Here is a 222,947-nt window from a genome sequence, read left to right on the forward strand (position 1 = left end):
GCTCGAAGCGCATGTGGCGAAGCCACGAGTCTCGAGCGCTGAACGCCGGGACCAAGAGGCCCGCAACCCGCGCCGCCGGAGGCGGCGCAGAAAACACAGCTAGTTTTTGGGGGTGACCCAGGTGGTTATGTCGGCGTGGACGACTTCTTTTTCGGTTTTGTCGTAGATCGCGACGGGGATGGTGAGGTCGCGGCCTTCGGTGAGGGTGGTGAAGTCGGGGAGTTCGGGGAGTTCGGCGACCGCTCGCAGGCCGGTGGTCGCCTTGGTCAGGTATTGGACCTGCATCGCTTTCGGGATCCAGCGGTGGGTGGTGGGGACCGTGGCCTCGCTGAGCATGCCCATGGCGATCTCGGCGAGGTTGCAGGCGGCGATGGCGTGGAAGGTGCCCAGGTGGTTGTGTACGCCGAACCATTTCGGGGCCTTGACCTCGCACAGCCCGGGTTCCAGCCGGACGACGCGGGGCAGCACGGTGGCGAAGTAGGGGACCCGGGCGACCATCGACAGCGAGAAGAGGCCGTGGCCGAGGGGGTTGTCGGGTAGTTTTCGCCAGCCGCGGAAGGTGCCGGTCTCGTTCGTCATGGCCCTATCTTACTCATCGGTAAGATAGCTGCGGGACGGTATGGTGGCGGGAGCGCCGGAACTCGGCGGACCCCGATTTGAATCGTCTCGGGGGGCTCGTGCATACTGTTCGGGTTGCCTTGCCCCGGGTGGCGGTTGTTTCCATGAGACGACCAGGCCGGGCGGGGTGAGCAAAACCAGCGAGTACCTCATCGGTTACCGGTGTGGGTACGTCCGGGACGTAGTTCCGAGGGCCACGATCAGATTTCATCTCGGGGCCGAGGAATGAGCGGAGAGGCGACACGCCCGACCGCGTGGACCGGAGAACCATGACAGATGAACAGCGGCGCGGATCGGGCATGCCCCGGTCGTGGTCTCCACTGAGACGTCATCGTGTGTTCGGGCTGTGCAAATGAAGGTGGTACGGACGCCCTAGCCGGTATCCGGATCACGGACGAAAGCGGAGAAAAGGACACTTAGCGTGGCGGGACAGAAGATCCGCATCAGGCTCAAGGCCTATGACCACGAGGCGATCGACGCGTCTGCGCGCAAGATCGTCGAAACGGTGACCCGCACCGGGGCCCGGGTCGTCGGGCCGGTGCCGTTGCCGACCGAGAAGAACGTGTACTGCGTCATCCGTTCGCCGCACAAGTACAAGGACTCGCGCGAGCACTTCGAGATGCGTACGCACAAGCGGCTGATCGACATCCTCGACCCGACGCCGAAGACGGTGGACGCGCTCATGCGCATCGACCTGCCGGCCAGCGTCGACGTCAATATCCAGTGACGGGGACTCTCGATATGACTGACAACAAGAGCAGGCCCGCGGCCGGCATCCTGGGCACCAAACTGGGCATGACCCAGGTGTTCGACGACAAGAACCGGGTCGTCCCGGTCACCGTCGTCAAGGCCGGACCGAATGTGGTCACCCAGATCCGCACCGTCGAGCGCGACGGCTACAGCGCCGTGCAGGTCGCCTTCGGCGCCATCGACCCCCGCAAGGTGAACAAGCCGGAATCCGGCCAGTTCTCCAAGGCCGGTGTCACCCCGCGCCGGCACGTCGCGGAGATCCGCATCGCGGATGCCGCCACCTTCGAGGTCGGCCAGGAGATCTCGGCCGACGCCTTCGAAGAGGGCACCTACGTCGACGTCACCGGCACCAGCAAGGGCAAGGGCTTCGCGGGCACCATGAAGCGTCACGGCTTCAGTGGCCAAGGTGCCTCCCACGGTGCGCAGGCCGTGCACCGTCGCCCGGGTTCCATCGGTGGCTGCGCCACCCCCGGCCGCGTGTTCAAGGGCATGCGGATGTCGGGCCGGATGGGCAACGACCGCGTCACCACGCAGAACCTGTCGGTTCACAAGGTCGACGCCGAGAACGGCCTGCTGCTGATCAAGGGTGCGATCCCGGGTCGTAAAGGCGGCGTCGTGATCGTCAAGAGCGCCGTGAAGGGTGGTGCGCACGCATGAGCAGCTCCGCTGTGAGTACGGAGAAGAAATCCGCCAGCCTCACCCTGCCGGTGAAGGAACTGGGCGGTAAGACCAACGGCACCGTCGATCTCCCTGCCGAGATCTTCGACGTGACCGCGAATATCGCGCTGATGCACCAGGTGGTCGTGGCCCAGCAGGCCGCCGCCCGCCAGGGCACGCATTCCACCAAGACCCGCGGTGAAGTCCGCGGTGGTGGTAAGAAGCCGTACCGCCAGAAGGGCACCGGCCGCGCCCGCCAGGGTTCGACCCGGGCGCCGCAGTTCGCCGGTGGTGGCATCGTGCACGGCCCCAAGCCGCGCGACTACAGCCAGCGCACCCCCAAGAAGATGATCCAGGCCGCCCTGCGTGGTGCGCTGTCGGATCGGGCGCGTAACGAGCGGATCCACGTGATCAGCGAACTCGTCGCGGGCCAGGACCCCTCGACCAAGACCGCGAAGACCTTCCTGTCCGAGCTCTCGGACCGCAAGAAGTTCCTCCTGGTCGTCGGCCGCGAGGACGTCAACGCCTGGAAGAGTGCCCGCAACCTGGAATACGTGCACACCATCGCACCGGACCAGCTGAACACCTACGACGTTCTGGACAGCGATGTAGTCGTGTTCAGCGTCGAGGCGCTCAACGCCTTCGTGCACGGCCCGGCTGAGGCTGCACAGGAGGAGAGCAAGTGAGCACCATCGCCGATCCGCGCGACATCCTGCTGGCGCCGGTCATCTCGGAGAAGTCCTACGGGCTGATCGAGGAAGGCACCTACACCTTCATCGTGCACCCCGACTCCAACAAGACCCAGATCAAGATCGCGGTCGAGAAGGTCTTCGGGGTAACGGTCACCAGCGTCAACACCGCCAACCGTCAGGGCAAGCGCAAGCGGACCCGCTTCGGTTACGGCAAGCGCAAGAACACCAAGCGCGCGCTCGTGACCATCTCGGCCGACAGCAAGCCCATCGAGATCTTCGGAGGCCCGGTCGCGTAGGCGGCGGGGAATCCAGAAAGCAGAGAAGAACTCATGGCAATCCGTAAGTACAAGCCGACTACCCCGGGCCGCCGCGGGTCGTCCGTCTCGGACTTCGCCGAGATCACCCGGTCGACCCCCGAGAAGTCGCTCGTCCGCCCGCTGACCAAGAGCGGTGGCCGTAACGGCCACGGCCGGATCACCACCCGGCATCGCGGTGGCGGTCACAAGCGTGCCTACCGGCTGATCGACTTCCGCCGGCTGGACAAGGACGGCGTGCCGGCCAAGGTCGCTCATATCGAGTACGACCCCAACCGCACCGCCAATATCGCGCTGCTGCACTACCTGGACGGCGAGAAGCGCTACATCATCGCGCCCAAGGGCATCGCGCAGGGCACGAAGATCGAGTCCGGTCCGACCGCGGATATCAAGCCCGGCAACAACCTGCCGCTGCGCAATATCCCGACCGGTACCACCATCCACGCGGTGGAACTGCGTCCCGGCGGCGGGGCCAAGATGGCCCGCTCGGCCGGTGCCAGCATCCAGCTGCTGGGTAAGGAAGGCCCCTACGCCACGCTGCGTATGCCCTCCGGTGAAATCCGCCGCGTCGACGTGCGCTGCCGCGCCACCGTCGGCGAGGTCGGCAATGCCGAACAGTCGAACATCAACTGGGGCAAGGCCGGTCGTATGCGGTGGAAGGGACGCCGTCCCACGGTCCGTGGTGTCGTCATGAACCCGGTCGACCACCCGCACGGTGGTGGTGAGGGCAAGACCTCCGGTGGTCGCCACCCGGTCTCGCCCTGGGGTCAGCCGGAAGGCCGCACCCGTAAGCCGAACCGTCCGAGCGACAAGCTCATCGTCCGTCGCCGTCGCACCGGCAAGAAGCGCTAAGGAGGAGGTAAGAAATGCCACGCAGCCTCAAGAAAGGCCCGTTCGTCGACGACCACCTCCAGGCGAAGGTGGACGTGCAGAACGACAAGGGCAGCAAACAGGTCATCAAGACCTGGTCGCGTCGTTCGACCATCACCCCCGATTTCATCGGCCACACCTTCGCCGTCCACGACGGCCGCAAGCATGTGCCGGTGTTCGTCTCGGAGAACATGGTCGGGCACAAGCTCGGTGAGTTCGCGCCGACGAGGACGTTCCGCAGCCACGTCAAGGAAGATCGGAAGAGCAAGCGGCGATGAGCACAGAAACTCAGAATCCGACTGCGCGCGCGACCGCCAAGCACGTGCGCGTGACCCCGATGAAGGCCCGCCGAGTGGTGGACCTGGTCCGCGGTAAGCGCGTCTCCGACGCGCTCGACCTGCTCCGGTTCGCCCCGCAGGCCGCCAGTGAACCGGTCGCCAAGGTCGTGGCCAGTGCCGCGGCGAACGCCGAGAACAACCTCGGCCTCAACCCCGACACCCTGGTCATCTCGACGGCGTATGTCGACGAGGGCGCGACCATGAAGCGGTTCCAGCCGCGGGCCCAGGGCCGCGCGTTCCGGATCCGCAAGCGCACCAGCCACATCACCATCGAGGTCGAGAGCGTCCCCACCGCCGGTGGCACTCGTGGCCGCCGGAAGGGAGGGGCAAAGTAAATGGGACAGAAAATCAACCCCCACGGCTTCCGCCTCGGTATCACCACCGACTGGAAGTCCCGTTGGTACGCAGACAAGCAGTACGCGGACTACGTCAAGGAAGACGTCGCCATCCGCAAGCTGCTGAGCACCGGCATGGAGCGGGCCGGTATCTCCAAGGTGGAGATCGAGCGCACCCGTGACCGGGTTCGCGTCGATATCCACACCGCGCGTCCGGGCATCGTCATCGGCCGCCGCGGCGCGGAGGCCGACCGGATCCGTGCCGAGCTGGAGAAGCTCACCAAGAAGCAGGTCCAGCTGAACATCCTCGAGGTCAAGAACCCCGAATCGGATGCGCAGCTGGTCGCCCAGGGTGTGGCCGAGCAGCTGTCCAACCGTGTGGCGTTCCGTCGCGCGATGCGTAAGGCCATCCAGTCGGCCATGCGTTCGCCGAACGTCAAGGGCATCCGGGTGCAGTGCTCGGGCCGCCTCGGTGGCGCCGAGATGTCGCGCTCGGAGTTCTACCGTGAAGGCCGCGTGCCGCTGCACACCCTGCGTGCCGATATCGATTACGGCCTGTACGAGGCCAAGACCACCTTCGGTCGTATCGGTGTCAAGGTCTGGATCTACAAGGGCGATATCGTCGGTGGCAAGCGTGAGCTGGCCGCCCCGAGCGCGCCGGCCGGGGATCGCCCGCGCCGGGAGCGCCCGAACCGCCCGCGTCGTTCCGGTTCCTCCGGCACCACTGCGACCAGCACCGAGGCCGGGCGCGCCGCTACCGCGGTGGCCGAGCCCCCGGCAGAAAAGCAGGAGGGCTGACCAATGCTGATGCCCCGCAAGGTCAAGTTCCGCAAGCAGCATCACCCGAGCCGCAGCGGTCTCGCCAAGGGCGGCACCTCGGTGACGTTCGGTGAGTTCGGCATCCAGGCGCTGGAGCCGGCGTACGTGACCAACCGGCAGATCGAGTCGGCGCGTATCGCGATGACCCGCCACATCAAGCGTGGCGGCAAGATCTGGATCAACATCTACCCGGATCGCCCGCTCACCAAGAAGCCGGCCGAAACCCGCATGGGTTCCGGTAAGGGTTCGCCGGAGTGGTGGATCGCGAACGTCAAGCCCGGTCGCGTGATGTTCGAGATGAGTTTCCCGAACGAGGAGATCGCTCGCGAGGCCCTTCGCCGCGCGATGCACAAGCTCCCGATGAAGTGCAGGATCGTGACGAGGGAGGAGCAGTTCTGATGGCAACCGGTACCCCTGCCGCAGAGCTCCGCGAGCTGAGCGAAGACGAGCTCGTCTCCCGCTTGCGCGAATCGAAGGAAGAGCTGTTCAACCTGCGCTTCCAGATGGCGACCGGTCAGCTGACCAACAATCGCCGGCTGCGTGTGGTGCGTCACGAGATCGCGCGTATCTACACGGTCATGCGTGAGCGCGAGCTCGGTTTGGCCACCGGACCCGCTGACAAGGGAGATGCGGCATGAGCGAGAAGGTGGAGGAGGCGCGCGGCACCCGCAAGATCCGGGTCGGCTACGTGGTCTCCGACAAGATGAACAAGACGATCGTCGTCGAGCTGGAGGACCGTCACCGGCACAAGCTCTACGGCAAGATCATTCGCACCACCTCCAAGGTGAAGGCGCATGACGAGAACGAGACCGCCAATGTCGGCGATCGCGTGCAGCTGATGGAGACCCGGCCCACGTCGGCCACCAAGCGGTGGCGGCTGGTCGAGGTCCTGGAGCGGGCCAAGTAAGTCGCTCTTCGGCTGCGAAGGTCGTCAACGTAAGGCCCGCTTCCCGTTCCGGGAAGCGGGCCTTCGTCGTCCCGGGACAATTCGGTGGCGGGCCTGTTCGAGCAGCGATCCGGCAGGGGCAATGGCTGGTACCATATATGGCATGATCAAAACGACCGTGTATCTCCCCGAAGGCTTGGAGGTCCGGCTCGATGCGGAGGCCACGGCCACCGGGGTGAGTAAGGCGGAACTCATCCGTCGCGGTATCGCGATGCTGCTGGACGCCTCCGAGCGTCCACGCGACAACGCACCGCTGCCCGTCTTCAGCAGCGGGCGTTCACGGGGTGTCGATGAGATGCGCGACGATATCTACCGCCAGATCAAGCAGCGGTCGGCGCGACGGTGATCATCGTCGCCGACACCTCGGCACTGTTCGCCGCATTCGATGCCGACCAGGAAGAACACCAGCAAGCACTGTCGGTGATGGAGCATGAGACGTTGATCATCTCGCCGCTGGTGCTGACCGAGCTGGACCACTTGACTCGTCGCGATCTCGGCTTTCCCGCGGCGATGAAGATCACCGACGCGCTGCTGGCGCGAACGATCGACGGAAGCTACCGGCTCGCCGAACTGAAACACGTCGATCTGTCCACGGCGCAATCGGTCCGAGCCAAATATGAAGGGCTGCAACTCGACCTTGCCGATGCGGTGGGTGTCGCGCTCGCCGACAAGTACAAAACCGACTGCGTTTTCACCCTCGATCAACGCGATTTCCGTGCGATCGAACCGCTGACACCTGGTTTCCGCTCGTTCCGGATTCTGCCCGCGGGCAAATAGGTGCCGGATCTCGCGCGCACAGTTCTCGACGACGGCCACGCCGATCTGGTGGCGCCGGGCCGGGGCACGCTCGCGAATCCGGATTGGCCGGGGGTGCTCACGGACGGCGCGGCTCCGCTCGAATACGACCGCGCGATGCTGGATCCCGAGGTGACGATCGCTCGGCAGCGCGCCTGAGGAAGGGGGCGCGGCTCCAGGCTCCCGGTTGTACGAGTAGGTCGGGAACCGTCGCGCCGGGGTTGCCGTCACGGGTGGTAGACCTCCCATCCGTGGGCACCCGTGTCGCCGATTTCGTCGTCCCACCTGCGCCGTTTCGCGGGTGGAAATGGGGCGAGTATAGGCCTCTATTTGCTGGTAGACCCGTATTTTAGTATGCCCTAATAACTTTGAGGGGCTCTCCGGCGTGGGGTTAGTGTACCCTACCCTAAGTCGGCTCAAACCCGAGCTCATGAGGCGCGTTGTTTTTCACAGCGCATCCCTTTTGCTTCACCGCCGTCAGCGGATACGCTCGGGTTCGGATTAGGCTAGGCTAACTTCACTAAAGTTAGCTCAGCCTAAGCCGGCTTTGGTTTGATCTGCGAGAGGCGTTCTGATGGTGGCTACTCGTCCCGAGGCGAGTACGGGAATCGATGTCCGGGCGGAGGTCGGGTCGGCACTGGGTATCTCGCCGGAATCGCTGGACCTCGACGACGATCTGGTCGGGCAGGGTCTGGATTCGCTGCGGATGATGCGGTTGGCCGGTCAGTGGCGCAAGCGCGGATACGACGTCGATTTCGCCCGCCTCACCGCGGCGCCCACGCTCCGGGCCTGGAACACCCTGGTCGCGGACGACGGCTCCGGGGCGGACGGTCACGGCGCGGAGCGGGTGGGCGCGGAACTCTCCGGGAGTGACGCGGTTTTCGATTTCGATACCTCCTTCCCGCTCGCGCCGATGCAGCACGCCTACTGGATCGGCCGGTCCCACAGCCACGCGTTCGGCGGGGTCGCGGCACATCTCTACATCGAATTCGACGGCCGCGAGATCGAACCGGAACGATTCCGTGAGGCGGCGGCGGCACTGCTGGAACGTCATCCGATGCTGCGGGTCCGGGTGCTCCCGGACGGAAACCAGCTGATCGGCGCGGCGCATCCGGAGGCGATCGCCGTCCACGACCTGCGGCAGGAGACGGCCGAGCACGCGGCCGCGATCCTGGAGCGGCGGCGGGAGCGGGGCACGCACCGCGCCATGCCGATCGAGGACGGCGCGGTGCTGCGCGCGGAACTGACGCTGCTGCCCGGCGGCGGTGCTCGCGTGCACCTGGACGTGGACATGATCGCCGCCGACGCCATGAGCTATCGCGTGCTGGTCGACGATCTGGCCCGCCTGTATCAGGGCGAGACGCTGCCGGAGCTGGGGGTCACCTTCCCCTCGCTGTCGGCGCGACGCACCGATCGTATTGCGCGCGAGGCGGATATCGCCTGGTGGCGGGAGCGTATCCCGCATCTGCCGGGGCCGCCGGAACTGCCGTTGAACGACCGCGCGGTGCGCGGCGAGGCCGAACCGGCTACGGTCCGGCTGCACCACGCGATCGACGCGGTCGACCGCAAACGACTCGAGGAGCACGCCCACCAGCGCGGCGTCACACCGGCCGCGGCCGTCGCGGCGGTGTTCGCCGAGGCGATCGGCACCCATGCCGCCGGCCCGCGATTCCTGCTGACCGTCCCACTGTTCGACCGCGACCCGGTGCACCCCGATGTCGAACGGGTGGTCGGGGATTTCACGTCCTCGCTCATCGTGGATGTCGACCTCGGCGCACCGCAGACCCTGGCCGAACGGGCCGTGAGCATGCGGACCGCCATGCACGAGGCGGCCGCGCACGGCAGCTTCGGAGGTCTCGACGTGCTCCGCGAACTCAGCCGGGAGCGGGGCGAACCCGTGGTGTCACCGGTGGTGTTCACCAGCGCGCTCGGCCTCGGTGAACTCTTCTCGCCGACCGTGACCGAGGTCCTGGGCGATCCGTCGTGGATCGTCTCGCAGGGGCCGCAGGTGCTGCTGGACGCACAGGTCACCGAGGTCTCGGGCGGGCTGCTGCTGAACTGGGACGTGCGGGCCTCGGATCTGGAGCTCGAGACGGCGCGGTCCATGTTCGCCTACTACGTGCGACTGCTGGATCTGCTGATCGCCGGTGAATGGGATTCCCCGGCACCCGATCCGGTATCAGCCGAGGTCCGGGCGCAGCGCGCGGCGGTCGAACAGCCCCTGCCCGGAACCACGTACTTCGACGGCACCCTGCATGGACATTTCCTCACCGCCGCGGCGCACCGGACGGACGCGCCGGCGGTGATCGGTGTGGACCGCACCTGGACACACGGCGAACTTGCCGGCGAGGCCCGGCGTATCGCCGGTGCGCTGCTGGCGGCGGGCGTCCGGTCCGGCGATACCGTGATCGTCGACCTACCCAAGAGCGGCGAACAGATCGCGGCGGCGCTCGGTGTGCTCACTGCCGGTGCGGCCTACGTACCGGTGGCCCCGACCCAACCGCGGGCCCGGCGCGAACGCATCGTCTCGGTGGCCACCCCGGCCGCGATCCTCACCGATCGAGCCGGGGCCTGGGCGGATTCGCCGGGCCGGGTGCTGGATATCGCCGCCGCCCGCACCGCGGATCCGGCCGAACCGGTGCCGGTGGGCACCGACGCGTTGGCCTATGTGCTGTTCACCTCCGGCTCCACGGGTCTGCCCAAGGGCGTCGAGGTGCCGCATCGGGCGGCCGTCGCCACTCTCACCGATCTGGTGGACCGCTACCAGCTGGGCGCGAACGACCGCAGCCTGCAGGTCTCCGCACTGGAATTCGATCTGTCGGTGTTCGATATCTTCGGCCTGCTCGCCGTGGGTGGAGCCGTGGTGGTCCCGGGCGACGACGAGAGCACGCGGGTCGATACCTGGGCGCGGATGCTGCGCGACGAATCGGTGAGCGTTCTCAACTGTGTGCCCTCGATCCTGGGCATGATCCTCGATATCGCACCGCTGCCGCCGTCGCTGCGGGTGGTGATCATGGGTGGCGACAAGGTGGATGTCTCCCTGCTGCACCGGGTCGGGGAGCAACTGCCCGGCTGCCGGGTCGCCGGGCTCGGCGGAACCACCGAAACCGCGATCCACTCCACGGTCTGCGAAGCGCCGGACGTACCGGCCGGTGCGACGTTCGTGCCGTACGGGATACCGCTGCGCGGGGTGCGCTGCCGGGTGGTCGACGCGATCGGCCGCGACCGGCCCGATCTCGTCCCGGGTGAACTGTGGATCGGCGGAGCGGGTGTGGCCGATGGGTACCGCGGCGATCGGGAACGCACCGCCGACCGGTTCGTCGCCCGGGACGGCGTCCGCTGGTACCGCACCGGCGATATGGTGCGCTATCTGCCGGGCGGCTTCCTGGATTTCCTCGGCCGGGCCGACCATCTGGTGAAGGTGCGCGGGTACCGGGTCGAACTGGGTGAGGTGGAGGCCGGGCTGCTCGGGCTCGAATTCGTCACCGGGGCCGTGGCGTGGTCGGACGGTCGCGATCTGCGGGCCGCGGTCACCGCGACCGGCGCGGATTCCGGCGAGCGGATCCGGGTGGCACTGGCCGAGGTACTGCCGCCGCATATGATCCCGCGGTCGGTGACGGTGCTGGCCGAACTGCCGTTGACCTCGAACGGGAAATACGACCGCAAGAAGGTCGCCGGACTCGTCACGCCCGACGCGCGGTCGGAATCCGTGGCGCCGCGTACCGAACTGGAAACGGCGCTGGTGACGATCCTGGGCGAGATCCTGGCCACCCGTCCGCTGGGAGTGACCGACGATTTCCTCGCGCTCGGCGGCGATTCCGTACTGGCCACCGCGTTCGTGGCGCAGGTCCGGCAGTGGCTGGACGCGCCGCGGCTGACCGTCGCCGATATCTTCCTGCGGCGCACCCTCGCCGGCCTGGCCGATCGGCTGGTCGAGCTGGAGGGGGAGCGGATGGACCGGGTGGCCGCCACCTTCCTCGAGGTGATGGGACTGTCCGACGAGCAGGTCGAAGCCGAGATCGGTGGTCCCACGACCGCGGCGGAGACGGCGCCCGGCCATCGGCTGAGTTCGGACCGGATGGATATCGCCCGCGACGCCGGAATCGTGCACGAATGGCTCACCCATCCCAAGGCCGAGTACTGGGACATGCTGACCAGCACCCGGGCCGAGGTGGAGCAGATGATCCGCGACGCCGCGGCCGGTGCGCAACCGCAGTACGGGATGCGGATGGGCTATCTCGACGGGGTGCCGCAGTTCCTTTTCGAGCTGTACGACCCGCAGCGCAGCGATCTGGCCGTACCGGGGACGGGATACGCACACCGGCCCGGCGATATCGGTATGCATCTGCTGGTCGCCCATAGCGAGCGGCGGATCCCGGGGTTCACCGGCACCGTGATGCTGCACATCATGCGCACCGCGTTCTTCGAGGCGGGGGCGCAGCGGGTGGTGGTGGAACCGGATATCCGGAATCTGGAGGTCCAGCGGCTCAACGCCGCGGTGGGTTTCGTCGTGGCGGGCGACCACCCCGTGGCGGGCAAGACCGCCCGGTTGAGCTACTGCACCCGGGAGGACTTCATCCGCCTGACCGACAACGGCCGCCGACTCGCGGCCGCCGACCAGCTCACCGGCAGCTGAGAGGGCGGAATCGTGAACAGCACAGACCTTTCCGCGTCCACCCGGTCCTACCGGCAGATCTACCGCACCCGTATCGCCAAGAAGGTGCTGGCCGAGTTCTGTCACGAGCGGTTCGCCCGCCCGGTGGAGACGGCCCCCGGCGAATACACCGTGCGGTCCGACGACGGCCGGACCGAGTACCGGTTCCGGGCCGAACTGCTCGCACTGGACAGCTGGAACATCGACGAATCCGGTCTGCGGCGGGTTCGGGACGGCGCCGATCTGCCGATCGACCCGGTGGCGCTGATCGTGGATCTGAGGAGTGCCCTGGGCATCTCCGAGGAGGCGTTGCCCGAGTACCTCGAGGAGTTCGTCAACACCCTCTCGATCGGCACCGAGCGGCCCGACTCCCGGCGTATCGCGGCCGCGGAGCTGGCGGCCGCCGATTTCCAGACGATCGAGAAGACGATGACCGAGGGGCATCCCTGCATCGTGGCCAATGCCGGCCGGCTGGGATTCAGCGCCGCCGATATCGAGCGGTACGCACCGGAATCGGGACAGCCCTTCCCGCTGACCTGGGTCGCCGTCGTCCGGGAGAACTGCGATTTCTCCGCGGTATCCGGTGTCGACTACGACGGGCTGATCCGCGACGAACTGGGTGCCGGAACGCTCGCCCGGTTCGACGGCGTGCTCACCGGCCTCGGCCTGGACCCGGCCGCCTACTACTACATGCCGGTCCATCCCTGGCAGTGGTCCGAGAAGATCGCGCGGATCTACGCGATCGATATCGCCGAGCGCAAGATCGTCTACGTCGGCGAGTCCCCGGATCTGTACCAGCCGCAGCAATCGATCCGGACCCTGTTCGATATCAGCGACCCCCGGCGTCATTACGTGAAACTGGCGCTGTCCATAGTCAATATGGGTTTCACGCGGGGGATGTCTGCCGATTACATGCGCACCACCCCGTTGATCAACGACTGGGTGCGCAGCCGGGTGAGCGGTGACGAGTATCTGACCTCGATCGGATTCGAGATGCTCTACGAGGTCGCGGCCATCGGCTACCGCAACACCACGCTCACCGAGATCACCCGTCCGGGCTCGGAGTACCGCAAACTGCTGTCCGCGCTGTGGCGGGAGAGCCCGGTGCGGCTGGTGAACGAGCGCGAACAGCTGACCACCATGGCGGCGCTGCTGCATCTCGACCACCACGGTGAACCGCTGGTGGCGGCCATCATCGCCCGCTCGGGAATCGCCGCGCGCGACTGGCTGCGGCGTTATCTGCGCGCCTATCTGCATCCGATCATCTATCTGCTCTATCGATACGAGTTCAAGTTCTCCCCGCACGGTGAGAACCTCATCCTCGTTCTCGACGGCGGCGTCCCGGTGCGCGCGATATTGAAGGATATCGGCGAAGAGGTCTCCATATTCGGTGCCGCGGAAGGCATTCCGGAATCCTGCCGCCGCGCGGTGGCCGAGGAGGCCGACGCGATCCGCAATATGGGTGTGCTCTCGGATGTTTTCGACGATTACCTGCGCCACCTCGCGGCGATCCTGCATACGAGCGGACTGGTCGACGACGGATCGTTCTGGGCCACGGTCGCGGAGAGCGTGATCGAATTCCAGGAGCGGCATCCGGATCTGGCCGAGAAATTCACGCGCTGGGATCTCTTCGCGCCGACCTTCCAGGCGATCCATATGAACCGGCTCCAACTGTCGAACAACCGCCGCATGGTCAACCTCGGCGATTCGTATTCGACCCTTGTCGACGCCGAACACGAACTCGTCAATCCCATAGCCGAATACCGTCCGGTCGCGGCCCGGACCCCGGAAATGGAGGTGGCGGCCACGTGAGCGCGGATATGGAGATCATCCGGGACGCCTGGGGTATCCCGCATATCACGGCGGATTCGGCCGAGGGCGCCCTCTTCGGTCAGGGGTACGCCGGTGGAATCGACCGGGCCTGGCAGCTCGAATTCCTGCGGCTGCGGGCCGAGGGCCGCACCGCGGAGCTTTTCGGCGCCGACAGTGTGGGCTGGGACGAATTCGCCCGGCGGTCGCAGATGGATCGCGCCGCCCGGCGGATCTACGAGGCGTCGTCCGCGCGGACCCGGAGCCTGCTGCGCGCCTATATCGCCGGGGTGAACAGTTCGCTGGACACCGCGGAAGCCCCCGAGCTCACCGAATTCGGCCATCGGCCCGCACCCTGGCAGCCGTGGACGCCGATCGCGGTCTTCATCGTGCACCACATCCTGTTCGGGCGCTTCACCACCAAACTCTGGCGGCTGCACGCCTGCCGCGCCCTCGGGGTGGCCGCGCTACCGCTGTTCGACTGCGAAGGCCCCGACCATCCGGGCACGGCAGTACCCGATCTGCCGGACGAGGCGTTCGTGGCGGATCTGCTCGACCGGATCGGCGCCGGTGCCACCGGGGACGAGGATCTGTGGAGTTCCTCCTTCGGTGACGCGATCTCGGGCAGCAACGCGTGGGGTGTGGCCGCCGGACGCACCGCGACGGGTGCGCCGATGATCGCCGGTGATCCCCATCGGTTCCTGGAGCTGCCCGGTATCTACCAGCAATTCCACCTGGCGGCACCGGAATTCGACATTGTCGGGTTCGCGTTCGCGGGCGTACCGGGGGTACCGCATTTCGCGCATGCCGGCACCGTGGCCTGGGGCATCACCAACGCGATGGGCGACTACCAGGACCTCTACCTGGAGCGGCTGGACCGGACCGGCGGCCGGGTGTGGGTGGAGACGATGACGGGCCGCCGCGAGGCCGATACCCGGACCGAGCGGATCACGGTCCGCGACGGCGCTCCGGTGGATGTCGAAATCATCACCACCGACAACGGATCGGTGGTCTTCGGCGGGCCGGAGGCGCCGTTCGCGCTGAGCCTGCGCAGTCCGCTGCTCGACGACCCCGCCACCACCTTCGACGCCGCGCTCGACACGTTGTTCGCGAAATCGGCCGATCAGGTCGAAGCGGCGCTGCGCGAATGGGTGGAACCGGCCAACCGGATCGTCATCGCCGATACCTCCGGCCGGCTGACCCATCACGTCGTCGGCCGGATGCCGCTGCGGGCCGCGGAGAACTACTGGCTGCCGGTGCCGGGCTGGGACGAGCGCTACCGCTGGCAGGGATACGCCACCGCGTCGGTCTCCGATGCGGAGTTCGCCGCGGAGGTGGACGGATTCTCGGTGATCGCCAACCAGCGCATCCCGGAATCGGCACCGCTGCAACCCCTCACCACCGAATGCGTGCCCCCACAGCGTGCCGACCGGATCGGCGCGCTGCTCGCGGAGAACGAGGCCGTATCGGCCACCGACTGTGCCCGCATCCACGGCGACACCGAGAACGACGCCGCGGCCCTGCTGCAGGATCTGCTACGGCCGCTGACCGGGTTGAGCCCCGGCGGCGCGAAGATCCGCGAACACCTCCTGACCTGGGACCGCGGTATGCGCGAGGACAGTACCGACGCGTATCTGTTCGCCGAGGTCCGCGCCCAGCTGGTGCTCGGCCTGACCGGCCACGAGGCGCTGGCCGGACTCCTCGCCGCGCATCCGTTCCCCCGGATCTTCGATCCCTGGTTCGTGGTGCCCACCCGTATCGCCGCGGCGCTGGAGTCCGTGGTGCGCCGGGCACCCGCGCTGGGCGTGGATATCGGGCGGCTCACCGCGGCCGCTGTCGAAGCGGTGGCGGAGCGGGTCGAGGCGCTGCCCGCCGTGCCGACCTGGGGCAGCGTCCATGTATTGGCGCCGATCCACGGTATGGATCTGGTCGGCGCGACCCCGAAACATCCCGACCTGTCCAAGCGGGTCCGGCCGCGCCCGCTGCCCCTGGGCGGTGACGCCGAATGCGTCTTCGCCAACGGCAGCGCGGTCGGGTTCTCGCACGCCTGCAGTGTGGGATCGGCCGCGCGCTATGTCTGGGATCTCGCGGGGCGCGATGCCGGTCGCTGGATCGTGCCGCTGGGCGTGGCGGGGGATCCGCGGTCGCCGAACTTCGAAGACCAGGCGCCGCTGTGGGCGCGCGGCGAACTGATCGACATCGTCAGCGATTGGACGGAGCTGCGGCGGACCACCGACCGGCGCCAGATGTTCGGCCGGATACCGGCGGCGGAAACCTCCGGCGAAACCGCACCGGATACGTATCGGCCGCTGCCGCCTCCGCAACACCCGCAATCCACGAACGGCTCGATGCTGGGAGACGCATGAACCTGTTGACCGATACGCGACTGGAACTGATGAGGCGGCGGCTGGCCGGCTCCGGTGCCGGTGCGGCGCCTGTGGTGGCCACCGCGGTGCCCCGGACTCCGGCCGGGCAGCTGGGTATCGCCGAACGCCGGATGTGGAAGATCTACGACCTGGATCCGGATTCGGTATCCCACAACATCGGGCTCGTCCTCGATTTCGACGGATACGAACTCGACGCGGTGGTGGGGTCCTTCGAACTGATGGTGCGCGAAGCCGAGGTGCTCGGATCGGTGATCGTCGTCGAGGACGGTGTGCCACGCCGGACGCCGGTGATCGGGCAGGGGCACTGGGCGGTACCCGGCGCGGTGTGGGAATGGGGTTCGCGGCCCGCGAACCTGCCTGCCGCCGATCCGGGCGGGCACCGGGCCGATATCCTGGCCGCCGCGTCGGCTCTGGTGAAGGCGCCTTTCGACCTGACCCGGGAACCGCCGCTACGCGGGCGCGTCTACGCGGGCGCCGGTTCCCGCGTAACGGTGGTCCTGGTGGTGCACCACTTGGCCGTGGACGACACATCCTGGGCACTGCTGCTGGGGACCCTGGTCTCCGGGAGCCGGCCCGGTTCCGGTGCGACCGCCCGGCCGGGTACGGATACCGCACCGGACCGGGCGACGGTCGATTCGGCGGTCCGGCACGCCCTGGCGACCTGGGCGGCCGAGGACGTGCGCTATCCGCTGTCCGGATCGCTGCCGGAGACCGACGCCGCGCAGAGCTGGCTGTCGCCGCTCAGCGATCGCGACGGGGTCAAAATCACCGGTCCGGTCGATCCGGCGGATATCGAGGCGCTGGGCGCGGTCTCCCGCGAGGTGGGCGCGACCTCCAACGCCCTGCTCATCGCGGTGTGCGCGCTGAGCGTGTACGCGCTCACCGACGCCGCCGACCATGTGCTGCTGGTGCCGTCGGACAACCGCCGCCCGGGCGAGGACCCGAGCCGGGTGGGTTACTGCGGGAATATCGTCCCGATGCGGTTCTCGTTCGATGCCGGAGCGAGCGTGCGGGATTCGCTGCGCACCGCGGTGGCGGCGGTCTACCGGGCGATGGAATTCGCCACCGTCGATTACGGCACCGTGCTCACCGCGCTGCGGGCGGCCGGGGGCCGCTTCCCGGTCGCCGAAATCATGGCGTCGGTACGGAACGCGCCGCTACGCGGCGTTCCGGTGTCCGCACGCAAGGAAGTTTCCTGCGAATCGGTGTTCAACGGAATCGGCAACTACCCGATCACTTTCGCTTTCGAAATAGCCCCGGACAATCGAGTTCATCTGGAGGTCGATTATCAACCCGATATCGTCGACAACGCATTCGCGCGCCGCGCCTCGGCGGTGACGACCGCATTGGTAGCGCGCGTACCGCAGGCCCTGGACCGCACGGTGGGCGATCTCGTCCACGCGGTGCGCGAAACGGAGACCGCGTAACAGTTTTCCGATGCCGGCGGCCGGCGGGTGCGCCCGGTCCACCTCGATTCCGACGATCGCAGCGGAGCGGCCGGACTTCTGAAGTCCGGCGCCTGCGTGAAGTCGTTCGATTCCGTCGACGGCGCAGTTCGACGGGATCGTCCGAAACACATCGTTATCCGTGTCTTTGAAGTAATGGGGCTTTTCCGTGTCACAAGAATTCTTATCCCCCTGGCAGCGAACCTCTCGGTTCGCCACTCCCGGTGCCGGCTGGTCCGAGGTCGGTGGCGGGCTGGCGCAGGTCGCCGCCGCGGTGGCCGACAGCCATCACCGCGCCCCGCTGCCCTCCGGAGCGCCGGAGGAGATGCTCGCCGCCGTGGCGGAATCGCTCGGCCCGGAACAGATCCCGGACCTCGGGGTCGGCGAACCCGCCGCCCTGGCGCAACTGGCCGAGCTGATCGCCCGGTACGGGCTGGACCTCACCCACAAACTCACCGCGGCCCATCTCCAGCCACCGCCGCTGACGGTGGCCGTGGTGGCCGATGCGCTGGCCAGCGCGACCAACGCGTCGCTGGACACCTACGATTCCGGCCCGGCGACCCTGGCCATCGAGAAGTGGACTATCAACGCGCTCGCACGGCTGGCCGGTTTCACCGACAGCGCCGGGGGTGTGTTCGGGCCGGGAGGGTCGTACTCGAATCTGCTCGCCCTGCTGATCTCCCGCGACTACGGGGCCGCGCGGCTCGGGATCGATATCCGGCAGAACGGGACCAGCGCGCTGCCGCGGCCCGTGGTGCTGTGCTCCCAGGTCGCGCATTTCTCCATCCACCGGGCCTGCGCGGCCCTGGGGCTGGGAGAGGCCGCGGTGATCGGGGTGCCGGTGGACACCGAGCACCGGATGATCCCGGAAGCCCTAGAGGCGGCGCTGGCCGAACTCAGCCGCACCCATACGCCGATGACGATCGTGGCGACCGCGGGCACCACGGACTTCGGCTCCGTCGACCCGCTACCGGAGATCGCCGATATCGCCGCCCGCTACGGTGTCTGGCTGCATGTGGATGCCGCGTACGGGTTCGGTTCCCTGTTCTCCGCGAAGCTGTCCGGTCTGCTGGCCGGTATCGAGCGCGCCGATTCGGTGACCCTCGACCTGCACAAGGTCGGCTGGCAGCCGGCCGCCGCCAGCGTCCTGCTGCTCGCCGACCAGCAGCGATTCGCCTCGCTCAACCGTTCCGTGGCCTACCTCAACCCGGACGACGATGTGGAGGCCGGATACGGCGGGTTACTGGGCCAGACCCTGCAGACCACCCGCCGCCCCGATGTCCTCAAGGTCGCGGCGACCTTCCTCGCCTACGGCCGCAGCGGTCTGGGCGAGATGCTCGACACCTGCCACGAACTGGCGCGTTACGCGGAACGGCGGATCGCCACGGAATTGCAGCTGGAACTGGTGGCACCGGTGACGCTGACGACCGTGGTCTTCCGGTACCGCTGTGAGGATCTGGATCTGGACCAGGTGAACGGTGAACTGCGCCGCCGCCTGATCAGCAACGGTAAGGCGCTGATCGGCCGCACACAGGTGCGCGTGCACGGCGAGGGCGAGCCCCGGACCTGCCTGAAACTGACGCTGCTGAATCCGGAATCGGCCGAGACCGATATCGACGCGCTGTTCGACGAACTCCTGCGGGTCGGGCTGGAAGTGGAGTCCGAGGGGCTGCACGAGGGTCTGCGGAGCGACCGCGACGAGATGGTGCGAGTGCATGAGTGACGTCGAATCGGTAGGGATTCTCGCGATCGGCTGCGGGCCGTTCAACCTCGGGCTCGCCGCCCTGGCCTCGACCGTCGACGACGCCGATGTCCTGGTGGTGGATTCGGCCGACGAGTTCCGCTGGCATCCGGGTTTGATGTTCGAAGAAGCGAAACTTCAGGTCAGCTTCCTGTCGGACCTGGTCACGCTGGTGGACCCGACACATCCCCTGTCGTTCCTGGCGTATCTGGCCGATGTGGACCGGCTCTACCCGTTCCTGGTGCGCGAGGAGTTCTTCCCCACCCGGCGCGAATACGAGGCCTACCTGCTGTGGGTGGTGCGGCGGCTGTCCTCGCTGCGGTTCGGCACCACGGTCGAGGCCGTGCGCTGGATCGACGCCGACGAGCGGTTCGAGGTGTCGGTACGCGGTTCGGACGGTACGACCTCGACGATCCACGCGGGTCATGTGGTGATGGGTATCGGCACCGAACCCGCGGTCCCGGAGGAACTCGCCACCACCTCCCCGGCGCTGGTGCACAGTTCGGATTATCTCTTCCATCAGGAGGCCGCCCACGCGGCCGGTGCGGTGACGGTGATCGGGTCGGGCCAGTCCGGCGCGGAGATCGTGATCGATCTGCTGGAGGAGAATCTGCGCGGCGGTCCGGCGGTGACCTGGTGGACCCGTACCCCGTGGTTCGCGCCGCTGGATTTCACCAAGCTGTCGCTGGAGATGACCACGCCCGCCTATATGGATTATTTCCACAGCCTTCCCGAGGCCACCCGTGATCGGGTGCGGGCGGGTCACTGGCAGTTCCACAAAGGCATCTCCGCGGAGACCCTGGACCGCCTGCACGATCTGCTCTACCGCCGGCAGCTGAAGGAGAAACCGCAACCGGTGCAGTTGCGCAACGGGGTCGCGGTCGAGGGCGTGGATACCCTGGCCGACGGGCGGCTGCGCCTGCGGGGGCGCCATCTGGACACCGGATCGCTGCTCTCGCACACCGCGGATATGGTCATCGCCGCCACCGGGTACCGCTCCCGCGAGCACGAGTTCCTGGCGCCCCTCGAAGGCCGGCTCCGGCGTGATTCCCGCGGTCGCCTGGCGATCGAATCCGATCACGCGGTGGCCGCCGACGCGGCACTGAGCGGCCGGCTGTTCGTCGCCAATGCCGAGGCGCACAGTCACGGCGTCTCCGCGCCGAACCTGGATATCGGGGCCGTGCGCAACGCCAAGATCCTCAACACCGTGCTGGGGCGCGAGGCCTACCGCCTGCCGCGCCACACCGCCTTCACCAGTTTCGGGGTGACCGATGACGACATCGTCGAATAGGCCCGCTCAGCTTCGGTATGCCCTGCCCGGCAGCCGTGAATCGATCACTGTTCCTTCGTCTCTGAGGAGTTCCTGATGTCCGACCATATCCGTGAGGTGCTGGACAGCATCCTGGAAGAAGATCTCGACCTCGCGATCACCGATATCGCCCGGACCTCGTTGCTGGTCGAGGATCTCGGACTGGATTCGGTCGGGTTCGCCATCGGCGTCGTCGCCATCGAGGAGCGCCTCGGGGTGCAGCTCAGTGAGCGGGAGATGTCGGAGGCGGCCTCGGTCGGCGATCTGGAAGATCTCATCCGTTCCAAGGCCGGGGTGTAGGCGGTGACGGCCGAATCCTTCACAGAGCTACTCGCCCGCGCATTCGACGACCAGGTCGTGGCCTGGACCGAACAGGCCGAGCGGGAGCAGAAATTCCCCCGGCCCCTGCTGGAACACCTGGGCGGGATGGGGGTTTTCGCCCGGAAGTGGGAGGGCCGCAAGGTCGCCGATCTCGGCGACCATTTCGCCCTCGCGCACCGGCTGGGCGTACTGCAGTCGGCGGGGATCGGCGTCGGGGTGAGCCTGCACGATTCGGCCATCGCCATCCTGCGCCGTTTCGGCCGCAACGATTTCCTGCGCGACCTCGCCGACCGGGCCGTCGCCACCGAAGCGGTGCTCTGCATCGGCGCCTCGGAGGAGTCGGGCGGCTCCGATCTGCAGAACGCCCGGACCCGGATCGAACCGGAGGACGGCGGCTACCGGGTCACCGGGCACAAGAAGTTCGTCTCGCTGTCGCCGGTGGCGGACTACATGTTCGTGGTCGGGCGCAGTTCCGGCGACGCCCCGGCCGGTGATCAGGGCAATGTCGCGCTCGTCGCGGTGCCGATGTCGCAGGTCTCGATCGGCAGGCCCTACGAGAAACTGGGGGCCGGCCCGCTGGACACCGCGCCGGTGACACTGGACACCTGGGTGCCGGAGGAGGCGCTGATCGCCCGTCCCGGAACCGGCCTGGCGGTGATCAGCTGGGGCCTGGCGCACGAACGCTACTCGGTGGCGGGGCAGATCGCCGCCGCCTGCGAGGTGATGCTCGGTGTCACCCTGGCCCGCATGCTGGATCGCAGCCAGTTCGGTAAGCGGCTCTACGACCATCAGGCGCTGCGGCTGCGGGTCGCCGATATGCAGGCCCGGGTCGATCTGCTGCGGTACGCCCTCGCCGGAGTCGCCGCCGAGGGCAAGGTGAATCTGCGCACCGCCGCGGCAATGAAGGCCTCCGCCGCGAATCTCGGTGAAGAAGTGGCCTCGGAATGCCTGCACATCTTCGGCGGCATCGGCTACCTCGAATCGGAGACGCCGATCGGACGCTGGTGGCGCGATATGAAACTGGCCCGCGTCGGCGGCGGCACCGACGAGGTGCTGTGGGAACTGGTGGCGGCCGCGATGAAGCCCGATCACGAGGGCTATCAGAAGATGCTCGAGAAACAGGTGGACCAGATATGAACAGCCCCGCCGGCAGCGGCACCGTCACCGGATCGGCGCCCACCGAACTGGCGCCCCCGGACCTCACCTACCTGCACCTGGACACCAAGACCTCGCCGATGCACTGGGCGATGGTCATGGAACTGGCGACCGACGGCCCGGCGCTGACACTCGCCGAGGTGCGGGCCCGGGTCGCCGAACGCACCGGGCTCTTCGATATCTTCCGCCTCGGCGTGGAGAACGGCCGCTGGCGCAGACCCCGCGTGGTCCTGGCCGATACCGTGGATGTCGACCGGCAGGTCGCGCACGCGCAGTACGCCGACGCGACGGATCTGTTCCGGCAGATCGCGGCACTGCACGAAACCGCGCTGGTGCGCCCGGCGCCGTTCTGGCATATCACGCTGTTCACGCCCAGCGGTGCGGGCAATCAGTACCTTGTGCTGCGGGTACACCACAGCCTGTCCGATGGGATCGCCGGCGCCGCGTTCGCCGCGCTGCTCGCCGACGGAACCGCTGACGACCTCACCGAATTCGAGCGCTTCGCGATCAGTCCGCGCTATCGGATCGCCGAGATCGAACCCGAGGTGCTGAAGGAATCGAAGGCCGCCTTCAACGATCAGTTCGCCGCCGCCCGCACCGGCCGCGGCTGGCCGGAACTGACCCGAAGCGGACGCCGGGAGGTCGCGCTGCACAGTGTGTCCACCCGCGATCTGCGCCGGACCGCCAAGAAACACGGGGCAGGAGTGCACGAATTCGTGCTCGCCACCATCGGCGCCACCCTGAGCGCCGCCGCGCCCGCCACCGGGAAACCACCGGCCGAGGTGCTACGGGTGACGCTACCGGTGACGCACGATACGGCGTTCCGGCACACCGGGAACGCGGTGCTCGTCTCGCTGTTGAATCTGCCCGGTAATGCGCCCGATCTCGCCACCCAGATCGACCGGGCGCGCGCCGAATTGGCGATCATCGAGCGGCGTCGTCCGGAACTCGCGCTCGCCGCCACCGATAACGCGCCGAAAATTCCCTGGCCGCTGCATCGCGCGATCGCCAACGCGTCGATGTCGCGGATGAGCCCGGATATCCATATCGGTATCAATCCGGGTTTCTCCCGGATCCGTTCCGTACTCGGCAAAGCGATCACCGAACTGACGCCGATCTCACCGCTGGTGGGCTATTCGTTCTCGGTGACCTCGCTGATCCTGGGGAACAAGACCTCGTTCGGGGTCGTCACCGATCCGGCCGCGCTGCCGGCCGGCTACGCCGCGACCTTCGTCGAACAGTTCGACCGCGTGCTGACCGAGGCATCGGCGCCGTGACGAGCTGCCCGGTCCGGAGCCGCCGCACCCAGCGGCCGGACCGGTTCGCCGAGAACCTTTCTCGGATTGCCGAGTCTTTTACGTTCGGGCCTTGCCCGGTAGGAAGCGAAGTGAACATCCCATGAGCAGAATCACCGAATTACTGTTCGACCGGCCGGTGCCGGAGAACACCGGTATGTGGAGCGGCGAAGATCCGGCGGACCTGTCGTTCCGTTCCTGGGCGCAGATCCGCTCGACCGCCCGCCGCGCCGCCGCCGGACTCGCCCGCGCCGGGGTGGAGCCCGGAAGTTCCGTGGCCATCCTGGCCGGCACCGCCGACGATGTCGTCGTCCTGGTACAGGCCACTTGGATGCGCGGCGCCGCCTTCACCATGCTGCACCAGCCCACCCCGCGCACCAACCTGGAGACGTGGGTGGCGGATACCCGCGCGGTGGTCCGGATGCTGGACGCGAAGGTGCTCGCGGTGGCCGAACCGTTCACGGCCGCGGTCCGCGATCTTGATCTGGGCGTTCCGATCGTGCCGATCGAGGACATCCTCGCGGGGTCGGACGAACAGGATCATGTCGCCACCGCCGAGGACGATATCGCCGTCCTGCAATTGACCTCCGGGACCACCGGTGTCCCCAAGGCGGTGGCGATCTCGTACCGCAACCTGCATCAGAACCAGATCGCCATGGCCGGCGCGGCCGGATTCCGGTCCGATGATGTGGTCGTCAGCTGGCTTCCGCTCTACCACGATATGGGCATGATCGGCCTGATGATGACGCCGATGTTCGCCGGCGCGACCACCGTGATCACCACACCGCTGGCCTTCCTCAAGAACCCGCTGTCGTGGGCCGACCTCATCACGAAGTTCGGTGGAACCTTCACCGCGGCACCGAACTTCGCCTACTCGGTGCTGGCGCGCCGGCTCAAGCGTGCCGCCGACGGCGCCTACGACCTGTCCAGTATGCGGGTCGCGGTCAACGGCGCGGAGGCCGTGGACGAGGACACTTTGCGGGAATTCCTCGCCGAGGCGGGCCGGTTCGGTTTCCGGCCGGAAGCGCTCATGCCGGCCTACGGGATGGCCGAAACCACTCTCGCGGTGTCGTTCACCGCCGCGGACGCCCGCTACGCGGTGGACGTCGTCGACGCCGACCGCGCCGAGGAACAGGGCGTCATCGCGCGCGACGAGGTCACCCGGCCGCGCACGCTGATGCGGTTGGGCGCGCCGGTGCCCGGGATCGAACTGAAAGTCGTCGACGACGCCGGCAACACCCTGCCCGCCGACCGGATCGGCACCTTCCTGGTCCGCGGCGACGCCGTCACCACGAAATACCTGGGTCCGGACGGATACTCCGCGGCGATCGACGCGGACGGCTGGCTGTCGACCGGTGATCTCGGCTACCTCACCGCGGACGGCGAAGCAGTGGTCACCGGCCGCAAGAAGGACGTGATCATCGTCGCCGGCCGCAACATCTCTCCGACCGTCGTGGAACGGGCCGCGGCCGCGGTACCCGGGGTACGCCCGGGCAGCGTCGCGGCGCTGGCGATCCGGCTGCCGTCCATGGCCCGCGAGGGGATCGCGGTGATCGCCGAATCGGACGCGGCCGGCGATGTGGACGAATGTGAACGGATCCGGAAGGAGGTCGCGCGCGCGGTCTACGACGATGTGGGTATCGCCCCGGCCGTGGTGACGATCGTGGGCAAGGGCGCGCTGCCGAAAACCCCGTCGGGCAAGCTCCGCCGGGCTTCCGCGGCGAGCCTGATCCCGGCCTGAGGCGGGCCGCCGGATGTGGCAGGGGAGACGCGGCGATCGGGTCTCCCCGTCACGGTCGCTCGGGATCGTCGCCGGTGGCCGACCGGTCGAAGAGTTCGCGCAGGGCGACCGCATCCACATAACGTCCGGCCTGCCGGTAGGCGAAAGCGAGATCGTCCCGCGTCGTCGAGGTATCCGGGTGATCGGCGCCCAGGATACGAACTCGTGCCGTCAGTGTTTGCTCGAGCAGTGCCGTGGCTTCGGCCCACCGGCCCGCCGACAGGTACGACGCGGCGAGATTGTTGCGGGAGAGCAGGGTGTCGGGGTGCTCGGGCCCCAGCACACGTTCCCGGATGGTCAGCGTGTGTTCGTTGAGCCGGAGTGCCTCGTCCGACCTCCCCACCGCGCTGTAGGCACTGGCCAGATTCCCGCGGGTCATCAGCGCGTCCGGGTGCTCGACGCCCAGCTGGTGTTCCCGCGCGGGGAGAACCTGTTCGAAGATGGTGACGGCTTCGGCCGCTCGACCGGCGGCCTGATAGGCGACAGCGAGATTGTTGTATGCGGTGAGAGTATGCGGGTGGTCGTGCCCGAGGAGTCGGTCGGAGTCGGCGATCGTGCGTTCGAAAGTTGCGATCGCTTCGGTCATCCGGCCGGCCTTCTGATAGGCGAGGGCGACATTTCCGCGGGTGAGTAACGTGCTGGGATGGTCGGTGCTGAGGACCCGCTCACGATCGGTGAGTGTCTGTTCGTAGAGCCCGACGGCCTCGTCGACCCGACCGGCGGCCAGATAGCCGGCCGCCAGGTTGTTGCTCGAAGCCAGCGTATCCGGATGTAGCGGCCCCAGACTACGTCGGCGATCGGCGAGCGTTCGCTCATAGAGACCGATGGCATCCGCGAGCCGGCCCGCCGCGCGGTAGGCATAGGCGACGTTGTTTCGGGCGTTCAGCGTATCGGGATGGTCGGGGCCGAGTAGCTCCTCACTGGTTGCCTGGGTCTGTTCCAGCAGGGTGATGGCCTCCGCCCGGCGGCCCGCGCTCTGGTATGCGATGGCGAGATTGTTGCGGCAGGCCAGGGTTGTGGGATGAGCGGGGCCGAGCGTCCTCTCGGTCGTGACATGGAGCTCCTCGTAGAGGGGGATCGCCTCGGTGATCCGCCCGGCCGCGCGGAGAGCGGCCGCGAGCCCGGCGCGAGCATTCCGGTCCAGCGCCATGATCGAGTTCGGGATCCATTTGGTTTTCGGCAGAATCGATCGGTAGAGCGCAATGGCTTCGTCCAGCCGGCCCGCGGCCCGGTAGGCATCGGCGAGATTTTCGCGGACAGCGAGGACGCCGGGGTTCCAGGACTTCAGGATGCGCTCCGCATCGGTGCGGCACAGTTCCAAGACCGCTACCGCTTCGTCCACTCGTCCCGCCGCATGGTACGCGTGCGCGAGAGCGTTACGAGCGGCCAGAGTTTCGAGGTGGTCCGTACCGAGGACCAGGGCCGTATCGGCCAGCGCCTGGTAGGTGTACTCCACGGCCCGGCTGACATCGGCCGACTCGATCAATTGCCTGCCCGCCCAGTGGCGGGCCTGTATCAGCCGCAGCGTCGGGGCGGTACCGGTGGCGGGTGTCCTGGTGCCCCAGAGCGCGTCGATGTGGTCGATCAGATGTGCTCCCGCTTCGCGCCGGTGCCACGCGTCTTTCACATCGATGTAGTGGCTTTCGATCACATCCAGCGCGGTATTCGTCAGGCGGGTCAGACCTGTACCGGCCTCTCCGCGCCGTACCCGGCTCAGGAGACCGGCCCGGGGTTCGGGCGCCCGGTCGACGGCGCGTTCCCGGATGACCCGCGAGATGAGGCGATGCATCACCACGGTTTCGCCGGTGGTCGAGCGGGTCAGCAGTGAGCCCCACTCGCAACGGGCCAGCGCCTCGGTCAGGCGTCCGGATGCATCCGGCAGGATCTCGGTCCGGACCCCGGCCGGCGAGAGCATCGCGATCAGCTCGAGGACATCGCGGACAGTGGTATCCAGTGCCGGGTCCGCACTGGACGCTTCGGTCGTATCCAGTGAGAGCAGGATCGCCTTGTCGACCCGGTGCGGATGGTCGGAGCCGGCGAGGCGGGTGAGGGCGGCGGGCAGCGGTTGGTCGAGTAGCTGCTCATAGCTGCCGTAGTCGAGGCGGCGGATGGTGATGGTGGCCGCGGCCTGGGTGAGGGCCAGCGGCAGATCCCCGAGTTGACCGGCGATACGGTCCGCGCCGGAGTCGTCGTCGAGTCCGGTCGCGGCGCGCAGGAACGCCAGTGACTGGGCGCGCGCGTACACCTCGAGATCGATCGGGCTGCCCAGCGTGGTGAAGGCGTGGTCGGTGCTGGTGATGACGACCCGGGTTCCGCCACGTACCGGTACGAACTCGCGAACGCGGTCCGGGGCGGTCGCATTGTCGAACACCAGCAACGCGGGCTCCGGGCGGGACGCCAGATAGTCGCGTAACCGATGCGCGGAACGCTGGGAATCGCCCTCGGGATCGGCCACTCCCAGCCGGCGCGCGACAGCCGCCAGGCCCTCCAGCAGGTTGCCGTCGGTTTCGGCGTCGATCCATCCCACCAATCCCGCGCCGGAGTCGATGGCTTCGCGCGCGTATGCGGCCGCGAGCTGGGATTTGCCCACGCCCCGCATCCCGGTGACCACGACGGCGACCCGATCCTCGGTGAGGTTTCGCCGCAGCGTGGCGAGCTGTTCGCGGCGCAGATAGTGATTGGGCTGCTGTGGCACCGCACCGACGACGATTCCGTCCAGAGCCGCCGGGGATTGCGGAGCCGATTGGAAAACCAGCTGGATATCACGGCCGGCCTGCACATGGTCGAGTGCGAACACCGGCGCACCGGCCGAGGTCCCCTGGTGGCTCTGTGACGCGTCCGGAGCGGGGGTTATCCGCGCGCCACCGGAGGGCCCTCGTCGAGCCCTCCCGCCCGGACCCCGCTGATCCGGATCGACCCACCGACAATGAGATCGGTGGCGTCCACAGCGTTCTCACCGGCAACGGTGATATCGCTGATCTCGACATCGCCGCCGGCCTCGATTCGGGCCAGCCGTATCCCGACGGCCGCGGCGGCCTGCGGCGCCTGCTCCTCCAGAACTCGCAGCAGCTCTTCGGCGACGGCACGCAGTTCGGTATCGGCGCCGGCGCCACTCCTGCCGAGTTCGTCGGCCAGCAGCCGGCGGCGTTGTGGTTCCCCGGGACTCTCCTCCAGTTCGAGCACTTCCGGTTCGACGGCCTCGTATCGGCGGACCAGCAACTCTTTGAGCCGCTGGTAGCTGTCCGTCACCACCTGCGTGGACACCTCGGTCGCCCCGGCCGCGGCCCCCGCCGCCACCGCCGCGGCGATCAATGTCACCGGATCCATCTTGCCGAACCTCCCCTCCGACACCGCCGGAAGCGGTGGACCAGCACAACGTAGCCGAAACCGACCGGTTCTCAGAGTAATTGCCGCCAGGACACCGCGCATCGTGATCGCCGCGCCGCCCCGCCACCCACCGGTTTCGATCAGATCGCCCGGAATACGCTCAGGGTTCGGCCGCAGAAATGTAGGTTGTCCAGGCGGTTCCGGCCGATTATTGTGTGCGCCGAGCTCGGCCAGGGCGAATGCCGGGAAACCGGCGGGATTACCTGCGTTCGGCGGCATTCCGGTATCCGCGGACCGCGAGCGGGCCGAACACGGCGACCAGGCCGACCGTCCACACGACCGTGACGATCAGCGGCCCGGCGATTTCACCGCCCTCGGTGAGCCCGCGGACCGCCTCGATGGCGGGGCTCATCGGCTGATGTTCGACCACCGGCTGCAGCCAGCCCGGATATTCGGTGACCGGCGCGAAACCGCTGTTGAAGAACAGCAGCAGCAGGAACAGTCCGCCGAGTTGCTGCACGGCCTGTTTACCCGACGCCACGGTCGCCATGGCGATCACCGGCACGGCGATACCGATGGCGAACACCATCGGGACCAGGACCGCCCCGATCCCGGCGGCGATCCCGTGCTCGAAGCGGAAACCCAGCGGTACCGCGACGGCGAACAGCACCAGTGTGGCGATTCCGGTACGTACCGCTTCGGCGAGCAGCCGGCCGGCGATGAAACCCGCGCGCGGCACCGGCAAGGTCCACATCCGGGCCAGTAGGCCGGTATCGCGTTCGTGGATCAGGCTGATCGCGGTGGCGAGTGTGCCGAACAGGGCGCCGACCAGGGCGACGAGCCCGGTGTTGCCGTAGACGCTGTCACCGCCGCCCATGGAGGTCACGGTTTTCCCGAGCACCAGCTGGAACATCAGCAGCATGAACGCCGGGAAGACCAGCGACTGGACGACGATCCCGGGATCGCGCGACCACGAGCGCAGCAGGGCACCCGCGTGGATGATCGATTGCCGGATCAGCGGCACCGCCCGGCGCGGCGGCCAGGTGGATTTCGTCTGCGGGACGGTTGTCGTCATCGATTCACCTGCGCCCTTCCGGCGGAGACGATGGCGGCCCAGCCCGCGGCGAGCAGGCACACCGACCAGATGAGGGCCGCGGTGAGTTCGGGGCCGGTTCCGGCCGCGAGCCCACGGAGGGTGTCGGCGAAAACCGACATGGGCTGGTTGCGGACGAACGGCTGCGCCCAGTCGGGGAAGGCGCCGGCCGGGACCAGGCCGGTGGAAGCCATCACCAGGATCAGTTGCGGGATCATCAGGATGCTCGCGATGGAGACCGAGTTGCGGGCGAGAGTACCGACCGCGTCGGTGAGCATGCTCAACGCCAGCCCGAACACCACCACCAGGGCCATGAAGACGACCGTGTCCGCTATCGAGCCGTGGAAGCGGAAGTCCAGCGAATAGCCGATGACCAGACCGCCGGCCAGTGCCAGCAGCATCCGGGTGAGCACCCAGGCCATCCGGCCGAGGAACGGCGCGACGCGGGGGATCGGCAGCGACATCATGCGTTCGTGCACCCCGGCGCGGGCGTCGTGCCCGGCGGTCTCCGTGGCGGTGATCGCGGTGAAAAGACCGGCCTGCAACAGGATGATCGGGGTGAGGAACTGCGCGTAGTCCGCGCCGCCGAGCTCGAACTGCCGGTGCAGCGGCACGTAGAAGCACAGGAAGAACACGACCGGGCTGAAGAAGGCGAAGAAGGCGTCGCCGGACCGGACGGCGGCGAGGATCTTCTGCCGAGCCAGGGTCGCGGTGGCCGGGCCGAGCGCCACCGAGGCTCGCGCGGCGGTTCGTTCCCGGGATCCGGCGACGGTGTCGGCGGTGAGTGTGGCCGGCATCAGTGCGTCTCCGTCAGCTGCAGGAAGACCTCGTCCAGTGACGGCTGCCGTAGGCCGATATCCACCACATCGATCTGCGCGCCCTGCAGCCGGGTGATCACTTCGGAGACCGTCGCCATGCCCCGCGGCGCCCGCACCACGAGCCGCGGATGGACCGTGGCGGCGGCCGCGGTTCCGTCGGCGGGGGCCTCGACCAGCTCCAGCCCGTCGAGGAGCCCGATCACCCGGGCGGTGTCGTCGCGTTGGGCCAGGGTCACTTCACAAACCGCCGCGCCCACCTGCTGTTTCAGCTGACCGGGAGTGCCCGCGGCCACCACCGAACCCCGGTTCAGCATCACGATGTGGTCGGCGAGCCGGTCGGCTTCCTCCAGGTACTGGGTGGTCAGCAGGACGGTGATGCCCGCGCTGCGCAGCCCGGCGACGGTATCCCAGACCGAGGCGCGGCTGCGGGGGTCCAGACCTGTGGTGGGTTCGTCGAGGAACAGGATTTCGGGCCGGGTGACCAGCGCACTGGCGATATCGACGCGCCGCTGCATACCACCCGACAGCGCGCCGACCCGCCGGTCGCGGACGGCGCCGAGGTCGAATTGCTCGATCAGTTCATCGATCCGGGCGCCGAGGCCGCGGCCGCGCAAGCCGGTGAGCCGGCCGAAGACGGACAGGTTCTCGATCGTGGTGAGCCCCTCGTCCAGAGAGGCGTACTGGCCGGTGAGCGAGACCAGTTCGCGGACCCGGGCGGCCTCGGCCACCACATCGTGTCCACAGATGCGGGCGCTGCCCGAGGTGGGCCGCTGCAGGGTGGACAGCAAGGTCACGGTGGTGGTCTTACCGCTTCCGTTGGGGCCGAGCAGTCCGAGCACTTCGCCCCGCGCCACCTCGAACGAGATACCGTCCAGAGCCCGCACTTCGCCGTAGGTCTTGACCAGGTCGCCGACCACGATCGCCGACGTCCCCGATTCCGGTGCCGAGGTCATATCGCCACCACCTCACGTGGTGCGGCGAACATCGGCCGGGCCGGGTCCGTCGCGCCCGGATACGGCCCCGGTACGTGCTCACGACCGGGCGACGCGGCCCGCGAATCGGCGATCAACGACATGGCACTCGGCCCTCCGATCGGCTGGATCCCCACCTCGGGACCCCCATCCATTACTTAGGCAAGGCTATACTATGTTCGCGGTCTCGGGGGTGGGAAAAGCCTACGGGCGGAGCGGCTTACCGGGACCCGGGCGCGGCGACTCGCAGACTTACGTCACCCGGCCGAAATGTGATATAGGGGAGGGCGGTTGACGCGGCGGGGTGGGTCGGCGCTAGGGTGTACGGGCTATGAGGGACGCTGCGACAACGATTTCGGGGGCTTGGCGGGTCGAGGACGGAACGGCGGTGGCCTTCCGTGACGCCGCGGTTGCCTGGGCGATGGCTGCGCACGAGGTGCTGACCGAGACCGCGACGGTCTACGGATACTTCGTCACGGTGCAGGAACTCGCCGAGCGGGTGCAGGAGATGTCGGGGGTGCGTACCGACGCCCCGACCCGCACCTGGATGGACGCGATTCTGCGCAAGGTGGCGCGCCGCTGCCACAACGCCGGGGAACCGCCGCTGACCGCGCTGTGCGTCAAACGCAATCTCAAGGTGAGCGACAGCTACAAGTACGTGCTCGAACTGGCCGCGTTGCCGGTGCCCGCCGATATCGAAACCCATGCCGCGTATGCCCGCTGGGCCTGCTATGCCGCCCACGGCGCCGATGTGCCGGCCGACGGCGGCACTCCGCCGCTGATCAGCCGCGGCGGTTCGGTCAAACGAGGTACGCCGGCCACCACCACCCGGACGACCGCGGCCAAAGCGGATACCGGGCGCAACGTGGTGTGCGCGAGCTGTTTCATCCAGCTGCCCGCCACGGGGATCTGCGAACACTGCTGATCCCGGCCGCGCCGGATCAGGCCAGCGTCGTATGCCAGAGCAGAGCCGCGGCCAGCGCGCCCGCGCCGTTGACCGCCCAGTGCAGGGCGATGGGCGCCAGCAGGCTGCCGCTACGACGGCGCAACCAGGTGAACACCACCGCCGCCGCGGCCGTCGCGGCGACCGCGAGGACTATTCCGGCGATCTGGCCGGGCAGCCCGCCGCCGATGAGTGCGGACAAGCCCTCGTTGCCGCTGGTCAGGCCGAACGACGAGGCGATATGCCAGAGACCGAACAGTAGTGAACCGGCCGCGAAGACGCCGCGGGCGCCCCAGGCCCGGTCCAGGGTGCCGTGCAGTACGCCGCGGAAGGCGAGTTCCTCGGGGATCACCGTCTGCAGCGGGATGACGATCATCGAGGCGATGAGCGCCCCGGAAATGGTGGCGTAGCGGTCGGCGAGGAAGAACGGCCTGGTCAATGGGAGTGCGGCGCCGATGGCGACCGCTGCGAGCACCACCCCGACCGCCGCGAGCGCGTATTTCGTTCCGGACCGCCAGTGCCGGGGCGAGAGTCCCAGCTCCGACCAGCGCAGCCCGCGCCGCCGCATGAGCGCCAGCAGCACCACCGCCGCGATCGGCACGCTCACGATATTGGCCCATGCGGTGGTGAAATGGGCGATCAGGTTGGTGCAGACGAGCACGGCCACCACCACCGCCACATCTGCGTACGCGTGGATTTTGTGCCGCGGAGCAGCCGTTTTCTCGGGAACCGGGTGGAGCATTGGGCCAAGTGTACGGATCGGCACGCGGCCCGCCCGGGTACCGGACGGGTCAGGCGGTCGTCCCGGCGGCCCAGCCGTCCGGATCCGCCCAGGCGCCCAGCGTGCGCGATGATTCGAAACGCCGGAGCTCGCCGGTCAGCGGGTCGGTGAATTCGAGCGCCGCGGCGAGCAGCTGTAAGGGCCGGGTGAAATCGTCGACGTCCTTATCGGTGAGCACCGGGTAGAAATCGTCACCGAGGATAGGCACGCCCAGCGAGTTCATATGCAGCCGGAGCTGGTGGGTGCGGCCGGTGGCCGGATACAGGCGGTAGCGGGCGAGATCACCGCGCCGCTCGATCAGCTCGATCCGGGTATGGGCGTTCGGCGGACCCGGCACCTCCTGCGCTGCCAGGACGTGCTTCTCCTTGATGATCCGGCTCTCCGTTTCCACGGGAAACGTCAGGCCGGGCCGGTATCCGGCCACGGCCTCGTACTCCTTGTGCACCCGGCGGCCCTGGAACATCGTCTGGTAGGCGCCGCGCCGCGCGGGGTCGACGACGAACAGGACCAGTCCCGCGGTGGCCCGGTCGAGGCGATGCGCGGGGATGAGCTCGGGCAGGTCCAGTTCCCGGCGCAACCGCACCAGCGCGGTTTGCAGGATGTGGCTGCCCCGCGGAATGGTCGCCAGGAAATGGGGTTTGTCGGCCACCAGCACGGTCTCGTCGCGGTACACGATCGGGATGTCGAACGGCACCGGCCGCTCATCGGGCAGATCGCGGTGGAACCAGATCGCACCGCCGGGAACATAGGGTGCGTCGAGGGCGAGCGGGCCGTCCAGATCGACGATCTCGCCGGCCCGCAACATATCGTCGATCCGGGCCGGATCGACCCGGGGGAGCCGGTGGACCAGGTGGTCGCGCAGGCTCGGCCAGACGGCGTCGTCGGGGAGCCGTAGCCGGGCCGGGTCCAGCCCGTACCGCTTCGGCAGCGGGGGCTGCTGCCTCCTTCTCACCGGTCGCAGCCTAGCCGGGCCACGACCGGCGGATTCACCGTGTACCCGGCCCGCGCGGCGGCTACTTCCAGTAGCCCTGGGCCTTGATCTGGGATTTCGGCAGGGAATGGGTGGTGCGGAAGGTTTTCACCAGCGCCCGGGTGGTGGCGGCGTCGCAGGCGGCCCAGGCGAACGCGTCCCCGGGGACAATGAGTTCCTCGGCAGCCTCGCGCATGAGGCGGCCGTCGTCGATGCGCTGGATCCAGGTGACCCGGTGGTGCGGTTTGTTGCGCACCGGCAGGGTGCGGTCGGAGTCGTACTGCCATTCCAGCCAGACCCGCGCCGGGGTATCGCCGATGGCATCGAGCAGGGTATTGACCGCGGGCAGCGAGGCGGCATCGCCGAAGATCACGTATTCGCCGGGCGTCACCTCGGGCAACTGGAAATTCGAGCCCAGTACCGAGGTTTCGAGCACATCGCCGACCCGGGCGCGTTCGGCCCACTGGCAGGCCGGGCCGCTGTGGATGGCGAATTCGATGTAGAAGTGGTCGTTACCGGGATCCTGGTCGATGAGCGTGTACCCGCGGTGATGCAGTTTGCCGGACTCCGCGTCCGGGATCCACAGCCGGATGAACTGCGTGGGGTGCACCGGGTGGTCTTCCAGCAGGCCGCCCGCGGTGAAGCCGATCCGGATGTACTTATCGGTGATCTGTTCGGTGGAAGTGACGGTCAGCCGGTAGTCCTCGGCCCGCCACACCTTCATCAGTACGCCATTGGTGCCTCTACCCATGGAGGTTAGCTTAACCTAACTATGGCGCCCGTTCGTGGTGTTCGAACGGGGGCCGGGGCGGTCCGAAACCTCATCCGGTAGTGACTTATCTCGTACCAAAGTTTAGGTAAGGCTATGCAAATATAGGTAAGGTGATTCGGTGGCCGTGGCACTCCCCGGCGCGCCGGTTCGGGCGAGCGGGTGGGGCGATCCGGCCGGCGTAGGGCGAGAGATGGGAGTATCCGGTGAATCGACTCGTGGTGCTGGGCGCGGGCCCCAAGGCGATGGCCGTGGCCGCGAAAGCGCACGTACTGCGCCGGCTGGGTATGCCCGCTCCGGATATCACCGTGGTGGAAGCCCATGCCGTGGGCGGCAACTGGCTGCCCAGCGGCGGCTGGACCAACGGTCGGCACCGGCTCGGCACCAGCCCGGAGAAGGATATCGGCTTCCCGTATCACTCCACCTGGGCGCGCGGGCGCAGCCGCGAGATCGACGAGGCCATGCTGGCTTTCAGCTGGACCGCGTTCATGGTCGAACGCGGCACCTACGCCGAATGGGTCGACCGGGGACGGCCCAGCCCGCAGCATCATCTCTGGGCGCGGTACCTGCAATGGGTCGCGGAGAAGGCCGATTTCGAGCTCGTCTCCGGGGCGGTTCGCACCGTCGCGGCGGGCGCGGACGGCTGGGCGGTGACGGTGGTCGACGCCGACGGTCTCGCGACCGAGATCGAGGCGGAACGGCTGATGATCACCGGCCCCGGCGACAGCCGCCGTGCCCTGGCCGACCATCCGAAGATGTTGAGTATCGCCGATTTCTGGGATCTCGTCGGGCGCCGGAAACTGCCGGTGTCCTCCCGCGCCGCGGTGGTCGGGGGCGGGGAGACCGCGGCGTCGGCCATGGACGAACTGGTCCGCCACGAAGTACTGACGGTCTCGGTGATCTCCCCGGCGGCGACGATCTACACCCGTGGGGAAAGCTATTTCGAGAACTCGCTGTTCAGCGATCCGGCCAAATGGAGCGGCCTGAGCATCGAGGAGCGCCGGGATGTGGTGCGGCGTACCGATCGTGGTGTGTTCTCGGTGCGGGTGCAGGAGAATCTGCTCGAGGATGCCCGGGTGCATCATCTGCAGGGGCGCGTGGTGCAGGTCGCCGATCAGGACGGCGGGGTCGCGCTCACCCTGCGCAACGAGAACCGGCCCGACCGGGTGCACGCCTTCGATCTGGTGGTGGACGCCACGGGCGGGCATCCGCTGTGGTTCCTGGACCTGTTCGATACCGATGCCGCGGACCTGGTCGAACTGGCGCTCGGCGGGCCGATCACCCAGCAGCGCCTCGAATCGGCCATCGGATACGACCTCGCGGTCTCCGGTCTGGACACCAAGCTCTATCTGCCCAATCTCGCGGGGCTCGCGCAGGGGCCGGGGTTCCCGAATCTCAGTTGCCTGGGCCAGCTCTCGGATCGGGTACTGGGCCCCGAACCCGAGCGGAACCGCGCGGTCGATGCGCGGGCCCGCTTCGGCTCGGCCGCTCGTTAGCCGGTCTTCGGGGTGACCGGTCCGGTCCGCAGGGTAGGAGCGTCGTCGGGGGTGCGGGGCAGGACGTGCAGCGCGATCCGGCGGGTGGGGCGGATATCGAATTCGCCCAGCTCGGTCCAGCCGTTCTTCACCAGGGCGCGGCGCATCCGGGGATTACGGTGGTCGGGCTCGCACAGCAGGCGGCGGCAGTCCGGGTCCTGATCCCAGACGGCCTCGCCGAGCAGGCCGATCCAGCGCGAGATGACGCCCTTGCCGGTGAGTTCGGGATCGGCGGTCGCGATATGGAATCCGATATCGGTGGGGCCGGCGTCGTAGAGCCGGGCGATCTCGTCCTTGGCCGGCCGGTACAGCTCGACATAGGCGACATCCCGGACACCCAGTTCGGGCCGGTCCACCCCGGCGAAGTCGAGGCTCAGTACACAGGGCAGCGAATACGTCCCGGTGAGCTGCGCGGTCAGATGCCGGTGCCACCGCTCGACCGGCCAGTCCTGCTCCCAGGTGTCCACCAGATGCGGGCGCGCCATCCAGCTCGCGATGGTGGCCGGGTCGTCACCGTCGGCGTCGACGGCGCGCAGTGCGAAGGGTTCGGGGAACCACGGGACCAGCGGTGCCGGTGCGGCGCGGACCTCCTCGGGGATATCGCGCAGTTCCCGGGCGAGGACGTACGGGGTCCCGGTCTGATTCATCTGGGGTCGGCTCCCTCGGATCGTCTGTCTGATCGGCTGCGACTGGGTCGAAGCCCCGGTTAGGTTACCCTATGCTAAGATTTCCCCAATGGCCGTGACGGAGCGCGGGAGTCCCGATTCCTCTCGACCATACGCTGTACCCGCGACGCAGGAGTCCGTGTTATGCCGACAACGCTGCTGGAACTGGAACGACTCGGCGAACCGGCCTCGGCGGAGGCGCCGTCGCCCATCCGGATTCCGGAGGAGTGGACCACCGGTGTGGAATTGTCCCCGGTGCCCGGGATCGCCTATCTGATGCGCTGTGGCCGATCCGTACCGGAAAGCCGCACCGCGATCCGGTTCGGTACCGAAACCCTCACCTACGGAACCCTTTTCCAGGTGCTCGCCCGTCCGGACCGGGTACCGGTCGGCACCCCGGTCGATCGGCTGATCCGGTTGCTCGGCGGCTTGCTCGGCGACGCCGCGGGCCGCGGTGTACTCGCCGGTCCGCACCGCTATGCGCCGCGTATCCCGGTGGCCGCCCTGGCCGTCGCGGTCGCAGATCGCCGGTCGGTGGCCGCCGAACGGAAGACCGTCTGCACCGATCGCGCCCTCGGCACCGCCGACGTGCGGCTGTACGCCGCCGCCTGGAGCGATGTGGGTGTGGCCGTGGAACTGCTGTCGGCCCTCGCCGACGGCGCGGCCCTGGTCATCGCCGACGAACACGAGCGGTCCGTCCCGGGCGCGCTCGTCGAGCTCATCGAACGCCACGGTGTCACCCATGTGACCGGTACCCTCGAGACCGTCGCCGGTATCGCGGCCGCGGCCACCGCGCTCCCCACCGTCTGCCGCTGGGATATCACCGGCACCGCACCCGCCCCCGACCTGCCCGGCCGGTTGCGCGAACTCGCGCCGCGGTCGCTCGCGACCTTCGCCTTCACCTCCGCCGGGTACGCGGGTGCCGTGACCAGGGGCTGCTTCGACGGCACCGGTCGTACCCGGCCCATCCCCGGCGCCCGGGTCCAGGTACTCGACCCGGATCTGCGCCCGGCGGCGCCCGGCGTCATCGGCGAGGTGTACGTCGGGGGTGCCGCGGTCGGCACCCCCGGAACGAGCGCCGCCTTCGTACCGGACCCGCTGGAGCCGGGCGGCCGGCTGTTCCGCACCGGCGAACGTGGCACGTGGACGTCGGAGGGCCGGCTCGTTTTCGCCTGATGCCCCATGGCGCCGCCGGGACGGCTGCCGCGCCGGAGTGAAGACAGCAACGTAGGCAGCGATCCCGAAGGGCAGCCATGGCAGACGATCTTTCCGAGCACCGCCGCCCACTATCCGACGCGCAGCGTCGTATGTGGTTCCTCCAGCGCCTCGATCCCGGGGAAACCACGCTGAATGTCTGTGCCGCACACCGGCTCAGCGGCGAGCTGGACCCCGGCCGCCTCCGGGCTGCCCTGGCCGCGGTGGCCGCCCGGCACGACGTGCTGCGCAGCACCTGTCATGTCGACGAATCCGGTGAGCCGTACCGGATTACGCACGAGGACCGCGAACCGTACTGGCAGGAGCACGATCTCACCGGCTACCCGGAGACCGGCCGCGCGCGGCGGGTGGAGGTGCTGGTGCGGCGCGAATTCGCCCGTCCCTTCGATCTCGCCGGGGAATGCCCGCTGCGGGCGACGCTGGTCCGCACGGGTGTGGACGACCACGTGCTGATCCTGACCGCGCATCAGATCGCGTGGGACGACGAATCCTGGCCGGTGTTCTGCACCGGGGTGAGCGCCGCCTACCGCGGTGACCCGGTACCGGAACCGGCCACGCGATACGAGGACCTCGCCGCCGTATCCCATTCCGGCGCCGCCGATCTCGAATACTGGCGCCGGGTACTGACCCCGCTGCCCAGCCGCCTCGAACTGCCCGGCCGCCCGGCCGCGGCCGGTTCCGGTAGCGCCGCGGAGACCGTGACCCGCACCGTCCCCGCTGCCCTGCTGACGCGAGTCCGCGCGGTCGGCGCGGATTTCTCGGCCGATGCGTTCACCGTGCTGCTGGCCGGGTTCCAGGCCCTGATCCAGCGCTACACCGCCGCCGGCGATTTCTTGATCACCGTGCCCGTGAGCAACCGGCCCGCGGGCGCCGATCCGGCGCCGATCGGTTATTTCGGTAATACGGTCATCGTCCGGGCCACCCCCGAACGCGACGCTACTTTCGCGGACTATCTGGAATCGGCGGTACATGCCTGCACCGGTGCGTTCGCGCACCGGGGTCTGGGCATCGACCAGGTGGTGCGGGCGGTCGGCCCGCGCCGGGTGGCCGGCCGCGACGGCCTGGTCCAGCTGGTGCAGCTCAGTTTCGGGCAACGGGCCGCGGTGCGGGGTTTCGAGCTGCCCGGGATCCGCTCGGCCGTACTGCCCTTCGCCGGCGCGGTGGCGCAGGAGGAACTGGAGCTGACAGTGGTCGGCGACGATGCGGACGCCACCCTCGAAGCCACCTACCAGATCGGTCACCTCGACCGGGACACCGTCGACCAATTGCTCGACCACTATCTGCAGCTCCTGGACACCGTGGTGGAAAACGCCGGCCGGCGGATGTCGGAGATCGATGTTTTGGGCGCCGACCGCGGCGCGGTGCTCGATGTGTCGCACGGTTCGCTGGCCGACCCGGTCGATACCACCGTGGTCGCGCAACTGGAGGCGCGGGTGGCCGCGACGCCGGACCGTATCGCGCTGGTCTCCGATGACAGCGAACTCACCTACGCCGAACTCGACGCCCGCGCGAACAGGCTGGCGCACTGGCTGATCGGCGCCGGAATCGGTCCCGAAGACGTCGTGGCGCTCGGTGTGGACACCTCGGTGGATTTCGTGATCGCCGCCTGGGCGATCCTGAAATCCGGGGCCGCCTATCTGCCGATCGACCCGGGCTATCCCGCCGAGCGGATCGAATACCTGCTCGGCGACGCCCGTCCGCGCCTGCTGCTCACCGCGGCCGTGTACGCCGAGGCCGTCGCCGCCGCGGAGTCGTTGCCGGTGGCGGCGCCGACCGACCGCGACCGGGTGGCGCCGCTTCGTCCCGGGAACACCGCCTACGTCATCTACACCTCCGGTTCCACCGGGCGTCCCAAGGGGGTCGCGGTGGCGCACGCGGCGATCGCCGACCATCTGTCGGGTTTCAGCGCGGAATGGGACCTGGATGCCGACGACCGGGTCCTGCAGTCCACTTCGGTGAGTTTCGATGCCTCCCTGATGGATATTTTCGTGACCTTGTTCGTCGGCGCCCGGGTGGTGATCCCGAAACCCGATGCCCACCGCGATATCCCGTATATCGCCGAACTGGTCAGTCGGCACGGGGTATCGGTGCTGCATATGGTCCCGTCCATGCTGGCCACCTTCCTGATGGTGCCCGAGATCAACAACTGGACCACGCTGCGGCATATGCCGGTGGGCGGCGAGGCGCTTCCCGGTGAGGTGGCCGACCGGTTCACCGCGCGGTTCGACGCGCAGTTGCGCAATCACTACGGCCCGACCGAGGCGGTCGTCTGCGCCACCCATATGCCGGTGGAGGGCCCGCAGGGCACCGGAATCGTGCCGATCGGCGTACCGAACCGCAACGTCTTCCTCTACCTGCTCGACGATGTCCTGCATCTGGTGCCCAACGGGGTGGTCGGCGAGATCTACCTCGGGGGCGATCAGCTGGCCCGCGGCTACCTGAACCGGCCCGGGCTCACCGCCGGACGTTTCGTCGCCGACCCGTTCCGGCCGGGGCATCGGCTGTACCGCACCGGCGATCTGGGGCGGCGCGGGGCCGACGGCGTGGTCGAATTCATCGGCCGCACCGACGACCAGGTGAAGGTGCGCGGTTACCGCATCGAACTGGGCGAGGTCGAGGCGGCGATCAACAACCACCCCGATATCGCGCACGCGGTGGTCGTGACCTCCGAAGACCCGGTCCTGGGCCGGACCCTGGCGGCCTATCCGGTGCCGGTGCCCGGGGCCGCGCTCGACCTGGATTCGCTGCGTGCGCGGGTGGCCGCCCGGTTGCCCGAGTACATGGTGCCCGCGACCTTCACGGTTATCGACCGGATCCCGCTCACCGCGCACGGCAAACTGGACCGGCGGGCCCTGCCCGCGCCGGAGTTCGTCTCCGCCCGTGAGTTCCGGGAGCCGCAGACGCCCACGGAGCGGCGTATCGCCGAACTGTTCGGACGGCTGTTCGATCAGGAGCGGATCGGCGCGGACGATTCCTTCTTCGAACTGGGTGGGCATTCGCTGCTGGTGGCGCGGCTGATCTCGATGGTCCGGGCGGAGTTCGGCGTCGAGGTCGATATGCGCACGCCGTTCCGCGCCCCCACCGTGTCCGGGCTGGCGGCGCAGCTGGTGGCGCAATGCCTGCGCGAATTCGGTGTCGATATCGACGACCGACGCGAGTTCGCGGCAACCGCGGTGGCCCCGGGAAGTGCGCCGGCATAGCGGAGCGAGGGTGAAACGCCACCGCCCGGTGAGCCATACGGAGCTCACCGGGCGGTGTGTGGTGCGCGGCGGGTCGTTATCCGGCCGCTGCGACGAGTGCGGGCTCGATCTTGTCCAGGATGTAGGGCAGCGAGAGCACGATCGGCTGATTTGGCGCCGCTATCACAAGCCGACGCGCTGGTCCTCCGGCAGGAACAGTGCGTCGGTCGCCACGACTCCGAAGGTCCGGTAGAACTCCGCGATATTGCGGACCACCTGGTTCACCCGGAACTCGTCCGGGGCGTGGGTATCGCCGGCGAGCAGCCGTTCGGTGACCTCCGGGGTCATCTTGGACCGCCAGATCCGCGCATAGGACAGGAACATCGTGTGATAGTCCGGGTTGGTCACCCCGGCGCGTGCCTCGGCCAGGCGGTAGGCGGCCAGCGCGATCTGCAGGCCGCGCAGATCGGCCAGGTTCTCGCCGACGGTGAGTTCACCGTTCACATGCTGTTCGGGGGCCAGCCCCTCCGGGACCAGCGCGTTGTACTGGTCGATCAACTGTTTCGACTTGGCGTCGAAGGCGGCCCGGTCGGCGGGGGTCCACCAGTCACGCTGGTTGCCGTCGCCGTCGAATTTCGAGCCCTGATCGTCGAAACCGTGCCCGATCTCGTGCCCGATCACCGCGCCGACACCGCCGTAGTTGACCGCGATCTCGGCGTCCTTGTCGAAGAACGGGGGCTGCAGGAAAGCGGCCGGGAAGACGATCTCGTTCGTCACCGCCGAGTAGTAGGCGTTCACCGTCTGCGGTGAGGCGCTCCATTCCGATTTGTCGACCTCGGTGCCCAGCCGGTCGAACGACCGCTTCACCTCGAAATCATTGATGGACCGCAGCGATTCCACGATTTTTCCGCGGGTGACCCGCAACCCGGAGTAGTCGGTCCATTTATCCGGATAACCGAGCTTGAGGCCGATCTTGTCGAGTTTCTCGATCGAGGCCTGCCGGGTCTCCGGCGACATCCAGTTCGAATTGGTGAAATTCTCCCGGTAGGCGGCCATCAGATCGTCGACCATCACCTGGACGCGTTCCTTGGCCTCGGGCGGGAAGTATTTCTCGGCATACAGTTTGCCGAGCTGTTCGCCCAGATTGCTGTCTACCGTGCCGACACCGTTCTTCCACAGCTCGGGGCGCTGCTGCAGCCCCGACATGAGCCGTCCGTTGAAATCGAAATTGGCGTCGGAGATTTCCTTCGGCAGGACATGCGCGTAGGTCTTGATCACCGCGAGCTTCAGATAATCACGCCAGATCGCGATATCGGTATCCGCCCAGATCTTGCCGGCCTCGGTCACATAGGACGGCTGATTCACCACCACCTTGGCGAACAGATCCTGCGGACGATCGGTGATCCCCTTCAGCCAGGGTTCCCAGTCGTACTGCGGAGCCAGCGCCGTGGCCTTGTCCCAGTCGAACACGTTGTAGGTGGCGGCGGCGTCGCGATTGCGCACGTTGTTCCAGTGCGCGGCGGCGATCCTGGTCTCCAGTGCCAGCTGGCGGTCGGCGATCCCGGCGGGATCGGGCAGATCGGCGCCCTTGGCGAGGCGCTCCAGCAGGGTGCGGTACCCCGCGAGTTCCTCGGCGAACTGGGGGTCGCGGTAGTACTGCTCGTCGAGACCCAGGCCGGACTGCCCGATCGAGGCGATATAGGCGGTGGAGTTCTTCTGATCGATGCTCACCCCGATACCGATGAGCCCGCCGATCGGCAGCCGGCCCATCACCTCGGCGAGGGCGGGTTTGTCCTTCGCGTCCTCGATCTCGGCGAACATCGAGTCCAGTGGGGTCAGGCCCAGCTTCTCGATCTCGTCCAGGTTCGTCCGGGCGTCATAGAGATCGCGGATGTGCTGGGCCTCGGTCCCGTCCTCCGGGTCCCGGATGCCCTCGATGATCTCCTTGAGCTGGAGTTCGGTGCGATCGTTGGCCTCGCTGAACGCGCCGAAGGAGGTCTTGTCCGGCGGCAGGGTGTATTCACGCAGCCATTTCCCGTTGACGTGCCGGTACAGATCGTCCTGCGCGCGCACGGCCGGATCGGCACCGTCCATATCGACGGTGACCAGCTTCACGGCTTGGTCCTCGGAGCAGGAGACCAGTGCCGTGGCAGCGGGCAGCAGGCCCAGCGCGACCAGGAATGAGCGGCGGCCGAGCACGAACGGACGATCCGGCGATTTCACACGAAACCTCTCCCCGATGCGGGACCCGCACCTCTCCTAGGCGAACCAGCCCCATGAGGCTACCGGCGCCGCCTCCCGGCGTCGCGCCGGGACGCACCGACCGATAATCCTCCCCGGATTTCGGTCCGAGCTGCGGGTTCGCTATCCTTGACCGGTTGCCTGCGGGCCCGGTGCCCGCGATTCGGCCGCGAACCCCCGGTGGTTGATCGTTCAGATCGTACAGAACCGCTGGTAGGCGCGCGTTCGGACGGTAACAGACCATGCCCGTCGGGTCGGCAATCCGGCGTGCTTTACGTCCAGGTCGAGGAGGCTGAAGTGATTCAGCAGGAGTCGCGGCTGCGCGTCGCCGACAACACGGGTGCCAAGGAGATTCTCTGCATCCGCGTTCTCGGTGGTTCGTCGCGCCGCTATGCCGGTATCGGCGACGTCATCGTCGCCACTGTGAAAGACGCCATCCCGGGCGGCAACGTCAAACGGGGTGACGTGGTGAAGGCCGTCGTGGTGCGCACCACCAAGGAACGGCGCCGTCCGGATGGTTCCTACATCCGTTTCGACGAGAACGCCGCCGTGCTCATCAAGCCGGACAACGACCCGCGCGGCACCCGCATCTTCGGCCCGGTCGGGCGCGAGCTGCGCGACAAGAAGTTCATGAAGATCGTTTCGCTGGCCCCGGAGGTGCTCTGACATGAAGGTGCACAAGGGCGATACCGTGCTCATCGTCTCGGGCAAGGACAAGGGTGCCAAGGGCAAGGTCATCCAGGCCTTCCCTAAGGAGAACCGGATCCTGGTCGAGGGCGTGAACCGGATCAAGAAGCATGTCGCGGACTCCGCGAACCTGCGCGGCGCGTCGTCGGGCGGCATCGTTACCCAGGAAGCGCCCATCCACGTGTCCAACGTGATGGTCGTCGATTCCGACGGTAACGCGACCCGGATCGGCTACCGCACCGACGAAGAAACCGGCAAGCGGGTTCGGATCTCCCGTAAGAACGGGAAGGACATCTGATATGACCACCTCTGAGAAGATCCAGCCGCGTTTGAAGCAGCGCTACCGCGCCGAAATCAAGGACGCGCTGAACAGCGAGTTCAACTACCCGAACGTCATGCAGATCCCCGGCGTGGTCAAGGTCGTGGTGAACATGGGTGTCGGCGACGCCGCCCGCGACGCCAAGCTGATCAACGGCGCGGTCGACGATCTGGCCCTGATCACCGGTCAGAAGCCGCAGATCCGCAAGGCCACCAAGTCCATCGCGCAGTTCAAACTGCGTGAGGGGATGCCGATCGGCGCGAAGGTCACCCTGCGCGGCGACCGGATGTGGGAGTTCCTGGACCGCCTGGTCTCGATCGCCCTGCCCCGTATCCGCGACTTCCGCGGTCTGTCGCCCAAGCAGTTCGACGGCAACGGCAACTACACGTTCGGTCTGAGCGAGCAGTCGATGTTCCACGAGATCGACGTGGACAAGATCGACCGTCCGCGCGGTATGGATATCACCGTTGTCACCACCGCGACCAACAACGAAGAAGGCCGTGCCCTGCTGAAGCACCTCGGCTTCCCGTTCAAGGAGAACTGAGACATGGCCAAGAAAGCACTGGTCAACAAGGCCAACCGCAAGCCGAAGTTCGCGGTGCGCGCCTACACCCGCTGCCAGCGCTGCGGCCGGCCGCACGCGGTGTACCGCAAGTTCGGCCTGTGCCGTGTGTGCCTGCGTGAAATGGCGCACCGCGGCGAGCTGCCGGGCGTGCACAAGAGCTCCTGGTGAGCTGAGCCGGGCGGGTTCGCCCGGCGGCTGATCATTCGAATATCGACAAGGACCCGAGCTGTGGCTCGGGTCCTTGTCGTGTTCGGGCGACAGCGTTGATCGTGAAATAGCGATCATCCCGCCTGATCGTGAAATCGCGATCAGTGAGTATGATCGCTGAATAGCGATCAGTCACGACTCGGGATGGAGGTCCCTGCGATGGCGCACCGTCAAGCGCGGATCCGGAGTCCCCATGACCTCGGTCTGGCGATCCAGCAGGCTCGCATGGGTCGGGAGTGGACCCAGCGCGAGCTGGCGGAGAAAGCTGCCTACCCGCAGAGCGTGATCAGCGATATGGAGAACGGCAAGCACACGCGTTACGCCGAGCGACTGTTCGAGTTGCTTGCCGAGTGCGGGATCACTCTCCACGCCGAGTGGGAGGATGCCGAGTGAAGCGACTCGGGATCGAGCTCTACGGCGAATTGATCGGTACATTGCAAGGTGCCGACCGCGCAACATTCGATTTCGAGGCAGATCCCGAAGCCATCGAGCATTATGGTGTCAACAGTCGGATCCTCTCCGCTGCCATACCGTTGAATCCGAAGACGAACCGCGCGAAGGCCAAACAGCGCCGGAACTACTTCCAGGAACTGCTGCCCGAGGGCGATCAGCTTGCCGCCATGTATGCGGCAGCGAGGCTGGCGTCCGGCGATGTGCTGGGTTTCCTGGCTCACTACGGTCGAGATGTCGCAGGCGCACTTCAGATCTGGGACCTGGACGATCCACGCGAACCTGCTACCCCGGAGTTGCTGCCTGTCACCGAAGATGGGGTGCGCGACCTCCTCGACAAGCCCCTGATGTATCCGCTTGCGAATCGTCCGGCTATGGGCAAGACGTCGCTGGCCGGGGTACAGCCGAAGATCGTACTTGCCCGCACCGGTGACGGATGGGCACAGGCTGCCGGTGGCGCGCCGTCGACGCATATTCTGAAACCTCTCGTACAGCAGCATCCGACCCTTATTTACGACGAGGAATACGGGGCTCGAATCGCGCGTGCCCTCGGGCTGGCCACCCACGCCACATGGATCGCGGAATTCGCCGGCGCTCCAGCGCTTGTCATCGAACGTTTCGATCGCGATCTGGCGGTATCGGGCGGGCGTATTCATCAGGAGGATTTCAACCAGGCGCTCGGCGCAGGTGGGAACGCCAAGTATCAGGAGTTCGGTGGGGTCGTCAGTCTCCGCCGCGTGTCCGAGGTGCTCAGTGTTGTCGGCGCCGGTGCAGACCGTACCGTGCTGGCGCGGATGATCGTGCTGGCCGTTGCTCTCGGCAACCTCGATATGCACGCGAAGAATCTCGGCCTGATCCACCATCCGAACGGATCAGTTGGATTGGCTCCGGCGTACGATATCGTGCCGCATACCCATCTGGCCGGAGTCGATGGACGGATGGCGCTGGCGATCGGGCGCGAGTACCGTCACGCGGCCCTGACTCGTGACCACCTCGTCGCGGAGGTTGCGAGCTGGGGCTTACGCACCGCAGATGATGTGGTTGACGAATCTCTCGTTGCGGTTGCCGAAGCGGTCGATGACGAGGTCCCGCTTCCTGGAGCCGACCCGCAAGTTTACGGAAGTGTCCTCCAGTTCACGGAGAACCTCTGTAAGGGGCGTCCCGTCGGGGTGTGGTCGCACTGATGATCGCCATCTGCCCTCGTGTGCCGGCTCGCGCTTTTTCCAATTCGTACGTGGCGTAGTCGGTTTGAAATTACGCTTGGTCAACCGGGTTCAGGACTCGAACCTCGGGAGGCAGGGTGCAGGACGATAACCGGTTGGTCCTGACCGCAGTGGTGGGCGGTCGTGATTCGAAGACACCAGTCTTCCTTCCACCTGAATACCGTGAAGCCAAACAGTTCGCCGACCGTAGTCGGCGGCTACAGTACTTCTGCGGCATCTATCTCGGCGGCTGCGGATGGCCACTATCGCTCAGAGTGTGCCGGAGCAAGAAGTCGCATTGGGCGCACCACCCCGACGCGCCCCAATGTGTGCGCAGCGGACGGGTGGATTCGGCCGATCATCTTTACATCCATCTGGGCCTGACCCGCTTGCTCGAAAAGACCTACGGCCGAGATGAAGTCACAGATCGAATCGAAATGCGTGCCGGAAGGTGTCTATACACCGAGATTGCCCAGGAGCGGCGAGCTGTTGTTCGGCTCCAGTACTCGAATCTGTCGGCTCAGCGGTGGGACGAGGAGGACCGAGCGCTGCGGCGTAGGTTCACGCATGTCCATTGGATTATCGGCCCGAGCGCGTCGAGCACTGCTGAGCTGATCGAAATACGTAAGGGTTGGGTCCTCCGCACAAGCTGCCGAACGCGAGGAGGCACACGCCAGGCGCTGGTACGGATCGACGGAGCCGCCAGCGGGTTCGACTGGATTCCGCTGGAGGAGTGCGTTATCGACGAGACCGGCAGGGTTACCGGCCGAAGGCTTCGCGAGCAGCGCAGATCGCACCAGGATGAACGTGGGCACAGGCAGAGCATCGAGCGGCCACCGGCATCATCGGTAGTTAGCGCTCCGGATTCGGCGCCAATGGCTGAGCTGACGGGCCAACCGAATGACTTGCAAGTAGCGGAATCGGTCCGTCCGATTCTCGACCGCTTGGAGGCTGCGATGAAACGAGACGACCTCGCCAACCTCGAATCTCATCTGACTGTGGGAAAGCTCGAGCTGACCTGGCTCAGACGTAGCGGGTTACTGGAGGAACGTCTTCGGTTGAAGGTGATCACGGACTGGTATCTGGATCGTCGCAGTATCCGATCCGTGCGGCGATCCGGTATCAGTGGATCCTCCGGAGCCCCGCGCGGCGGTGGGGGCCCCGGGACGACCGCGATGCGGACAGTTCTCGACGGCTGGTTGCCTCCTCCGGCCTCCTCGAAGAAGAGTCGACGTAAGAACGGCAAACCTGCGCGAACACTCACTGCTGAGTCGGCCGGCGTGAAGCGGGGGAACGGCGCACCGCTCGCCCGCCCGGCTGTGTCGCCCACGGTAAAGCCCAACCGGCCACGGGCTGCTGCCGAGCCGAATCCGCCGTTACCGCCGCCGCTGAATGCATCGGCCGCGGAATTGGAGGCGCTATTACTGAAAGCAGCCCGCAGCGGGCGGACCGTTGCGTGGGATCGGCTGCCGGGTCGACCAGCCCAACGATGGGCGGATACTGTTCGTGCGCTGGTCGAAGTGGAGGTGCGGAGAGCTGTTGGTGCCCCGCTTCTCGCGGCATTGATAGTAGGCGAACGCGACAAAGTGCACCGGATCTTCAACGACGTCCTTGTGGCACTGGGGATCGACCGCATCTCATCCGACTTCGGCCTCGACCTGGCGGGACATGTCGAGCGTGAACGAGTACATGCCTACTACGCCAGGCCGCCGCGACCGCTCCCGCCAAGTGAGTTGTCGAAGAAGGGTCGTGCTGTCGCTCCTGCGGCAGTCGATACCGATCGACGAAAGATCGCATCGAGAAGGCGTGGGACCAGGAAATAGATGCGAATGACTCGAACGATGCCCAGGCGCGTGAACCATGCGCTGAACTCTGTCCGGAACTGTGCGCGCCTACACCCTGTCGGCGCTGCGACAGTCTTGATCGTGAAATAGCGATCAGCGAGGCTGGGAAAGGCTGGATCTAGATCCAGACCGAGGCCATGGTGAAAGGGTGACCCCGGAGTGCTGCCCAGGTGGGTTTGGCGGCGATCCAGGTGTCGTCTATCGCGGATTCGGTGAGTTCGGCGAGCTGCCAACCGGCCCCGACCCCCGCGGTCACATGGTCGCTGAGGTTGTGCAGGTGGGTGGATATCGCGAGGGGTTCACCGTTGCCGTCGGTGTAGTGGGTCGGCATACCGCTGACCATCATGAACTGCGGGTGATAGCTGACCAGTACGAATATGCCGCCGGGAGCGATCAGTCGGCGGCCTTCGGCGTAGAACGGTGTGAGATCGGGCAGATGCTCGTCGATCAGCGAAGCGATGACGAGGTCGTAGGAGGCCGTCGGAAATCCGGTCGCACGGACATCGCCCAGCGTCAGCGAGTCGTGCGCACCCCGGTCGCGGGCCCGGGCGAGCATTCCCTCGCTGAGATCTATTCCGTCGATTCGGGCATCGCTGTGCCGCCGGAGCCACGCGGCGGTACGGCCGGTTCCGCAGCCGAGATCGGCGGCCCGCCGGATCCGGCCCCAGGTCGGCCGGCGCAGCCGGTCCAGGAGCGCCAGGCAGGATCAGCAGGGCCTTGCCGGTAACGCACCGGAATCGGGCGACACTTCAATAACGCCGCTCCTTATTAAAGTTTATGGATTAAACTTTAATAAGGAGGTGCGATGGCCAAGCTTGTGCAACTGCGCTGGGTCGGCGACCCCGACGGCGGCGGACTCTCCCGGCGAGACCGGGCTTCGGGGAACTTTCACGCGTACCTGCCCGACCCGCTGATGACCCGTCCGGTCACTCTTACCGCCGATACCGCAGCCGATGTGGTGGATGCGGAAGTGGCGATGACCAGGCTCGACAAGGAAGCGAAGGCGCTGGTCGAGACCGAAGCTCTGTCTCGGCTGCTACTACGCGCGGAAGCCATCGCCTCCTCGCGCATCGAGGGGTTGGAAATCGGAGCTCGTCGCCTGCTGCGAGCCGAGGCGGCCCGGGAACTCGAAGGCGAAATTGCCGATTTGACGGCTGCCGAAGTTCTGGCGAATATCGATGCCATGGCCGTTGCCACCGGAGCGATCGGGAACGGGGAGGCCATCACCGGCGAGGTTCTGCTGGAGATCCACCGCCGGTTGCTTGCCGGAACCCGGCTCTCTCATCACGGCGGGCAATTGCGTGGAGTCCAGAACTGGATCGGCGGCAGCTCCTTCAATCCCTGCGCCGCGGAATTCGTCCCGCCGCCTCCGGAACACGTGGCCGAATTGATGCGCGATCTGATCGAATTCTGCAATCGGGACGACCTGCCGGCTGTTGTACAAGCGGCGATCGCGCACGCCCAGTTCGAGACGATCCATCCATTCGTGGACGGCAACGGGCGAACCGGGAGAGCGTTGATCCATCTCGTGCTACGCCGTCGCGGTGTGGTGGAGCGGTCGGTGGCGCCGGTGTCGTTGATCCTGGCCACCTGGAGTGACAGCTACATCGACGGCCTCGAGCGTTTCAGGTATACCGGTCGAGCCGATTCGGCGGAGGCGCTGGAGGGCCTGAACATCTGGGTCGCGCGATTCGCCGCGGCGTGTGCCCGTGCGGCCGAGGACGCGGCATCCTTCGAAGAGCGGGCGTCAGGGCTGGAAGCGCAATGGCGTACCCGGCTGGCGCCGGTGCGGGCCGGGTCTGCGCTCGATCTCCTGCTGAAGAAACTGGTGGGCGCGCCGATTCTCACCGTTGCTACGGCGGCGGCGCTCGCCGGGCGTAGCTTTCCCGCCGCGAACACCGCTGTTACGCGGTTGGTCGATGCGGGAATCCTGCGCCAGCTCACCGTCGGTCGCCGTAACAGGGCATTCGAATGTCCGGAGGTCATCGGCGCTTTCACCGACCTGGAGCGCCGCATGGCGAGTCCCGGTGGAGATACCCGGGTCTCGGCTCCGGAGCGTCCGGTACCGCGCCGCGCGACGCCGTAGCACCTTCGGTGGACGCCCGAGCTGCCGATGTGGGGCTCACCCGGATGCGTTGGGACCGGCTGCGGCGTCGTGGTGTTGCGATCGTCGGCTGACCCGCGGCCGGTTAGGCGAAGTGGGATTTGTAGATCTGGCCGTGCACACCGACGGTGCGATCCACGACCTGGGAAACGGTGAAATCGGCCGCGGCGGAGAGGTACGCGTACGCGGTCGCCCGATCCATCCCCTTCTCCTGTTCCAGGAAATCGAGAGCGTTGACCACCGCACGGCGCATGGCGACGTTCAGATCGCTGGACTGACCGTTCTGGGAACCGTCGGGGTCGGACAGGCCGATGGGGATCCAGGACTCCGCGGTCTCGCCGAACGGGTATTTGTACGCGACCTCGGGTGCGTCTCCGGAGCCGGGTTTGCAGACGGTGAGCCGGAAGGTGCCGCGCAACGAGCCCTCCATCGCGGTGAGCGCGGCTTCGCCGTCACCCATCGCCATATGGGGGTCGCCGACGTAGAACAGCGCGCCTTCGGCGAAAATCGGCAGGTAGAAGGCCGATCCGGCGCCCAGCAGCCGGATATCGATATTGCCGCCGCCGCGGGTCGGGGGGATCGAGTTGGCGGAGGCGGCTTTCGGGTCGGTATCCGGGGAGAAGGCCACGCCCATCATGCCCATGAACGGTCGCAGCGGGAACCGCACTTTCGCGTCACCGAAGGGCATGACGCCCAGGCCTTCTTCGATGGCGGTGAAGGTGGAGACGTTGCCGTAGTCGCGCGGGTCGCCGGTGGGGCGCCGATCGGTCGCCACCGGCGGCATGACCTCGTCCAGGGAAATACCGGCCGGTGCCTCGCCGTTGGCGGTGCGGGCCAGTGCGCCCTTGCCGTGCCGGCTCGACACCACGCCGTAGGGCACCCGCGGTACGGCGGCGAGGGTTTCGATCTTCAGGACATCGCCGGGCCGGGCGCCTTCGACGAAAACCGGGCCGGTGACGATATGGGGGCCGTCCTTGTCGAAATCCCGGGGTGTGCGGTCGTAGCCGTCGGCGATCGCGACGGCATCCGCGAGCACATCGCTTTTCGCCACGCCCTTCGCGCCGAAGTACGCCACCGGGTCACGTCCCTGATCTTCGAGGATGCCCTCATGCGAGACGGCATCGATAGTGACCGTCTCACCGGATTTCATCCGCAGCACTTCCTTGCTGTGGACATTGGGCACATAGCCCCACAGCACCTGCTCCACCTCCGAGCGCAGGTAGTGGTCGCCGGGGATATCGCCCTGGCCGGGCTGCAGGATCGGGACACCGCCGCTGAACGGTACGGCGGGCGAGGAGGTCGAAACCGGGTCGGTGGCCCCGCCGCCGGTGGTGCAGGCGGTCGCGGTGGCCGCCGCGCCCACGGCGCCGACCGCGGCCGCCGCCCGGAGGAATCCGCGCCGGCCCAGGGCGCGCGTCAGGGTTTCGGCGGCGTCGCGCGCGAGGAAATCGGTCATCGGTACCTCCGGAAATCAGCTGGTCGAGCGTCCGGAAACTATCGAGACAAAATTTCGCCGGTGTTTCTTATCCATTGCGGTGGATATTCGCCCGGTGCGAGATGCGGCATAAGACGGGTCATCGGCTCGCGCGCTGCATGGACCGCGCGGCCAAGCCGCGGATTCCCGGCAATGTGATCGTGCGGAGCATCAGATCGCGTGCCCAGATATGCGCGCGGGTGGGCGGGGCGTACTGACCCATACCCCGCCGCGCCAGCGCCTGTCGTTCGGTGACCTCGGGGCGCAGCTGTTTCTCCCAGTGCGCGAGCGCCGCCGGGATATCGCCGGGGTGTTCGTCCAGTGCGGTACCGAGTTCCCCGGCACCGGCGAGTGCCAGGGCCGCACCGTGACCTGCGAACAGGGTGACGCACCAGGCCGCGTCGCCCACCAGCACGACCCGGCCGCGACTCCACGAGTCCGCCACCACCTGACTCACCGAATCGAAGTAGGCCCCGGCCGGAGCTTGCGCCAATTGGCCGAGTGCGTCGGGGACACCGCCTCCCACATCGCCGAAGGCCGCGGTGAGAGCGGATACCGGCCCGGCCGCGAGTTCGGCCGCGGGATCGGCGGTGCGGTAGGTGAAGAAGGCCGAGGATCGTCCGGGTCCCAGGTTGATCACCGCCGCGGTCCGGCCGGGCCCGATGAAGGTGGTGCCCGAATTCTCCGGCACGTCGTGGGGAGTCCGGCTCAGCGGAAAGGCCCCGACGATGTGCCGGAGGTCCACCCGGAAGCCGGATTCGGGTCCGAAGGCAGCACTTCGCACCCCGGAATGCAATCCGTCCGCGCCGACCAGCAGGTCCGCGGATTCGGAGGTGCCGTCGCTCAACTCGACCCGCACCTCGTCATGATCCTGCTCGACGGTGCGCACCGTGGTTCCGAACCGGATATCGGCGACCGTGCTCGCCGCCTCGTACAGGGCGGATTCCAGATCGCCGCGGAATACGGTGAGCGCCCGGGGGCCCAGCGCGGCCCGGGCGAACGCCGCCGGTACCACGAACTTCCGCCGGCCGTCGGCCGCGACGAGGATCGAGGTGAATACACCCAGATCACGGTCGCGCAGGCCGGGTAGCAGGCCGAGGTCGTCGGCGGCGTCGTAGCCGCGGCCGAGGAGGTTCACCAGGTAGCCGCCGCCGCGGCGAACCGGGGATCGCTCCACAACCAGCACCTGCCAGCCCGATCGGTGCAGGCGCAGGGCGGTGGCCAGACCGGCGATCCCGGCGCCTGCCACGACTGCCTTTCGTGCCGGTGTGCCGGTGGATATCGCCTCGTTCGTCACTGTCCACTCCTAGTCCGGGCGAGTATGAGCACTCGCTCAAACTCCAGTATGAGCATATGCTCATACTGGCGGCAAGTTCCGTAGACTCGGAGAGGTGCCCAGAGGTGTCGCCATTCCGGAAGTCAGGCAGCAACTGTTCGCCGCCGTCGAACGCGTGATCGTCCGCGACGGTCCGAGCCGGCTCAGCGGTCGAGCCGTCACGGCGGAGGCGGGAGTCGCCACCGGCCTGCTGTACGCGCATTTCGCCGATCTCGAGGATTTCCTGGCCGGCTACGCCGTGGACCGCGCCTTCCTCATCTCGGCCGGAGTTGCCGGGCTTCCGGAACGGGCCGGTATGGGAGATATCGCCACCAATGTGTGCGATGCGGTCCTCTCGACCCCGCCGCGGCTGCGGGCGTTCGTCCGGCTACTCGTCGCGCGACCGGAACTCGCCGAAAAGGTCCATGCGGTACTCGGCGACGAGACGGCCGGGCTGGAGGCGATCGAGGTGGCCGTCACCGCCTATCTCGCCGCCGAGCAGCAGCTCGGCCGGCTCGGCGCCGCGGCGGACCCGGAACTGCTGTCCCTGGCGCTGGTGGGCACATTCCACCATCTCGTCCTCACCTCCCGCCCCGAGACGGATATCCGGGCGCGAATGCGGCGAGCGGTCGCCGGGCTGATCGCATGCTGCGTTCCGGCCGGACCCGCGGAGCCGCCCGCCCGCGCCGACTCCCGGTGAGGGGTCGGTATACCCGCGTGTGACGAGCGCGCCGCCCCTCGGCCGATTGCTCTTGCTTCCGATGGCCTGGCCGGATGCCGGGTGCCGGGAGGTCTCCCGGCCGGTTGGCGGGAGCGGTACGTGCCGGTTCCCGTTGGGGCAGAGAAGGATTCGTTCCCAGTGTCGGTAATGGGGTGATTGTCCGGATGTCTCGGTCGTCGCCTAGGATCGGCGGCTGTGACTCGTATGGCGCGGCGGCCGAGCCTGGTGCAGGTACTGCTGCTCGTGCTCGCCGCGGTCGTCCCGGCACTCGAGGCCCGCGATAGTTCTGCATCCGAAATTGTTCAGGTGCAGCAGGTTGCGATCGCCGCGCCGGCCATCACAGCGGACTACCAGGTCCGTGCGGCACCATCGGATCCGGCGGATTCGGAGCGGCACGCGGCGCACTGCCCGTACGCGTGCCTGCGCGCTCCGGCGGTCCGGCCGCGAGTGGATCACCTGTGGGCCGTGGCGTTACTCCTCGCTGGTCTACTGCTGGGCGCGGCATGCTCCGCGCCTCGGAATTCACGCGTCCCGCTGCCCGGCCACCGCGCCGCCGCGACCGGAACGGTGCTGTTACTCCGTCTCTGCGTCTGCCGCCGCTGACCCGCGGGCGGCCGGTGGGGAACCGCTCGCTCCGGCCGTCGAACATTCTCCGATTCCGGTGAATTCCGGCGCACCGTCCGCTCATACGCGATGAACGGCCGCCGGAGACATCCTCTCGAACTCCCGGCACGGCCGACCCGTGCGTGAGAACCGGCGTGCCGAGCATTCGGGCCGCCGGGCGCCGAACCGATTCCGGCGCGAAGCATCCAGTGCAGAAATGCAATTCGAAGAAAGTAAGGAGATCGATTCCGTGAGACCCCTCACCCCGCTGATCGCCCTCGCCGCCCCGATCGGCTGCCTTGTTCTCGGTAGCGGTACGGCCTCGGCGTTGTCGGTGACCCCCTCGCCGAAAGCGGTCACGGTGAACTTCACCGACGCCGAGGCCCGGGCGATCGCCGGCTTGAACCTCGGTCCGGTACTGGGCGCACTTCCGCCCAATTTCACCCCGGAGGCCAAGCAGCGTCTCGGGGAGAGCGTCGCCGAATACGCAGGGCGGGCCGCGCTGGCGCCCGGTTCCACGCTGCGCGTGATCATCGACGAGCCGGTGGCCGCACCGCCCGGCGTCAGTGTGACCGTCGTGCCCTGATCCCGTGGACCGGTCGCTGCTCGACCGGCGGTATCCGCCGGTCGAGCAGCGGCGATTCACAAGTCCGGATCGGACGGCCGCTGTCTGCCGGGCGCCAGGATCGCGAGTGCGACGGCGGCGGTGAAACAGATACCCGCCAGCAGGAGGCTGGTGTTCTGCACCCCGTGGACGAAGGCGTCGCGGGCGAGGTCGAGTAGCGGCTGAGCCTGCGGGCCCGCCTGTTCGGCGAGTTGGGCGGTGGCGGCGAGGGAATGGGCCAGCGGTTCGCGGGCCGGTTCGGGTATGCGGGGCAGGACGGGATCGATAGCGCTGCGGTAGCCGGAAGCGAGGACTGTTCCGGCGAGGGCGATTCCGATCGCGGCGCCGATCTCCCGGGTGGCGTCGTTGACCGCCGCGGCGACGCCGTGTTTATCGGCGGGGCTGCCGTTCATGATCGCGGCGGTCGCCGGTGCGGCGGTCAGGCCGAGTCCGATGCTCATCAGCAGCAGTGGGATCAGGATGCCGGGATAGCCGGCTTCCGGCGTCACGTGGCTCAGGAGCAGCATGGCCCCGGCGATCACGGCCAGTCCGGTCACGGTGAGCAGGCGTAATCCGTAGCGCGCGGCCAGGCCCGGGGTGAACTGGGACAGCACCACCAGGGGCGCGCCCATCGGCAGGCACGCCAGGGCGGATTTCAGCGGACTGTATCCGAGAACCAGCTGCAGGTACTGCACCGTGACGAGGAACATTCCGAAAGTGGCCAGGAACTGAACGGTCACCGAAGCCGCGCCGCCGGCGAACTGGCGGCGCGCGAACAGCCGCAGATCGAGTAGCGGGCTGCGCACCCGCAGTTCCACGATCACGAACAGCGCCGCGGCAGCCGCGGCGACGGCGAACCCGGTCAGGATGTAGGGGTCGGTCCAGTCCCGTTCGGCGACCTCGATGAGCGCCGCGACGAACGCCGCGATCGCCACGACGATCGTCAGCGTGCCCGGCAGATCGAATCGTTGCCGGTCGGCGCTGCGAGATTCGGGGACGGTGCAGGCGGCGGCGATCAGCACGACGGCGCTCACGGTCATCACGACGAAGATCGACTGCCAGGACCACCACTGCAGCAGCACACCGGAACCGACCAGCCCCAGCAGGCCCCCGGTACCCGCGCATCCGGCCCAGTATCCGATCGCGCGTCCGACGGCGTCCGGGGGAAATCCGGCTGTGAGCAGGGACAGCGTCGAGGGCATGACCAGTGCCGCGCCGATGCCGGCCACCGTGCGCGCGGCGATCAGCACCTCGGCGTCCAGGGTCGCCAGGCATACAGCGGAGGCGGCGCAGAACACGATGAGCCCGAGGATCAGCACGAGGCGCCGGCCGTACCGGTCGCCGATCGCGCCGGCCGGGAGGACCAGGCAGGCCAGGGCGAGGGTGTAGCTGTCGATGATCCACGCCGCCTGGGTCTGACCGGCTCCGGTGTCGACGACTATCCGCGGGAGCGCGGTGTAGAGAGCGGCCATGGTGGCGATGACCAGGGATACCGCCGAGCAGGCCACGATCAGGGTGCGCCGCTGCGCCCAGGGCGACGCGGCAGCCGGCGCCGGGGGCATGGTGGACGCGATGTCACCGAGATCCTGCATGGGCCCAACGCTCGCCCAGCCGATTCCCCCCGGCAAGGCTTGCGACCGATGTCGATACGAAAAGTATCGGGGTCAGGCTTCCGGTTGTCTCACCGATCAGTCTCCACCTGTGCATTTCCGGTATTCGACGAGTGGTTTCGTCTCATACTGAGATATGGCAATCGACTGGCTGCTGGGCACCGACCGCCACGAAACCGCCGCCGATCACATCTACGCCGCGGCGGCCGATCTGATCGCCCGGCACGGGTTCGACCATTTCGATATCGACGCCGTGGCGCGGCGCGCGCACTGCTCCCGCGCGACGGTCTACCGGCACACCGGCGGCAAGACGCGGCTGCGGGAAACCGTGATGGCCCGGGCCGCCACGCGAATCACCGCGGTCGTCGACGAAGCCGTCAGCGACCGCACCGGCGCGGACCGTGTCCACACCGTGCTCACCGTCGCGATCCGGGAGATCCGCGCCGATCCGGTGCTCATGGCCTTTCTCGAATCCGATCCCGGCGCCCGCGCGGTCACCACTTTCGCCGCCTCACCGGCTCTGCTGGATATCGCCGCCGATTTCATCGGCCTGCGCGACGACCCGGTCGCCGCCGCCTGGCTCATCCGCACTGTGCTGTCGCTGCTGCTGTGGCCGGCCGACCCGGATATCGAAGCCGAGCTGCTGCGGCGATTCACGCTGCCGATCCTGGAGTCGCACCCGGACCGGAATCCACGTCCGGAGGAATGAGCGTTGCCGCCCGCCGCCGAGTTGCGCGCGGGTCTACGCCAGTCCGGCCCGCGCCTGGTCCAGGTAGCCCGACCAGGTGCCGGGCGCCACCTCGTGAACGGCAGCGGCCCCGGCGACGAAGGCGCTGGACACCACCACATCCGGTGTCAGGGTGGCGAAGATGTCCAAGGCCGCGTGCAGACCCTCCTTATCGCTGTAACCCGGGATATAGCCCGTCCGCCAGCTGCCGTCGGCGTAGCGCAGCAGCGTGTCGCCGGTGAACAGGTAGGCACGGCCGCCGTGGCCGGGCACCAGGTAGCTGGTGCTGCCGGGGGAATGGCCGGGTGTGGGGATCACTTCGATGCCCGCGTCGTCCACGGACCGGCCGGCGAGCGGTACATCGATCGGGGCGAAAGCGCCGATCGCGTCGGCTTCTGCGGCCGGGGCGTGCAGGCGGCTGCCGAAACGTCCGGCCACCGCGCGCAGCATCGGCCCGGCCTCGTCCTGATGGCTGAGGTAGTGGCGACCCACACCGCCGAGTTGTGCGAGTCCGTCGAAATCCCGGTCGTCGCCGGGGGAGTAGAAGAGGATGTTCTGTCCGGTGAGCGGGGTCCAGAGGTAGGCGTGGGTGCGTGGACCCTGCGGAACCGCGAATTCCCGGGTCTCCCACAGGTCGGGGAATACCTGTCGCAGGGTCGTGGCCTCGGTTGCGGCTGTCGGTGTGGATTCTGTTCGCATATTCCGACGCTAAAACCTCAATAACCCTTGGGGTCAAGGGTTGGTGCGGGCCGGGGTCAGCGCGAGGATATGAGCGGGACCAGCTGTTCGTCGGGGGTCCACGCCCCGTGATGACCCACCATCGCCGACTCCAGCGGTTCGTGCTCCGGCCGCACCAGCACCGTGCGGCCCGAGGCGACGGCGAGGAGGTCGCCGACCCGGGCCGCGATCACCGGATCGGGCGGGGTCGGGCCGAACCAGTGCTCGTCGAGTGCCTGTTCACGGCTCACCACGCGCGCGTCGGCGGCGAGTTCGGCGGTCCACCGGGCCAGTACGTCGGCCCTGGCACCGGGACGGTCGAGGTAGATATGGCGTACCCGCGCCTCACCCGCGATCAGCCGGATATCGCGGTGCAACTCCGTGCGCGCGTCGAGATCGACCACGTGATCGGCGTGGATCATTCCGTGATCGCCGGTGATCAGCAGTGTGCAGGTGTCCGGTAGTCCGGTGAGCAGGTCCGCCGCGAAGGCGTCGATATCCCGCAGGACCGCCAGCGCTTCCGGCGATTCGGGTCCGTAGAGGTGGCCGGTGGAATCCAGATCGGGGAAATAGGCGTAGGCGAACCGCGATCCGGTACCCGGATGGCAGGCGACCTCGAGTATTCCGGTGCGCACCTCGTCGAGTGTGGCGGCCGGATGCAGGGTGCCGGAGGCCCGGAACGAGGCGCGGGTCAGGCCGGAACGGATCTGATACTCCGGGACCACATAGTGCACCTCCACACCTCGCGCGGCGAGGTCCTGGAGCAGGCTGGTTCTCGGCTGCGCCGTTTCCGGCGGGAAGGCCTCCCGGGCATCGTCGCCGGTCGCGGAGTCGAACCGCCAGCGCAGCGCGTTGAACAACCGCATACCGCCGGTATCGGGCAGGGCGAAGCTGTATCCGATGATGCCGTGCGTCGCACAGGGGGCGCCGAGAGCCAGGCTGCTGAGGCTGGTCGCGGTGGTCGCGGGGAACCCGGCGGTGAGTGTGGTGGTGATCCGCGCGGTCAGGGTGGGCGCGATATCCGGGTGCCGGGCGAGGAGTTCGGCGCCCAGCCCGTCTATCAGCAGCACCACGACGTCGCGATTGGGGGCGAGCGCCAGGGGGCCGGGCAGATCGGATCCGAAGGACGCGGTGACGGACGGCAGGATATCGGCGAGTGTGTACGGCATCGCCTCCTATGGTGCTGGATCGGCGCTGCCGGAGGAACAGAATTCAGAGGTGGTGCGGCGGGCGGGTCCGCCGCACCACCGATTCGGCAGCGGGATTCGCGCTACACCGGAGTGGGTGTGCGCTACCGCGCGGTGACTCTGTGCGCTACCGCGCGGTGACTCTGTGCGCTAGCGCGCGGTGGGCGCCGGTTTCCGATCCCCGTAGACCTCTTCCGATTCCGGATAGCGGATCAGGGCGAGGGGATACAGGACCGCAGCGAGCACGCCCGCGATGAGGAAGCCGAGGTCGATACCGCCGAACAGTTCGGCTCCCGGGCCGACGAACCAGGCATTGCTCGAGCACAGCAGCCCGACCGCCGCCGCCGCGCACCACACCAGCAGACCGCGCAGATTGAATCCGGCGGTGAACCAGTAGATTCCGCCCCGGCGGCGCTGGTTGAACACCTGGAGCGCCGCGACATCGTAGTAACCGCGGCGGTAGAAGTGCCCGATCGCGACGATCACGATCCAGGGCAGCGAGAAACAGGTGAGGACCTGGAGGAACACGCTGATACCCGCGACGATCGCCGAATAGAAATGCCCGACGTACACCAGCGCGGCCGATACCCCGCACGCGACCAGAGTCGCCTGGACCCGATTCAGCCGGGGAATGATCGAGGAGGTGTCGAGTCCGGTGCCGTAGGTGTTGATCACCGCCTGCGCGGTACCCGAGGCGAGACCGAGGTACAGGACGGCGGGGACGAACCATGCGGGCGCTCCCGCGACCAGCCCGAGAACATAGGGATCGGCGGCGGTCACCGCCCCGCCGCCGAGGACGGCGGTCGCGGTGAAGGTGCCCCACAGCATGGGGATGCCCATGCACAGCGCGCCGAGGAACAGCGCGAGGGTGATCGCCCGGTCACTGTGCAGTCGTGGCGTGATGTGCCGGGTCCAGTCACCGGCGTAGGGGCCGAGAGAGGAGATCGTCGAGGTGGTGATCAGGAACGACGCCATCCAGGTGGCGGTCGCCGAACCGAAGACGTACTCGCCGGTCCCCGCGTAGGAGGGGTCGAAATCGCCGCCGTAGGCGAACAGGCCGAGCAGCAGGCACAGCCCCGCCGTCGGGATCATGAAGCGCTGGGCGGCGACCATATTCGCGTGACCGAGTACGGAGATGGCCGTGACGATCACCGCGAGTACGGCGTAGGCGACCAGCCGGGGGACAGTGGTGTCGTCGAGATGGAAGACCGTGACCAGCGCACCGGCCAGCGCGTCACCGCCGGTCCAGATGCTGAGTGCGGCGAAGGCCAGCGCGGCTGTCGCCTCGAGCAGTGAACCGATCAGCCGGCCGGCGACACCGAAGAAGGCGCCGCTGGCCACCGGATTGTTGGTACCGGTCCGCGGACCCATCAGTCCCATGGGGGCCAGCAGGATCGCCCCGAGCAGCGTGCCGGCGGCGACGGAGGTGGCGGCCTGCCAGAAGCTCAGGCCGAAGGTCACCGGGAACGCGCCGATGATGATGACGCTCAGCGCGAGGCTGCTACCGAACAGGATCGCGGTCAGGTTGCGGGGTGTGGATTTGCGGTTGTCCTCAGGGATGTATTCGATACCGCAGCGTTCGATCCGGCCCATCCGGTCGGCGAAGAACTGCGGATCGAGCGTGGTGCCCGGGGGCTCGGTGGTCGCTGTGTTTCCGGTGGTTGCCGTGGGTCCGGCGGGGGCGGTGGTTTCGGTGGACATCGCGATCAGGCTCCAAGGCGTGCGGTATGGCCGAACGAGGACAGGGCCAGCGCGCCGTCGGGCAGCCTGAGGTCGCCTTCGGCGAGGCGGTTCCGGAGATAGGTGAAACTCTGCGCGGTCTGCGCGTGCAGATGTTCGCCCGCGATCAGTGGCGCGCGGGCGGGGCGTTCGGGGGTGACGAATTCCGGTAGCGGCTCGACGACGGTGTCGTAGTCGACGCTGAAGAACAGCGGGAACGAATACCGCTCACTGGTGACCTTGCGGACGCGATGGGTGGTGGCGACGAATTCACCGTTGGTCCACAGCTCCAGCATGTCGCCGATATTGAGGACGAAGGCATCAGGTACGGGCGGTGCGTCGATCCACACGCCTGCGCCGTTGAGCACCTCCAGGCCGGGGGCGGTCGGTTTCAGGATGGTGAAGCATTCGTAGTCGGTGTGCGCGCCGATCCCCAGCCGGTCGACGGCGTCCAGATCCTCCGGATAGTGCAGCAGACGCAGCTGTGAGGGGGGTTCGGTGACGTAATGGTCGAAATAGGTCGCGGGCCGGCCCAGAGCCAGGGCGAATCCGCGCAATACCGTCCGGCCGAGCTCGAAAACCGCGGAGTAGTACGCGGATACGGCTTCGGTGAAGCCCGGGAGATCGGGCCACTGGTTGGGGCCGAGCAGTGGGTTCCCGGCCAGGTAGCGCGGATCGTCGGCCGGTAGTTCGAGACTGAGGTCGTAGGCCTCCTTCTTGTCGACTCCGCCACCGGCGAACACCTCCTCACCTTCGGGGACGTAGCCGCGATGGTTCGTGGAGTTCCCGATGTAGACGGCCATCTTCTCGTCGAACGGCAGCGCGAAGAACCGTGCGGCCGCCGCCCGCAGCGAGTCGACCAGACGCTGCCCGATCCCGGTTCCCGTCAGGTACATGAAGCCGACGTTGCGGGCCGCGTCGCCGAGCTGTGCCGCGACGACGGCCCTGTCGTCGTCGCTGCCGTGGATCAGTGGTCCGATATCGATGACGGGAAGGGCCGAGAAATCGGTGGTGCCGGTCATGCGTGAGGCCTTTCGTTGCCGAACAGAGGGAAGTTCCGGAGGTCGCCGCGGGTATCGGTGACGGTCCAGACCCGGCCGGTCGCCCGGCCGGACGCGCTCATATCGCCGGTGTGCAGCAGGGCTGCGCCGGGGTCGAGGCGCGGGTCGAGGCGGTGGTTCTCGCGGAACGGCAGACTGGAGTGAATGATCGGCCAACCGGCCTGCACGCGGCCGATCGAGATCTCGATATCGACCAGGTCCTGTGCTTCCACCAGGCCCGCCACGGCCACGGCCCGGGGCAGGCCGGGTTCGCGAGTGTGGACAGGAAGCCGGTCCCGCACGTAGGCGTAATCGGCACCGGCGCGCAACAGGTATCCGCGTCGTCCGGTATCGGGTTCGATCAGGGTCAACGCCGCGACCGGCGCCGGGTCATCCGGCGGGTCCCGCTGCCAGCGCTCGAGATACGGCTGGAGGCAACCGCGTTCGACCAGCGTGCCCGCTTCCATATGCAGGGTCCCGGTATCGGGGACGGCCTGGAACGGTTCGATATCCACCTGCCGCGCCCACGTGAAAACCGTCGGGTTTCCGGTATCGGCGGCGAGTGTTCCGGCGAAACCTTCCTGGCGGGAGAGCCATTCGAGGTGCGGACGGGTCAATTCCCGCAGGCACGACACTGCCGCGAAGTCGGGGCGGCGGGCCGGCCGGCGGAGGTCGGCGTAGTGGCTGCCCGCCTGCAACCAGGTAACGGCCGTGGCAGTGTCCCGGGTGCCGTCGGTCCACTCGATGGAGGTCCGCCGCCAGACTCCGGTCAGCTCGGTGGGTCCGGGAATTCGTGCGGTGGCCGGGGCGGCAACGGGCCATCCGGGCACGGGTCTCGCGGTCGTCATCGGAGAGCCCTTCCGTAATTACGATCAACTGACAGTAATTACGCGACAGAGTCGAGACGTTCGGATAACCGAGGTGTTCAGTGCAGGTAACGCCATAGGCGGTGAGTTACGAGCACATTTCGCCGCTCCGGGCGTATGCGAGGATCGAACTGTGACGGAGGTGGGAAATTCGGCCGTGACCACACCGAAGCGGCGGGTCGGGCGACCGCGCGCCACCGGACCCTCCCGGGCCGGTTCCGATACCCGGGCCGATGTACTCGCGGCGGCGGCGCGCCTGTTCGGTCGGCGCGGCTACGCGGCCACCAGTACCCGCGCGATCGCCGAAGCCGCCGGTATCCGGCAGGCGTCGGTGTACAACCACTTCCGCGGTAAAGAGGAGATCCTCACCGTGCTGCTCGAGCAGACGGTCGGGCACGCGCTGACCGTCGCGGCGCGGCTACGTGAGACGGCGATATCCCCCGAGGCCAAACTGTGGGCACTCTGCTACGCCGATGTCCGCGTCCTACTCGACGATCCGCACAATGTGGGTGCGCTGTTCCTGCTCCCCGAGGTGACCGGCGACCATTTCGCCGGGGTCCGTGCGCATCGCGACCAGCTGTGGAGCGCCTACCGCGACCTCATCACCCGGACCGGTCGCCGCAGCGGCTCCGAGGAATTGACCACCCGGCTGGTCTGCGGTCTGGTCGAGAGTGTGATCCAGTCCCGGCCGCCCGAGGGGGAACGGGACGTGGACGCCGTCGCCGAGGGGGTGGCGGAAGGTGTGCTGCGTCTCCTCGGCTGCCGGACGGCGGAGATCACCGCCGCGCGGTCGGCGGCGGAGCGCGACCCGGCCTGACCACTTCCGTCTGCTGTCCGAAGCGCACCGGACGGCTACTGCGGGAGACGTCGGACGGCCACCGCGGGGGACTGTCCGAATTGGTTAGATTGCATCATGCATGTTATGTGTATTATGCACATCGACTGAATTCATTCTTGCGAGGAGCAAGCTCGTGACCAAAACCGAACCCGCCGTCCGCCCCGCGGCGGTACTGGCGGTGCTCGCTTTTGCCGGGATCGTGGCGTCGCTGACGCAGACCCTGGTGATGCCGTTGCTCGGGCAGCTGCCGGAAATCCTGGATACCGAACCGTCGAACGCGACCTGGGTGGTCACCGCGAGCCTGCTGGCGAGCGCGGTCACGACGCCGGTCGCGGGCCGGCTGGGCGATCTCCTCGGCAAGCGGCCGGTCCTGGTGGGATCGGTGGTGCCGCTCGTCCTCGGCTCGGTGATCTGCGCCGTCTCCTCATCGCTGTGGCCGATGCTCATCGGCCGCGGCCTGCAGGGTATGGGCGTGGGGCTGATCCCGGTGGGTATCGCGGCGCTGCGTGATCTGCTGCCCCCGGCCAAGCTCGGCTCGGGGATCGCGCTCATCAGCTCGTCCCTCGGTGTGGGTGGCGCGCTGGGACTGCCGCTGGCGGCTGCCGTCGTCGAGTACAGCAGCTGGCGCTACCTGTTCTGGGGCGTCGCGGCGCTGGGCGTGGTCGCGGGTCTGCTGATCTTCATGGTGGTGCCATCCACTCCGCCCCGGGCCGAACGCGGCCGGTTCGACTTCCTGGGTGCGATCGGCCTGGGCGCCGCGCTGGTCTGCCTGCTGCTCGCGGTGTCCAAGGGCGCGAGCTGGGGCTGGACCAGCGTCACCACGATCTCGTTGTTCATCGCCGCGGTAGTCGTGCTGCTGGTGTGGGGTGTGTGGGAGCTGCGGATGCGCGATCCGCTGGTCGACCTGCGGGTGACCGCGCGACCGCGGGTGCTGCTCACAAATGCCGCCTCGATCGTGATCGGCATGTCGATGTTCTCGCAGGCGCTGGTCTTCCCCCAGCTGCTGCAGCTGCCGGAGGCCACCGGTTACGGCCTCGGCCAGTCGATGGTCGCGATGGGCCTGTGGATGGCGCCCGGCGGGCTGATGATGATGCTGGCCTCGCCGCTGAGCGCGAAACTCTCCGCGCTGGCCGGACCCAAGGTCACCCTGATATTCGGCTCGGTCATCATCGCCGCGGGGTACGGCCTCACGGTGCCGCTCATGGGTGAGCCCTGGGGCATCATGATCGGCGCGATCGTCATCAGTCTCGGTGTCGGATTCGCCTACGGCGCCATGCCCGCGCTCATCATGAGCGCGGTGCCGGTCACCGAGACCTCGGCGGCCAACAGCTTCAATACGCTGATGCGCGCGATCGGCACCTCGGTCGCCTCCGCCGCGATCGGTGCGGTGCTGGCCGAGATGAGCACCACCTTCGCCGGTGGTGTGAGCGTTCCCACCGAGAACGGGTTCACGGTCGGCATCCTCATCGGCTGCGGTGTCGCGGTGGCGGCCGCCCTGATCGCGCTGACCATCCCCACGGCCAAACGTGCCGCGGCGGCCGCGGTGGCGGGGATGCAGCAGGCGGGGGCGCAGCCCGAACCGGCGAAAACCGAGGCGCACGCGGTGGCCCAGGCGGTGCCGGCCGCACCCGCGGGACTGTCCGTGGAGGCCGAACGGGTGCTCGACGACGCGGAGCCGGGCGCGCCCGCCGCCGGGCCGCGGCACGCCGCGCCCGAAACCCCCACCGCCGTTCCGGCGGGCCGCAACGGCCTCGCCGCCGTATCCGACGGCGCCGGCGCTCCGCAACCGGCCGGAAGCGGCTCGGTGCTGTTCGGGCGGGTGTACGACGGTCGGGGTACCGCCGTCGCCGGTGCGACCCTCACCCTGATCTCACCGTCGGGCCAGCAGTTGAGCCGGGCGCTGTCCGGGCAGGACGGGTTCTACGAACTGGCCGCCCCCGAGCCCGGTTCCTATGTACTCATCGCGTCCGCGGAAGGACGGCGTCCGGACGCGTCCACCGCGGTGCTCGGCAGCAATCCGGTGTCCTACGACGTCACCCTCACCACACTCGCCAGCCTGGAGGGCACGGTGGCGCGGACCGGCGACGGGACACCTGTCGCGGGCGCGACGGTGACCGCGCTCGATCTGCGCGGTGAGGTGATGGCCGCCGGTGAATCCGACCCGGCCGGGCAATTCGGGCTCGGTGGTCTGCCGGAGGGCGAGTTCACCCTTGCGGTGAGTGCGTTCGGCTACCACCCGACCGCGGTATCGGTGCAGGTCACCGGCCGTGACACGGCTCGAGTGGAGGTGCTGCTGCGCCCGGGTGTGCGGGTATCCGGTGTGGTCAGCGGTGGGGGCCACCCGCTGGCCCACGCCCGGGTCACGCTCACCGATTCGCTGGGCAATGTGGTCGAGACGCAGTCCACCGGTGCCGACGGCTCCTATGTCTTCGGGAACCTCGCCGAAGGCGCCTACACCGTGGTCGCCACCGGGTACGCCCCGGCCAGCGCCCAGGTGCGGGTGGGGGAGAAGGATATCGACGGTATCGATATGCGGCTGAGTGCCGACGGTCTCGGCGAGGCCGCCGAGAGCGCCGCGCCGGATATCGAGGAATCGCTGGACGAACTGCCGGAGATCCACAAGACGTCCTGGTGAGCCTGCGCCGATACTCAGGGGTCCGAGCCGACGCTCGGGCCCCTGTCCGCGTTGCGGGAGCCCGCGGTCCCGCGACGGGCCGGGGACCCCGATTTTGCCGAGCGCGGAGCGCCTCCTACACTAGACCGGTTGCCAGGGCACCTCTGTGCCCGTGGGCGGTCCCGCGCGGACGGCCCGGGCGATACGAACTCATCCGGCGGCGACTGCCGTCCGGAACCAGCCGAATTGCTGTAGGCCCACGGCTCGTGCCCTGTGTGCGGGTGTTGTATGGGAACCGCAGCGAGAAAGGTGTCGAGGTCGAACTATGACCATGACCGATCCGATCGCAGACTTCCTGACACGTCTGCGCAACGCCAACTCGGCGTACCACGATCAGGTGAAGGCCCCGCATTCGAAGCTCAAGGCGAATATCGCCGAGATCCTGAAGCGTGAGGGCTACATCGCCGATTACCGCACCGAGGACGCGACCGTGGGTAAGAACCTCGTCGTCGACCTCAAGTACGGCCCCAGCCGGGAACGCAGCCTGCAGGGTCTGCGGCGCGTCTCCAAGCCCGGTCTGCGCGTGTACGCGAAATCCACCAACCTGCCCAAGGTCCTGGGTGGCCTCGGCGTGGCGATCATCTCCACGTCGACCGGCCTTCTCACCGACCGTCAGGCGGCTCAGCAGCGGGTGGGCGGGGAAGTCCTCGCCTACGTCTGGTAAGGGAGGTACGGACAATGTCGCGTATCGGTAAAGATCCCGTCGTGATTCCCTCCGGTGTGGAGGTGACCATCAGCGGCCAGGATGTCGCGGTGAAGGGCCCGAAGGGTCAGCTTTCGCTGACCATCTCCGAGCCGATCACCGTCGCGCAGGAGGACGGCCGGCTGGTCTTCTCCCGTCCCGACGACGAACGTCGCAGCCGCTCGCTGCACGGCCTGACCCGGACGCTGGTCGACAATATGGTCGTCGGCGTCACCAAGGGCTACGAGAAGAAGATGGAAATCTTCGGCGTGGGCTACCGTGTGCAGCAGAAGGGCAGCAACCTCGAGTTCGCCCTCGGCTACAGCCATCCGGTGCCGATCGAGGCGCCCGAGGGCATCACCTTCGCGGTGGAATCGCCCACCAAGTTCTCCGTGTCCGGGATCGACAAGCAGAAGGTCGGCCAGATTTCGGCGGTTATCCACGGTCTGCGCAAGCCCGATCCGTACAAGGGTAAGGGCATCCGCTACGCCGGTGAGGTCGTTCGCCGCAAGGTCGGAAAGACGGGTAAGTGATCATGGCGCAAACCGAGAATCAGAAGGCCAAGCGTATTCCGCTGGGCAAGGATGCTTCCACTCGCCGGCGGCTGTCGAAGACGCGCCGCCACTTCCGCCTGCGCAAGAAGATCGAGGGCACCAGCGCTCGTCCCCGGCTGATCGTGCACCGCTCCTCGCGGCACCTGCACGTGCAGCTGATCGACGATGCGGCCGGCCACACCCTCGCTTCCGCCTCGACCATCGAGGCCGATGTGCGGGCGCTGGAGGGCGACAAGACCGCCAAGGGCAAGAAGGTCGGCGAACTGATCGCCGAGCGCGCCAAGGCCGCCGGTGTGGAGGCCGTGGTGTTCGACCGCGGTGGCCACGACTACCACGGCCGGATCGCGGCGCTCGCCGATGCCGCTCGGGAAGGCGGGTTGAAGTTCTGATGACCAACATGACTGCACATACCTGTGTGAACGGAAGGAACGTCTGATGCCGGGACGTCAGCGGCGTGACGGCGGAAACGGACCCGCCGGACAGAACTCGAGCGGCCCCGACGGGGGTCGCGACAACCGCCGGGGCGGCGGCGACCGCCGCGGCGGCGACCGGCGTAACGACGCGGCCGAGAAGAATCAGCTCGAACGCGTCGTCGCGATCAACCGTGTCTCCAAGGTGGTCAAGGGTGGCCGTCGCTTCAGCTTCACCGCCCTGGTCATCGTCGGCGACGGCAACGGACTCGTGGGCGTCGGCTACGGCAAGGCCAAGGAAGTTCCCGCGGCCATCCAGAAGGGCGTCGAGGAAGCGCGTAAGGGCTTCTTCCGCGTTCCGATGATCGGCTCCACCATCACCCACCCGGTGCAGGGCGAAGCGGCGGCCGGTGTGGTCATGCTGCGCCCGGCCTCCCCGGGTACCGGTGTGATCGCCGGTGGCGCCGCGCGTGCCGTTCTGGAATGCGCGGGTATCCACGACATCCTGGCCAAGTCGCTCGGTAGCGACAACGCGATCAACGTCGTGCACGCGACCGTTGCCGCGCTCAAGATGCTGCAGCGTCCGGAAGAGGTCGCGGCCCGCCGTGGTCTGCCGATCGAGGACGTCGCTCCCGCGGGCATGCTGCGTGCCCGTGCCGGACAAGGAGTCTGACGATGGCAGATCTCAAGGTGACCCAGATCAAGAGTTCGATCGGCGCCAAGCAGAATCAGCGGGACAGCCTGCGCACCCTCGGCCTGCGGGGTATCCGCAAGACGGTGGTCCGTGCGGACAACGCCCAGAACCGCGGGCTGATCAACGTCGTGCGCCACCTCGTAACAGTTGAGGAGGTCTGACATGACCATCAAGTTGCATCACCTGCGTCCCGCTCCGGGCGCGAAAACCGATAAGACCCGGGTGGGTCGTGGTGAGGGGTCCAAGGGTAAGACCGCGGGTCGCGGCACCAAGGGCACCAAGGCGCGTAAGAACGTGCCGGCCGCCTTCGAGGGTGGGCAGATGCCCCTCCACATGCGGCTGCCGAAGCTGAAGGGCTTCACCAACCCGTTCCGGGTCGAGTACCAGGTCGTGAACGTGGGCGCCCTTGCCGAGCTGTTCCCCGAGGGGGGCACCGTGGGCAAGGACGAACTCGTCGCCAAGGGTGCTGTTCGCAAGAACCAGCTGGTGAAGGTGCTCGGCGAAGGAGAGATCTCCGTCGCCGTTCAGGTCAGCGCGGACAAGTTCTCCGGCTCCGCCAAGGAGAAGATCACCGCCGCCGGTGGCACCGCCACCGAGCTGGGCTGACGCTCGGAGTATCGACGATCGACATGGTCGGGCCAACCGCGGAGGCGGTAGCGCAGCGTGACCACGCAGCGCTCCCGACCATGTCGAAAGGCACAGCGGCGCCGGACGAGTGCAGGCTCGTCCGGCGCCACTGTTAGAGTTCAAGTGTTGTCTGCCAAGACCCGTCATGGGTTCGGCGATTCCGACCGGGACACGCTGAAAAAATTCCATGGCCTGACCATGTCGTTCGCCAGGAGGATCTGTGCTTTCCGCCTTCGTTACGGCCTTCCGGACCTCGGACTTGCGGCGGAAGATCCTCTTCACGCTGGGGCTGGTGGCGCTGTACCGCGCCGGTGCCGCGCTACCGTCGCCCGGTGTCGACTACAAGGCGGTGCAGGAGTGCATCGACCTGGTATCCGGTGGTGATTCCGCTGGTATCTACCAGCTGATCAACCTGTTCTCCGGTGGCGCGCTACTACAGCTGTCGGTGTTCGCGATCGGCATCATGCCCTACATCACAGCGAGCATCATCGTTCAGTTGCTCACCGTGGTCATCCCGCGCTTCGAGGAACTGCGCAAAGAGGGCCAGGCCGGTCAGACCAAGATGACGCAGTACACGCGTTATCTCTCGATCGCGCTGGCGATCCTGCAGGCCACCGGCCTGGTGGCACTCGCGGCGCGCGGGCAGTTGTTGCAGGGCTGCCAGCAGGACATCCTCGCCGACACCAGCATCTTCGGCATGATCATCATCGTCCTGGTGATGACCGCCGGCGCGGCGCTGGTGATGTGGTTCGGCGAGCAGATCACCGAACGCGGCGTCGGCAACGGTATGTCGCTGCTGATCTTCGCCGGTATCGCCGCCCGCATCCCCACCGAGGGCAAGAACATCCTCGACAGCCGGGGCGGCCTGATCTTCGCGCTGGTGTGCCTCGCGGCCTTCGCGATCATCGTGGCCGTCATCTTCGTCGAACAGGGGCAGCGCCGGATTCCGGTGCAGTACGCCAAACGCGTGGTCGGCCGCAAGATGTACGGCGGTTCCTCGACCTATCTGCCGTTGAAGGTGAACCAGGCCGGTGTCATCCCGGTCATCTTCGCCTCATCCCTGCTCTACCTGCCCAACCTGATCGCCCAGCTCACCGGCTCGAACACGGCCGAGGATCCGAGCTGGTGGCAGGAGATCATCCAGAAGTATCTGGTGAATCCCGGTAACCCGGTGTACATCGCGATCTACTTCGGACTTATTGTCTTCTTCACCTACTTCTACGTCGCCATCACCTTCAACCCGGAGGAACGCGCCGACGAGATGAAGAAGTTCGGCGGCTTCATCCCGGGCTACCGCCCCGGTAAGCCGACGGCCGATCATCTGACCTATGTGCTCAGCCGCATCACCCTGCCCGGCTCCATCTACCTCGGTCTCGTCGCCGTGCTGCCGAACCTGTTCCTGGATATGGGAGCCTCCGGCGGCGGCGCGCAGAATCTGCCGTTCGGTGGTACCGCAGTGCTCATCATGGTGAGCGTCGGCCTGGACACCGTGAAGCAGATCGAAAGCCAACTCATGAATCGCAATTACGAAGGGTTCCTCAAGTGAGAGTTGTACTACTAGGGCCGCCGGGAGCGGGCAAGGGCACTCAAGCCGTGCTGCTATCGGAGAAGCTGGGCGTACCGCATATCTCTACCGGGGATCTCTTCCGCGCGAATATCGGCGAGCAGACGCAGCTGGGTCTCGAAGCGAAGCGGTACATGGACGCCGGGGAACTGGTGCCCAGCGATGTGACCAACCGTATGGTCCGGTCCCGGGTGGGCGAGCCCGATGCGTCGCGCGGATTCGTCCTCGACGGCTACCCCCGCACGGTGGATCAGGCCGATGCGCTGGCCAAGATCCTGGACGAACTGGGCAGCGAACTCGACGCGGTCCTGTGCTTCGTCGTCTCCGAGGACACCGTGGTCGACCGGATGCTGGCCCGGGGCCGCTCCGACGACAACGAGGACACCATCCGGACCCGGCTGCGGGTCTACCGCGACGAGACCGAACCGCTGCTGAACTACTACGACGGCCTGGTCGTCTCGGTGGACGGTGTCGGCGAGGTCGACGAGGTCAATACCCGGGCCCTCGAGGCGCTGGGCCGTAATGCCACGACCGGTTGATTCGGTTGCCGGGTCGGGCGTCGCACCGTCGGTGAGGGAGAGCTGACCCGATATGGTTTTCGGTCGCAAGAGCAAGAAGGTGGTGCCGTTCCGCACCGCCGGTGAACTCGACGCCATGGCCGCGGCCGGCGCGATCGTCGGCCGCGCGCTGGTGGCGGTACGAGAGGCCGCCGCGCCCGGGGTCAGCACCCTGGAACTGGACCGGGTCGCCGAACAGGTGATCCGGGATGCGGGCGCGGTCCCGTCGTTCAAGGGCTACCACGGGTTCCCCGCCTCCATCTGCGCCTCGGTCAACGACCGGGTGGTGCACGGGATCCCGTCGGAGTCCGAGGTGCTGGCCGCCGGTGATCTGGTGTCCATCGATTGCGGCGCCATCCTGGACGGCTGGCACGGCGATTCGGCGTGGACGTTCGGCGTGGGCGAGCTCATCGAGGCCGATCGACTGCTGAGCGCGGCCACCGAGAAGTCGATGGTCGCGGGGATCGCCGCCATGCTGCCCGAGAACCGGCTCACCGATATCTCGCACGCGATCGAACTCGGTACCCGGGCCGCGGAGACCGAGCACGGCCGGCCGTACGGCATCGTCGACGGGTACGGCGGGCACGGGATCGGCCGGGAGATGCACCTCGACCCCTTCCTGCCCAACGAGGGCGATCCCGGTAAGGGGCCGCGGCTGGTGGTGGGTTCGGTCCTGGCGATCGAGCCGATGCTCACGCTGGGGACCTCCGATACCAAGGTGCTCGACGACGACTGGACGGTGGTCACCACCGACGGATCGCGGGCGGCGCATTGGGAGCATACGGTCGCGGTGACCGAGGACGGCCCGCGGATCCTCACCCTGCGTCCCGAATAGTTCCGGACCGCTACGGATTTCCGTCCGCCCGCCACCGGAATCGTTGGGATGGCTGTTCTTTCGAGTACGGGCGGCGCCAGGAACCCCATTCGCGGGCGAATCGAGATCAGAGTTCCAGCAGGACGGTGATCGGTCCGTCATTGGTGAGTTCCACCTGCATATGTGCGCCGAACCGGCCGCCGGCCACGTCGGCGCCGAGTTCCCGCAGCGTACTGGCAACAGTGTCGACCAGAGGTTCGGCCGCGGGCCCGGGGGCCGCCGCCGACCAGGAAGGCCTGCGGCCCTTGCGGGTATCGGCGTAGAGCGTGAACTGGCTGACGACCAGTACCGGCGCGCGGAGGTCCGCGGCACTGCGTTCGCCGTCGAGAATGCGTAGCCGCCAGATCTTCTCGGCCATGGCCCGCGCGGTCGTAACGCTGTCGGTATGGGTGACGCCGACCAGTGCGAGCAGTCCGTGCCGAGTTCCGGCGGCGGCGGGGTCGATCCGCCCGACCACCTCCCCGTCGACGGTCACCTGTGCCGAGGTCACGCGCTGTAGCAGGGCTCGCATGCCCATGATCATGCCGTCTGCGCTACCCGCGAGCGGTCCGGGGTCACATGTTCCCGGCGGCGGGAACATCGGGTGCGCCGGCGCGCGGGTTTCGTGCGTACAGTTCATCTGCCCGAGTGGAAGTTTTCACGAACGGGCCCTTTCTCCGGCTTCCCTTCCCGGCTCGGTCAGCGCATTTCCTACTCGCAACCGGCGGGGCAGGTCCTGTTCATACGCGCGTCACGCCGGATTCTTCCCCGACTGCCATCGTCGACGGCGAATGATGTTCGCCGCCGCGGCACGCACGGGAGGAGTGGGATCATGGGCGACAGAGTCGATTACAACGACGAGGCCTTTCGTCGTGCAGCGGGGAAGACCGGCGGGGTCCGCGACAAGATCAACGGAGTGATCGACACCCTCACCGCGAGTATCGATGGACGTGGTGAACCGTGGGGTGGCGATTCGCTGGGGCAGTCCTTCGCGAACGGTCAGGACGGCAACGGCTACGTCCCGTCGAAGAAGAATCTGATCGACAGCGCCCGCAATGTTTCGGGCACCATGGGCCAGTTCCACGACGGCCAGGTCGAAAGCGCCGACTACCTGCAGGATATGGAAGACGGCAACCGCGACGGCCTGCGCTGATCCGGGGGACTTGCGCGACGATGACAAACGAACAGGCCAAGGCCGATCTAGCCGCCATCATGGACGGCGTACAGGAGCAGATGCGCACGATCGCGCGCATTCAGCAGCAGCGCGCCGAACTCACCGCGAGCGCCACGGCACGCGGTAAGAAGGTCACTGTCACGGTCAACGCGGACAACACCGTGATCGACGTGAAATTCGGCGACGATATCGACGAACTGAGTTATTCGGAGATCGCCAAAGCGGTGATCGAGGCCGCGCAACGCGCGTGTAAAGAAGTCGCGGACAAGACGACCGACCTCATGGCGCCCCTGGACACGCAGCGCACCCGGATGCCGAAGCTCACCGATCTCGTCGCGGGTCTGACCGATATCGAGATCCCCGGCGTTGTTCCGGCCGCCACCGGGCGGCCCGATACCCTGGGGCGCCAGAACTTCCCGGATGGCAGCGGCGCACCCGCGTCCTCCGACAAGGGCCGGGGCGGGTCGGTCACCGACTCCAGCTGGTGAGCCCGGGTAGCCCGTAATGATCGAGCTCTGGGGTCCGCTGCAGCACCTTTCCTGGCTTGCGGGTGTGGAATGGCCCCAGGGCAACGAAGACGAGATGTGGGGGCTGGGCGGCGACTGGCGCAATGCGGCCGACTCCCTCGAGGACATCGTCTCCGACATCATGTCCGCGAAAAGCGCTTCGCTGTACGCGTATCCGGAGGGCGACGGCGTCGAAGAGATGATCAAGGCTTTCGACAGCCTCATCTCCGGTGACGGTTCCGACAAAGATCAATCGGTACCGAAACTGGCCGGCTACTTCCGGCAACTCGGCGATTCGGCGTACGAGACCGGCACCGAGATCGAATACACCAAGTTGATGTACATCTCGTCGCTGGTGCTCCTGGCGGCGGAAATCGCGGCGGCCTGGATCTTTCCTCCCACGGCGCCCGCGGTCACGGCGGCGGCGGTCGCGATCACCCGGGTGGCGGTGCGCATCCTGGGGCAGCGGGTGATGCAGGCGATCTTCCGAATCGTCGCCAACAAATTCGTGAGCTTCATGATGCGGCATGTCGCCATCGATACGATTCTGGGAACAATCCAGGAAGTCGGAATCCAGGCCTATCAGGTCGAGGCGGGGCATCGACCGGATTTCAACCTCGGCCAGATCGCAGTCACGGTGGTCAGTTCCGCCGCCGGCGGCGCGGCGGCCGGCCCGGTGGGCGATGTGCTCGGCAACGCGCTGCGGAACGAGACCGGCGGCATGCTGCGCAATTACGTGAACGGCGCGATCACCGGAACTGTCGCGGGTTTCACCGGCGGACTGGCGGGCACCATGGCCGCCATCCCCACCCAATTCGCGGTGATCTGGGCCCAGGAGGGCTTCACCGCCGAGGGCTGGGACAAGGCGATGGAACAGACCATGTCCACGCTGCCCCAGCAGTTCGGTCCGCTGGCGCTGGTCTCCGGAGCCACCAACGGCCTGGCCTCCGGTGTGAGCAAGGTGGGCGCGAACCACTTCTACAGCAGCCGGGGCATCGGCCAGTTCAGCGAGGGCTATCGCAACGAGTTCGGCGACCGCTCCTTCATGGACCGCATCAACGAGGTGGTCAACGGGCCCGGTACCCGGGTGGGCGGACTGCCGCCGGGCGGTGGTGACGGTTCGGGTGGCCTGGGCGGCGACGACGGGACGCAGACCAGCAGCCCGGCACGAAATCCGAACGGTCCGTCGGCGGGGCTCGGTGAGGACGGTTCCCGAGCGAACGGGCACCACGGCGCGCCGGGGTTGGATACGAATACGGACAACGGCGCCGCGAACGATCCGGCCGATACCGGCGGATCGGGTCCGGATAGTTCCGGGGAGGCGCCGGGCACCTCGCCGGCCGGTAACGAAGACGGTCCCGGATCGGGGGCCGACGGTGATACCGGATCCGAGTCCGGCCCGAGCCGGACCGATACGGATTCCGAGGGGACCGGTGACCCGGGGACCAACGGTGACTCGGGATCCAACCGCGATTCCACCAACGGCGAGTCGTCCAACGGTCAGTCCTCCAACGGGCAGCCGTCGGCCCCGGTGTCCGATTCGGACACTTCGAGCGGGAGCACCGACCGCGGCGGGGGCAGCGAACAGACCGACTCCGGCGCCGGGAGCGTGGATCGCAACGGGTCGGAGGATCGCACCGGCGCGGTCGCCGATTCCGATTCGGACGCGCCGCGGGACCGGTCCGAGGATCCGGATATCGTCACCGGTCAACAGGACAGCGCGAGCGACACCACCCAGAATTCCGATCGCGATTCGGCCGGAAGCGACTCCGGCGCGAATGGTTCCCCCACCGCGACTCCCCGCTCTGATTCGCCGCCGCCGATTGTGGGCGCGCCCGTGGCCGGAGCGCCGGCGGGTGGCCCGACTCCGCCGGCCGGTGCGATCCCGTCCGCTACCCCCGGTACTCCGGCGCCCGGCTCGGCGCCCGCCGCCCCCGGGTCGACGGCGGGCGGGTCGAGTCCGGCAGCGCCGGGTTCCACCAACACGCCCGGCGGAACCGGCGATACGCGGGCACCGGCCGGAACTCCGGGTGATTCGCGATCGTCCGGGAGTTCCGACGGGCCGTCGCGCGCGCGTCCGGGTGACCGGGCCGGCGCCGCCGATCGGGCGCCCTACCCCGGGACCGACGGGAACCGGATCCGGGCCGGGCGCACCGATTCCGAGGCCCCCGGCGCGAACAACCGGCAGAACGAAGACGGGCAGGATACGAACACTCGGCGGCAGCCTGGCGATGTCGGCGACGGGCGGATCGGGCCCGAAGATGTGGTGCCGCTGCCCACGCCCGTGGGTGACCCCGCCGATACTTCGTCATCGCGACGGGACAGCGAATCCCGTACCTCCAACCGGGGTCCGGAATCCCGGACCACCCGCCGCGACGAGGCTCGACCCGACGACGAGGCCGAGCGCTCGCCCGACGATCCCGATGACCTGGACGATCCCGATGGGCCCGATGACCCGGACGACTCCGGAGATCGGAACCCGGACGAGCCGGAGGATGCCCAGAACCCGGACAATCGCGGCGAGTGCGCCCGTCTCACGCTGGACGAACTGCAGGCGGAGACCGGAAGCGACCGGATCAGGCCGCCCGCGGAGCCCAGTGGACCCGAGGGTATGTCGCGCGCCGAAATCCAGGATGCGCTGGGCGGGAATCTCTACGACTACCCCGATCAGGGCCCGGATCGGGCCCGGCACCAGGCGGTCGCCGACGAACTGATGCGTCTGGCGGCGCGCACCGATCCGCGCCTGGTGGCGGCGGGTAAGGGTCCGCGCGCCTTCGTGATCGACGAGTACGCGGGCGCGGCCGACGAACACGGTGTCGGCGCGCACGCCTATTCGATGACGGTGCGGATGGACCCGCTCACCGGCGAATATCGCATCGAGGTGTCCGATCCGGCGGCTTCCCGCCGGCGCGGCTTCCCGCCGGACGCTCCCGCCGAGGTCCGCCGGGTTTCGGCGACACTACTGGACGGCGCCGGCCGTGTCGTCCGCCCGACCGGACACGACGGCCGCATCCGGCCTTCGTCCGAGCAGTACCTGCGCCACGGCCGCAACGATTTCGACGAGAATCGGCAACGCCGGGAAACCGAGGAGCAGTACACCGCGCGCCGGGACGCGGAGGCGGCCGATCTGCGGTCCCGGCTCGACCGTCTGAGCGGGCAGTACCTGCGTGCGATGGCGGATCAGGTCGGCGAGAACGGCCCCTCTCCACTCGCCGACCGGTTCCGTGATCGCGCGGACGAAGCCGATCGCAGGGCCGAGCAGCACCGGGCGGACGCGGACGACCGCTGGGACGAGGCCCGCCGTAAACCCAAGACCCGGATCTCGGACCGGCCCGTCGATGATTCCGCCCCGCCCACCCGGGACGAGGATTCGCCGGACGACAACGAAGGGCGCCGCGGGGACGACGAGGATCGCCGGGACGATGAGTCCGACGAGGAGAGTGCGGGTCGCCGGGACGAGGAGAACGGCGCCGGTCGCCGAGACGACGAGGACGGTACGGGTCGGAGGGCCGACGAGAACGGCCCCGGTCGCAGGGACGACGAGAACGGCGCCGGTCGCCGAGACGACGAGGACGGTACGGATCGGAGGGACGACGAGAACGGCCCCGGTCGCAGGGACGACGAGGACGGTGCCGGTCGCCGGGACGATGAAGAGGGCGGGGACGCGCGGCGGGCGCCACCGGAATCCGGAACCGACGCCGGTCGTTATCGGTCCGACCAGGATGGTGACCCCACTTACCGCGACTCCGCCGATCCGGCCCGGGATTCGACCGACGGTCCGGCGGATCCGGGCGCGGATGCGGTGCACCGGCCGGGCATTCCGGCCGACGACGAGTGGTCGGGCCTCGGCCCCGCGGAGATCGGGCGGCGGCTGGCCGGTGAACTGCGGCAACTCACCGGGAACTTCGATTTCGAGGTGCGTGGCTTCGACGATCCCGAGCTCGATGCCGATGTCCTGGGGGAGTACGCCCGGGCGATGGTCGATATGTTCCGCCGGTTCCCGGGGCCCACGGTTGTGCGGATCGACATCGAGACGAATGTCGGTGGGTACGACTGGGATACGTTCAGCAGGGTCGACGTCGTGATCGGCTCGGGCGGCCGGCAGGCCACAATCGGGTTCAGCCGTGAATACGCGCTCGGGGCCGAACGCTTCCACTGGGTTGCCGGTGCTGTCGATTCGGGTGCATTGCCTTCGGGAATGGGCGAGCGCCCGGCCTACGCGGCGGCCGTGCGGGCATTCGGCGAGGCAGTCAACAGTGCGACCGGCCACTCGCCTTCCAGCAAGGCATCCGTCCTCGCCCACCGACTGCTCGTCGGGCGTTTCTTCACCAGCACGGACAGCGAGTGGAGTTCGGCCGCTTACCACACGTGGCTGCGCACCGAGGTCGGCGAATGGGGCACCCGGGTCGAGCGCCATCCCGCAACGGTGTTGGGGTCGGCATTCGCCGATGTCGTCCTGCGGGGCCGGGAAAATGTGACCGAGCAGGTGCGGGCTCTCTATGACCTGCTGTTCGCGCAGGACGGCGTGGAGCCCAGGCTCCCCGCCGGGGAAGAGCTGTCCGTCGACCGGTTGTCCGAGTTGGACTGGGCACTGCGTTTCGGGGCGCCCGTGGACGAGTGGTCGCGATTGTCCGGGGCCGAGGTCGGTGATCGGTTGCAGGAGGTGATGCGGGAACTCACCGGTAATCACCGGTTCCGGGTGTCCGGATTCGGCCCCGAGGTGCATCCGGAGATCGCTCGGGAATTCGCACGGGCGATCACCGATATCTACGCCCGGTTCCCGCAGCCCGACCTGCGCAGTGTGGCGTTTGCCGATTTGGGCAGCCGGGTGATGGGCGAGTCCAGGTTGGGTGTGAACTACTCGCGGCGGGGATACCCGGCCGAGTACATCCACTTCGATCTGCCCCTTGCGACCGCGCCCCGGCCCTTCCTCAAGCTCGTGAAGGAAAGCACGGACAGCAGGTTCCACTACTCCAGTGCCCTGGGCCGGCCCGTGTACGCGACGATCCTGCACGAGTTCGGGCACACACTCGACTTCGCCGGTATGCGGCACGCGGCGCGCACTCTCGACAAAGTACTGCTGGAGTACTACTCGAGCAACGATCTCGGCGAGCAGTCGGTCGAGGGATATCTGGACTGGCTGGCACAGAACCTCAGCGGTTACAGCCTGCACCGGGACGGCCGGCTCAGGCCCGCCGAGGCGCTGGCGGAGGCATTCCAGCATGTGGAAATCGTCGGCCGCGATACTGCCGGCCCGGTGGTGTCGCTGATCTACGACACATTGCTGGCCGCGGTGCCGCGGACCGCGGACCGCGGTTTCGCGGGCCGGCTGGCCGATCACGTCCGGGACGTGGGTCTCCGGGGGCTGGTGTTCCGGAACCAGTCCACCGCAGGGGATCCGGCCGGGGGCACAGTGCCCGATCGCGGGCCGGACGCCGAACGCCCGGTGCCGACGCCGACTTCTACACCCGGCGATGCCACCGGCCGGGATGCCGGCGATCCCGTCTACCGCGATTCCCGCGGCCGCTCGCATCATCGCGGTGATCCGCCGAATACTTATCGCGACAAAGACTTCCGACTCCGCGACCAGCACGGCTGGGTGCCCGATCCGCTGGCGGAGGGGAGCGGGTACCGGTACCGGGCGCAACCGGGGGAGGCGGAACCGTTCCGGGTCACCGACGTCGAGGTGGCCGACCGGCTCGGCGCCGTATCCGAGGCTCGGCTGGCGCTGCAGGCCGAACGCGATCGCGTCGTGGCCGAACTCGAGGCACTGGCGGTCGAGGTGGGGCTCATCGCGCGGATCGACCTCGCGGATCTGCGGTATCTCACCCCGAACAAGATCGAGGCCGAGATCTCCTACGAACAGCAGCTGGTCCTGCACGACGAGGGACTCACCGAGGACGAGCGATCCGCGCGCCTGGCCGCGATCGACGATCTGCACGCACGGGCCGACCGGTATCGGGATCTGGTCCGGCAGGAGGTCATCACCTCCGAGCAACTCGGAGAGATCGGCGGGCTGGCCTACGCGCTGGATCCCGGCCTGCATCCCGGCGCGATTCAGCTCACCCCGTACGAAGGCGGGAGCACTGGAAAGAACGTCGTCGATATCGCGGTCCTCGTGCCGGGGGAGCCGCCGAGGCTGCTGGTGGTCGAAGCGAAGGGAGTCGGTTCGACACTGGGCGGCTCGCGGATCGCCGACGCGCAGCAGGGTTCGCCGGAGTATCTGCGCCGCACCCTGGCCATGGACCGGAATCTGGCGACCCTGCTGACCGAGACCCCAGCACAGATGCGGGCGCGCGGTATCGATCCCGGCAGCGATACCGGGCGGGCGCTGGCCCGGGCCCGCGACGAACTGCTCACCGCACATCACAACGGCACCCTGGAAGTCGAATACCACCAGGTCCGGACCGCGGCCGACGGCGATATCACGGTCCGCCGGTTCGACCTCGAGCGCGACGGTGTCCCGGTCCGCGTCGATGTCATCGGCGAAATCCGCTCCGACGCGTCGACCGGTTCCGTCGACCGGGGCCGTGTGCCCGGCGCCGGCGATACGAGCCCCATCCCGAAAATCGGGGATACGCAACCGATTCCGCGGGTCGACGATCAGACCGGGCCGATACCGCGGGCCGACGACGACACCGGGCCGATTCCACGAGTCGACGACACCCCGTCGCCCGGAGCGAACGACGACACCGGCCCGATTCCACGGGTCGATGACACCGGGCCGGTTCCGGTTCCCCCCTCGGACGCCGAAGTCCTCGGCGCCCCGGAACACGACTCGTGGTCGGATCTCAACTCCGAGGAGGTCGGCGAGCGGCTGCGCGACGAACTGCGCGCCCTCACCGGTAATCCGCGGTTCCGGGTCTACGGGTTCGACCGTCCGGAGGTGCACCCGGAGGTCGCGCGCGAGTACGCGCGAGCGCTGGTCGATATGTTCACCTCCCACCCTGCCGCGCAGCTGAACGCAGTGGGCTTCCGGGAGATGAAACCGGGCGTGTTCGGCCATACCCGCTGGGTGCTCGACAACGGCGTGCGGCGCGCGGACGCGATCGAGTTCAACCCGGACATGGCCCGCAATCCGGCGGCCGTGCGGCGCGGCACCGACTACAACGCCGATAGCGGCTGGTTTCCGGAAGTGGTGCGGGACCGTCCCGCTTATGCGCGGGCCGTGCACGAATTCGGGCATGTCCTCGACGCGCTCGGCGGGCACCGCGCGCGCGAGGATGCCAACGGCGCCCTGATGCGGCGCTTCTTCGAACTGCATCCGGATGCCACCGGCCTGGACGACTATTTCACCTGGCTGCGTGAATCGCTGAGCGGGTACAGCTTCCATCGGGACGGCCCGCAGCTGAACCCGGCGGAGGCGCTGGCGGAGGCGTTCCTGGCGGTCTCGCTCGGCCGGCCCGACCCTGACGGGTGGCCCGCCCACGACCAGGACTCGCCGGCCGGGATCCTCCACGACCTGCTGCTCCGGTCGGCCGGTGTCGAACCGCCGCGGGCGGATTTCGGCTGGTTCACCGACACCACGCTCGGAGAACCGCCGCCTGGTACGGAGGGCATGCTCCCACCCGGAACCGGCGGGTGGGATGCTGGAACGTACCGGGACGGTTCTCCCGATGGTGCGGGCGACCCGACTCCCGAAGACGGCCGGCCGGACGCCGCCGACCGGGATGCATTGGATCTGACGCGTTCGCCGGACGGCGAACTGCACGGCTGGCGATATGCCCATGATGCCGACGCCGCCCAGGTGCGGGAACTGCTGTCGCACAGTCGAGTGGGACGTGAAGCGCTGCGGGTTCTGCGGGAGGCCGGGGCGACGATCCGGTTCGAGGAGCCGGGAGCGGATCCGAGCCGCGCGGACGAATTCAACGGCCGGACGATGGAGGTGTTCATCGGGGCGAACGGCCGCAGCCAGGTCGGCCGGGCGGCGGCGGTGATTCGTGCGGCGGTACTCGCGGAGGCGGTAGTGCAGGGCCGGGTGGAGATCACCCCGCCCGGAGTCCGCGCGCTCGAGGGATCCGACCCCGCGGCGGCCCGGGCGCGGGTGGAGGCCGAGGCGTTCGGCAGGCAGGCCGAATTCCATCGGGAGATGAGCCGGGCCGGATACGAGCCGGCGGCACCGGGTGTCGCCGATCCGGTGGCGGCCGCACTTCGCCGCGAACTGGAGAACGCGTACCTGGCCGCGTATGACGCCGCCGTCCGATACGCCACCGACGGTGTCCCCTACGACCCCAACGCCGCATCCCTGCATCGGTTCGCGGCCGCCGAGGCCGCGACGGCACTCCTGTCGAATCCGCTGTTCGACTCCTCGGACCTACCGGCGCCCGGCCCGGCGCGGCCGGACGGAGCCGACGCGACGCAGGTCAGGGCGCCGAAGCCGGTGGGTATGGACGAATACATCCCGTCGTCACGCAGCGCGGCGCGCGAGGTCGAGAGGCTTGTCCGGGAACAGGCCGGTATGGCGCGCGAGCTCCGCGGCATCGAAGACGCCTGGGATCGGGCGGCCCAGCGGCTGCGTGCGGAACTCGGTCTGCCTCCTGCTCTCGAAAATGGCACCCGTAGTGCGGTTCTCGACGATCTGGCCATGCGGGCGAGGCTGTCGTCGAACCCCCGCGTCGCCGCCGATATCCGGTTGCTCACCGGGCTGTCCGACGAGCGCACCCGAGTGAGCGGAGTACGAGACGGTCTGCTCGAGCAGATCAGGACGGCAGTCGCCCGGGATATCCCCGGTGCCACCACTCGGGTCGACGGCGCCGGACCGGAGCGGATCCGGATCCATATCGACGATTCCGGGGTGGTGTCGGTCGGCCGCGAGACCGGTTCCGTCCGCGGCGATCAGCCGCCTCCCGGACCGGATACTTCTCCGTCGCCTCGCGGCAAGGCCGGTACAAACCCGGACGAACTCGCACAAGCGTTGGAGACGGCCAGGAGAAAAGCCTTCTCCGAGCTGCACGAAGCCGGTTCCCGCTCGGGGTCCTTCGGCACCGAGGGCTGGACGAAGCGAACCCTCGACCGGCACGGTGTCGAGATCGTATTCGGCGCCGAGCCGGAGGCGGGCGCGCATCGGGTACCGGGCACCCGCACCCGCCTCGGTATCGATGCGGGCTACGACCCGGTGACCCGCACCCTCACCCTGGATCCCGGTGACACTCCCGCCGAGCATGCGCGTCAGCTCGTCTACGCGGCGCGGATGGCCGATCAGTTCGCGGAGGTGGACTCCGCCGCCGAGCGGTTGAACCTGCCGCGGGACGAGTACTGCGCGCTGATGCTGGACCGGGTCGCGGAAGCGTACGCGCTGGCCTTCCGGGATCTGATCGACGTCCGGGTCCAGCGACCGAAACCGGGTCCGGGCGATCCCTTGGCCGGTATCTACGCGGACGCTTTCATCCAGGGATACCAGACCGCGAAATCCGCCTACGGTTCCCGCAAGATGCTCGGCGGCGAAGCGGGCTGGTTCTACTCGGCGGGACATCGGGCCGGGTTCCGTGCGGTGCGGGCCCATCTGGATGGTCAGGGTCCGCTGGTCGATGGGGTCCCGCTGGGTGAGCATTTCGCGGGAGTCTGGGACCGGGCGCATGGGATCTCGACGGCCGACGGCACCGAACCACCGAACCCGCAACGGATCCCGGAGGACACACCGGCGGACCGGCGGCGCCGGGCCCGCGGTCTGGCCGACGAGATCGAGGGCCTGCGGATCCTGCGTGACCTCGGTCGATACGTTCCGGAGGGGCCCGCGGAACAGGCCTACGGCAAGGCCTATGACAAGGAGCTCGCGCGCGCCCAGCGGCGCGCCGCCGGGGACGAGACACCGGAGCAGGCCGCGCGGGGCGCCGGAGTCGAGGCTCTGGAGCGTTATCTGCGCAAGACCGGCCTCGACGATGCCGAGATCGTCCAGGATGTCGTGCGCGCCATCGTCGACCGTGGCGGTGTGCCGTGGGGCAATCCCGAAGAGCTGTTCTTGCCGGGTAACCCCACTGCGGCGGATCGAGCGCGGAACTCGGCGCAGGAGGCCGATCCGGATATGCCCCGCCGGGCGGTCGACGCGGAGCTGGAACGCTTCGCTCCGCCCGAGCGGATGGGTGACCGGCCCCAGCGGCTCACCGACCGGGTGCTGCGGGTTCTGGACCCGCATCCGCGCCTGGTGATCTACGCCCGGCCCGGCGAACACGTGGATGCCCTGCACGAACTGGGCCTGCTGCACCCCGAGTACAGCGACGCACTCTGGAAACGTCCCTACGAGCTCGACTATCAGCAGGTCACGGCGGACGAAAACGGTGAACCGGTCGTCACGCCGGTCAACCGTGCCACGGCCGAAGGGCCCTACCGGAGCCGGGACTGGCTGAGCCGGCGGGACCAGATGCTCGCCCACTATCTGAGGTTCCGGTCCGAAGGGTTGACGGATCTGGGGCTCACCGACTGGTTGAAACAGCTCGGCCCCGAGGCCTTCTATACGAAAGCGGATCAGAAAGACACCCACCGGCCCCGGACTCCGGGCTCGCTCCGCGACGACTTCCTGTCCATCGGTCACGCCCGGGTCATGGCGGACGGCGATTCCCTCGGTCCGGCGCATCCGGCCCGGGTCGCCCACAATGTGCACACCCGGCAGGTTCCGGTGGGCTCCGGCGGTCCCCGGCGTCCGGGCCATCACCGGCTGGAAGTCTTCCCGTTCGGCGCCGGACACCTGTCCGTGTACCTGGAACCGGACGGGCACGGCCGCTGGCGGGTGCCCCCGCCGCTCGGGATCGAAGGTAGCCAGAACACGCTCTCCCGGTACTTCCGGGGAATGACCGCGGATACACCCGAGGCCCTGGTCAAGCGAATCGCGGGCATCCTGAACGACCCCACCGCCGCCCTCACCGCGGAGGGCAGGCCCCGCGGGCGGATGGGCCGGCTCCTGGACCGGATGCCCTTCGGTGGGGACAGACAGAACGAGAACCGGTTGCCCCCGGGAGACCGGGACGGCGGCCGCACCGACGCACCGGACTTCCTCGGAGCCGGGGACGGACAGGCTCGGCCGGCCGGGGAGGCGCCGGATCCGGTGGCGGATGCCGAACTGCTGCACGTGCCCACCGACGAATGGTCCGATCTCGAACCGGTCGAGGTGGGCCTGCGGCTGCGCGAGGTGATGCGGGATCTGGCCCATGACCCCGGGTTCGAGGTGTACGGGTTCGGATTGCCGGACCTGAATCCGACCGTCGTTCAGGATTTCGCGCGTTCCGTGGTCGAGATGTACCGGCGGTATCCCCGAGTCGATCTGCGCAGCGTCGGTATCGCGGATCTCAATGGCGCGATCGCCTTGACCAAACCGGTCACGGATCCGACGACCAAGGTCGCCCGCGCCGATACGATCGCCCTCGGATCCGAATACGCGCGCAGCCCCGAAACTCTCGTGCGCACCATCCGGGACCGGATCGACGAGGGAAACTACAACGACCACTACCTGCTGCGGCCGCTCTACGGTGTCGTCGCCCACGAGTTCGGGCACGGACTCGACTATGCGGGCCGGCGCGATGCCCAGCGGATCGTCGAGAGTGCCCTGCTGCGCTACTACGCGGAGGAGGTCGGCGGGCCGGCGCGGGGATTCCCGGATTGGATGCGCCGCGAGCTGGCCGGATACAGCTTCCGGTCCGATGGATCGCTGTCCGAGGCCGAATCGCTGGCCGAGGCTTTTGCCGAGGTCGAACTGACGCGACTGCTGCCCGAGTCGCAGCGCCCGGAGGTTCCGGAGGTGCGGCGGCTGCTGCACGACCTGCTGCTCGCCCCGCTCGCGGACACCTCGGTACCGGAGGGCTCGGGTCGTCAGCGATCCGCCGGCGACCCCGCCGGGCGGTATCGGCCGCCCGCCGGCGATCGGGCCGGGCGCGGGACCGATCCGCCGGACTTCATGGGGACCGACGACCCCGCCGGCTCCGATACCGATCCGCTCCGCGCACCGGATTCCGACGAATGGTCGGGTCTCGGCCTGGCGGAAATCGGGGACAAACTTCGCGACCATGTTCGTGCGGTGACCGGGAACCCGGATTTCGAGGTACACGGTTTCGGCTGGACACCCGCGCCCGATTCCAGGCCGCATCGATGGATGGAGGGTTATCCTTCCAGCCCGCCGGATTCGGTGGGTACCGCTCAGGTGCGCGAGTTCGCGCGCGCGGTAGCGGATTTGACGGCGCGTCATCCCGGGGTGGCGTTGCGCGGTGTGGAGATACTCCCGGGATCGCCACATGAGGCCCGGTCGATCGCCACGGTCGACGGGACGCTCCGGTTGCGCTCCGGCCGAGCCGGCTCCGATGACCGGGCCGACCCGCGTTCGACCTACCGGCATACCGCGCGGGCGTTCGCCGGAATGATCAATCGAACGACCGGCAGGTTCGCCGAGGGTTCGGTCGTGGAAGCCCTCGCTCAGCACTACTCGTACAACAGGCTGGGTGACCAGCACCGGCTGGCCTTCCTCGACTGGATGAGCAACACGCTGGACGTTTTCGACACGTCCAGTGTCAGGCGCCGGAGGTCCTCCTGGGAGCCGGATACGATCCTGGCCGACGCGTTTGCCGAGGTCGTTGTTCGCGGCCGGGACCGGGCAGCCGAGCATTTCGTTCTTCTCCACGACCTGCTCGTGGCCCAGGACGGTGTCGAGGCACGTGCCGCCGGCTTCGATCCCGACGTCAACCTGAGTCGTGTGGTCATGGTGGAGCACCCCGAATGGGTGCTGGGCGCACCGAGCAACGACGAGTGGTCCGCACTCACACCCGTGGAGGTGGCGGACAAACTGCAGGCCGAGCTGCGGGAGACGCTGGGCAATCCGGATCTGACCGTATTCGGATTCGACAGTGACGGACTACATCCGGTTGTCGTGCGCGAGATCGCGCGCGGCCTGACCGATATGGCCCGGCTGTATCCGATGGCGGATATCGACAGCATCGGGTTCGGGTACGGCTACCATTTGGCGCTCACGGTGCCCGGTCCGGACGCCGGCGACGGTATGCGGCGTTCGGCAGTCATCACGTTCGACGACCAGGCAGCGCAGGATATCGGCGAGTTCGCGATGCCGCCGATATCCACCGAGTACTACCATGCGCCGCACTCGGGTGCGCGGATCCGGCCGGCCTACACGAACGCGGTACAGCAGTGGGCGCGAGCACTGGACATCACCGGCCGGGAATCGGTGCATACGCTGGTCGACAATGCGCTGCGAGTGCACTATTCCGGCCGCAATCTCGGGGACGCGGGCGACGAGGGCTACCTGAATTGGCTGAGATCGGAGTTCAGCGGGCAGGCCTTCGAGACCAGCAACGGAGAACTGGACCACCCGTGGGCGTTGGCGGAGGCGTTCGATCAGGTCGTGACCGGTGGCCGGGACGTGGCAGGCCCGCATATGGTCCGGCTGCACGACATGCTGGTCCGGGCGGCGGACCGGAACTCGCCGAGCGCGACGGTCGGACGGTTCCTGGACCAGATCCGGTTCGCGAACGTCGGGCTGGAAACCGCCGCGTACGAGGCGATGTGGCGAGTGCTGGACAAGCCCGCACCGGTTCCCCCGCAACTGGGTGAAGCGCCACCGGCCGAGCCTGCGCCGGACCCGGATTACGGCACCCCGCCCGAGAACGGGCCGGTCGTGGACGACACCGGGCCGCAAGACGTTCCGGACTACGGCACCCGGCCGGAGGAAACGCTGCGCACGGACGATATGCGCGACGATCCCGGCGACAGAACCCCGCCGGACGGACAGGGCCCCGATCCCGGGGACAGGGGCCGGATGGCGGTGGACGATCCGGTGCCGGACGACGGCGGCGACGGTCCGCAAGACCGTGGACCGGAGCTCTCCGATACCGAACTGCTCGGCGCACCGGATACCGACGAATGGTCGGATCTGAGCCCGGAAGAGGTCGGGGAGAAGCTGCGCGACCAGATGCGGGAAGTGACCGGGAACCCCGAATTCCGGGTGTTCGGGTTCGATCTCCCCGATCTGAACCCCGACGTGGTGCGCGAATACGCCCGGGCGATCACCGATATGTACCGCGACTTCCCGCAGGCCGATATCCGCGCGATCGGTATCGGGAACCGGCGCGAGGGTGTGCTCGCCGACGCCGGTCCCGCCCTGGACCGCGACACCGGCACCATCTACACCGAGGACATCACTCTCAACTACCGGCACGCGACCGGTGCCGGCGACTTCGTCGGACAGGTTCGCCAGGGGGTGGACAACCACCAGTTCTCCCCGACCATGCTGCGGCGGCCGGTGTACGCGATGGCCGTACACGAATACGGTCACGCCCTCGACTACGCGGGCGGGTTGCGGGCGAGCAGAACCGCGGAACGGCATCTGCTGTTGCGCGCCGGCGAGGTTCCCGACGGCAATTTCGGGGAATGGTTGCGGCAGCTCAGCGGCTACAGCCTCGACGACGAAGGCATGTTGCGCGGTCACGAGGCGGTGCCCGAGGCGTTCGCCGAATACGTCATGGGCGGTGCCGATCGGGCGTCGCGCGACCGTGCGGCCATCGCTCCGATCCGGGAGCTGTACGAGCTGCTCATCCGGCACGCCGACGAGGCGACCCGCCCCGCCGGCCCCGCCCCCGACGGAACCCGCAATGCCATGGACGCCGGACGCAGGCCCGGTGACGAGGACCCGGCCCGCGACGGACCCGACGCGAGTGCGGCCGGCGGCGCGAAGAAACCCCCGGCCGGGCCGCCGGATTCCGCGGCGCCCCCGTCCGATCCGGACGGCGAGAAGTCCGGGAACCAGGACCCGGGCGACCGGGACGGGCCGATCGACCCCGATGCGATCATCCCGCCGCTGGAGATCGATATCGACGGCGAGCGCATCGCGTTCGACCTGGTGCCCGACGGCCCGGACCGCTGGCAGCTGGTACCGCGGGGTGAACTGCCCTCCGCGAACCCGGAGCGACTGGCCGCGCTGCGCCGGGAGCTGGAGGCGATCCGGCGGATGTGGCCGTACCGGGAGGTGCAGGTCAAGTACCCGTCCGGGTCCGGCTGGGACAGCCGCGGGCAGGCGGCGATCGCCGACGGAGTCGCCGGTATCCCGGATGTGGTGAACCCGGCTCCGCCGCAGCCGCCGGCCACCCCGCCGCCGGACCCGGACCAACCGGTGATCGGTCCCGCCCCGGAATCCGGTCCGCCCGATCCCACGCTGCTGCGGATCGCCCAGCAGATGCCGGTGTGGATCAGCAATCGCGAACACATCCCGCTCTTCGGCCGGCTGTCGGCGCGGATGCGCGATACCGCCGGCGAATTCCTCCCGCTGCACCCGGGCGACGGCGCGGAATACCAGCCGTGGCTCACCGACGGCACGCTCGGCGCCGCCCGCGACCAGCTGCTCGCCGATCTGGATTCGCGGCGGATCACCCCCGCGGCGGCCCTGCGGGATCTGCTGACGGTGGCCGGCCGCCTCGACGCCGAGCCCGGGCAGCAGCAGCGGATTCTCGGCGAACTGCGCGATCGTGGCGTGATCTCCGACGACGAAGCCGAGGCGCTGACCGACGCGCTGGCCGAGGAGCGGGATCTGCGGGGCGCGGAGCTGCCGGTCGGCCCGCCGGTCGACGGTGAGAGTCTGCTGGACGCGGCCCGGCGGCTACTCGATATCGAGCTGCCTGACGACAGCCCGGAAACGCTGGCCCGGGTCATCGACGAACAGCAGTACCGGGTGGCTCGCGCCACCGGCGCCATCGAGGGTCTGGCCGGTGCGGTCCGGCGGTACCTCATCGAACAGCACCTTCCGTACACCACGCTGGACGCACCGCCGGCGGCCGATACCGAACGGGGACTGCCGCACTCGGGTGCACCGGACGAGGTGGCGGGACCGCGGCGCCCTTCCGAGGAAGAGCCCGGAGATCCCGACTTCTTCGACGATGATCTCGACGACACCGGCCCGCGGCCGCGCCCCGGCCGGTTCGCCGACCCCGACCCGGCCGGACGGCCGGTTCCGTTCCTCGACGAGGTCAGCTTCATCGACCAGAACCCGATGGGCCGGTTCCTGCTCGAGATACTCGCCGCCTTCGGTCACGAGCCGGGCCTGCTCGGCCTGCTGCCGGTGGAGAACGGCGCGGATCAGGTCCCGATGTGGGGCGACGGCTACGAACTGGGCCGGGACCAGGGGCTGCGCCGCTTCTTCGAGAACGCGCTGCGGCGCGATCAGATCCGGGACGAGCTGGCGAGCTGGGCCGCCATGCGGGACCTGTCGCTCGAGGATCTGCTGAACGACCCGGAGAGCCTGCTCGACCGGTTGCGGGCCGAGAATGTGGCCCGATCGCGGCGGGTCGCCGAATTCGTCGATCTGGCCAGGCGCACCCTGCCCGACCCGGAACTCGGTGATCCGGTGGGCGATCTGCTGGGCCGGCAGATCGTGCGGGTACCGGGTGGGGACGGGCAACCGGACCGGCTGGTCGTGGTGGACGGACCGCGCTATCGCGATCAGGTCCTGGCCGACGCCCTCGCCGCCGATCGCGCACTGCAGCGCCGGCTCGACACCGGGGAACTGGTTCTCGACTACCGGACCGCCCGGCAGGACTGGACCGGCGATACCGTTCTCGATCCCGCGCCGATTCCCCCGATGCGGTATCTGCGGGAAACGATCCTCGGCCGCGAACTCGAGGTGCTGCTGGTCCGCGACGAGAACGGTTCGTGGCGGCAGGTCATCGGCTCGCCGGAGGACCATCGGGCCGCGCTCGGCGATCCGCCGCCGCGGCCGCTGCCGCAGGTGGCCGCCGATATCGTCGATGTGCTGCGCGAACTCGGCTTCGGCCCCGGCGACGTAGTGCCCGAGAACGTCCACCGGGTCGTCGCCGATCTGCTGCTGGACAACGCGGTCCGGGCGGTGCAGCTGGAGGCACTCGCCGATTTCATCCGCTCGGCCACCGATATCGAGCTCTTCAACGAACTCACCGATGCGCGCAGCCATCTCGCGACGCGCTTGGGTCTCGACCTCGCACCGGACCCGGACGCCCCGGAACGTGCGCTGACGCCGAAAACCCTCGCGGATGGCCTGGCCGACCGCGCGCGGCGCCGCGCGCTGCGTGCTCAGCGCTTCGCCGATCTCGCCGATTACGCGAAACGGCTCCGCGAGATCGACGCGGCCGCGGTCGACGCGGCACGTGACCGGCTGGCCCGGCGATTGGTCTCCGAAGAGCTGGGGCAGAAGATGTCCAGTCGGCGGGCCGCCGAGCGGGCCGGGGTCCATCGCCGGATCGCGGCCCTGCTGCCGCCCGGATACGTCGACGGGCCGAACGGTCGCCGGGTGTTCGCGGTGGATCCCGGCGGGCTGGATCCGAAGAAGCTGTTCCAGGTGATCCGGCGGCTCGAACGCGACGGCCGGGGCGACCTGGTGCGCGAAGCTCTCGGCGAATTCGCGCAAGCCTTGTTCGATATCGACCCCTTCGCCGACGTCCCCCGCGGTGACCGCGCCGCCGACCCGCGTGTCGCCGACGGGCGGTTCCCCATGCACGACCGCGAGGCGATGCGCGGGTTGCGTGACCTGATCGCCGAAGCCGTCCGGACCTTCGGCGCCGACGATTTCGCGCGGGCGGTCGCCGACGCCGCCGCGCGACCAGACAGCCATCGGATTCCCGACGACGACCCGGGCCGGCGGCCCACCGCGAACCGGGACTGGGCGCGACTGGTCGGTGTCGACCTCACCGATGCCGACGACGCGACCTTCGTCAAGATCTACGAGGCCTATCGCGACGGCCGAATCGAGAATCACGAAGGACTGAATCCCCGGGAACTCGCCGCCGAACTCGACCGGCTGCGCCGAGAGGTTCGCGACCGGGCGGAGCGGATCAAATCCCTCGCGCGGCTGTTCGACGAATTCGCGCGCGCCGGGCGGCCCGGCGTTCCGCCCGCCGAGAACGGGCAGCTGGAGAACGGAGCCGGGGATCCGGCGGCGCCCGGGGGGCCGCCGCATACCGGACCCGGAGACGGCGCAGAGTCTCCGCTCGGACCGCCACTCGCGCCGGGTGACGGGGATACCGGTGACGGGCGAGAGGCCCCCGCCGCACCCGCCGAACAAGGGACGTCACCCGGGGATCCGGGCCCGGAGACCGGCGACAGCGGAGACGGCAGCGGAAAACCGCCCGGCCCGCCACCGGCCTCACCGGACGACCCCGGCGATACCGATCCCGCGCTGCCGGATTCGCATGCGGAACTCATGGACTGGATCGAGCTGCGCCGGGCCGAGATCGCCGTCGACGCCGCGCGTGACGAATTGGCGTGGGCGCGCCGTCAAGCGACCGACCGGCCCGGCGACGAATTACTGCGGTTCCGCGCCGAACAGGCGGAGCGGCAACTCGGTTACGCCCGCGAACGCCTCGACCGGCTCCGGCTCACCCAGGTGGATCGGGCCGCGTGGAGAGCGCGGATGGACGCCGGCAGCGCGCGGTTCCTGGCCGATATGGAACCGGACAACTGGCTCGCCGGCCAGCGCGCCGAACTGGCCGAATGGGTCGCGCGGATGGCCGCGGACCGGGCCCGCTGGTGGCAGGAGATGCTGGGCGGTCCCGGCGGCGACGACAACCCGCCCGGCCCCCCGCCCGGCGATTCGGGCCCGGACTCCGATTCCGGGCCCCGGCCCGCCGGCCCGAAGCCGGATTCCGGCCCCGAGGGCAGTCCGAAATCGGAGCCGGCCGAAGCGGGCGATACGAGCGACCCGGTCGCCGATCCCGCACCCGAAGGGCCCGAACCCGAAGACAAGGGCGGTAAGCCCGAGCTCGAGGGTGAGCAGCCGCCGGTTGAGGGTGAGCAGCCGCCGGTTGAGGGTGAGCAGCCGCCGGTTGAGGGTGAGCAGCCGCCGGTTGAGGGTGAGGAGAACGAGCGCGGTTCCCGGCCGCACGAACTGCTCGCCGATGCTCTGGTCGACGCGGTCGCGCGATGCGATGAACTGCGGGCCCGGATCGACGAACTCGCCGCTGCGCTGCGCACACGGGTGGACGACGGCGCATTCGCCGACGACCGGATCGCGGAGACCCTGCGCGATCTGCGCGCCCGCGACCTGGATACCGCGGACCGCGGGCTGGTCGACCGGATCGGTGACCTCGCGCCCCGCCTCCTGCACGCTCAGGAGGAGGTACGCCGGATCACCGGCCGGATCGAATACGACCGGCTCGCCGGGGAGCGGCAGGGCGTCACCCGGGAACGGGAATTCTTGCGGGCCAAGATCACCGACCGGGCCCGTAATCTTCGCCTGCCGGACCCGGCCGGCTGGGCCGATCTCGGGCCGGATGCGCGGGAGCAGATCATTCTGCGCCTCGACCAGGAGGCCGGCTACGACTCGGTCGAGGTCGGTGCCGGGATCGATGAGGTGCCGTCGCGCGTCCGCAACCCGGTCGGCGAACAGGAACGGCAGCATCGCCGGGAGCTGATCCGCAAACTGATCGCCCAGACCGCGGAGTTCGACGAACTCGGCTCCCGCCTGCGGGAACTGGACCGCCGGATCGCGGGAATGGAAAAGGATCAGAAGTTCCTCGACCGGCCCCGCCCCGCCGAAGTGACCGCCGAACTGGAGCGGCTCGCGCGCGAACGAGCGGCCGAACTCCAGCGGATCAAACCACGCCGGGCCATGCGCGACGATCTGGCCCGCCGGCTCGGGCGGGTGGACGACAACGACGACCCGGACGCGTTGCTGGGGCCCGGGGAACTGGACGCGGCGCTGCGGGACCTGCGCGAGCGCGCGTTCCAGGATTTCCGCGCGGGCAACCTGCGGCCCTCGCAGTACCAGCGGCGGCTGCTGCGGATCGACGCCTTGGCCGACGCGGCCCAGGACGTGAACGAGGCCCATCATCGGATCGGCCGGCTACAGGACGAAATGGCCCGGGTGGCCGGTGTCTGGCGGGGTCTCGTGGAGGCCGAAGGCGGCCGGATGGTCACCGATCGAGTCGGTGTCGTGGAGGGTGACGAGCCCCGGATCATCGTGTTCGGTCCGCGCCCGGATCCGGAGAACCCGCGAGCCGATCACGACGCCGCACTCGACCACGCGCTCCGCGAAAGCCTCGCCGCCGCACAGGCCATGGTGCGCCCCGAGACCACCGTCGAGTACCGGCGGGTGCTCGCCGGCCGGGAGGACAACTGGCGGGTCGAGGAGATGGACCCGCCGGAGGTCGAGCGGATGAGCACCAGCTGGGTAGCCGGCCGCCGCCTCGATATGACGCGCTGGCGCGACGACGCCGGCGGGTGGCATCCGGTCGACCCCACCCGCCCGGGATGGCAGACCCGCCGCGACGACCCGGAGCCGGAGGACGAGTTCCGGAAGAAGTTCAGTCGGAAGGACCTGCCCGACGGCGTGAGCGGGTGGGCCAGCGAGGATGTCGTCAACGATATCGTCCTGCCCACCGAGAACGTGCCGGCCGGGAAGGTCCCGGAGAGCACGTTGCCGGTGAACGCACCCATGGCGCCGACCCAGTACAACTCCTCGGGCGTCGACCCGAAGGATCTGTACAGCCAGCACTGGGGCGCCGATGCCTACAACGTGATGCGGTTGCTGCTCATGGCCGCACAGGTGCCCAAACATCCGGCCGTGAAGGCATGGATCCAGCGGCATCCGGAGATCGGGCGCTGGGTGGAGGCGCGACCGTGGCTGCAGAAGCTGCCGCCGTTCGGGACGGTCTTCCGCGGGTACGAATGGTTCGCGCCCCCGGACACCGATGTGCAACCCATGCACCGCCGTTGGCAGGTGAGCGATCACGTTCCGCCCGTCGCGATGAACGAAATCCCGGCCGGGCTGCGCCAGGAGTGGGAACGGGAGGCCGGGCAATGGGCCGAAGTGCAGCGGTGGGCCGACCGGGAATACGACCGGTTCCTCGGGGACGACACCGATCTGGATCGGATCGCCGAGGGACTCGAAAGGTTCCGGGAGGATCAGCAGCGGGCGGCGGCCCGGGAATTCGTCGACCTGGTGCGCACGCGCCTGGTCGAGGAACTCGGCGGTATCGACCCGCTCGGTGATGTGCCGGCACAGCTCGCCGCGATCGAGGCCGCGATCGACCGGGTGGCCGACGAGGCCGGAGATCGGTTCGCCGACGACGACCCGGAGCTGGTGCGCAACACCGTCGAGCAGGTCCGGGAGATGCTGCTGGGCGTGGTCGACCCGGCCGAAATCGTGCCGGGCGCCGATCCGGACGAGATCGTGCGGGCCGTCGATCCGGACGAGATCGCCGAACAGCTGGTCGGCCGGATGCGCGACGGCGTACCGCGTTTCACCACTGCCGAGCTCGAGCAGATCAAGAACCACCTGATGGTGGACGAACACTGGGTGCGCGATGCCGGCGATCCCGGTGGCGAAATGGTCCGGCGGCCGATGGACCGCCTCGCCGATATCGCCGAAGCCTGGAACCGGTTGCGCGCCGGGAAACCGCTGCCCGCGGATCTGGTGCTCCTGCAGGACGCGCTGGCCGAGGCGCAGTACCTGGCCGACCACCCGGACGCCACCTGGCAGGCCGCGAACACCCACGCGATCGGCCAGGGATACCACTGGGATGCGCAACGCCCGCCGCTCACCGACTGGCGGGCGGGACGTCGCTACGCGCTGCCACCGCTGGAGCCCGACCCGGAGCACCAGCGGCCGGAGCGCCGTGAGCCGGGGGAGCTCCCGGAGACCGCGGATCCGCGGGCCGGCGACACCGTGGAGTTGCCTGCCGAAGTGCAGTCGGGTGACAACCTGGAACCACTACCGCCCGGCGAGCAACACGGGGACACACTGGAGTTGCCGGTCGGCGAGCAGCCTGGTGACACGCCGGAGTTGCCGGTCGGGGAGCAGCCCCGGGCGGGCGACGTCACCCCGCCCGACGGATCCGGCCCCGACAACGCCAACGGTCGGGATCCCGGCGACTCCGACGGTCAAGATCCCGGCGACCCCGATGGCCCGGCAGTCGGGGGCCCGGGTGGCGGGAAGCCTCCGTCCCGGCCGCCGGCACCCGCCGAGGGGGATCCGGAACCCCCGCAGGGCAACGGACCGCCGCCCCCCGGCGGCCCGGGCGGGCCAGATGATCCCGGTGGTCCGGGGGTGCCGTCCGAAGGCGATTCCCGCGCACCGGCCCATCATGACCCGCTGGATGACCTGGTCGCGTTCCTCCGCGACATGGCGGACTGGCCTGCGCAGCGCGCCGCCGATCCGCTGACCGGGGACCTCGCGGAGCACGCCCGCCGACTGGCCGGGCACCTCGGGCTCGCGGATGTTTTCGGTGAGCTGCGCGACCCGCTCGCCGCCCTGGCCGAGCTCGCCGAAATCGCCCGGGCCCGCGGTTTCCTCGACGATATCGACATCGACAACGGGTCGCGGATGCGGTACCCGGACGATTTCGCCGCGCTGTCCGCGCCGGAACGCTACGGCGACGAGCAGTACTGGCGACACGAAGCCGATCCGGAACTCGCGGCGGCGATGCGGGAGGAGCTGCTCCGTGCGGGGTTGCCGGTGGAAGATCCGCAGCTGCCCCCGGCGCAGGCGACCGCGGAACTGCCGTCCGCGCAGCCCGACGGCGGCCGGGCCGATGGCGCGGCGGATCCCGGTGGGCCGGAGGGCGCTCTCGTACGACCCGACGGCGCCGCGGTCCCCGATCACGGACATGAGGCGACCCCTGGGGACCCCGCGCCGCGGGTGGAAACCGTGGGGGAGACCCGCGACCGGCTGGCCCGCCGGTTCGGGGCCGATGACGCCGCGCTCGGCCCGGACAACCTCGGCAATACGATCTCCGACCACCGCTACCGCATCCTCCTGCGTGCCGCCATGGTGGAGGCGCTGGCCGCTGCCCATGGGCGGTGGGAAGCCGCGACCGACCCGGTAGATCGCGCTGCCCAGCGGCGCTCGCGAGAGGGGTGGGCGCGACTGCTGGGCATCGATCCGCGGATATTCGAGGGCGATCCGGCGGCGGCGCTGAACCGGGAGCGCGCCGGAGTCGTGCGCGCAGCCGATGAACTGGCCGCGCTCGCCGACGGCGCGGTGACAGCCCGGCAGCAGCCGGATTCCCGGGCGGTGAGTCCGGGAGAGACCCGCCGTTACAACGCGCTGGTCGAGGGCCAGCGGGTGCCGGTGCGGCTGGTCGCCGACGACGGCGAAGGCTGGCGAGTAGAAGAAGCCGAACGCGCGGATCCGCCCGCCGTTCCCGATGAGCCCGCCGCCCCCGCCCGCCGCACACCGCTGCTGCGCCGGATCTGGGAATGGCTGCGTGATACCGGATATACCGGCGATACACCGAAATACCCGTCCGGCTCCGGTATCGACAGCGCCGGACAGTCGCTGCTCGGCGACGAGGCCGGATTGCCGCTGCGCAAAACCGAGGATCCGACTCCCGGTGTCCCGGGCGACGAATACGAGGTGCTGCAGACCAAATTCAACCCCGCGCGCATCCTCAAAGAGGGCGTCACCCTGTGGAAGAAACGCGAGCTACTGCCCTTCCTGCGGCGATTCACCGCCCGGGTGGCCGACCCGAGTACCGATACCGTGCCGCTGCTGGACGAGGCCGGTAACGAGTACCGGTATTGGCTCGACGAAGCCGACCCCGATCTGGTGCGCCGGGAACTGGGCGTCGAACTGGACGACCTGAAGGAACAGGCGCGACAGCAGGATCCGGCGCTGCCGCAGGCGCCGGAGACACGCGACCCCACCGCCGCTCTCCCGCCGGCCGAACCGGCCGGTGAGTTGGTTCCCCGGAGCGCGGGTGAAATATCGGGGTGGGTCGATGAATTGGCGGCCGCCGCCGCACTGCGTGACGAACAAGCGGCGGCACTGGCCGTGGCGGCGCGCGCGTTCGGAATCGATCTGGGCGACCCGACGCCCGAGAACGTCCGGCGGGTGCGCGAGCTGATCGAATACCAGCAGGCCCGGCGAATCGGCGCCCTCACCGGTCTCGCCGACGCCGCCCGCCGGTACAACGCCGAACACGCCGATATCCCGTACGGCGATCAGGCGACCTACTTCGACACCAACCCGCTGGCCAGGTTCCTGCGCGAGGTGGTGGACACCTATCGTGCGCCGCACCGGGCGCCGGAGTGGCTGCCCGAAGCACTGCGGCGGTCCTGGCCCGGCCCGGCCGACCTGCTCGGCTGGGAGGGCGTCAACAACGGTGGTGAGCCCAACCGTGAATGGGGCGATCTCTACGACAGCGACCAGCCGGGCCGCGACGATGGCCGCCGCGTCTACCTGGAGCGGGCCCTGCGCCGCGACCAGATTCGCGACGAACGCTCGGTATGGGCCCAGATTCTCGGCGATATCGATCTGAACGCCCTGGACGCGGACCAGCTCGCCGACACCCTCGCCGACCAGCTGTTCCGGATCCAGGAAGCCGCCCAGCGCGTCGAGGATTTCGGCCGGCAGGCCGGCGAATTCCTGCGCCGCGACGCCGAGGTCGATGAACTCGCCGGTCTCATCGGCGATATGGCCGCCCAGGAATGGGTTTTCGGTCAGGACGGGGTGATGTTCGGCGACCCGGCGGGTATCGGCCTGCTGCCCGCCGACCGCCCCGGCGGGCCGATGCGCCTGGTGGTGCTCGACGGCCATCTGGAACACGACCGGATACTGGCCGATGCGCTCGCCCGCTTCCCGGATCTCGCCGCCGCCGTGAACGACGGCACCCTGGAGGTGCGGTACAAGCTCACCCAGGTGCGACCGGGACGGCCGCTGCCCGAGGGCGGGTACGGACCGGAGCGGATCACCCTCGCCGACGCGGGCACCCCGCGAGTGCGGCATATCGACGCCGAGGTCGACGGGCGGCACGTCGATATGACCCTGATCGACGACAGCGACGGCTGGCGCGTGGTGCCGGACGATCCTGTCGAATCCGAAGCGGGTCCGCGTCCCGAACAGATGACGCGCGCCGAGATCGACGCCGCGATCGGCGAACTGCGGGAACGTCTCGGTATCGCCGACGAGGATCTGGCCGACCCGCACCGCCTCGCCGAAGAACTGTCGACGCTGCGCGACCAGAACGAGATCCGGGCCGCCCAACTCGAAGCGATCATGGACCATGCCCGTACCGCCTGGGATATCGACACCTATCACGCGGTCACCCGGGCGAGGGAGATCCTGGCGCATCGGCTCGACCCCGCCGATACCGTCCCGCTCACGCCCGCCGACGCGGCACGTATCCTGGCCGACCCCGCGACCCCCGGCGCGCGGCGGATCCAGCAGATCGACGGGATGCTCTCCTACGCGAAGGAACTGGCGGCGCTGGACCGTGCCGCGGTGGATGCCGCCACGGTACGGCTGCGCCGCCGCCTCGACGCACTCGACGAGGCCGTCCGGGTGACCGATGCCGCGGGAATCGACGAGGCCGTACGTTCCCTGGTGCACCGGCCGCATGCCCGGGCGGACCTCGCCGCCGCCCTGACGGAATTCCTGACCGCCCTCGGGCGGGTCGATATCTTCGACCCTGCGACCCACGGCGACCGGGCCGTGGATCCGCGGGTGGGTAGCGCGGAGATCCCGGTACACGAGAAGGCGGTCCGGCACCTGGTCGGTTTGATCGAGGACCTACGCCATCTCGCCGACGCCCCGCATCGGATGGGTCTGCTGGAAGCAGAATCCGATCTGCTGCCCGCCACCGAACTCGGTATCGGCCACGATTTCGCGCGCACGGTGGGCGTCGACGTACCGCCCGCCGACCTCGCCCGCTGGGACGACGTCCTGGACCGGCATCGCCGCGGCGAGATCGGCGACGACGATCCCGAGCCGGCCCGGGTGCGCGCGGAATTGCAGCGCTGGAACGAGGTCTACGAGAAATACCGGGACGGCCGGCTGGACCGGCACGAACGCCTGACTCCGGCCGAACTGGCCCAGGTGCAGGCCGAATTGCGCGACGAGGTCCAGCAGCGGGCCCGCGATATCGCCAGGCTGGCCGAACTCACCGACCACGCCGCGCACCTCGACGCCGACCGGCTGCGGGATGAACGGGAGCCGGAGCGCGATCGGGCCGCCGCGGAGGTCGAGCGCGCGCGGGCGGTACTGCCCCCGCCGCATCGGGATCTACCCGTGGGCCCGGAGGACCTGGCCTCGCACGAAGCACTGGACCGGCGGCTCGAGGAGTTGCGGGGCCGAACGATGCGGGTCGATGAACAGCAGTCCCGACTGCGGCGGATCGCGGAATTCGAGAGCGCCGCGCGCCGGGTGATCGATGCCGAGGCCGAACTGGACCGGATCGAGGCCGAACTCGAACAGGCAGCCCGAGGAGAACGCGTCCTCCCACCCGGCGAGCACGGCCGACAGGATCCCGACGCGGCGCGTGCCGGCCGGGGCCCGGAGGAGGACCTGGACGGGCGCAATCACTCCAGGCCCGAGGAGTCCGGGGGCCGGCGCCGGGAGTCGAATCCCGCGCACAACCAACCCGTGGAGGGCGGGCCCCTGGAAGTCGGACCGGCGGAAGGCCCACGGGCAGAGGGCGAATCTGCGGAAGGCGGACCTGCGGAGGGTGGACCTGCGGAAGGTGAACCCGCCCGGCCGACCGGAGAAGCCCCGAACACCGATCCCGCAGAGTCTTCCGGCGGAGACCCGGACCGTGGACCCGGGGGGCCGTCCGGTGATACTCCGGACGGTGGCGGCGCCGGACACGGCGGCGGACCCGACGCCCCCCGCGGACGAAACGGCCGCGGTGACTCCGGACGCGGTCCGGGCGCGAGCCGGGGCGCCGACGGCCACCCCGCGCCTCCGGCGGGCGGCGACCCGGCGGCCGCCCGGCGTATGGTGATGCCCCGCGGCTCGACTCTGCGGTCACATATCCCGCATCGACCCCATGAGTGGACGCCGGAGTTCCCGCCGCATTTCGAGAACAACCGCGAGCCGTGGCCGGCCCCGCTGCCCGATCTCCCCGAGCCTCCGAACCCGCCCGTGCCTCCGAATCCACCGGTACCGCCGGAACCTCCGAATCCGCCGGTGCCGCCGGTGCCGCCGAATCCGCCGAATCCGCCGAATCCGCCGGAACCTCCGGAACCTCCGGAACCGCCGGTGCCGCCGAATCCACCGGAACCGCCGGTGCCTCCGGAGCCGCCGGTGCCGCCGGTACCTCCGTTTCCGCCGGTGCCCCCGTTACCTCCGGCACCTCCGTTTCCCCCGGTGCCGCCGGTGCCGCCGGTACCTCCGTTTCCGCCGGTGCCCCCGTTACCTCCGGCACCTCCGTTTCCCCCGGAGCCGCCGGTTCCGCCCGCGCCCCCGGTGCCACCCGGCCCACCGGCCCCGCCCGGCTGGCCGGTACCTCCTGATGTGCCGGCCCCGCCCGGGTGGCCCCCCGTGCCCGGCCCACCGCCGGGATCGCCGTGGCCCCCGCCGCCGCAATTCCCCGGCTTCCCGGACCCCGGATTTCCCGATATCCCCGGACCACCGCAGGTACCGGGTCCGCCCCCAGCGGGGTATCCGAACCCGGAGCCCCCGCTGGATCCGTACCCCAGCGCCCCGGACCGGCCCGGACCGCCGGTGCCCACGGCGCCCCCGGATTTTCCGGGCGGCCCGCCGGGCAGCGATCCGGGCGTCCCCGGCCGACCCGGTCCCGGCGGACAGAACCCATCCGGCCCGGGCGGCCCCGGCGGACAGAGTCCACCTGGCGGTGCGATTCCTCCGGGTATGCCACCGCCGATGATGCCGCCACCCATCGGCGGTATGCCGCCGGGTGGTTCGCCGGATCGCCGGCGCCCGTACGGTGGTGCGCCGCCGGCCGGCGGTGCCGCCGTTCCGCATGGTGAAGGCGAGGACGGCGCCGGGACGACCCTGGTGGTGCGTCCCTTCGCCGGGTTCGGTGTGCCGTCGGAGTTCAACCCGGATACCGGTGCGCTGCAGGCCGCGCCGGCCAACCCGGGCCGGGTCGGTGGCCTCTACGGTGAGATCGCGGGCGTGCCCGCGGTGCTGTACCGCCGTAACGGTCGTCTGAGTCTGCGGATCGGCGTCCAGACGATCGACCTCGAGCAGCCGGTTATCGTCGAGTTGGACACCGTCGCCTATCGGACCACCCGTTTCGCTCTGGTCCAGGGCGGGCACCGGCTGGGTGAGCTGACCTATCGTTCACTTCCGGAGGAGCTCGACTTCGGCGCGTACCTGCGGGATGTGCTCGCCGATCCGGACCGGCGCGCGCAGGTATTCGCGGAGTGACCGGGTGAGCGCGCACCGGCGCGAGGGCGCGCGGAAAGATCAATGAGGAGTAGTCATGCGTATTGGACATCCGACCGACGACGAGCTGCGGGAGAACTTCGCCGAAATGCTCGAATCGGTCCGTAACGGGGGTGGTCTGCGGACCGAGACCGGCCTCGATATGACTACCGAGGACGCGCTGTGGGCGATCGCGCGGGCATATCCGGAGGTCACCGATGAGCTGGTGGCGGCGGCGCATACGGCGTTCACCGGCCAGCTCGATGGATCCAATGCCCGCAGGCAGCGGGAAGAGCTCGCCCGGCAGTTCGAGGAGATCCGCCGCTCGCACGGCGACCGATGACCGCCGCAGGAAAGTGCGTGACCCGGTTCGGCGGGGCGCCGGGACCGGCATGAGGAGAGTGTTCCCGCAGTGACCAGATCAGACGAGGCGCCCGGTGCGGCGCCGGCGGAACCCACGCCGCCGGATCGGGCGAACGGCCCCGTGGACCCGGCTGCCGACCGTGTGACCGCCCAGGCCGCGGATCCGCTCAGGTCCGAGTCCACCGATTCCGAGTCCACCACGTCCGGGCCTACGACTTCCGAGGTCTCCTCTTCCGAGGACGACCCGGATGTGGGCTTCACGCTGTCCCCGCCGGATCAGGAGCTGGATATCGCGGAGCGCGCCCGTGCTCTCATGCATCAGGTGGCCCGGGAGCTGGGGGCCGTGGCTCCCGAGGGATGGCAGCGCGTGGACGCTGTTTTCGCGTCCACGGTGGCCGCCGATGTCGGCTTCGCGCTCTATTCCGACGCCGAGCAGCGCGCCGTCCGCTGGAATCCGACACCGCAGGTGCTGGCGATGGTCCGGGAGCATCGGCAGCTGTCCGCGCGGCTCGGGGACGGGCCGTGGTGGCGGCTGCTGCTCAGTTTGACCAGCGAGGGGCAGATCGAGGTCGACTACGACTACGGGGACGAACCTTTTCCCGAGGACCAGCTGTTCGCGCCCGAGATCTACCGCGCCGACCTGGAGGCCTTTCCCCGCAGCACCCTGCCCGTATGGCTGGCCGCCTACGTCCGTCACGGTGATCGTCAGCAGCGTCCCCCGGCGGTCGCCGCGGCCCGTTCGCGGGCGGAACGAGCGGCCGGTATCGCGGCCTCGACGGTCGAGGGACTGCCGTCGCTACCGGTGACGGCGGCGCGCTGGGCGGTGCTGAGCGCCGCGTTCGTCGCGGCCGGATCCGAATGGGGGCCGCGCCTGACCCCGGCCGTGCGGTGGTTCGAGGGCGCCGGGCGCAGCGGGTGCACGCTCTACTCGCTGCCGGGCGGCCGGGCAGTGCTGTCCGGCGGGGTGTGGAACGCGCCGGAACTGGATGCCGCCTACAACCGGGAGGCCGCGCTGCCGGAACTGTTCCGGGGAGCACCGGAATGGGTCGCGGGTCCGGTTCTCAACCACCGGATCGGTACCGGGCAGCTCACCTTCTGCTACTGGTGGGACGGCGCACGGTGGTACCGGGGCGAATCCCCGCCCATATCCGAGATCGTCACCGCCGTCCCCGGTATCTGGGATCGCGAGACCGTGGTGCGGATCGTCGGCGGCCTGGTCGATCCGGATCCGGACGATGAACAGCGCGCGGCGGTCGAGGCGCTGGTGTCCGCGGCCGAGACCGGAGCGGTTACCCGCGCCGCGCTGGCGGCCGCGTTCCCGGCGGCCGGCGATTCCGAACTCGATACCGCCGCCCATCAACTCGTGATGGGCGGTGTCACCGCGCCCGAACCGCTGCCGGCGCAGGCGGCCGTCGATCGGGTGGCCGGGTATCTCACCGCCGGCGGTGAGGATCTGTCGGGCTACCCCGTCGAGCAGTTGCGCGCGGAACGGGTGAGCGCGGGCTGGATGGTCTACGTGCCGGTGGAGCCGGGTGAGATCGCGGTCGGCCGTGCCATTTTCTATCTGGCCGACGACGGGGTCCTGGAACGGTCGTCGTCCTCGGTGGCCCCGTCCCGGTACATCCCGGAATTCGAGCGCCGGTTCCGCACCCGCAACCGGGCGATGGTCTAGCCGGACAGCGCCTTCGGTGCCGAGCGGAACGGGTACCAGTGCAGGGCCGAGTGGGACCGGTGCCCGTTCACCCGCTGGTACCTTCTATATGAGAAGGATTCGGTTCGCGTTCAGCCGGCGGTGGGGGCTGTGTAAGTCCCGGCTGAGAAATTCGTTGGGACTCGTGCCATCGGCGAGGAGGAGGGTCGTGAGCGTATGGGTCACTTCTCGCCGAGTCGTACGGTGATAGGCGGTCGCCGCAGGGCGAACGCGTATCCGACGGATCGGGCGGGAATCCGGTCATCTGTTCGGTTGTGTGGTCCGGGGGTGGGAGTCCCGGGATCGGACGATCGAATCGTAATCCGCCGGACCCCTGCACTTCTCGAAGAGGGCCTCCCACCGCTGGAGACGCTCGGCACGCGAACCATCGATTTGGCGGGAGTGTGAGGTATGGCCGACGATCCGTGGGGCGCCCTCAGAGGGCAGGCGGCGAGCGGCGGATTCGTTTTCGCCGAAGGGATAGCGGGTGAGGCCGCGGATCTGTGCGCGGACCTCATGAGCATCCTCAACGTCGTCAAGGAGATCGCGGGTTTCACGAAACCGGTCCCGGAGTTCGGTGATTTCGACGGCGCCCAGCGTCTGCGTACCAAGCTCGACGAAGTGGCCGGGGATTTCGCCGACGACGTGATGCCCAAGCATCGCGAGCACATCACGGCCCTCGGTGAAGCCTTCGTCCTGGCCGGCAAGCTGTATCAGGAGACGGATCAGGACGCGGCGGGTGAATTCCAGCGACGGGTCCGGGCGAGTTCGGCGGGTGGACTGGTCGAGGACGCCTTCGGTCACTACGACTCCACCGACGGATTCGTCGACGACACCTACACCAAGCGGCCCGATCTGGGGAACTTCAGTGAAGAGGGTAATACGTACACTCTTCCGGCCGGTCTGTCCGGGCTCAAAGGAAGTCCGGGTGCGCTCGCGTTCTCGGCGTCGGTACCGCCGGCCGAAGGTCTGGCGTATCCGGATTTCTACTACCTGGGAATCGACCTCTCCGGCAAACCTTCGCAGGTCGAGGACAAGGCGACCTACTGGTACCGGACCCAGGTGCAGATGGATACCGGAATCACCAATTTCGGTGAAGGAATGCGCGGACTGTTCGAATCGGGTCGATGGGAGGGTACCGGGGCCGGGGGCGCCCGGGACGCGGTCAACAGGTATATCTCCGCCGGTGAGGGTCTCGTCACCGGAATGGGGCAGATGGCCGAGAACCTGATGCATATGGCGCAGTGGATCATGGGCACCGCGGTGGGAATGCCCTCCAAGCTGTACGCGACCGCGATCTCGGAGGAGGGCGAGAACAGCATCGCCCGGTACGAGGCCGAAGCGGAAGCCCACTACAACGCGTGGTACAAGCCCGGAGTCGAACTCACTGCGGGCGTGCTACCGAAATTCCTGCCCCCCGGCGAAACACCGGCACAGCCGAACGACGAGAACAACAACGGCGGTAACAACGGCGGGGGAAACGGCGGCGGTGGTGGCGGGGGCGGTGGTGGCGGCAGCACGCCCGCCGGCCTGGAGCAACAGCAGGCCGCGTTGCAGGGTATCGAAGAGCAGCGCGCGGAACTCATGGCCGCGCAACAGGAACTGGAGACCCAGGCGCAACAGCAGCAGGCCGCCCTCCAGCAACAGCAGCAGGCGCTCGAACAGCAACCGGGAGCTCAGCCGTTGCTTCAGGCCGCCCAGCAAGGACTGCAGCAACTGGGTCAGATGGGTCAGCAGCTGTCCCAGGCGGCGCAGCAGGCGTTGCAGCAGGCCGGGATCACCGGGCTGCCCGGTATGCCGGCACTGCAGGATGCCGTGAAGAACTATCAGTCCGCGCTGCAGAAGGCCGGTAAATTGCCTTCCGGCCTGGGCGGCAGCAGCGGTGCGGGTGCCGGGGGTGGTGGCGCGCCCGGCGGCGCGAAATCCCCTCCTGTGCCGAATGTGGAGAAGGCGGCCAAGCTGTTCCCCCGGGCCTCGCTCGCGACCTCGACCGGGCAGTTGACGGGGGTATCCGCGGCCCCCGCGGGGCAGGGTATGCCGATGGGCGGTATGCCGATGGGTGGCGGCGGCGCCGGCGGCGGCGCTCAGGGCGGCCAGCAGAAGGACCACAAGCGCGCCGACTACCTCGATTCCACCGAATGGCTCGAGGAGGGAATCGGAGAGCCCTCCATCGTCGCGAAGCCGGTGGTGGATCAGTGACTTCCGCGCGCCGGCAATGGAGCTTCACCGATGTGGAATTCCACGTGCTGTGGTCGGACCGGACCGGTGGACGGCTGCCCTTCCCGCTGCGGTTCACGGCACGCACGCGGGACGCCGACCGTTGGGAGGCGGACGTCATACGCACCCGCTCCGAACTACGCGAGCGGTTGGGTACCTCCTTCGATCAGGTGCTGGCCGCGCTGATCGCACCGGATATCCGGATCTCGGTCCACGGCAGCGATCACCGTAAACCCGAAGAACCCGAGAGTCTGATCCGGATGATGGGCGCGCGCCGAGGAACGCGGGGATACATCGTGCAGACGGTTCCCGGTGAGAACTTCTGGTACAGCAAGGGGTTCACCGTCCGTCAGTGCGACGCTGTGCGACTGGCCGACGAGATGACGGCGCTGATGCCGGAGGGAGAAATGGGCAAACAGGCCGAGATCGTGCTGCCCGCCGTCGGCGGCCCGGCCGGGCAGGATCGCCCCTCCGGCGGACCGAATGTCCGGGACACCTTCACCCTGACACCGCAACAGCGGGGCGCGGCCTTTCTCGCGGCCCCGGCTTCCTGCGTGGGCGCCGTCCAGATCGAGCAGGGTACGTCGATATACGGTCCGCGCGGGATCACCCGGTTCCGGTTGGATTGGCGTGATGTGGTGGACGACGGTCGATACGTCATTCGCGACAACGAACCTCCGGTCGCGGTGCCGGCGGACGCGAAAGTGCTGACCACGCTGATCAATGCGAAAGTCGCGCAGGTGGTCCGGGCGATCAAGGAGGAGAGGCAGCGCGGCTGACGCCGTGCCCGCGGCCCGGCGCTGCACGCGGAGATGACCACCGTGGTGGATCGCGAGGACAGGTGCCGAGCCGACCGAACGCTGGCACACTGTTAACAGAAGGGCAGCCGGGCAAGAAAACTCGGTCGAGGTAGATACGAACGCAGCACCGCCGCTGCGTGAATCGCCGACGATCAGGAGGTTCGGGGGTATGGGGGTTGTCGTCGACGCGCCGAAGCGCATTGCGCATGCGCCCGGACCGGGGGCATGCGAGAACTGTGAACAGGGTTCGGCCCGTTCGCTTCACTATTCGTTTGTGGAGTCCGGGGGTGGGAGTCCCGGGATTGGACCGACACAGCGTATATCTCCGTGCCGGGGCAGCGTGCGCTGGTCATCCCCAGTTTTGGGAAGGCGTCAGGGGCGGCGGCGATCACGGTGCATCCACGGACGGCCCGCAGGACGAACACCCGCCGATTACCTGGGGTTCACCTGCGCGAATGATACTGAGCCACGCGGTACTGCCGGTGCCGGACCGGCCGAGGGTGGACCTCATGGCGCGGAAATTCTTCCCGTCACCGCGATGGAATCCAGGAGGAAGACGATGAACACGCCCGCTGCGCCCGGTGACGATGAGTTCCCCACGGAGTTCACCGCTCACTCGCTGACCGGCTCCATCCGGGTACGCACCTCGGAAGGAGGTGTGCCGGTGGCGATTTCGGTGGAACCGGATCAACTACAGCGCGATCCGGACGCCCTGGCCGGGGAGATCCTGCGGCTGTGCAAGCAGTCGGCGGCGCGCGCGGGGCTCGCCCGGCGTAAACAGCTGGAAGAGGCCGGGTTCACCGAAGACATGCTGCGTATGGCCGGTCTGCCGACCGAGGTGGAGGTCGCGCGGCAGGAGATCGTCGAGGAGCAGGACTACGACACCGAACCCCCGAGCTGGCTGCGCTCGGTATAGGTGCGGGGAGGAAACGAGGCTGTCATGGTCGAGACGATGGACGAGCTCATGGCCCGGGTGCAGGAGCAGGTGTACCGGCTCACCGACCTGCACGAATCGATGGTCGGGATCGCGGTGACAGAGACGTCTCCCGATGGTGCCGTCACCGTGCAGGTGGACGGAAACGCGGCGCTTACCGGGCTGAGTTTCACGGCCGCGATCAACAAACTCAAACCGGCGGAATTCGAGAAGGTGCTGGTCGAGACCGCGCATGCGGCCGCGTACCAGGCCATCTCGCAGCGGGCGGATCTGGTCACCGCCTTCAATTCGGAAAGCACGAGGTAGTCACCGACTGTTCACCGCGTCGCGATCGCGGCCGTTGGTATCAGCTGGGTACCGTTGTTGACGAAACATTGTGGGATGTTTCGGGATTGGACACCAAATGAATCACGTTCACGCAGTTCCGGAAGCGATTGTCGGTTACGGTAACGCGTCCGCGGCGATGGCCACGGGCGTGGCGGCCGCCGCCGAAATCGATCAGGTCGCCACTGTCGCGGCGGCCGCGCCGGTCTTCGGATTGATCGGTCAAGAGTTACTTCTCGCGTTCGCCTACGCGCAGGCCAATCACCTCGCGTCGGTCGCCCAGCTCGCGGGGGTGCACGCCGGCACCGCGTTGACCGCTTACCAGGCGGCGGCAAGCTATGCGGGTACGGATGCGCTCAACGGGATGAACATCGGCACGGTGAACCGGCTGCCATGAGCACGGCACCAGCTTCCCCGTCACCGGGCGAGCAGCCGCCGCCACCTGGTGCCGACCCGCTGGATCCGACCGTCCTGGACCTGCTGCGAGGTAGTGCGCTGGCGCCGATGCTGGATATGCCGGTGAACGATATCCTCGCCAACCTGGGATTACCGGGTCTGCCGGAATTCCCGGCGTTCGGTCAGCTGCCGGGCATGCCGCCGCTGCCGACGATCGACCTGAGCGCGCTGATGCGTCCGCTCACCGATCTGGCTTCGGCGTTCGGCACCGGACAGTTCGCGCCGCCGGCGCTTCCGGCTCCGGCGGCCGCGGGCGATCCGGCGGCGGCCCCCGCGGCACCGCCGATCGATCCGATGCAGATGCTGTCTCAGGTCGGCACCGTGATGCAGTCGGTGTTGCAGGTCGCGCCCCAGGCATTGCAGACCGTGATGCAGCTGTGGCAGGGCATGGGGGCGATGGAGGCCGCGACCAAATCGGGGCAGGCCACCGCGGACGCGGGCAATCTGGAAGCGCAGAGCCTGCAGGAGAAGCAGCACCTGGGTGAGGGCGCCGTGACGGTTGGGACCGGCGCCGCGTTGATGACCGCGGTGATCAGTGCCTTCGCCGCCAAACTCGGACTCGCTCCGCTGTACTGCGCCACGCCGGGTGGGCAGGCGCTGCTGGTGGCGTTCGCGGTGGAGGCGGGATCCGAGGGCCTGGCGGTCACCGCCAAGACCAAGGGCGAGCTGGCCGTGGAGAGCGGCCTGATGGTGCAGGCCGGGCAGAAGGTACCGGTGACCAGCGCGCCGACCGGCGTGGACCCCAGCGAACAGCTCAACCAGCTCATGCAGGTCATGGGCATGGTCACCCCGCTGATCAGCAGTGTCGGTCAGGTCGCGGGGTCGATCGGCCAGGCAGTCGGCCAGTCGGGGCAGTCGCTGAGCCAGTTTGCGGCGCAACACACCAGGGACGGCGCCAAACCTGCCGGTATCGAGAACGGCTCCGGCGTGCCGGGCGAACCGGGCGAGAAGAAGGACATCTCCGCGGGCGGCGGTCTCGGTGGCGGTATGCCCGGGGTCGGTCTGGTCGGGGGCGGTGCACCCGCCGCGCTCAACGCCTTCCCCGGTTCCAAGATCGGCGCCCCCGGACCCCTCGGTGCGGTCGGCGCTCCCGGGGGACTGGGCAATTCGTCCAACTCGGTCGCGGGGATGTCGTCGGCCGCGAATTCGACGGGTGCCAGTTCGGGGGCGAGCAACAGTCCCGGCTATATGCCGATGGGTGCGGGAATGGGCGCCGCGGGAATGGCCCGCGACGGCGAATCGATCACCGACGGCTCGGCCCGGGGCCCCGTCTCGGCCGAATACGGCGACGAAGTGGTCGGGCGGATGGACGGCATCGCGGTGCCGGTGGTCGGGGCGGCGGATACGGATTCCGAACCTCCGCCGGACAAAGAACTCACGCTCTAGGCGAAGGCCGGCGATCAGCGCACAGGAGGGTTCCCATGGAAAACGAGATCGGTCAGGTATACAACGGCGTCCGGTTCGATCCGGACGCGGCCGGAAAGGCGTCGTCCGGGCTGGACACGCTGGCAGACCGGCTGGCCGCCGATCTGGCGGCGGCACAGGACGCACTGACGGTGCTCCCGGCGGGTATCGACGAGGTGTCCGGCCGGGCCGCGCAGACACAGAACGATGTGGCCGGCTCCTTTCTGACCAGTGCCCAGGCCAGCGTGCACGAGATTCGCAAACTGGCGGCCACGCTGCGGCTCAGCACGAACCAGTTCGGCGGTATGGAATCCGACAACGCGGTGGGCTTCGGCGGCCCGACCGGCTGACCGGCATCCACGGCATCGAATACCGGAGGGGGACACCCAGCGATGATCGAACCACCACAGCCCGGCTTCACCGGGGTGGTGTGGCCCGCGCGCCCGGCCGACCGGCTGGCCCGCGAGCTCACCACCGGCCCGGGTGGGGTCCCCATGGCCGAGGCCGTCGCGGCCTGGGCGCGGGTGGCCGCCTCCCTCGGTGCGGCCGTGGTGGAATACGAGAAAGCCGTGGCCGAGGTCCGCGGTGCCTGGGGGTCCGGCCGTAGCAACGAGGTACTGCAGCGGATTTCGACCCTGCGGGACTGGCTGATCGAGGCCACCGGGGCGGCGGCGGCGAACATGGCACGGTTCCAGGCGCAGGTCGCCGCCTACGAGGTGGCCCGGCTGGCCATGCCCGCCATCACCGATATCCAGCAGATCCAGCAGATACAGGAGATGCTGGAATCGATCGGCGGGTCGATGGGCGCGGTGATCAAGGCCGTCGCGGCCGACGCGGACAAGGATTCGGATATGGCCAAAGCGGTGGCCAGCCGGGTCATGGAGAACTACGAGAAGGCCACCGAACCGCTGGCCCTCGCGTGGCAGCAGACGCATCCTCCGATGATCGCGCCGGAAACCGCCCTGGCCGCCGAGAACTCGGCGGCGGTCGCCACCGAACCGCCGAAGCCGGCCGCCGCGCCGGTCGGCGGGATGGGGCCGATGCCGGGCGGGCTGTCCCTCCCGGGGACGGCGGCCCGGACGCTGACCGCCTACACCGCGCCCGCGTTCGGCAAAACCGCTGCGGTGCAAGAAGTCGTGCCGAACGCGACCTCGTCCGGCAATGTCGGCGCCGGCTCTCGCGCGCCGATCGCCCCGGGCATGATGGGCGGACACGGCGGTGGGGGCGGCGGTCAGGAGGGGTCCCGCTTTCCTCGTGCCTCGCTGCCCGGCGAGGACGAACAGTTCGCCGGCGCCGGCGAAATCCAGGCCGCTCCCGCGGTCCTGGGCGGCGTCGAAGCGGCCCAGACTGCTCCCGGTGTGCGCACCGGGGGAACGCCGGTGGGTGATCGCGGATGACGATGCTGACGAACGACGCCCTGCTCGCCGTCGCCGAACGGCTCCGGGTGCAGACCTTGCCACTGGTGTTGTCCGTGGGACCGCGCCAGGACTCCTACGACGAATGGATCGCGGCCCGGGATCGCGCGGTCGCCGACCTCACCGCGACCGGCGTGTTCGATACGGACGGCGACGTCGAGAGCGGACTGGCCGCAGCGCTTTTCGTGCTGTCGCAACCGGATCGGGAACTGGTGGCACGCCACTACTCGCCCGACGGCGCGGTCCGGGTGTGCGTGGGCTACCGCAACGAACTGCACGCCGCCGCCGTGCGGACCGGCGACGATTTCGATATCGCGCTGTGGTCGTGTGACGGGTCGCCGGCGGAACTGACCCGCGCGATTCTGGGCGCCCTCCCGGTGTGCGCACCCGCGGAGGTCGCCGGATTCAGCGCGCCGGCCGCGGAGCTCGCCGAGCGACTGGACGACGCCGAGGACGTCAGCGGCTACGTCGACGCGATGTACGCCTCGGGCGTCGCCGCCCGGGACGCCACGATCCTCGGCGCGGCGTTCGGCTCCTGCCATTCCTTCACCGAGATCGTGGCCTACGGCTACGAAGACGGGCAGTCGAACCGCGCCCCCGGGGCGGTCGCGGTGTACGACACCGAACGCGGGCGGCTCGTCGCCGCCCCCACGGTTTCGCCGGATCAACAGATCTGGTCCACGGTTACAACGGGCAGCGACTACCGGGTCGCCCAGGCGGTTGCCGCGTTGCTCGAAGGCCTGCCCGGGGGGAGGTGGCTGACCTCTTAGTTCCCGTGGTGACTACTCCACCGATCTCCTTCGCGCGAGATCCCGAGATCTCGTGCACAACAATCTCACGAAAGGATCCCAGTAATGGCGACACAGGGTGTTGATCTCGATCTCGAGCTGGTCAAGAAGGCCACCGGCGAGATGTACCAGGCCATCGAGAATCTGCGGATGTCGGTCAAGTCCGTGGACTCGGCGGGCGACGCGGCCCGTGCGGGCTGGAAGGGTGACGCGAACGCGTCGTTCGTCACCACCTCCCAGGCCTGGAGCGACGAGTCGGACCGGCTCAACCAGAAGCTCGACGAGCTGACCAAGGCCACCGAGGATGCCACCCAGACCATCCTGGGCATGGATGAGGACGCCTTCATCCCCGGCGGCGGCTACACCAGCCTCTGACCCGGCCCGGGCAGTACTTCCACCAATCCGCTCCACCGAGAAGGAAATGGGAACATGAGCGATATTTTGTACGACCGCCCCACCATGGAGGCGCTGTTCGATGCCCTGAACACCGAGGGCAGCAAGATCCAGGGTGAGATCGAGGCGCTGGCGACCGCCAAGGACAACTTCCTCAACGCCATGGCCAGCCAGGGTGCGCAGGAAGGCTTCCAGAGCGCGCACCAGTCCGTGAACACCGAGCTGGAGGACACCCTCCACAAGCTCGACCAGCTCGCCATCGCGGTCGAGAACGCGCTGCAGCGCGCGCTGCAGACCGATAAGAAGATCGGCGACGGCTTCGCCGCCTTCGCCTGATCCACCGCGCAGTACGCGCTGACGAGAACGGCCGGCCGGGTCGGATGAGGATCCGGCCGGCCGTTCCGCGTATCCGGGTCAGCGAGCGGCGAGGGATTCGCCGATGTAATGCATCTCTTCCCTGGTGGTGACCATATTGACGGTGGTGGTCACCGCGGGGGTGCGGATCGTGAGGCGGTTCGGCGCCGCCGGATCCTGGATCAGCGAGACGTCCGCCTCGATCGAACCGGCCGGCTCGTGCGGTTGCCGCACGTGCACGATGGTCGCGCCGCCGGCGTGCGAAACCGGCGGGACACCGTCGAATACGAGAACGGTGGTGCTCGGATAGGGCGCTGTCGGCATGGGCGGCGGACCGGGTGGATGGTAACTGGCGCCCGCGGCCCGGGGGGCGATGGTGAGAACCTGCGGGGCGTCCAGATTGCGTACCATCGTCTGCCACGCCTCCGGACGCGCGGTGTGCACGATGGCATGCGCGCCGAGGCCGGTGGCCCGCAGGATGACCTGCTGCGCCAGGTCCAGGGTGCCGATCACCTCGAGCTGACGGGTGCCCTCACCGATCAGCGGTACCGCGATACCCCGACCGCGATCGTCCGCGCCGATCAGCTGCCCGCACCCGGCGGTCGGGACCGTGAATTCGGTGAGCGCGGCCAGCGTGCCGCGATAGGCGACATCGCGCCCCCAGCGACCCGTATAGCCGACCGGCAGCGTATCGAGCAGGATGCGCAGCTGATTTCCATAGAGTTCGCGCAGGCCTTCCAGCGGTGGCTGTTCGGGCGGTTCGACGGTATCGAACCGGACCACCGCGTTCAGGACCACGGTATCGGCGAGTTCGGTATGCGGGTCCCCGCGATTGATACCGGGCCGCAGCCGCAGGGTGACCGTGGTGGACAGGCTGGGGACCGCCCAGATATCGGCCAGGCCGCGCGGGCCCACCATATCGGCGCCGATCTGATACTGCGCGAGGTAGCGGCCCTGGGATTCCAGCCACTGGGGTTCTTCGGTGATCTGCTCCACCGCGAACCCGTGGGTCAGTTCGCGTACCGCGGTGTTCATCTCCGTCGCGGTGAGCACCGAGGCGGCGATATCGTGCGCGGCCAGGCGGTTCGCGACCCGCCTGGTGGCGATGATGGCCGCCCGCAGTGCTCCGGTGCCGCCGCCGCCGCGATTGTCCACCGCCTCCGCGTTGGCCAGCGGATCCAACCGCAATACCAGCCAGCAGGTGCGATGCGCGATGGCCGGAAGTGGTCCGAGGATCCGGTCGTAGAGATGGGCGGCCACGCCGGTACCGGCGGTGCGGGCGCCGGTGCTCACCACGTCGATACCGGCCAGGGTCAGATCGAATTGATCGAGGCAGCGCGCGATCTCGGGCAGCGGGAGCAATTGTTCGGTATTCAGTGATCCGGGGCGCAGCAGGGTCAGAGTGTCCGGTGGGGGGTCGATTCGCAGCACGGTCAGCAGCAGATCCCCGTCCCAGCGCACTCCGTACCCGCCGCCCTCGGGCAGCGGAACGTCGAAGGCGGCGGCCTGTTCCAGGCGTTCGGCCGGGATGGTGCCGCGCCGGGAGAACGCTCCCGCGATCCGGGCCATGAGGGTCCGGCCGCCGATGGGCGCCAGGCAGATGAGTCCGGCCGCGACCCCGGCGCCCAGCGAATACCAGACCGAATCGGCGAATGCCAGCACGATCCACGCGATCGCTGCCGCGCACAAAATACCGGGAACGACAATTCGCAGCGGAAATATTCTGAACAGCCAGAATTCCGGATCCCGCAAAGTGTCGTACGCCGATGGGCGAATATTCTCCGAATTCTGAGAAACCGTCCGGTCCGGAATTTCTGGTTCCGGACCGCCGGCGTTCATCGTCTCGTTCACAGTTGTTCGTTCCTGCCTCGGCTGCGCTCGCTTATCGATGAGCCATCAGGGATTTCACCGATATGGGCCGACGTGACCGTCGGGAATTACGGTACCGTGTCGACAGAGATTGCGGTCGAGAGCGCGATGGAGTCCCCAGTGCCAGCACAGCTGACCACCCGTGCCCAGGTGAACGGGTACCGTTTCCTGCTTCGCCGTCTCGACCACGCCCTGGTGCGTCGCGATGTCCGCATGCTGCACGATCCGATGCGCTCCCAGATCCGGTCCCTGCTGGTCGGTTTGGTGCTGGGCATCCTGATCATCGCCGGTTGCGCGATTCTGGCGCTGCTGCGCCCGCAGGGTGCGATCGGTGACGCGCTCATCGTCTCCGGGAAATCGAGCGGGGCGCTGTATGTGGTCGTGAAGAAGGACGACGGTAGCCAGACCCTGCATCCGGTGCTGAACCTCGCGTCCGCGCGATTGATCACGGGCAGCAATGCCGAACCGCATGCGGTGAAGGACGACAAACTGGGCGCGCTGCCGCGCGGCCCGCTGCTCGGTATTCCCGGCGCGCCGAGCGCGCTCCCGGGCTCGGCGCAGGGCGGCGATTCGCATTGGTCGCTGTGCGAGACCATCGAGTTGTCCGCGGGTGGCAGCGCGGCCTCGGCCGTCGGCGCGACCACGACGATCGTCGCGGGCCGTCCGGAACTCGGTGGCCGGGTCCGCGCCGGCGGACCCGCCGAAGCCCTGCTGGTGACCCGCGATGACAAGACCTACCTGACCTACGACGGCAAACGCGCCGAGGTCGACCCGAAGGATTCGGTCATCTCGCGCGCCCTCGACCTACCGGCCCATCGGCCCCGCCCGGTCGGTACCGGCTTCCTGGGCGCCACCGCACAGGTCCCCGCCCTGAAGGCGCCGGCGATCGACCGGGCCGGCGAGCCCGGACCCGGCCCACTGGCGCAGGTTCCGATCGGCGGGATCATTTCGGTCACCGGAGTGCACGGCAGTACCGATCCCGAGATGTATGTGGTGCTTGCCGACGGCGTGCAACCCGTTTCGCCCTTCGCCGCCGAGGTGATCCGCTACGCCGACTCGCAGGATATGAGCGAGGTGAAGGTGATGCCGCCCGACGCGCTCGATGGGGTTGCCGTCGTGCACCGGCTGCCCATCGACGATTTCCCGGCAGCGATTCCGGAGATCGTCGACGCCGAGGACGCGCCGGTCACCTGTGTCGCCTGGGCGAAGTCACCGGGTACCGCCCCGGTGGAGGAAGGCGCCGGCGAGGGGCCGGAACAGCGCGCCTCGGTGGGACTGCTGCTCGGCACCACACTGCCGATTCCGGAGTCGGCGAAACCCGTGCGGCTGGCCACCGGCGACGGCAGCGGAGACCGCGTCGACGAGGTCTATCTCGATCCGGCGCACGGCGAATACGTCCAGATCACCGGGATGGAACCGGGTAGCCCGCGCCGGGGCAGCCTGTTCTACGTGGCCGATAACGGGGTCCGCTACGGCGTCCCCGATCCCGCCACCGCGAACGTTCTGGGGTTGGGCAAGACCCCGCATCTGGCGCCCTGGGCGATTATCGGTCAGCTGGTGCCCGGGCCGACACTGGAACCGCGCACGGCCCTGGTGAGTCACGATTCGCTGACCGAAGGCTGAGCCCGGCCCCAGGGCCGGGCAGCGGCTGCCATCGAGCCGAACCTAGTCGACCTCGGTCCACCCGATGTTCAGCGAGGCCAGGATGGTGGCCAGCGCGAGCCGCATATCCGGTTCCTCGATACGCCGGAGGGCCGATTCGTCGATATCGGCGAGATCCAGCGATTCGTCGTTGGCCAGCCGGAATTCGCGCTCCTCCTCGGCCGCCTCGATGACGTTGCGGATGAAGCGGCCGTTGCCCGCGAGATCGACACCGCGGCGCGCCTGCCCGCTCTGGTCGGTGCTCTCCATGGCGTAGAGCCGATCGCAGGCCTGGACCAGGACCTTGAGCGCTTCGTCGGCGAGATCGGAATCCCGCTTCGTCGCGATCACCTCGCCGATACGACCGAGTTCGGTCGCGCTGTAGGACGGGAACTGCAGGCGTTTGGAGAAGCGGGAGGCCAGACCGTCGTTCGCGGCCAGCAGCCGGTCGATCTCGCCGTCGTAGCCGGCGATGATCACGACCAGGCGGTCGCGGTCGTTCTCCATCCGGGCCAGCAGCGTATCGACCGCTTCACGGCCGAACGCGTCGCCGCCGGAGAGTCCGGTCTGGATCAGGGTGTAGGCCTCGTCGATGAAGAGCACGCCGTCCATGGCGCTGTCGATGAGTTTGTTGGTTTTGATGGCGGTGCTGCCCAGATGCTGGCCGACGAAATCGGCGCGCTTGGCCTCGATCATCTTCTCGGTCTGTAGCAGTCCGAGACCGCAGTAGATCTTGGCGACCACACGCGCGATGGTGGTCTTACCCGTCCCCGGCGGACCGGTGAAGACCAGATGCTGGCCGCGCGGCACACTGGCCATCCCCTTCTCGGCGCGGATCTTGGCGAGCTGGGCGGTCGACTGCAGTTTGGCGACCTGGTTCTTCACCGAGGCCAGGCCGATCTGGGAATCCAGTTCCGCGCGGGCCTCGGCCAAGGTCTCCTTGGCGCGGTCGGCGACCTCGGCCCGGTTCATCTGCTCCATCGTCGGGGAGGAGGCGGGATCCCATTTATCGGTGCGGGCGGCGATGACCTCACCGTTGGTGATCGTGATCCGGTAGGTCCGGTCGCGCATCGCCGAGGAATTGGCCACGAAATCGGGTGCCTGCGAATACACCTTCTCGAAGAGTGCCTGCGCCTCCTCCTCGTTCCCGGTTTCGCGCAGGCAGAGGCCGCGGCAGAACATGGCGGTCGAACGTGCGGCCGGGATCGGGCCCGTTTCGGCGGCCTGCATCCGGCGAATCGATTCGGCGAACAGGCCCAGCTGAGCGCAGGCCGTCCCGACCATGACATGCGCGCCCGCGGCGAGGTACGGATCGTCCCAGTCTGCGGAACCGGCCAGCACCGACATGACATCCGGCCAGCGCTGGGTGGTGTAGTGCAGCACACCGCGCACATAGGCGGCTATCCGGTTGTCGGCCGTATGTTCGGCGTCGGCGGCCTGCCGGCTCCGATGGAACTCGTCCAACTGGTCCAGCACCCGTTCGGCTTCGCCGAAATCCTTGTCTCCGATGAGCTGCGCGGCCCAGGCCAGCGAGATCTCGCTCTTCCCCGACAGCGGGTAGTCGATGTAGAGGCCCGGCTGGAAGCGGCCGGCGAGCTCCCGGGGCCGCAGGCCCACCCGCCGTTGTTCGCGGTAGAGCGTGCCGTCGCAGGTCTTGTGCAGATTGAAGAGCACCTCTTTGGTGAGCTCACCGGCCGCGGCCCGGCCCAGCCAGGCATCGCACATGCCCGGGTCCCACTCGGTCGCGCGCTGGAAGGCCAGCTTGGCGTACTCGAGATCCCGGGTCGACTCCTGTCCTTCGATGGACAGACCGAGCGAGAGAACTCCGGCGTCGAATGCGCGTTGAGCTTGGCGGTTGCCGGTCATTGCAGTCGCTCCCCGAATTCTTGTATAGGCGTGAAGAGAACGTTTATCTGGATACCAGACTACCGATCGCGCGCGCCCCGGCGCTCCGTTACATTAGGTTCAGTTGCCGGGAGGACGCAACGTGAAGTCATCCAGCCGAGAGTGCCCGACCAGTGCCGAAGTTGCTCATACCGAACATGTTCCGCGGCGCGGCGTCGACCGGAATGCGAAATATGGATGGCAGATAAATGAATTGTCAATGGCTGAGGCGTAAATTGTTGATCGGTTTGTGGGTGGGGAGATGAGTACAGTGGTCGAAGCGCCGAGCGCCACCCGCGCGCAGGAGCCGGAACTGAGCAGGGTTTCGGTCATCGGGGGCAATACTCAGGTCGATGTGGGGCTGCCGGCCACGGTGCCGATCGCGAGCTTCATCGGCGACCTGGTGGCTCTCATCGAATCGCGGAACCCGGCTACGCCGGAATCCGAGGAGGATTCGGCCCCACTCGGCGCCCAGCACTGGACGCTGGCCAGGCTCGGGCGCGAGGCGATCGCGCCGAGCCGCACGCTCAACGAGGCCGAGGTCTACGACGGTGAACTCCTGGTGCTGCGCTCGGTCAGCGCCAAGGAGGCGCCGGCGCTGTTCGACGATGTGATCGATGCGGTATCCCGGCTCACCGCGGAGGAATTCACCGGCTGGTCCGAAACCGCGGCGCGCTGGATGGGACTGGTCGCCTCGGCGCTCACCGTACTCACCACCCTGGTCGTGCTGGTCTTCGCCCGGGGTAACGGCGACCCGCTGCTGCCCGGTGTGGTGCTGCTGGCCTGCGGGGTGGCGGCACTGGTCGCCGCGGGGATCACCGCGCGGCGGTACCGCGACGAACTCACCGCCTCGTGGTTGTCCGCGGACGGGCTGATGCTGCTGTTCGGCGGTGCCGCGCTGGTGGTACCGGGCACCCTGGGCAGTCCGCACCTGCTGCTGGGCAGTTCGGTCGTGCTGGTGGCCGCGGTCCTGGGTCACCGGCTCACCGGCGTCGGCACCACATTGTTCTCCGGCGCGGCGGCGGCCGCGCTGATTGCCCTGGTCACGTCGGTGATCTACCTGATCTGGCATCCGGGGCTGCCCAAGGTCGGCGCCGGGCTCCTGGTCGTGGGGATCATGCTGCTGTCGTCAGTGCCGCGGCTGGCGGCACTCCTGGCCCGGCTGCCGGTTCCGCCGGTACCGACCGCCGGCGCCGCGATCGATCCCGCCGATCACGAGCCGCGGCCGACCATCGAGGGCATCGGCGCCATCGGCGCGACCGCGTTGCCGTCGGCGGCGGGACTCGGTGAACGGGCGCGCGCGGCGAACCGGTTCCAGACCGGCCTCATCGCCGCGTGCGCCGCGAGCGCGGTCATCGGGGCGTTCGGGGTCGCCGATCCGCTGGGTCCCTACCGGTGGCAGGGGATCACCCTGGCGGTGATCACCGCGATCATCCTCGCGCTGCGCGGCCGGTCGTTCGCCGATATCGGGCAGGCGGCCGCCCTGATCGGCGGCGCCTGCCTCATCTTCGTCTCGCTGATCGTCGGATTGTCCTTCGGAGACGAAGATCTCGTCCTGCTCTGTGCCGGAATCCTGCTCGCGTTCACCCTCGGGGTGATCGTCTTCGGGGTGGTCGGCACGCATCTCGAAGTGACCCCGGTGGTACGGCGCGGGATCGAGCTTTTCGAGTACGGGCTCATCATGGCGGTGATCCCGCTGGTGCTCTGGATGATGGGGATCTACGGCATGGCCAGGAACCTGAGTATATGAGTTCGCGGCCCCTGCGCCGTGGGCTGCGGCGAATCACCTGCGCCGTCACCGCGCTCGGTGCGGGTGCGGTGCTGGCGATCGCACCCGCGGCGGCTGTTCCACCGCCCGGGGTCGACCCGGGCGCGCTCGGCGCCGCACTGGCGATCAGCGGGCGGCCTGCGCCGCTGGAACCCACCGAACAGAGCGCCGTCTGTGCCGAACCACTGCTCAACGGTGCGCCGCCGAGCGCGCCCCCGATGTCGCAGCAGGTGTTGGATCTGCCGGCGGCCTGGCAGTTCGGCCGGGGTGCCGGGCAGAAGGTCGCGGTGATCGATACCGGGGTGAACCGCCATCCGCGGCTGCCGCGGCTACAAGCGGGCGGGGACTACGTTTCCGATACCGACGGAACGGTCGACTGCGACGGGCACGGCACCCTGGTCGCCGGCATCATCGGTGCCCAGCCGAGTCCGGACGACGCCTTCGTCGGCGTCGCCCCCGACGCCGAGATTCTGACCATCCGCCAGCTGAGCCTGGCGTACGAGAAGAAGGACAACAACAACCGCGATGCCCCCGGCAAGATCAGCCCCGAGGGTTACGGCAGTGTGCTGACCCTCGCGGGGGCGGTGGTCCGGGCCGTGGACATGGGCGCCACGGTGATCAACATCTCCGAGGTCGCCTGTACCCAGGCCGGTCTCGACACCGCCGACGGCGCGCTGGGCGCCGCGGTCAAATACGCCTACGACCGGAACGTGGTGGTCGTCGCCGCGGCGGGCAACCTGCAGAGCGACGGTGCCTGTAAGGATCAGAACTCCGGATCGGGCTGGGAGTCGGTGGCCACCGTCGCCAGCCCGGCGTGGTTCTCGCCGTACGTCCTCGCGGTCGGCTCGGTGGACCCGACCGGCCAGGTCTCCGAGCTGTCGCTGCACGGTCCATGGGTCCAGGTCGCCGCCATCGGCCGCGAGATCGTGTCGCTGGACAGCAAACCCGGCGGCACGGGGCTGGTGGACGGCGTCCAGACCAGCGACGGTATCCGCTCGGTGGAGGGCACGAGTTTCGCCGCGCCCTATGTGGCGGGCCTGGCGGCGCTGGTCCGTTCGCGTTTCCCCCAACTCACCGCCGGACAGGTGATGGACCGGATCACCCGGACCGCGCACGGCCCGGGCACCGGCCGCGACGACCGGATCGGTCACGGCCTGATCGATCCGCTGGCCGCTCTCACCGCCGAACTCCCGGCCGAGCCGGTCGCGGTCGGTGCGGCGGACGCCGCCCCGATCGCGGCGCCGGTGTATCCGCCGGGGCCCGATCGGCGGCAGCGCTGGATCGCGATCACCGGCTCCGCGCTGTGCCTGTCCGGGCTGGCCCTGGGCGCCGCGCTGGCCTATCCGTTCCGCCGCCCGCGTCGTGAACTGGATCTGGAATTGGACCCCTAGCGTCCCGGTACCGCCCGCACGCCGCCGATCGAAGAAGGAACCATGGCTACCGAAGGCTTTGTCCGCCGGCCCCGGATCGCACCGCCGCGCGCTCCCGGCGGGGAGGTTGCGCTGACGGCGCCACCCGAGGTACCGCGGGCCATCCCGGCGCCGCTGATGATGAAGATCATGCCGGTGGTGATGGTGATCGCCGTGATCGGCATGATCGCCATGATGGCGATGATGGGCCGCAATATGCTGGCCAATCCGTTCATGATGATGTTCCCGATGATGATGATCATGTCGATGGTCGGCATGATGGCCGGGTACCGCGGCGGCGGGGGTAAACGCGCGGTCGAGTTGAACGAGGAACGCAAGGACTACTTCCGGTACCTCGACCAGGTACGTCGCGATGTGCGTCGTACCGGTGGCAAACAACTCGAATCGCTGGGCTGGAGCCATCCCGAGCCCGCCGACCTGTCCTCGCTCATCGGTACCCGCCGGATGTGGGAACGCCGCCCCAACGACCCCGACTTCGGGCATGTGCGGGTCGGGGAGGGCAGTCACCGGCTGGCCACCAAACTGGCCCGGCCGGAGACGGGTCCGCTGGAGGATCTGGAACCGGTGTCGACCGTGGCGCTGCGCCGGTTCGTACGGACGCATTCGGTGGTGCACCGGTTGCCGACCGCGGTCTCGTTGCGCGCGTTCCCGGCCATCAACATCGGCGGCGATCCGGACGAGGCGCGGACCCTGGTGCGCTCGATGATCATGGAGCTGGCGACCTTCCACGGTCCGGATCATCTGTCCGTCGCCGTGGTCTGCAGCGATCCCGACTCACCGGTGTGGTCGTGGGCGAAATGGCTGCCCCACCTGCAGCACGTCGTCCAGCGCGACGGTATGGGCTCGGTGCGGATGATGTACCAGTCGCTGGGGGAGCTGGAGACGGCGCTGTCGGGTGAGTTGCTGGAACGCGGCCGGTTCATGCGTAACCCGCAACCCACTCAGGGCCGGGTACATCTGGTGATCGTCATCGACGACGGTTACGTCAACGGCAACGAGCGCCTGGTGGCCGAATCCGGCCTGGACTCGGTGACCGTCCTGGATCTGACGGCCCCGGAGAACGGACTGGCAGCCCGCCGTGGCCTGCAGCTCGTCTGCTCGAACGGCGAGGTATCGGCCAAAAGTGCCGCCGGGGTGGAGCGATTCGCGACCGCCGATGCGGTGGGTATCGCGGAGGCGGAAGCGTTCGCCCGTGCCCTCGCCCGGTACCGGCTCGCCACCGCGGCGCAGATCGTGAGCCTGGGGGAGGGCACCACCTCCGATCCGGGGCTGATGGCCCTGCTCAAGATCCCCGACGCCGCTCAGATCGATCCGGCCCGGGTCTGGCGCCCGCGGACCGCCCGGGAAAGGCTGCGGGTGCCGATCGGAATCACGCCGGACGGGTCGCCGGTGGAGATCGATATCAAGGAGTCGGCGGAGAACGGTATGGGCCCGCACGGCCTGTGCATCGGCGCGACCGGTTCGGGAAAGTCGGAATTCCTTCGTACCCTGGTTCTTTCACTGGTCACCACCCATTCACCGGATGCGTTGAACCTGGTGCTGGTCGACTTCAAGGGCGGTGCGACATTCCTCGGTCTCGATCCGCTGCCCCATGTCGCGGCGGTGATCACCAACCTGGAGGACGAGCTCTCGCTGGTCGACCGCATGAAGGACGCGCTGGCCGGTGAGATGAACCGCCGTCAGGAGCTGCTGCGCTCGGCCGGTAACTACGCCAACGTCAACGACTACGAGAAGGCGCGGGCCGCCGGTGTCCCGCTGGATCCGTTGCCCGCCCTGTTCGTCGTGGTGGACGAGTTCTCCGAACTGCTGTCGCAGAAACCGGATTTCGCGGAACTGTTCGTGATGATCGGCCGGCTCGGCCGGTCGCTGCACGTTCATCTGCTGCTCGCCTCGCAGCGGCTGGAGGAGAACAAGCTGCGCGGTCTGGAGTCGCATCTGTCCTACCGGATCGGTTTGCGGACGTTCTCCGCCAACGAATCCCGCGCGGTACTGGGTATCACCGATGCCTATCATCTGCCGAGCGTGCCCGGTTCCGGCTACTTGAAGAGCGACGCATCGGATCCGTTGCGGTTCAACGCCAGTTATGTGTCCGGGTCCTACGAGGCGCCGCAGGGCACCGACACCGAGGACGGCAGCCCGATCGCCCGGCAGCGGCCGGCGCTGTTCACCGCCGCACCGGTGGATATCCCCGAATCGGCCGATACCGAGGACAACGAACCGGAGGAGGCCGCCGCCGCCCTCAACCCGCTGCTCGAACTCCCGCCGCCGCCGGCGTCGGTGGCCGCGGCGGCGCACCTCGACGGCGAGGGGGTGCCGGATTCACTGCTCGACGTGGTGGTGAAGCGACTCACCGGACACGGCAGGCCGGCGCACGAGGTCTGGTTGCCGCCGTTGGAGGAATCGCCGACAGTCGATATGTTGCTACCGGAACCGGATTGGCGCTCCCCGGTCAACCGGCACGGCCAGCTGTGGATGCCGATCGGTGTGATCGACAAACCGTACGAGCAGCGTCGCGATGTGCTCACCATCAACCTGGCCGGCGCGCAGGGCCATGTCGCGGTGGTGGGCGGTCCGCAGTCCGGTAAGTCGACCGCGCTGCGCGCGATCATCATGGCCGCCGCCGCCACCCATACTCCCGAACAGGTGCAGGTCTTCTGCCTCGATTTCGGTGGCGGCAGTATGGCCGGTCTGGTGGGAATGCCGCATGTCGGTTCGGTGGCCGGCCGTCTCGACGGCGACCGGGTGCGCCGGACCATCGCCGAACTCACCACCCTGATGCGCCAGCGTGAGGAACGTTTCGCCCAGCAGGGCATCGAGTCGATGGCCGAGTACCGGCGCCGCAAATTCGCCGCGTTGCAGCAGGGCATCGCCGATCCCTTTCCCGAGGACCCCTTCGGTGATGTGTTCCTGGTGATCGACGGCTGGATGGCGATCCGGGAGGAGTTCGAAGTCCTCGAAGGGCAGATCAACGCCATGGCCGGACAGGGTCTTTCGTTCGGCATCCATCTCCTGATAGGCGCCTCGCGCTGGGCCGAGATCCGGCCGGTGGTCAAGGACCAGATCGGAACCCGGATCGAATTGCGGCTGGGCGACCCGACGGATTCGGAGATGGGCCGCCGGGTTGCGCACCAGGTGCCGATGGGCCGGCCCGGACGCGGCCTCACCGCCGACCACCTGCATATGCTCATCGCGCTGCCCCGCCTGGATTCGAACTCGAATCCAGGCGATCTGGCCGAGGGGGTTTCGCGGGCCCGCACCGAGCTGGTGCAGCTGTACCCGAACCGGCGCGCGCCCGAGGTCCGGATGCTCCCGCTGAAGTTCGAGCGGGTGGATCTGCTGGAGCAGGCACGGGCCCGGGGGATCGAGACGAGCGCCACCAAGGTGGTGATCGGTCTCGGGGAATCCGAATTGCAGCCACTGGTCATGGATTTCAACGCCGAACCGCATTTCATGGCGTTCGCCGATGTCGAAAGCGGCAAGACCACGCTGTTACGCAATATCGTCATGGGTATCACCGAGAACTCGACCTCCGAGCAGGCACGCGTGATCATGGTGGACTACCGCCGGACCATGCTCGGGGTACTCGAGGGCGATCAGCTCGCCGGCTACTCCACGTCGTCGCAGACCTGTGCGCCGATGATCAAGGAAGTCGCGTCGTACCTGGCCAAGCGCATCCCCGGATCGGATATCACGCCCCAGCAGCTGCGGGAACGCAGCTGGTGGACCGGACCGGAGATCTATATCGTCGTCGACGACTACGATATGGTCGCCGCCGGCAGCGCCAATCCGTTCCAGCCGTTGCTCGAATTCCTGCCGCAGGCGCGCGATATCGGTATGCATCTGGTGGTGGCGCGGCGGATCGGCGGTGTATCGCGGGCGCTCTTCGACCCGATTCTGGGGACCATGAAGAACATGTCGGTGGAGACGTTGATCATGAGCGGCTCCAAGGACGAGGGCAAACTCATCGGCGATGTCCGTCCCACCAAACTACCGCCGGGCCGCGGCACCCTGGTTTCCCGCAGCCGCGGGATCGAGATGGTGCATATCGCGCATCTGGATCCGCTGTGAAACCCCGGCCGCCGCGATTCCGGACCGCGGCGGCCGCAGAGGTCAGCCGAATACAGGCAGGACGACCGGGTAGCGGGCCAGCGGGGTCATCGGGAAGGCGGACGGCCGCGCGCCGAGCAGATCGCCGTCGAGTAGCCAGCTCTTGATAGGACGTTCGAACAGTGCGCATGACGGGCTGGGGCTGTCGGGGGCGGCGACCCGGACGAACCGGAACCCGGCGCGCCGATAGTAGGTGTGCAGGTCGTCGTTCGAGGTCCACGCGTCCAGCCGGACCCAGTCGCGTTCGTAGGTCCGGGCCAGCGCGGCCGCGTGGGCCAGTAGTCGCTGTCCCACTCCGTACCCGGCGAAGCGCAGGTCGACGATCAGATAGTGCACGATCAGCGAATTCGCCAGTTCGGCACTGCTCCACAACTCCCGGTCGGCGCGATCGTTGACGGTGATCGTGCCCGCGGGTTCGCCGTCGACCTCGGCAATCCAGGTCTCGCCGGCAGTCAGTGCCCGGCAGACGACACGGGAGAAGTAGTCGATCGATAGTCCGGATGCCTCGGTGGACCACTGGTCGGAGCCGCGAGCGGCGAGCCAGGTTGCGCGTTGCAGCCGCAGGCGGCAGATCAGGTCCAAGTCATCGAGAGCGGCCGGCCGAATCAGCACGGTCATGAGCTAGAACCATATCCCAGACCGATCGGTCTGATCCAGCACGCCACGGATGACCGCGGTTCCGGCCGCATCGCCCAGTTCGTAGGCGAGGCGATTGCTGGCTGCGGTGGACCGGTGCCGGGTGACCCGGGTGATCCGTTCGTGATTGGCGCCGATGCGCAGATGATCGAGCAGGACGGTGCCGATCGCGATCCCGAGAACCGAGGCTTCCTCCGACGCGGCGGGTCGCGCGACGAGGGTGTCGCGGTGCGCGGTCTCGCCGTGACCGCGTTCGGCCAGCCGGCGTGTCGTGCCCTCGGCGATATCGTGGGGCGAATCGATACCGGTGGCCTCCGCGAGATCTCGTGGATAGAAGCTCACCTCCCACGACCACGGCTCGTTGTCCAGGAACTGCAGCACGGTCCGGGCCAGCACCCACGAGTCCACCGGAATCCCCAGCCAGCGCGCGACCTGCTGGTTCGCCGGTTCCATCCGGGCGTTGAACTCCTTGGTCGGGATACGGCCGGCGGCGCGCGCTATCTCCTCGAAGATATCGTGGGTCGCGCGCGGCCGATCGGGGCGGATGTGATCGGTGATGACGGATTCCAGCACTTCCTGGCTGCGCACGATGGTGCCCCGGGAGGTAGCCGTATAGACAAGATTCTCGGTGACCAACAGCTGGATCGCATTACGCGCGGTGGTGAGTGAAACCTGCATCTGCTCGGCGAGTTCCGCGTGACTGGGCAGGCGATCCCCTGGTCGCCAGGTGCCTGCGCGTATCTCCTCGCGGAGGTGGTCCGCGATCCGCCGATACGTCGGACCGTCCGCCATCGTGCTCCTCGGGTGGTCTCCAGGTAACGAAGTGTACGCTTTTCGTGTCGTGGGGGGCCTGTATCGCTTGACAGAGGACTTCTGCGGTTTATTGTAATGAACGTACTGACCCGGTGTTGTGCGGCGATGAACGGCGAGGCAACCGTGACAGGTTCGGATACAACAGTCGTAATGGCTCTTCCCAGTGCCCCGAGGGGCGCTGATCCTTTGGCGCAGAGCGGGTCTCCCGGTCCGCTACCGAACTCCGACCTATTGGTGCGAGCCGCGCGCGGGCATCGGGTGGTCGGGGGTCAGCTGCTCTGGTACGCCCGTGATCTGGCAGTCCTCCACGAGCGCAGACTGGTCGGGCGCGGCGGGTCGATCGTCACCGATCCCGATCGTCTGGTCGAGATCGACCGGCGCCGGATGGAATTGGTGCTCGCGATCGACGACTGGGTGGGACGCAATGTCGCCCAGCATCGGCTGGGGGTCACCCTGCATACCGAGACCATCGGCGCGATCATCGACCGGATGGCCGAATCGGCCGTCCGCGCCCATCACGCGCTGATGACGCTGGACGCGGATGACGAACTGCTGCACGGCGCCTGGCATCATCTCGCCGAACTGGCCGATGCCTACGACGCGCTGGTGGGCGACGTCCTGGCCGGTAGGCGACGACTGCCGGAGTGGTGAGAGCCGCGGCGGGGTCGCCCGCCGCGGTCACTCCCGCCGCCGGGCCGTCAGCCCTGCGGTGACCGGTAGCTCTGCGTGAAATCGTCGGCCACCGTGGCCGCCAGTTCCACGTAGGCGCGTTTGGTCTCCTTCTTCAGCCGCGGCAGATCGATCTCCGCGCCCTCGGACATATGCGGGTCGAACGGGACCATATGCACGGCCCGGCAGCGGGACAGGAAGTACTGCCGCAACTGCTGCACGTCGATATTCGGGGTGCCGTCGCGCGGAGAGTTGATCACCACGACCGCGTTCTGCACCAGGTGGTGGTACCCGTGCAGCGACAGCCAATCCAGCGTGGCCGAGGCGCTCTGCGCGCCGTCGATCGCCGTCGGGGAGATCAGCACCAGCGAATGCGCCAGTTGCAGCACACCGGCCATCGCCGAATGCATCAGACCGGTACCGCAGTCGGTCAGGATGATGTTGTAGAAGCGCTGCAGGATCCGGGCCACGGCCCGGTACTCGTCCTCGTTGAACGCCTCCGAGGCGGCCGGATCCCGTTCGCTGGCCAGCACTTCCAGTCGGCTGGTCGCCTGGGAGGTATGCCGCCGGACATCGGAGTAGCGCTGGATCGCCGGATCGAGCAGCAGATCTCGCACGGTCGAACGGGTCTGCATGGGCACCCGCTGCGAGAGCGTGCCGAAGTCCGGGTTGGCGTCCACCGCGATCACGCGATCGCCGCGGACGGAGGCGAACGTCGAGCCCAGGCCGATCGTCGTCGTGGTCTTGCCGACGCCGCCCTTCAACGAGAGCACCGCGATGCGGTAGTCGCCGCGTACCGGCTGGCGGATGCGGGCCACCAGTTCCAGCATGCGCCGCTCCTCGGCGGACATGCCCGGGTTGATCCGGCCGCCGGATGCGTGGTGAACCACCTTGCGCCAGCCCTGACCGGCCGGTTTCTTCGCACGTCGCACCGCGACGTCGTCGAGTGACGGCCCGCCGGCACCGGGCCCGCCGAGCTGACCTGGATGCTGTTGTTGCTGCTGCCATTGCGCGGCCGGCGGCATACCCTGCGCGTTCGGCGGCATACCGCCGTGCTGCGGACCGGGTGCGGGGTTCTGCCACTGCGGGGGCGGCGGGGTGTTCGGATACGGGGTGGGAGCGGGACCGGGCCTACCGGTCTGCGGGCCGGGACCGGGATGGCCGGTTTGTGGGACGGGACCGGATTGGCCGGTTTGTGGACCGGGAGCGCGGTGGCCGGTCTGCGGGCCGTAGTGCTGCGGCGGGGCCGGTGGGCCGGGGCGCGACTGCTGCTGTGGTCCGGGAGCGGGGGTCTGTTCGGGTGTACGCCAGTGGGGCCCGGGTGCGTTGTCGCCGGTCGACGGGGCGGGGGGCTCCGGCGCCTGCCAGGTCTGGGACGGGGCGCCGTGGTCGGCCGGGTGGGGACGGCTCTCGGGCGTGGGCGCTCGTGAACTCTCGGGTGCGGGCGCCCGCATGGCGCCGCCGGTGGATTCGGCCGGAGCGTCGTGCCCGGTATCGGGGCGCGCCCGGACCTCCGGCTCGGCCTGGCCGTGCCGTGGTGCCGGCGGCGGGGCGGGCGCGGGTATCTCGGCCCACCGAGATTGCGGTATCGGGCCGGAATCGGCGGGAGCCGGATCGGCGCCACTCGTCGCCGCGACACCGTTCGCTCCCGAGTTCGCGGATTCCGGAGACTGCGCGGGTTCCGTGGTGCCGCCGGTTCGAGGCGGTTCGGCGGGCGTGGGCGCCGGATCGGGCAACCGCTGGAACGGTTGCTGACCGATGGTCGCGGGCGGGTCCGGCAGCGGCGGCGGTGGCGGGAGGCCGGGGCGTGCGGGCGCACTCTCCGGAGCCCGCTCCGGCCCCTCGGACCGGCCGGCGTTGCCGGAGGTATCCGGTCGCCGCGCGTTCTCCGGGGGAATGGGATGGTGCGGACGCAGGCGGTCGAACTCCGGCGCCGGTTCACTCGGGTCGCGGACCGGCAGGCTCGACGCGGGAGCCTGGAAGGATGCCTGAGCGGCCGTGGCCTGGAAAGACGCGTGCTCGGGCGGGGCCTGGAAAGACGCCTCATCGGGCGGGGCCTGGAAAGAAGCTTGCTCGGGCGGGGCCTGGAACGGTGGTTGCTGCTGCCCGGCGTCGAAGCGTGGCTGCCCGGATTCGAAGGACGGCGGTGCCGGGTGCGTATCCCGTGGCCGTTCGGGAGCGGGGGCCGGATAACCGGTCTCTGCGCCCGGGCCCCACTGCGGTGCGGACTCCGGGGCACGGTGCGGGTCGCCGGTGGTGGGATACGACGGGGGCGGCCCGGCCTGCTGGGGTGCCGGCCGGAGGAGCCCGGCGGACGGGTCGGCCTCCGGGGGTGGTGCGGGCTGGTCGGCGGGGGCCTGGGTCGCCCACTCGTGCTGGCCGGTCTGCTCGGCCCAGTCGTTGCGCTGCGAGGGCCGGGGGCCGTTGTTGCCGGGCAGCAGCGGCCCGACCCGATCCTCGAGGGAGGGTTCGCCCCGGTCCTTGTTACGGAACCAGCCCTTACCCTTTTTCTTGTCGCCGTCGGCGGCACGCTCGTCGCCGCGGCCACGGCGGTTGAAGAAACCGTTCGCGGGTTCGGGGGTTTCCGGGATCACCTCGTCCTGCGGGAGGTTCTCTACCGGCGGCGGCTCGTAGTTACGGAAATTCCCCTGCGCGGACTCGGCGACCTCGGTATCGGCCAGCCAAGGCGGCAGCATGGGGAGGCCGTCGTTGCTGCGGCTCACCGGTCCCCTCCTGATGGTCGACCTCGGACAGCGTCAGTTTACGCGACAAGTCCCGTTCCACCCGGGGCCGGGGAGCCACCACCGGCGTCCACGACGCACGGGCCCGGGTACCCCTTTTTGCCCGATCTCATACCTACCGGTAAGCTGGCCGAGCGGTGTATCAAAGCGCCGCCTGTTCGCGTGCGATCGGTTGTGGTGATCGGCAGCTGTGACGGTCACCGTAGCGCAGTGTGGGCCGCTACGCGGCTCGAACTCGAGCGCTCCGGCCGGGGCATCGAGCAGTACCAGGCAATCAGACCAGGTTGAGTGTAACCGGGATCGCGGAGGATATGGCGAAGAAAGACGGGGCCATCGAGGTCGAGGGGCGGGTTGTCGAGCCGTTGCCGAATGCGATGTTCCGGATCGAGCTCGAGAACGGGCACAAGGTCCTCGCGCATATCAGCGGCAAGATGCGCCAGCACTACATCCGCATCCTGCCGGAGGACCGGGTCGTCGTCGAGCTGTCACCGTACGACCTGTCCCGCGGTCGGATCGTCTACCGCTACAAGTGAACGAGCGGGCCCCGGTTCGCTCACCCAGATTTCCCCGGTCGTACCCGGCCGGGGTCAACTGTGTCCACACCCCCGGTGTGGGCCGCAACGAAAGATTGGACGGACGTGAAGGTTCAGCCGAGCGTCAAGAAGATCTGCGAGAAGTGCAAGGTGATCCGGCGTAACGGCCGGGTCATGGTGATCTGCGACAACCTGCGGCACAAGCAGCGGCAGGGCTGACACCCGCCGAGCACCGAACGTAGTTCGGATTGGCACGAGAAGAACTCCCAGCACCAGCCGCACACTGAGGATTTTTCCGGGGTGACCCGGAAGGTGTGCGCGCCCACCCCCGGTACGGAGGCCGGGGCCCCACCAGACGAGGGGACGGACAGGGAGCAGACCTCCGCAACAATTAAGGAAACTGCCAGATGGCACGTCTCATGGGCGTCGACCTCCCGCGCGAGAAGCGCATGGAGATCGCATTGACCTACATCTACGGCGTCGGTCGTACCCGCTCCAAGGAGATCCTGGCCGCGACGGGCGTGAGCCCCGACCTGCGCTCGAAGGATCTCACCGATGAGCAGGTCACGCAGCTGCGTGACTACATCGAGGGCTCGTCCCTCAAGGTCGAAGGTGACCTGCGTCGTGAGGTCCAGGCCGATATCCGACGCAAGATCGAAATCGGCTGCTACCAGGGCCTGCGGCACCGCCGCGGCCTCCCTGTGCACGGCCAGCGCACCAAGACCAACGCGCGCACCCGCAAGGGCCCGAAGCGCACCGTCGCCGGTAAGAAGAAGTAGGGGATAAGCGATGCCTCCGAAGTCCCGGGCCTCCGGCCCGAAGAAGAGCCAGAAGTCGCGCCGCAGGGAAAAGAAGAACGTTCCCCACGGCCACGCGCATATCAAGAGCACGTTCAACAACACGATCGTGTCCATCACCGACCCCTCGGGCAACGTCATCTCCTGGGCGTCCTCGGGTCACGTCGGGTTCAAGGGTTCGCGCAAGTCGACCCCGTTCGCCGCGCAGCTGGCCGCCGAGAACGCGGCCCGCAAGGCGCAGGAGAACGGTGTGAAGAAGGTCGACGTGTTCGTCAAGGGCCCGGGTTCGGGCCGCGAGACCGCGATCCGTTCGCTGCAGGCCGCCGGCCTGGAAGTGGGCACCATCTCCGATGTCACTCCGCAGCCGCACAACGGCTGCCGTCCGCCCAAGCGGCGTCGCGTCTAAGCGGGAAGGAAGGTAGAGCACAATGGCCCGTTACACCGGACCCATCACCCGCAAATCGCGTCGCCTGCGCGTCGACCTGGTAGGCGGTGACCAGGCTTTCGAGCGTCGCCCCTACCCGCCCGGCCAGCACGGCCGCGCGCGGATCAAGGAGAGCGAGTACCTGCTCCAGCTGCAGGAGAAGCAGAAGGCCCGCTTCTCCTACGGCGTCATGGAGCGGCAGTTCCGCCGGTACTACGAAGAGGCCAACCGCCTCAAGGGCAAGACCGGTGACAACCTGCTGCGCCTGCTGGAGACCCGGCTGGACAACGTCGTGTACCGGGCCGGTCTGGCCCGTACCCGTCGTCAGGCCCGTCAGCTCGTCAGCCACGGCCACTTCCTGGTGAACAACAAGAAGGTCAACGTTCCTTCTTTCCAGGTCACCCAGTACGACATCATCGATGTCAAGGAGAAGTCGCTGCCGACCCTGCCGTTCCAGGTGGCGCGGGAGACCGTCGGTGACCGTCCGGTCCCCGGCTGGCTCCAGGTCATCCCGGGCCGGCTGCGCATCCTGGTGCATTCGATGCCGGAACGCGCGCAGATCGATGTGCCGCTGCAGGAACAGCTGATCGTCGAGTACTACTCGAAGTAACGGCCGGCTGTGCCGCTGGTGTGGGCCGTCGAGGTGACGGCCCACACAACCCCTAGACGAGGCGTCAAATAGCGGGCGCCCAAAACAGGAGGATTGATCCCATGCTGATTTCCCAGCGTCCGACCCTCACCGAAGAGGTCATCGCCGACAACCGGTCGAAGTTCACCATCGAACCGCTCGAGCCGGGTTTCGGGTACACCCTCGGTAACTCGCTGCGGCGCACCCTGCTGTCCTCGATCCCGGGGGCCGCGGTGACCAGCATCCGCATCGACGGCGTTCTGCACGAGTTCACCACCGTGCCCGGGGTGAAAGAGGATGTCACCGACATCATCCTGAACCTCAAGGGCCTGGTCGTGTCCTCGGAGGAGGACGAGCCGGTCACCATGTACCTGCGCAAGCAGGGCCCGGGGACCGTCACCGCCGATGACATCGTGCCGCCGTCGGGTGTGGTCGTGCACAACCCGGATATGCATATCGCCACCCTGAACGACAAGGGCAAGCTCGAGATCGAGCTGGTCGTCGAACGCGGTCGCGGTTATGTCCCGGCGGTGCAGAACAAGGCGACCGGTGCGGAAATCGGCCGGATCCCGGTGGATTCGATCTACTCGCCGGTGCTCAAGGTGACCTACAAGGTCGAGGCCACCCGTGTCGAGCAGCGCACCGACTTCGACCGGCTCATCCTCGACGTGGAGACCAAGAACTCCATCAGCGCGCGGGACGCGCTCGCCTCGGCGGGCAAGACCCTGGTCGAACTGTTCGGCCTGGCCCGTGAACTGAACGTCGAAGCCGAAGGTATCGAGATCGGCCCCTCCCCGGCCGAGGCGGATCACATCGCCTCCTTCGGGCTGCCGATCGAGGATCTGGACCTCACCGTCCGTTCCTACAACTGCCTGAAGCGCGAGGGTGTGCACACCGTCGGCGAGCTGGTGGCGCGGACCGAATCGGATCTGCTGGACATCCGTAACTTCGGCCAGAAGTCCATCGACGAGGTCAAGGTCAAGCTGCACGCGCTGGGCCTCTCGCTCAAGGACAGCCCCGCCTCGTTCGATCCGTCGAGCGTGGTCGGCTACGACGCGAGCACCGGAACCTGGTCCGACAGCGGCACTTTCAGCGACGACAACGGCGGCGAGCAGGACTACGCCGAAACCGAACAGCTCTAGGCCGGCGGGGTAGGCGCCCCGGAACGGTCTTTACCAAGGAGAACCCACAATGCCCAAGCCCAAGAAGGGTGCTCGCTTCGGCGGGTCGGCGTCGCACCAGAAGGCGATCTTCGCCAATCTGGCCACGGCGCTCTTCGAGCACGGTCGGATCACGACCACCGAGGCCAAGGCCAAGGCGCTGCGCCCCTATGCCGAGAAACTGGTCACCAAGGCCAAGGCCGGAACCCTGGCCGACCGCCGCGAGGTGCTCCGGGTCATCCGGAACAAGGACGTCGTGCACGATCTCTTCGCCGAGATCGGCCCGTCGTTCGAGGGCCGCAGCGGCGGCTACACCCGGATCATCAAGACCCTGCCGCGTAAGGGCGACAACGCCCCGATGGCGATCATCGAGCTGGTCCGGGAACAGACCGTGACCAACGAGGCCGATCGCGCGCGCCGGGTGGCCGCGTCGAAGAAGGTCGAGGAGCAGGCCCCCGAGGCCGAGGCCGAGACCGAAGCCGAGACCACCGAGGCTCCGGCCGAAGAGGCCGCGGCCGAGGAGAAGGCCGACGACAAGGCGTAATTCGTCTGCCGGGGGCGCGCCTGCCGCGCGCACCCGGTTCGTCGACGAGCCCGCCGCCCGTTACGGGTGTGCGGGCTCGTCCCGTATCCGGAGGATGGTCTGGTGAGTGAACGGGAGTCGGTACCCACCGGCCGCCCGGCGGCGGTGGATTCCGCGGGGGCGCCCGGGCCGGATACCGCGGCGCCGCGGCGGTGGCGGCTGGATATCTCCTACGACGGAACCGATTTCACCGGCTGGGCCCGTCAGCCCGGGCTGCGCACCGTGCAGGGGGTGCTGGAGGAATCACTGGGCACGGTGCTGCGCGAACCGGTGCAGCTGACGGTGGCGGGCCGCACCGATGCCGGGGTGCACGCCGAGGGACAGGTCGCGCATTTCGATTCCGCGGCCCCGGTGGATACCGGCAAACTGATACACCGGATGGCGAAGTTCCTGCCCAAGGATGTGCGAATTACCGGGATACACGCGGTGCCGGGCGAATTCGATGCGCGTTTCTCGGCGATCCGGCGCCATTATGTGTACCGCCTCACCGCCGCGCCCCACGGGGCCGACCCGCTGTCGGCACGCAGCGTCGTGGGCTGCCGCCCGGTCGATCTGGAGGCGATGCGGACGGCGTCGCACAGCCTGCTGGGGCTGCACGACTTCGCCGCGTTCTGCCGCCGCCGGGAAGGCGCGACCACGATCCGGGAACTCCAGCGTTTCGACTGGGAGCGTCGCGGGGACCGGCTGGACGCCTGTGTCAGCGCGGACGCGTTCTGCTGGTCGATGGTGCGCAGCCTGGTCGGGGCGGTGCTGGCGGTGGGGGAGGGCCGGCGCACCGCGGAATGGGTCGCGGGGCTGCTGACCGAACGGCAGCGCTCGAGCGCGGTGACGGTCGCGCCCGCGCACGGGCTCAGCCTGGTGGCGGTGGACTACCCGGCCGATGCGGAACTCGCGGCGCGGAACGCACAGACCCGGGAGACCCGTTCGGTGCCGACCGAGGGCTGTTGCGGGGGCGACTGACCGGCCCGCCCGGCAAACACGTCGGCGAGGCTATCGGCGGGCGGTTCACCCGCCGATAGGGTCGGGGATGGAACAGATCCCACCGACGACAAGGTTGCGCTGGATATGACGATCGATCTCGGACGCTACGGCGTATGGCGTTACTACAAACTGTTCACCCCGGAGGCCGCCGCGGATATCGAGCGGCTCGGCTATGGGGCGCTCTGGCTGGGCGGTTCACCGACCGCCGACCTGCCGGTGGTGGAGGACCTGCTGGCGGCCACCGACACGTTGAAGGTGGGTACCAGCATCGTCAATATCTGGACCGCACCGGCCGGGGAGATCGCGGAGTCGTATCACCGCATCGAACAGCGGTTCCCCGGCCGTTTCGTGCTCGGAATCGGCTGCGGCCATCCCGAGGCCGATAAACCCTATCGGTCGCCGTACGAGGCGCTGGTCGAATATCTCGACGAACTGGACGAAGCGAAGGTCCCCCAGGCGGGGCGCATGCTGGCGGCGCTCGGGCCGAAGGTGCTGAAACTGGCCGCGGACCGCACCGCGGGTGCGCTGCCCTATCTGACCACGCCGGCACATACGGCGCAGGCGCGGGAGATCCTGGGCGAAGCGCTGCTGGTCCCGGAACAGAAGCTGGTGGTCGATACCGACCCCGAGAGCGCCCGCGCGACCGGCCGCTCGGTGGTGACCATGTACCTCGGTCTGCGCAACTACACCAACAACCTGCGCCGTCTCGGCTACACCGACGAGGACCTCGCGAAGCCGGGGAGCGACACCCTGCTCGACGCGCTGGCGGTCCACGGCTCCGCCGAGGAGGTCGCCGCCCAGGTGCGCGCCCATATCGAGGCGGGCGCCGACCATCTGGCGCTACAGCCGCTGGGTGAGGACTACCTCGCCACCGTGCGCGCGCTGGCGCCGCTGCTCATCCGGCAGGCCTGACATCCGGCCGGTGCCCGGGCCGGCGGCATGCGGCCGCACGCTCGGGTACCGGTTGTCCGGTCGGGCGGGACCTGCCCCGGGTGCCGTCGGGTCGTCGTCCGGTCGCCGCCCGCTGTGCGGGCGTGCCCCGGCCACGAGCGTCGTGCCACAGTGAATGCGGTCGGCGTCGTCACCGACCCCGGGGCGCGGCACGACGACCGGCCGCCGCGCTGCCGTCCGCATCGCGACAACGGCGCCGGGCCGGCACTGCCCCCTATCGCGACCGCGGGGGTCAGGAGCGGACGAGGCGCGCGATGGCGTCGGTGGCTTCCTTGATCTTGGCCTCGGCTTCCGGGCCGCCGGCCACGGCGGCATCGACCACGCAGTGGCTGATGTGATCCTCGAGCAGACCCATCGCGACGGCCTGTAGCGCCTTGGTCATCGCCGAGACCTGGGTGAGGATATCGATGCAGTACTTCTCCTCCTCGACCATCCGCTGTAGCCCTCGCGCCTGGCCCTCGATCCGGCGCAGACGTTTCAGGTAGTCGTCCTTGGCCGTGATGTAGCCGTGGCTCGCGTGATCGTGGGATGTGCCGCCGCCGGCCGACTCCGCGGCGTGGTCGGCGGGCTGGGATTCGGTTGTCACCGCTTGTCTCCTCTGCACCGGTCGAGAGGACTTCTATACCCCCATAGGGTACACTCACCGGCTCGTATCCATCAGGGGCGCGTATCCGCTGTGCGTCCACGCGCCGGACCCGGGAGAATCAGCACTATGACTTCCAAGGACCGGCCTGCCCTGGCCGTTATCGGCGGTAGTGGATTCTACGATTTCTTCGACGGCGCCGCGGACGCGGTCGCGGTGAAGACACCGTACGGAGACCCGAGTGCGCCGATCGCCGTCGGCGATGTGGAGGGCCGCCCGGTCGCCTTCCTGCCACGCCACGGCGGACGGCACGAGTACTCGCCGCATACGGTCCCCTATCGGGCGAATATGTGGGCACTGCGGTCGCTCGGCGTCCGGCGGATCTTCGCCCCCTGCGCGGTCGGCAGCCTGCGCCCCGACTGGGGGCCCGGCACCGTGGTCATTCCCGACCAGCTGGTGGACCGGACCTCCGGCCGGGACCAGACCTACTTCGACGGCAACGGCATCCACGTCTCCTTCGCCGACCCCTACTGCGCCGATCTGCGCGAGATAGCCGTGAAATCCGCCGACAGCGCCGTACACGTCCATCCACACGGCACCATGGCGGTGATCCAGGGTCCGCGCTTCTCGACCCGCGCCGAAAGCCGCTGGTACGCGGCGCAGGGCTGGGAACTGGTGAATATGACGGGCTACCCCGAGTCCGTGCTCGCCCGGGAACTGGAAATGTGTTACGCGGCCGTCGCCCTGGTCACCGATCTGGACGCCGGAGTGACCGAGGGCGAGGGCGTCAAGGCCTCGGAGGTCTTCGCCGAATTCGAACGTAATATCGGGCCTTTCAAGGACCTCGTCCGTCGCGCGGTGGGCGGGGTATCCGATACCGAAACCTGCGAGCAGTGCCGGGTGCACGCCGGAATCGCGCTGCCGTTCGACCTGCCGTGAGCCCGGGTCCACGGCCGCGCCGGGATAGTCTCGTGCCGTGGATACGCCGCTTCGCCTCGAGGTGATCGTCGCCAGCGTCCGGCCCGAGCGTTTCGCTCCGGTGGTCGCCGGCTGGTTCGTGCGTACCGCGCGCGCCCGGCCGGACTTCGATACCGGGATCCTGGACCTGATGGAAACAGGTCTGCCCGTGGATCTCACCGAATCCGCGCAGACACAGCGCTTCCGCGACCGGCTGGCCGCGGCGGACGCCTTCGTCGCGGTGACGTCGGAATACAACCACGGCTACCCCGCCTCGCTGAAAACCGCGCTGGACAGCGCGAAATACGAATGGCGGGGCAAGCCCATCGGTTTCGTCTCCTACGGCGGACTCTCCGGTGGCCTGCGGGCGGTGGAACAACTACGCCAGGTGGTCGCGGAGATCCATATGGTGTCGATGCGCGAATCGGTGAGTTTCCATCGCGCCCGCAAACAGTTCGACGCGGACGGGGAGACCACGGACGGCGCGGCCCTCGACGGCGCACAACGGTTGCTCACCCAGCTCGCCTGGTGGGGGCGAGCCCTGCGCACCGCCCGCGAATCCGATGCCTACCCGGGATGAGAAGAAACGCGAGGATATCCGGCGACCATCCGGATAAGGCGTCTAGCGGCGCTGGGGTTGGGGCTGCTGGGGGCGGCGCATCTGCGGTGGCGGCGCGGGGCGGCCGCCCTGGGGTGGTGCCTGGCGGGTGCGGGGTTCGCCGATGTAGGTGTGTTCGCGGGGAATGGAGACCAGGTTCAACGGGATCTGGGTGGTCGCGGTGCGGAGTACCACCCGGGTGCCGATGGCTCCCGGCTGCTGGATCGACAGGTCCGGTTTGGTGGCGGGCCAGCCCATCGGGTCGCCGGTGACGTAGATGGTGGTGATACCGGCGTGTGGCGCGGGGGCGAGGACCCCGTCCACGACGGTCGCGGTGAATCCGGCGTCCGACTGGTGCATCTCGACCGCCAGCGTCAGCCGCTCCGGATTACCGATGGTCTCGATCAGCTGGTACCAGGCGTGCGGGCGTTCCGTCCGGACCAGGATGCGCTCGCCCACGGCCAGCGCGCGGAACACGAGCTGCTGCGCCAGGTAGAGCTCACCGGCGACGTACACCGACGAGATGCCCGCACCGATGATGCGCAGTGCCACACCGTTGCCCTCGTCGTCGGAGCCGATCAGCTGACCGCATCCCGACGACGGCAACGCCAGCGCGTCCAGTACTTCGATCGGGTATTCGGCGGTGGGCACCACATCCTCCAGATCGGGGATTCCGATCGGCAGATGCGCGAGCAGACTGTCGCGGTGGCGGCCGTTCACCGACACCATGCCCTTGGTCCAGGACTTCTCCGGCAGTTCCCGCAGCGTCGACCGCCACGCCGCGCCGATATGCACCGTATCGGCGGTATTTCCCGGACGCAGGCGCACCGCGACGGTGGTGCCCCGGGATTCGGCCACCCACAGCTGTGACAGGACCTCCGACCCCAGCCGGCGCGGATCGATCGCGGCGCCGATGTTCACCCCGTTGCCGAGTTCGGCGTAACGCCACCGGTGGGTGAGGTCGCGGGCGTCTTCACCGTGGATGACCTGGCGTACCGCGGCCCGGATCTCGGAGGCGGTCAGGACGCGCGAGCCGCAGCCCGCGTCCTCCAGCGTCCGTACGATCCGCTGCGTCGCGATGGTCACCGAACGCGCCGCTCCCGCGTCGCCGCCGCCCCGCCGCGCGGCCGCCCCGGGGCAGTCGACCATATCGAAACCGATGGCCAGCCACACGGTGCGATGCGCCGTGGCAGGCAGTGGGCCGAGCAGGGATTCGTAGATGGCGCCCGCGGGGGTGCCGGAGCGGCTGCGGTGACCGTGGCTGATGATGTCGATCCCGCTGAGCAGGATGTCGTGCTGGGCGAGGCAGGTCGCCAGTTCGGCCATCGGCAGCAGATGGGACGCGTGCACCGCCGCGCGATCGATACGGGTGAGCCCGCCGCGGGGCGGCAGCACTTCGACCACCGCGACGACGCGGCTCTCGTCCCAGTACAGCCCGAGGGAGCGGTCGTCGGGACCGCGGAAATCGTTGCTGTCGCCGATCCGGTATTCGCGACGGGCGCGGTAGCTCCACCAGTCGGCGATCCGGTCCAGCAGCACCCGGCGGCCGACCGGAAGCAGCGGAACGAGTCCGACGACCACCGCGACTCCCAGCGCGATCCACGGGTTGAGCCCCACGATCAACACGATCGTTCCGACGGCCAGTGCGAGCACCTGCGCGATCAGCAGGTTGCGCATAGAGATACGCCCGAACAGCAGGCTGCGCCCACGTCGCGTCATGGCTGGAACGGCCATCAGAGTCCCCCAGGTACCCGGTGTCGGCGCGTAATCGGCGGCCGAGCTGAACTACGTCCCAGGGAACTGTACTGTGTTCGGCGAGCACGAGCACAGTTCGGGGGAAGACGATGCCTTCAAAGCCCACAACTCGGTGGCAGATCAGCGGTTACAACTTTCTGGTGCGCCGGATGGAGCATGCGCTCGTGCGCCGGGACGTGCGGATGCTGCACGACCCGATGCGTTCCCAGGTGCGCGCCTACGTGGTGGGTCTGGTGCTGGCGATCGTGGTGCTGGCCGGTTGCGGGGTGCTGGCGCTACTGCGTCCCCAGGACAAGATCGGCCAGAACACGATCCTCATCGGCAAGGAATCGGGCGCGGTCTATGTGGTGCTCAACGATGTGGTGCATCCGGCGCTGAATCTGGCTTCGGCCCGGCTCGCGGCGGGCGATGCCCCGGACGCGGCGATCGTCAAGGAAGCCGAGGTCGGGAAGAAGGCCCGCGGCCCGCTGATCGGTATACCGGGCGCGCCCGGCGCGATCCACTACAACGCCGAGGGCGCGGGCCGGCAGTGGACGATCTGCGATGAGATGAAGATCGACGGCAGCCAGGACCGGACCACCTCGGTGCTCGCGGGTGGGCTCGAACTCGGGGCGAAGGCCGGGGCGATGGAATCCGGTAAGGCACTGCTGGTTCAGGGGGAGAAGAACACCTACCTGATCTACGACGGCAAACGGGCCCGGGTGGCCATGGACGATCGCGCGGTCACCGACGCCCTGGGCATCACCGGTGTCACCCCGCGCCCGGTGAGCGAGGGACTCGTCAACGCGATTCCCGAGGTGATGCCGATAGAGCGGCCCACGATCGCCGATCCCGGCGGTACGCCCGCCAAAGATGTCAGCGGACACCGCATCGGAGAAGTGGTGCAGGTGGGCGATTCACAGACCGAGTACTACGTGGTACTCGCCGACGGTTTGCAGCCCGTCTCGCCGCTGGCCGCCGAGATCATCCGCAACTCCAATCCGCAGACGTCGAGCGATTTCTCCATCGACCAGGCCACCCGCACGCGTGTCGAGGTCTCGGACGCGTTGCGGGTCCAGACCTTCCCTCAGGCCGCGCCGGCCATCCTCGACGCCAAGGACCATCCGGTGAGCTGCCTGACGTGGAAACCGATTCCGGAGGCGGGTGAGAATACCGGCACCCGTGCGGAGCTGCAGGTGATCACGGGTGTGAGCCTGCCCATGGCCGATAGCGCGAAACTGGTGCCGCTGGCCCAGGCGGACGGTTCGGGGCAGAATGTCGATTCGGCCTATATCGCCCCGGGCACCGGCGCCTATGTGCAGACGACGGGTATCGAGCCGGACAGCAAACGCAAGGACAGCATCTTCTACATCGCCGACACCGGCGTGCGATTCGGTATCAAGAACGCCGATTCCGCCAAGGCACTGGGCATGCCGGAGAAGGCCGAACCCGCGCCCTGGCCGATTGTCGGATTGCTGGCGTCGGGGCCCAGCCTGGGACGGGAAGAGGCGCTGGTCGCCCACGACGGTGTCGCGCCGGATCCCTCACCCGCCGAACAGCCGGTCGCCTCGTCGAAGTAGGCGTGCGGTGTGGAAGTTCCGCGCGTGAGGCACGCGCGGAATCTCCACGTCACTGTGACGACTGGGCCGGTGGTATGGAGATCGGCCAGGTGCTTCCGGAATGCCGAAATCGGCGGTGTCGCACAGCCGTGCAGAGCCATCGGTGGGGGTGGTTTCGTGTTTCGGCACCGGGTAGCGGTGCCCGTGGTCCAGCCGAGGTGCGCACTCGTCCGGCAACCGTGGAAACCGCTGCCGCGGAGGGTGATCCGCGATGGCGATATCAGGCGTCGTCCTCGCTGACCCCGAACCGCCGACGGGCCGGGAAGGACGCCAGGTAACCGATGATGAGGCTGCCGCCGATGATCCCGCTGCCGATGAGCGCGATATTGCGTGCCGTATGGTCCGGAGGTTCCGGCGGGGCGGGGACGGCGAGTTGTTTGCTCACCGCCGGATTCGGCTGTTTGGGTCGCAATTCCGCGGGCACCTCGTTGGTCAGCGCCGCGATGGGGTCGATCGCGCCGTAACCCACGTACGGATTCCAGCCCTCGGCGGGCGCGTGCGCGGTCGCCTGGATCCGTTTCATCACCTCGACCGCGGACAGTTCGGGGAACCGGGCCCGGACCAGCGCAACGACGCCGGACACGTAGGGGGCGGCGAAACTGGTGCCGTTGATGGCCTGCTGGCCGCCCTGGGCGTTCTGCGTTCCGTTGATGACGCCGCCGGTGTAGACATCCAGCGAGACGATGTTCTCGCCGGGTGCCGCCACACTGAGCCAGGGCCCGGGGACCGTGAACTCCGACGGTGCGCCGTCGGCGTTGATGGAACCGACCGAGAGGACCAGATCGTCGTAGCGGGCGGGGGTCACGTTGACCGTGGTGTTGCCCCACGGGTCCGCGGCCGGATCCAGCGGGTTCTGAATTCCGGTGTTGCCCTTGCAGTTGTCGTTATCGGTATTGCCGGCGGAGGCGACCACCACCGCGTTCTTCTGGTGGACCGCGTAGTCCAGGGCGGCGCCGAGCGAGCCATCGGAGATCGGGCTGGAACTGCAGGCCACCTCGGAAATATTGATAACGCTCGCGCCCATATCCGCGGCCCGGCGCACCGCCTGCGCCATGGTCGCGACATTGCCGTACCCCTCCCGTGAGAGGTCTTCGGGCGATTTGGTGGCGTTGCTACCCGCTTTGACGTATTTATCGCTGGTCTGGCGGATGGTGAGAATCGTGGCTTCCGGCGCGACACCGGAAAAGCCCTGATCCGGTAGCTGGGTCGCGGCGATGATGCCGGCCACCACGGTGCCGTGCACATCGCAATCCTCGGTTCCGTCACCACTGTTGGCCACGAAATCCCCGCCCGCGCGCAGACCCGGCAGCCGGGGATGGCGGGCGACCCCGGTATCGATCACCGCGACCAGCTGGCCCGCGCCCTTCGAGAACTGCCAGGCCCGGGTCAGGTCCAGTGCCGCCTGCGCCGGCGGGACCGTCGGGCCCTCGCCACCGGACACCGAACTGTTGCAGGGAGTGTTCGCCTTGCGCTCGGTCGGCTGGCTCGGCCTGGCCGGATCCCCGGCGGGTAACTGGCCCGGATCGACCGGCGCGGGACGGTCGGCGTAGGCGACCGGATGTATCGGACCCAGCGATGCACTCATCCCGAGCACCGCGGCCACCGCCGCGGTGCGGATCACCCGGTTCACAGTCCGCGGACGAGGGAGTAGAGATCGGCCACCCAGAACACGAGCGGCAGCACGGCGGCCACGAAAGCGTATTCGATCAGTTCGGCGGCCCGGCGCATCGGCGGCGTCGCCGACTGGTTCGGCACGATGATCCCGAGTATCAGCGCCGCGATCAGTACCACCATGGCCGCCCCGAACACCGCCAGCGGCAGCTGCGCCACGAACGCCATCGCGACGAGCATCACCAGCACGATCACGGCTCCGCCGACGATGAGGATCACGGCCTGCTCCGCACCGGCGTAGGTGCGGCTGCGGAACATGAGTACCGCCGCGCACACCAGTGCCAGCGCGATGCCCTGCCAGTAGAAACCGCCGTAGTCCGGATCGATGGCGACCAGTGCGCCGACCACGGTGACCAGCGTCGTCGCGGTAACCAGGCCGCTCAGATAGGTGCGGGCCCGCGCGGACTTCGCCTGCAGTACGTCCAGGGTCGGCAGTGCGCGATGATCGTCGGGGTCGTCCTCGGTGGGGTCGATGGGCGTACCGGGGGAGGGGACCGGCGGCAGCGGCAGTTTTGCCAGCGCCATCGAGATGCGCGGGGCGAGCGACAGCGCGCCGAGACCGACGGCCGCGACCACCGCGCCGACCGCCTCGAGCGGCTGCTCGGTCAGCAGACCGACCAGCGCCGCGGGGATCACGAAGAGCGCGACGGTGCCGGCTCCGATGAAAAGTCCGAGGCCCACCCCGGTCACGCGCCAGGCCAGAATGGCCGTGGCTCCGAACAGAGTGGACCCGAGCAGCAAGTGGGGCCAGCCGTAATGGTCCGGCACGATGAGCATGCCGCCGGTGAATGCCAGCGGCAATGCGCAGCCACCGAGTACCAGCGCGGTCTTCGGATCCCCGTACACCCGGCTCAGTACCATCGCGCCCGCCACCAGCAGGACCGCCACCCCCAGTGCGATGACGCCGGTGATCCAGCCGGGCATCGCGTCCGGCGCGGCCAGCAGACCGGTGCAGCCGGCGAGCATGGTGAGCGCGGCCAGAATCGACCCCGTGATCCGGGCGGTATCCGGATTCCAGCCGCGGAAATGCTGCGAATCGGCGACCGCGACGTTGTACATGATGTCGTCGAACAGCGGTGTGGGCGCGGTGTTCGCCGAGTTCTCCAGCATCAGCAGTTCGCCGTCGCGGACTCCCTGCTCGCCCAGGCTGAGCGAGTTCGACAGCGGCGGCTGGCCGATCCGGGCGAGCACCCAGTCCGCCGGTTCGTACCGTTCCCCCTGATTGTCGAAATCATTGGTGCGGCTGTGCGCGGCGACCATATCGACGACGCTGGGAATCACCAGCGCGACCGGAACATCGACCGGAATGGCCATATCGACCTGGGTGTGTTTTGCCAGAATGGTGACCCTGGTGAGATCCGGAGCGCGGACTATACCCCGCGAGGAATCTTCCTCCAGATGGTCGAGTCGCGCATGCGTCACGCTTCCCCCAAGTTGTTTCGCTACCCTGCTCTTCCTCGCATTCTCCCAGCGAACCGCGGTTGCGTGCCCACGTCGCGGCCAGCAGAATGCAGGTCGAACTGTACGACATGATCGCGGCTCCCTCTACACTGAGCCCGAACATCGCATTGCTACAAGGGGGATCTCGTTCGATGACCACGGTTCGGTTTCAGCGGCGTGCGCGTCGTGAGGTTCCACGAACCCCCGGCGGCGAGGTCACCCTCCAGCCGCCCCCCGAGATCCCCCGGGTAACCCCCGGAAATCTGCTGATGAAGCTCATGCCGGTGGTGATGATCATCGGCATGGTCGGGATGATGGCGCTGATGTTCACCCAGGGCGGCGGGATCGCCTCGAACCCGATGTCGCTGATGTTCCCGATGATGATGATGGTCTCGATGGTCGGCATGTTCGCCGGTCAGGGCAACGGTAAGGGCGCCAAGGCGGCCGAGGCCAACGAGGACCGCAAAGACTACCTCCGCTATCTCGACCAGGTCCGCAAGGATGTCGGCGCCACCGCGTCCGAGCAGCGGGCCGCCGTGGAGTGGAGCCATCCGGAACCCGGACTGATCTGGATGCTCGCCGGTACCTCCCGGATGTGGGAGCGCCGCCCCAGCGACAAGGACTTCTGTCACGTTCGTATCGGGCTCGGTGGGCAGCGCCTGGCCACCCGGCTGGTCGCACCCGAAACCGGCCCGGTCGAGGAACTCGAACCCATCGCCGCGGTCTCGCTGCGCCGTTTCGTCCGCGCGCATTCCACGGTTCCCGACCTGCCCACCGCCGTCGCGGTGAAGGGTTTCGCGACCATCGCGCTCGACGGCGACCGTGCCCAGGCCCGCGATATGGTGCGCGCGATGCTGTTGCAGCTGGCCATGTTCCACGGCCCGGACCAGGTGCTGACCGCGATCGTCTGCGGCCCGGACACCGCGCCGGACTGGGAGTGGACCAAATGGCTGCCGCATACCCAGCATCCGGACGCGCAGGACGGTGTCGGCACGCAGCGCATGTTCTTCGGGTCGATCCGCGAGGCGATGGCCGGGCTGGCGCCGATTCTCGGCAACCGGGTGCGCTACTCCCGCAACCAGCCCACCAATTCCGCGATGGTGCACGTGGTGATCGTCGTCGACGGCGGCCTGCTCGAGGCCGAGGACGATCAACTGCGGGAGTCCGGATACGAAGGTGTGACGGTTGTCGACCTGTGTGGTTATGCGCCCCGGCTGGCGGTTTCGCGCGGTATCACCCTCACCATCCGCAACGGCGAATGCCTGGGCCGCGGCGCCACCGGCAATCAGGAGCGTTTCGCCCTGATCGACCGGATCAGCCGGGAGCAGGCCCAGCAGGTGGCCCGCCGGCTGGCCCCGTATCGCGCGGCCACCCAGCGCAGCAGCGATGTCGAGGTCACCGAGGGGGAGACGATCAACACCTGGGCCCAGCTCATGGGCCTGGGCGATATCGGCTCGTTCAATCCGGAGAGCGCCTGGCGGCCCCGGTACGGCCGGGAACGGCTGCGGGTTCCCTTCGGCGTCGGGGCCGACGGGCTGCCGGTCGTCCTCGATATCAAGGAAGCCGCCGAGTCCGGGATGGGTCCGCACGGGCTCTGCATCGGTGCCACCGGTTCCGGTAAATCCGAGTTCCTGCGCACCCTGGTCCTCAGCCTGCTGGCCACCCATTCCCCCGATCAACTCAACCTCGTCCTGGTCGACTTCAAGGGCGGTGCGACCTTCCTCGGTCTCGACAGCGCGCCGCACGTCGCGGCGGTCATCACCAACCTGGAAGAGGAAGCCGACCTCGTCGACCGGATGCGCGACGCGCTCGCCGGTGAGATGAACCGGCGCCAGGAGCGGCTGCGCGACGCCGGTAACTTCGCCAATGTCTCGGAATACGAGAAGGCGCGCGCGGCCGGCGCCGACCTGGATCCGCTGCCCGCGCTGTTCGTGGTGCTCGACGAGTTCTCCGAACTGCTCACCCAGCATCCGGATTTCGCGGAACTCTTCGTGATGATCGGCCGCCTCGGCCGCTCGCTGCACGTGCATCTGCTGCTGGCCTCGCAGCGGCTGGAAGAGGGAAAGCTCAAGGGACTGGAATCGCACCTGTCCTACCGGATCGGCCTGAAAACCTTCTCCGCCAACGAATCCCGCCAGGTCCTGGGTGTCCCGGACGCCTACAACCTCCCCAACAACCCCGGCGGCGGCTATCTGAAATCCGATTCGGGCGAGATCCAGCGTTTCCAGGCCTCATACGTCTCGGGCACCTATGTGGGCGGGGGCCCGCAGCGCGATATCAGCGTGGCCACCAGCGCCGGCGAAATCGATATCACCGCGCGGCCCTTCCTGGCCAAACACGTCGAATTCCGTTCCGCGGACCGGACCCCGCTGGCACCGCAACCGGCCTACGAACCGGAACCCCAGGTCGTGGAAGGGGAGCAGCTTTCCGACCTCGGCATGCTGGTCGCCCGGATCGCCGGACACGGCCGGTCCGCCCATGCGATCTGGCTGCCTCCGCTGGACGCCGCCCCGCCGCTGGACGCGTTGATCCCGCGCTCGATCCTCACCGGCGAGTACTCCGCCGTCGCCGGGCTGCAGGCACCGATCGGCATCGTCGACCGGCCCTACGATCAGCGGCGCGAGCCGCTGGTGGTGGATCTCTCCGGTGCGCGCGGCAATGTGGCGGTGGTCGGTGGCCCCCAGTCGGGTAAATCGACCATGCTGCGTTCGCTGATCATGGCCATGTCGCTGACTCATACCGCCGAACAGGTGCAGTTCTACTGCCTCGACTTCGGTGGCGGCACCCTGGCCAGCCTAGAGGGCCTGCCGCATGTGGGTTCGGTGGCCGGGCGGCTGGACCAGGACAAGGTGCGCCGGACGGTCGCGGAGATGACCACCATCGTGCGGACCCGGGAACTGCGCTTCCGTCAGCTCGGAATCGAGTCGATGTCGGAGTTCCGGCGGCTGCGCGCCGCCGATCCGGCGAGCAGCCAGGCCGCCACCGGCGCCCACGAGGATGCCTTCGGTGATGCCTTCCTGGTGATCGACGGCTTCGGTTCGATCCGGCAGGATTTCGAACCCTTGGAGCAGGCCATCATGAACCTTGCCGTCCAGGGCCTGTCCTACGGCGTGCACGTGGTGATCGCGCTCTCGCGCTGGATGGAAGCGCGCCCGCAGCTCAAGGACCAGATCGGTACCCGCCTCGAACTGCGTCTCGGCGATCCGGCCGATTCCGAGTTCGGCCGCAAGGTCGCCGCATTGGTACCGCAGGGACGCCCGGGTCGCGGTATGACACCGGAGAGCCTGCATATGCTCACCGCGCTCCCGCGGGTCGACGGCTCATCCGATCCCGAGAACATCAGCCGTGGCGTCGCCGACGCGGTCGACCGGATCAAGCAGATGACCCCGGGGCGGCCGGCCCCGCAGGTCCGGATGCTGCCCGAACGCCTCGACCGCGAGCAGTTCGTGCGGGCCATCGGGCCCTGGCAGGGGCATCCCGAGCAGCGCACGGTGTCCATCCCGATCGGTATCAACGAATCCGAACTGTCGCCGGTGTTCCTCAATTTCGACGACAACCCGCATTTCATCATCTTCGGTGACACCGAATGCGGTAAGACCACACTGCTGCGCAATATCGTCAGCGGTATCGTCGAGTCCAACACCAGGAATACCGCCGCGCTGGTGCTGGCGGACTTCCGGCGCACCATGCTCGGCGCCTTCGAACAGGAACGCCTGGCCGCGTATGCGACCGGGGCGGAAGGCCTGACGACGAATATGCGGGATCTGGCGGCGCTGCTGCAGTCCCGGATGCCCGGCCCGAACGTCACTCCGCAGGAACTGCGCGATCGTTCCTGGTGGACCGGGCCCGACCTGTTCATCGTCGTGGACGATTACGACCTGGTGTCCAGCGGTTCCAGCGGTAACCCGCTGGCGCAGATCGTCGACTTCCTCGCTCATGCCAAGGATATCGGCCTGCACCTGATCATCTCGCGCCGTTCCGGCGGCGCGGGCCGGGCAATGTACGAACCGGTCATCTCCCGCCTGCGGGATCTGGCCACCCCCGGTCTGGTGATGAGCGGTAGCCGCGAAGAGGGCGGTCTGCTCGGCAACGTCCGGCCGAGCGCGATGCCGCCCGGTCGTGGAACCCTGGTCGGCCGGTCCGGTACCGAGCTCATCCAGACCTCGTGGATGCCGGCGCAGTAATGCCGGTCGTCGAGATCGCCCTCACCGAGACCCGGTTGTGGGCGTGGAGCGCCAACACCCACGCCGACCTGGTTCCCTCGATCGTGCCGGCCGGTGACGGGCGCAGCCTGGTGGTCGGTGAACCGCTGGCGCCACCGTCGATCGCGGTATCGCCGGTGCAGTTGCTCACCGCGGATCGCGTCGCCTTCGATCCCGGGATGCCGAAACCGGTGGACGCGTTATCCGCGGTCTTCGGATATACCCTCGCCCAGCTGCGGATCGACTCACCGTGCGAGCAGCTCACCGTGGTGCACCCCACCGAATGGGATCAGCACCGGCTGGCCGTGCTGGAGGCCGCGGCGTCCGGGCACAGCCGGCGGGTGATGCTGGAGGCCACCGCATTGCGCGCGGTCGCCGCGAGCCGGCGGGTGCGCGATGTGCGCACGGTGGTCCTGGAGTTCGGTTCGCTGTCGACCACCGCTTCGACGGTGGTCCCCGGCGAGCACGGTGCCCGGCTGGAATTCTGCGAGCACGAACCGGACCTCGCCGCCACCGAGATCGGCGCCGGTGAGCGCGGTATGGCCCGCTTCCGCGAGCTGGTGGAAAGGCTCGTGCACGGATGTCAGGTGGATTCGGTGATCGTGGTCGGCCGGGCCGACGCCGATTTCCTGAATCTCGTCGCGACCGTGGTCGCGGACCCCTGCCACAACGCCGAACTCCTGGTGGTCGCAGGGACGGATCTGGTGCGGGTCCGGCAGACCGTGCCCATGGATCACAATCCCGGCCTGCCGCCCGCCCGCCCCGATGCCGAATGGCTGCAACCGCTGCGGGAGCGGGCCGCGGCCACCCGTCCGCCCCGCTCCAAAACGCCCCTCTATACCAGCGCGGCAGTGATTCTCGCCGTCGCCGCGTTGGTCGGCGGGGCGTTCGCGCTGGTCCGATCGACCGGCGGCGAGAGCGAAGCCGCGGCGCCCTCCGCGCCGGTGACCGCCGAGACCACGGCCGACATCGGATCCGGATCCGATTCGGGACCGCGCACCGTGGGCGCGATCCGGCTGACCGTCCCGGACGGCTGGCGGGTCCGGGACCCCGCCGCCGATGCCTCCCAGCGCCTCGAACTGGTGCCGGGCGAGGGTTTGCGGGCTCGGATCACGGTGACCCAGCAGACGGTGGCCGCGGATGTGGGCTACGCCGGGATCGCCGCCGCGCTCGAGGCGCAGATAGCTTCGCGCCCAGCGGGTTCCGTATCCGCCATCCGCCGCGATGTGGTCTTCGCCGGCCGTCCCGGACTGGCCTATTCCGAGCATCCTGACGACGGATCCACCGTTGACTGGCATGTTATCGTCGAGCACAGCATCCAGATCAGTATCGGATGCCAGTACCAGACAGGGGGGCAGGACTCGATCACACCTATCTGTGAAGACCTCGCCACCTCGCTGGAGGTCACTCCGTGACGCCGGCCGGGGGGCTTCTCGAAATCCGATGGAACCGATTGGGCGGGTGTCTCGTCCAATCATCGTGAAGGCAAGTTCGGACCGTTTGCGGACGCAGGGGGTCCGGATCCGAACTCGAGTAAGGAGATACCGTGGCGAACCCCAACGTCACTACCGACGTAGCGGCAATGGAGGCTGCTGCCAAACACGTCGAGAACGTGAATTCGCAGCTGCAGACCGAAATCGGAAATGTCCGCAACATCGTTGCCGGTTCGGCGGGGAACTGGGAGGGTGCGGCCGCTGTCACCTTCCGCAAAGTGATGGACGACTACGATACGCAGTCTCGCAAACTGCACGATGTGCTGGCGGAAATCGGCACTCTCATCCGTGAGAACGGCAAGGGCTACACCGCGACCGAACAGGCGAACCAGGATGCCCTGGCCGCGCTGGGCGGTTCGTCCGAACTCGGGTCCAGCCTGAACATCTGAACGTTTTCGGTTCACGCGAATCCTAGGAGTTATTGCTATGTCACAGATGAAGTACTCGGAAGGCCAGCTGATGGCCATGACCGGCGACCTTCGTACCTCGAAGGGCCGGCTGACCGAAACCCACGACGAGCTCCAGGGCTACGTCGCCGCCCTCGCCGCCGAATGGGAATCCGGTGCGCAGGAGGCCTACCGCACCAAGCAGACCCGCTGGGACGAGGCCCACAACGGCCTGCTCGACATCATGGAGCGTCTCGCCAAGATCGTCGAGGACGGTGCCCTCGAAATGTCGACTACCGATAAACTGAATGCGTCGCGCTGGGCCTAGTCCGACAGAGCGGCCGCAAACAGATCGAAACCACGGTTGTGCCCCGAGATTTACGCTCGGGGCATAATCGCTTTCTCCCGCACGAGCTTCCCGCGGTATCACTCGATAATGTCGGAAATCGACGGAATCATGTTGTTCACGAGAGTGCCCGCCGCCTGATGATGACCATAGTGATGGCCGACAGATCCGGCGGGGAGACCATCGGCGACAGATCACGAGATGATATCGCCTGTCTTCGGTCCCGACGAATTGCGATCCGGTGGAATGGTACTGCGTATTACCGGCGTCCGGCCCGGTACGCGGTGGCCGGATGGAGCCGAACAGCGGCGACTGTCCGGCCGAAGGCACCGACCGGCCCGGCTCGATGCGGGTGTGGCCGCGCCGGGTCCGGGCGGCGGGGCTCCGCGCCGCACCTCGTGTGGCGGGCCCATTCCCATTCGATCTGGATGATTGAGGGTGTGCGTCTCCGCAGTTACGGCGTTATCGCCGCTTCGATCGTCGCGTTACTTCTCGCCGGGTGCGGGGGTGGCGAGGATCTGGTGCCCATTCCCGAGGGGATTCCGCCCGGCCCCGGGGTGCCGTTGCCGGTGATCGATATCGATGCCCCCGGCCGCACCGCGGTGCAGTTGAACGGCTGGGCCGCCGATCACGCCGGAACGCTGGAGATGCCGGTGACCGCGCTGGAGGCGTACGGGTACGCGGCGGCGGTGATGGGGCGGGCCCGGCCGGACTGCGGGATCGGGTGGACCACGCTGGCGGGGATCGGGAGTGTGGAAAGCGATCACGGGCGGCACCGGGGAGCCGAGGTGCGTGACGACGGGCTGGTGGAGCCGTCCATCATCGGGATTCCGCTGGACGGGTCTCCGGGCGTGGCCGAGATCCGGGATTCCGACGGCGGCCGGCTCGACGGCGACGGGGTATTCGATCGGGCGGTGGGGCCGATGCAGTTCATTCCCGAGACCTGGCGCAAATGGGGCGTGGACGCCAACGGTGACGGGGTCGCCGATCCGCACAGTATCGACGACGCCGCGCTCACCGCGGCCCGCTACCTGTGCGTCAGTGGTGGGGACCTGCGCACCGCCGAGGGGTGGAGCAGGGCTTTGTTCACCTACAACAGGTCGGAGAGCTATATGAAGCTGGTCCGGGATCGCGCCGCGGCCTACAGCGTGGGCCGCCGGGTGTGACCGGCGCCGGGAAGTCGGGCAGGGGCCCTGCGGGGCGGCGGATGGACTGGCCGCGACCGGGCCTATTAGGCTCGCAACCGCACGGCTCTTCCCTGATCATCACCGTGCCAGCAGCCGAAGGAGTGTTGTTTTCGTGGCCATCATCGAACAGGTCGGAGCTCGCGAGATCCTGGATTCTCGGGGTAACCCCACCGTCGAGGTCGAGATCGCCCTCGACGACGGCACCCTGACCCGCGCAGCAGTGCCCTCCGGGGCCTCCACCGGCGAGCACGAGGCCGTGGAACTGCGCGACGGCGGGGAGCGCTACAACGGTAAAGGTGTGCAGAAGGCCGTCGAGGGTGTGCTCGACGAGATCGCCCCGGCGGTGATCGGGCTCGACGCGGTGGAGCAGCGCACCGTCGACCAGGCCCTGCTGGATCTGGACGGCACCCCGGACAAGTCCCGGCTCGGCGCGAACGCGCTGCTGGGTGTTTCGCTCGCGGTGGCGCGGGCGGCGGCGGAGTCCTCGGGACTGGAACTGTTCCGCTACCTGGGCGGACCGAACGCCCATGTGCTGCCGGTGCCGATGATGAACATCCTCAACGGTGGCGCGCACGCCGATACCGGAGTGGATGTCCAGGAGTTCATGGTCGCTCCCATCGGCGCGCCGACGTTCAAGGAATCGCTGCGCTGGGGCGCGGAGGTCTACCACGCGCTCAAATCGGTGCTGAAGGAGAAGGGTCTGGCCACCGGGCTGGGCGACGAGGGCGGGTTCGCGCCGGATGTCGCCGGCACCAAGGAGGCGCTGGACCTGATCAGCGTGGCGATCGGCAAGACCGGCCTGAAACTGGGCCGGGATGTGGCGCTGGCGCTGGATGTGGCGGCCACCGAGTTCTTCCGCGACGGTGCGTACCAGTTCGAGGGTTCGGCGCGGTCGGCCTCGGAGATGGCCAAGTTCTACGCCGAGCTGAAGGCGTCGTATCCGCTGGTCTCCATCGAGGATCCGCTGTCGGAGGACGACTGGGACGGCTGGGTGGCCCTCACCGACGAGATCGGTGACAAAGTGCAGCTGGTCGGCGACGACCTGTTCGTCACCAACCCCGATCGCCTCGAGGACGGTATCGCCAAGGGTGCGGCCAACGCGCTGCTGGTGAAGGTGAACCAGATCGGCACCCTCACCGAAACCCTGGACGCCGTGGAACTGGCGCACCGCAACGGGTACAAGACGATGATGTCGCATCGTTCGGGCGAGACCGAGGACACCACCATCGCCGATCTGGCGGTCGCGGTGGGCAGCGGTCAGATCAAGACCGGGGCCCCGGCCCGCAGCGAGCGGGTTGCCAAGTACAACCAGCTGCTGCGGATCGAGGACGCGCTCGGCGATTCGGCCCGCTATGCCGGTGATGTGGCGTTCCCGCGGTTCACGTTCGAGGACTGAGTAGATGTCGGAGCGGCGTGCGCGCGGTAGCAGCCCCGCGGGGCGGGGCGACCGCCGCACGTCGCGGGCGCCGCGCCGCCGCCCGGCCGCCGAAGTACACGGCGGCGCCGACCGGGTGCGGCGCACCGCCCGCGGTTCCGCCGCCCGCGGGGAGGGCGCGCGGGACTGGTCGGAACGGACGATCTTCGGGTTGTCCGCCGGTAAGGCGATCATCCTCGCGATGGTGATCTGTGCGCTGGCCATGACTTTGGCCGTGCCCATGCGGACCTATTTCACCCAGCGCGCCGAGGCCGACCAGCTGGCCGCCGAACGCCGTGTCCTCGCCGACGATATCGCCCGGTTGAAGGACCGCCGGGCCCAGCAGGAGGACCCCGCCTACATCCGGTCCGAGGCCCGCGACCGGTTACGTCTGGTGATGCCCGGGGAGACGCCCTATATCGTGCAGGTCCCGGGTATCGAGGCGCCCGCCCCGGCCGGTCCGGCCGCGCCGGAACGCGCACCCGACCCGTGGTACACGGATCTGTGGCGCAGTGTCTCCGAACCACCCCCGAATCCCGAAACCCCCGCGCCGCAGCCGGAAGGACCCAGGTGAGCACACCCGACGACCGAGATCTGCAGATCGTCGCCGAACAATTGGGCCGCGCCCCGCGCGGGGTGCTCGCCATCGCCTACCGCACCCCCGACGGTTTGCCCGCCGTGGTGAAAACCGCTCCGAAGCTCGATGACGGAACCCCGTTCCCCACGCTCTATTACCTCACCGACCCGCGGCTCACCGCGGAGGCGAGCCGGCTGGAATCCGCGGGCGTGATGAAGGGGATGACCGAGCGACTGGGGCACGACCTCGAACTGGCCGCGGGCTACCGGGCGGCGCACGAGAGCTATCTCGCCGAACGTGACGAAATCGAATCGCTCGGTACCGATTTCAGTGGCGGCGGAATGCCGGATCGGGTGAAATGCCTGCATGTGCTTATCGCGCACGCTCTGGCGAAGGGGCCGGGGGTGAACCCGCTCGGCGACGAGGCGGTGGCGCTCGCGGCCCGGGGGGAATTGCGCGGGACGGCGATTCCGGCGGACTGGCCGGATGATGTGGCGACGGAAGAGGATCTATGACCGACAGGGTTGCCGCGGTGGACTGCGGCACGAACTCCATCCGCCTGCTGATCGCCGATATCGGAGCCGACGGTGCCCTGGCCGATGTGCATCGGGAAATGCGGATCGTGCGGCTCGGCAAAGGCGTGGACGCGACCGGCCGGCTCGACCCGGAGGCCATCGAACGCACCCGGGTGGCGCTGGCCGACTATGTGGCGCTGATGATCGAGCACGAGGTGCGGCGGGTGCGGATGGTCGCCACGTCCGCGACCCGCGATGCGTCCAACCGCGAGGATTTCTTCGCCATGACCCGGGCCGAACTGGGGAAGGTGGTGGCCGGGGCGGAAGCGGAGGTCATCACCGGTGACGAGGAGGCGCGGCTGTCGTTCGCCGGCGCGGTGGGGGAGCTGTCCGCGGAAGCGGGGCCGTTCGTGGTGGTCGATCTGGGTGGCGGGTCCACCGAGCTGGTGGTCGGCGACGGCGGCGGGGTGCGGGCGGCCTTCTCGGCCGATATCGGCTGCGTCCGGGTTACCGAACGCTGCCTGCACGGTGATCCGCCGACCCCGGAGCAGGTGGCCGCCGGGCGCGAGTTCGCGACCGAACGGCTCACCGAGGCATTCACCCACGTGCCGGTGGAGGGCACACACACCTGGGTCGGGGTCGCGGGCACCATGACCACGCTGGCCGCGGTGGCCCTGGATCTGCCCGAATACGATTCGGCGAAAACCCATCTGGCGCGGATCGGCCTGCCGGAGCTGAACGCCGTCTGCGACCGGCTGCTCGGGATGACCCACGACCAGCGGGCCGCACTGGGCCCGATGCATCCCGGCCGGGTGGATGTGATCGGCGCCGGAGCGTTGATCACCGAGGTGCTGGCTGCGGAACTGTCGCGCCGGGCCGGTATCGCGGAGCTGGTGGTCAGCGAGCACGACATCCTCGACGGGATCGCACTCTCGATCGCCTGACCGCGCGAGGCCGCCGCCGGCCGCTCGTGAACGCGCGGTATCGGATCGGTGCGGGATGCCACGCGGGCACCCCGGCCCGTGGGACAGTCGGGGAATGTCCGAAGCACCAACACCCGCGGTCGCCGACCGGACTTTTTTCGGTCATCCGATCGGGCTCGTCAACCTGTTCGGCGTGGAACTGTGGGAGCGGTTCTCGTTCTACGGGATGCTCACCATCCTCGGCTATTACCTGTACTACGAGACGACCGACGGTGGGCTCGGGCTCGATCAGGACGCCGCGATCGGTCTCGTCGGGGCCTACGGCGGGCTCGTCTATCTGTGCACCGTGCTCGGCGGCTGGGTCTCCGACCGGCTGATCGGGATGGAGCGGACCGTCCTCTACGGCGGTGTGGTGGTGATGGCCGGGCATATCGCCCTGGCGCTGATCCCCGGGCTCGCCGGTGTCGGTGTGGGCCTGGTGCTGGTCGCGCTGGGTAGCGGGGCGCTGAAATCCAACGCCTCCGCCCTGCTGGGCACGCTCTATCCGAAGGGCGACCCGCGGGTCGACGGTGGTTTCACCCTGTTCTACCTCGGGATCAATCTCGGTGCGTTCGTCGGACCGCTGCTCACCGGGCTGTTGCAGGAGGAGTGGGGTTTCCACGCGGGATTCGGCGCGGCCGCCGTCGGAATGGCGCTGGGCCTGATCCAGTACGTGGTGTTCCGGCGCAACCTGGGCAGCGCGGGGCGTGAGGTTCCCGATCCGCTCCCGCGCAAGGCGGCCGGACCGCTGATCGTGCTGCTGGTCGCGGTTCTGCTGCTGATCGCGCTGGTGCTGGTGACAGGTTTGGTCACCATCGACAATCTGCCGGATGTGACCACCGGACTGATCATCGTGGCCGCGATAGCGTATTTCGCCGTTCTGCTCACCCACCGCCGCGTCACCCCCATCGAACGCAGCCGGGTGTGGGCGTTTCTCCCGCTGTTTCTCGCCAATGTGGTGTTCTGGTCGCTGTTCCAGCAGATCTTCACCGTGCTCGCCGTGTATTCCGACGAGCGGATGGACTGGAACATCTTCGGATGGACGGCGCCGTCGAGCTGGATCGGTTCGGTGGAGCCGGTGTGGATCATCGCCCTGTCGCCGCTGTTCGCGCTGATGTGGACGAAACTCGGTGACCGGGCACCGAGCACCCCGCGTAAGTTCGCTCTCGGGGTGGCGGGGATGGGGGCGGCCTTCCTGCTGTTCCTGCCGATGGCCGGAACCACGGGCCGGGCGGTGCCGGCGCTGGTGGTGCTGTTCATCATGGCGGTGTTCGCGGTCTCGGAGCTGTTGATCTCCCCGATCGGGCTGGCGGTGAGCACCCAGCTGGCGCCCGAGCATTTCCGCGCCCAGATGATGGCGTTGTATTTCCTGTCGATAGCGCTGGGCACGACGTTGTCGGGATTGCTGGCGCGTTTCTATTCGGCCGACGACGAGTTCGCGTACTTCGGGATCACCGGGTTGGTCGCGATCGCGGCCGGTGCGGTGATTGCGGGGCTCTCGCCGTGGATAACCCGATATATGTCGGGAGTGCATTAGCGTTCCCGGTACTTGCGCCAGAATGATGAGGAGGCCGCAATGACCACCCCGACCCGACGGAATTCGCTGTTCCGCACCAAATCGGTGGAGCAGTCGATCCGGGATACCGACGAGCCCGGTTCGAGACTGCGCAAAGACCTCACATCCTGGGACCTGGCCATCTTCGGTGTCGCCGTGGTCATCGGCGCCGGTATCTTCACCCTCACCGCCCGCACCGCCGGGAATGTGGCGGGCCCCTCGGTATCCCTGGCGTTCGTCTTCGCGGCCGTCGCCTGCGGTCTCACCGCCCTCTGCTACGCCGAGTTCGCCTCCACCGTCCCGGTGGCCGGTAGCGCCTACACGTTCTCCTACGCGACCTTCGGCGAGCTCGCGGCCTGGATCATCGGCTGGGATCTGCTGCTGGAGTTCGCGCTGGCCGCGTCGGTGGTGTCCAAGGGCTGGTCGCAATACCTCGGGCAGGTCTTCGACCAGGGCGCCGCGGTGGTGGACCTGGGGCCGGTGAGTTTCGACTGGGGCGCGGTACTGCTGATCGCGGTGCTCACCACCCTGCTCGCGCTCGGTACGAAGCTGTCCTCGCGGGTGTCGGCCATCGCGGTGGCGATCAAGGTCGGCGTGATCCTGCTGGTCATCATTGTCGGGCTCACCTTCTTCGACTCCGCGAATCTGAGCCCGTTCATTCCGGAGGCGGTGCCCGCCGAACAGGAGACCGGGCTGACCCAGTCCCTGTTCTCGTGGATGACCGGCGCCGGTAACACCAATTTCGGCTGGTACGGCCTGCTGGCCGCGGCCAGCCTGGTGTTCTTCGCGTTCATCGGCTTCGACGTCGTCGCCACCGCCGCCGAGGAGACCAAGAATCCGCAGCGCGACCTGCCGCGCGGCATTCTGGGGTCGCTGATCGCGGTGACCATCCTCTACGTCGCCGTGACCGTCGTGCTCACCGGAATGGTGCCCTACACCGATCTCGCCGGCGACGACGCCACCCTGGCGACCGCCTTCGCGCTCAACGGCGCCACCTGGGCCAAGAACATCATCTCCATCGGAGCCCTGGCCGGTCTCACGACCGTTGTCATGGTGATGCTGCTCGGCCAGACCCGGGTGCTGTTCGCGATGTCGCGCGACGGTCTCACCCCTCGCTGGCTCGCTCGCACCGGTGAGCGGGGCACTCCGGTGCGGATCACCGTGATCGTCGGCGTGGTGTGTGCGCTGCTGGCCGGGTTCGTGGATTTCGGCACGCTGGAGGAGATGGTGAACATCGGCACGTTGTTCGCCTTCCTGCTGGTCTCCATCGGCGTGGTGATCCTGCGCCGGATGCGCCCCGACCTGCCCCGTGGGTTCCGGGTGCCGCTGGTGCCGCTGGTGCCGATTCTGGCGGTGCTGTCCTGCCTGTGGCTGATGGTGAATCTGTCGGTCGAGACATGGCTGCGTTTCGTAGTCTGGATGCTGCTCGGTTTGGTGATGTACTTCGCATACGGCCGACGGCATTCGCTGCTCGGCAGGTCCGCTTCCGAACAGGAGTGAGCGCGATGCGTCTACCGTGGCGGTGGTTCCGGCGCCGGGAGGAACCGTTCCTACGTACGCCGGTGCCGTCCGAGGCCACCGGTACAGATCTGGTGGTGGAATGGATCGACGCGGTGACCACCGGTCTGGCCACCGCCCCGCCCGGCCCACCGGAGGCCGCGCCGGCGCGGGTGTGCGACGGGATGTTCACCGCCGCGACCATCGTCGCGGTGCTCATCGAGAAGGTCGCCGACCGCACCGAGTACCGGGTCGCGAACAACCGCTGTATGGCCTCGGCGGTGGATTTCATGAAGGTTCTCGGGGAGGACACCCTGCGCCGCTACCGGATCGACGGGGTGCAGCCGGTGGGCTGGGAGAACATGGGCACCGAGATGGACGAGACGGTGATCGCCCGCCGGCTCGGCCGGCTCGGTGAGGCGCTGCAGATGGCGCTGCTGGCGGTCACCACGGACTACGACCTGTCCGACGAGGTCCGGGAGGCCGCGGAGGAGTCCGGACTGCTGGCGGCGGACGTCCTGGTGGAGGCATGTCAGGCGATTCAGACAGACCCCACCATGTGACTCCCACTCACGGGTATTCCGGTACGGGTGTACGAGTCGGTAGTGTGTGGTCCGCACGCCCCCATAGCCCAATTGGCAGAGGCAGCGGACTTAAAATCCGCCAAGTGTGGGTTCGAGTCCCACTGGGGGCACTACTGCGCCGCAGGTAGGACACCATGTCCGAGTTCCGGGCGGGTGTCAGGAGCCTGCTCTGTCCGCGCCGAGTCCGCAGCGCGATGGCCGGGAGGTCATCGTGGTATCGACCGCGCGATCCGGAATCCGATGTCGTCGAGGTCGACCGTGGGATGGCTGCGGCGGCGGACCGAAGCGCGGCAACTCCAGTGCTCGTCGAACCACCCACCGCCGCGAAGTACCCGGTAGTTGCCGTAGACGTCCGGATCGTAGCGGTCCCAGCACCATTCCCAGACCGTGCCGAGCATATCGTGGAGCCCCCACGCGTTGGGCTGCTTGGTTCCGACCTCGGGTAGCCGGTCACCGGAGTTCCCCCGGTACCAGGCGATATCGTCGAGCCGGCCGTAGCGCGGGCCGGTCGTGCCCGCGCGACACGCGTATTCCCATTCGGCCTCGGTCGGCAGCCGGAATCCGTCGGACGACGCGATCTGCTCGACGGTGTCGCCGGGGCCGATCCGGTACGCCGGTGCCGAGCCGGCCTGTTCGGACCAGGCGTTGCAGAACCGGATCGCGTCGTTCCAGGAGACGCTGTCGGCGGGCAAGCGGTCATCCCGGGGTTCACCCGACCGCTGTCCTGAGATCTCCAGGTACTGCGCTCGGGTGACCGGAACGGTCGCCAGACGGAACGGGGCGAGGTCCACCTGCCAGCTGCGCTGTGTCCGCCGATCCGACAATGTCACCTGGCCCGCCGGGATGTCGACCAGTTTCACGAGACGACCGCGGCCGGGCGGTCGAGCCGGCAGATGTGGCGCGCCCGGTCGTCCACCGGATTGTCGCGAACCTCGGGACGCCGGGTGATCATGGTGTGCCTCCGGGATGCGTTGGTATCGGCAGCACTGCACCCTGGCTGCCGGTCCCGATCATCGCACGGTCGGACGGCGCGGATACCGCCGCGATCGGCACTGTCCCGGGACCTTCAGGGATGAAATCCCGGCGCTTGCCGCGGTATCGCGCCATACGCGGGCGGGGCCGGGCGCTTGGCCGAGACCGACGAGGCGATTCCCACGCCGGCGGCCGCGAGCAACGCGAAGAACAGGAACGGCACCCCCACCAGGTACGCAACCCGGAAACTCACCGAATCCGAGATCAGCCCGCAGACGACCGGGGCGATCACCAGCGCCAGGAACCCGGGTACCGCCACGGCCGCCGTCGCGATACCGCGCGCCTGGTTCATGGCAGGCAGCAACGCCACGGTCGCTCCGGCGGCGGCACCCGTACCGAGCCCGCCGAGAACCCGCCCCACCAGCAGCATCCCGGAACCACCACCCAGTGCGACGAGCAGAAGTCCGAGGAACATGACGACGACCGCGGAAACACTCACCGCCGTCAAGGCGCGGGAAGAGAGCAGGTAGCCGAGCGGGAACGCCACCGCGGCCGCGATCACATAGGTGAGAATTGCTGTCACCAGGAATCCCGCGCCCGACAAACCGAGATCCATCTGGATAGCGGAGGCGCCGCCGAGCCGGAACACGCTGGTGAAGATCGCCAAACCGACAACTGCGGCCGGGGCGGGACCCAGCAGGGTCCACGCGGGTCGGGGTCCGGTCGGGAATGCGATCTTGCCCTGCGGCGGTAACGCGGCCATGCGGTCACATTAGGTCAACGGCCGCACGCCCACCATCCCAACGGACCGCTCCGGCAGCCGGTCTCAGCGGCCGGGCAGTATCAGGGCCAATACGAACAAGCCGATTCCGATGATCGCAAGCGCGGCCAGATCAGGACTCCAGATCACGGCCGCCGCCCAGTGGTCGCGGAGCCCCACCGATACACCTGCGTGGCCGTGATCAGGTCGGCCACTTCGGTGACGACCCACCACGGCGTATCCGGCTCCAGCATGCCGAGATGGGGGACGGCAACGGCGTCCGCGGCGTACTCCAGCGCGTACTGAACCGCGATCAGCGCTGCGAGTACCGCTCGCGTATCCGTTCTGATGGTGTGGGCGACGCGCAGTCCGTGATACCGCACCAGCGACTCGAACACCGATGGGTCGTGCTCGGTGTGCAACAGTGCGACCGTCCGCCGTGTGAATTCGTGCGCCTCGGCGCTTCCTGGGTCCGGCACAACCAACCCTCCTCCTTGTACTCATGGCTACACCCGGTATCGAGGGGCCGAACGCCTTCACCCCGATACCGGGTGCATACCGAGAAGCGTGTCGTGACCTGGTAATTCGCGATAGTGTTGCGTTGTGGCCACCGTGTGGCCGGGAGGGTTCGGCGGTACTGCAACGCAGGTGGTGGAGGGGCATGGACGAGTGGAAGGCATTCGGGACCGAGCTGCGGCGGCTGCGGTTGCGCGCGGGACTGTCGGTGCGCGGGCTGGCCCGGGAGCTGCACTACGACGCCGGTGCGCTGTCCCGGTTCGAGAACGCTCGCCGCAAACCGCCGTTCGAGCTCGTCGAGGCGATGGATCGGGCATTGTCCTCCGGCGGCTCGCTCGGCTCGTTGTACGAAAGCCTTGTGCCCGTCTCGCCGGAGTCCGACCGGGCGACCCGGTTGCAGTTGCGGGAGTCCGTCGCACTGACAGAACGGCGCTATATCGACATAGCTCTGGCGGGCGAACTTTCGGAGCTGCTGGCCGAGAGTCGCAGGCTCGAGGATCGAGTGGGTTCCCAGCTGGTGCTGGCGCTGGGGGAGCGACAGGCTCGCATCGCCGCCGCGCTGGCTGTTGAGGCAAGAGGGGTGTCTCGCGCGGATATCGTCGATGCCGCGGCCGGATGGCAGCAGTTCGCCGGCTGGCTCCATGCGAGCCTCGGCCACCATGCCGCGGCTATCCAGCACTACCGGGTGGCGCTGGAACTGGCGACCGAGAGCGGCGATCCGAATATGCTCTCGACCGCGCTCGCGATGCGGGGGCATGTCGCGTGGATGGCCGGGGATATCGGTTCGATGATCGGTTTGTCCCGCGCTGCGCAACGCGATGCGGGGGCCCTGAACCCGACCGTTCTCGCGCTCGCCGTTCAGCAGGAGGGCCGTGGCCTGGGAATCGAGGGCGACGTGGACGGTATGGAAGTGAAGCTCGACACGGCCGCTGAGCTGATCGCACGCGGTGCCGATCGACCGGACGCCCAGTACTTCTACTCCGATGCGTTGATCGAGATCCAGCGGGGGATGGCCTACCGGCTGGCTCGCCAGTGGGACAAGGCAGTGGTGTGGCTGGACCGCGGCCTGGCCGGTTTCGACTCCGGCCTGCTCGGCTCCGAATGGGCGACCTGGTACGTCGCTGAATTCGCGTGTGCGCTGGCCGCGGCGGGTGAACCCGAAGCGGCGAGTGACCGGGCCCGGCGGGCACTTCGGGTCGCGATGACGACCCCCGGTTCCAGATTGCCGGGGTTCATTCGAGATCTACAGCGGCAGATGGCGGTGAAATGGCCCGGTAACCAAGCCGTCGCCGCCCTCGGCGAAGAGCTGGATGATGCCCCTCCGAAGCAGGTAGGTATGTGACGCGGCCGGTTCGTCGGCTCGTCCGGTGGGGTGATGGACCCGAGTTGCGAGCACTCGGAGACCTGCTCGAAAGCGCGGCGATGTCAGGCGTACAACATGGATGACTTCCTATCGCGGGAAGTGCGGGCCGGTCCGCTCGGCCACTACTGGTTCTTGACCTTCGAGGACAAGACGACCTTCCTTGCTCGCGCCGAAGCTTGTCAGCAGCACATCGATCCGGTGTACTTCGAGCCCACTCCAATCGGTGGCCTGCATCTTACTGTCGACAGGATCGCGCGAGTCGGCGCGAGTACTCCTGGGCAGCGGGCGGCGATTGTCGATGCCGCCCGGCCGGTTCTGCATCAGCTCGCTTCGTTCACCACGACGATCGGGTGCGTAACCAATCTGCGTGGCGCGATCGGGTTCGTCCTGGAGCCTGCCGAGAGGATTTATGCCCTTCGCGATCTGCTGCGGACGGCGACTCGATCGGTGTTGCCGGACGCGGCCGTCAAGGATTCACCGACCGCGCCGCACGTGACGATCGCCTACCCGAAATACGAAGGGCTGGAGACGTTAGCTGCCACCACCGCAGAAGGAATCGGTACTCCTCTGGACAGTGTGGAGATAGCTGTGTCGGAAGCTGTCATGGTCGCGCTCGAACGATATGGACACAGCTACCGGTGGAATACGGTCGCGCGCTTACGGCTCGGTACCGCCTGTCGTTCGCAAAGCGCGCGCTGAGAGGCACGGCCTGCAAATGCGGTGATCAGTCCTGGACGGTTGCTGCGGGTGGGGTCCAGGTGCCGTCGAGGATGGTTTCGTCGGGCCAGTAGGCGCGGAGGAAGAGGGAGAATTCGTCGTTGGGGGCCGGGATCCAGTTCGTCAGGAGTTTCGGTTCGCTGGGCCCCGCCCCGCCCACGGTGAGGGTGAGGGAGCCGTCGTCGCCGTAGTTGAGGTCCTGGTTCTTGGTGCCCAGGGAGTAGCGGTCGAGTTCGTTGGGGTGGAAGAAATGGTGTTTGTTGTAGACCGTCAGCGACCAGAATCCCTTGACCGGCGGTAGTTGCCCCGCGGGGAAGCGCACCGAATAGGTGTGGGAGCCGTGCAGGCGTGCGCCGATGTCGTCGAGATCCTGGTAGTAGTAGACGGTTTCGTTGGGGGTGTTGACGAAGATGTTGGATTTGCCGATCGCCGTGCGGGACAGGTAGTCGTTGCCGAATTCGGCGCCGTTGCGTTGCGTGGTCCAGTTCCCGGCCACCGGGATGCCGATATTGCGGAACTGGAACAGCTCACCGACCCCATGGTCGGTGTCGACGGCGGTCTGCCGGATTACTTCGGCGATCTCGGGGTCGTGCTCGGCAGCGGTGAGTACGGAGCGGAACCAGGTGTAGAGGGCTTCCTCACCCGGGCGGGCCGGGACCTCCTCGAGTACCTCGGCCAAGGCCGTGAAGAAGGTTTCCGGGTCAACCCACTGGGTTTCGCCCTGCGCGCCGGTGGCCTTACCGCCGCCGAAGGAGGGCGCCGCGGACCAGTCCACGACTTTGACCTCGCCGTCGAACTCGGAGAGGGGATACATGGAGATCCGGTCGACCAGGGGCGCCACCGCGGCGCGATCCCGGTCGGTGTCGTCGAGAAAGACGCGCGGGATCACCACGGCGGACCGGGTGTCGTAGCGGAAAACGCCGGTGATGCCGGTGGGGACCGCGCCGTCCCACGATTCGGGGGCGAGCAGGTAGAAGCCGGGCGCGGTGTCGTACATCTTGCCGATTCGCACGAAGGAATCGGTGCGCTGGTCGACCACCTGATACACCCAGAACCGGTCGCCGAAATCCGGGACCTGCACCACCGACGGCCCCCGGCCGGCATCGAGGACCCCGAATCCGTAGACCACGTCCTGGTTGGGGCAGGCGACGACCCGCTCCTCGGGGCGGATGTAGTCCCGCAGCATGCCGAGGGATCCGGGCGGACCGGCGGGCACGATCCCGGCCAGCAGGCCGGGTTCGGGAAGTTGTTCCATGAAGACCCGGCGGTTGTGCATGTTCACCAGGGGCCAGCCCCACAGGTACGCCTGCCGCGCCACGGCGGCGGCATAGTCCGGGGTCATCTTCGGATTCGCGAAACCGGTGGTCATCGGCTGCTCCTCTGCCTCGGTCCACTACCTGTCCGGTCGTACCGGCAGCCGACCGTACGGCGCGGGCGCCCGCCTGCGTATCACCCGCGCGGGGTGAATGCGCCGGACGGGAAAGGAAGGGCGCTCGACGGGCCGCCGGACCGCGGCGCTGAAGGCGTGGGCGCAGGTGGCCCGGTGTTTTCGGTGATCTGAGGTAGGGGGCAAGTCCCAGTGGGCGACATGCGTGCCCGATTCGGGTGGGTGTCGTCGCTCATGCGGGGTACCTTCGGCGTATGACGGAACCGTCGCACAACTACGGTCGGCAAGACCCCTACCGCCAGGGCTACCCGCGCACGCAGGGCTACCCCCAGCAGCCGGGTCAGCCACATCAGCAGCCGGAATACGGCCACCAGGTGGAATACGCGCACCCGGGGGACTACCAGGAGCCGTCCAACGAGCCGAAGATCAATCTCGGGCGGCTCTGGGCGGGCGGGATCGGTACGGCCGCGGTGGTCGCGCTGGTGATCGTGGTCCTGATCATGCTGGTCCGCGGCATCCTGAACATCTCGGTGCTGTCGCCGGAGGGTGCGGGCGCCTACGGCACCGTGTCGACCACCTCGTATGCGATCGCCGGCGGTGCCGCCGCGATCGCGGCCACCGGTCTGCTGAACCTGCTGCTGGCGCTGATGCCCAGTCCGATGCAGTTCTTCTACTGGATCACCGGGCTGCTCACGGCGCTGGCGACGCTGGTGCCGTTCACCCTGGTCGCCGGCCTGGACGCCAAGATCGCCACCGCCGTGATCAACCTGATCGCCGGTCTGTGCATCATGTCGCTGCTGGGCGGGATCGGGGCCAGCGCGATCATCCGGCGTCCGCAGCAGTACTGAGACCGGCAGGTCACGCCGCCCGCCACGGCGGGGCGGCGGCGTCGTGCTGCCGGCGGCCGGTCCGGCCTCAGCCGGGGACGTAGGCGCGGACCGCCGCGAGATATTCGGTGATGGCGCGGCGGTTGTGCTCCATACAGCGGATGCGGTCCTCCATCCGCTCGCGCTCCTGTTCGAGGGTCGCGAGCATTTCCGGAGTCGCGTCCGGGAAGTAGATGGTGCGCGGTGTGTCCAGGCAGGGCAGGATCTGTTTGATGATCCGCGTCGGCAGACCGGCATCGAGTAGCCCACGGATCTGGACCACTCGGTCCACGAAGCGATCGTCGTAGTCGCGGTAGCCGTTGGCGCAGCGTCGTGCGGCGATCAGGCCCTGCTCCTCGTAGTAGCGCAGCAACCGCCGCGAGGTGCCGGTGCGCTCCGACAGTTCACCGATTCTCATCCACCGACCTCGCCGCTTGACCTTCACATTGATGTGAAGGTTCGAGCATAGCGGTATGGACAACGAACTCTTCGAATACAGCGCAATCGTCGATCGCGACCCCATCGAGTGGCCGGGCGGCGCGCGGGTGGCGTTCTATGTGGGTCTCAATATCGAGCACTACGAACTCGGCAGGCCCTCCACCAGTATCTTCCCGGGCACCGCCGCGCTCGTGCCCGACCCGCTCAACTACGGCTGGCGCGACTACGGGCCGCGCGTGGGGTTCTGGCGGGTGCTGGACGCGCTGGACCGGCACGGCATCCGCGCCAGTGTGCTGCTCAATTCCGATGTCGCACGGCACTATCCGCGGATCATCGAGGCGGGCCGGGAACGGAACTGGGCCTGGCTCGCGCACGGGAAGAACAATTCGATACTCCAGCCGGAGGTCGCGGCCGCCGACGAGCGTGCGTATCTGACCGAGGTGATCACCACGATCGAGCAGGCCACCGGCACGCGCCCGCGTGGGTGGATGGGGCCGGCGCTGAGCGAAAGCCCGCGCACGCCGGAGTTGCTCGCCGAACTCGGTCTCGGCTACGTACTCGACTGGACCAACGATGACCAGCCCTACCGGTTACGCGTTCCGGGCCTGCTGAGCGTGCCGTACTCGGTGGAGTTGAACGACAACACGCTCTTCCTGGGGACGGGTCTCACCGGACCGGATTTCGTCGGGATCGTGCGCGACCAGCTGGACCGCTTGTACGAGGATTCGGCCGGTAGCGGCCGGGTGATGGCGCTGGCGCTGCACCCGTTCGTCATCGGCCAGGCGTTCCGGGCCGGATACCTCGACCGGGCCCTGGACTACATCGCCGGGCATCCGGGAGTCTGGCTCACCACCAGCGACGATATCGCCGATCACTTCGCCCGGACGGCGGCCGCGGCGGACAGGGTACCCGGCTGAGCGGTGGGGCGGTCCCGCAGGATTATCCGGCGAGAGGTGCGGCGGGGCATGCGACCACTCTTACCAGGGGTGGGGGATATCGCCGAACGATTTATCTTCGCTGTCCTGACCTGGAGGTCCGTGCGGTCCGGGGATTGGGTTCACGGTGATCGCAACCCGTGTCACGGCGGTGGAGACGTCGTAACCTCGGATCTCCGGTCCAGGTTCGGGAGCACACCGTCATGATCAAATTACTCGTATTCACCCTTGTGGGTATCGGCGCGCAGATCGTCGACGGCACGCTCGGGATGGCCTTCGGCGTCACCGCGACGACGCTGCTGGTGCTGAGTGGGACAGGTGCCGCGCATGCCAGCGCGGCGGTCCACTTCGCCGAGGTCGCCACCACCCTGGCCTCCGGGGCGTCGCATTGGAAGTTCGGCAATATCGACTGGAAGATGGTCCTGCGGCTCGGTGTGCCCGGCGGTATCGGCGCCTTCCTCGGCGCGACCGTGCTGTCGCGGATCTCGACCGAATCGGCGGCGCCCGTCACCGCGGGCATCCTGCTCGCGATCGGTGTGTTCCTGGTGATCCGGTTCTCGTCCCGGCCGCCGGTGGAATTCGTGACCTCGGAGAAGACCGCTCATTCCGCGAAATTCCTGACCCCGCTGGGTCTCTTCGGTGGTTTCATCGACGCCAGCGGTGGCGGCGGCTGGGGCCCGGTCACCACCAGCACTCTGCTGACCACCGGTCGCAGCGCGCCCCGTACGGTCATCGGCTCGGTGAGCGCCTCGGAGTTCATCGTGTCCGCGTCGGCCAGCGTCGGCTTCCTGCTGGGCCTCGGTTCGGACTTCTTCGACAACCTGCTGATCATCGCGGGCCTGGCGCTCGGTGGCGTGATCGCCGCTCCGATCGCCGCGTGGCTGGTGAGCCGCATCACTCCCGGCGTGCTCGGTACCGGTGTCGGTGGGTTGCTGGTGCTCACGAACGCGCGCACCCTGTTCAAGTACTTCGATATCGAGGGCGCACCGCGGACCATCGCCTATGTGCTGATCGCCGTGGTCGCGGTCGGCCTGACCCTGTACGCGTGGAACAAGGCCCGGATCGCCAAGGCCGCGGAAACCGTGCCGGCCGTGGATGCCGACGGAGCCGCTCCGGCCACCGGAACCGAATCCGCGGTCCCGGAGGTCGCCGCGGAGGAGTCCGGTATCGCGCCGGAATCGACGCCCGTGCGATGAGACCGGTACCCGGTGCCCCGCTACGGTGGCCGGCCCGGGGATGAGGGAGCGGCGCCCGGTCCCGGACAGCAGAGTCCGGTCGACCGGGCGCTCGTCTGTGCGTGGCCGGTTCAGTCGACGGGGGCGACCCGGATGAGGTTGCCGTCCGGGTCGGCGATCACGAAAGTGCGCCCGAACACGGCATCGTGCGGGTCCTGGACGATCTCCACACCGTGGGAGACCCAGGTGTCGAAACGACGGTCGATCGCGTCCGGCCCGTCCGGGACGTTCAGGCAGAGTTCGCTGGTGCGCGCCCCCGCGGCGGACAGCTTTTCGGCGTGTCCGCTCCACAGGGCGAGTTTCAGACCGCCGCCCAGGTCGAACGTGATGAATCGCGGTGACTCGAAATCCGGGGTCATCTCGAACAGATCCGAGTAGAAACGCGCCGAGGCGGCCGCGTCGGTGACGTACACGATGAACATGTTCGGGGTCGGCATGGGTGGCGTGACCTTTCGCGTTCGGTGCGGTTCAGATGAGGATGCCCGAGCAGGCCCGTAAACCGGGTGAGGTGGTCCCTGCGCGCCGGATCCGGCGCAGGTCGGCGGACTGCGCTCGTCCGATGGTGTCGGACCGGGCCGGTAGTGTGACGCGGCGCCGTCGGGGCGGGGGAGCGGGTGCGTATCCGATCGCGGGATCCGGGTCCCGCCGATCGGTAACGGAGCGACGGTCACCCGGCGATACTGCTGGACACGGCCGTAACCGGAAACACTGATACGCCACGGTGATTCGGCTGTCACGATGGTCGCCAGAGGAGGGCTGAGATGTGCAGGGGCATTGCGGGCCGGACCGGCGAGAACCCGGCGGCGGCCGCCGTCCGGGCTCGGGCGGACACCACGGTCCGGGCGGTGCCGTGATACCGCCGTCCCGGTCGGACCGGGGGTTCCATCCCGGTCTGGCCGATGACCTGGCCGGAGCCGCGCTGGCGCTGGCGCGATGGTTCACGGCGGGCGCCACACTGTGGTGTGTCGCGCCGCGCTGGGAACCGCATGCCCAGCACATCGCCCTGGAGTTCCTGCACCCGGTGGTCGCCGGAACCCCCGCGCTGCCGGCCGCCGCGCTCACCGGACCGGCGCTCGTCGATACCGCGCGGGTCTCGGCACGGGCGGGCGATATCGTCCTCGCGGTCGCCGCATCCGATGAGGCCGAGGTGCGTTCGCTGGTCACCCGGGGACCGGCCTGGGGTGTGCACACCATCTGGATAGGTTCGGGTCCGCACCCCGGCGCGGTCGCCGCCGACCACCTGCTGTGGCTCGACGATCCCGATCCGCGAATATCGTCCCGGGGTGATTTCGTCCTGCTGTATCACGTGCTGTGGGAGCTCACCGTGCGGTGTTTCGACCATCCCGCGCTCATGCGGCCCGAGGCGGAATCACCGAGTGCGGCAACGGTTCATCCGGATCTGGGACAACTCGGCGAAGTGGTGACCCCGCTCGGTGACGGGACAGCGCGTGTCCGGACGGCCACGGGCACCGAAACCGTGGCCACGTCCTTTGTCGAGCCGGTGCACGTGGGCGATCTGGTGCTCGTGCACGCGGGAATGGCGGTGAGCGCCGTCGGTATGGAGGAACAGCGATGAGCGGCGGCAAGGCCGGCAGGCTGCTGGGGGAGTTGGCGGCCTGTGCCCGGGCGCGGGCCGCGGAGAGCGCCGGGTTGCGATCGGAGACGCTCGCGGCCAACGCCGAACGGGTGGCCGAGGCGGCCCGCGAACTCGCGCGCCGATTCACCGCGGGTGGACGGCTGTTCACCTTCGGCAACGGCGGTAGCGCCGCCGACGCCGCCACCCTGGCCGCGCTGTTCGCCCGGCCGCCGGACGGAATCGGACTGCCGGCGTGGTCGCTGTCGGCCGACGAGACGATCCTGACCGCGCTGGGTAACGACATCGGATTCGAATCGGTGTTCGCCCGGCAATTGGCGGCGCGCGGGCAGGCCGGCGATATCGCGGTGGCAATGTCCACCAGCGGGAATTCGGCCGATCTGCTCACCGGATTACGGGAGGCGCGCCGGTGCGGGATGTACACGGTCGGTTTCGCCGGATACGAGGGCGGCGCCCTCGCCCGCGATACGGCCGTCGACCGGTGTTTCGTTATCCGGTCGGGCAGCGTGCACCGGATCCAGGAGGCGCAGGCCCTGCTCGGGTACGCGCTGTGGCTATCGGTCCACCAGCACGGGAGCTTCGCCGGCTGAGGAAGTGCGGCCGGTTATCCGGCCCGGTGCCCACGCCCCGAGGACGAAGGCCATGACCACGGTCAGGATGCCGAGTGCGAGCGAGGCCTGCTGCGCACCGTGCACGAAGGCCTCTTTGGCGAAATCGGCGAGCGGGGCGGCGGCCGGGCCCGCCTTCTCGGTGACCTCCAGTGCGGCGGCCAGCGAATCCTCGACCGGCCCGCGAGCGGCTTCGGGGAGGGCGGGCAGCGCGGGCGCGATCCGGTCGGCGTAGCCGACGGCGAGGATGCTGCCGGAGACCGCGATACCGATGGCGGCGCCCACCTCGCGGGCTGCGTCGTTGACCGCGGAGGCCACCCCGTGTTTCTCCGGCGGTGTGCCGTTGATGATGGCCGCGGTCGCCGGCGCGGTGCACAGACCCAGGCCGGTGCTGAGGATCAACAGGGGCCAGAGCACGTCGATATAGCTGCTGTCCACTGTGGTGCGGGAGACGAGGATCAGCGCGATGCCCACGCACAGCAGGCCCACGAAGGTCGGCAGGCGCAGGCCGAATCGCTCGGCCAGCCGCGGCGCGAATATCGATATACCGATGAGCGGCGCGATCATCGGGGCCATCGCCACCGCCGACATCAGCGGTGAATAGCCGAATATCAGCTGCATGAACTGGACGAACAGCAGGAAGTAACCGAACGCGACGAGGAACTGCACCGCGACACTCACCGAGCCGCTACCGAAGCCGCGGTCGGCGAACAGCCGAACGTCCAGCAGGGGATGCGGCACCCGCAGTTCGACCCCCGCGAATCCGACGGCCGCGACGATCCCGGTGCCGAACAGGCCCAGCACCAGCGGATCGGTCCAGCCGCGAATCGGCGCCTCGATGGCCGCGACGACGACGGCACCGACCGCGGTCGAGGCGGTGATACCACCCCAGAAATCCAGTGGCGGCCGCTGTTCGTCGACGGATTCGGGGACGGTGCAACCGGCCACCGCGAACACCGCGCCCGCCACCGTCATGGCCAGGAAGATCGCCTGCCAGGACCAGATCTGCAGCAGCAGGCCGGATCCCAGGATGCCCAGTACCGCGCCACCGCTCACCACCCCGGCCCACAGCCCGACGGCCACCCCGCGCCGTTCCGGTGGGAACCCGCCGGTGAGCAGCGACAGGGTGGACGGCATCACCAGGGCGGCGCCGACCCCGGCGACCGCGCGGGAGGCGATGATCCACGCGGGCTCTTCCAGGAACAGCGGTATCGCGGACGCGACCGCGAAGACCACCAGGCCCAGCACCATCATGATCCGGCGGCCGTAGCGATCACCGAGTGCTCCGGAGAACAGGACCAGGCAGGCCAGCGCCAGGGTGTATCCGTCGACCACCCAGGTGAGTTGCTGCTGGGTGGCGCCGGTGTCCGCGGCGATCTCCGGGAGCGCGGTATACAGCGCGGCCATGGCCGCGATGACCAGCGCGACGGCCATCGAGGAGAGCGTCAGGAGCCAGATATGAGACCGGGACAGGCTCGTACTCGCAGTCGTCACGGCGACCTCTCGAGGGGTGGAAAACACGGTTACCGACCCATTGATCAGAGCATAATCGGAGACCTGTCCGGACGGTGATCTCTGTCACGGTGCTCGGTGGGGCCGGGTCATGGCCCGTCGAAGCTCCTTTTGACCTGGTGTTTCACGGATATCGCGGTGATGCGGGGCGCGGCCCGGGAGATTCGTTCGGGCGCGTCGGAAATACCGGTCCGTGGCTACGCTGGGGCGAGTGAAGGCAGATACCGCACTCCTGGTTCCGGTCGCCGCCGAGTTGGACGACATCACCTGCGTCGGCCCGGAGGACGATCCGGCCGGTGCCGGGGTCGATCCGGCGGCACTCGAATCCGTCTGGGAATCGGTGCGGGCGTGGTACCGGGTGGGCGCCACTCCGGCCATCCAGGTATGCCTGCGCCGCAACGGCAGAGTCGTACTGAACCGGGCGATCGGGCACGGCCGGGGCAACGCGCCCCAGGACGGGCCGGACGCCGAGCGCGTCCCGGTGACCACCGAAACGCCGTTCTGTGGATTCTCCACCGCGAAAGGCGTTTCCGCCGCGGTGATGTCGATGCTGATCGAAGACGGCGCCTTCGCCGCCGCCGACCCGGTCAGCGCCTACATTCCCGAATTCGCCGCCAACGGTAAGGCCGCGATCACCATCGGCCAGGTACTCGACCACACCGCCGGAGTGCCCTTCGTGACCAAGCCCTACCGGGGCCACCGGCTCGTCTTCGACGAGGAACTCTGTATCCGCGGACTCGCCGATCTGCGACCCTCCTATCCGGCGGGCCGGTTCCGCGTCTACCACGCGCTGACCAGCGGCCTGATCCAGCGACTGCTGGTGCAGCGGGCCACCGGGAAACGGATACGGGAGCATCTCGCCGAACGGGTGCTGGAACCGCTGGGTTTCCGGTGGACGAACCTGGGTGTGCGGCCGGAGGACGTGGACGCCGTGGTGCCGAGTGTGAAAACCGGCCCGCCGCCCTCGCGGGTCGCCTCGTTCGTCGCGGGTAAGGCACTGGGTGGCGGGTTCGCCGCGGACGTGGTGGACCGGGATGACTCCAACCGGGCGTTCCTCACCGCCGAACTGCCGTCCGGGAATCTCGTGACGACCGCGGCCGAACTGTCCCGCTTCTACGAGATACTCGCGCGTGGAGGCGAATTGGACGGGGTCAGGATCATGCGGCCGGAAACTCTGCGGGAAGCGGTGCGGCCGGCGCGCCGGGTGCCGGGTGTCGCCGGGCGGGTGAGCCGGGCCGGCTACGAACTGGGCGGGCGCCGGTCGAAGTTCGGGCGCGATACCGCCTCGCATTTCGGGCGCAGCGGGTTCACCACGCAGTACGGCTGGGCCGATCCGGCACGCGGTCTGAGCGGCGCGATCCTGACCAGCGGGAAGTCTTCGCTGGACGGTGAGCGTCCCTGGAAACTGGTCGAGCAGATCTCCGCGGCCTGCCCGCCGCTGGCGCCGGCCGATCGGGTCTTCGACCTCTGAACCGGTTCGGCCGCAGCGCGACCGGCGAGTGGACCGACTCGGGTTTGTCCGGGGTTCGATGGACCCGGGCGCCTTGTGGGGTCGCCGCTCGAGAAGTTCACGGGCCGGGGGTCCGCCGAGCCGGTGGACCGCTCGGCCTGCCGAGCGGAGGGTTCAGGACACCAGCGTGTCGATATGGTGCCGTAGTAGGCAATCGGTATCCCCGGCCGGGCCGTGCGGGTAGGCAAGCCGGATGGTCAGGCCGTCGAGTAGCGCCAGGAGTCGTTGCGTTTCGAGTTCGAGCTCCGTCACACCCACCCGTTCGAGCGCCGTGGCGATGATCGTGTGGATACCCGCGCTCGCGCCCTCCGCTTCGGCGGCCAGCCCGTCCACCAGCCGGGCGCCGGTGATCAGCTCGGCGGTCACCAGGAGTTCGCGACGATCGGCGGGTTCGAGCAAGGCGCGCAGCACATCTCGGAGATAGTCGCGCCGGTCCGCCACCGAGCGGAGATCGCGATCCGCGGTGACGGCGGCCAGCCGGCGGTCCCGGCGGAGTTCGAGCGTTTTGGACACCGTCATGAGCAGGCCGTACTGGCTGCCGTAATTCCGGCGCAGTGTCTTTCCGTCGACACCGGACCGGTCGGCCACCCGCCGCATGGTTGCTCCGGTGATGCCGTGCGCGACGACCAGATCGAAGACGGCATCCAGTACGGCGTCCTGCTCATCACTCACGGTCGGTGCGGCCTTCTGTTCGCGGGGCGGTCGGGTGGAGCCCGGTCCGGCGGGTTGCCGGGAGCGGGCGGGTGGCGCGGAATTCTCGGCCCGGGAGGGCGATGCCGGTGAGACCGGGTGTCACCAATAGGTGCCCGGGATCAGCCGGGCGGCACGGCGCAGCACGGTGCCGGTGCCGCGGACCGCGCGAGGCACCGGCCGGGCGGCCCGGGGATTCCCGCGGCGCCGTCCGGCGCCATCGGCCGGGGATCGGTCCGGAACCGGAGCGGGGGCCTGTTCCGGCCGGTCGGTGACCAATTCGAGGCGGGACGCCGCGGCCGGATCGGTCGCCGGTTCGCCGCGGGCGGCGGGGGAGTCGGGGATCATCCGGTAGTAGCGGTGCAGCACCAGGTCGCGGATGCGGGGTGCGAACAGGGCGCCGAACTCGCCGAGGGTGCCCACCGGCACGTCGATGCGGCGGGGGCGTTCGGTGAGTGCGCGCACGATGGTCGCGGCCGCCCATTCCGGTGATTCGGCGCGGCCCTGGTTACCACTCGGGGCGATCATGGGTGTGCGGACCAGGGGCAGGTGGATGGTGGTGAAAGTGACGCCGTCGGCCATCGTCTCCACCGCCGCGACCTCGGTGAACTTATCCAGCGCCGCCTTGCTCGCCAGGTAGGCGGAATAGCGGGGCGTGGCGACCTGGACACCGGCGCTGCTGATGTTGACGATATGGCCGGACCCGCGTTCGCGCATCTGAGGGAGCAGGGCGAGGGTGAGCCGTACCGCGCCGAAGTAGTTGACCGCCATGGTGCGTTCGTAATCGTGCAGCCGGTCGGTGGAGCGGTGGATGGCGCGGCGGATGGAGCGCCCGGCATTGTTCACCAGCATGTCCACCCGGCCGTGTTCGCTCAGGATCTTGCCCAGGGTGGCCTCGACCGCGGCGCCGTCGGTGATATCGCAGGGGTAGCCGTGGGCCCGCCCGCCGGCCGCGCGGATCTCCGTGACGACGGTGTCCAGTTCGTCGTCACGGCGGGCGAGCAAGAGCACAACGGCGCCCTTCTTCGCCACCGCCAGCGCCGCGACCCGTCCGATTCCGGAGGAGGCGCCGGTGATGAGGACATATCGTCCGGTGAGGTCTTTGGTTCCGGATTCGCTCATGAACAGCCCCTTCACGCCGGTCTTGCCGCCGAACTTACTCCAAAGTAAGAAACTGTGCCAGGGCGGATCACGTGTTCGAAAACAGGTTCGATTCGCGCTCTCGAGATTCGAACATATGTGCGATACTGAGCGCATGACGGACGATCGGATGGCGGATATCTATGCCGCGGTGCGGCTCGGTGGGGTGAATCGGGATGCGGCGCGGCAGGCGCTGCACCAGCTGTGGGACCAACTCGGTGCGGACGGGGAACCGCTGTACCGGAGCGTGGTCGCCCATCATCTGGCGGATGTGCAGGACACCGCCGAGGACGCGCTGCTCTGGGACACCCGGGCGCTCGACTCGGCGTTCGTGCCCGGTACCCCGCTCGGCGAAGGGCTCCTGGGCTTCCTGCCGTCGCTGTATCTGAGCCTGGCCGACAGCCACCGGCTCGTCGGCGACTTCGACGCGGCGCGGATGCAACTGGCCCTGGCTCGCGGGCACGCGAGCGTGCTCGCCGACGACGCCTACGGCCGGGTGATCCGCTCCGGGGTGGATCATGTGGCGATCCTGCTGGACGCCCAGTCCACCGAACGGGTGGCCTGCTAGGCGGGCGTATGGGATGGAGTGACGGTCCACCCAGTTGGGCGGAGATGGAGCGGGTGCTGTCCGGGCGGCATCCCGGCGACGGCGGTGACGCCCCGGCCTGGACCGAGCGCCGCGAGGAGTACCGGGCCGGGTCGCAGTCCCTACCGGCGGGTCCGGTTGTGCCGTACGCGGAACTGCACGCGCATTCGGCGTTCAGTTTCCTCGACGGCGCCTCCCAGCCGGAGGAGATGGTCGCCGAGGCGGCGCGGCTCGGGTTGTCGGCGATCGCGCTCACCGACCACAACGGCTACTACGGTGTGGTGCGGTTCGCCGAGGCCGCCGCCGAACACGGGATACCCGCTGTCTACGGCGCCGAACTCACTCTCGTGGAATCCGATTCGGTCCTCGGCGCGGCTTCCGGCGCAGTGCTGGGCGCGGGTGCCGATTCGGCGCCCCGCACCGGTGAACCTGATCCGGGCGGCGAACACCTACTGGTACTGGCGCGCGGGCAGGAAGGGTATCGGCGGCTGTCCAGGCAGCTGGCCGCGGCGCATATGGCGGCCGGGGAGAAAGGGATCCTGCGCTACGACCTCGACGCACTCACCGCGGCCGCCGGCGGGCACTGGCAGATACTCACCGGCTGCCGTAAGGGCCGGGTGCGGCGCGCGCTGGAAGCGGATCTGCGTGCGGGAACGGCGCCGAAGCGGGCCGAAGCGGCGTTGCGGGAATTATGCGACCGGTTCGGCGCCGACCGGGTGGCGGTGGAACTCACCCGCTACGGGTTTCCGGACGACGACGAGCGCAATACCGCGCTGGCCGCGATAGCCGGCCGGGCCGGCGTTCCCGTGGTGGCGACCACGGCGGCGCATTTCGCGACCCCGGACCGCGGCCGTCGCGCGGCCGCCCTGGCCGCTATCCGGTCCCGCCGCAGCCTCGACGATATCGCCGGCTGGCTGGCGCCGACCGGGGGCGCCCATCTGCGCTCGGGTGCGGAGATGGCCCGGTTGTACGCGGAATTCCCGGACGCCGTGCCGAATTCGGTGCTGCTGGCGCGGGACTGCGCCTTCGATCTCCGGCTGATCGCCCCGCGGCTGCCGCCGTTCGACGTACCCCCCGGTCACGACGAGAACACCTGGCTGCGAGAACTCACCCTGCGCGGCGCCGCGGACCGCTACGGCCCGCCGTCGCGGAACCCGCGGGCCTACCGGCAGCTCGAACACGAACTCGGGATCGTCGCCCGGCTCGGCTTCCCGGGATATTTCCTGGTGGTGCACGATATCGTGCGGTTCTGCCGCGAGCACGACATCCTGTGCCAGGGCCGGGGTTCGGCCGCCAACTCCGCGGTCTGCTACGCCATCGGCATCACCAATGTGGATCCGGTCGCCAACAAACTGCTGTTCGAACGGTTCCTCTCGCCGGAACGGGACGGGCCGCCCGATATCGATATCGATATCGAATCCGATCGCCGCGAGGAAGCGATCCAGTACGTCTACCGCCGGTACGGCCGCGAGAACGCGGCGCAGGTGGCGAACGTGATCACCTATCGCGGTAAATCCGCGGTGCGCGACGCCGCCCGCGCCCTCGGTTACGCGCCCGGCCAGCAGGACGCGTGGAGCAAACAGGTGAGCCGCTGGACCGGGGTCGGCAGGGAGACCGGAACCGATATCCCCGGACCGGTGCTGGCGCTGGCCGCCGATATCGAAGGACTGCCACGGCATCTGGGAATCCATTCCGGCGGCATGGTGATCTGCGACCGCCCCATCGCCGATGTCTGCCCGGTGGAATGGGCGCGGATGCCCGGGCGCAGTGTGCTGCAGTGGGACAAGGACGATTGCGCCGCGGCCGGATTGGTGAAATTCGATCTGCTGGGCCTGGGCATGCTCTCCGCCCTGCACTACATGATCGACCTGGTCCGCGACCATATCGGCGAGACGGTCGCACTGCACACCCTGGACCTCACCGAATCAGCTGTCTACGACATGCTCTCGCGCGCCGATTCGGTGGGCGTCTTCCAGGTGGAGTCCCGGGCGCAGATGGCGACCCTGCCGCGGCTCAAACCACGGACCTTCTTCGATCTGGTGGTCGAAGTGGCGCTGATCCGGCCCGGCCCGATCCAGGGTGGCTCGGTGCACCCCTACATCCGGCGGCGCAACGGCCGCGAGGAAGTCCGCTACGACCACGAGGCGCTGCGGAATTCGCTGGAACGCACCCTCGGGGTGCCGCTGTTCCAGGAGCAGCTCATGCAGATGGCCGTCGACGTCGCGGGATTCACCGCCGCCGAAGCCGATCAGCTGCGGCGGGCGATGGGGTCGAAACGCTCCCCGGAGAAGATGGAACGGCTGCGCGGCCGGCTGTACCAGGGCATGCGCGATCTGCACGGAATCACCGGTGAGCTCGCCGACCGCATCTACGAGAAGTTGAAAGCCTTCGCGAATTTCGGCTTCCCGGAGAGCCATTCGCAGAGTTTCGCCGCCCTGGTATTCTACTCAGCCTGGTTCAAACTGCACTATCCGGCGGCCTTCTGCGCCGGGTTGCTGCGCGCGCAGCCGATGGGTTTCTACTCGCCGCAGTCGCTGGTCGCCGACGCGCGCCGGCACGGGGTCGTGGTGCACGGACCGGATATCAACGCCAGTACGGCCGAGGCCACGCTGGAACAGCGGGGAACCGAGGTGCGGCTGGGGCTGGCGGCGGTCCGCGGTATCGGCGACGATCTCGCGGCGGAGATCGTGGCGGCGCGCGAGCGCGGCGGGCCCTACACCTCGTTCCTCGATCTCACCGGGCGGGTGGAGATGACCGTCCCGCAGGCGGAAGCCCTGGCGACGGCCGGCGCCCTCGGCGGACTGGGACATTCACGCCGGGAGGCACTGTGGGCGGCCGGCGCCGCCGCCGGGGAACGCGCCGGCCGGCTGCCCGGCACCGGCGCCTCGACCGACGCCCCCGTCCTGCCCGGGATGAGCGATCTGGAACACGCCGCCGCCGATGTCTGGGCCACCGGGGTCTCACCGGCGAATTACCCCACCCAGTTCCTGCGCCCGCGACTGGACGCGCTCGGGGTGATCCCGGCCGCCGGACTGCTCGCGGTGCCCGACGGCACCCGGGTGCTGGTCGGCGGGGCGGTCACCCATCGGCAGCGCCCGGCCACCGCGGGCGGGGTGACCTTCCTGAACCTGGAGGACGAGACCGGCATGGTGAACGTGGTGTGCTCGGCCGGACTGTGGAAACGCTACCGCCGCACGGCCCAGGGGGCCTCGGCGCTGCTGATCCGCGGGCGGGTGCAGAACGCGGAGGGCGCGGTGAGCGTCTACGCCGAACAGTTGCGCCGCCTCGATATGCGGATCGGCTCGAAGTCCCGCGATTTCCGCTGACGCACACTCCTGCTGTCACCGCCCGAGGCCGGTGAGCCATTCGGCGATATCGCCGACGACCTCGGGGTCCACATGATGTGAACGGGTGTAGTCGGAGGGCGTGGAAGGACCCGTGCCCGGGAAGAACATGTGATCGTCGGCGGGATAGGTCCGGAACGTGACGTCGCGGCGGCCGGCCAGTCCGGCTCGCCATCCGGCCAGATCGTCTTCGACGGTGACCTGATAGTCGCGCTCGCCCTGCAGGATCAGCATCGGAATGTCCAGGGATGCCGCGGTCGCGACCGGATCGTAGGCGCGCAGGTCCAGCCAGTACGTTCCCGACATTCCGAACGGCAGTTGCTCGGCGGGTGTCCCGGCTGCGAGCCCGGGGTCGTCGACCAGGGTCGCCTGTGCGGTGGCGACCTCGATCGTCGGCAACAGCGCGGCGGTCGCCGGATCGGTTTCGGCCAGATGCCGGATGGCCCGCACCAGCGACCAGTGCAGCGGCACCGTATCCCCGGCCAGTATCACCACACCCGCTATCCCGGGTTCGGCGGCCGCGACCCGGGGCGCGAACCTGCCGCCCATACTGTGCCCCAGCACGACGATCCGGTCCGCGTCCACACCGGGGAGCTCGCGCAGGAGTTGCGTCGCCACGACCGCGTGCGGCACGTATTCCGCGGTCGGGGTGAAACCGGTTGCCGCCGTGAGTAGTTCGCGGTGGGTGTAGGTGACCTTGTCGAAGCGCAGCACCGCGACCCCGTGGCCGGCCAGACCCCAGGCGAGGTCCTTCAGGTTCTTGTTCGGCCCCGCGGTTCCGTCCCGGTCGAACGGACCGCCGCCGGCGAGCAGCACGACTCCCGGGTGCGGCCCCCGGGTCCGCGGGAGGGTAGCGGTACCCGCGACCGTGTGGCGGCCGGCGGTCACGGTGACCTCGCGCTCGTGAAATGTCGCCGGGTCGGCGTAGTCCGGTGCTCGCCACTGCGCGGTGACCGCGGTATCCGCCTCGATGTCCATAACCAACCTTTCTCGATATTGAGAAAGGTAGCAGACATGAGACCATTGGGTCATGGACTCCCTCGAGCTGCTCGCACATCCGGTGCGATTGCGCATCGTGCACGCCATGTCCGGCGGACGTTCCCGGACCACGGCGCAGCTGTGCTCCCGGCTGCGCGATGTCTCGAAGGCGACGGTGTACCGCCACGTCGAGATACTCGCCGGCGCCGGTGTTCTCGAACTCGCCGGCGAACAGCGGGTGCGCGGCGCGGTGGAGCGGACCTACCGGTTGCGCCGCGAGCGCGCGGTCGTCGACCCGGCGGCGGTGGCTTCGGCCGGGCCCGCGGATCACCGCGGGATCTTCGCCGCCGCCATGGCCGTACTGCTCGCGGAGTTCAACACCTACCTCGACAGCGAGGACGCCGACCCCGGTGCCGACCTGGTCGGGTACCGCCAGCACATGCTCTGGCTCGCTCCCGCGGAGGCCGCGGCGCTCATCGAGGATCTGCGCGCGGTAATTGTTCCGCGCCTGCGGAACTCGCCGACTCCGGAGCGCGCGCAGTATCTGCTGAGTCCGATTCTTTTCCCGGCCGGGCGGACTGAGACGGATTCGGGGGAGAACGCCGGGCCGGATGACCGGTCTTCCCCGGACCGGTGATCCGGAGCCGGTATCCGGTACCCGATACGGGGAAGGGCATTACGCTGCCAGCATGCGCAAGCTCGGGGTGTTGTTCCTGGTTCTGTTCGGATCGGCGTTGCTGACCGGTTGTGGTGACGATTCCGGTTCGACATCGGCGCCGTCGCCGGCGCTGGACGGGTCCGCCCCGGCTCCGGCCGCGACCCCGGGATTCCGGACCCAGAACGGCCCGGCCCGGGAACAGGCACCCACCCAGCAGGTTCCCGATACCGGCGACACCACCGAGCGCAAGGAGGTCCTCACCGGTTCGGTGGACCTCACCGCCGCCGATCCGATCGCGGCCGCGCAAACCCTCGCCGATCGGGTGGCCGGGGTGGACGGCCGTATCGACCAGCGCACCGAGAATCCGGGCACGGAAGGGACCCGGCCCCGCGCCAACCTCGTGATCCGGATACCGGCGGAAGAGACCGATCCCTTCATCGAGGGTCTCGGCGATCTGGGCGAGGTCACCGAGATCAGCACCAACCGTGACGACGTCACCCTGCGGTGGCAGGACCTCGAGGCCCGGATCGGCGCGCTGCGCGCCTCGGTCGACCGCCTGCGTGACCTGATGGCCCGGGCCGCCAACACCGCCGATCTCATCGCCGCCGAGGAGGCGCTGGCCACCCGCCAGGCCGAACTCGACAGCCTCACCGGTCAGCAGCGCTACCTCGACGATCAGATCTCGCTCTCCACGTTGACCATCGAGATCACCAGCGAAGCCCAGAAAACCGGTGAGACCGGCCCGTCCAATTTCTGGGACGGTGTGGTGGACGGCTGGAACTCGCTGGTCGACTGGTTGAAGGACGCCGTGGTGTGGGTGGGCCAGGCTCTGCCGTGGCTCGGTTTCCTCGCCGTGGTCGGCGGGATCGTCGCGGTGGTGACGCGCCTGTTCGGCCGCCGCAAGCCCGCGCCCGTCCGGCCCGTGGACGGCCCTGCGCCGGCACCGGCGCGATCCGCCGGCGAATCCGCCGCGGACAGCGATGAGCCGGGCAAGGGAGACCGCCCGGCGGGCGACTAGGGCAGCCGGATGCCGTCCACGGTCCGCGCGACGATCACCCCGAACAGCCGCAAGGGCCCGCTCGTCGACACGCTTCCGGACGGCACCCTGCGGTTGTGGGTGCGGGCTCCGGCGGTCGAGGGTAAGGCCAACCGTGCCGCGGCCGAATTACTCGCCGCGCATTTCGGTGTTCCGAAGAGCGCGGTCCGGCTCACGGCCGGGGCCACCGCGCGGTACAAGCGATTCGAAATAGCCGACTGAGCCGGTATCAGACCGCGCCCGGGAAACCGTGCTGGCGCCACGCCTCGTACACCGCGACCGCCGCCGCGTTGGCGAGGTTCATGGACCGCCGCCCCGGCAGCATCGGAATCCGTAATTCGGCGGTGAGGTGGTCGTCGGCGAGTACCTCCGGAGGCAGCCCGGATGGTTCGGCACCGAACAACAGCACATCACCGGGTTCGTAGGTGATCGCGGTGAAGGGGGTGGTGGCCCGGGTGGTGAACGCGAACACCCGCTCCGGCCGCAGCCGCTCCCACGCGGTCGCCAGATCGGGGTGCACGGTCACCGAGGCCAGGTCGTGGTAATCCAGCCCCGCCCGCCGCAGCTTCGCCTCCGACATATCGAACCCGAGTGGTTCGATCAGGTGCAGTTCGCTGCCCGTCCCGGCGGCGATCCGGATGGCGTTGCCGGTGTTGCCCGGAATACGGGGCTCGTGGAACATCAGCTTGAACACAGCAGGTCAGCTTGTCACGGGGCGGACGGAAGGCTCGGAAGGGGTGGCGCCACGGCTTCCCGGCGGGCGGTGGGAACCGTTGTACCGGTTGCCGAGCGGGTGCCTTCACGAAATGGCAGCCCCGGACCGTCCCGTCACCGTCGACCGGACTTTCGTATCGCGCCGCGGAGTACGCCCCGGTGGCGCAGACCTGACCGGTCGCGTCTGGAACAATCGCCTCCGTGACCGACGCCGAGACCCTGACCGACGAAGCTCCCGGCACCGGCGACCGCTGGGCCCGGTTCCTGCGCTGCCATCTGCCGATGGTCGTGGTGGTGCTGGTGATCCTGGTCGCCGTGGTCTTCGTCGCTCAGGACCGCTGGCGTCGCGGGGCCTTCTTCTTCGGCGGCGCGACGCTGATCGCCGCCGCCTTCCGGCTGTGCCTGCCGACCGCCCGGGTGGGCCTGCTGGCCGTGCGCAGCCGTCCGTTCGATGTGGGGGCGCTGACGCTGCTCGGCAGCTCCATCGTCTTCCTGGCCGCCACCATCAACACTCTCGGCGTGGGATAGCTCGCGGTCAGCGGGGAGTCCGGGCCAGGTTCATCGTCTGGACCAGGAGTTTTCCGATGGCCGCCGCTTCGGTGAGGAATCCGTCGTGGCCGTCGCGGGAGGCGATGACCTCGAAATGGCGGCACCCGGCCAGACCTTCGGCCAGTTCCCGCTGGGTGTGCAGCGGGTAGAGCCGGTCGGAGTCGATACCGCCGACGATGCAGGGCACCTCGGCGGTGGCCATCGCCGCGTCGATACCGCCCCGCCCGCGGCCGATATCGTGCCGGTTCATCGCTTCGCTGAGCAGCACATAGGTGGCCGGATCGAATCGTTTGCCCAGTTTCTCGGCCTGGTATTCGAGGTAGCTCTGTACCGCGTAGCGGCCGCCGTCCCAGGGGTCCTCGCCCTGCTGCGGGCTGTTGCCGAAGCGGCTGTCCAGTTCGACCTCGGTGCGGTAGGTCAGATGCGCGATCCGCCGTGCGATTCCCATTCCCGTTCTCGGTGCGCGACCGGTGCCGTGGTAATCCCCGCCCTGCCAGTCGGGGTCACCGGTGATCGCGGCGATCTGGGTGGTCTGGGTGCCGATCTGGTCGGCGGTGGCCCGTGCCCCGACCGCGAGGACCAGAGCGGCGGCCAGACGATCCGGTGCGCCGAGCATCCACTCCAGGACGCGCATACCGCCCATCGAGCCGCCGACCGCGGCGGCCAGTCGTTCGATACCGAGGAGGTCGAAGAGCCGGAACTCGGCGGCGACCTGGTCGCGGATGGAGATCTCCGGGAACCGCGAGCCCCAGGGCGCGCCGTCCGGGGCGGCGGAGGCGGGCCCGGTGCTGCCCTGGCAGCCGCCGAGCACATTGGTCGCGACCACACACCATTCGTCGGTATCGATCGGCGCTCCCGGTCCGACCATCCCGTTCCACCATCCGGGTGACGGGTGCTCGGCGTCCGGTTCGCCCACCACATGGGAGTCGCCGGTCAGCGCGTGCTCGATCAGCACCACATTGTCGCGCGCCGGGGACAGCTCGCCCCAGCGTTGGACGGTCAGCCGGATATCCGGCAGGTGTGCCCCGTTCTCCAGCGTCAGATCACCGATCGAAATGAGGCCGGGTGTGCCGTCGGGCGGCGGCAGCTGCGCCACGGGACGGGCCGTAATCCGTTCGGTACCCACAGTCACGCGACTGCTTCCGTGCGCTGGGCCACCTCTCGCGGCGATACCCGATGTGTATCAACGACAGCTCGGAGGTCGGTGACGACTCGGTGGTCGGTCGGGGCCCGCCCGGTTCTGGAGCGACCAGAGGGAGGGAGCGCAGCGACCGACCGGCGGGAGTGAAGAACCGGGTTGATAGGGCCCCGACCCCGCGGCGCCGAAGGCGACGCCAAAATTACAGTCATATCGTGCTCCAGAAAATAGGGGGTTGCTCGCCGAGATACCGGAGTGTCACGATCGACGTGACCGGCACCGGGACATAACGGCGGCCTCCTTGATGTGCGCTTGCTTCCGGCTTTCGGAAGCCCGGTCATCACCCGGAGCACCCCACCGCAGCAGGAGGGTTGCCGGCCAGCGAGCCGGGGCTTGGCGCTGGCGCTCATGACCTGCTCAACATGGTAGCGGGGCGTTCGAGGGGATCGAAATCGGCATCGGGGCGTACCCGGTAATCTTGTGGCACGACTCACCCTGTGACATCTCACGGCCGGGGCTGGCTGCACCGTGCGGACAGCACAAGCAGTACGCTCGTCTTGGTTACACCAGACGTCTCGTGGACAACGCGGGATGTATACGTTGTCTGTTGAACAGCTGGGGTCCGCTCACAAGCGTGTTCGCCTGGCCGTCCAATGAGGGCACCAGTCTTAGGAGGACACGAAGATCCATGTCCAAGATCAAGGTTGAAGGCACCGTCGTCGAACTCGACGGCGACGAGATGACCCGGATCATCTGGCAGTTCATCAAGGACAAGCTGATCCACCCGTACCTCGACCTGAACCTCGAGTACTACGACCTCGGCATCGAGTACCGCGACAAGACCGACGACCAGGTCACCGTCGACGCCGCCAATGCCATCAAAGAGCACGGTGTGGGCGTCAAATGCGCGACGATCACTCCGGACGAGGCCCGTGTCGAGGAATTCGGTCTCAAGAAGATGTGGCGTTCGCCCAACGGCACCATCCGCAACATCCTCGGTGGCACCATCTTCCGTGCCCCGATCATCATCTCCAACGTTCCGCGTCTGGTCCCCGGCTGGACCAAGCCGATCATCATCGGCCGCCACGCTTTCGGCGACCAGTATCGCGCCACCGACTTCAAGGCCTTCCAGGCCGGCACCGTCACCCTCACCTTCACCCCCGAGGACGGCAGTGAGCCGATCGTGCACGAGGTCGTGAAGATGCCCGAGGACGGCGGCGTCGTCATGGGTATGTACAACTTCAAGAAGTCCATCGAGGATTTCGCGCGGGCCTCGTTCAACTACGGCCTGCAGCAGAACTACCCCGTGTACATGTCCACGAAGAACACCATCCTCAAGGCATACGACGGCATGTTCAAGGACACCTTCCAGGAGGTGTTCGACGCCGAGTTCAAGAGCCAGTTCGAGGCGGCCGGGCTGACCTACGAGCACCGGCTGATCGACGATATGGTCGCGTCCTCCATGAAATGGGAGGGCGGCTACGTCTGGGCGTGCAAGAACTACGACGGCGATGTGCAGTCCGATACCGTCGCGCAGGGCTTCGGTTCGCTGGGTCTGATGACCTCGGTGCTGCTGACCCCGGACGGCCGGACCTGTGAGGCCGAGGCCGCGCACGGCACGGTCACCCGGCACTACCGTCAGCACCAGCAGGGCAAGCCGACCTCGACCAACCCGATCGCGTCGATCTTCGCCTGGACCCGCGGCCTCGAACACCGCGGCAAGCTGGACAACACCCCCGAGGTGATCGGCTTCGCGCAGACCCTCGAGGACGTGGTCATCAAGACCGTCGAGGGCGGGCAGATGACCAAGGATCTCGCCGCGCTGGTGGGCGGGGACCAGGGCTACCTGAGCACCGAGGAGTTCCTCGCCGCCCTGGACGCGAACCTGGCGCGCGCGCTGCGCTGATCCACCCTCGCGCCGCCGTTACCGGGGGCCGGGATCTTCACGAACGCCATGCATGGCACAACGGGCTGTTGTCATGCATGGCGTTCTTGCGTCCGCGGGTATTCGCCCGGGCTGCCGAATGGCCGAGACCGGGCCCGCCGCCGCACGGTACGTCCGCCGATTCCGCCCCGACCGCGGTGTGGGCGCCGAAAGGCAGCGAAGGCGGCGCAAAACTGGCAGGGTGTCAACAAGGCGGGCGCAGTAGCGCGGCCGCTCGGTGGTTTACACCGTAATGCTGCTGGTGATACCGGAGGACGACGATGTTCGAATGGTCCGATACCGACCTGATGGTCCGCGACGCGGTGCGGACGTTCATCGATAAGGAAGTGCGCCCGAACCTGGACGCCCTGGACAGCGGCGAGATGCTGCCCTATCCGATCCTGCGCAAGCTGTACGCGGATTTCGGTATCGGTGCCATGGCCGAGGAAGCTCTGAACAAGCAGCTGGCGGCCAGGCAGGCGGCCGCCGAAGGTGCGGAGAAGCCGGCGGCGGGCAAGGAACCGTCCGAAGGCGGTTTCGATCAGCAGACGATGATGGCCGTGGTGACCGGTGAACTCTCCGGGGTCTGTATGGGGCTGTGCAGCTCCCTCGGGGTGAGTACCGGACTCGGCGGCGCCACCATCCTGTCCCGGGGCACACTCGCCCAGCAGCAGCGGTGGGTGCCCGATATCGTGAGCCTCCGCAAAATCGCCTGCTGGGCCATCACCGAACCCGATTCGGGCTCGGACGCGTTCGGCGGGATGAAGACCTCCGTGCGGCGCGACGGCGAGGACTACATCCTCAACGGCCAGAAAACCTTCATCACCAACGGTCCCTTCGCCGACACCCTGGTGGTGTACGCGAAACTGGACGAGGGCGACGGCACGCCGTCCCGCGATCGCAAGGTGCTCACCTTCGTGCTCGACAAGGGTATGGAGGGCCTCACCCAGGGCAAACCGTTCAAGAAGATGGGCCTGCACGCCTCCCCGACCGGCGAGCTGTTCTTCGACAACATCCGGCTCGGCCGGGATCGGCTGCTCGGTGAGACCGAAGAACACCGCGGCGGCGACGGACGGGAGAGCGCCAAATCGAGTTTCGTGGCCGAACGCGTCGGCATCGGATTCATGGCACTCGGCGTGATCAACGAATGCCTGCGCCTGTGCACCGATTACGCCCGCAACCGCACACTGTGGGGTCAGGAGATCGGCCGGTTCCAGCTGATCCAGCTCAAGCTGGCGAAGATGGAGGTCGCGCGGATCAATGTGCAGAACATGGTCTTCAACATCATCGAGCGCGGTAAGGCCGGTAAACCGCTCAGCCTGTCGGAGGCTTCGGCGGTGAAGCTGTATTCGTCGGAGGTCGCGACCGAGGTGGCGATGGAAGCGGTGCAGCTGTTCGGCGGCAACGGCTACATGTCGGAATACCGCGTCGAACAGCTGGCCCGCGACGCGAAATCCCTCATGATCTACGCCGGCAGCAACGAGATCCAGGTAACCCACGTAGCCAAGGGCCTCCTCGGTACTTAGGCTCTGTCGTCGTGGTGTCGAAGGAATGGGCCGTCACGATCGTCGAGCGGTACCTCGCCGAGCAGGCAGTGGAGCCCGGCGCGCCGACACTGGTGGTAACCGACGTCCGGCCGCACCGGCTGGGCTGGGTGGTCATCAGCCAGGGTGAGCGCTACCTGCGCACCCGGAAAGTCTCGGACATGCTGGTCGGCCTCGGCTACCTCCTGGTCGATGGTGTCGACGGCAGCATGCACAGTGTGCATGCTGCCGTCGATCTGGAGCACGGTGCGTGGATCGAGCACTATCTCGAGCAGGTTCGCGGGGTCGAGCCTGCTTCTCCGCTGCGAGCCCGGGTCGCGGAGCTGCTCGAGCGCGGGCAGCGCCTCGATGCGCTCAGGGTCGTGCGGGCCGCGGCACCCGAGCTCGGACTGCACGGAACCAAGGAGTACATCGAGGCCGTTGCGGCCGGGATGCCGGCTCCGGAACATGTGTGCGCGTATCTACCCCGGCCGGCGGCCGGGCTCCGCTCGCGTCGGGCATTGTCCGGGCCGAACCCCGAGCCGGTCGAGTGACGGCCGGGTCCGGCCATGCCGGGCAACCCGCCCTCGATGGGTGAGAAGTCGTGAGAAGTACTGGGGTGGACCGTGCACCGCGCTTGGGGACCACCCGGTTGTACTGGTGCTTCCCGACCCTGTGCCGCTGATGCCTACTCTCCTCCGGAGGCAGCTCGGTGAGCACGGGTGATGGGCATGTACGTGGGGGCGGCGTCCGTCATCAAGAACGTCCGGACCGTGGCGAGCACCGTATCGGCGTGCTCCATCAACAGCAGATGGCTGGCGTTGGGCAGTATCGCCAACTCGGCGGTGGGCAGCGCCCGGTACAGCGCTACGGTGTGGTCGAGTGTGACCAGATCGTCGTCGCCGGCGAGGACGAGGGTCCGGGCCGTCACCGCGCGCAGGTCGGCCGGGTCCGGCCCCGGCTCGGTTGCCGCCGCCGCCACGATCTTGCCGACGACTACCGGAAAGTGGTCCCGGCCGTCGGGTGACACCTCGGCGTAGGCATCGACGACAGCGGCCGGCATCTCGCCATCGGCCGTGGGCTTGAAAACCAGTCCGTCGAGGTCGTAGGTCGCGCTGATCAGGACCAGGCGCTCGACCAGATCAGGTCGGCGCATCGCCACCCGCAGCGCAACCGTACCGCCGGCGCTGTAGCCCACCAGCCCGGCCGGACCACCGACTACCTTCTCCAGGAATGCGATCGTGTCCTGCGCCATGAGCTCGATGGTGATGGGGCCGGGTGCATCCGGTGTGCGGCCGTGGCCGCGGCGGTCGGGCAGGTAGGTCTCGAACGTGTCGGCGAGCCGGTCGAGATTGCCGGCGAAGCAGCGGCTGTCTGTCAGCCCGCCGTGCAACAGCACCACCGGGTCCCCGGTTCCGCACTGGTCATACCACATGTGAACGATACTGGTCATGCCCTACATACGGGACGGCATCTCCAAAGTCATCGGCAGTTCGAACAACGTGAGCAGGGACGGCTCGAGATACGTCGTCGTGCTCGCGATCAGCCCGTCCCGGAAGTCCACGATGACCAGGCCCAGCGCTTGTCCGTCGCGGTACTGGGCGAATGCCGGTGATCCATTGGCCGCGGTGCGGACCAGCCGGTCCCCGGCACACGCACCGGCCGCGCCCAGCAGAGCGGCCCGGATTGCGTCCCGGCCGCTGAGCCACCAGGCGAACGGTGGCATCGACATGGTGGCGTCGTGGTGGAGTAGCGACACCAGGGCATCGATGTCGTAGGCGGTGAACGCCTCGACATACCGTTCGAGCAGGTCAGCGTCGACCTCGCCGTTCCCGTCCGGCCGAGGGCGCGCGGACATCGTGATACGAGCGCGCTGTAGCGCGCTGTTCACTGCTGCCGTACTGGTGCCGAGCAGCCCGGCCACCTCTGCCGCCGGCCAGCAGAGCACCTCACGCAAGATGAGGACCGCGCGCTGGCGTGGCGGCAGGGCTTGCAGGGCGGCGACGAACGCCAGCCGGATTCCCTCCCGGCCCACGGCGACCTCGGCCGGATCGCCCTCGGCAGGTAGCGCGAGCCGGTCGGGGACCGGCTGTACGAAGGTGGCCGCGGGCAACGGCGCACCGAGTGAACCCGAGGCGGGTGCCGACGGGCCGAGATCCATCGCAAGAGCGCGCCGCTGGACGCTACGGGCCATATCGAGGCAGACGTTGGTGGCGATCCGGTACAGCCAGGTGCGCAGCTGCGCTTTACTTTCGTCGAACCGGTCGGCGTTGTTCCAGGCGCGAAACAGAGTCTCCTGTACGGCATCCTCGGCCTCGCCCGAGGATGCGAGCATGCGGTAGCAGTAGCCGGTCAGTTCGACCCGGTACGCCTCCAAGCCCGCCTCGAATCCCACCAGCCCACATTAGTGGACTCTCGGCCGAGCGCCCCGGCGAGACGTGGCAGGGGACGCACCGGCTCGGCCACCCGGGAGTGGTCCCGGTCGTGTACGGGACCGGGTGGTTCGTGACGAAAGGAGTACGTTCTGCCGGGTGCGGCGGAGGCGGCGCCGACTACACGGCCCGCAGGTGGTCGCGGCTGGCGTAGATGTGTTCGGCGATCAGGTTCGCGATACGTTCCGGGGTTTCCAGCATCGGTACGTGTCCGGCCCGCCGCATCATGATGCGGTCCGCTGTGCCCGGTAGTTCGCGGAGGAACCGGCGCCCGTATATCCGTGCCGGGAGGATTCGGTCGGAATCGGCCAGGATCAGCCGGACCGGGGTCGTCAGGTCGGACATATCCGCGAGTGACGGGCCGCGCAGCGTCGCGGCGATGAGCGGGAGCAGCGCCGGGCAGTGCAGGCCGGCCAGGATCTGCGCCACGATGTCCTCGCGGGGGACGGCTCCGGTGTCTTTGACCAGTGCGTGCGCGACCGCGCTGCGCACGATCCGGCTCTCGGTCGGGAAATCGCCCAGTTGCCTGCCGATTTCGATGATCTGGTGCAGTGCCAGGAACTTGCCCGCGGCGACGAACTGCGCGGCGGACGGGGTTTTCCAGCCGCCTGCGGGTGCGATGGCGGTGAGGGTGCGGGCCCGCCCGCGGCGGGCCAGTTCGAACCCCACCCAGCCGCCGAGTGAGTTACCGGCGATATGGCAGGTGCGCCAGCCGAGTTCGTCGAGCTGGGCCTCGACCCGGTCGGCGAGGGTGCGGGCGGTGTAGCGGCGGTCGCCGAACTCCGTGCCGCCCCAGTGTCCGGCGAGGGCGGGGGCGAAGACTTCGCAGCGTGCCGCCAGCAGGTCCGCGGTGCGCTCCCAGCAGTGCGGGGAGAGCAGTACGCCGTGCAACAGCAGAAGGGGGGAGCCCGACCCGAGATGCAGGGCCTGGACCGGCCCGGGTGAGGTGGGTGCGGAGGTGCCTGACATCGGTGTCGTCACCCCTTCCTGGCAAGTAGCGGTGACCTGTCATTGTACGGTCGGTCGGTGCCTTACATCCTCTCCACCGTCAACGTCAACGGCGTCCGGGCCGCCGCCGGCAAGGGGCTGCTGGCCTGGCTGGCGCGCACCGAGGCCGATATCGTCTGCCTGCAGGAGACCCGCGCCGACGATTCCCAGATCGCCGCCGCGCTCGCCCCGGCGCTGGACCAGGGGTGGTATCTCGCGCACGCCGAGCCGGGGGCCAAGGGGCGGGCGGGGGTCGGGGTGCTGTCGCGGCGACCGCCTGGCCCGGTGCGGATCGGTGTCGAGCCGGACAGTGAGTTCGTGTCCACCGGCCGCTATATCGAGGTCGAGTTCGACGAGGTGACGGTTGCCAGCGTCTATGTGCACACCGGTGAATCGGAGACGCCGAAACAGGACGAGAAGTATCGTTTCCTCGATGAGCTGGCGGCCCGGATGTCCACCCGCACCGGTGCTTTCGTCATCGCGGGCGACTGGAACATCGCGCATACCGAACGTGACCTGAAGAACTGGAAGGGCAATCTGAAGAAATCGGGTTTCCTTCCCGCGGAACGGGCCTGGCTGGATCGGCAGCTGGCCGCAGGATACGTCGACGTGGTGCGTGAACTTCACCCGGAGGGGAATGGTCCGTTCAGCTGGTGGTCGTATCGTGGGCGCGCGTTCGACAACGACACCGGCTGGCGGATCGATTATCAGCTGGCGACGCCGGCGGCGGCCGAGCGGGCGAAACAAGCGGTGGTCGAACGGGCCGCGACCTACGCGGAGCGCTGGTCGGATCATGCTCCGGTGACTGTGCAGTATCGATGAAGGGGTAGCTCGTGCGGGCGAAAATTCTGAAGATCCTGTCGGCGGTGGGCGCCGCGGTGGTGGCGATCGTGGTCGCCGTGCTGAGTGCCCAGGCGGGGGACGGCGGGTCCGGCGCTCCGGTCGCGGCGGTATCGGCGACCACCACCGCTTCCGCTACGGGGAGCGCACCCTCCGGTGCGGCGACCGATGCTCCGGTCGCGTCGCAGGTGGCCGGGGTACCCGATCGCGCGTACGCGACCCTGGGGGAGATCGACGCCGGACGCTGGCCCGATTCGGCGGACGCGCCGGGTACCAAGGGCGGGGAGACGTTCCGGAACCGGGAGGGCCGACTGCCCGCCACCGACGACGCGGGTAAGCGGGTCGCCTATCAGGAGTGGGACGTGAACCCGAAGAAACCGGGGCAGTCCCGGGACGCCGAGCGAATCATCACCGGCAGCGACGGTTCCGCGTGGTACACCGGCGACCACTACGACACCTTCACGAGGATGCGCTGATGCCCGAGCCGGTCGCGCTGGCGGATTTCCTGAGTTTCTCCTACGACACCGGTCTGCGCGCTTCCGGCGGCCGCCACACCGCCCTCGGGTCGGCGGCGGTGGCCGCCGCCGAGTTCAGCGGTGTGCGTTATCAGGCGCCGGCGGATTTCCGGGTGCGTGAACTGCGCGGGAGCCGCATGCGCACGGTAGCGGCGCTGTTCGACGAGTGCGCGGCGGCGTTGCAGTTCCCCTACTACTTCCGGCCGAACAAGGATTCGTTCGACGAATGCCTGCTGAGCCTGGACGAGTCGCTGGGCGAGGCGGGCGGCTATGTGATCGCGATCCGCGACGCGGAACAGCTACTCGCCGATGCGCCGGGGGAACGGGAATGGTTCGCCTCGGTGGTCGAGGAGTGCGCGGATTTCTGGCCGTCGCGCGAGGTGGTTTTCCGGGTGATCCTCCAGGGCGCCCCGTCGGGCCTGACGGCGATACCGATCCGATTGTGAAATGGCGGCCCGCGCCACGGTGCGGCAGGACCGATGTCCGCGGAGGTCCACCGGTATCCCGGAGCCGGAGGTCGTGACCTCGGTTTACCCGTCGTCGGGTAGGAGGCGGAAGTAGCCGTAGTCGGTGAGTGGGCGCATGGCGCGGAAATCGCGCCGGTCCAGAGTCAATACCGCGTCGGTGTCGTATTCGGCGGCCAGCGCCACGTTCACCGCGTCGGCCAAGTCCAGTTCCAGGTCGTGATATCGCCGCTCGACCGCCCGAGCCGTCGTCAGAGTCTCCAGCCGGGCTTCCGGGATGTTAAACCGCATCCGATCTACCTGTGCGAAGAGGAAATTCATCAGTGAATCGCGCTGCGTGCGGCCGAATCGCTGCCCGGCGAGGTGGTCGACTTCGGTGAGCACGAGCTGTGAGATCACCACGAGGCCGGCCTGTTCGAGGTGCTTGCGGCAGTCGGTGTGTTCGACGGCATTGCGATCGGCTGCCGCGATGATGCCCGAGGTATCGGCGATAATGATCACCGGCGGCGGGCTCTGTCGGCCACGGTTCGTGTGACTTCCGCCTTGCCGGCCGGTGTACCCGGGCCGTCGAAGGACGGGAAGTCCAGGGGCTCGTTCCACACGCGGAGCTTCTGCGCCGCTCGATGGATGGCCTCTCGAATGATTTCCGCTTCGGAAACCCCCCGGCGGGTCGCCGCATCTTTGATGACGGCTAGGTCTTCGGGGTCGGCGTACACGTTCGTTCTCTTCAGGGACATGTACCTATGCTAGTACATACCTTGAACTGCTCTGATGTATGTGTTGCGTGGATCGGGTGCCGACAGGGCGGATGGCCGCGGTGGAGGCGGCGCTATGGCTCCGACCGGTCCTGATCGGCTCTGTGCGCGAAGTCCTCGCCCAGGAGGACGAAAACGTCTGTCGTGTAGTCGATGAGGGTTTCGCGGGAGATGTCCAGATCACCGCGGACCCAGCCGGTGAGGGTCTGGATCAGCCCGCCCACCAGGTAGGTGGCGCGGAAGTCGATCACCGGGTCGGGTGCGGGACCGTCGACGCCGTAGAACTCGATGCCCTCGCTGGCCACCAGGCGGGCGAAGGCCCGGATGGTTTCGGTGGTCCGCGCGCGGAGCGCCGGAGTTGCCATGGCCGCGACCATCGTGACCTCGGTCTTGCGGGGGTCGTCGGTGAGTAGGTGGATTCCGGCGGCGATGGCGGCACGTGCCTTGGCCCGGGAATCGTCACCGGCGCCGTGCAGGGCGGCGGCGATCACCAGCACCAGTTCTTCGGCGATTCCGTCGATCAGGGCGGTCAGCACATCGTCGCGGCTGGTGAAACTCTCGTAGTAGTAGCGCTCGTTGAGGCCCGCCTCCCCGCACATCCCGGTGACGGTCAGCTTGTCCAGACCCTGGGTACCGATGATCTCCAGCGCCGCGTCCAGTAGCGCGGATCGTCGCTGGGCTCGCCGTTCCTCCGCGGACAATCCGCCATAGGTGCGCTGCGCTGCCATTCCTCAATGATGAGGGGTTCGGTGCGCGCCGGCGCGCACGGGGGAGCCGGACGGGGGTGCGGGAGAATTGTGGTGGTGACTCTTGCCAGAATCCGGGCAACTGGGGGATGCTATTGCCAGATGCGCGTACGCGCAGCGCTCTATGGGGAGCCGAACCAGGAGGCTGAGATGGCCGTGGACACCGGATACTTTGCCGACGACTCGATGATCCGGCGGGTCATGCGCAAACGCGCGGTCGGACTGACCTACGGGCTGCGGGCCCTGGTCATCGGGGCGGTCAACCCGCTGCTGTACGTCGGGACCGCCGAATCGACCCAGCACCGGGATACGCCGTACACACGGCTGGCGCTCACCGGGAAACTCTTCGAGGCGGTGTTCTTCGGAACCCGTGAGGAAGCCGATCGGGCGCTGGAATTCACCGGCAAGAAGCACGCGAAGGTCGTGGGACGGTTACCGGAGGACGCCGGTGCCCACCATCCCGCGGGCTCGCCCTACTCCGCCTACGACCCGCATCTGAGCTTCATGACCATGGCGTTCACCTTCGAATCGGCCGAGGTCATGTACGACCTGCTGGTGCGCCGGCTCAGCGCCGGTGAGCGTGAGGATCTCTACCAGGACTATGTGCGCTGGGGGGAGTTGTTCGGAATGCCCCGCGACGCCGCGCCCGTGGACTATCCGGCGTTTCGCGCGTACTTCGACGCCTATCTGGCCTCGGACGAGCTCTTCCTCACCGACGAGGCACGTATGGTCGGCAACTATCTGTCCGGCCATACGGTGGCCTATCCACAGCGGCCGCCGGCGCAGCAGGTGAGCTCGGCGTACTACCTGCTGGTTCAGGGGAGTCTTCCGCCGCGGATCCGGCGGATGTACGGAATCGACTGGAAACGGACCGACGACATCGCCTACCGCGGGCTGGCGCGGTCGGTGCGCAACGCGCACGGTGTGCCGTCGATTCTGGTACCGCGGCAGGTCAAGACCGCGCTCAACGGGCCGAGCGCGCCCGTGTACCGGCTCATCACCGAACAGGAGCAGCGCCTCGCCAGGGAAGGTAAGCGCAGTATGCCGGGGATAGATCCGCGCACCTGGGTGCAGCGCAATTCGGCTTGATCCGCATGGGAAGATCGGGACATGTCCAGTCCTGCCCAGACCCCGGCCGCCGGGGAGCGTAAACAGCGGGTGCTCTCCGGTATCCAGCCGACCAGCGCATCGTTCCACCTCGGGAACTATCTCGGTGCACTCCAGTACTGGGTCACCATGCAGGACGACTACGACGCGCTGTACTTCATCCCGGATATGCACGCGATCACCGTCTCGCAGGACCCGAAGGAACTGCGCAAACGCACCCGGGCCGCGGCGGCGCAACTGCTGGCGCTGGGGATCGATCCGCAGCGATCCATTCTCTTCGTCCAATCCCAGGTGCCCGAGCACGCCGAGCTGACCTGGGTGCTGAACTGCCTCACCGGGTTCGGCGAGGCGAGCCGGATGACGCAGTTCAAGGACAAATCGGTGAAACAGGGCGCCGACAACACCACCGTGGGCCTGTTCACCTATCCGGTGCTGATGGCCGCCGATATCCTGCTGTACCGGCCGCATCAGGTACCGGTGGGTGAGGATCAGCGCCAGCATCTGGAGCTCACCCGCAATCTCGCCCAGCGGTTCAACACCCGGTTCAAGAAGACCTTCGTGGTACCGGAAGCCCATATCGTCAAGGGCACCGCGAAGATCTACGACCTGCAGGATCCCACCGCCAAGATGAGCAAGTCCGCCAGTTCGGACGCGGGGCTGATCAACCTTCTCGACGATCCCAAGGTGTCGGCGAAGAAGATCCGCTCGGCGGTCACCGATACCGAGCGTGAGATCCGCTACGACGTGGAGGCCAAACCGGGGGTCAGCAATCTGCTGGTGATCCTGTCCGCGCTCACCGAGACCCCGATCGTGACCCTGGAGAAGGACTACGCCGGCCGCGGGTACGGCGATCTGAAAGCCGACGTCGCCGACGCACTGACCGGATTTGTCACGCCGCTGCGTGCGAAAGTGGAAGAGTACATGGCGGATCAGGGTGAACTCGATCGCATTCTCGCCACCGGGGCCGAGCGTGCGCGCGAGATCGCCGGCAACACTCTCGCACAGGTCTACGACCGGGTGGGGTTCCTGCCCCGCTGAATTCCGGTTCGGCGTCGGTGCGCGTGGGCGATGAGGGGCGCGGACAGTGCAGGTGATCGACACAGTCAAGGACAGGATCCAGCGGACGATCGGGCAGCGGCCCTGGCTGGACCATCTGGTACGGGCCGTCGGCAGATATCAGAGCCAGCGCGGGGACTACTACGCGGCGGGAATCACGTATTTCACCGTGCTTTCCCTGTTTCCGCTGCTGATGATCGCTTTCGCCGTCGCGGGTTTCGTGCTCGCGGGCAACGCCGCGCTGCTCGACGAACTGCAGGCCAAGGTCGTCGAGAACATTCCCGGCGAAATGGGCGATCAGCTCAACGACCTGATCGATCAGGCCGTCGGCTCGCGCGGCGCGGTGGGTTTCCTGGGATTGCTCACCGGCCTGTATTCGGGACTGGGGTGGATGGCGAACCTGCGCGCGGCCCTCACCGAACAGTGGGAGCAGAAATCCGACGACGCGAACTGGTTCCGCAACAAACTGTCGGATCTGGGGGCGCTGTTCGGGCTCTTCCTGGCGCTGGCACTGTCGCTGGGGCTGTCGGTCGTGGCCTCGAGCCGGCTCGGGGTGCAACTGCTCGAATCGGCAGGCCTGCACGAGATGCCGGGCTCGCGGTGGTTGCTGTGGCTGCTGTCGACGGTGCTCGCACTGGTCGCGTCCTGGGCATTGTTCGCCTGGATCATCGCCCGCCTGCCCCGGGAACCGGTGACGCTGCGCAGCGCGGCGAAGGCCGCCGTGCTGGCCGCGCTGGGGTTCGAGGTGTTCAAGAACCTCGCCGGAATCTATCTGCGGTCGGTGCTGAGCAGCCCTGCGGGTGCGGCGTTCGGATCGATCATCGGCATCATGGTCTTCAGCTATGTGGTGTACCGGATCATTCTCTTCGCCACCGCCTGGGCGGCCACCGCGCGCGAGAACGAACAACTCGCTCCCGCCCCGCTGCCCGGACCCGCCGTCATCCGGCCGCGGATACAGGACACCGCTCGACCGGGCCTGCGCGGCGCGGCCGTGCTGTTCGGTGCGGGAGTGCTCGCCGCGACCGGTATCGGCCGGCTCCGGCGGCGCCGTTGAGAAGGCGGCGCCGCCGATGTGTTCGCTGCCGGCCGGCTCGTGCGGTCAGCGGCGGCGGGTGCGTACGTGCCAGGTACCGACCAGCAGAATCGGCACCAGGATCAGCCCACCGACCATGAGCGTCATCCAGAGCTCGTCGTACCGGCTTTCGGTACGGGGCTGGGCCGAATACGCGATCGCGTTCTCCGGCGGGCCGGCGAGCTCCGGTGCGGTGGAAGCGGATTCCGCTTCGTCGCCGGGGATATCACCGACCTTCGCCGACGGGCCGAGGGCGAAACCGTAGTCGAGGAGGCGGGCGGCCTGCTCCCAGGGTCGGATCGGCAGCACATCGGCCTGCAGCAGGGTCACCGCGAGGCGGCGCCCGTTCCGTTCGGCGGCGGCCACGAAGGTCTGCCGGGCGTCATCGGTGAAACCTGTCTTCCCGCCGAGCGCGCCCGGATAGTTGTAGAGCAGGCCGTTGTCGTTGGCGATCGGGAAACCGGGATGGTCCTGGTCGCCGGGGATTCGCGGATCCGCCGGGAAACCGGGGAAGTCGAACTGTTCGGTGCCGATCATCTCCGCGAACAGCGGAATGGACATGGCCTCCCGGAACAGCAGCGACAGATCGTAGGCCGAGGTGCTCATCCCGGGACCGTCCAGTCCCGAAGGAGTCGCCGCACGGGTGTCGCGGGCGTACAGCGACTGCGCGAGACTGTTCATTTTCGCGACCGTGGCCTCGTCGCCGCCGAGCTGGGCGGCGATCGCGTGGGCCGCGTCGTTGCCCGACGCCATGACCAGCGCGTGCAGCAGCTGGCGGTTGCTGTAGCGGCCACCCGGGCCGATCCCGACCCGGGTGCCCTCCACATCGGCGTCGGCCTGCGTGCCCACGACGACCGTGTCCAGGTCCAGAGTGCGCAGCGCGATGGTCGCCAGCAGCACCTTGATCGTGCTGGCGGGCCGGTAGCGGCCGTGCGGATCCTTGGCGGCGACCACCGCGCCGGTATCGAGATCCGACACCATCCACGCGGTCGCCGAGATATCCGGCGGTACGGCGGGTGCGCCGGTCGGCAGGACCACACCGCATTCGCCCAGGCGTTTGCCGCCGATCGGGGAATCCGGGACGGGCAGCGCGGTGGGTGTCGGCTCGCCGGGCGCGGGGACCTCGGAGGTGTCGATCGCGGCCGGCGGCCGGTCCCGGTGCGGGCAGGTATCGGTGACCGGTGTGGCGAACGGGGTGATCGTGGGCGGTGGGGGCTGCGCGATCGCAGGCCCGCATACGGTGATCGGTCCGGCCGCGCATACCGCGGCGGCGAGCACCGAGCCGAGACGACGGGCGGTGCGGTGGTGTAGCTCCCTGATGTACATCGCCGACGAGCCTAGAATCCCGGTGCCGCGGATGTCGGGTACGGGCCTCCCGACGGCGAGTACACAACCGGTGTCGCGCCGGATCCGGGCAGGTGGGCGGCGTGCCGGTCAGCCCAGCAGGACCGCGTAACCCGGTTTGATGATGTCGTCGATGATCCGCAACCGCTCCGGGAACGGGATGAACGCCGATTTCATCGCGTTGATGGTGAACCGTTCCAGATCGCTCCAGCCGTACCCGAACACCTGGTGCAGCTTGAGCATCTCCCGGCTCATGGACGTATCGCTCATCAGCCGGTTGTCGGTATTGACGGTGACCCGGAACCGCAGCCGGGCCAGTAGGTCGAACGGATGTTTGTCCAGTGCGGGCACGGCACCGGTCTGCACATTCGACGAGGGACACAGTTCCAGCGGGACCCGGGTATCGCGGACGAACCCGGCCAGCCGGCCCAGCCGGGCTTCCTCGATCGTGCCGCGGACCTCGATATCGTCGACGATCCGCACACCGTGGCCGAGCCGCTCGCAGCCGCAGAAGGCCAGCGCCTCGTGGATGGACGGCAACCCGAAAGCCTCACCGGCGTGGATGGTGAAATGCGCGTTGTTGACCCGCATGTACTCGAAGGCGTCGAGGTGGCGCGACGGCGGATAGCCGGCCTCCGCGCCGGCGATATCGAACCCGCACACCCCGCGATCCCGGAACCGCACCGCCAGTTCCGCGATCTCCCGCGACCGGGCGGCATGGCGCATGGCGGTCAGCAGGCAGCCCACCACGATGGGCCGCCCGGCCGCCGCGGCCTCCGCCGCACCGGCGGCGAACCCGGCCAGCACGTGCTCGACCACTTCGTCGAGGGTCAGGTCCTGTTCCAGATGCTGTTCGGGCGCGAACCGCACCTCCGCGTACACCACCCCGTCGGCGGCGAGATCCTCGACGCATTCCCGGGCCACCCGGTGCAGGCCCTCCGGGGTCTGCATGACGGCGACGGTATGGGTGAAGGTCTCCAGATAGCGTTCCAGCGATCCGCTGTCGGCGGCCTCGCGGAACCACCGGGCCAGCGCTTCGGCGTCCTGGGCGGGCAGTTGGTCGTACCCGCATTCGCCGGCCAGTTCCAGTACCGTGGCGGGCCGCAGACCGCCGTCGAGATGATCGTGCAGCAGAGCCTTGGGGGCTCGGCGCAGCGAGGCGAGGTCCAGCGGCATCGGTCCGGTCATGTTCCGACGGTATCGCCGATCATCCGGCCGGTCAGCCGGACGCTCCGAATCAGCGCGCCTCTTCGGTCACCGCTCATCTCGAGTTCACCCGGCCTCGGCTCGGCGGTTGCGGCCCGGACAACCGGCGCGGTGCGTGTTCCGCGGACCGTTCGGATCCGATCGGGCTGTCCGGGAGATGGTCAGGGGCGGTCTACGGCGACCCGTTCGAGAATCAGCGGTCCCCGGGCGCCGTGCTCGCCGGCTTCCTCCGCGACGGTGATCGCCTCCGCCAGCGCGTGCCGGGCCCGGTCGAAGGTTTCCGGTGTATCGGTGTGCAGGGAAAGCAGCGGCTGCCCGGCCGTGACCCGGTCACCCGGTACGGCGTGCAGGCGCACCCCGGCTCCGGCCTGCACCGGGGCGCCCTGGCGGGTCCGGCCGGCACCCAGCCGCCACGCGGCGATCCCTACCGCCAGGGCGTCCAGGCGGGTCAGGACACCGGTGGCCGGGGCGGGCAGATGGTCGATATGGGCGGCGGTGGGCAGCGGCGCAGCCGGGTCGCCGCCTTGGGCCCGGACCATCGTGCGCCAGTGATCCATCGCCCGCCCGTCGGCGAGCGCGTCGGCGGGATCGGTGTCCAGACCGGCCAGCGCGACCATTTCCCGGGCCAGCGCCAGCGTCAGCTCCACCACATCGGCCGGACCTCCGCCGGCCAGCACCTCCACCGCTTCCCCGACCTCGAGCGCGTTGCCGGCGGTCCGGCCGAGGGGAGTGTCCATCGCGGTCAGCAGAGCGACGGTGTCGACGCCCGCGTCGGTGCCCAGTTCCACCATGGTGGTGGCCAGCGCATGGGCTTCGTCGCGGGTGCGCATGAAGGCGCCCGAGCCGACCTTCACGTCGAGCACCAGCGCGGCGGTGCCGGCGGCGATCTTCTTGCTCATGATCGAACTCGCGATCAGCGGAATGGATTCGACGGTGCCCGTGGTGTCGCGCAGGGCGTAGAGGCGTTTATCGGCGGGTGCGAGATCGGCGCCCGCGGCACAGATGACCGCGCCCCCGGCGGGGTCGGCGAGGATCTCGCGCATCCGGCCGACGCCGATATCGGCCTGCCAGCCGGGTATCGATTCCAGTTTGTCCAGGGTGCCGCCGGTATAACCGAGACCGCGCCCCGACAGTTGCGGTACCGCCGCGCCGCACGCGGCGACCAGCGGCGCCAGCGGGAGGGTGATCTTGTCGCCGACACCGCCGGTGGAATGTTTGTCCACGGTGGGCCGGGGCAGGCCGGTGAAATCCAGCCGGCGACCGGTTTCGATCATGGCGTGCGTCCAGCGCGCGGTCTCCCGCCGGTCCATCCCGCGCAGCACGATCGCCATGGCCAGCGCCGACATCTGCTCGTCGGCCATCTCGCCGTGGGTGAAAGCGTTTACGGCCCAGTCGATCTGCTCGTCGGACAGGGACGCGCCGTCCCGCTTGGCCCGGATGATCGATATCGCGTCGTGTGCTGCCACTGCCTCAGTGTCGCAGCGCACGGGGTCCGCGGCATCCCCCCGAGGTGGCCGTGGATCCCGCGCCGGTGCGGGATCCACGGCGGGCGGTCATTCCTGCAGGGCGCGCAGGGTTTCGATCCGGTGGGTCACGGTGGGGCCGGTGGGGGCGACGATGATCTCGTCGGCGCCGGTCTCCTTCACCAGGGCGTCCAACCGGTCCAGTACCTGCTCGCGGGTGCCCACGGCCTGGTCGGCGTTACGGTCGTCGACGAACGCGTTCTCCGCGTCGGACCACGGGTATTCCACCGCTTCGGCGAGGGTCGGGATGCGCTGCGGAAGTTGCCCGGTGCGCATCCGCAGCTGGACCAGGCTCTGCGGCAGGGTCCGCCGGCGCGCCTCCTCGGCGGTATCGGCGACGACCGTGGCCACCGCCAGCATCGAACGCGGTTCGCTCAGCACCTCCGAGGGCCGGAATTCGCGGCGGTACAGCTCGAAGACCAGCGGTGTGGTGCGCCCGCCCGCGAAATGGTGCGCGAAGGCGAACGGGAGCCCCATCATGGCCGCGAGCCGGGCGCTGAAATCGCTGGACCCGAGCAGCCACATCTCCGGCGGGTCGCCCTCGCCGGGGATCGCCCGGATACGGTCGCCCTGCCCGCCGCGCAGGGCCGGGATGGTGCCGAAATAGGCGAGCAATTCCACCACCTGCTTCGGGAAATCCTCGACGGCCTCGGCGGTGGCCCCGCGCCGGATGGTGGCCGAGATCATCGGGTCCGTGCCCGCGGCCCGGCCCAGACCGAGGTCGATCCGGTCGCCGTACAGCGCGACCAGGGTGCCGAACTGTTCGGCCACCACGAGCGCGGCGTGGTTGGGCAGCATCACCCCGCCGGATCCGACCCGGATGCGTTCGGTCGCCGCGGCCACGGCGGCGATCAGCACCGGCGGCGCCGAACTCGCGATCCCCGGCATGCCGTGGTGCTCGGCCACCCAGAACCGGCGGTATCCCAGCCGCTCGGCTTCGCGGGCCACGGTCAGGGTGTCGGCGAGCGCCTGGCTGTGCGATCCGTCGGCGGCGACGGCGGCCAGGTCGAGGACGGAGAGGGGAACTGTCATACCTGGACCAACGGGTGGGAGCGCACCGAGATTCCGGAGGCGGCGATTGTGTGCGGTCGCCGACGTGTCCCGGGGTCGTCAGCCGCGCCCGGCGGCCAGATCCTCCGGGCCGAAGGCGTCGGCCAGCAACCGGCCCAGTGGGGTGGGCCCGTCGCGATGGTCGATCAGCAGTTCCTTCCCGCCGAACTCGTAGAGCACCTGGCGGCAGCGTCCGCACGGCAGCAGGATCGCACCCCGGGAGTCGCAGACCGAGACGGCGATGAGCCGGTCGCCACCGGCCACCCGGTTGTTGCCGACGAGCACGCATTCGGCGCAGATCCCGAGACCGTAGGAGACGTTCTCGACATTGCAGCCGGTCGATACCGTCCGGCCGTCCCAGCCGGCGGCTCCCACCGGAAAGCCGGAGTAGGGCGCGTAGGCCCGCCGCATCGCCTCGCGCGCGCCACTGCGCAGCAGGTCCCAGTCGATATCGGTCGGTATGTCCGCAGCGTTCATCGGTGCTCCCGCAGTCGTGCCCGGCTCGTCTCGGTCCGGTTCCAGCTTGGCCTACCACGCCGTGTCGTGCGCGGCCGTCGGGGAGTGGAAGTGAAACATGTGCTTCCACCTGGAGATATGTAGATTGCCCGGCCACCCGGCCCGGCACAGGTCACCAGGAAGGTGCCGAATGACGCTTTCGAAGTTCCTCATCGTGATGGTGTATTCGAAACTGCTCCTGTCGAAACTCGACGCCTACGGCGAGGTCGAGGTGCGGATGGAGTACCAGATCGTGCCCGACCACGAAGCCGAGCCGGCCGTGGGCAGGTATCCCCAGAGCGCCCTGTCGAGCCAGGCTCTGCTCGGCCGGGTAACCGGCGATACCGTCGATACCGTCTTCAACTACGAGGTCGTCCGGCTGCGGGTCGACTCGATCTCCGAAGGCGACTGAGCCGCCCGGCGGCGCGCCGGACCGGATGGTTCCCGGGTCGCCCGGACAGGTCCGGGCACCCCGGGAGCGGCCGGGTATCCGGCCGCGTGCGGGTCACGGATCGTAATTCACCGCAATCTCCGGAAACCCTTTCCTCCGGAGGCGATCTCTGGGCTACTCTTGAGTAACTTTCGTCATTCGAGTGAGACATTTTGCACATTGCCGTCCCGCACAATGGCGACTTCGGCATTGAGAGGCCGCGCGCCCGCCCGAAAAGGCGGCGCTTCGCCGCGCGCCCGGCCGCGATTGTGAAATGCGCTGCACACCAATGGTTTGTGGAAGAAATGTACGCCGCGGACAAGTTCTATCAATGGGTGGACGAGGGCGCGACGAACCCGCCGCACAACCCCCGTACGGCCCTACAAAGGTAAACCTAACCTGCGTGATCTGGGCGCAACGCGCGGTACGCCGAATTAGTTCCCCGATTGTCGGAGGATTAGAGTCCAGAACAGATCGGTTCAGGTTCGGCGGCGGCGAACCCTCGACAGCGGCCCCGGCAGTCGGCCCTGTCGGCCGCGGGTAGATCCGCCACCGAAATTCCGGCCCCTTCCACACCGGTGCCGGGATCTGTGACCGGGTCCATCAACGATGTTGGAGGCACCGAAACTCTATGACCACGATAGAAGCTCCGGCTCAGCCGAAGCGCAAAACGCTGTACCGAGGCGACCCCGGCATGTGGTCCTGGGCCCTGCACCGGATCACCGGTGTGACGGTCTTCTTCTTCCTGTTCGTACACGTCCTGGACACCGCCCTCGTGCGGGTCAGTCCCGAAATGTACGACGACGCGATCGCGATCTACAAGACCCCGATCGTCGCGCTCATGGAGATGGGCCTGGTCTTCTGCGTGCTGTTCCACGCGCTCAACGGCGTGCGAGTGATTTTGGTGGACTTCTGGTCCAATGGCCCGCGCTATCAGAAGCAGATGCTGTGGGGCATCCTCGGCCTTCTGGTCGTGCTGCTGGTGCCCTCGATCGGCCGCATGTTCTACCTACTGTTGACGGAGCACTGAGCCATGTCTGCACCTGTTATCGGTAAATCCCACGATCGCCCGGCCAGTCTGGACCTGCCGCGTTCCCCGCGCGCCCGCACCGGCGGAAACTTCGAGAAGTACGCGTGGCTGTTCATGCGCTTCTCCGGTCTCGCGCTGATCGTGCTGGTACTCGGTCATATGGCGATCATGCTGCTGCTAGACGGCGGCGTGAAGCGGCTCAACTTCGCCTTCGTGGCCGGCCGCTGGTCGAGCCCGTTCTGGCAGATCTGGGACCTGACCATGCTCTGGCTGGCGCAGCTGCACGGCGGAAACGGCCTGCGCACGGTCATCGCGGACTACTCCCGCAAGGATTCGACCCGGTTCTGGCTGAACACACTGCTGGTGCTGTCGATGATCCTGATCATGGGCGTGGGCACCTACGTCATCTTCACCTTCGACCCCAACATCAGTTAGGAACAGGCCCCTCGCATGAGTGAGCGCAGCGAACGAACGGACGTCGCGGGTGAGACCGGCGCCGCCGTCGAAACCCGACCTGTTCAGGAACACCGCTACGACGTCGTGATCGTCGGCGCGGGTGGCGCGGGTATGCGGGCGGCCATCGAGGCCGGCCCCCGGGCGCGGACCGCGGTGCTGACCAAGCTGTACCCGACCCGCAGCCATACCGGCGCGGCCCAGGGCGGTATGTGCGCGGCCCTGGCCAACGTCGAAGAGGACAACTGGGAGTGGCACACCTTCGACACGGTCAAGGGTGGCGACTACCTGGTCGACCAGGACGCGGCGGAGATCATGGCCAAAGAGGCCATCGATGCGGTGCTCGACCTGGAGAAGATGGGCCTGCCGTTCAACCGCACGCCCGAAGGCAAGATCGACCAGCGCCGGTTCGGCGGGCACACCCGTGACCACGGCAAGGCCCCGGTGCGCCGCGCGTGCTACGCCGCCGACCGCACCGGTCATATGATCCTGCAGACCCTGTATCAGAACTGCGTCAAACACGACGTCGAGTTCTACAACGAGTTCTACGTGCTGGACCTGGTGCTGACCGATACCGATCGCGGCCAGGTCGCCACCGGTGTGGTCGCCTACGAACTGGCGACCGGTGAGCTGCACGTGTTCCACGCGAAGTCGATCGTCTTCGCGACCGGCGGTTCCGGCCGGATGTACAAGACCACCTCCAACGCGCATACGCTCACCGGTGACGGTATGGCGATCGTATTCCGCAAGGGCCTGCCGCTCGAGGATATGGAATTCCATCAGTTCCATCCGACGGGCCTGGCCGGGCTCGGCATCCTCATCTCCGAGGCGGTCCGCGGTGAGGGCGGCATTCTGCGCAACGTGGACGGCGAGCGGTTCATGGAGCGCTACGCGCCCACCATCAAAGACCTCGCGCCGCGCGATATCGTCGCTCGCTCGATGGTGCTCGAGGTGCTCGAGGGCCGCGGCGCCGGGCCGAACAAGGATTACGTCTACATCGACGTCACCCACCTCGGCGAGGACGTGCTGGAGGAGAAGCTGCCCGATATCACCGAGTTCGCGCGCACCTACCTCGGTGTGGATCCGGTGAAAGAACTGGTCCCGGTGTTCCCGACCTGCCACTACGTGATGGGCGGTATCCCCACCCGGATCGAGGGCGAGGTGCTCAAGAACAACACCGATATCGTCCCCGGTCTGTACGCCGCCGGTGAATGCGCCTGCGTCTCGGTGCACGGCGCGAACCGGCTCGGCACCAACTCGCTGCTCGATATCAACGTGTTCGGCCGTCGCGCCGGTATCGCCGCCGCGGAATACTCGCACCGCGCCGAATTCGTCGATATGCCGGAGAACCCGTCGCGGATGGTGCAGGAGTGGCTGTCGCTGATCCTGTCCGACCACGGCAACGAACGGGTCGCCGATATCCGTACCGAACTGCAGCGGTCGATGGACAACAACGCCTCGGTGTTCCGCACCGAGGACACCCTCAAGCAGGCCCTCACCGATATCCACGCACTCAAGGAGCGCTACACCCGGATCACGGTGCAGGACAAGGGCAAACGCTACAACAGCGATCTGCTCGAGGCCCTGGAGCTGGGCTTCCTGCTGGAACTGGCCGAAGTCACGGTGGTCGGTGCGCTCAACCGCAAGGAGTCGCGTGGCGGGCACGCGCGCGAGGACTACCCCGACCGCGACGACGTGAACTTCATGCGGCACACGATGGCCTACAAGGAAGGCGCGGATCTCCTCTCGGATATCCGGCTCGACTTCAAGCCGGTGGTGCAGACCCGTTACGAGCCGATGGAGCGTAAGTACTGATGACCGCTGTAGCCGAGAATCCGACGGTCGCGAACCCGGCGCCGGTCCCCGAGGGTTCGACCATGATCACCGTCAAGGTGGCGCGGTTCAACCCGGAGGACGGTCAGGGACAGCGCTGGGAGTCGTTCCAGGTGCCGGCACTGTCGACGGACCGGTTCCTCAACATCCTCATCTACATCAAGTCCTACCTGGACGGCACGCTCACCTTCCGGCGCTCCTGCGCGCACGGAGTGTGCGGGTCCGACGCGATGCGGATCAACGGTGTGAACCGGCTGGCCTGCAAGGTGCTGATGAAGGACATGCTGCCGAAGAACGGTAAGCCGGTCACCATCAGTGTCGAGCCGATCCGCGGCCTGCCGGTCGAGAAGGACCTGGTCGTGGATATGGAACCGTTCTTCGACGCGTTCCGGGCGGTGAAGCCGTACCTGATCACCTCCGGTAACGAGCCCACCTACGAGCGGATCCAGAGCCAGGCCGACCGCGCCCGGTTCGACGACACCACCAAATGCATTCTGTGTGCCTGCTGCACCACGTCGTGCCCGGTGTACTGGACCGACGGCAGCTACTTCGGCCCGGCCGCGATCGTGAACGCGCACCGTTTCATCTTCGACAGCCGTGACGAGGCGGCCCGGGAGCGCCTGGACATCCTCAACGAGGTCGACGGGGTGTGGCGGTGCCGCACCACCTTCAACTGCACGGACGCCTGCCCGCGCGGTATCGAGGTCACCAAGGCCATCCAGGAAGTCAAGCGCGCACTGCTGTTCGCGCGCTGATCACCACCCTTTTTCACTCCGCCCCCGTTGCCGCACCGGCACGGGGGCGGTGTTGTTCGGCCGGTAGGACGCTTGTTTTCCGTCACACGAAGTTGAATATTCGGGTCGCCGAACTTAGCATTTCCGTAGGAAGGCGGTGGTTCGGCATGCGGGTGATGGCCAGGATCGCCGCTGTCCTCACGGCCGGTGCGCTCGCCGCCGGGTGCTCGTCGTTCCATCTCCCGCGCACCGGCGAACCGGTGGTGCTCACCACCTTCACCGTGCTGGCCGATATCGCCCGGAATGTGGCGGGCGAGCACCTGCGGGTCGAATCGCTCACCAAACCGGGATCCGAGATCCACGGGTACGAACCGACTCCCGGCGATATGAAACGCGCCGCCAAAGCCGATCTCATCCTCGACAACGGAATGAACCTGGAGGCCTGGTTCGACCAGTTCGTGGCGGACCTCGACGCCGAACGCGTCACGGTGAGCCAGGGCGTCGCGCCGGTGCCGATCACCTCCGATGCCTATGCGGGCAAACCGAATCCGCATGCCTGGATGTCGCCGTTGAACGTGCAGACCTATGTGGACAATATGGTCACCGCGTTCATCCGGATGGCGCCCGAACACGAATCGGCGTTCCGGGACAACGCGGCGCGGTACAAACTCCGCCTGCAGGAGGTGCACGACGAGCTCGTCGGTGCCCTGAGCGATCTGCCCCGCCGCCAGCGGGCCCTGGTTACCTGCGAAGGCGCGTTCTCCTATCTGGCGCGCGATGCCGGACTGTCCGAATCCTTCATCTGGCCGGTCAACGCCGAGCGGCAGGCCACACCGCAACAGATCACCCAGGTCATCGAATACGTCCGCGACCACGAGGTGCCCGCGGTGTTCTGCGAATCCACCGTCTCCGACGCCCCCATGCAGCGGGTGGTGGAGGCCACCGGCGCGCGATTCGGCGGGGTGCTGTACGTGGATTCGCTGTCCACGGGAGACGGCCCCGTGCCGACCTACCTGGACCTCATCCGGCACGACGCCGAGACGATAGCCGCCGCACTCACCGGGAGCAGCCCATGACAGTCCCCGCGATCGAAGTGGACGGTGTCTCCGTCTACTACGGAGAGGTCCAGGCGCTGGACCGGGTCCGGCTGACCCTGGACCCGGGCCGGGTGTGCGCGCTGGTCGGGATGAACGGTTCCGGGAAATCAACTCTGTTCAAAACCCTGATGGGTATGGTCACTCCCGCCCGCGGGACCGTCCGCGTCGGCGGCGTCAAACCGGTCGCCGCCCGGCGGGCCGGGATACTCGGCTACGTCCCGCAGAGTGAGGCCGTGGACTGGTCGTTCCCGCTGTCGGTGCGCGATGTGGTGACCATGGGGCGCTACGGGCGGATGGGCTTCACCCGCCGGGCGAGCCGCGCCGACCGGGCCGCGGTCGACGACGCACTGGAGCGGGTCGAACTGGCCGAGCTGGCGGACCGGCAGATCGGCCGGCTGTCCGGCGGCCAGCGCAAACGTGCCTTCGTCGCCCGCGGGATCGCGCAGGGGGCGCGGATCCTGCTGCTGGACGAACCGTTCGCCGGTGTGGACAAACGGTCCGAGGCGACGATCACCGAATTGCTGCGCGGACTCGCCGCCGACGGCGCCACGGTCCTGATCTCCACCCACGACCTGCACGCGCTGCCCGGCCTGGCCGACGAAGCGGTGCTGCTGATGCGCCGGGTGCTCGTACACGGCAGTCCCGAAGAAGCCCTGCGGCCGGAGAATCTGGCGCTGGCCTTCGGTCTCGACGTCACCGAACAGCGGTGAATGCGATGGATCTGCTCGAATTCTTCCTGGAACCGCTGCGTTACGCCTTCATGGTGCGGGCGCTGACCGCGAGTATCGTCGCGGCCGTCGTCTGCGGCCTGCTGTCGTGCTGGCTGGTCCTGGTGGGCTGGTCGCTGATGGGCGACGCGGTATCGCACGCCGTGCTGCCCGGGGTGGTGCTCGCCTATATCGCGGGCGTGCCGTTCGCGGTCGGCGCGGTCCTCTTCGGATTCCTGGCCGTGGGCTTGATAGGGCTGGTCCGCGACACCAGCCGGATCAAGGAGGACGCCGCGATCGGCATCGTGTTCACCACCCTGTTCGCCTTCGGTCTGGTGCTCATCTCGGTGACACCCAGCGATACCGACCTCAACCACATCATCTTCGGCAATCTGCTCGGAGTGAGCCAGGAGGAGCTGGTGCAGATCGCGGTACTGGCGGCGGTGGTCTTCGGAGCACTGGTGCTCAAACGCCGCGATTTCACGCTCTACGCCTTCGACCCCACCCACGCCTACGCCCTGGGCCTGAATCCGCGCGTGCTGGGCGCGGCGCTGCTCGGTCTGCTGGCCCTGACCTCGGTGGTGGCGCTGCAGGCGGTCGGGGTGATCCTGGTGGTGGCCATGCTCATCATCCCCGGAGCCACCGCGTACCTGCTCACGGAACGATTCGGCCGGATGCTGGTGCTCGCACCGGCGCTCTCGGGCTGCTGCGCGATCGTCGGCCTGTACGTGAGCTACTACGTCGATACCGCGCCGGGCGCGACCATCGTGCTGGCCCAGGGGGCGGTGTTCACCGCGGTCTACCTGTTCGCGCCGCGGCAGGGCCTGATCGGTGCCCGGCTCGCCGCCCGCCGACGGCTACGTGCCGCCGCCACCGGCAAAGAGTTCGACGGAGCAGTCGAACCGCTGACCTGACCCGGCCCGGGCGGGCTGCTGAACCGAACGGCCCCGGGCGGGCTAGGGAACCGATTCCTCGAGGGGCGCCGCCCGCCGCCAGTCCTCACCCGCGATCACCACATGGTCGAGGAAACGCAATCCGACCGTGCTCGCCGCCGCGGCCAGCAGGGTGCTGACCCGCCGGTCGTCGAGGCTCGGGGCCGGGTCGCCGGAGGGATGATTGTGCGCCAGGGCGAAGGCGCGACCGTCGTGGCGGAGGACGGTGTTCAGGATCTCCCGAACCGGGACCGCGACCTCGTCGATCGCCCCCTCGGCCACGAACACCCGCTGCCGCGGCCGGTTGCGGGAATCGCAGATCAGGACGAGCAGGCGCTCGACCCGCGCGCCCGCGAACAGCGGCCAGGCCGCACGCGCGATATCGGCTGCCCGCGACAGGGGTGGCAGGCGCTCGGGCCCGTTGCGGGCCCGAGCGGCGAGCTGGAAGGCGGCGCTGATCGCCGCGGCCTTGGCCGTGCCGATGCCGGGGCGCCGGGCCAGCTCCTCCGGCCGCGCCGATGCCAGGCCGGCCACGCCACCGAACTCCGCGAGCAGCGCGAGAGCGAGATCGACCGCGCTTTCTCCGCGCCGGCCCTGCCCCAGTAGCAGGGCCAGTAGCTCACTGTCGTTGAGTGCCTGCGGCCCGAGTGCGCACAAACGCTCGCGCGGTCGTTGCGATACGGGTAGATCGGTCATCGTTCCCGGCATGCTTCCCCCTCCGGTGTCCGTGCATCCGGATCATGCCAGTGGGGACCGACAGGTCGGCGACCGCCGGGCGCGGGTTGCTGCCCGGCTGCTCACGTGGCGGGTTGCGGGGGCCGGTTCAGCGCCGAGGCGGCGAGCCTCTCGAAATGCCGTAGCTGCCGTTCGTGGACCACGATGCGGCGCAACGCCTCGTGGATCGTCGCCTTGCTCGTCGCCGTACCCATGATGGCGCCGGCGGCCGCCAGCAGGTCCTGATCCAGATCGATCCGCACTGTCGGCATGCGTCCTCCTTTGTACAACCGCCCATGGTGCGGCGGCGTGTCGCACCCTGTCCGGAGCTCTCCCGGTAGGGGCTGCGCAACGACAACGCCGCTGGCCAGACAGTTTGCCCAGTCGATGCCGGTTTGACGACGAAATGGCCGTCGTGTGTCCACATCGAGACCTGGGGCCCGGTCCCGAACGGCGTGTCCGTCGTCCGGCGGGTCGCGTATCAGCGCGGGGTGAGGCGGGACTCGAAATTGCGTTCCAGTTCACGCCACGCCTTGGCCTCGGCATCGAACGGCGGGTTGGGTGCCATCCGGGTCGGGTCCGGGTTCAGCAGGTAGGAGATATACCAGCCGAGCGGGGTGGATTTCGCCAGGGCCTGTTCGACCGCGTCGTCATCGGCGTAGTCGGCGGCGTCGGTGAACAGTTCGAGTACGAGATCGAGTTGTTCGCTGTCGACCGCGCGTGGGCCTTCGGCGAGATCGTCGGCCAGGCCGGGCAGTACGTAGACGTTTTCGTCGGTGACCTCGACCTCCAGCGAACCGTCGACCGCGGCGGTCTGGACTTCGGCGAAGGTGCTGATCTGGGCCAGATCGTGCTCGTGATCGTCGGCCAGATAACGGGCGAGGGCGCGTTCGCTGCCGAACACCGAGATGTTCTTGCGGGCACCGAGGAAGAGGGGCTCGTCGTCCAGATAGCAGCGCAGCGTGAAGTATTCGCCATCGCTGGTGACGATCTTCACGGGGTCGATGCCGACCTCCTCCCAGAAGGTCAGCTCCTCTTCGTCGTCCTCTTCGTCTTCGTCGTCCTCATCGAGGTCTACCGGCTCGAAATCGCTGTCGTCATCGGTATCGGCCGCATCGTCGGCGTCCACCTCGTTCTCCTCGGCGGCCAGCAGTTCGGCTTCGGCCAGGGCGACGGCTTCGGCGTCCACCTCCGGCACCCGGACCACCGAATCGATGGCATCCAGCACATCGTCCCAGCTCTTGGCGACCGCGGCGCCGATCCGATCCCACAGCTCCAGGCCCTCGCGACCGGCGAAGATATGGGTCCCGCCGGACAGCGCACCGAGCGAGGGGTGCGAGCCGAAGAACTTCGTCACCGCCTCCAGTTCGCAGACCTCGCCGATATTGCGCACCATGGCCAAGGTGTCTTCCAGCTCGGCGATGGTCTCGACATCCGGTTCGCCGGCGGCCAGCTCCGGCACTCCGACCAGGTCGAACGAGTAGTTGTCCTCAGGTTCGAGTTCGGCCGGCGAGAGACCCGCGACGACCTTCCATGCCGGATGGTCGACCAGATCGTTATCGGAATCGGTCCGGATGAAGGCTGCCAGTTCGGCCACTGATTCGAAGCCGTACAGGGCATCCTCATGTCCTAGGAACGCTTCCCACTCGTCGTCACCGTCACGCCAGCGCGGTGCCCACAAGGTGACGAGATCGCCGTCGGTCAGACCGAGCTCGATCGGGACGATGTCTCCAGAAGCCATGTGCGGAAGCCTATCGGGCGGCATTGGCGAAGGCCATCCGCAGTCCACGACGATCGCGACGCGACCGGAGGTACGCTCGGTGGCCTTGGCGTTCATGCGCCGTCCGGTGTGCTCCCCGCTGCCTCCGGGGACCTCTGCGCCGCGGGCGGGAACGATTCGTTCAGTGCGGCAATAACCCCCGAGCGCTGGTTGCCCGCGTCCTCGGCGGCCTGCCGACCGGCCCAGATGATGAGCTGCGCGGTTTCGGCCGGAGGCAACGAGGTGACGCCCTCACCCAGGCGCAGCCCCACCAGCGCGCCGTCGCTGTCGATCTCCACCGAGACCAGCTCGTCCTCGGTGGTGAAACGGCCACGTACCTGTTTGAGCCCGTACAGCGCCGCTTCGAGCGCCTCGAGTTTCTGTGTGGCCCCGGCGACCAGGGCATCCATTTCCGCGCTCATACTTCTTCCCTCTCGGATCCCGGCGGCCGGATATCGTCGCGTGCTGGGCGACGGTTGCTCATACCGGACGCATCCAACTCGTCGGGCCGGTATCGGCGTCGTCCATACGATCCAGCTCGTCCACCGCCTGCTGCCGCGTCGGCAGGCCCAGCTGATCGAGGATGTCGGCCGGCATACCGTTCTCCGCCAGGAGTTCTCGCCGCTTGGCCTTGGCCGCGACGGTCGAGCGGCGCGTCAGGCGCAGGATCTCGTCGGCGAGAGCCTGTGCACCGTAACGGTATTCACTGCGTTCGAAGGTGATCTCCACCGGCATACCCTGGTCGGTAGCCCGCACCGACAGGGTCCCGGCGCGGTTGCGGCTGCCCGCCACCGTCACGTTCGGCACCTCGGGAATCTGCTGCTCGCTCATCTGCTGTCCACTCGTCGTGATCGGATATCAGCCCTGGTCACCGCATCGGTGGCCGCCGGGCGGCTCATTCGGTGGGCCGGTAGAACCCGTAGAATTCCATCCCGCTGTTCTCGGTGCGGATGGAGCCGACCTGTACCGGGTCACCGGCCTCGACCAGCTGTCCGTTTCCGATCACCATGGCCACGTGACCATCCCAGACCGCCAGGTCACCGGGCATGAGATCGCCCGCCGACACCGGTGTGGCGCCGTTGGCCTGCTCATGGGCCAGCCGGGGCAATTCCACACCGGCCTCGCCGTACGCGTATTTGGTCATCCCGCTGCAGTCCAGCCCGGCGCCCGGGGAGTTGCCGCCCCAGACGTACGGGGTGCCGACCGTGCCGAGAGCCGCTTTGACCGCGGTGGCCGCCTTCTCGTTCGGGGCCTCCACCACGCTCCCGTCGGGCAGTGTGATCTTCACGCCCTCGCCCTCGGCGGTCTGGCCGGTGGAGGTGGTGGTCTTACTCGGTGTGCCCGCACTCGTGGTGGTCGCGGTGGTGGAGCCGCTCGGGCTCGCCATGGCGGTGCTCATCAGGTTTCCGGCGACGCCGGCCACACTGCTCAGACCGGACGACACCGTGGAGAGCGACTGCGTGCTCACCGGCGCGGTATTCGCGGCGGACGGGGTGGTCGGCGGCGGGGTGAGTTCGTTCATCGACGCGGTCTGGGTCTGGAGCTCGCCCTGTACCCGGCCCACCACGCCCAGCGCCTGGCCGAGATGGTCGATCGCCGAGCCGACCAGCAGCGTGAGCCCGGCGGGGGTGCCCAGCGTGGGCGCCGCGGCGTTCGCCGTGTTCACGAACGACTGCGCGATGGCGGTGAGATCCTTGTTTCCCGTTTCGACATGCGACGCGGCCTGGCCCATCACGGTGGCCATCTCGTTCCCGCGGTCGGAGATGGTGGCGGCCGTGGTCTGCACCCGCAGCGCCTTCGAGGTGGCCGCGTCGGCGCCGGTCCCGTCCCACGCGGTGTTCATCTGGTTGATACCGCTGCGCCCCAGCGTATGGACCTGGTCGATCGCGGTGGAGGCGGAGCGCAGCGCATCCCCGGGCCCCCCGGTGGACAGCACTCCGGTCCCGAAACTGGAGAGCAGATCGAAGATCGGCTTGGCCAGCGCGTTGAGATCGATCACCGGTTACTCCCCGGCGGCGTCGCGCAGGGCCGCGGCATTACCGGAATCGGCCTCGGCGTAGCTGACCGCGGCCACGCCCGCCGCGCCGCTCATGGTGCCCAGTACCGCGGACAGCTGCCCGATCGTCGCGACATGTCCCGCATGCGCGGCGGTATAGGCGGCCAGGAAATCACCACCGACCAGACCGAAGACAGGGCCCAGGATCGCCGGTGCGGCACCCGTCGCGCCGGTCCCCGCCGCCGCCAGTTCGCCGGCCATGATCCCGGTCGTCGCGCCGTAGGCCGCGATACCGTCGGCATCGGCCGAGATGTTCACCATCAGAGGTTCCCCCATCGACTTCGTTAACGGGCAGAGTATGTCATCTACCGGTTTCGACGCACCGGCTTCTCACATGGTTCCGCGAAATTCGCCACGCGCGGAAATCCTCGCCGAGACAGCGGTGCCGGTGTTCTCGACCTTATCGTTTCGTCATGCGTACGCACACCTTGGATCATCCGCTCGTGGCGATCCTGCTGACCACGCTCCGCGACGAACGCACCCCCGATCCCACCTTCCGGGCGGCCTTGCGCGACCTCTCCCGGCTCCTGGTCTACGAGGCACTGCGGGACGCACCCGTGGAACCCACGGATATCGTCACCCCGGTCGCTCCCACCCGGGGCGCCCGGCTGGCCCGTCCACCGTTGCTCGTCCCGGTGTTGCGGGCCGGGCTGGGCATGGTGGACGCCGCCACCGACCTGGTGCCCGAATCGCAGGTGGGATTCGTCGGGGTCGCCAGGGACGAGCGGACGCATCTGCCCGTGCCCTACCTGGAATCGCTGCCCGACGACCTGTCCACGACCCCGGTGATGGTGCTGGACCCGATGCTGGCCACCGGCGGATCCATGCTGCACACCCTCGACCTGCTGGTGCAGCGCCACGCCACCGATATCACCGCGGTCTGCGTGGTTTCGGCTCCGGAAGGGATCGCGGCACTGGCGGGTTCGGGTTTCCCGGTGCGCCTGGTGACCGCGGTGATCGACGACCGGCTCAACGACGACGCGTTCATCGTGCCCGGACTCGGCGACGCCGGCGACCGCCAGTTCGGACCGCGGTGAATACCGTCAGGTGGTGAGCGCGCGGCAGTATTCGCGCAGTTCCGAGAGTCGTCGTCCGGCCGTCGCCCGGGCATCCGGTAGCAGTCCGGGTGCGGAGACCGGCTCCACCACCTCCAGATAGCACTTCAGCTTCGGCTCGGTGCCCGACGGCCGGACCACCACCCGGAGCCCGGTGCCGGTGAAGACCAGGGCGTCGGTGCGCATCCGGCCCCGAAGTGCTGCCATATCGGTGTATTCGACCGGGGCTCCGGCGAGTTCGCGGGGCGGGTCCGCCCGCAGGCCGGCCACCACCTCGGCCGCGGCGCGCTGATCCGGCAGTCGCAGCGCGACCTGGTCACCGGCGTGCACGCCGAATCGGACCGCGTAGTCGTCGAGTTCGTCGAGGAGCGTGCGGCCCCGGGCCCGCAACCGGGAGACGAGGTCGGCGGCGAGCACGGCCGCCGAGATCCCGTCCTTGTCGCGGACCGCCGCCGGGTCCACACAGTGGCCGATGGCCTCCTCGTACGCGTAGACCAACCCGTCACCGGCCCGGGTCAGCCATTTGAAACCGGTGAGAGTCTCGGCGAAGCGGGCCCCGCGCGCCTCCGCGAGCCGGGAGAGCAGCCGTGAGGAAACGATCGTCGTGGCGACCAGCGAATCCGCGGGCGCGGTGCGCAACACGTGATCGGCGAGCAGGACACCGGTTTCGTCACCGCGCAGCATCCGCCAGCCGTCCGCGGTGGGCACGCCGAGGGCGCATCGGTCCGCGTCGGGGTCCAGGGCGATCGCCAGATCGGCGTCCACCCGTTCCGCCAGTGCCAGCAGCAGATCGGCGGCGCCGGGCTCCTCGGGGTTCGGAAAGGCGACGGTCGGGAAATCCGGGTCCGGCGCGAACTGTTCGGCGACCGCGTGGATATCGGAGAAACCGGCGGCCGCGAGGGCCTGCGCCGCGGTGGCGCCCCCGACGCCGTGCAGTGGGGTGAACGCGATCCGGATATCGGCGCGCTCTCCCTCGCCGCCGATCAGCCGCGGCAGCTGCGAGACCCGGGCCAGGTACCGCGACAGCAGTTCGGTGCCCGAGGCAGGAACCGGGGTGCGGGCGATCGGTTCCCGCACGGCGACGATCTGCTTCTCGATCTCGGTATCCGCGGGTGCCAGGAGCTGGGAGCCACCGTCGAGGTAGACCTTGTAGCCGTTATCGGTCGCCGGGTTGTGCGAGGCGGTGATCTGCACGCCGGCCACGGCGTCCAGGGCCCGGACCGCGAACGCGGTCACCGGGGTCGGCAGCGGCTCGGGCAGCCGGGTCACCGCGAAACCGGCCGCGGCCAGCACTTCGGCGGTGATCTCCGCGAACTCCGCCGACCCGTGCCGGGCGTCGCGCCCCACCACCACCCGGCCGCCGCCCAGACAGCGATCCCGGAGCCACGCCGCCAGCCCCGCGGTGGCGCGGGCGACGGTGGTGTCGTTCATACCGTCCGGTCCGGGGGCCAGCGGTCCGCGCAGACCCGCCGTGCCGAAGGTCAGCACTACAGCTTCTCCAGCAGGCCGCGCAGCAGTCTGCCGAGTCGGGGCGCGGCCGCGTTGCCCTCGGCCAGCACCTCGGCGTGGGACAGCGGAGCCCCGGTGACACCGGCGGCCGAGTTGGTGACCAGCGAGATGCCGAGCAGCCGGGCGCCCAGTGCGCGGGCCGCGATGGCCTCGAGGACAGTGGACATCCCGACCAGATCGGCTCCCATGGTGGCCAGCATGCGGATCTCGGCGGGAGTTTCGTACTGGGGTCCGGTGAGCCCGGCGTACACGCCTTCGGTGAGGCCGGGGTCGACGGTGCGGGCCAACTCCCGCAACTTCGGGTCCCAGGCATCCACCAGATCGACGAATGTCGCGCCGGCCAGCGGTGTCCGGCCGGTGAGGTTCAGATGATCGCTGACCAGAACGGCCTCACCGACCCGCAAACCGGGGCGGATACCACCGGCGGCGTTGGTCAGGATCACGGTCTCGGCGCCGGCCGCCACCGCGGTACGCACCGGATGCACCACATCGTCGGGGGTGTTGCCCTCGTAGAGGTGCCGGCGTCCCATCAGGACCAGGGCATCGGTCCCTCCGACCGGCACCGACAGCACCCGGCCGATATGGCCCTGGGCGGTGGGGGCGGCGAAGCCGGGGAGTTCCGGCATCGGAATCTCCGCGGTCGGGGTACCGAGTTCGGCGACGGCGTCCTGCCACCCCGAACCCAGCACCACGGCGACCCGGTGCCGGGCGACGGAAGTGCGGGCGGCGATCTCCTCGGCGGCCTCTTCGGCGAGCATGGCGGTCAGTCTATGGCCTCCGGCGCCGCGGGACCTGCCGTACCGCCCGCCGCGCCCGCCCCGAGCGGAGATGCTCGGCGACCGCGCCCGGGCGGACTCGGGTCGCTGTCGTACGCTGCACATATGCCGTACCTGGAGCGTGATGGGAACGTATTCGTGCTGTCGCTGGGCAATGAGGGCCAGACCGACCACGAGAACCGGTTCAGCCATCAGTGGATCGACGAAACCCATGCCCTGCTGGACAGCGTGGAGGCCGTCGAAGGCCCCGCGGCGCTGGTCACCACGGCGACCGGCAAATTCTTCAGCAATGGACTCGACACCGATTGGCTGTTCGCCAACCTGGACCGGATGCACGGTTACCTCGACCGGGTGCACAGCGTGTTCAGCCGGATCCTGGCATTCCCGATGCCCACGGTGGCCGCGGTGAACGGCCACGCCTTCGGCGCCGGCGCCATGCTGGCGACCTCGCACGATTTCCGGGTGATGCGCGGCGACCGCGGGTACTGGTGCCTGCCCGAGGTGCACCTGGGTATGCCGTTCACGGTCGGGATGAACGCGCTGATGACCGGCCGCCTCACCAACCAGGTCGCGGTCGCCGCGATGACCACCGGCCGCCGATACGGCGCCGCCGACGCGCTGGTCGCGGGTATCGTCGATGATGTCGTCGAACCCGGCGCGCTGCGCGGCGCCGCCATCGCACGGGCCGCGGAACTGGCCCCGAACCGCACTCCGAGCCTGCCCGCGATCAAGCGCTCGCTGCACGCCGCCGCGCTCGCCGGACTGGCGGTGCCGAACACCCCCGAGAACCTGGCGTTCGCCCAGGGGTAGCCGCCCGGAAACCCGGCGCTCGCCGACCCTCGGACACCGGTCGCCCGCGACACGGCCGCCGCGGTGGCCGATGCCGACGCGCGTGGATCGGGCCGCGGTGCGAAACTGGAGGTTACGGTCGCTTCTCGGAGGGGCGAGTGGGCCACCGGTATGTACCGCGACCACGGTCGCGGGCGATATGTGTCCAGGGAGGCCCGGACACCAGAGAAGTGGTTCACAGCTGCTCGTGCGACGACAGGAGGACATTCGGTGAGCACATCCGGCCGTTCGGTGCGATATGGACAGGACGCGGTGACGGCGTGGCTGGCCGAGCACACGGTCGATCTCGTTCAATGGCGGCGGCATATCCACGCCAACCCGGAGTTGTCGCGTACCGAATTCGCGACCACCGAATTCGTCGGCACCTGGCTGACGAAGGCCGGTCTCTCGTTCCGGGTGATGCCCAGCGGCACCGGGTTGATCTGCGATATCGGCCCGGACACCGGCCCGCGGATCGCGTTACGCGCCGATATGGACGCCCTGCCGCTGCAAGAGTTCACCGGCCTGGAGTTCGCCTCCACGGTGCCCGGGGTCTCGCACGCCTGCGGTCACGACGCGCATACCGCCATCCTGCTCGGCACCGCGCTCGCCCTGGCCGATCTCGAGCTGCCGGTCGGCGTGCGGCTGATCTTCCAGCACGCCGAGGAAGTGATGCCCGGCGGCGCCATCGATATGGTGGCCGCCGACGCGATGAACGGCGTGGACCGGATCTTCGCGCTGCATTGCGATCCGCGGCTGGAAGCCGGTCGCGTCGGGATCCGCGTCGGGGCCATCACCTCGGCCGCCGATACCGTCGAACTCGTCCTGGACTCGCCCGGCGGGCACACCTCGCGCCCCCATCTGACCAGCGACCTGGTCTACGCCATCGGCACCGTCATCACCGGACTGCCGGGCCTGCTCAGCCGTCGCATCGATCCACGCACCAGCACGGTCATGGTGTGGGGTGCGGTGAGCGCCGGAAAAGCGCCCAACGCGATCCCGCAGACCGGCATGCTGACCGGCACCGTCCGCACCGGCGACCACGCCACCTGGTCGCTGCTGGAACCGCTGGTGCGCGAAATCGTCGACAGCCTGCTCGCGCCCACCGGGGTGCGCTATCAGCTCGACTATCGCCGCGGCGTCCCACCGGTGGTCAACGACGACCTCTCGGTCCGTATGTTCTCCGACGCTGTGCGCGCCCTCGGCCCCGGCGCCCTGGCCGATACACCCCAGTCCGGCGGTGGCGAGGATTTCTCCTGGTATCTGGAGGAAGTCCCCGGAGCCATGGCCCGGCTCGGGGTCTGGTCGGGGGACGGTCCGCAGCTCGACCTGCACCAGCCGACCTTCGATATCGACGAACGGGCGCTGGGGGTGGGGGTCCGGACGCTCACCAACATCGCCCTCCAGGCAGCGCCGGAGCTGATATAGCCGGTGGGATGGGAGCGGGTTGCGTTTCCTGTCGGGTGTTGCCGGACGGGGGAGGTGTTTTGAGCAGGCTTGCTTGGGGAGGTGGGGCGGTGAGCTTGCTCGTGAAGGTGGGGAGGTGAGCTTACTCGCCAACGTGAGGAGGTGACCTTGCCCGCGAGGGTGGGGAGGTGCCTTGCCCGCCAAGGTGGGGGGTGAGCTTGCTCGTGAGGGTGGGGGGGTGAGCTTGCCCGCGAGGGTGGGGAGGTGAGCTTGCCCGCGAGGGTGGGGAGATGGCCTTGCCCGCGAGGGTGGGGAGGTGGCCTTGCCCGCCAAGGTGGGGGGGTGAGCTTGCTCGTGAGGGTGGGGAGGTGGCCTTGCCCGCGAGGGTGGGGAGGTGGCCTTGCCCGCGAAGGTGGGGGGGTGAGCTTGCTCGTGAAGGTGGGGAGGTGGCCTTACTCGCCAGGGTGAGGAGGTGACCTTATCCGCCAAGGTGCTGTGTTTATTGGCGCGCTGGCGCGCGCGGGGTTCGGCCCTCTTGGCGTCTGCTGTCAGCCCTCGAGACTCGTGGCTTCGCCACA

General features: G+C 68.4%; 191 protein-coding genes, 1 tRNA gene, 4 pseudogenes and 1 riboswitch. Of the genes and pseudogenes, 133 read left to right on the forward strand and 63 right to left on the reverse strand.

Annotated elements, in window-relative coordinates; genetic code table 11:
- Positions 1-99: 99 nt before the first annotated feature.
- Complete coding sequence (locus tag AB0F41_RS08095; RefSeq protein WP_357422063.1) at positions 100-579, reverse strand: hotdog fold domain-containing protein; 480 nt, start codon at positions 577-579, stop codon at positions 100-102.
- Between the two features lie 460 nt (positions 580-1,039).
- Here AB0F41_RS08095 and rpsJ point away from each other — a divergent pair, with 460 nt between their 5' ends.
- From rpsJ to AB0F41_RS08220, 25 genes and pseudogenes are all read left to right on the forward strand, one after another.
- Positions 1,040-1,345, forward strand: coding sequence for a 30S ribosomal protein S10 (gene rpsJ / locus AB0F41_RS08100; RefSeq protein ID WP_003938093.1), 306 nt, complete (start codon positions 1,040-1,042; stop codon positions 1,343-1,345).
- A gap of 14 nt (positions 1,346-1,359) precedes the next feature.
- A complete protein-coding gene (gene rplC / locus AB0F41_RS08105; RefSeq protein WP_357422064.1) occupies positions 1,360-2,025 on the forward strand; it encodes a 50S ribosomal protein L3 in 666 nt (221 codons plus the stop codon).
- A complete protein-coding gene (rplD, locus tag AB0F41_RS08110) occupies positions 2,022-2,711 on the forward strand; it encodes a 50S ribosomal protein L4 (protein WP_357422065.1) in 690 nt (229 codons plus the stop codon). Before rplC ends, rplD begins: the two co-directional genes overlap by 4 nt.
- Positions 2,708-3,013, forward strand: a complete 306-nt coding sequence (gene rplW, locus AB0F41_RS08115; RefSeq protein WP_357422066.1) for a 50S ribosomal protein L23 — start codon at positions 2,708-2,710, stop codon at positions 3,011-3,013. The genes rplD and rplW overlap by 4 nt, the downstream gene beginning before the upstream one ends.
- Positions 3,014-3,046: 33 nt before the next feature.
- On the forward strand, positions 3,047-3,883 hold the full coding sequence (rplB, locus tag AB0F41_RS08120; RefSeq protein ID WP_030522696.1) for a 50S ribosomal protein L2: 837 nt from the start codon (positions 3,047-3,049) through the stop codon (positions 3,881-3,883).
- A 14-nt stretch (positions 3,884-3,897) separates the two neighbouring features.
- On the forward strand, positions 3,898-4,179 hold the full coding sequence (gene rpsS, locus AB0F41_RS08125) for a 30S ribosomal protein S19 (RefSeq protein WP_328390806.1): 282 nt from the start codon (positions 3,898-3,900) through the stop codon (positions 4,177-4,179).
- Entirely contained in the window at positions 4,176-4,574 is a 399-nt protein-coding gene (gene rplV, locus AB0F41_RS08130) for a 50S ribosomal protein L22 (protein WP_030522694.1), read from the forward strand. Before rpsS ends, rplV begins: the two co-directional genes overlap by 4 nt.
- Positions 4,575-5,372, forward strand: coding sequence for a 30S ribosomal protein S3 (gene rpsC, locus AB0F41_RS08135; protein WP_062999054.1), 798 nt, complete (start codon positions 4,575-4,577; stop codon positions 5,370-5,372). It abuts the gene before it with no gap.
- A gap of 3 nt (positions 5,373-5,375) precedes the next feature.
- Complete coding sequence (gene rplP, locus AB0F41_RS08140; RefSeq protein ID WP_357422067.1) at positions 5,376-5,792, forward strand: 50S ribosomal protein L16; 417 nt, start codon at positions 5,376-5,378, stop codon at positions 5,790-5,792.
- Positions 5,792-6,031, forward strand: a complete 240-nt coding sequence (rpmC, locus tag AB0F41_RS08145) for a 50S ribosomal protein L29 (RefSeq protein ID WP_357422068.1) — start codon at positions 5,792-5,794, stop codon at positions 6,029-6,031. Before rplP ends, rpmC begins: the two co-directional genes overlap by 1 nt.
- Positions 6,028-6,300 carry a 30S ribosomal protein S17 gene (gene rpsQ / locus AB0F41_RS08150; RefSeq protein ID WP_357422069.1) on the forward strand — a complete coding sequence of 91 codons (273 nt, stop codon included), beginning with the start codon at positions 6,028-6,030 and terminating at the stop codon, positions 6,298-6,300. Before rpmC ends, rpsQ begins: the two co-directional genes overlap by 4 nt.
- A gap of 142 nt (positions 6,301-6,442) precedes the next feature.
- Positions 6,443-6,685, forward strand: coding sequence for a CopG family transcriptional regulator (locus AB0F41_RS08155; RefSeq protein ID WP_357422070.1), 243 nt, complete (start codon positions 6,443-6,445; stop codon positions 6,683-6,685).
- On the forward strand, positions 6,682-7,116 hold the full coding sequence (locus AB0F41_RS08160; RefSeq protein WP_357422071.1) for a PIN domain-containing protein: 435 nt from the start codon (positions 6,682-6,684) through the stop codon (positions 7,114-7,116). The genes AB0F41_RS08155 and AB0F41_RS08160 overlap by 4 nt, the downstream gene beginning before the upstream one ends.
- Positions 7,117-7,293, forward strand: coding sequence for a hypothetical protein (locus AB0F41_RS08165; RefSeq protein ID WP_357422072.1), 177 nt, complete (start codon positions 7,117-7,119; stop codon positions 7,291-7,293). It begins immediately after the preceding gene.
- Between the two features lie 415 nt (positions 7,294-7,708).
- Positions 7,709-11,149, forward strand: a pseudogene (locus AB0F41_RS08170) (amino acid adenylation domain-containing protein); the annotation flags it as partial.
- A 78-nt stretch (positions 11,150-11,227) separates the two neighbouring features.
- Positions 11,228-11,770 (forward strand): annotated as a pseudogene (locus tag AB0F41_RS08175) (GNAT family N-acetyltransferase); the annotation flags it as partial.
- 12 nt (positions 11,771-11,782) lie between these two features.
- A complete protein-coding gene (locus AB0F41_RS08180) occupies positions 11,783-13,600 on the forward strand; it encodes an IucA/IucC family protein (protein WP_357422073.1) in 1,818 nt (605 codons plus the stop codon).
- Positions 13,597-15,963 (forward strand): penicillin acylase family protein, encoded by a 2,367-nt coding sequence (locus AB0F41_RS08185; protein ID WP_357422074.1) that lies wholly within the window; start codon positions 13,597-13,599, stop codon positions 15,961-15,963. The genes AB0F41_RS08180 and AB0F41_RS08185 overlap by 4 nt, the downstream gene beginning before the upstream one ends.
- Positions 15,960-17,411 (forward strand): peptide synthetase, encoded by a 1,452-nt coding sequence (locus AB0F41_RS08190; RefSeq protein WP_357422075.1) that lies wholly within the window; start codon positions 15,960-15,962, stop codon positions 17,409-17,411. The genes AB0F41_RS08185 and AB0F41_RS08190 overlap by 4 nt, the downstream gene beginning before the upstream one ends.
- A gap of 187 nt (positions 17,412-17,598) precedes the next feature.
- The gene (locus tag AB0F41_RS08195) at positions 17,599-19,152 is read left to right on the forward strand and encodes a pyridoxal-dependent decarboxylase (RefSeq protein WP_357422076.1); all 1,554 of its coding nucleotides are present in this window, start codon (positions 17,599-17,601) and stop codon (positions 19,150-19,152) included.
- Positions 19,145-20,461: a SidA/IucD/PvdA family monooxygenase gene (locus tag AB0F41_RS08200; protein ID WP_357422077.1), complete on the forward strand. Its 1,317-nt coding sequence runs from the start codon at positions 19,145-19,147 to the stop codon at positions 20,459-20,461. Before AB0F41_RS08195 ends, AB0F41_RS08200 begins: the two co-directional genes overlap by 8 nt.
- Positions 20,462-20,536: 75 nt before the next feature.
- Positions 20,537-20,779: an acyl carrier protein gene (locus tag AB0F41_RS08205; RefSeq protein ID WP_357422078.1), complete on the forward strand. Its 243-nt coding sequence runs from the start codon at positions 20,537-20,539 to the stop codon at positions 20,777-20,779.
- Positions 20,780-20,782: 3 nt separating this feature from the next.
- Entirely contained in the window at positions 20,783-21,937 is a 1,155-nt protein-coding gene (locus AB0F41_RS08210; protein ID WP_357422079.1) for an acyl-CoA dehydrogenase family protein, read from the forward strand.
- Positions 21,934-23,232: a wax ester/triacylglycerol synthase domain-containing protein gene (locus tag AB0F41_RS08215; protein WP_357422080.1), complete on the forward strand. Its 1,299-nt coding sequence runs from the start codon at positions 21,934-21,936 to the stop codon at positions 23,230-23,232. Before AB0F41_RS08210 ends, AB0F41_RS08215 begins: the two co-directional genes overlap by 4 nt.
- A gap of 121 nt (positions 23,233-23,353) precedes the next feature.
- Complete coding sequence (locus tag AB0F41_RS08220; RefSeq protein WP_357422081.1) at positions 23,354-24,991, forward strand: long-chain-fatty-acid--CoA ligase; 1,638 nt, start codon at positions 23,354-23,356, stop codon at positions 24,989-24,991.
- Positions 24,992-25,040: 49 nt separating this feature from the next.
- On the opposite strand, the gene AB0F41_RS08225 is transcribed toward AB0F41_RS08220, so the two are convergent.
- The 6 genes and pseudogenes from AB0F41_RS08225 to AB0F41_RS08250 form a co-directional block, all read right to left on the reverse strand.
- Positions 25,041-27,827, reverse strand: coding sequence for a tetratricopeptide repeat protein (locus AB0F41_RS08225; protein ID WP_357422082.1), 2,787 nt, complete (start codon positions 27,825-27,827; stop codon positions 25,041-25,043).
- Positions 27,828-27,880: 53 nt separating this feature from the next.
- Entirely contained in the window at positions 27,881-28,357 is a 477-nt protein-coding gene (locus AB0F41_RS08230; protein WP_357422241.1) for a hypothetical protein, read from the reverse strand.
- Positions 28,358-28,438: 81 nt separating this feature from the next.
- Positions 28,439-28,636, reverse strand: a pseudogene (locus AB0F41_RS08235) (TylF/MycF/NovP-related O-methyltransferase); the annotation flags it as partial.
- Complete coding sequence (locus AB0F41_RS08240; protein WP_357422083.1) at positions 28,617-29,432, reverse strand: ABC transporter permease; 816 nt, start codon at positions 29,430-29,432, stop codon at positions 28,617-28,619. The pseudogene AB0F41_RS08235 and the gene AB0F41_RS08240, both read right to left, overlap by 20 nt.
- A complete protein-coding gene (locus AB0F41_RS08245; protein ID WP_357422084.1) occupies positions 29,429-30,247 on the reverse strand; it encodes an ABC transporter permease in 819 nt (272 codons plus the stop codon). The genes AB0F41_RS08240 and AB0F41_RS08245 overlap by 4 nt, the downstream gene beginning before the upstream one ends.
- Entirely contained in the window at positions 30,247-31,221 is a 975-nt protein-coding gene (locus tag AB0F41_RS08250; protein WP_357422085.1) for an ATP-binding cassette domain-containing protein, read from the reverse strand. Before AB0F41_RS08250 ends, AB0F41_RS08245 begins: the two co-directional genes overlap by 1 nt.
- A gap of 349 nt (positions 31,222-31,570) precedes the next feature.
- Between AB0F41_RS08250 and AB0F41_RS08255 the strand changes: the two genes are divergently transcribed.
- Positions 31,571-32,164: a hypothetical protein gene (locus AB0F41_RS08255; protein ID WP_357422086.1), complete on the forward strand. Its 594-nt coding sequence runs from the start codon at positions 31,571-31,573 to the stop codon at positions 32,162-32,164.
- A 16-nt stretch (positions 32,165-32,180) separates the two neighbouring features.
- On the opposite strand, the gene AB0F41_RS08260 is transcribed toward AB0F41_RS08255, so the two are convergent.
- The 3 genes from AB0F41_RS08260 to AB0F41_RS08270 all read right to left on the reverse strand — a co-directional run bounded on the left by AB0F41_RS08260 (position 32,181) and on the right by AB0F41_RS08270 (position 34,684).
- On the reverse strand, positions 32,181-32,924 hold the full coding sequence (locus tag AB0F41_RS08260) for a CPBP family intramembrane glutamic endopeptidase (RefSeq protein WP_357422087.1): 744 nt from the start codon (positions 32,922-32,924) through the stop codon (positions 32,181-32,183).
- A 49-nt stretch (positions 32,925-32,973) separates the two neighbouring features.
- Positions 32,974-33,915 carry an RluA family pseudouridine synthase gene (locus AB0F41_RS08265; protein WP_357422088.1) on the reverse strand — a complete coding sequence of 314 codons (942 nt, stop codon included), beginning with the start codon at positions 33,913-33,915 and terminating at the stop codon, positions 32,974-32,976.
- Positions 33,916-33,976: 61 nt separating this feature from the next.
- A complete protein-coding gene (locus tag AB0F41_RS08270; protein WP_357422089.1) occupies positions 33,977-34,684 on the reverse strand; it encodes a siderophore-interacting protein in 708 nt (235 codons plus the stop codon).
- Between the two features lie 224 nt (positions 34,685-34,908).
- Here AB0F41_RS08270 and AB0F41_RS08275 point away from each other — a divergent pair, with 224 nt between their 5' ends.
- Positions 34,909-36,198: a SidA/IucD/PvdA family monooxygenase gene (locus AB0F41_RS08275; RefSeq protein WP_357422090.1), complete on the forward strand. Its 1,290-nt coding sequence runs from the start codon at positions 34,909-34,911 to the stop codon at positions 36,196-36,198.
- On the opposite strand, the gene AB0F41_RS08280 is transcribed toward AB0F41_RS08275, so the two are convergent.
- The gene (locus AB0F41_RS08280; RefSeq protein ID WP_357422091.1) at positions 36,195-36,884 is read right to left on the reverse strand and encodes a GNAT family N-acetyltransferase; all 690 of its coding nucleotides are present in this window, start codon (positions 36,882-36,884) and stop codon (positions 36,195-36,197) included. The genes AB0F41_RS08275 and AB0F41_RS08280 overlap by 4 nt on opposite strands.
- Positions 36,885-37,046: 162 nt before the next feature.
- Here AB0F41_RS08280 and AB0F41_RS08285 point away from each other — a divergent pair, with 162 nt between their 5' ends.
- Together AB0F41_RS08285 and AB0F41_RS08290 are read left to right on the forward strand one after the other, a co-directional pair.
- Positions 37,047-38,078, forward strand: coding sequence for an AMP-binding protein (locus AB0F41_RS08285; RefSeq protein WP_357422092.1), 1,032 nt, complete (start codon positions 37,047-37,049; stop codon positions 38,076-38,078).
- 77 nt (positions 38,079-38,155) lie between these two features.
- Positions 38,156-41,317, forward strand: a complete 3,162-nt coding sequence (locus tag AB0F41_RS08290) for an amino acid adenylation domain-containing protein (RefSeq protein ID WP_357422093.1) — start codon at positions 38,156-38,158, stop codon at positions 41,315-41,317.
- A 162-nt stretch (positions 41,318-41,479) separates the two neighbouring features.
- Here AB0F41_RS08290 and AB0F41_RS08295 read toward each other — a convergent pair whose 3' ends face one another.
- Positions 41,480-43,519 (reverse strand): M13 family metallopeptidase, encoded by a 2,040-nt coding sequence (locus AB0F41_RS08295; RefSeq protein ID WP_357422094.1) that lies wholly within the window; start codon positions 43,517-43,519, stop codon positions 41,480-41,482.
- A 315-nt stretch (positions 43,520-43,834) separates the two neighbouring features.
- Here AB0F41_RS08295 and rplN point away from each other — a divergent pair, with 315 nt between their 5' ends.
- From rplN to AB0F41_RS08330, 7 genes are all read left to right on the forward strand, one after another.
- Positions 43,835-44,203: a 50S ribosomal protein L14 gene (gene rplN, locus AB0F41_RS08300; RefSeq protein ID WP_033244618.1), complete on the forward strand. Its 369-nt coding sequence runs from the start codon at positions 43,835-43,837 to the stop codon at positions 44,201-44,203.
- A gap of 1 nt (position 44,204) precedes the next feature.
- Positions 44,205-44,522, forward strand: a complete 318-nt coding sequence (rplX, locus tag AB0F41_RS08305) for a 50S ribosomal protein L24 (RefSeq protein ID WP_357422095.1) — start codon at positions 44,205-44,207, stop codon at positions 44,520-44,522.
- Position 44,523: 1 nt separating this feature from the next.
- Positions 44,524-45,087, forward strand: a complete 564-nt coding sequence (rplE, locus tag AB0F41_RS08310) for a 50S ribosomal protein L5 (protein WP_357241947.1) — start codon at positions 44,524-44,526, stop codon at positions 45,085-45,087.
- A gap of 3 nt (positions 45,088-45,090) precedes the next feature.
- Positions 45,091-45,276, forward strand: coding sequence for a type Z 30S ribosomal protein S14 (locus tag AB0F41_RS08315; protein ID WP_014349101.1), 186 nt, complete (start codon positions 45,091-45,093; stop codon positions 45,274-45,276).
- A 198-nt stretch (positions 45,277-45,474) separates the two neighbouring features.
- Entirely contained in the window at positions 45,475-45,708 is a 234-nt protein-coding gene (locus tag AB0F41_RS08320) for a helix-turn-helix transcriptional regulator (RefSeq protein WP_357422096.1), read from the forward strand.
- On the forward strand, positions 45,705-46,949 hold the full coding sequence (locus AB0F41_RS08325) for a HipA domain-containing protein (RefSeq protein ID WP_357422097.1): 1,245 nt from the start codon (positions 45,705-45,707) through the stop codon (positions 46,947-46,949). The genes AB0F41_RS08320 and AB0F41_RS08325 overlap by 4 nt, the downstream gene beginning before the upstream one ends.
- 116 nt (positions 46,950-47,065) lie before the next feature.
- The gene (locus tag AB0F41_RS08330; protein ID WP_357422098.1) at positions 47,066-48,790 is read left to right on the forward strand and encodes a hypothetical protein; all 1,725 of its coding nucleotides are present in this window, start codon (positions 47,066-47,068) and stop codon (positions 48,788-48,790) included.
- A 139-nt stretch (positions 48,791-48,929) separates the two neighbouring features.
- Here AB0F41_RS08330 and AB0F41_RS08335 read toward each other — a convergent pair whose 3' ends face one another.
- Complete coding sequence (locus tag AB0F41_RS08335; protein WP_357422232.1) at positions 48,930-49,511, reverse strand: class I SAM-dependent methyltransferase; 582 nt, start codon at positions 49,509-49,511, stop codon at positions 48,930-48,932.
- A gap of 105 nt (positions 49,512-49,616) precedes the next feature.
- On the opposite strand from AB0F41_RS08335, the gene AB0F41_RS08340 reads away from it, so the two are divergent.
- Positions 49,617-50,897, forward strand: a complete 1,281-nt coding sequence (locus AB0F41_RS08340; protein WP_357422099.1) for a Fic family protein — start codon at positions 49,617-49,619, stop codon at positions 50,895-50,897.
- A gap of 103 nt (positions 50,898-51,000) precedes the next feature.
- On the opposite strand, the gene AB0F41_RS08345 is transcribed toward AB0F41_RS08340, so the two are convergent.
- Together AB0F41_RS08345 and AB0F41_RS08350 are read right to left on the reverse strand one after the other, a co-directional pair.
- Entirely contained in the window at positions 51,001-52,371 is a 1,371-nt protein-coding gene (locus tag AB0F41_RS08345) for an acetamidase/formamidase family protein (protein WP_357422100.1), read from the reverse strand.
- A gap of 118 nt (positions 52,372-52,489) precedes the next feature.
- On the reverse strand, positions 52,490-53,686 hold the full coding sequence (locus AB0F41_RS08350) for an FAD-dependent monooxygenase (RefSeq protein ID WP_357422101.1): 1,197 nt from the start codon (positions 53,684-53,686) through the stop codon (positions 52,490-52,492).
- A gap of 94 nt (positions 53,687-53,780) precedes the next feature.
- On the opposite strand from AB0F41_RS08350, the gene AB0F41_RS08355 reads away from it, so the two are divergent.
- The 3 genes from AB0F41_RS08355 to AB0F41_RS08365 all read left to right on the forward strand — a co-directional run bounded on the left by AB0F41_RS08355 (position 53,781) and on the right by AB0F41_RS08365 (position 55,614).
- Entirely contained in the window at positions 53,781-54,404 is a 624-nt protein-coding gene (locus tag AB0F41_RS08355; protein ID WP_357422102.1) for a TetR family transcriptional regulator, read from the forward strand.
- A gap of 216 nt (positions 54,405-54,620) precedes the next feature.
- Positions 54,621-55,028 (forward strand): hypothetical protein, encoded by a 408-nt coding sequence (locus tag AB0F41_RS08360; RefSeq protein WP_357422103.1) that lies wholly within the window; start codon positions 54,621-54,623, stop codon positions 55,026-55,028.
- 250 nt (positions 55,029-55,278) lie between these two features.
- Positions 55,279-55,614: a hypothetical protein gene (locus AB0F41_RS08365; RefSeq protein WP_357422104.1), complete on the forward strand. Its 336-nt coding sequence runs from the start codon at positions 55,279-55,281 to the stop codon at positions 55,612-55,614.
- 56 nt (positions 55,615-55,670) lie between these two features.
- Here AB0F41_RS08365 and AB0F41_RS08370 read toward each other — a convergent pair whose 3' ends face one another.
- Positions 55,671-57,224 (reverse strand): MFS transporter, encoded by a 1,554-nt coding sequence (locus AB0F41_RS08370; RefSeq protein WP_357422105.1) that lies wholly within the window; start codon positions 57,222-57,224, stop codon positions 55,671-55,673.
- A 154-nt stretch (positions 57,225-57,378) separates the two neighbouring features.
- Here AB0F41_RS08370 and AB0F41_RS08375 point away from each other — a divergent pair, with 154 nt between their 5' ends.
- On the forward strand, positions 57,379-57,951 hold the full coding sequence (locus AB0F41_RS08375) for a TetR/AcrR family transcriptional regulator (RefSeq protein ID WP_357422106.1): 573 nt from the start codon (positions 57,379-57,381) through the stop codon (positions 57,949-57,951).
- Between the two features lie 33 nt (positions 57,952-57,984).
- Here the strand turns inward: AB0F41_RS08375 and AB0F41_RS08380 are convergent, their stop codons facing one another.
- The 5 genes from AB0F41_RS08380 to AB0F41_RS08400 form a co-directional block, all read right to left on the reverse strand.
- Positions 57,985-58,623 (reverse strand): MBL fold metallo-hydrolase, encoded by a 639-nt coding sequence (locus tag AB0F41_RS08380; RefSeq protein WP_357422233.1) that lies wholly within the window; start codon positions 58,621-58,623, stop codon positions 57,985-57,987.
- Positions 58,624-58,724: 101 nt separating this feature from the next.
- Positions 58,725-59,855, reverse strand: a complete 1,131-nt coding sequence (locus AB0F41_RS08385; RefSeq protein ID WP_357422107.1) for a nucleotide pyrophosphatase/phosphodiesterase family protein — start codon at positions 59,853-59,855, stop codon at positions 58,725-58,727.
- 168 nt (positions 59,856-60,023) lie between these two features.
- Complete coding sequence (locus tag AB0F41_RS08390) at positions 60,024-61,574, reverse strand: cytosine permease (RefSeq protein ID WP_357422108.1); 1,551 nt, start codon at positions 61,572-61,574, stop codon at positions 60,024-60,026.
- A 5-nt stretch (positions 61,575-61,579) separates the two neighbouring features.
- On the reverse strand, positions 61,580-62,614 hold the full coding sequence (locus AB0F41_RS08395) for a 2-oxoglutarate and iron-dependent oxygenase domain-containing protein (protein WP_357422109.1): 1,035 nt from the start codon (positions 62,612-62,614) through the stop codon (positions 61,580-61,582).
- On the reverse strand, positions 62,611-63,480 hold the full coding sequence (locus AB0F41_RS08400; RefSeq protein WP_357422110.1) for a hypothetical protein: 870 nt from the start codon (positions 63,478-63,480) through the stop codon (positions 62,611-62,613). Before AB0F41_RS08400 ends, AB0F41_RS08395 begins: the two co-directional genes overlap by 4 nt.
- Positions 63,481-63,631: 151 nt before the next feature.
- Between AB0F41_RS08400 and AB0F41_RS08405 the strand changes: the two genes are divergently transcribed.
- The 12 genes and pseudogenes from AB0F41_RS08405 (at position 63,632) to map (ending at position 72,933) form a co-directional block, all read left to right on the forward strand.
- A complete protein-coding gene (locus AB0F41_RS08405; RefSeq protein ID WP_357422111.1) occupies positions 63,632-64,315 on the forward strand; it encodes a TetR/AcrR family transcriptional regulator in 684 nt (227 codons plus the stop codon).
- Between the two features lie 193 nt (positions 64,316-64,508).
- Positions 64,509-65,864, forward strand: a pseudogene (locus tag AB0F41_RS08410) (MFS transporter); the annotation flags it as partial.
- Between the two features lie 24 nt (positions 65,865-65,888).
- Positions 65,889-66,971, forward strand: a complete 1,083-nt coding sequence (locus AB0F41_RS08415) for a carboxypeptidase-like regulatory domain-containing protein (protein WP_357422234.1) — start codon at positions 65,889-65,891, stop codon at positions 66,969-66,971.
- Between the two features lie 304 nt (positions 66,972-67,275).
- Entirely contained in the window at positions 67,276-67,674 is a 399-nt protein-coding gene (gene rpsH, locus AB0F41_RS08420) for a 30S ribosomal protein S8 (protein WP_357422112.1), read from the forward strand.
- A gap of 14 nt (positions 67,675-67,688) precedes the next feature.
- Positions 67,689-68,225 carry a 50S ribosomal protein L6 gene (gene rplF / locus AB0F41_RS08425; RefSeq protein ID WP_357422113.1) on the forward strand — a complete coding sequence of 179 codons (537 nt, stop codon included), beginning with the start codon at positions 67,689-67,691 and terminating at the stop codon, positions 68,223-68,225.
- A gap of 2 nt (positions 68,226-68,227) precedes the next feature.
- Complete coding sequence (gene rplR / locus AB0F41_RS08430) at positions 68,228-68,635, forward strand: 50S ribosomal protein L18 (RefSeq protein WP_357422114.1); 408 nt, start codon at positions 68,228-68,230, stop codon at positions 68,633-68,635.
- A 46-nt stretch (positions 68,636-68,681) separates the two neighbouring features.
- Complete coding sequence (gene rpsE, locus AB0F41_RS08435; RefSeq protein ID WP_357422115.1) at positions 68,682-69,329, forward strand: 30S ribosomal protein S5; 648 nt, start codon at positions 68,682-68,684, stop codon at positions 69,327-69,329.
- 2 nt (positions 69,330-69,331) lie between these two features.
- Positions 69,332-69,511: a 50S ribosomal protein L30 gene (gene rpmD, locus AB0F41_RS08440; RefSeq protein ID WP_357422116.1), complete on the forward strand. Its 180-nt coding sequence runs from the start codon at positions 69,332-69,334 to the stop codon at positions 69,509-69,511.
- A 1-nt stretch (position 69,512) separates the two neighbouring features.
- A complete protein-coding gene (rplO, locus tag AB0F41_RS08445) occupies positions 69,513-69,956 on the forward strand; it encodes a 50S ribosomal protein L15 (protein ID WP_357422117.1) in 444 nt (147 codons plus the stop codon).
- Positions 69,957-70,197: 241 nt separating this feature from the next.
- The gene (secY, locus tag AB0F41_RS08450; RefSeq protein WP_357422118.1) at positions 70,198-71,523 is read left to right on the forward strand and encodes a preprotein translocase subunit SecY; all 1,326 of its coding nucleotides are present in this window, start codon (positions 70,198-70,200) and stop codon (positions 71,521-71,523) included.
- On the forward strand, positions 71,520-72,080 hold the full coding sequence (locus AB0F41_RS08455; RefSeq protein ID WP_357422119.1) for an adenylate kinase: 561 nt from the start codon (positions 71,520-71,522) through the stop codon (positions 72,078-72,080). Before secY ends, AB0F41_RS08455 begins: the two co-directional genes overlap by 4 nt.
- Before the next feature lie 52 nt (positions 72,081-72,132).
- Positions 72,133-72,933, forward strand: coding sequence for a type I methionyl aminopeptidase (map, locus tag AB0F41_RS08460; RefSeq protein ID WP_357422120.1), 801 nt, complete (start codon positions 72,133-72,135; stop codon positions 72,931-72,933).
- Positions 72,934-73,039: 106 nt separating this feature from the next.
- Here map and dtd read toward each other — a convergent pair whose 3' ends face one another.
- Positions 73,040-73,483 carry a D-aminoacyl-tRNA deacylase gene (gene dtd / locus AB0F41_RS08465; RefSeq protein ID WP_357422121.1) on the reverse strand — a complete coding sequence of 148 codons (444 nt, stop codon included), beginning with the start codon at positions 73,481-73,483 and terminating at the stop codon, positions 73,040-73,042.
- 300 nt (positions 73,484-73,783) lie between these two features.
- Between dtd and AB0F41_RS08470 the strand changes: the two genes are divergently transcribed.
- From AB0F41_RS08470 to AB0F41_RS08545, 16 genes are all read left to right on the forward strand, one after another.
- Positions 73,784-74,104 (forward strand): hypothetical protein, encoded by a 321-nt coding sequence (locus AB0F41_RS08470; RefSeq protein WP_357422122.1) that lies wholly within the window; start codon positions 73,784-73,786, stop codon positions 74,102-74,104.
- Positions 74,105-74,124: 20 nt separating this feature from the next.
- Positions 74,125-74,613 carry a YbaB/EbfC family nucleoid-associated protein gene (locus AB0F41_RS08475; RefSeq protein ID WP_357422123.1) on the forward strand — a complete coding sequence of 163 codons (489 nt, stop codon included), beginning with the start codon at positions 74,125-74,127 and terminating at the stop codon, positions 74,611-74,613.
- A 16-nt stretch (positions 74,614-74,629) separates the two neighbouring features.
- A complete protein-coding gene (locus AB0F41_RS08480; protein ID WP_357422124.1) occupies positions 74,630-102,694 on the forward strand; it encodes a hypothetical protein in 28,065 nt (9,354 codons plus the stop codon).
- Positions 102,695-102,749: 55 nt separating this feature from the next.
- Positions 102,750-103,034 (forward strand): hypothetical protein, encoded by a 285-nt coding sequence (locus AB0F41_RS08485; RefSeq protein ID WP_357422125.1) that lies wholly within the window; start codon positions 102,750-102,752, stop codon positions 103,032-103,034.
- Between the two features lie 69 nt (positions 103,035-103,103).
- Positions 103,104-104,726, forward strand: coding sequence for a hypothetical protein (locus AB0F41_RS08490; RefSeq protein WP_357422126.1), 1,623 nt, complete (start codon positions 103,104-103,106; stop codon positions 104,724-104,726).
- Between the two features lie 429 nt (positions 104,727-105,155).
- Positions 105,156-106,943 (forward strand): hypothetical protein, encoded by a 1,788-nt coding sequence (locus tag AB0F41_RS08495; RefSeq protein WP_357422127.1) that lies wholly within the window; start codon positions 105,156-105,158, stop codon positions 106,941-106,943.
- The gene (locus AB0F41_RS08500) at positions 106,940-107,740 is read left to right on the forward strand and encodes an ESX secretion-associated protein EspG (RefSeq protein WP_357422128.1); all 801 of its coding nucleotides are present in this window, start codon (positions 106,940-106,942) and stop codon (positions 107,738-107,740) included. Before AB0F41_RS08495 ends, AB0F41_RS08500 begins: the two co-directional genes overlap by 4 nt.
- A gap of 580 nt (positions 107,741-108,320) precedes the next feature.
- Entirely contained in the window at positions 108,321-108,677 is a 357-nt protein-coding gene (locus tag AB0F41_RS08505; protein WP_357422129.1) for a hypothetical protein, read from the forward strand.
- A 24-nt stretch (positions 108,678-108,701) separates the two neighbouring features.
- Complete coding sequence (locus tag AB0F41_RS08510) at positions 108,702-109,001, forward strand: YbaB/EbfC family nucleoid-associated protein (protein WP_357422130.1); 300 nt, start codon at positions 108,702-108,704, stop codon at positions 108,999-109,001.
- 97 nt (positions 109,002-109,098) lie between these two features.
- Positions 109,099-109,416: a type VII secretion target gene (locus AB0F41_RS08515; RefSeq protein WP_357422131.1), complete on the forward strand. Its 318-nt coding sequence runs from the start codon at positions 109,099-109,101 to the stop codon at positions 109,414-109,416.
- Positions 109,413-110,861, forward strand: a complete 1,449-nt coding sequence (locus AB0F41_RS08520) for a hypothetical protein (protein WP_357422132.1) — start codon at positions 109,413-109,415, stop codon at positions 110,859-110,861. Before AB0F41_RS08515 ends, AB0F41_RS08520 begins: the two co-directional genes overlap by 4 nt.
- A gap of 35 nt (positions 110,862-110,896) precedes the next feature.
- Positions 110,897-111,229 (forward strand): PE family protein, encoded by a 333-nt coding sequence (locus tag AB0F41_RS08525; RefSeq protein ID WP_357422133.1) that lies wholly within the window; start codon positions 110,897-110,899, stop codon positions 111,227-111,229.
- Positions 111,230-111,271: 42 nt separating this feature from the next.
- Complete coding sequence (locus AB0F41_RS08530) at positions 111,272-112,276, forward strand: PPE domain-containing protein (RefSeq protein WP_357422134.1); 1,005 nt, start codon at positions 111,272-111,274, stop codon at positions 112,274-112,276.
- Complete coding sequence (locus AB0F41_RS08535; RefSeq protein WP_357422135.1) at positions 112,273-113,064, forward strand: ESX secretion-associated protein EspG; 792 nt, start codon at positions 112,273-112,275, stop codon at positions 113,062-113,064. Before AB0F41_RS08530 ends, AB0F41_RS08535 begins: the two co-directional genes overlap by 4 nt.
- 84 nt (positions 113,065-113,148) lie before the next feature.
- Positions 113,149-113,457, forward strand: coding sequence for a WXG100 family type VII secretion target (locus tag AB0F41_RS08540; RefSeq protein WP_357422136.1), 309 nt, complete (start codon positions 113,149-113,151; stop codon positions 113,455-113,457).
- Positions 113,458-113,511: 54 nt separating this feature from the next.
- Complete coding sequence (locus AB0F41_RS08545) at positions 113,512-113,811, forward strand: type VII secretion protein EsxR (RefSeq protein WP_357422137.1); 300 nt, start codon at positions 113,512-113,514, stop codon at positions 113,809-113,811.
- A gap of 78 nt (positions 113,812-113,889) precedes the next feature.
- Here the strand turns inward: AB0F41_RS08545 and eccE (AB0F41_RS08550) are convergent, their stop codons facing one another.
- Complete coding sequence (gene eccE, locus AB0F41_RS08550) at positions 113,890-115,581, reverse strand: type VII secretion protein EccE (RefSeq protein WP_357422235.1); 1,692 nt, start codon at positions 115,579-115,581, stop codon at positions 113,890-113,892.
- Between the two features lie 237 nt (positions 115,582-115,818).
- Between eccE (AB0F41_RS08550) and eccB (AB0F41_RS08555) the strand changes: the two genes are divergently transcribed.
- A complete protein-coding gene (eccB, locus tag AB0F41_RS08555) occupies positions 115,819-117,321 on the forward strand; it encodes a type VII secretion protein EccB (protein ID WP_357422138.1) in 1,503 nt (500 codons plus the stop codon).
- Between the two features lie 42 nt (positions 117,322-117,363).
- Here the strand turns inward: eccB (AB0F41_RS08555) and eccA are convergent, their stop codons facing one another.
- A complete protein-coding gene (gene eccA / locus AB0F41_RS08560; protein WP_357422139.1) occupies positions 117,364-119,205 on the reverse strand; it encodes a type VII secretion AAA-ATPase EccA in 1,842 nt (613 codons plus the stop codon).
- A gap of 280 nt (positions 119,206-119,485) precedes the next feature.
- On the opposite strand from eccA, the gene eccD (AB0F41_RS08565) reads away from it, so the two are divergent.
- Genes eccD (AB0F41_RS08565) through eccCa (AB0F41_RS08575) form a run of 3 tightly spaced genes read left to right on the forward strand, consistent with a single transcriptional unit; the run spans position 119,486 to position 126,489 of the window.
- Positions 119,486-120,973 carry a type VII secretion integral membrane protein EccD gene (eccD, locus tag AB0F41_RS08565; protein ID WP_357422140.1) on the forward strand — a complete coding sequence of 496 codons (1,488 nt, stop codon included), beginning with the start codon at positions 119,486-119,488 and terminating at the stop codon, positions 120,971-120,973.
- Positions 120,970-122,382, forward strand: coding sequence for a type VII secretion-associated serine protease mycosin (gene mycP, locus AB0F41_RS08570; RefSeq protein ID WP_357422141.1), 1,413 nt, complete (start codon positions 120,970-120,972; stop codon positions 122,380-122,382). The genes eccD (AB0F41_RS08565) and mycP (AB0F41_RS08570) overlap by 4 nt, the downstream gene beginning before the upstream one ends.
- Before the next feature lie 42 nt (positions 122,383-122,424).
- A complete protein-coding gene (eccCa, locus tag AB0F41_RS08575; protein ID WP_357422142.1) occupies positions 122,425-126,489 on the forward strand; it encodes a type VII secretion protein EccCa in 4,065 nt (1,354 codons plus the stop codon).
- A gap of 42 nt (positions 126,490-126,531) precedes the next feature.
- On the opposite strand, the gene AB0F41_RS08580 is transcribed toward eccCa (AB0F41_RS08575), so the two are convergent.
- Together AB0F41_RS08580 and AB0F41_RS08585 are read right to left on the reverse strand one after the other, a co-directional pair.
- A complete protein-coding gene (locus AB0F41_RS08580; RefSeq protein ID WP_357422143.1) occupies positions 126,532-127,146 on the reverse strand; it encodes a GNAT family N-acetyltransferase in 615 nt (204 codons plus the stop codon).
- Positions 127,147-127,149: 3 nt separating this feature from the next.
- Entirely contained in the window at positions 127,150-127,956 is an 807-nt protein-coding gene (locus AB0F41_RS08585) for a GntR family transcriptional regulator (protein WP_357422144.1), read from the reverse strand.
- Positions 127,957-128,211: 255 nt separating this feature from the next.
- Here AB0F41_RS08585 and AB0F41_RS08590 point away from each other — a divergent pair, with 255 nt between their 5' ends.
- Positions 128,212-128,628 carry a DUF4254 domain-containing protein gene (locus tag AB0F41_RS08590; RefSeq protein ID WP_357422145.1) on the forward strand — a complete coding sequence of 139 codons (417 nt, stop codon included), beginning with the start codon at positions 128,212-128,214 and terminating at the stop codon, positions 128,626-128,628.
- A gap of 47 nt (positions 128,629-128,675) precedes the next feature.
- Here the strand turns inward: AB0F41_RS08590 and AB0F41_RS08595 are convergent, their stop codons facing one another.
- On the reverse strand, positions 128,676-131,369 hold the full coding sequence (locus AB0F41_RS08595) for an AAA family ATPase (RefSeq protein ID WP_357422146.1): 2,694 nt from the start codon (positions 131,367-131,369) through the stop codon (positions 128,676-128,678).
- A 329-nt stretch (positions 131,370-131,698) separates the two neighbouring features.
- Between AB0F41_RS08595 and infA the strand changes: the two genes are divergently transcribed.
- The 9 genes from infA to AB0F41_RS08640 all read left to right on the forward strand — a co-directional run bounded on the left by infA (position 131,699) and on the right by AB0F41_RS08640 (position 137,405).
- Positions 131,699-131,920 carry a translation initiation factor IF-1 gene (gene infA / locus AB0F41_RS08600; protein WP_003418601.1) on the forward strand — a complete coding sequence of 74 codons (222 nt, stop codon included), beginning with the start codon at positions 131,699-131,701 and terminating at the stop codon, positions 131,918-131,920.
- A 105-nt stretch (positions 131,921-132,025) separates the two neighbouring features.
- A complete protein-coding gene (gene rpmJ / locus AB0F41_RS08605) occupies positions 132,026-132,139 on the forward strand; it encodes a 50S ribosomal protein L36 (protein WP_025347279.1) in 114 nt (37 codons plus the stop codon).
- Between the two features lie 188 nt (positions 132,140-132,327).
- Positions 132,328-132,699: a 30S ribosomal protein S13 gene (rpsM, locus tag AB0F41_RS08610; RefSeq protein WP_030522614.1), complete on the forward strand. Its 372-nt coding sequence runs from the start codon at positions 132,328-132,330 to the stop codon at positions 132,697-132,699.
- Between the two features lie 10 nt (positions 132,700-132,709).
- Positions 132,710-133,123 carry a 30S ribosomal protein S11 gene (rpsK, locus tag AB0F41_RS08615; protein WP_030522613.1) on the forward strand — a complete coding sequence of 138 codons (414 nt, stop codon included), beginning with the start codon at positions 132,710-132,712 and terminating at the stop codon, positions 133,121-133,123.
- 22 nt (positions 133,124-133,145) lie between these two features.
- Positions 133,146-133,751: a 30S ribosomal protein S4 gene (gene rpsD / locus AB0F41_RS08620; RefSeq protein WP_357422147.1), complete on the forward strand. Its 606-nt coding sequence runs from the start codon at positions 133,146-133,148 to the stop codon at positions 133,749-133,751.
- Between the two features lie 101 nt (positions 133,752-133,852).
- Positions 133,853-134,911, forward strand: coding sequence for a DNA-directed RNA polymerase subunit alpha (locus AB0F41_RS08625; RefSeq protein ID WP_357422148.1), 1,059 nt, complete (start codon positions 133,853-133,855; stop codon positions 134,909-134,911).
- Positions 134,912-134,960: 49 nt separating this feature from the next.
- Entirely contained in the window at positions 134,961-135,473 is a 513-nt protein-coding gene (gene rplQ, locus AB0F41_RS08630; RefSeq protein WP_357422149.1) for a 50S ribosomal protein L17, read from the forward strand.
- A gap of 144 nt (positions 135,474-135,617) precedes the next feature.
- Positions 135,618-136,472: a tRNA pseudouridine(38-40) synthase TruA gene (gene truA / locus AB0F41_RS08635; RefSeq protein ID WP_357422236.1), complete on the forward strand. Its 855-nt coding sequence runs from the start codon at positions 135,618-135,620 to the stop codon at positions 136,470-136,472.
- Between the two features lie 105 nt (positions 136,473-136,577).
- Positions 136,578-137,405 (forward strand): LLM class F420-dependent oxidoreductase, encoded by an 828-nt coding sequence (locus AB0F41_RS08640; RefSeq protein ID WP_357422150.1) that lies wholly within the window; start codon positions 136,578-136,580, stop codon positions 137,403-137,405.
- Between the two features lie 271 nt (positions 137,406-137,676).
- On the opposite strand, the gene AB0F41_RS08645 is transcribed toward AB0F41_RS08640, so the two are convergent.
- Positions 137,677-138,030 (reverse strand): metal-sensitive transcriptional regulator, encoded by a 354-nt coding sequence (locus tag AB0F41_RS08645; RefSeq protein ID WP_357422151.1) that lies wholly within the window; start codon positions 138,028-138,030, stop codon positions 137,677-137,679.
- A gap of 126 nt (positions 138,031-138,156) precedes the next feature.
- Between AB0F41_RS08645 and AB0F41_RS08650 the strand changes: the two genes are divergently transcribed.
- A complete protein-coding gene (locus AB0F41_RS08650) occupies positions 138,157-138,966 on the forward strand; it encodes an S-methyl-5'-thioadenosine phosphorylase (protein WP_357422152.1) in 810 nt (269 codons plus the stop codon).
- A gap of 37 nt (positions 138,967-139,003) precedes the next feature.
- On the forward strand, positions 139,004-139,564 hold the full coding sequence (locus AB0F41_RS08655; RefSeq protein WP_357422153.1) for an NAD(P)H-dependent oxidoreductase: 561 nt from the start codon (positions 139,004-139,006) through the stop codon (positions 139,562-139,564).
- 42 nt (positions 139,565-139,606) lie between these two features.
- On the opposite strand, the gene eccE (AB0F41_RS08660) is transcribed toward AB0F41_RS08655, so the two are convergent.
- Positions 139,607-141,316 (reverse strand): type VII secretion protein EccE, encoded by a 1,710-nt coding sequence (gene eccE / locus AB0F41_RS08660; protein ID WP_357422154.1) that lies wholly within the window; start codon positions 141,314-141,316, stop codon positions 139,607-139,609.
- Between the two features lie 110 nt (positions 141,317-141,426).
- Here eccE (AB0F41_RS08660) and eccB (AB0F41_RS08665) point away from each other — a divergent pair, with 110 nt between their 5' ends.
- A complete protein-coding gene (eccB, locus tag AB0F41_RS08665) occupies positions 141,427-142,896 on the forward strand; it encodes a type VII secretion protein EccB (protein ID WP_357422155.1) in 1,470 nt (489 codons plus the stop codon).
- Positions 142,897-143,155: 259 nt separating this feature from the next.
- Here eccB (AB0F41_RS08665) and mycP (AB0F41_RS08670) read toward each other — a convergent pair whose 3' ends face one another.
- Positions 143,156-144,556: a type VII secretion-associated serine protease mycosin gene (gene mycP / locus AB0F41_RS08670; protein WP_357422156.1), complete on the reverse strand. Its 1,401-nt coding sequence runs from the start codon at positions 144,554-144,556 to the stop codon at positions 143,156-143,158.
- 5 nt (positions 144,557-144,561) lie between these two features.
- The gene (gene eccD / locus AB0F41_RS08675) at positions 144,562-146,028 is read right to left on the reverse strand and encodes a type VII secretion integral membrane protein EccD (RefSeq protein ID WP_357422157.1); all 1,467 of its coding nucleotides are present in this window, start codon (positions 146,026-146,028) and stop codon (positions 144,562-144,564) included.
- A 170-nt stretch (positions 146,029-146,198) separates the two neighbouring features.
- Here eccD (AB0F41_RS08675) and eccCa (AB0F41_RS08680) point away from each other — a divergent pair, with 170 nt between their 5' ends.
- From eccCa (AB0F41_RS08680) to AB0F41_RS08740, 13 genes are all read left to right on the forward strand, one after another.
- Positions 146,199-150,230 carry a type VII secretion protein EccCa gene (gene eccCa / locus AB0F41_RS08680; protein ID WP_357422158.1) on the forward strand — a complete coding sequence of 1,344 codons (4,032 nt, stop codon included), beginning with the start codon at positions 146,199-146,201 and terminating at the stop codon, positions 150,228-150,230.
- Entirely contained in the window at positions 150,212-151,663 is a 1,452-nt protein-coding gene (locus AB0F41_RS08685; protein WP_357422159.1) for a type VII secretion-associated protein, read from the forward strand. The genes eccCa (AB0F41_RS08680) and AB0F41_RS08685 overlap by 19 nt, the downstream gene beginning before the upstream one ends.
- Positions 151,664-151,794: 131 nt before the next feature.
- A complete protein-coding gene (locus tag AB0F41_RS08690) occupies positions 151,795-152,130 on the forward strand; it encodes a WXG100 family type VII secretion target (RefSeq protein ID WP_357422160.1) in 336 nt (111 codons plus the stop codon).
- 37 nt (positions 152,131-152,167) lie between these two features.
- The gene (locus AB0F41_RS08695) at positions 152,168-152,455 is read left to right on the forward strand and encodes a WXG100 family type VII secretion target (protein WP_357422161.1); all 288 of its coding nucleotides are present in this window, start codon (positions 152,168-152,170) and stop codon (positions 152,453-152,455) included.
- Between the two features lie 446 nt (positions 152,456-152,901).
- Positions 152,902-153,639: a lytic murein transglycosylase gene (locus tag AB0F41_RS08700; protein ID WP_357422162.1), complete on the forward strand. Its 738-nt coding sequence runs from the start codon at positions 152,902-152,904 to the stop codon at positions 153,637-153,639.
- Between the two features lie 133 nt (positions 153,640-153,772).
- Positions 153,773-155,056 (forward strand): phosphopyruvate hydratase, encoded by a 1,284-nt coding sequence (eno, locus tag AB0F41_RS08705; RefSeq protein ID WP_357422163.1) that lies wholly within the window; start codon positions 153,773-153,775, stop codon positions 155,054-155,056.
- A gap of 4 nt (positions 155,057-155,060) precedes the next feature.
- Positions 155,061-155,648 carry a septum formation initiator family protein gene (locus AB0F41_RS08710; RefSeq protein ID WP_357422164.1) on the forward strand — a complete coding sequence of 196 codons (588 nt, stop codon included), beginning with the start codon at positions 155,061-155,063 and terminating at the stop codon, positions 155,646-155,648.
- Complete coding sequence (locus tag AB0F41_RS08715; protein WP_357422165.1) at positions 155,645-156,166, forward strand: DUF501 domain-containing protein; 522 nt, start codon at positions 155,645-155,647, stop codon at positions 156,164-156,166. Before AB0F41_RS08710 ends, AB0F41_RS08715 begins: the two co-directional genes overlap by 4 nt.
- Positions 156,163-157,110 (forward strand): Ppx/GppA phosphatase family protein, encoded by a 948-nt coding sequence (locus AB0F41_RS08720; RefSeq protein ID WP_357422166.1) that lies wholly within the window; start codon positions 156,163-156,165, stop codon positions 157,108-157,110. Before AB0F41_RS08715 ends, AB0F41_RS08720 begins: the two co-directional genes overlap by 4 nt.
- Before the next feature lie 94 nt (positions 157,111-157,204).
- The gene (locus tag AB0F41_RS08725) at positions 157,205-158,665 is read left to right on the forward strand and encodes a peptide MFS transporter (protein WP_357422167.1); all 1,461 of its coding nucleotides are present in this window, start codon (positions 157,205-157,207) and stop codon (positions 158,663-158,665) included.
- A 39-nt stretch (positions 158,666-158,704) separates the two neighbouring features.
- Positions 158,705-160,183 (forward strand): amino acid permease, encoded by a 1,479-nt coding sequence (locus AB0F41_RS08730; RefSeq protein WP_357422168.1) that lies wholly within the window; start codon positions 158,705-158,707, stop codon positions 160,181-160,183.
- Between the two features lie 5 nt (positions 160,184-160,188).
- Positions 160,189-160,743, forward strand: coding sequence for a hypothetical protein (locus AB0F41_RS08735; RefSeq protein ID WP_357422169.1), 555 nt, complete (start codon positions 160,189-160,191; stop codon positions 160,741-160,743).
- A 57-nt stretch (positions 160,744-160,800) separates the two neighbouring features.
- Positions 160,801-160,874 (forward strand) — tRNA-Leu (locus AB0F41_RS08740).
- A gap of 96 nt (positions 160,875-160,970) precedes the next feature.
- Here AB0F41_RS08740 and AB0F41_RS08745 read toward each other — a convergent pair.
- The 3 genes from AB0F41_RS08745 to AB0F41_RS08755 form a co-directional block, all read right to left on the reverse strand.
- Positions 160,971-161,618, reverse strand: a complete 648-nt coding sequence (locus AB0F41_RS08745) for a formylglycine-generating enzyme family protein (protein WP_357422237.1) — start codon at positions 161,616-161,618, stop codon at positions 160,971-160,973.
- 212 nt (positions 161,619-161,830) lie between these two features.
- Positions 161,831-162,499 (reverse strand): hypothetical protein, encoded by a 669-nt coding sequence (locus AB0F41_RS08750; protein WP_357422170.1) that lies wholly within the window; start codon positions 162,497-162,499, stop codon positions 161,831-161,833.
- Positions 162,500-162,642: 143 nt separating this feature from the next.
- Positions 162,643-162,975 (reverse strand): hypothetical protein, encoded by a 333-nt coding sequence (locus AB0F41_RS08755; protein ID WP_357422171.1) that lies wholly within the window; start codon positions 162,973-162,975, stop codon positions 162,643-162,645.
- Between the two features lie 182 nt (positions 162,976-163,157).
- On the opposite strand from AB0F41_RS08755, the gene AB0F41_RS08760 reads away from it, so the two are divergent.
- Positions 163,158-164,354 carry a helix-turn-helix transcriptional regulator gene (locus tag AB0F41_RS08760; RefSeq protein ID WP_357422172.1) on the forward strand — a complete coding sequence of 399 codons (1,197 nt, stop codon included), beginning with the start codon at positions 163,158-163,160 and terminating at the stop codon, positions 164,352-164,354.
- 96 nt (positions 164,355-164,450) lie between these two features.
- Positions 164,451-165,074, forward strand: coding sequence for a 2'-5' RNA ligase family protein (locus tag AB0F41_RS08765; protein ID WP_357422173.1), 624 nt, complete (start codon positions 164,451-164,453; stop codon positions 165,072-165,074).
- Between the two features lie 25 nt (positions 165,075-165,099).
- On the opposite strand, the gene AB0F41_RS08770 is transcribed toward AB0F41_RS08765, so the two are convergent.
- Complete coding sequence (locus AB0F41_RS08770) at positions 165,100-166,461, reverse strand: DUF1254 domain-containing protein (RefSeq protein WP_357422174.1); 1,362 nt, start codon at positions 166,459-166,461, stop codon at positions 165,100-165,102.
- 272 nt (positions 166,462-166,733) lie between these two features.
- On the opposite strand from AB0F41_RS08770, the gene AB0F41_RS08775 reads away from it, so the two are divergent.
- Positions 166,734-167,327, forward strand: coding sequence for a DUF6069 family protein (locus AB0F41_RS08775; RefSeq protein WP_357422175.1), 594 nt, complete (start codon positions 166,734-166,736; stop codon positions 167,325-167,327).
- A gap of 67 nt (positions 167,328-167,394) precedes the next feature.
- On the opposite strand, the gene AB0F41_RS08780 is transcribed toward AB0F41_RS08775, so the two are convergent.
- Entirely contained in the window at positions 167,395-167,763 is a 369-nt protein-coding gene (locus AB0F41_RS08780; protein WP_357422176.1) for a MerR family transcriptional regulator, read from the reverse strand.
- A gap of 55 nt (positions 167,764-167,818) precedes the next feature.
- On the opposite strand from AB0F41_RS08780, the gene AB0F41_RS08785 reads away from it, so the two are divergent.
- Both AB0F41_RS08785 and AB0F41_RS08790 read left to right on the forward strand, forming a co-directional pair.
- Positions 167,819-168,700, forward strand: coding sequence for a polysaccharide deacetylase family protein (locus AB0F41_RS08785; protein WP_357422177.1), 882 nt, complete (start codon positions 167,819-167,821; stop codon positions 168,698-168,700).
- 221 nt (positions 168,701-168,921) lie between these two features.
- A complete protein-coding gene (locus AB0F41_RS08790; RefSeq protein ID WP_357422178.1) occupies positions 168,922-169,914 on the forward strand; it encodes a sulfite exporter TauE/SafE family protein in 993 nt (330 codons plus the stop codon).
- A 110-nt stretch (positions 169,915-170,024) separates the two neighbouring features.
- Here the strand turns inward: AB0F41_RS08790 and AB0F41_RS08795 are convergent, their stop codons facing one another.
- Complete coding sequence (locus AB0F41_RS08795) at positions 170,025-170,390, reverse strand: VOC family protein (protein WP_357422179.1); 366 nt, start codon at positions 170,388-170,390, stop codon at positions 170,025-170,027.
- Between the two features lie 416 nt (positions 170,391-170,806).
- Here AB0F41_RS08795 and AB0F41_RS08800 point away from each other — a divergent pair, with 416 nt between their 5' ends.
- The gene (locus AB0F41_RS08800) at positions 170,807-171,529 is read left to right on the forward strand and encodes a HypC/HybG/HupF family hydrogenase formation chaperone (RefSeq protein ID WP_357422238.1); all 723 of its coding nucleotides are present in this window, start codon (positions 170,807-170,809) and stop codon (positions 171,527-171,529) included.
- Positions 171,526-172,137, forward strand: a complete 612-nt coding sequence (locus AB0F41_RS08805) for an SIS domain-containing protein (protein ID WP_357422180.1) — start codon at positions 171,526-171,528, stop codon at positions 172,135-172,137. Before AB0F41_RS08800 ends, AB0F41_RS08805 begins: the two co-directional genes overlap by 4 nt.
- Here the strand turns inward: AB0F41_RS08805 and AB0F41_RS08810 are convergent.
- A complete protein-coding gene (locus AB0F41_RS08810; RefSeq protein WP_357422239.1) occupies positions 172,102-173,694 on the reverse strand; it encodes an MFS transporter in 1,593 nt (530 codons plus the stop codon). The genes AB0F41_RS08805 and AB0F41_RS08810 overlap by 36 nt on opposite strands.
- A gap of 184 nt (positions 173,695-173,878) precedes the next feature.
- On the opposite strand from AB0F41_RS08810, the gene AB0F41_RS08815 reads away from it, so the two are divergent.
- Positions 173,879-175,138, forward strand: a complete 1,260-nt coding sequence (locus AB0F41_RS08815; protein ID WP_357422181.1) for a serine hydrolase domain-containing protein — start codon at positions 173,879-173,881, stop codon at positions 175,136-175,138.
- Between the two features lie 153 nt (positions 175,139-175,291).
- Here AB0F41_RS08815 and AB0F41_RS08820 read toward each other — a convergent pair whose 3' ends face one another.
- Positions 175,292-175,849, reverse strand: a complete 558-nt coding sequence (locus AB0F41_RS08820; RefSeq protein ID WP_357422182.1) for a TetR family transcriptional regulator C-terminal domain-containing protein — start codon at positions 175,847-175,849, stop codon at positions 175,292-175,294.
- A gap of 120 nt (positions 175,850-175,969) precedes the next feature.
- Positions 175,970-176,989, reverse strand: a complete 1,020-nt coding sequence (locus AB0F41_RS08825; protein ID WP_357422183.1) for an SDR family NAD(P)-dependent oxidoreductase — start codon at positions 176,987-176,989, stop codon at positions 175,970-175,972.
- 133 nt (positions 176,990-177,122) lie between these two features.
- Between AB0F41_RS08825 and AB0F41_RS08830 the strand changes: the two genes are divergently transcribed.
- Complete coding sequence (locus AB0F41_RS08830; RefSeq protein ID WP_357422184.1) at positions 177,123-177,575, forward strand: hypothetical protein; 453 nt, start codon at positions 177,123-177,125, stop codon at positions 177,573-177,575.
- An 8-nt stretch (positions 177,576-177,583) separates the two neighbouring features.
- The gene (locus AB0F41_RS08835) at positions 177,584-180,919 is read left to right on the forward strand and encodes an error-prone DNA polymerase (protein WP_357422185.1); all 3,336 of its coding nucleotides are present in this window, start codon (positions 177,584-177,586) and stop codon (positions 180,917-180,919) included.
- Between the two features lie 15 nt (positions 180,920-180,934).
- Here AB0F41_RS08835 and AB0F41_RS08840 read toward each other — a convergent pair whose 3' ends face one another.
- The gene (locus AB0F41_RS08840; protein ID WP_357422186.1) at positions 180,935-181,915 is read right to left on the reverse strand and encodes an alpha/beta fold hydrolase; all 981 of its coding nucleotides are present in this window, start codon (positions 181,913-181,915) and stop codon (positions 180,935-180,937) included.
- A 52-nt stretch (positions 181,916-181,967) separates the two neighbouring features.
- Here AB0F41_RS08840 and AB0F41_RS08845 point away from each other — a divergent pair, with 52 nt between their 5' ends.
- From AB0F41_RS08845 to AB0F41_RS08855, 3 genes are read left to right on the forward strand one after another with little or no spacing between them, the layout of a single operon-like run.
- Positions 181,968-182,552, forward strand: a complete 585-nt coding sequence (locus tag AB0F41_RS08845) for a helix-turn-helix domain-containing protein (RefSeq protein WP_357422187.1) — start codon at positions 181,968-181,970, stop codon at positions 182,550-182,552.
- 52 nt (positions 182,553-182,604) lie between these two features.
- Entirely contained in the window at positions 182,605-183,591 is a 987-nt protein-coding gene (locus AB0F41_RS08850) for a DUF4349 domain-containing protein (RefSeq protein WP_357422188.1), read from the forward strand.
- A 9-nt stretch (positions 183,592-183,600) separates the two neighbouring features.
- Positions 183,601-183,831, forward strand: coding sequence for a DUF167 domain-containing protein (locus AB0F41_RS08855; protein ID WP_357422189.1), 231 nt, complete (start codon positions 183,601-183,603; stop codon positions 183,829-183,831).
- Between the two features lie 7 nt (positions 183,832-183,838).
- On the opposite strand, the gene AB0F41_RS08860 is transcribed toward AB0F41_RS08855, so the two are convergent.
- Positions 183,839-184,303 carry a tRNA (cytidine(34)-2'-O)-methyltransferase gene (locus tag AB0F41_RS08860; RefSeq protein WP_357422190.1) on the reverse strand — a complete coding sequence of 155 codons (465 nt, stop codon included), beginning with the start codon at positions 184,301-184,303 and terminating at the stop codon, positions 183,839-183,841.
- Between the two features lie 302 nt (positions 184,304-184,605).
- On the opposite strand from AB0F41_RS08860, the gene AB0F41_RS08865 reads away from it, so the two are divergent.
- A complete protein-coding gene (locus tag AB0F41_RS08865; RefSeq protein ID WP_357422240.1) occupies positions 184,606-184,851 on the forward strand; it encodes a DUF3017 domain-containing protein in 246 nt (81 codons plus the stop codon).
- Positions 184,852-184,858: 7 nt separating this feature from the next.
- Here the strand turns inward: AB0F41_RS08865 and AB0F41_RS08870 are convergent, their stop codons facing one another.
- Positions 184,859-186,004: a homoserine O-acetyltransferase gene (locus tag AB0F41_RS08870; RefSeq protein WP_357422191.1), complete on the reverse strand. Its 1,146-nt coding sequence runs from the start codon at positions 186,002-186,004 to the stop codon at positions 184,859-184,861.
- 309 nt (positions 186,005-186,313) lie between these two features.
- Positions 186,314-186,424, reverse strand: a riboswitch (SAM riboswitch).
- A gap of 274 nt (positions 186,425-186,698) precedes the next feature.
- Here AB0F41_RS08870 and AB0F41_RS08875 point away from each other — a divergent pair.
- From AB0F41_RS08875 to AB0F41_RS08885, 3 genes are all read left to right on the forward strand, one after another.
- Entirely contained in the window at positions 186,699-187,916 is a 1,218-nt protein-coding gene (locus tag AB0F41_RS08875; RefSeq protein ID WP_357422192.1) for an NADP-dependent isocitrate dehydrogenase, read from the forward strand.
- Positions 187,917-188,215: 299 nt separating this feature from the next.
- Positions 188,216-189,460 (forward strand): acyl-CoA dehydrogenase family protein, encoded by a 1,245-nt coding sequence (locus tag AB0F41_RS08880; protein WP_357422193.1) that lies wholly within the window; start codon positions 188,216-188,218, stop codon positions 189,458-189,460.
- A gap of 11 nt (positions 189,461-189,471) precedes the next feature.
- Positions 189,472-190,011: a YrhB domain-containing protein gene (locus tag AB0F41_RS08885; RefSeq protein WP_357422194.1), complete on the forward strand. Its 540-nt coding sequence runs from the start codon at positions 189,472-189,474 to the stop codon at positions 190,009-190,011.
- 134 nt (positions 190,012-190,145) lie between these two features.
- Here AB0F41_RS08885 and AB0F41_RS08890 read toward each other — a convergent pair whose 3' ends face one another.
- The 3 genes from AB0F41_RS08890 to AB0F41_RS08900 form a co-directional block, all read right to left on the reverse strand.
- Complete coding sequence (locus AB0F41_RS08890; protein WP_357422195.1) at positions 190,146-190,910, reverse strand: alpha/beta hydrolase; 765 nt, start codon at positions 190,908-190,910, stop codon at positions 190,146-190,148.
- 3 nt (positions 190,911-190,913) lie between these two features.
- Positions 190,914-191,852: a sigma-70 family RNA polymerase sigma factor gene (locus AB0F41_RS08895; protein ID WP_357422196.1), complete on the reverse strand. Its 939-nt coding sequence runs from the start codon at positions 191,850-191,852 to the stop codon at positions 190,914-190,916.
- A gap of 157 nt (positions 191,853-192,009) precedes the next feature.
- The gene (locus tag AB0F41_RS08900) at positions 192,010-192,858 is read right to left on the reverse strand and encodes an alpha/beta fold hydrolase (RefSeq protein WP_357422197.1); all 849 of its coding nucleotides are present in this window, start codon (positions 192,856-192,858) and stop codon (positions 192,010-192,012) included.
- Between the two features lie 57 nt (positions 192,859-192,915).
- Between AB0F41_RS08900 and AB0F41_RS08905 the strand changes: the two genes are divergently transcribed.
- From AB0F41_RS08905 to AB0F41_RS08915, 3 genes are read left to right on the forward strand one after another with little or no spacing between them, the layout of a single operon-like run.
- Entirely contained in the window at positions 192,916-193,698 is a 783-nt protein-coding gene (locus AB0F41_RS08905) for an exodeoxyribonuclease III (protein ID WP_357422198.1), read from the forward strand.
- A gap of 11 nt (positions 193,699-193,709) precedes the next feature.
- A complete protein-coding gene (locus AB0F41_RS08910) occupies positions 193,710-194,192 on the forward strand; it encodes a ribonuclease domain-containing protein (RefSeq protein WP_357422199.1) in 483 nt (160 codons plus the stop codon).
- Positions 194,192-194,677 carry a barstar family protein gene (locus AB0F41_RS08915; RefSeq protein WP_357422200.1) on the forward strand — a complete coding sequence of 162 codons (486 nt, stop codon included), beginning with the start codon at positions 194,192-194,194 and terminating at the stop codon, positions 194,675-194,677. Before AB0F41_RS08910 ends, AB0F41_RS08915 begins: the two co-directional genes overlap by 1 nt.
- A gap of 84 nt (positions 194,678-194,761) precedes the next feature.
- On the opposite strand, the gene AB0F41_RS08920 is transcribed toward AB0F41_RS08915, so the two are convergent.
- The 3 genes from AB0F41_RS08920 to AB0F41_RS08930 form a co-directional block, all read right to left on the reverse strand.
- Positions 194,762-195,196 carry a PIN domain-containing protein gene (locus AB0F41_RS08920; RefSeq protein WP_357422201.1) on the reverse strand — a complete coding sequence of 145 codons (435 nt, stop codon included), beginning with the start codon at positions 195,194-195,196 and terminating at the stop codon, positions 194,762-194,764.
- Positions 195,193-195,432, reverse strand: coding sequence for a CopG family transcriptional regulator (locus AB0F41_RS08925; RefSeq protein WP_357422202.1), 240 nt, complete (start codon positions 195,430-195,432; stop codon positions 195,193-195,195). Before AB0F41_RS08925 ends, AB0F41_RS08920 begins: the two co-directional genes overlap by 4 nt.
- Before the next feature lie 92 nt (positions 195,433-195,524).
- Positions 195,525-196,178: a TetR/AcrR family transcriptional regulator gene (locus tag AB0F41_RS08930; RefSeq protein WP_357422203.1), complete on the reverse strand. Its 654-nt coding sequence runs from the start codon at positions 196,176-196,178 to the stop codon at positions 195,525-195,527.
- 168 nt (positions 196,179-196,346) lie between these two features.
- Here AB0F41_RS08930 and AB0F41_RS08935 point away from each other — a divergent pair, with 168 nt between their 5' ends.
- From AB0F41_RS08935 to yhjD, 3 genes are read left to right on the forward strand one after another with little or no spacing between them, the layout of a single operon-like run.
- Positions 196,347-197,285 (forward strand): oxygenase MpaB family protein, encoded by a 939-nt coding sequence (locus AB0F41_RS08935; RefSeq protein WP_357422204.1) that lies wholly within the window; start codon positions 196,347-196,349, stop codon positions 197,283-197,285.
- A 21-nt stretch (positions 197,286-197,306) separates the two neighbouring features.
- Positions 197,307-198,341 carry a tryptophan--tRNA ligase gene (gene trpS, locus AB0F41_RS08940; RefSeq protein ID WP_357422205.1) on the forward strand — a complete coding sequence of 345 codons (1,035 nt, stop codon included), beginning with the start codon at positions 197,307-197,309 and terminating at the stop codon, positions 198,339-198,341.
- 46 nt (positions 198,342-198,387) lie between these two features.
- Positions 198,388-199,413: an inner membrane protein YhjD gene (yhjD, locus tag AB0F41_RS08945; protein WP_357422206.1), complete on the forward strand. Its 1,026-nt coding sequence runs from the start codon at positions 198,388-198,390 to the stop codon at positions 199,411-199,413.
- A gap of 45 nt (positions 199,414-199,458) precedes the next feature.
- Here yhjD and AB0F41_RS08950 read toward each other — a convergent pair whose 3' ends face one another.
- The 5 genes from AB0F41_RS08950 to AB0F41_RS08970 all read right to left on the reverse strand — a co-directional run bounded on the left by AB0F41_RS08950 (position 199,459) and on the right by AB0F41_RS08970 (position 205,031).
- The gene (locus AB0F41_RS08950) at positions 199,459-200,757 is read right to left on the reverse strand and encodes a serine hydrolase (RefSeq protein ID WP_357422207.1); all 1,299 of its coding nucleotides are present in this window, start codon (positions 200,755-200,757) and stop codon (positions 199,459-199,461) included.
- A 108-nt stretch (positions 200,758-200,865) separates the two neighbouring features.
- The gene (locus AB0F41_RS08955; RefSeq protein ID WP_357422208.1) at positions 200,866-201,963 is read right to left on the reverse strand and encodes an adenosine deaminase; all 1,098 of its coding nucleotides are present in this window, start codon (positions 201,961-201,963) and stop codon (positions 200,866-200,868) included.
- A 179-nt stretch (positions 201,964-202,142) separates the two neighbouring features.
- A complete protein-coding gene (locus tag AB0F41_RS08960) occupies positions 202,143-203,447 on the reverse strand; it encodes a thymidine phosphorylase (protein WP_357422209.1) in 1,305 nt (434 codons plus the stop codon).
- 87 nt (positions 203,448-203,534) lie between these two features.
- Positions 203,535-204,536, reverse strand: coding sequence for an LLM class flavin-dependent oxidoreductase (locus AB0F41_RS08965; protein ID WP_357422210.1), 1,002 nt, complete (start codon positions 204,534-204,536; stop codon positions 203,535-203,537).
- 78 nt (positions 204,537-204,614) lie between these two features.
- Positions 204,615-205,031, reverse strand: coding sequence for a cytidine deaminase (locus AB0F41_RS08970; protein ID WP_357422211.1), 417 nt, complete (start codon positions 205,029-205,031; stop codon positions 204,615-204,617).
- Between the two features lie 169 nt (positions 205,032-205,200).
- On the opposite strand from AB0F41_RS08970, the gene AB0F41_RS08975 reads away from it, so the two are divergent.
- The 8 genes from AB0F41_RS08975 (at position 205,201) to AB0F41_RS09010 (ending at position 212,247) form a co-directional block, all read left to right on the forward strand.
- Entirely contained in the window at positions 205,201-205,461 is a 261-nt protein-coding gene (locus AB0F41_RS08975) for a hypothetical protein (RefSeq protein WP_357422212.1), read from the forward strand.
- A 649-nt stretch (positions 205,462-206,110) separates the two neighbouring features.
- Positions 206,111-206,509, forward strand: coding sequence for a succinate dehydrogenase, cytochrome b556 subunit (gene sdhC / locus AB0F41_RS08980; RefSeq protein ID WP_357422213.1), 399 nt, complete (start codon positions 206,111-206,113; stop codon positions 206,507-206,509).
- A gap of 3 nt (positions 206,510-206,512) precedes the next feature.
- The gene (locus AB0F41_RS08985; RefSeq protein WP_357422214.1) at positions 206,513-206,944 is read left to right on the forward strand and encodes a succinate dehydrogenase hydrophobic membrane anchor subunit; all 432 of its coding nucleotides are present in this window, start codon (positions 206,513-206,515) and stop codon (positions 206,942-206,944) included.
- Between the two features lie 15 nt (positions 206,945-206,959).
- A complete protein-coding gene (gene sdhA, locus AB0F41_RS08990; protein WP_357422215.1) occupies positions 206,960-208,777 on the forward strand; it encodes a succinate dehydrogenase flavoprotein subunit in 1,818 nt (605 codons plus the stop codon).
- Positions 208,777-209,550: a succinate dehydrogenase iron-sulfur subunit gene (locus AB0F41_RS08995; RefSeq protein WP_357422216.1), complete on the forward strand. Its 774-nt coding sequence runs from the start codon at positions 208,777-208,779 to the stop codon at positions 209,548-209,550. Before sdhA ends, AB0F41_RS08995 begins: the two co-directional genes overlap by 1 nt.
- A gap of 146 nt (positions 209,551-209,696) precedes the next feature.
- A complete protein-coding gene (locus AB0F41_RS09000) occupies positions 209,697-210,605 on the forward strand; it encodes a metal ABC transporter substrate-binding protein (protein ID WP_357422217.1) in 909 nt (302 codons plus the stop codon).
- On the forward strand, positions 210,602-211,336 hold the full coding sequence (locus AB0F41_RS09005; protein ID WP_357422218.1) for a metal ABC transporter ATP-binding protein: 735 nt from the start codon (positions 210,602-210,604) through the stop codon (positions 211,334-211,336). The genes AB0F41_RS09000 and AB0F41_RS09005 overlap by 4 nt, the downstream gene beginning before the upstream one ends.
- A 5-nt stretch (positions 211,337-211,341) precedes the next feature.
- Positions 211,342-212,247 carry a metal ABC transporter permease gene (locus tag AB0F41_RS09010; RefSeq protein WP_357422219.1) on the forward strand — a complete coding sequence of 302 codons (906 nt, stop codon included), beginning with the start codon at positions 211,342-211,344 and terminating at the stop codon, positions 212,245-212,247.
- Between the two features lie 42 nt (positions 212,248-212,289).
- Here the strand turns inward: AB0F41_RS09010 and radC are convergent, their stop codons facing one another.
- The 7 genes from radC to AB0F41_RS09045 all read right to left on the reverse strand — a co-directional run bounded on the left by radC (position 212,290) and on the right by AB0F41_RS09045 (position 217,070).
- Positions 212,290-212,961, reverse strand: coding sequence for a DNA repair protein RadC (gene radC / locus AB0F41_RS09015; protein WP_357422220.1), 672 nt, complete (start codon positions 212,959-212,961; stop codon positions 212,290-212,292).
- A 101-nt stretch (positions 212,962-213,062) separates the two neighbouring features.
- Complete coding sequence (locus AB0F41_RS09020) at positions 213,063-213,251, reverse strand: type II toxin-antitoxin system VapB family antitoxin (protein ID WP_357422221.1); 189 nt, start codon at positions 213,249-213,251, stop codon at positions 213,063-213,065.
- Between the two features lie 209 nt (positions 213,252-213,460).
- Positions 213,461-214,720 (reverse strand): primosomal protein, encoded by a 1,260-nt coding sequence (locus AB0F41_RS09025; RefSeq protein WP_357422222.1) that lies wholly within the window; start codon positions 214,718-214,720, stop codon positions 213,461-213,463.
- 92 nt (positions 214,721-214,812) lie between these two features.
- On the reverse strand, positions 214,813-215,160 hold the full coding sequence (locus AB0F41_RS09030) for a YbaB/EbfC family DNA-binding protein (protein WP_357422223.1): 348 nt from the start codon (positions 215,158-215,160) through the stop codon (positions 214,813-214,815).
- Between the two features lie 58 nt (positions 215,161-215,218).
- On the reverse strand, positions 215,219-215,569 hold the full coding sequence (locus tag AB0F41_RS09035; RefSeq protein ID WP_357422224.1) for a hypothetical protein: 351 nt from the start codon (positions 215,567-215,569) through the stop codon (positions 215,219-215,221).
- 64 nt (positions 215,570-215,633) lie between these two features.
- Entirely contained in the window at positions 215,634-216,737 is a 1,104-nt protein-coding gene (locus AB0F41_RS09040; protein ID WP_357422225.1) for a C40 family peptidase, read from the reverse strand.
- A 3-nt stretch (positions 216,738-216,740) separates the two neighbouring features.
- A complete protein-coding gene (locus AB0F41_RS09045; RefSeq protein WP_357422226.1) occupies positions 216,741-217,070 on the reverse strand; it encodes a type VII secretion target in 330 nt (109 codons plus the stop codon).
- A 137-nt stretch (positions 217,071-217,207) separates the two neighbouring features.
- Here AB0F41_RS09045 and upp point away from each other — a divergent pair, with 137 nt between their 5' ends.
- A complete protein-coding gene (gene upp, locus AB0F41_RS09050; protein ID WP_357422227.1) occupies positions 217,208-217,831 on the forward strand; it encodes a uracil phosphoribosyltransferase in 624 nt (207 codons plus the stop codon).
- Positions 217,832-217,837: 6 nt separating this feature from the next.
- On the opposite strand, the gene AB0F41_RS09055 is transcribed toward upp, so the two are convergent.
- A complete protein-coding gene (locus AB0F41_RS09055; protein WP_357422228.1) occupies positions 217,838-219,337 on the reverse strand; it encodes a phospho-sugar mutase in 1,500 nt (499 codons plus the stop codon).
- Positions 219,337-220,116 (reverse strand): purine-nucleoside phosphorylase, encoded by a 780-nt coding sequence (locus AB0F41_RS09060; protein ID WP_357422229.1) that lies wholly within the window; start codon positions 220,114-220,116, stop codon positions 219,337-219,339. The genes AB0F41_RS09055 and AB0F41_RS09060 overlap by 1 nt, the downstream gene beginning before the upstream one ends.
- A 123-nt stretch (positions 220,117-220,239) precedes the next feature.
- On the opposite strand from AB0F41_RS09060, the gene AB0F41_RS09065 reads away from it, so the two are divergent.
- Both AB0F41_RS09065 and AB0F41_RS09070 read left to right on the forward strand, forming a co-directional pair.
- Positions 220,240-220,944: an enoyl-CoA hydratase/isomerase family protein gene (locus AB0F41_RS09065; RefSeq protein WP_357422230.1), complete on the forward strand. Its 705-nt coding sequence runs from the start codon at positions 220,240-220,242 to the stop codon at positions 220,942-220,944.
- A gap of 249 nt (positions 220,945-221,193) precedes the next feature.
- Positions 221,194-222,390 (forward strand): M20 family metallopeptidase, encoded by a 1,197-nt coding sequence (locus AB0F41_RS09070; protein ID WP_357422231.1) that lies wholly within the window; start codon positions 221,194-221,196, stop codon positions 222,388-222,390.
- The last annotated feature ends 557 nt before the right edge of the window (positions 222,391-222,947 follow it).

The sequence above is a fragment of the Nocardia sp. NPDC024068 genome (assembly GCF_040638875.1).
Lineage (GTDB): Bacteria > Actinomycetota > Actinomycetes > Mycobacteriales > Mycobacteriaceae > Nocardia.

Excerpts from the sequence above, each read along its gene's own strand:
- AB0F41_RS08095 (WP_357422063.1), bottom strand. The coding sequence starts at position 579 with ATGACGAACGAGACCGGCACCTTCCGCGGCTGGCGAAAACTACCCGAC.
- rplC (WP_357422064.1), top strand. The coding sequence starts at position 1,360 with ATGACTGACAACAAGAGCAGGCCCGCGGCCGGCATCCTGGGCACCAAA.
- rplD (WP_357422065.1), top strand. The coding sequence starts at position 2,022 with ATGAGCAGCTCCGCTGTGAGTACGGAGAAGAAATCCGCCAGCCTCACC.
- rplB (WP_030522696.1), top strand. The coding sequence starts at position 3,047 with ATGGCAATCCGTAAGTACAAGCCGACTACCCCGGGCCGCCGCGGGTCG.
- rpsS (WP_328390806.1), top strand. The coding sequence starts at position 3,898 with ATGCCACGCAGCCTCAAGAAAGGCCCGTTCGTCGACGACCACCTCCAG.
- rplV (WP_030522694.1), top strand. The coding sequence starts at position 4,176 with ATGAGCACAGAAACTCAGAATCCGACTGCGCGCGCGACCGCCAAGCAC.
- rpsC (WP_062999054.1), top strand. The coding sequence starts at position 4,575 with ATGGGACAGAAAATCAACCCCCACGGCTTCCGCCTCGGTATCACCACC.
- rplP (WP_357422067.1), top strand. The coding sequence starts at position 5,376 with ATGCTGATGCCCCGCAAGGTCAAGTTCCGCAAGCAGCATCACCCGAGC.
- rpmC (WP_357422068.1), top strand. The coding sequence starts at position 5,792 with ATGGCAACCGGTACCCCTGCCGCAGAGCTCCGCGAGCTGAGCGAAGAC.
- rpsQ (WP_357422069.1), top strand. The coding sequence starts at position 6,028 with ATGAGCGAGAAGGTGGAGGAGGCGCGCGGCACCCGCAAGATCCGGGTC.
- AB0F41_RS08155 (WP_357422070.1), top strand. The coding sequence starts at position 6,443 with ATGATCAAAACGACCGTGTATCTCCCCGAAGGCTTGGAGGTCCGGCTC.
- AB0F41_RS08190 (WP_357422075.1), top strand. The coding sequence starts at position 15,960 with ATGAACCTGTTGACCGATACGCGACTGGAACTGATGAGGCGGCGGCTG.
- AB0F41_RS08200 (WP_357422077.1), top strand. The coding sequence starts at position 19,145 with ATGAGTGACGTCGAATCGGTAGGGATTCTCGCGATCGGCTGCGGGCCG.
- AB0F41_RS08205 (WP_357422078.1), top strand. The coding sequence starts at position 20,537 with ATGTCCGACCATATCCGTGAGGTGCTGGACAGCATCCTGGAAGAAGAT.
- AB0F41_RS08215 (WP_357422080.1), top strand. The coding sequence starts at position 21,934 with ATGAACAGCCCCGCCGGCAGCGGCACCGTCACCGGATCGGCGCCCACC.
- AB0F41_RS08220 (WP_357422081.1), top strand. The coding sequence starts at position 23,354 with ATGAGCAGAATCACCGAATTACTGTTCGACCGGCCGGTGCCGGAGAAC.
- AB0F41_RS08230 (WP_357422241.1), bottom strand. The coding sequence starts at position 28,357 with ATGGATCCGGTGACATTGATCGCCGCGGCGGTGGCGGCGGGGGCCGCG.
- AB0F41_RS08240 (WP_357422083.1), bottom strand. The coding sequence starts at position 29,432 with ATGACGACAACCGTCCCGCAGACGAAATCCACCTGGCCGCCGCGCCGG.
- AB0F41_RS08245 (WP_357422084.1), bottom strand. The coding sequence starts at position 30,247 with ATGCCGGCCACACTCACCGCCGACACCGTCGCCGGATCCCGGGAACGA.
- AB0F41_RS08250 (WP_357422085.1), bottom strand. The coding sequence starts at position 31,221 with ATGACCTCGGCACCGGAATCGGGGACGTCGGCGATCGTGGTCGGCGAC.
- AB0F41_RS08255 (WP_357422086.1), top strand. The coding sequence starts at position 31,571 with ATGAGGGACGCTGCGACAACGATTTCGGGGGCTTGGCGGGTCGAGGAC.
- AB0F41_RS08260 (WP_357422087.1), bottom strand. The coding sequence starts at position 32,924 with ATGCTCCACCCGGTTCCCGAGAAAACGGCTGCTCCGCGGCACAAAATC.
- AB0F41_RS08270 (WP_357422089.1), bottom strand. The coding sequence starts at position 34,684 with ATGGGTAGAGGCACCAATGGCGTACTGATGAAGGTGTGGCGGGCCGAG.
- AB0F41_RS08280 (WP_357422091.1), bottom strand. The coding sequence starts at position 36,884 with ATGAATCAGACCGGGACCCCGTACGTCCTCGCCCGGGAACTGCGCGAT.
- AB0F41_RS08285 (WP_357422092.1), top strand. The coding sequence starts at position 37,047 with ATGCCGACAACGCTGCTGGAACTGGAACGACTCGGCGAACCGGCCTCG.
- AB0F41_RS08290 (WP_357422093.1), top strand. The coding sequence starts at position 38,156 with ATGGCAGACGATCTTTCCGAGCACCGCCGCCCACTATCCGACGCGCAG.
- rplX (WP_357422095.1), top strand. The coding sequence starts at position 44,205 with ATGAAGGTGCACAAGGGCGATACCGTGCTCATCGTCTCGGGCAAGGAC.
- rplE (WP_357241947.1), top strand. The coding sequence starts at position 44,524 with ATGACCACCTCTGAGAAGATCCAGCCGCGTTTGAAGCAGCGCTACCGC.
- AB0F41_RS08315 (WP_014349101.1), top strand. The coding sequence starts at position 45,091 with ATGGCCAAGAAAGCACTGGTCAACAAGGCCAACCGCAAGCCGAAGTTC.
- AB0F41_RS08320 (WP_357422096.1), top strand. The coding sequence starts at position 45,475 with ATGGCGCACCGTCAAGCGCGGATCCGGAGTCCCCATGACCTCGGTCTG.
- AB0F41_RS08340 (WP_357422099.1), top strand. The coding sequence starts at position 49,617 with ATGGCCAAGCTTGTGCAACTGCGCTGGGTCGGCGACCCCGACGGCGGC.
- AB0F41_RS08345 (WP_357422100.1), bottom strand. The coding sequence starts at position 52,371 with ATGACCGATTTCCTCGCGCGCGACGCCGCCGAAACCCTGACGCGCGCC.
- AB0F41_RS08370 (WP_357422105.1), bottom strand. The coding sequence starts at position 57,224 with ATGCAGGATCTCGGTGACATCGCGTCCACCATGCCCCCGGCGCCGGCT.
- AB0F41_RS08375 (WP_357422106.1), top strand. The coding sequence starts at position 57,379 with ATGGCAATCGACTGGCTGCTGGGCACCGACCGCCACGAAACCGCCGCC.
- AB0F41_RS08385 (WP_357422107.1), bottom strand. The coding sequence starts at position 59,855 with ATGCCGTACACACTCGCCGATATCCTGCCGTCCGTCACCGCGTCCTTC.
- AB0F41_RS08390 (WP_357422108.1), bottom strand. The coding sequence starts at position 61,574 with ATGTCCACCGAAACCACCGCCCCCGCCGGACCCACGGCAACCACCGGA.
- AB0F41_RS08395 (WP_357422109.1), bottom strand. The coding sequence starts at position 62,614 with ATGACCGGCACCACCGATTTCTCGGCCCTTCCCGTCATCGATATCGGA.
- AB0F41_RS08400 (WP_357422110.1), bottom strand. The coding sequence starts at position 63,480 with ATGACGACCGCGAGACCCGTGCCCGGATGGCCCGTTGCCGCCCCGGCC.
- AB0F41_RS08415 (WP_357422234.1), top strand. The coding sequence starts at position 65,889 with ATGCAGCAGGCGGGGGCGCAGCCCGAACCGGCGAAAACCGAGGCGCAC.
- rpsH (WP_357422112.1), top strand. The coding sequence starts at position 67,276 with ATGACCATGACCGATCCGATCGCAGACTTCCTGACACGTCTGCGCAAC.
- rplF (WP_357422113.1), top strand. The coding sequence starts at position 67,689 with ATGTCGCGTATCGGTAAAGATCCCGTCGTGATTCCCTCCGGTGTGGAG.
- rplR (WP_357422114.1), top strand. The coding sequence starts at position 68,228 with ATGGCGCAAACCGAGAATCAGAAGGCCAAGCGTATTCCGCTGGGCAAG.
- rpsE (WP_357422115.1), top strand. The coding sequence starts at position 68,682 with ATGCCGGGACGTCAGCGGCGTGACGGCGGAAACGGACCCGCCGGACAG.
- rpmD (WP_357422116.1), top strand. The coding sequence starts at position 69,332 with ATGGCAGATCTCAAGGTGACCCAGATCAAGAGTTCGATCGGCGCCAAG.
- rplO (WP_357422117.1), top strand. The coding sequence starts at position 69,513 with ATGACCATCAAGTTGCATCACCTGCGTCCCGCTCCGGGCGCGAAAACC.
- map (WP_357422120.1), top strand. The coding sequence starts at position 72,133 with ATGGTTTTCGGTCGCAAGAGCAAGAAGGTGGTGCCGTTCCGCACCGCC.
- dtd (WP_357422121.1), bottom strand. The coding sequence starts at position 73,483 with ATGCGAGCCCTGCTACAGCGCGTGACCTCGGCACAGGTGACCGTCGAC.
- AB0F41_RS08470 (WP_357422122.1), top strand. The coding sequence starts at position 73,784 with ATGGGCGACAGAGTCGATTACAACGACGAGGCCTTTCGTCGTGCAGCG.
- AB0F41_RS08475 (WP_357422123.1), top strand. The coding sequence starts at position 74,125 with ATGACAAACGAACAGGCCAAGGCCGATCTAGCCGCCATCATGGACGGC.
- AB0F41_RS08480 (WP_357422124.1), top strand. The coding sequence starts at position 74,630 with ATGATCGAGCTCTGGGGTCCGCTGCAGCACCTTTCCTGGCTTGCGGGT.
- AB0F41_RS08485 (WP_357422125.1), top strand. The coding sequence starts at position 102,750 with ATGCGTATTGGACATCCGACCGACGACGAGCTGCGGGAGAACTTCGCC.
- AB0F41_RS08495 (WP_357422127.1), top strand. The coding sequence starts at position 105,156 with ATGGCCGACGATCCGTGGGGCGCCCTCAGAGGGCAGGCGGCGAGCGGC.
- AB0F41_RS08505 (WP_357422129.1), top strand. The coding sequence starts at position 108,321 with ATGAACACGCCCGCTGCGCCCGGTGACGATGAGTTCCCCACGGAGTTC.
- AB0F41_RS08510 (WP_357422130.1), top strand. The coding sequence starts at position 108,702 with ATGGTCGAGACGATGGACGAGCTCATGGCCCGGGTGCAGGAGCAGGTG.
- AB0F41_RS08515 (WP_357422131.1), top strand. The coding sequence starts at position 109,099 with ATGAATCACGTTCACGCAGTTCCGGAAGCGATTGTCGGTTACGGTAAC.
- AB0F41_RS08520 (WP_357422132.1), top strand. The coding sequence starts at position 109,413 with ATGAGCACGGCACCAGCTTCCCCGTCACCGGGCGAGCAGCCGCCGCCA.
- AB0F41_RS08525 (WP_357422133.1), top strand. The coding sequence starts at position 110,897 with ATGGAAAACGAGATCGGTCAGGTATACAACGGCGTCCGGTTCGATCCG.
- AB0F41_RS08530 (WP_357422134.1), top strand. The coding sequence starts at position 111,272 with ATGATCGAACCACCACAGCCCGGCTTCACCGGGGTGGTGTGGCCCGCG.
- AB0F41_RS08535 (WP_357422135.1), top strand. The coding sequence starts at position 112,273 with ATGACGATGCTGACGAACGACGCCCTGCTCGCCGTCGCCGAACGGCTC.
- AB0F41_RS08540 (WP_357422136.1), top strand. The coding sequence starts at position 113,149 with ATGGCGACACAGGGTGTTGATCTCGATCTCGAGCTGGTCAAGAAGGCC.
- AB0F41_RS08545 (WP_357422137.1), top strand. The coding sequence starts at position 113,512 with ATGAGCGATATTTTGTACGACCGCCCCACCATGGAGGCGCTGTTCGAT.
- eccA (WP_357422139.1), bottom strand. The coding sequence starts at position 119,205 with ATGACCGGCAACCGCCAAGCTCAACGCGCATTCGACGCCGGAGTTCTC.
- eccD (WP_357422140.1), top strand. The coding sequence starts at position 119,486 with ATGAGTACAGTGGTCGAAGCGCCGAGCGCCACCCGCGCGCAGGAGCCG.
- mycP (WP_357422141.1), top strand. The coding sequence starts at position 120,970 with ATGAGTTCGCGGCCCCTGCGCCGTGGGCTGCGGCGAATCACCTGCGCC.
- eccCa (WP_357422142.1), top strand. The coding sequence starts at position 122,425 with ATGGCTACCGAAGGCTTTGTCCGCCGGCCCCGGATCGCACCGCCGCGC.
- AB0F41_RS08580 (WP_357422143.1), bottom strand. The coding sequence starts at position 127,146 with ATGACCGTGCTGATTCGGCCGGCCGCTCTCGATGACTTGGACCTGATC.
- AB0F41_RS08585 (WP_357422144.1), bottom strand. The coding sequence starts at position 127,956 with ATGGCGGACGGTCCGACGTATCGGCGGATCGCGGACCACCTCCGCGAG.
- infA (WP_003418601.1), top strand. The coding sequence starts at position 131,699 with ATGGCGAAGAAAGACGGGGCCATCGAGGTCGAGGGGCGGGTTGTCGAG.
- rpsM (WP_030522614.1), top strand. The coding sequence starts at position 132,328 with ATGGCACGTCTCATGGGCGTCGACCTCCCGCGCGAGAAGCGCATGGAG.
- rpsK (WP_030522613.1), top strand. The coding sequence starts at position 132,710 with ATGCCTCCGAAGTCCCGGGCCTCCGGCCCGAAGAAGAGCCAGAAGTCG.
- rpsD (WP_357422147.1), top strand. The coding sequence starts at position 133,146 with ATGGCCCGTTACACCGGACCCATCACCCGCAAATCGCGTCGCCTGCGC.
- AB0F41_RS08625 (WP_357422148.1), top strand. The coding sequence starts at position 133,853 with ATGCTGATTTCCCAGCGTCCGACCCTCACCGAAGAGGTCATCGCCGAC.
- rplQ (WP_357422149.1), top strand. The coding sequence starts at position 134,961 with ATGCCCAAGCCCAAGAAGGGTGCTCGCTTCGGCGGGTCGGCGTCGCAC.
- AB0F41_RS08640 (WP_357422150.1), top strand. The coding sequence starts at position 136,578 with ATGACGATCGATCTCGGACGCTACGGCGTATGGCGTTACTACAAACTG.
- AB0F41_RS08650 (WP_357422152.1), top strand. The coding sequence starts at position 138,157 with ATGACTTCCAAGGACCGGCCTGCCCTGGCCGTTATCGGCGGTAGTGGA.
- eccE (WP_357422154.1), bottom strand. The coding sequence starts at position 141,316 with ATGGCCGTTCCAGCCATGACGCGACGTGGGCGCAGCCTGCTGTTCGGG.
- eccB (WP_357422155.1), top strand. The coding sequence starts at position 141,427 with ATGCCTTCAAAGCCCACAACTCGGTGGCAGATCAGCGGTTACAACTTT.
- eccCa (WP_357422158.1), top strand. The coding sequence starts at position 146,199 with ATGACCACGGTTCGGTTTCAGCGGCGTGCGCGTCGTGAGGTTCCACGA.
- AB0F41_RS08695 (WP_357422161.1), top strand. The coding sequence starts at position 152,168 with ATGTCACAGATGAAGTACTCGGAAGGCCAGCTGATGGCCATGACCGGC.
- AB0F41_RS08700 (WP_357422162.1), top strand. The coding sequence starts at position 152,902 with ATGATTGAGGGTGTGCGTCTCCGCAGTTACGGCGTTATCGCCGCTTCG.
- AB0F41_RS08710 (WP_357422164.1), top strand. The coding sequence starts at position 155,061 with ATGTCGGAGCGGCGTGCGCGCGGTAGCAGCCCCGCGGGGCGGGGCGAC.
- AB0F41_RS08720 (WP_357422166.1), top strand. The coding sequence starts at position 156,163 with ATGACCGACAGGGTTGCCGCGGTGGACTGCGGCACGAACTCCATCCGC.
- AB0F41_RS08725 (WP_357422167.1), top strand. The coding sequence starts at position 157,205 with ATGTCCGAAGCACCAACACCCGCGGTCGCCGACCGGACTTTTTTCGGT.
- AB0F41_RS08730 (WP_357422168.1), top strand. The coding sequence starts at position 158,705 with ATGACCACCCCGACCCGACGGAATTCGCTGTTCCGCACCAAATCGGTG.
- AB0F41_RS08735 (WP_357422169.1), top strand. The coding sequence starts at position 160,189 with ATGCGTCTACCGTGGCGGTGGTTCCGGCGCCGGGAGGAACCGTTCCTA.
- AB0F41_RS08750 (WP_357422170.1), bottom strand. The coding sequence starts at position 162,499 with ATGGCCGCGTTACCGCCGCAGGGCAAGATCGCATTCCCGACCGGACCC.
- AB0F41_RS08760 (WP_357422172.1), top strand. The coding sequence starts at position 163,158 with ATGGACGAGTGGAAGGCATTCGGGACCGAGCTGCGGCGGCTGCGGTTG.
- AB0F41_RS08765 (WP_357422173.1), top strand. The coding sequence starts at position 164,451 with ATGGATGACTTCCTATCGCGGGAAGTGCGGGCCGGTCCGCTCGGCCAC.
- AB0F41_RS08770 (WP_357422174.1), bottom strand. The coding sequence starts at position 166,461 with ATGACCACCGGTTTCGCGAATCCGAAGATGACCCCGGACTATGCCGCC.
- AB0F41_RS08775 (WP_357422175.1), top strand. The coding sequence starts at position 166,734 with ATGACGGAACCGTCGCACAACTACGGTCGGCAAGACCCCTACCGCCAG.
- AB0F41_RS08780 (WP_357422176.1), bottom strand. The coding sequence starts at position 167,763 with ATGAGAATCGGTGAACTGTCGGAGCGCACCGGCACCTCGCGGCGGTTG.
- AB0F41_RS08785 (WP_357422177.1), top strand. The coding sequence starts at position 167,819 with ATGGACAACGAACTCTTCGAATACAGCGCAATCGTCGATCGCGACCCC.
- AB0F41_RS08790 (WP_357422178.1), top strand. The coding sequence starts at position 168,922 with ATGATCAAATTACTCGTATTCACCCTTGTGGGTATCGGCGCGCAGATC.
- AB0F41_RS08795 (WP_357422179.1), bottom strand. The coding sequence starts at position 170,390 with ATGCCGACCCCGAACATGTTCATCGTGTACGTCACCGACGCGGCCGCC.
- AB0F41_RS08805 (WP_357422180.1), top strand. The coding sequence starts at position 171,526 with ATGAGCGGCGGCAAGGCCGGCAGGCTGCTGGGGGAGTTGGCGGCCTGT.
- AB0F41_RS08825 (WP_357422183.1), bottom strand. The coding sequence starts at position 176,989 with ATGAGCGAATCCGGAACCAAAGACCTCACCGGACGATATGTCCTCATC.
- AB0F41_RS08830 (WP_357422184.1), top strand. The coding sequence starts at position 177,123 with ATGACGGACGATCGGATGGCGGATATCTATGCCGCGGTGCGGCTCGGT.
- AB0F41_RS08835 (WP_357422185.1), top strand. The coding sequence starts at position 177,584 with ATGGGATGGAGTGACGGTCCACCCAGTTGGGCGGAGATGGAGCGGGTG.
- AB0F41_RS08840 (WP_357422186.1), bottom strand. The coding sequence starts at position 181,915 with ATGGACATCGAGGCGGATACCGCGGTCACCGCGCAGTGGCGAGCACCG.
- AB0F41_RS08845 (WP_357422187.1), top strand. The coding sequence starts at position 181,968 with ATGGACTCCCTCGAGCTGCTCGCACATCCGGTGCGATTGCGCATCGTG.
- AB0F41_RS08850 (WP_357422188.1), top strand. The coding sequence starts at position 182,605 with ATGCGCAAGCTCGGGGTGTTGTTCCTGGTTCTGTTCGGATCGGCGTTG.
- AB0F41_RS08855 (WP_357422189.1), top strand. The coding sequence starts at position 183,601 with ATGCCGTCCACGGTCCGCGCGACGATCACCCCGAACAGCCGCAAGGGC.
- AB0F41_RS08865 (WP_357422240.1), top strand. The coding sequence starts at position 184,606 with ATGGTCGTGGTGGTGCTGGTGATCCTGGTCGCCGTGGTCTTCGTCGCT.
- AB0F41_RS08875 (WP_357422192.1), top strand. The coding sequence starts at position 186,699 with ATGTCCAAGATCAAGGTTGAAGGCACCGTCGTCGAACTCGACGGCGAC.
- AB0F41_RS08880 (WP_357422193.1), top strand. The coding sequence starts at position 188,216 with ATGTTCGAATGGTCCGATACCGACCTGATGGTCCGCGACGCGGTGCGG.
- AB0F41_RS08890 (WP_357422195.1), bottom strand. The coding sequence starts at position 190,910 with ATGACCAGTATCGTTCACATGTGGTATGACCAGTGCGGAACCGGGGAC.
- AB0F41_RS08900 (WP_357422197.1), bottom strand. The coding sequence starts at position 192,858 with ATGTCAGGCACCTCCGCACCCACCTCACCCGGGCCGGTCCAGGCCCTG.
- AB0F41_RS08915 (WP_357422200.1), top strand. The coding sequence starts at position 194,192 with ATGCCCGAGCCGGTCGCGCTGGCGGATTTCCTGAGTTTCTCCTACGAC.
- AB0F41_RS08925 (WP_357422202.1), bottom strand. The coding sequence starts at position 195,432 with ATGTCCCTGAAGAGAACGAACGTGTACGCCGACCCCGAAGACCTAGCC.
- AB0F41_RS08930 (WP_357422203.1), bottom strand. The coding sequence starts at position 196,178 with ATGGCAGCGCAGCGCACCTATGGCGGATTGTCCGCGGAGGAACGGCGA.
- AB0F41_RS08935 (WP_357422204.1), top strand. The coding sequence starts at position 196,347 with ATGGCCGTGGACACCGGATACTTTGCCGACGACTCGATGATCCGGCGG.
- trpS (WP_357422205.1), top strand. The coding sequence starts at position 197,307 with ATGTCCAGTCCTGCCCAGACCCCGGCCGCCGGGGAGCGTAAACAGCGG.
- AB0F41_RS08950 (WP_357422207.1), bottom strand. The coding sequence starts at position 200,757 with ATGTACATCAGGGAGCTACACCACCGCACCGCCCGTCGTCTCGGCTCG.
- AB0F41_RS08955 (WP_357422208.1), bottom strand. The coding sequence starts at position 201,963 with ATGACCGGACCGATGCCGCTGGACCTCGCCTCGCTGCGCCGAGCCCCC.
- AB0F41_RS08965 (WP_357422210.1), bottom strand. The coding sequence starts at position 204,536 with ATGACAGTTCCCCTCTCCGTCCTCGACCTGGCCGCCGTCGCCGCCGAC.
- AB0F41_RS08970 (WP_357422211.1), bottom strand. The coding sequence starts at position 205,031 with ATGAACGCTGCGGACATACCGACCGATATCGACTGGGACCTGCTGCGC.
- AB0F41_RS08975 (WP_357422212.1), top strand. The coding sequence starts at position 205,201 with ATGACGCTTTCGAAGTTCCTCATCGTGATGGTGTATTCGAAACTGCTC.
- sdhC (WP_357422213.1), top strand. The coding sequence starts at position 206,111 with ATGACCACGATAGAAGCTCCGGCTCAGCCGAAGCGCAAAACGCTGTAC.
- AB0F41_RS08985 (WP_357422214.1), top strand. The coding sequence starts at position 206,513 with ATGTCTGCACCTGTTATCGGTAAATCCCACGATCGCCCGGCCAGTCTG.
- sdhA (WP_357422215.1), top strand. The coding sequence starts at position 206,960 with ATGAGTGAGCGCAGCGAACGAACGGACGTCGCGGGTGAGACCGGCGCC.
- AB0F41_RS08995 (WP_357422216.1), top strand. The coding sequence starts at position 208,777 with ATGACCGCTGTAGCCGAGAATCCGACGGTCGCGAACCCGGCGCCGGTC.
- AB0F41_RS09000 (WP_357422217.1), top strand. The coding sequence starts at position 209,697 with ATGCGGGTGATGGCCAGGATCGCCGCTGTCCTCACGGCCGGTGCGCTC.
- AB0F41_RS09005 (WP_357422218.1), top strand. The coding sequence starts at position 210,602 with ATGACAGTCCCCGCGATCGAAGTGGACGGTGTCTCCGTCTACTACGGA.
- AB0F41_RS09010 (WP_357422219.1), top strand. The coding sequence starts at position 211,342 with ATGGATCTGCTCGAATTCTTCCTGGAACCGCTGCGTTACGCCTTCATG.
- radC (WP_357422220.1), bottom strand. The coding sequence starts at position 212,961 with ATGACCGATCTACCCGTATCGCAACGACCGCGCGAGCGTTTGTGCGCA.
- AB0F41_RS09020 (WP_357422221.1), bottom strand. The coding sequence starts at position 213,251 with ATGCCGACAGTGCGGATCGATCTGGATCAGGACCTGCTGGCGGCCGCC.
- AB0F41_RS09025 (WP_357422222.1), bottom strand. The coding sequence starts at position 214,720 with ATGGCTTCTGGAGACATCGTCCCGATCGAGCTCGGTCTGACCGACGGC.
- AB0F41_RS09030 (WP_357422223.1), bottom strand. The coding sequence starts at position 215,160 with ATGAGCGCGGAAATGGATGCCCTGGTCGCCGGGGCCACACAGAAACTC.
- AB0F41_RS09035 (WP_357422224.1), bottom strand. The coding sequence starts at position 215,569 with ATGAGCGAGCAGCAGATTCCCGAGGTGCCGAACGTGACGGTGGCGGGC.
- AB0F41_RS09045 (WP_357422226.1), bottom strand. The coding sequence starts at position 217,070 with ATGGGGGAACCTCTGATGGTGAACATCTCGGCCGATGCCGACGGTATC.
- upp (WP_357422227.1), top strand. The coding sequence starts at position 217,208 with ATGCGTACGCACACCTTGGATCATCCGCTCGTGGCGATCCTGCTGACC.
- AB0F41_RS09060 (WP_357422229.1), bottom strand. The coding sequence starts at position 220,116 with ATGCTCGCCGAAGAGGCCGCCGAGGAGATCGCCGCCCGCACTTCCGTC.
- AB0F41_RS09065 (WP_357422230.1), top strand. The coding sequence starts at position 220,240 with ATGCCGTACCTGGAGCGTGATGGGAACGTATTCGTGCTGTCGCTGGGC.